Below are 225446 nucleotides of genomic sequence, written 5' to 3'. Positions count from 1 at the left end.
CGCTGGCCTCCCCTTGTGTTGCAAGACCCTGGATGGCCATCGCCCTCCGGGGTTTTTTATTGCGTGCGGGCTATGCTTGCGCCGATCTTGCGGAGGAGCGAAGCGATGACGCTTTTGCTGATGATCAATGCTGGCCTGAACGCACGCGACCCGCAGTCGCGCGCCGATGCCGCATGGCATTTCGCAACCTGATTTTCCGGGCAGTTTCCGCCCGGGTCCGCTGAGGGACATCCGGGCACCGAGTTCGCAAAGGCTCGCCGGGTTCCGCCCGGCGGGCCTTTTGCTTTCCGGGGATGCCGCCCGCGCAGCCCCGACATCGAATTGGCGCGCCAATGCCAATGGCCGTTCGGTCCGGCCCGGCCAGCCGGATCCGAACGGCGCCTTAAAGTGAGTGAAGACGATGACGAACAAGATCCATGTGAATGTCGGCACGATCGGCCATGTCGATCACGGCAAGACCACGCTGACCTCCGCGATCACGCGGGTTCAGGCGGCGCGGCTCGGCGGCAAGGCCCTGTCGTTCGACCAGATCGACAAGGCCCCCGAGGAAAAGGCCCGCGGCATCACCATCAACACCAGTCATGTCGAATATGAGTCGGAGAACCGGCACTATGCGCACATCGACTGCCCCGGACATGCCGATTATGTGAAGAACATGATCACCGGCGCCTCGCAGATGGATGGCGCGATCCTGCTGGTCGACGCCACCAAGGGCGCGGCGAAGCAGACGATCGAGCATATCCTGCTCGCGCGGCAGGTGAATGTTCGCCACATCGTCGTGTTCGTGAACAAGATGGACATGATCGCCGCCGCCGACCGCGACGACATGATGGCGCTGATCCAGCTCGAGACCAGCGAATTGCTGGCCTCGCAGGGCTATCAGGATTCGCCGTTCATTTTCGGTAGCGCGCTGCGCGCGACCGAGGCAGTGGAGCGTGGCGAAGCCGACGGCCCCGATGCGGCTGCGATCGCTGACCTGGTGCGGGCGCTCGACACGCATATCCCGGATCCGATCCGGGACTATGACGGCCCGTTCCTGATGCCGATCGAAGGCGTGCACACCATTCCCGGCCGAGGCACCGTGGTGTCCGGACGGGTCGAGCGCGGCACGCTCAGGATCGGTGACGGCGTGGAGATCGTCGGCCTCGACAATGGCGGCGCGGAAGTGATCGTGACCGGCACCCAGGCGTTCCGGAAGGATATCCCGGAGGCACGGGCCGGCATGAATGTCGGGCTGCTGCTGCGGGGCCTGAAGCGCGACGATGTCGATCGCGGCCAGGTGCTGAGCACGCCGGGCGCCATCAAGGCGCGCATGACCGGCCGGGCGCAGATCTTCGTCCTGACCGGCGAGGAAGGCGGCCGTCACACGCCGTTTGCGAGCGGATACCGCCCGCAATTCTTCTTCGGCGTGACCGATGTGACCGGCGTGGTCGATATCGACGGCGGCGCCTCGGTGTCGCCGGGCGATCGGGCTGAAGTCGGCTTCACGCTGAACAAGCCGGTCGGCATCGAGCCGGGCGTGCGCTTCGCCATCCGCGAAGGCGGCAAGACCGTCGGTGCGGGGGTGGTGCCCCGGGTCGACGACTGAAAGCGCAAACCGCCGATAAACTCCCGGCCCCGGGATATGAACCCCGGGGCCGGGCTTTTTACGCAACCATCTACTGCTTGGGAAACGAACGGCCGCGCACGGACTCTCAATTGAGCTGGAACAACTTCAGTTCTCGCGGCGGTGCCACATCGTCCCTGGTGTCGCTCGCCGTCAGAAAAGCCACAGTGGCGGAGATCGATTCATCGGAGAAGGGCTTGCACATCACGCCCATGGTTCCTTCGATGCCGTCGCCGAGTTGCGATGGATTGGCGGTCACGAAGATGACCTTCACGCCATGCTCCATCGCCAGCGCCCGTCCGATCGACGGCCCGGTCTGCCCATCGCGCAGATTCACATCGACCAGCGCGAAATCGACATCCTCGGCCATGCGCAACGCCGACGCGCGATCGGCCGCTATTCCCGCGACCTCGATTCCGATCTCCATCAGCGCGCTTTCGAGATCCAGCGCGACCAGGATTTCGTCTTCGACAATGAGTGCTCTGACAGTCATCTTGATCTATGTTTGGTTGATCCGTTCGTCGCATAATGCGCGAACGGCCGGTTGGTTTCCTGATTTTTGCGTTTTTGTGACCGATGATGTCGGTACCCGGCCGGCGCGCATGATCCCGCACGCGCGCCGGCAATACGGTCAGCCCGCCTTCGCCTCGGCGCGAAAACGGTGCAGCAGCGGCTCAGTATAGCCATTGGGCTGGGTCGTCCCTTCGAACACCAGCGCGCGCGCGGCGCGGAACGCAATGCTCGATGCGGGTTCGGCAGCCATCGGACGATAAAGCGGATCCCCGGCATTCTGCGCATCGACCTTCGCCGCCATGCGGAGCAGAGCGGCATCCACCTGCTCGGCGGTACAGATGCCGTGCAGCAGCCAATTGGCCATGTGTTGCGACGAGATCCGCAAGGTCGCGCGATCCTCCATCAGCCCGATATCGTTGATATCGGGCACCTTGGAGCAACCGATGCCCTGATCGATCCAGCGCACGACATAGCCCAATATGCCCTGGGCATTGTTGTCGAGTTCGCGGGAGACCTCCTCTTCCGAGAAATTGGCGCCGCCCGCCAGCGGGATCGACAGCAGCCCATCGAGTCCGGGCACCGCGCCTTGAGCCAGCTCAGCCTGCCGCGCGAAAACGTCGACCTTGTGATAATGCATGGCATGCAAGGTTGCGGCAGTGGGACTCGGCACCCAGGCGGTGCTCGCCCCCGCCATGGGGTGGCCGATCTTCTGTACCATCATCTCCGCCATCATGTCGGGCGCGGCCCACATGCCCTTGCCGATCTGCGCCTTGCCTGAAAGGCCGCACGCCAGACCGATCTGGACATTGCGCGCTTCATAGGCGGCAATCCAGGCACTGCCCTTCATCGCAGCCTTGGGGATCATCGCGCCCGCCTGCATCGATGTGTGGATCTCGTCGCCGGTACGATCGAGAAAACCGGTGTTGATGAAGACGATCCGATCGCGGACGGCATGGATGCAGGCCGCGAGATTGGCGGAGGTCCGCCGCTCCTCGTCCATCACACCCACCTTGATCGTGTGCCGCACAAGTCCGAGCAGATCCTCGACCGCGTCGAACAGCGTGTTGGTGAACGCCGCTTCGTCGGGGCCGTGCATCTTGGGCTTCACGATATAGATCGATCCCGTCCGGCTGTTGCGCAGCCCGTCCGGTCCGTTCAGCCGCTTCAGATCATGCAAGCCGATCAGCGAGGTGAAGACGGCGTCGAGAATGCCTTCCGGCGCCTCCGATCCGTCGGCGAGCAGCACGGCGGGATTGGTCATCAGATGACCGACATTGCGCACGAACAACAGGCTGCGGCCGGGCAGCGTGAACGCCGTGCCATCGGGGGCTGTCCAGTCGCGATCGCCCTCCAGCGCGCGCGTCATGGTGCGTCCGCCCTTGTCGAAGCTGGCGGTCAGGTCGCCGCGCATCAGCCCCAGCCAATTGGCATAGGCGGCCACCTTGTCCTCAGCATCGACCGCCGCCACCGAATCCTCGAGATCGACAATCGTGGTCAGCGCGGCTTCGAGCACGACATCGGCGATACCGAGCGGATCGCCCTTGCCGATCGGATGATCGCGATCGATCACGATCTCGATATGAAGACCATTGTTGCGGAACAGATAGGCCTTCCCGTCACGCACGCCGGCCAGTTGGGGATGCGCATCGCCCGCCAGCGCCTTTTCCCAGCCGGGCACCGCTTCGTCCAGAAAGGTGCGTGCGGCTGCGATCACCTGAGCGCCGCGCGCGGCATCATATCCCCCCGGCTTCGCCGCGCCCGGCAATGCGTCGGTCCCGTAAAAGGCATCGTAGAGGCTGCCCCAGCGCGCATTGGCGGCGTTGAGCACGAACCGCCCGTTGAGCGCAGGCACCACCAGTTGCGCCCCTGCCATCGTCGCGATTTCGGCATCGACGTTGCGCGTGCCGACAGTGAACGGTGCAGGCTCATCGACCAGATAGCCGATTTCGCGCAGGAATGACTGATATCCGGCCGCGTCGATCGGCTTGCCGCGCCGTTCGGCATGCCAGGCATCGATGCGTTCCTGCAGCGCATCGCGAACGGCGAGCAGCGCGCGGTTGCGCGGCGCGAATGTGCCCAGCAGGTCGGAAAAGCCGTGCCAGAAGCTGTCCGCCGCGATCCCGGTGCCGGCGAGTGCTTCGCCTTCGACGAAATCGAACAGCCGCTGGTCGATCCGAATCCCGTCACGCGCTACATAATTCGTCATCTGCTCACCCTTCGCTGCCACGCGCCATCGGCGCACGGTCGATCTTTCATTGCGATTTCCCGGGGAGAGGACGCGGTTCGCCTATGCCGCAGGCCGCGCCGCGATGCAATCACCGGTTCCACCGCCACCGATCAGCTTCTAGAAGCGGGGCATGACACGCATCTCCCCAGCAGAATCCACCGTTGTCGAAGCCGCCAGGTCTGCGCCCATGCTTGCCCAGGTCGAGCGCTGGGCCGCCGTCAACAGCGGCTCGCGCAACCTGGCGGGACTGGACACCATGGCACATCTGCTTGCCGACGCTTTTTCGGCACTGCCGGGCGACATCGTGCTGGTCGCGCCCGATACTGTCGAGACGGTCGCCGCCGACGGCGGCGTCAGCGAGCCCGAGCATGGCCGGCATCTGCATCTGAGCGTCCGCCCCGATGCGCCCGTCCGCCTGCTCTTCACGGGGCATATGGATACCGTCTTTCCCGTCGACCACGCATTCCAGTCGCTGCGCTGGCTCGAACCCGGGATCCTCAACGGCCCCGGCGTCGCCGACATGAAGGGCGGCATCGCCGTCATGCTCGCCGCGCTCCGCGCCGTCGAGGCATCGTCCGCCGCCAGCCTTTTCGGTTATGACGTGCTGATCAACTCGGACGAGGAGATCGGTTCCGGTTCCTCGGCCGCGCTGATCGCGCGGCTTGCTCGGAACAAGGTCGCGGCCCTCACCTACGAACCCGCCTTGCCCGACGGCACTTTGGCGGGCGCGCGCGCGGGCAGCGGCAATTTCTCCATCATCATCACCGGCCGCAGCGCGCATGCCGGCCGAAATCCGGAGGAAGGGCGCAACGCGCTTGTCGCCGCCGCCGATCTCGCCGTCCGGCTCAAGGCCGCGCACGGGCCGGGCCTGAAGGTCAATCCCGCCAGGATCGATGGCGGCAGCCCCAACAATGTCGTGCCCGATCATGCGGTGCTGCGCGTCAATTTCCGCCCCGCCTCCCCCGCGGACGAAACGCGCGCCCGCGCGCTTGTCGATGCGCTGACCGGTGCGATCGCCGCCGAGCATGACGTTCATGTCCACGTCCATGGCGGCTTCAATCGCCCGCCCAAGCCGCTCGATCCCGGCGCCGAACGCCTGTTCGGACTGGTCAGGCAGGCCGGCGCCGATCTGGGCATCGGGGTGACGTGGAAGGCAACCGGCGGCGTGTGCGACGGCAACAATATCGCGGCCTGCGGCGTGCCCGTGGTCGATACGATGGGCGCGCGCGGCGGCGCGATCCATTCCTCCGACGAATTCCTGATCACAGACTCGCTGCCCGAGCGCGCGGCACTGTCCGCGCTCACCATCATGCGGATTGCCGAAAGGGGGGCCATTTGAGCTTCAGGATGCGCGCGGCGCGGGGGAAGGATCTCCAGGCGCTTTACGAAATGGCGAAGCTCACCGGCGGCGGCTTCACCAACCTGCCCGCCGATCGGGCATCGCTGGCGGCGAAACTCGCCAGGTCCGAGGCAGCACTGGGCCGCGACGACGCCTCGCTCGGCGACGATCTGTTCGTGATGGTGCTGGAGAATACCAATACCGGCGAGGTGCGCGGCACCTGCCAGCTCTTCAGCCAGGTCGGCCGAAAATGGCCCTTCTATTCCTATCGCATCGGCACGCTCACCCAGCACAGCCAGGAACTGGATCGCACCTTCCGCGCCGATATGCTTTCGCTCTCCACCGATCTGGAAGGGTGCAGCGAGGTCGGCGGACTGTTCCTCCATCCCGGCGAGCGCGCCGGCGGGCTGGGCCTGCTGATCGCGCGCAGCCGCTATCTCTTCATGCGCGCCCATCGCGCGCGTTTCGCGGATCGGACGCTGGCGGAATTGCGCGGCGTGATCGACGAAGCCGGCGGATCCCCCTTCTGGGACGGACTCGCCGGCAAGTTCTTCGGCATGAACTTTCAGCAAGCCGATGCCTTCAATGCGATCCATGGCAACCAGTTCATCGCCGATCTGATGCCCAAGCATCCGATCTACACCGCGATGCTTCCCGAAAATGCGCGCGCGGTGATCGGCGCGCCACACCCAAGCGGCCGCGCGGCGATGCGGATGCTCGAGAATGAAGGCTTCCGCTTCGAAAACTATATCGACATCTTCGATGGCGGCCCGACGATGACGGTGGAAACCGATCGCATCCGCAGTCTGGCCGACGCGCGCGACGACACGATCGTCGCCATCGCCGATGGTGAAACCAAGGCACTGGTCGCGACCGGCCGGCTCGCAGAGTTCACGGCCTGCTACGCACAGATAGACGAACGCGAAGGCGGCATCGCCATCGACGCGGGAGCCGCCAGACGGCTGGGGGTTAAGGTTGGAGACAATGTCAGCCACGTCCCCAGATGGTGAAGGTGCACTGCGGGCCGATGCGCGGCGCCGATCGCCCGGTGTCGGCTTAACTTACAATTTACCCTTTCGGCGGTTCGAAGATTGGCGGAAATTCGCGAGCGGCACGCCCCTTGCTTAGCAGGGTGCATGTTCAGACGGATCAAGCGCCTCTTCGTCATCAAGACCCGGTTCGAGGCCTGCCTGATCATCTATGCGCTTGCGACGGGCGCGATGCAGCGCGGCAAGGCCTATCTCGTCCAATACCCAGGCTATGGCGGCTGGCTGCTCTGCCTGGCCTGCACCGGCGCGGTCTTCATGGCCGGCGCGATGATCTTCGACGCGCTCGCGCTCAAGCGCGCCGCCGAGTCGGCCGGAGCCCCCCCGCCCGAGCCAGCCATGCCGTAACGTCGGCGGAGCCTTGCTGGACAGGCCAAATCGTTTCGGTAAGAAAATCGGTCATGACCCTGCCCTCCCCGCTCTTCGATCGCCTGCGGCTTCCCGTCATCGGCTCGCCGCTCTTCATCGTTTCCGGTCCCGATCTGGTGATCGCGCAATGCAAGGCGGGAATCGTCGGTTCCTTTCCCGCACTCAACGCCCGGCCGCAGTCGCAGCTCGACGAATGGCTGCATCGCATCACCGAGGAACTCGCTGCCTGGAACCGCGACAATCCCGATCACCCGGCAGCGCCCTATGCGGTCAATCAGATCGTCCACAAATCCAACGATCGCCTGGAAAACGACCTCACGACCTGCGCCAAATGGCAGGTGCCGATCACCATCACGTCGCTCGGCGCGCGCGAAGACCTGAACGCCGCTGTCCATGGCTGGGGCGGGATCACGCTGCATGACGTGATCAACGACCGGTTCGCGCGCAAGGCGATCGAAAAAGGCGCGGACGGGCTGATCCCGGTCGCGGCGGGTGCCGGCGGACATGCCGGCGTAACCTCCCCCTTCGCGCTGATGCAGGAAATCCGTGCCTGGTTCGACGGACCGGTCGCGCTGTCGGGTTCGATCGCACATGGCCGCTCGATCCTGGCGGCACAGGCGATGGGCGCGGACTTCGCCTATATCGGCTCCGCCTTCATCGCCACGCGCGAAGCCAATGCGACGGACGATTACAAGCAGGGCATCGTCGATAGCGCCGCCGCCGACATCGTCTATTCCGACCTCTTCACCGGCGTGCACGGCAATTATCTGCGCTCATCGATCGCCGCGTCGGGCCTCGACCCCGACAATCTGCCCAAGGGCGACCTGAAGACGATGGATTTCGGATCGGGCGGCAATCAGGCGAAAAAGGCCTGGCGCGACATCTGGGGATCGGGCCAGGGCATCGGCGCCGTCAGCGCGGTGGAATCGGTCGCGGATCGCGTCGACCGGCTCGAGGCGCAGTACCGCGCGGCAAAGGCGTCGCTCGACGCCGCTTATCGGGGATAGATATCGTTCGGGTTCGATCGATTTCGGTCGAACCCGCCCGTGATCAGAACGCGGCCTCCAGCCGCCGCATCAGATTGTGTGCGGGGCTGGACGGAATCTCGCTGGTGGTCAGGCCGCGATCGATGCGCTTCACCCGCTCATAGAGGTCGACGCTCGCTTCGATCAGGCCGCGCGCATCGCCTGGCAGGCGCGCGACGAGTTCGTCGTCGCTCGCCGCCGCATGGCCCACACGGCGTGAAGGATGGCGGCCCTGGATCGGACTCAATTCGCCGGTGTCGATCGCGCGCTGGGTCAGCAGCCAGGCGATGACGTGCATCAGCCGTGTCGTCACCTTCAGCGACTCGCACGAAAATCCGACACGCAGCATGGGATCGAGCGTCTCGCGATCGTCGCGGCCATTCTCGTCGAAATAGGCACGCGCCTCGTCGGCGAGCAACATCGCTTCGGTGTAGAGCGCGTCGATCAGACGCGGCGTCAGGCGCGATTGGTTGTTCCCCCAGTCCATGCGCGAAGACTGACACAATCGGCGCGTTCGCGAAACGATAAATCGCCGGGTCGTCGCTCGAATCGTCGCGCTTCACGAAGCTGTCCCGGAATGAATCACGTCGGGGCGAGCGGATACCGGCTCGGCGCGACCTCAAGAATATGGACGCCGGAAGAATCAGGCGATGATATCGGGAATCAACTGATCCTCGAACAGCGCGATCTCGTCCTTCAGGCGCAGCTTGCGCTTCTTCAACCGCGCCAGTTGAAGCTGGTCGGGCGCCGCCGTCTCGCCAAGCGAGGCGATCGCGCTGTCCAGGTCACGGTGCTCGAGCCGAAGCGTCGCCAGCCTTGCCCTGATCTCTTCCGGTTCCATGGCCAGCCCCCGATTTCCCAGACCCGATTTGAGCGCCCCAGCGATAGGGCGAGCCGCCGTTCGGCTCAAGCGTGAAGCGTCATCGAATCGTCGCAATGCAAATTGCAACCATCGCGTTCACCGAGATTGGATGGAGACAGGAAGGGAATTTGGTGCTTCAATCCATTCCGCGTTGACCACCAGAAGGAGACAGAAGGATGGAACAGGCACATTTCTCGGCACTCGAGACCAAGCATGCCGGTCTTGAGAATCGCATCGCCGAAGAAAACCGCCGCCCCAGTCCAGACCCAACCGTGATAGCGCAACTCAAGAAAGAGAAATTGAGGATCAAGGACGCGCTTTCGTCGCATTGACGCGCCCGTGCTGAAGGGCGCGGCAACGCCCGCGTCCTTCAGTCGATCTTCAGGCCAGGGCGCCTCACCTGCGCGACCCTGATGTGCTGCGGCACATCCGACTTCGCCGTGCCGACCGGCTTGCGCGCGCGCTTCGGATCAATCTGATTGTCGAAGGTGATACCGATCTTGTCGATCGAGCGCCAGGCCACACGGCCGCTCACTTCACCGACGCCGCGCAAGATTATCGAGATCGCCTCGTCGCGCGCGAAGATCTCGGTGCAATCGGCCATCATGCCGCCCGCCGAAAGATTGCGCACGCGCACCGTCCGCTCCGACCGATCAGCGAGCCGCTTCACAACCGCCGTGAGGAAAAGGCTGTCGCGCGCGGCTTCACGGTTCTGGCCCTTGCCTGCCGCATGGATCTTGATCGGCTGTTCCACCTGCCGGCCCTCCGGATGATCGCGGTTCCGGACATGCGCGGAACCAAGGGCGACCGGATAGGCCGAAAAGGGTGTTTAAAGTTTTAAGCCGGATGGTTAGCGCGGATTCACTCGTCGCGCGAAATCTTCTCCTGGCGCTCGTGACGCTCCTGCGCCTCGACCGTCATCGTCGCGATCGGGCGCGCTTCGAGCCGCGCCAGCGAGATCGGCTCGCCCGTCACTTCGCAATAGCCATATTCACCCTCGGCGATGCGGCGCAGCGCCGCATCGATCTTCGAGATCAGCTTGCGCTGACGATCGCGCGTGCGCAGTTCGATCGACCAGTCGGTTTCGCTCGACGCGCGATCGGTGACATCGGGTTCGCGCAGCGAATCATTCTGGAGCTGATTGAGCGTATCGCGCGACTCGCGAAGGATATTCTCCTTCCACGCGTTGAGCTTGGCCTTGAAATAAGCGAGCTGGCGCTCGTTCATGAACTCTTCGTCGGGAGACGGCCGATAATCGGTGTCCAGCACCGGCGGTTTCGACAAGGGATCTCGGTCTCCCTCGCTGGTCGTCAACGCCGTCGCCATGCCCGTCTCCAGTTACGATACCTGCTGGCCCCGCGCCCATCGACGCCCGTGCCAGACGCTCACTCCGGCGCGGCTATAGCCACGCCCAAAATGCCGCACAAGCCAACGAATCGATGAAGATGCGCATTCTGCGGCAATGCACGGAAAGCTCGCGTCCGCATGCGCTTGGCGATGCCGGGATCGAGGCATGATGAAGCGACATATGTCTTTCGATTCGCCCCGACTCGAAAGCGCCGTCACCGCCTTGTTAACCGTGTCTGCGCGGCGAAGGCTTAACCATCGGCCGCTAAAACGACCTGTAATGAGACATTAACCAATTCACTTGCCGTCCCCATGCCAATCAGCCGGGCCGACATGCGAAAAACATGGTTAACAAACTTGTTATTGGGCGGGCGATCAAGCCTTTTTAGGCGTGTGTCAGGTCGGGGGCGCGGTTCCGGAACATCATCCGGGCAGCCGCAACGGCCACAAAGGAAAGAGATTTGCGATGTCTGTTCGGATGGCCTTGGCGAAACTCTGCGCTTGCACCTGCGGCGGCGCGATCGTCGGCGGCGGCGCGATGCACATCGCCGATGCGCCCCGCCCCGCTCATGTGACCAGCGCGAAAAGCGCGAAGGCGGTCAAGCGGCCGGTGAAGCGCGTCCGTTACGCGAAGCGCCCCGTCAAGCGGATCAAGCGCGTGGTGACCACCACGACGCAAACCGCCTGTGCGATGCCCGCCGTGGTGACAGTCGCGCAGGCACCGATGCCTCCCATCCCCTATGCCGGCGTCCCGTTCGAAGGCGGCGGCGGCGGTGGCGGTCCGGTGATGGTCGGCGGCAGCGGCGGCTTTGGCGGTGGTGGCTTCTTCGGTGGCGGCGGCTTCTTCGGCGGTGGCAGCTCGGGCGGCAATATCGTCATTTCTTCGACGTCGAGCGGCGGTTCCACCTCCACATCGAGCGGCGGTTCGGGTGGATCGAGCACGTCCACCTCGAGTGGCGGTTCGAGCACCAGCACGTCCACCGGCGGGTCGAGCTCGTCCAGTTCCAGCAGCAGCTCCAGCTCGTCTTCTTCGAGCAGTTCCAGCTCGTCGAGCAGTTCCGGCGGATCGACGGGCGGCAAGCCGCCCAAGCCGCCGCACGGATCGAGCGGCCATCACGGATCGAGCGGGCATCATGGGTCGAGCGGCCATCATGGTTCCAGCGGCAGCTCGGGTTCGTCGGGCAGCAGCGGATCCAGCTCGTCGAGCACCAGCTCGGGCAGCAGCAGCAGCACGTCCACGGGCGGTTCGAGTTCGTCGAGCTCGAGCAGTTCCAGCTCGTCCTCGTCGAGCAGCTCCAGCTCGTCGAGCAGCTTTGGCGGGTCGAGCGGCTGGCACGGCTCCAGCAGCCACGGGTCAAGCAGCCATGGCAGCTCGGGCAGCTCCGGATCGAGCGGCACGCCGGTTCCGGCACCGCCAGTCGTGCTGCTCTTCGGTGCGGCGGCGGCGGCGCTTGTTGCGCGCAAGCGACTGGCCAAGCCCAAGCCGTAAACGGGATTTGTAGAGCCCAACGCATGGGCGGCGCGTCCTCAACCCCGGACGCGCCGCTCCTTTTTTGAGTCCGGCGGATCAGGATGCGATGATGATCTTCTCGATCGCATCCACCGGATGCCCGGTCAGATCCTTGGCGATCTCGCCGACCAGGCGGCTCTCGACCTCCTTGTGATAATGTTTGCGCATCTCGCCCAGCGTGCGGGGCGGCGCGACGATGATCAGCGACTCGAAATCATTGGCCAGGGCGCGCTTGCGCAGCAGCGCCGCGGCTTCGCTGGCGAAACGATCTTCCTCCTGCTGATGGAAATCGACCTCCGAATAGCTGTGCCGGCTGAAGCCCCCGCTCGAAAACGCCAGCCCCGGCGCATCGGACTTCTGATCGCGATCGGCGGGATTCTCCTGCTCGCGGACGCTGTCGATCGTCAGATTGGGTTGCAGCCCGTCTCCCTCGTTGCGGAAAAACAGCATCTTCCGTCCATCGGCCACCACCACGAGACTCTTGTTCGCGATCCGCATCGGCACACTCCTTTCATCATGTCCGTGAGCGTAACGCGCGGCGCCCGGCACGGTTGCGGCTTGCATGGCAGGAACGGCGCGGCCATAGCCGCGGCATGCACGACATACGCCTGATCCGCGAGGACGCCGCCGCCTTCGATACCGCGCTTGCCCGCCGGGGCGCAGCCGCCGCTTCGGCGACACTGATCGCGCTCGACGAGGAACGCCGCGCCGTCGTCACCGAAGCGCAGACCGCGCAGGCCCGGCGCAACGAGGCATCGAAAGCGATCGGCGCGGCCAAGGCGCAGAAGCGCGACGACGAGGCCGCGGCCCTGATGGCGGAAGTCGCCACGCTCAAGGAAAAATTGCCCGCGCTCGAAGCGCGCGAGCGCGAGTTGAACGACGCGCTGAACGATGCGCTGGCCGCCCTGCCCAACCTGCCCGCCGCCGATGTGCCCGACGGCGCCGACGAGACCGAAAATGTCGAGGTTTCGCGCTGGGGCACGCCGCGGAGCTTCGACTTCGAACCGCAGGAACATGCCGATTTCGCGCCCGCGCTCGGCCTGGATTTCGAAGCCGCCGCGCGCATCTCGGGATCGCGCTTCGCGGTGTTGCGCGGCGGGATCGCCCGGCTTCACCGCGCGCTCGGCCAGTTCATGCTCGATCGCCAGTCCGACGCGGGCTATTCGGAGACCGCGCCGCCGCTGCTGGTGCGCGACGATGCCGCCTTCGGCACCGGCCAGCTCCCGAAGTTTCACGACGACCTGTTTCAGACGACCGATGGGCGCTGGCTGATCCCGACCGCCGAAGTCAGCCTGACCAACCTGGTCCGCGAACAGATACTGGACGAAGCGGCGCTGCCGATCCGCCTGACCGCGCTCACCCCTTGCTTCCGCTCCGAAGCAGGCGCGGCGGGCCGCGACACGCGCGGCATGATCCGCCAGCACCAGTTCGAAAAGGTCGAACTGGTGACCATCGCCACCCCTGAACAGTCCGAAGACGAGCATCTGCGGATGACGGGTGCGGCGGAGGCGATCCTGCAGGCGCTGTCGCTGCCCTATCGCAAGATGCTGCTGTGCACCGGCGATATGGGTTTTGCCGCGCGCAAGACCTTCGATCTCGAAGTCTGGCTGCCCGGCCAGAATAATTATCGCGAGATCAGCAGCATCTCCAACTGCGGCGATTTCCAGGCGCGGCGCATGGCCGCGCGCTTCCGTGCCGCCGGCGATGCGAAGGGTACGCGTTTCCTCCACACGCTCAACGGATCGGGGCTCGCGGTCGGCCGTACCCTGGTCGCCGTGCTCGAAAACTATCAGGAGGCCGACGGCTCAGTCCGCGTGCCCCAGGCACTGATCCCCTATATGGGCGGCATCGACACGCTGGTGCCGGCCTGATGCGTATCCTCGTCACCAACGATGACGGCATCCACGCGCCGGGACTGAAAGTGATGGAGAGCATCGCCCGCGCCCTTTCGGACGATGTGTGGGTGGTGGCGCCGTCGGAGGAACAGTCGGGTGCCGGCCATTCGCTGACGCTCAGCCGCCCGGTCCGCGTCCGCCGTCATGGCGAACGCCGCTGGTCGGTCAGCGGCACGCCCACCGACTCGGTGCTGATGGCGCTTGGCCATCTGATCGAGGGCGACAAGCCCGATCTCGTGCTCTCAGGCGTCAATCGCGGCGCCAATCTCGGCGAGGACGTCACTTATTCGGGTACGGTTTCGGCGGCGATGGAAGGCGCGCTCGCGGGCGTGCCGGCGATCGCGCTGAGCCAGGTCTATGCCCGCGAAGGCATGGGGGACAGCGTGCCCTTCGCCGTCGCCGAGGCATGGGGAGAGCGCGTGCTGCGCCCGCTCATCGGCATGAAGATGCCGTTCCGGACGCTGATCAACGTCAATTTCCCCGCGACCACGCCCGACGCGGTGCGCGGCGTGAAGGCGGTGCGCCAGGGCTTCCACGATTATGGCCGCACCCGCATCGTCAAGGGCACCGATCCGCGCGGCTATCCCTATTACTGGTTCGGCCTGGGCACGACCGAACATACCCCGGGCAACGCCACCGATCTCGAAGCGATCGCGGAGGACTGGATCACGGTGACGCCGCTGCATCTGGACCTGACACACGACGAATCGATGGCCGCAGTTGACGCGCTCTATCGATGAGGGAAGTCGGTGCCGGCCAGAAAGCGCTCTTCCGCGCTTTCCCGAACAAGCATCACGGTGAATGCAAACCGCTGAAATCTATGCTAGTCTGAAAGGCATGGGCGCTAGGGTGGGGACCAGAAGCATCATCGCAGCGACGACGCTGCTCGCGGCGGGTTGCGTGCCGCGTGCCGGAAACACGCCTCCCGCTCCGCCGCCGCCCGTGCCGATGCTCGAAACCGAGATCGCCAATCTGCCGGAAACGCCGCCGGCCTGGGAAGCGAAACCGGCGTCCGCCGGCGCGAAACAGGTGGAGGGCTCGCTCTACCGTGTGCTCGACGGCGATACGCTGCGCGGCGTGGGTGAAAAGACCGGGGCGGGATCCGAAGCGATCGCGCGCGCCAACAGTCTCGCCGCACCCTACACCATCTTTCCCGGCCAGATGCTGCGTATTCCCGCCGGACGCTATCACAAGGTCGGCCAGGGCGAGACCGGCATCGCGATCGCCCGCGCCTATGGCGTCGGCTGGTCGGACATTCTCGCGCTCAACGGCCTGCAGGAACCTTTCGTGCTGCGCGTCGGCCAGCGCCTGGCGCTGCCCGATGCGGCGGTGCCGCCCGCGCGCCAGACGATGGAGCAGCGCGCGGCCGCCTTCCGGCTCGATATCGCCTCGATCCTGAGCGGCGGCGAGCCCGCCCAACCGGAAGGCAAGCCCCCTGCCCGCCCCGTTGCCACCGCGGCACGCACCTTGCCGCCCACTGCGGCCGTGGCCGTGCCGGCGAGTTTTCATGGCGGCTTCGGCTGGCCGGCAACCGGCCGGCTGCTCACGCGTTTCGGCCCGAGTGGAAAAGGCCAGATCAATCAGGGCGTCAATATCGCGCTGCCGCGCGGCACCGATATCAAGGCGGCGGCGGACGGCGTGGTCGCCTATGTCGGTGACGGCGTGAACGCCTATGGCGGGCTGATCCTGATCCGCCATGGCAGCGGCTGGGCGACGGCCTATGGCCATGCGCAGGAATTGCTGGTCTCGCGTGGGCAGGCGGTGAAACGCGGCCAGGTGATCGGGCGCAGCGGCCAGTCCGGCTTCGCCGACCAGCCCCAGCTCCATTTCGAGATCCGGCAGAACAGCAAGCCGGTCGATCCGCTCAAGCACCTGCCGCCGGCCTGATGGCGATCCGCAAATCCCGTCTCGACCTGCGTTACGAGACATTGCAGCGCAATTCGCGCACGCCGGTCTGGCTCTCGATCGGCTGGCGCGTGCTGTTCGTGCTCGCGCTCGTCGGCATCGCGGTGGGGGTTCATTGGATCGACCGCACGGGTCTGCGCGACAATTATGACGGGCATGTCAGCTTCATCGATGTGATCTATTTCACGATGATCTCGATCACGACGACTGGCTATGGCGACATCGCACCGGTTTCCGAACGGGCGCGGCTGTTCGATGCACTGATCGTCACGCCGATCCGTGTGTTCGTCGTGCTCGTCTTTCTGGGCACGGCCTATAATTTCGTGTTCAAGCGAACCTGGGACAAATGGCGCATGAAGCTGATCCAGAAGAATCTTCACGACCATATCGTCGTCTGCGGTTTCGGCACCAGCGGATCCGAGTCGGTGCAGGAACTGCTCGCGCGCGGCACCGATGCGCGTGAGATCGTGGTGATCGACACCTCGCCCATCGCTCTCGAGCGCGCGGCGGCGTGCGGCTGCGCCGTGATCGAGGCGGATGCGACGCGCGACGAGACGCTGAAGGCGGTCAAGATCGACCGCGCCCGCAACGTCATCGTCTCGGCGGGACGCGACGACACCTCGATCCTGATCGTGCTCACCGTCCGCCATCTGGCCGACACGGTGCCGATCAGCGTTCTGGTCCGCGCCGAGGACAACGAGATCCTCGCGCGTCAGGCCGGCGCCACCACGGTGATCAATCCGGTCAGCTTTGCGGGGCTCTTGCTCGCCGGATCATGCCATGGCCCGCATATCGCCGATTATATGGCCGATCTCGCGGCCACCGACGGCAGCGTGAAGCTGACCGAACGCGCGGTTTCGGCGGACGAGGTCGGCAAGCCCCTGGCCGCCATCGGCGACGGCATCGGCGTCCGCATCTATCGCGGCGGCGAGCCGATCCCCTTCTGGCATCCCGACGCGCGGACCCTGCAGGCGGGGGACACGATCCTCGCGATCGTTCGCGGAGACGGCAGGCTGAAATAACCGATCAGGCGGAGAGTGTCGCTACCTGATGACATTTGCGCCCATAACCACTATGTGGCGCGCTCCCATGGCACTCCAACTTCCCTCTCCGCCGAAAGTCGGCATGGTTTCGCTCGGCTGTCCCAAGAACCTTGTGGACAGCGAACGCATCCTGACCAAGCTGCGCTCCGACGGCTACAGCATGTCGCCCGACTATGCCGGCGCCGATGTCGTGCTCGTCAACACCTGCGGTTTCCTCGATTCCGCGAAGGAGGAGAGCCTGGAGGCGATCGGCGAGGCGATCGCGGAGAATGGCCGCGTCATCGTCACCGGCTGCATGGGCAAGGAAGCCGAAGCGATCCGCGCACGCTTTCCCGGCGTGCTCGCGATCACCGGCGCGCATCAATATGAGGAAGTCGTCGGCGCGGTGCACGAAGCGGCGCCGATGCCCCCCTCCGCCTTCCTCAACCTGGTGCCCGAGCGCGACCTGAAGCTGACGCCGCGTCACTACAGCTATCTGAAGATCTCCGAAGGCTGCAATCATCGCTGCGCCTTCTGCATCATCCCGTCGCTGCGCGGCGATCTGGTCAGCCGGCGCCCCGACGCGATCCTGCGCGAAGCCGAAAAGCTGGTCGCCGCCGGCACGAAGGAATTGCTGGTGATCAGCCAGGATACCTCGGCCTATGGCGTCGATATCCGCCACCAGCCGCGCGAATGGCATGGCCGCGAAGTCCGCGCACACATGACCGACCTGTCACGCGAGCTGGGCAGCCTGGGTGCGTGGGTGCGGCTCCACTATGTCTATCCCTATCCGCATGTCGATCAGGTCATCCCGCTGATGGCCGAGGGATTGATCCTTCCCTATCTCGACATCCCCTTCCAGCATGCCAGCCGCAACGTGCTGCGCGCGATGAAGCGCCCCGCCAACGAAGCCAAGGTGCTGGAACGCATCAAGACGTGGCGCGACATCTGCCCGGACATCGCCGTCCGCTCGACCTTCGTGGTCGGCTTCCCCGGCGAGACCGAGGATGATTTCCGCTATCTGATGGACTGGCTGGAAGAAGCGCGGCTCGACCGCATCGGCGCGTTCCGCTTCGAGCCCGTCGAGGGCGCCGCCGCCAACGACCTGCCCGATCCGGTGCCGGAGGAGGTGAAGGAAGAACGCTACGCCCGGCTGATGGAACTGACCGCACGTATTTCGGCGGAGAAGCTGGAGGCCAAGATCGGCCGCACGCTCGACGTCATCATCGATGCTGCCGACGACGAGGGCGGCGCCACCGGCCGATCCAAGGCCGATGCGCCCGAGATCGACGGCGAAGTCCATCTGCGCGACGCCGACGGCCTGAAACCCGGCGATATCGTCGCGGTCGAGATCGAGGATGCCGACGAGCACGATCTGTTCGGCGTGCCGGTGGGCAATTGACGCACGATTCCGTCTGAACGCTTGCTGTGCGCCCGGCCGGCTGCGATATGCACCGGGCGATGACCAAGTCCGTGGAAACAAACGCCGAAGCCGCAGCGAAGCCCAGGCGACGCGTGCGCCGTCAGGCGCCGACCGTGCGCCGCCAGGATCTGCTCGCGGTCACCATCAGTTGCCTTGCCCGGCTGGGCGCGCGTGGCACCACGGGCCGTGAGATCTGCCGCCAGGCGGGCGTCTCGCACGGCCTGCTCCGCCATTATTTCAAGAATCCCGAAAACCTGCTCCTCGAAACCTATCAGGAGTTGTGCGACAGCGTGATCGTCCGCTTCGAGGCGGAAATGGCGTTGCCGCACGACGATCCATGGGAAACGATCGACCGCTTCCTGGTGATGCTGTTCTCCGACGAATGGGCCAATCCCGACATATTGGGCGCATGGATCGCCTTCTGGACGCTGGTGCGCAGCAACGCGGAATTCGCGGCGGTCAGCGAGGATTACAATTACCGGCTGCGCGAGATGCTGGCCGAAGCGGTGCGGCGCCTGCCGCCCGGGCCGGTGCCGGCCGACGATCTCGCTGCACTGCTTTCGGCGGTGACGGACGGGCTCTGGATCGATTTCTGCCTGTCGCCCACGCGCATGCCGCGCGACCGCGCGCTCGAACTCTCGCGACTGACGCTGCGTCGGCTGGCACCGCGCCCCGGAGAATGACGCTCAGGCGGGAACGCCTTGCGCCTCCTCATCGATCCACGCCCTGAATCGTGCGAGCGGCGCATTCGCCGCCGCCGCCTCGGGATAGACGAGATAATAGGCCTCGTCGGTCGAAAGCGGGATCTCGATCGGGCAGACCAGGCTGCCCGCCGACAATTCGGGTTCGATCAGGAAGCTGGGGATCAGCGCCGCTCCCGCCCCAGCCGCCGCCGCCTGCGCCAGCATCAGGAAATGTTCGAACACCGGCCCGCCGGCCGCGAACGCCTCGACCCCGGCCGCACGGAACCAACGATCCCAGGCGGTGCGGCGCGACGTCTGAAACAACAGGCTCTTGCCGATGAAGTCGGCGGGCTCGCGGATCGGGTTGGCGGCGAGCCAGTCGGGCGAGCAGACCGGGATCGCGGCCTCGCGGAACAGGAAATCATGCACCGCATCGGGCCAATCGGCCCGGCCGAAATGGATCGCCGCGTCGAACGGCTCGTCGGCGAAGGCGAAGGGAAAGGAGCGCGCGGCGAAATTGACAACCAGTTCGGGATGGCGCGCGGTGAGCCGTGGCAGCCGTGGCGCGAGCCAGCGCATGCCGAAGCTGGGCAGCGTCGCGATGCTGAGCTCATTGGTCGGCCGACCGCCCGACAGCCGCGCCGTCGCCCGGCGGATGCGATCGAGCGCCGGCCCCACCTCTTCGGCATAGGCGCGGCCTTCCGCATTCAGGCTCACCCGGCGGCCCGCGCGGGTGAACAAGGGCGTCTGCAACCAGTCTTCGAGCAGCGCCACCTGCCGGCTGACCGCGCTCTGAGTCAGTCCCACTTCCTCTCCCGCGCGCGAAAAGCTGCCGAGCCGCGCCGCCGCAGCGAAACTGTTCAGCGCTCCCATGGGCGGCAACAGTCTGCGCGCGCCTTCATTCCAATCTGTCATCAGCAGATGACCCCTTCGCGTTTGCCTCAGCTTAGCATTCACGTCAGAGGAGCGCCATATCGCGTTGGAGGTAATCATGCACAGCGGGAATGAAAGCACGATCGAGCGGCTCGTCGTCGGGACACTGGGCGAGGCAGCCGGCAAGACGGCGCTCGACGCGCTGGCGATCGATGCGCGCCTGCTCGCCGAAACCGGCCCCAATGTCTCTCGCGCGGTTTTCGCGATGGCGCTGGGCGTGACTCTGTTCGACGGGTTGCTGGCGCGGGTCCCGAGCGGAGCCGCTTATGGCGCTGAGCGGCTGGCGCGCGGCGAGCGCATCCTGTTCGATCACGGCGCGCTGCGTACGATCCGCTTCCCCGTCGGCCCGACCGGCGGGCTGCCCGCCGGCCATGAAGCCTTTGCGCGCATTCTCGCGCCGCTCGGCTATCATGTCGCGGGCGTCTACCCCCTGCCCGCGCTCAAGATGACCGGCCATGCCTATTGTCATCGCGACATGCCCGAGGCGATCCCGCAATATTTCGTGAGCGAACTGCATGTCGAACGCTTCGACGACGCGTTCGGCGCCGCCGCCCGGCGCGTGTTCGGCGGATCGCGCGATCCGCTGGGGCCGGAGGAAGCCGCCCTGCTCCATGATTTCAGCCGCCACGGCTCGGTGCCGTTCGCACAGGCGCTCGCCATGCTTCCCCGGATCGCGGCCGCGTTCGAACGTCATCACGGTGCCGTCCGCGTCTCCGACTATGAAACGCTGCTTGCCCGCTCGGCCGAGGCAGGCTGGATCGCGACCGAGGGCAATGCCTTCAACCATGCGACCGACCGCGTCGCCGATGTCGATGCGCTGGCCGATCGGCTGCGCGATGCCGACTGGCCGATCAAGGATCGCGTCGAGGTGTCGGGCAGCGGCCGCGTCCGCCAGACCGCATTCCGTGCCGATCCGGTCGAGCGCGAATTTCTGGGCGACGACGACAAGTCGGTTCGCCGGACCGTACCCGGCTCCTTCTATGAATTCATCACGCGCGAAACCAATCCCGCGACGGGCGGGCTCGACCTCGCTTTCGACAGCGGCAACGCGACGGGCATCTTCGCGATGACGCGGGCGGCGTGAGCGATCACGCTGCCCTGCTCCGCGCACTGGCGGAGATTGTCGGCCCTGCCAATCTGCTGACCGAGGCCGGCGATCTGGCGGGCTATGCCAGCGACGGACGCGGCACGACCGGTTCGCCGCTCGCGGTGGTGCGCCCGTCGAGCGCCGAACAGGTGCTGGAGATCGTCCGCCGGACGACGGAAACAAAGGTGCGGCTGGTTCCGCAAGGCGCGCGCACCGGGCTGGTCGCGGCGGGCATCGCCGGACCGGAGGGGGACGCCGTCCTGCTCTCGCTCGAACGGCTCGCCCGTCCCCCGGTGATCGATCCGGTCAACCGCACCGCCGAAGTCGATGCCGGCGTGCCGCTGTCGGCGATCAATGCGGCCGCCGCCGAGCACGGCCTGTTCTTCCCGATCGATCTGGGCGCCGACCCTTCCGTGGGCGGGATGATCGCCGCAAACACCGGTGGCGCACGCTTCCTTCGCTATGGCGATGTGCGCCGCAACCTGCTCGGCATCGAACTGGTGACGGCCGACGCCGAACCGCGCCTGATCACGCTCGGCGCCGCGCTATGGAAGAACAATGTCGGGCTGGACCTGAAGCAGCTTCTGGTCGGCAGTTCCGGCTCGCTCGGCATCGTGACGCGCGCGACGCTCGCGCTGTCGCCCAAGCCCGTCGCGACGGTGACGGCAATGATCGCGCTCGACCGCGCGGAAACCGCGACCGCGTTGCTGACCGCGCTCGAAGGTGCATTCGGCACGCTGCTGACCGCGTTCGAAGGGATTTCCGGCCCCGCCCTCGACGCCGCATTGCACCATGTGCCGCGACTGCGCGATCCCTTTGGCGGCGTCCGTCCCGACTATGCCGTGCTGGTCGAGCTTGCGGCGGGCGCGGCGTTCGATGCGGAATGGCTGGAAGAGAGGCTGGGCGCCACGCTGATGCCCTGGTTCGAGCGCGGCGCGATCCGCGACACCGCCGTCGATCGTGGCGATGGGCTCTGGGCGATCCGCCATGCGGTCCCCGAGGGGCTGCGCGCCGCCGGCAAGGTCGTCGCCTGCGATATCGCGCTCCGCCGGGGCGACGTGATGCGTTTCCGCGAAGATCTGGCGAAGCGGCTGTCGACGATCGCGCCGCAGCTTCATATCCTCGATTTCGGGCATATCGGCGATGGTGGGCTGCACTTCAACATGGTCTGGCCCGCCGAGGCGGGACCATTCGATCCGGAAATCGGCGAAGCCGCGCGCGCGGCGGTGTTCGTCGCGGTTGTCGAGGAGTATGGCGGCAGCTTCAGCGCGGAGCATGGCATCGGTCCGGGCAATGCGCACTGGTATCAGCGGCTGGTGCCGGAGGAGACGCGCAGGCTTTCGGGCGCGGTGCAAAGACTGATGGCCCCGACGCCGATGGGGCGTGTGGATTTTGGACTAGAGCGGGCTGTGCTTTGATGGAAGCGGAGAGCCTGCTCTATATGTTTGTTTTAACGCGATTTTCGAGTCGTTCGATGATTCCATCGAACTGCAAATCGCCCTAATGGGAGCAACGACATGACCGACGCATTGATGGGAGTTTACAATCGCGCGCCGCTGGCGGTGTCGCACGGCAATGGCGCCTGGCTGCATGATATCGACGGTCGCGCCTATCTCGATTGCGTGGCCGGCATCGCGACCGACGCGCTCGGCCATGCCCATCCCGCGCTGATCGCGGCGCTGACCGAACAGGCCGGCAAGCTCTGGCACGTTTCCAACATCTTCCGCATTCCGGGGCAGGATGAGCTTGCCGAGCGCCTGACCGACGCCAGCTTCGCCGATGTCGTCTTTTTCGGCAATTCGGGATCCGAGGCGATCGAATGCGCGCTCAAAACCGCGCGCCGCTATCATTTCGTCAACGGCCAGCCCGAGCGGATCGATATCATCGGTTTCGCCGGATCCTTCCATGGCCGGACCTATGCGGCGATCAACGCGGCGGGCAACCCTTCCTATGTCGAGGGTTTCGGTCCCCGCCTGCCCGGCTATGTCCAGCTCACCATCGACGACGAGGCCGGCATCGCCGAAGCGATCGCGCGGCCGACCACGGCGGCGCTGATCGTCGAGCCTGTGCAGGGCGAAGGCGGCGCGCGCGCACTGACCGGCGAATGGCTGAAGCGCGTCCGCGATCTCTGCACCGCGCATGGCGTGCTGCTGATCTATGACGAAGTACAGAGCGGCATGGGCCGGACCGGCAAGCTGTTCGCGCACCAATGGTTCGAAGGCGCGGAGCCCGACATCATGGGCGTCGCCAAGGCGCTGGGCGGCGGCTTCCCGGTCGGCGCGTGCCTTGCCACCCGCGAAGCCGCGAAGGGCATGACCGTGGGCGTGCACGGCTCCACCTTCGGCGGCAACCCGCTGGCGATGGCGGTCGCGATCGCCGCGTTCGACGAGATCGCCAAGGAAAGCACGCTGACGCATGCTCGTGCGATCGCCGACGATCTCAAGACGCGGCTGACCGATCTGGCCGCCCGCTATCCCGACCTGATCGTCGACGTGCGCGGCAAGGGCCTGCTGATCGGCCTGAAGATGATCCCCAATAATCGCGAATTCATGGCGCTGGCGCGGGATCATGGCGTGCTCGTCGCCGGCGGCGGCGAGAATTGCGTCCGCCTGCTGCCACCGCTGATCCTGAGCCATGAGGAAGCGGCCGAAGCCGTCACCCGGCTGGAAGCGGCATGCGAGGCTGCTCGCGCGCAACTCGCAAAGGCCGCTTGATGCTGGTGGTTCGGCCCGCCGGACCGGCGGACCTGGAGGCATTGATGGAGCTCGCGGTCCTTTCGGGCCGCGGCTTCACCAGCCTGCCTGAGGACGAAGCCGTCCTCTCCGAACGGCTTGCCCTGTCCCAGCAGAGCTTCACGGGAGCGATCGCGCCGGCGGAAGCCTGGTACACGCTGATGCTGACCGACGGCGAGACCGGTGCGGTCGCGGGCGTCGCCGGCGTGCGCGCGGGGGTCGGCATCGGCCGCCCCCATTTCTCGTTCCGGATCGTCACTCTCGCCCAGCATTCGCTGGCGACGAAGACGCGCTTTGATCACCAGGCGCTGGTGCTGGTCAACGAATGTGCGGGCTGGACCGAGGTGGGATCGCTGTTCGTCCGCGCCGACCGTCGCAGTGGCGGCGCCGGCAGCCTGCTCGCCCGATCGCGCTACATGCTGATCGGCGCGGATCCGCTGCGCTTCTCGCACACCGTGATGTCCGAATTGCGCGGCTGGTTCGACGAGGACGGCCGATCGCCCTTCTGGGAAGGCGTGTCTTACAAATTCTACCGCATCCCGTTCGAACAGGCCGATCATATGGTCACCGCGAGCGACGGCCAGTTCATCCTGGATCTGGCGCCGCGTCACCCCATCTATGTCGAGCTGATCGACCATGGCGCGGCGGAAGCGATCGGCCGCGTCCACCGGGACGGCGAACCCGCGCTGGCACTGCTGGAGCGCGAAGGCTTCGAACGGTCGGGCCTGGTCGATATTTTCGATGGCGGCCCCACCATGACCTGCGCGCGCGATTCGCTGGCGACGGTGCGCGGCAGCCGCACGCTGCGCCTGGCGATCGGCCATGATGTGGACGGGCCGCAATATTTGCTTTCGAGCGTCGCCATCCCCAAATTCCGGGCGACGCAGGCAGCCGCCGCGATCGACGACGGCATGGTGACCGTTGATCCGCAAACCGCAACCGCGCTAGGCCTCCGCGAAGGTGAGGCCGTTCGAGTGAATGGGTGATATCGATGCATGTGAACGGCCAATGGCAGCAGGCGAGCGGCGAGAGCTTCCGATCGCTCGATCCCGCAACGGGAGAGACGGTGTGGGAAGGCGCGGCCGCGACGGCGGATGACATCGCACAGGCGGTGGCGGCGGCACGCGCCGCGCTGCCGGCATGGCGCGCGGCCCCGCTCGACGATCGCATCGCCGCCGTTCGTCGTTTCGCCGCCGCGCTCGAATCCGATCGCGAGGCGTTCGCGGAACTGATCTCGCGCGAGACCGGCAAGCTGCTCTGGGAAACGCGCGCCGAGATCGGATCGATGATCGGCAAGGTCGCCGTCTCGATCGCCGCCAATGCCGAACGGACAGGCGAACGCGCGTCGGACACCGATTTCGGCCGCGCGGTGCTGCGCCATCGCGCGCATGGCGTGATGGCGGTGCTGGGCCCCTATAATTTCCCCGGCCATTTGCCCAATGGCCATATCGTGCCGGCGCTGCTGGCCGGTAACACGATCGTCTTCAAACCGTCCGAGATCACGCCGGCCACCGGCGAGCGCATGGTCAAGGCCTGGGAACAGGCGGGTCTTCCCGCCGGTGTGCTCAATCTGGTGCAGGGCGCGCGCGCGACCGGCGAAGCCCTGGTCGCGGCCGATATCGATGGTCTGCTCTTCACCGGCTCGGCGGGCGCCGGCGCGGCATTGAAGCGCGCGACGATCGACCGACCGCACCTGATCCTGGCGCTCGAACTCGGCGGCAACAATCCGCTGATCGCCTGGGATTCGCCGGAGGCCGCCGCGTCGATCATCGTCCAGTCCGCCTTCGTCACCACCGGCCAGCGCTGTTCGTGCGCGCGCCGCCTGATCGTGCCGCAAGGAGCGACGGGCGACGCGATCGTCGATGCGATCGATGCGATGGCGGGCCGGCTGCGCATCGGCGCCTGGAACGATGCCGAGGATGGCTTCATGGGGCCGCTGGTTTCGGACGCGGCGGCGGCGGGCGCCCGCTCCGCCTTTGCCGGGCTTCAGGCGCGCGGCGCACGCACCATCCGCGACTTCGGCGGGATCGACGGGCGTTCGGCCGCGTTCGTGACGCCGGCGATCCTCGACGTGACGGGGATCGACGTGCCCGATGGAGAGATCTTCGCGCCCGTCCTCCAGATCACCCGTGTCGGTGATTTCGATGCGGCGATCGCGGCGGCCAATGCCACCGCGTTCGGCCTGTCCGCCGGCCTGATCAGCGCCGACGCCGCGCTCTGGGACCGTTTCATCGAGGAAAGCCGCGCGGGCATCGTCAACCGTAACCGACCGACCACGGGGGCTGCGGGCAACATGCCCTTTGGCGGGCTTGGCGCATCGGGCAACCATCGGCCCAGCGCCTATTATGCCGCCGATTATTGCGCCTATCCGATCGGCAGTTTCGAAGCCGATACGGTGAGCGCGGTCGCGGTTCCGGGGCTTGCCGCCTGATGAGCGAACCGAGCTGGATCCTGACGCTGACCTGCAACGACCGGGTCGGCATCGTCGCGGGTGTGAGCGCGTTCCTGGCCGCGCGCAGTGGCTTCATCCTCGACAGCCAGCAATATGCCGATATCGAGACGGCGCGCTTCTTCATGCGCGTCGTCTTCACCGCCGGCGGCCCCGATTTTCCGGGCGATACCGAAGAATTGCGCGCGCAGTTCGCCGGGACGGCGGCGGCGCTGGAACTCGACTGGTCGCTGACCGCCGCCGACGAACGCCCGCGCGCGCTGATCGCGGTCTCCAAGGGATCGCATTGCCTGAACGACCTGCTGCACCGGCGCCAGACCGGTGGCCTGTCCGTCGATATCGTCGGTGTCGTCTCCAATCACGACGATCTGCGCGGACTGGTCGAATGGCATGGCCTGCCCTGGCATCATCTGCCGGTGAATGCCGACAATCGCGACGCGCAGGAGCGCGCGATCGAGGCGCTGATGGCCGATAGCGGCGCCGAACTGCTGGTGCTCGCCCGTTACATGCAGGTGCTGACGCAGGATTTCTCCGAACGGCTGAGCGGTCGCTGCATCAACATCCATCACAGCTTCCTGCCCGGCTTCAAGGGCGCGAAACCCTATCACCGCGCGCATGCGCGTGGCGTGAAGCTGATCGGCGCGACCGCGCATTTCGTGACCGGCGACCTCGACGAAGGCCCGATCGTCGAACAGGCGGTGGAACGCGTCGATCACCGCGCGTCAGTGGATGACATGATCCGCATCGGCCGCGACATCGAGGCGCAGGTGCTGGCCCGCGCGGTCAATGCGCTGGGCGAACGCCGGGTGTTCCTGAATGACGGCAAGACGGTGGTTTTCCGGTAAATCACCAACTCCAACCACCCATTCGGGCTGAGCTTGTCGAAGCCCTGCCCTCCCCTTCGAGTCACATCAGTTGAAGACGAGCGACCGTTGCGAGCGAAGCGAAGCAATCCCGGGATGCTTTCTACACTGGATTGCTTCGCTTCGCTCGCAATGACGAAGATGGATGGATCGAACGTAATCGGGAATTAGAATGATGTTCGGGCCGATCGATGCACGGCACCCACTATCCAACGCCCGCAAGCAATGCCTTGCCCGATCTCCCGTCATACATTGCCTTCAGCTCACCACGAAATGCATCCAGAAGCACATATTCAGTCTCAAAACTGATCGCGAGACATTGCGATACATCGTTCAAGTCGGCGAGACGCACACGTGCTTCCAGTCGCCCGCTCACCTTCACCTGCATCACGTCGAGAGCCGCGACGAGGCTGGCGTCTCCGCTCGCCCCCCATTCCCATCGGCAATTCGTTTTGCCGTCGAGTGGATATCGGCCAATCTGCTCGATCAGGTCCGGTAACTCACCGAGGTTCGACCAGAAAAAAGACGATCCCGAGAAAAGCGCCGTCCGGACATCGAACCAGAGCCGGCCAACCTCATCGTCCGGATCGGGTTCGTAGCGGAGGATGAGATGGCTCATCGCAGCATTCTTGCCCTATGTACCCGTATCTGTCCGCAATCCACGCAACTGGTCCATCGCCCAGTCGTACATGTCAGCCTCGGCCCCGCGCTGGGTGCGGTCGAGGCGTTTCATGCGCTGTTCCACTTCCTCCAGCACGCCACGGGCGCGGCGACGATCGCCGGTCTGCAGCAACAGGGCCGCATAGCGGCAGCGCGCTTCCTCGCCCGGATAGCGCGAGACCAGATCTGCATAGATCGCCATTGCCGGCGCGAGCTTGCCTTGCGCCTCCAGAATGCGCGCGCGCAGCATCGCCAGCCGGTCCTGCTCGCCGATGCCGGACGGCTGCGCGATCTCGTCGACCAGCCGTTCCGCTTCGGCCGCCTCGCCGATCTCGATCAGCGCACGGGCGAGCTTGGCCTTGGTCCGGTCGTCGCCACCCGGCGAACGCGCCAGCGCATCGCGATAACAGGATATCGCCTCCTCATGGCGATCCAGCCCGGCAAGCGCGTCGGCCATCGCGATCCTGTTCGCCACCGTATCCGCCAGCGACAGCGCCTCCCGCGCGGCGCGCAGGTCGCGCTCGGGATCGAAATGCGCCACGGCCTTGGCATGCGCGGTGCGGACATGCCGATTGCCGCGCAGGCCCGGCAGGATCTCGAGAATGAAATAGGCGGCGGCGCCGGCCAGCGGCAGGAACATGATCACCATGATCCAGGTCTGGTTGCGCCCGTTGCGGATCACATGGATCGCGCAGGCGATCTGGATCAGGGCGGAAGCGATCAGCCAGGGTATCAGGCAGGATCCTGTTGCGTGCTCCCCGCGCCTTCCTTGCCCGCGCTGCCGATCGACGCATCGATCAGCCCCGCGCGCATCATCAGCCAGAACAGGATGATGCCCGGCACCGCGGCCAGGGTGGTCAGAAGGTAGAAATTCACATAGCCCATGCCTTCCACCAGCCCGCCAGCGGTGGTGCCGGTCAGGAAGCGGCCGACGATGCTGGAGGCGGCGGAGATCAACGCATATTGGGCCGCGGTGAAGCGCAGATCGGCCAGCGCGGAGAAATAGGCGATCACCACCACGCCACCGATGCCGCTCGCGAAATTCTCGAATCCGATCGCGCCCGCCATGCCCCAATTGCTGTGTCCGGCGCCCGCGAGCAACGCGAAGCTGAAATTCGATACGCACATCAGCACAAGGCTCAGCAGCACCGAGCGCTTCATGCCCATGCGCGCATAGAGAAAGCCGCCGACGAAAATCCCGATCAGATAGGCCCAGAAACCGACCCCGACGTCGTAGATCGCGATCTCGTCATTGCTGAAACCAAGATCGTCGAACAGCAACCGGAACGTCAGATTCGCCAGCGTGTCGCCGATCTTGTGGATCAGCACGAACAACAGGACGAGCAGCGCACCGCGACGCTGCAGGAACTCGACGAACGGCCGCCAGATCGCGGCCAGCGTCCGCTGCACGCCGCGTTCCCGCGTCGGCGCATGGTGGCGCTTGGGTTCGCCCATCAGCAGAGCGACGATCATCGCCGGCAGCGCCAGCGCCGCGCAGGCGAGATAGGCCGCTTCCCACCCCAGCCGCGCCGCGACCACCAGAGCGAGCGCCCCCGCTCCGGCCGAGCCGATACGCCAGCCATATTGGGTCATGCCCGATCCGACGCCAAGCTGGCGCGGCTCGAGTATCTCGATGCGATAGGCATCGATCACGATATCGAAGCTGGCGCCGGCGACGCCCACCAGGATGGCCGCCGTCACGATCGCGCCGATCCCGTCACCCGGATCGACCAGCGCCAGGTTGACGACGGCCGCGATCACCGCCGCCCCCATCACGAGCATCCACGACACGCGCTGGCCAAGGCGCCCGATCAGGGGCAGCCGAACGCCATCGACGATCCATGCCCAGAGAAACTTGAAATTATAGGCGAGGAAGACGAGCGTGAAGGCGGTGATCGTCTTCTTGTCGATCCCGTCCTGCGCCAGCCGGGTGGTCAATGTCGCGCCGATCATCGCGAAGGGAAAGCCCGACGATATGCCCAGGAAGAACGACGCCAGCGGCGCTTTCTCGACATAAGGCTTCACGCCGTCGATCCATGTGCGCTGCTTATCGTTGGATGCCGTAGCGTCAGCCATGAACCATATCCCACCCCTGCAATTTCCGCGGGAAACTATAGAAATTCTGCGATATGCCTAGCCCCAGAACGACCGGAATACCGCGAACGGAGAGGAATGGCGGCATGAACGCGCTCACCCCCACACCGGGCCAGCTCGCGCTGGCTGATGCGATCGCGCATGGCTGCCCGCGCAGCGGCGAAGGCATCACCAGCGTGCCCGCCTCCGCCTATACCGATCCCATCCGTTTCGCGGCCGAGCAGGAACATCTGTTCCGGAAACTCCCGCAGGTGATCGCACCATCGGCACTGTTGCCGCGCCCCAATATGGCGGTGCCGCATGACGGCTTCGGCACGCCTTTGCTGATCGCGCGCGACGGCAAGGGCGTGGCGCATGTGTTCCGCAATGTCTGCCGGCATCGCGGCACGCGGCTGGTGGAGGGTGGCGAGACCGTCTGTGCGCCCCGGCTCGTCTGCCCCTATCATGCCTGGACCTACAAGCTCGACGGATCGCTGTCCGGCATGCCCAGGCCGGACAGTTTCCCCGATCTCGAAAAGCAGGATTTCGGTCTGGTCGAACTCCCGACCTTCGAGGCGGGCGGGCTGATCTGGTTCTCCTTCGCCGAAGGGGCCGACTTTGCGGGCGCCGAGATGCTGTCGCACGATTTCGATGCCTTCGCGCTCGGCGGCCAGCACCTGTTCCGCCGCAAGACGCACGATGTGCCCGCCAACTGGAAGCTGATCATGGACGCGTTCCTGGAAAGCTATCACGTCCAGCGGCTGCACGCGGACACGATCGGTCCCTTCTTTCAGGACGGCGTGACCAGCGGCGACACGATCGGGCCGCACCAGCGCTCCGCGGTCGGCCGCGAAGCGGCGGTCGCGGCGCTCGACCTCGGCGACTGGCAATCGCTGCGCGCCAGCATCACCTTCGCCTATCAGCTCTTTCCCGCAACCGTCATCATCGTCAGCCCCGATTATGTGAACCTGATGGTGCTGATGCCGCGCGGCGTGGACCGCGTGCTGGTGGAGGATTTCATGCTGATCCCCGAACCGCCGGCGACCGACAAGGCGCTGGCGCATTGGGAACGAAGCTGGACGCTGCTCGACGAAGGCGTTTTCGCCGGCGAGGATTTCCGCGCTGCCGCGCTCGGGCAGGAAGGCCTGGCATCGGGCGCGATCACGCACATGACCTTGGGCACGCTGGAAACCGGCATCCGCGTCTTCCACGATACGGTGGAAGCGCATCTGGGCTGACGCGATACCGCGCGACGCCGCTCAAAGCGCGTAGAGGCTCAATCCCTGCGGCAATCGGCGTGGTTTCTTTCCGCCGAGCGTCGCATCGATCACCGAGAGCGCATCGAGCAGTTCGCGATGGCCATAGGGCTTGGCGAGGCAGCCGATCGACAGGTCCGGCGCGTCGACGGGGCAGCTCGCGGTCACGAACATCAGCCTGATGCCGTGCGGCTTCACCGCACGGGCCAGATCGACGCCGTCGCGCTCGCCCGTCAGCCGCACATCGCTCAGGATCAGATCGAGCGGCTGGGCCTCGATCACCGCCATCGCATCGCGATAGCGATCGACCGTCGCGACGACCTGATAATCGGCCTGGGTCAGCGCATGTTCCAGGTCGAACGCGACCAGCGGCTCATCCTCTACGATGAGCAGTCGATTGATCAGCCTTTGCTTGCGCCCAAACAGCATCTATGCGCTTGTCCTCTCGCGACACGCGTAGCGCATAGCCGCTCGCGCAAGAGCGCGCATTGATTCATTTTGTTCCGGAGTCCGCCCGTGCCCCCGCCGCCGCGCAATGCGAAGAACAGCCGCAAAGGCGGCTCGAAAACCGGTTCCAGATCGGGTTTCAAGGGAGCCCCGCAATCGGGCGCAAAGACCGGTGACGGGCGCAGCGCCAAGCCGGGGCCGAAGCGCGATGTCGATGATGGCTCGAAGCTCTATTCGCGGGGTGAAGCGAAGCGCGGCGCGGCACGAACCGCGAAGCCCCAGGCAAAAAGCGGTTCAGGACGCGATGGCGACGCCGGCGCGAAACCTTTTGGCAGGACCGATGCGAAGCGTGGCGCCGATGCAGGTGCGAAGCCCCGTGCCCGGACCGATGCAAGGCGCGATGCCGATCCGGCTGCGAAGCGCAGCGGCAAACCCGATCCGCGGCGCAGCCCCGATGCCGACGCCCGATCCCAGCGGAATCCGGACCGACGGCGCGGCACCGATCTCGGCGCGAAATCCCATGGCCAGCCCGATCCACGACGCCCTGCCGCCCCCCGGCCGAAATCCCATGCCAAACCCGTCGCCAGCGCCGGCCCGAATGCCGGTGCACACGCCGTTTCCCAGGGTGATTCGAAAGCCGGCCAGCGCATTGCGAAGCTGCTCGCGCGCGCGGGCATCGCGTCGCGTCGCGAGATCGAGCGGATGATCGGCGAAGGACGAATCGCGCTGAATGGCGTGCCGCTCGAGACCCCCGCGACGATATTGCCGAACCTGAACGGCATCACCGTCGATGGCGCGGCGGTGCAGGCGGCGGCCCCCACCCAGCTGTTCCGTTATCACAAGCCATCGGGGCTGCTGACGGCGGAGCGCGATTTCACCGGCCGTCCGACCATCTACGATCGGCTGCCCGAAGGACTGCCGCGCGTGATCCCCGTCGGGCGGCTGGACCTCAACACCGAAGGGCTGTTGCTGCTGACCACCGACGGCGAACTCAAGCGGCAGCTCGAACTGCCGCGCACCGGCGTCGTCCGCAGCTATCGCGCCCGCGCCTATGGCCAGGTGTCGCAGGCGCAGCTTGAGGACCTGATCGAAGGCGTCGAGATCGAGGGCGTCCGCTATGGTTCGATCGACGCCAATCTCGAACGGCGGACCGGCGCCAATGTCTGGGTCGAGATGAGGCTGACCGAAGGCAAGAACCGCGAAGTCCGTCGCGTGCTCGAACATCTGGGCCTGCAGGTCTCGCGCCTGATCCGGACATCCTACGGCACGCTCTCGCTGGGCGATCTGCCGAGCGGCGCGGTCGAGGAAGTGCCCCAGCATGAGCTCGTCGCGTTCAGGAAGGCGCTGAAATGATATGCGGATAATCGCGGGCGACTGGCGCGGACGGGTGTTGCGCGCGCCCGTCGGACAGGCAACCAGGCCGACCAGCGACCGCACGCGCGAGGCGCTGTTCTCGATGCTCGCGAGCCGGCTGGGCGGTTTCGACGATCTGCGCGTGGCCGATCTGTTCGCGGGAACCGGCGCACTGGGCTTCGAAGCCCTGTCGCGCGGCGCCGCGCGCTGCACCTTCGTCGAGCAGGACCGCACCGCGCTGACGACGCTGCGCGCCAATGCCGATGCGCTGAAAGCCGGCGATCGCGCGGACATCCGCGCGCAATCGGCGCTGTCGCCGCTTGCCGGCCCCTTCGATCTCGTCATGCTCGATCCGCCCTATGAGACCGGGCTGGGCCAGCAGGCGCTGGCGGCGCTTGCCGAGCGCGGCGCGATCGCGCCAGGTACCTGGGCCAGCCTGGAGACCGGCGCGCGCGAAACCGTCGAAATCCCCGGATTCTCGATCGCGGTCGAACGCGTCCACGGCAAGGCGAAGCTGACGCTGCTGACGATGGATTGACGCGTCGCCGGTTGGAGCGAGGGGAGTGATGACGAACGGCGATCGCCGGATGAGCGCGGGCGACTGGATCATCCTGCTGGTGCTCACGATCCTGTGGGGCGGCGCCTTCATCTTCATAGAGATCGCGTTGCGCGGATTTCCGCCGATGACGCTGGTGTTCGTGCGCCTGACGCTCGCCACTGCCCTGCTATGGGGATATCTGCGCCTGCTCGGGCGGCGCGTGCCCGGCGGCGTCGCTATGTGGCGCGACTATTTCATCCTCGGCTTCCTCAATCTCGCCTTCCCCTTCATCCTCGTCACCTGGGGAATGACCGAGATTTCGGCCGGCCTGGCGTCGATCCTCAACGCCACCACGCCATTATGGGGCGTGCTCGTCGCCCATCTCCTCACCCATGACGAAAAGGCGACGCCGGCGAAGCTGATCGGCATCGGCTTCGGCGTCGTCGGTGTGGCCGTGATGATGGGCGCCGACGCGCTGGACGGAGTGGGCGCGAATCTTCTGGCGCAGATCGCCTGCCTGGTCGCATCGCTGTCCTACGCGCTCGCCGTCATCCATGGTCGTCGTTTCGCGGACCGCGGCGTCGCGCCGATCGAGGTGGCGACGGGCCACCTCGCCGCCGCCGCGCTGCTCATGCTTCCGCTCGCGATCGTCTTCGATCGCCCCTGGACGCTGCCGATACCGGGGGTGGACGCCCTTTTCGGCATGGTCTGCCTCGTCATATTGTCGACCGCGATCGCCTATATGCTCTATTTCAGGCTGCTCGCATCGGCGGGCGCGACCAATTCGCTGCTGGTCACCTTCCTGATCCCGGTCTTCACCGTCATGCTCGCCGCGCTCGTGCTCGACGAGACGACAACGGCACGTCAATGGGCGGGAATGGCGCTGATCGCCCTTGGCCTGGTGGCGATCGACGGCCGGCTCAGTCGCGGGCGCGCAGCACCAGCAGCGCCACCAGGCTGATCGTCGAGGCCCCGGCCAGATACAGGCCGACCCAGAGCAACCCGCCATATTCGGACAATGCCTGCGCGGCGACCGGCGTGAGACCGCCGCCGACGATGCCCGCCACGTTGAAGGCCAGCGACACCCCTGTGTAGCGCACGCGCGCCGGGAACAGGCCGGGCAACCAGGCGCCGAGCGGGCCATAGACGAAGCCCATGACGAGCAACGCGACGCTGAGCCCGATGAAGATGATGACCAGCGATCCGGATTCGAGCGCGGGCGCGAGCAGCAGGCCGGTGATGATCGCCGCGACCGTGCCGTAGATCAGCACGCGGCCGGCGCCGATCCGATCGGACCACCAGCCGGCAAGGCAGATGCCGAGCCCCATGAACAGGATCGCGCCGATCTGCATCGACAGGAAAACCTGCCGATCGATACCAAGCGTCTTCGTCGCATAACCAAGTGCGAAGGCGGTGGAGAGATAATAGACCGCGAAACAGGCGATCACGCCGAAGGTGCTGCCCAGCGTCACCTTCCAGTGGTCGCGCAGCAGCTCGCCCAAGGGCACGGCGGGCGGCGGGCCTTCCTCCAGCACCGCCGAGAAGGCCGGCGTCTCGGTGATCTTCAGCCGCACCCACAGCCCCAGCCCGACCAGCACGATGCTGAGCAGGAACGGTATGCGCCACCCCCAGGCCAGGAACTGATCGGTCGTCATCATCGCGCCCAGGATCAGGAACAGGCTGTTGGCGGCGATGAATCCCACCGGCGCGCCCAGCTGCGGCACCATGCCATAGCGCCCGCGCCAGCCCGGCGGCGCATTCTCGACGGCGAGCAGCGCCGCCCCGCCCCATTCTCCGCCCAGTCCGAAGCCCTGGCCGAAGCGCAGGATGTTAAGCATGATCGGCGCCCATATGCCCGCCGTCGCATAGGTCGGCAGGAAGGCGATCAGCAGTGTCGATCCGCCCATCAGCATCAATGAGGCGACGAGCGTCGATTTTCGGCCGATACGATCGCCATAATGACCGAACACCCAGGCGCCGACAGGCCGCGCGATGAACGCGGTGCCCAGGCTGGCATAGGAAAGCAGCATCTCCATGCCCGGATCGCTTGACGGGAAGAAGAGCTGGCCGAACACCAGCGCCGCCGCGGTCGCATAGATGTAGAAATCGTAGAATTCGACCGATGTGCCCACCAGGCTCGCAAACAGGATGCGGCGGTTGGACGGTGCGGATACGCTCTGTGTGGTCATGGCCCTCTCCCCGAAGGGGCCATAGCCGCATCTCCGCCGGCAGCGAAAGCGGGAATCAATCCGCCGGCGGAACCGGGTGCTCCGTACCCCGCGCCGTCAGCGAGGCGCCGACCGAAGCCGCCACGATCGCGCCGATCGCGAGCCATTGCGGCAGGGCGAGCCGTTCGCCCAGCAGGATCAGGCCGGACATCGCGCCGATCGCCGGCTCGATGCTCATCAGCGTGCCGAACAACCCGGTGGGCATGCGCGTCAGCGCCATCATCTCCAGCGTATAAGGCAAGGCCGTCGACAGGACGGCGACGCCCAGCGCCATCGGCAGCACCGCGGGATTGAGCAATGCGGAACCGGCGTCCGCCACGCCCACCGGCACCACAATCACCGCCGCGATGATGGTGCCCCAGGCGACGCTTCCGGCGCCGAGATCGCCGCCCGCCTTCTTCCCGAACAGGATATAGCCGGCCCAGAAGGCGCCGGCCGCCAGCGCGAAGGCGGCCCCCACCGGATCGACATCGCTGATCCCCGTTCCGATCGGCAGCAGCAGCAGCAGGCCGGCGGCCGCGAGCGCCACCCAGAGGAAATCGATGGGCCGGCGCGATCCGAACAGCGCCACCGCCAGCGGCCCGACGAACTCCAGCGCCACCGCGACACCGATCGGCACGGTGCGCAGCGACATGTAGAAAAGCAGGTTCATGCAGCCCAGCGCGGTGCCGTACAGCAGCAATGCCCTACGCTCGCCGATGCGCGGCATGCTGCGCCAGGGCCGCATCGCGACGATCAGGATCACGGCGCCCAGGCCAAGCCGCAGCGCGCTCGCGCCGGGCGCGCCGACCAGCGGGAACATGTGCTTGGCGATCGAGGCGCCCGTCTGGATCGACGCCATCGCGATGACCAGCAACAGGATCGGATACGCGAGACCGCGCCCGCCCGCTCCGGTCATGCTTCCGGCCATGACTTGCCCCTTCGAAAATTGTGCAGCATAATGCACAAACCAGTATGAGCAATATATTGCACAGTCAACCCCGCCCGCCCCTTCTCGCGCATGTCGCGAGCAATCTGCGCCGCTATCGTGGCGCGCGCGCAATGAGCCAGGACGCGCTGGCAACCGCATCTTCGGTCAGCCGCCGGATGATCGCGGCGATCGAGGCCGGAGACGCCAATGTCAGCCTGGCGACGCTCGACCGGCTTGCGGAGGCGCTCGACGTCCGTTTCTCCGATCTTGTCCAGGGCCCCGCCGGCGCCAATCCCGAACGGATCGAGGCGCTGGCCTGGGCCGGCGACGATCCGGCGAGCCAGGGAACATTGCTGTCGAGCTTCACGGCCGCAAACGAGGTCGAGGTCTGGCGCTGGTCGCTCGGCGCGGGCCAGAGCTATCTGCCCGTCATTCACGGCCCGGCCTGGACCGAGACGGTGTGCGTGACGCAAGGCACACTGATCATCCATTTCATCGACGGCCCATTGACCATCGGCACCGGCGATTTCCATGCCTATCGCTGCGACGACACCACCCGTCGGTACGAGAATCCCGGCCCGGAGGCCGTACACTTCTTCCGCACGATCGCGCATTGATCCGCACTTCGGCGATGCCGCGATCGATCGCTTCGCTGAATCTGGCGGCATTCGAACGCTTTGTCGCTGGATAAATGGAGAAATTTCGCAACTAAGGACTCGGCGCGAAGGCAAACCGCCTTTATGGGGGTGGGAGTTCGGACTTGAGTGGGGAGCGGTCCGGGTCGTCGCGGTGGGGACCGAAAGCGACAGCGCCCGGATCGGTATCGGTATGAGCGAACATGAAAGCATAGCGAGGCGGATCGCCCGATGGGTCGGCGCCTCCGGTGAGAATGAAGAGGACGGGCAGCACGCCCAGGACGGATCGTTCGCGCGCATCAGCGAGCAACGGCGCCGGCTGTTCGACGAGATCGGCGATTTCCTGTTCGCGCACGATCTGGATCTGACGCCGCTCAATTTCAGCCTTGCGAGCGATTATCTGACCGGCAACAATCACCGGATCGCGACAGCGGTCGCGGCCCGGCTCGGTGCGGCCGGCACGATCACCGACAGCTGGGCCGAAGCGCTGGTCGCCGCCGAGCAGAATACCGAACTGACGGCGGATGCGCTCCGCGCGATGATCGAGCGCGTCGAGGCCAATCTGGGAGACGCCGCGACGGTCATCGACCGTTCGCACATGTCGGCCAAGGATTACGGCAAGGCCCTGGCCGGCGCCGCCGAGGATCTGAGCGAGGACGGCGGCAATTCCGGCGTATTCCTGAAACTGCTCAACCTTACCGAGTCGATGATCAAGGAAACCCGCGACATCGAGAAGGATCTGCGCGATCAGCAGAAACAGGTTCAGTTGCTCGAAAAAAGCCTGGCGAGCGCCCGCCACGCCGCCGAACACGACCATCTGACCGGCCTGCCCAATCGCCGGGCCTTCGAGGCGCGGCTGACCGAGCAATCCAATGCCGCGCGCGCCGACGGCAAACCACTCACCATAGCCTTTTGCGACATCGATCATTTCAAGGCGGTCAACGATACGCACGGTCATGAAACCGGCGATCGCGTACTGAAACTGGTTGCCGACATCCTTGCGGGCATCTCGGGCGAAGCCTGTCATGTCGCCCGCCATGGCGGTGAGGAATTCGTGATGCTGTTCCGCGACATGAATTGCGATCAGGCCTTCGACATCGTCGACGAGACGCGCGCGAGCCTGGCGCAACGCAGCCTGGTCAATCGCGATACGGGCAAGCGGCTGCCGACAGTGACCTTCTCGGCCGGAATCGCCGATGTACTGCTGCACGAAGATCCGCGCGCCGCGCTCAAGGCCGCCGACCAGGCGCTGTATCTCGCCAAGAAATACGGCCGAAATCAGGTGAGGGTCGCGGAAGACCAGCAATAGTTTTTGCGCCGGATCATGCCGCAGGGCGCTTGCCCCGGCCGCCCATGTTCCCTAACTGTTCGCCGGTGACCGTTCCCGCACCCTCCCCCGACGAACCGCCCTATCTGCGCGGACTGAATGCCCCGCAGCGCGAAGCTGTGCTGACCACCGAAGGCCCGGTGCTCGTCCTGGCCGGCGCCGGCACCGGCAAGACAGCGGCGCTCACCGCGCGGCTCGCGCATCTGCTCTACACGCGCAAGGCCTGGCCGTCGGAGATCCTGTCGGTCACCTTCACCAACAAGGCGGCGCGCGAGATGAAGGAGCGCGTCGGCCGACTGGTGGGCGACGTGGTGGAGGGCATGCCCTGGCTCGGCACTTTCCATGCGATCGGCGCGAAGATGCTGCGTCGCCATGCCGAGCTGGTCGGCCTGCAATCCAATTTCACCATTCTCGACACCGACGACCAGATCCGCCTGCTCAAGCAGCTTATCGCCGCCGCCGATCTGGACGAGAAGCGCTGGCCGGCCCGCCAGCTCGCCGGGCTGATCGACGGGTGGAAGAACAAGGGCCTCACCCCCGACATGCTCGACGCCGGCGACAGCGAACTGTTCGCCAATGGCCGCGGCCAGGAACTCTATCGCGCCTATCAGGATCGGCTGCGCGCGCTCAATGCCTGCGATTTCGGCGATCTGCTGCTCCACATGCTGACGATCCTGAAAGCGCATCGCGACGTGCTGGAACAGTATCAGCAGCGCTTCAAATATATCATGGTGGACGAATATCAGGACACCAATTCGAGCCAGTATCTGTGGCTGCGCCTGCTCGCCCAGGCCAGCAAGAATATCTGCTGCGTCGGCGACGACGATCAATCGATCTATTCGTGGCGCGGCGCGCAGGTGGAGAATATCCTGAAGTTCGAACGGGATTTCCCCGGCGCGGCGGTGATCCGGCTGGAACAGAATTACCGATCGACCTCACACATCCTGGCGGCGGCATCGGGCGTGATCGCCAACAATGCCGGGCGTCTGGGCAAGACGCTTTTCACCGACGCCGGCAGCGGCGAGAAGGTGGAAGTGATCGGCATATGGGACGGCCCGGAGGAAGCCCGGCGCGTCGGCGACGAGATCGAGGCGCATGTGCGCGGAGGCGGATCGCTCGACGACACCGCCATCCTCGTCCGCGCGCAACACCAGACGCGCGAGTTCGAAGACCGGTTCATCGCGATCGGCCTCAATTACCGCATCGTCGGCGGCTTCCGCTTCTATGAGCGGCAGGAAATCCGCGACGCGCTCGCCTATCTCCGCATCGTCCACCAGCCCGCCGACGACCTCGCCTTCGAACGCATCGTCAACGTGCCCAAGCGCGGCCTGGGCGACAAGGCGCTGGCGAAGCTGCACATGCTGGCGCGCGCGCAGGGCATCCCGCTGACGCTCGCCGCCGCGCGCATCCTCGACACCGACGAGATCACGCCGCAGGCACGCCGCGCGCTCGGCAATTTCATCGGCGACGTCGCGCGCTGGCGCGACATGGCGAACACGCTGCCCCACCCTGAACTGGCGCGCCAGATCCTCGACGAGAGCGGCTATACCGCGATGTGGCAGGCCGAACGGTCGGTCGAGGCGTCGGGCCGGCTGGAGAACCTCAACGAACTCGTCCGCGCCATGGAGGAATATGAGACGCTGGGCGCGTTCCTCGAACATGTCAGCCTGGTGATGGACAACGACGCCACCGCCGAGGATCCCAAGGTGACGGTGATGACGATCCATGCCGCCAAGGGGCTGGAATTCGACACCGTCTTCCTGGTCGGCTGGGAGGAAGGCGTCTTCCCCTCGCAGCGCGCGCTCGACGAAGGCGGGCTCGCCAGCCTGGAGGAGGAGCGCCGGCTCGCCTATGTCGCGATCACGCGCGCACGCCGCCGCGCGGTGATCATGCACGCCGCCAACCGCCGCATCTACGGGCAATGGACGAGCAGCATCCCCAGCCGCTTCATCGGCGAACTGCCCGGTGAGCATATCGTCGAGCAGAACAGCATGTCGGGCGGCGAAAGCCTGTGGCGCGCCAACTGGTCCGAGCGCGCCGATCCCTTCGCCTCGATCGCGCGGGGCACGGGCCGCGGCCCCGGCTGGCAACGCGCAGCGACGGCCGGCAGCTTCTCCGCGTCGCCCAAGCGCGTGACCGAGGCACGCGCCAGCGCGGTCAGCCTGGGCAACAAGGGGCGCAGCGACATCAGCCTGGGCATGCGCGTATTCCACCAGAAATTCGGCTATGGCACCGTCGCGGAGATCGAAGGCAACAAGCTGGAGATCGATTTCGAGCAGGCCGGCCGCAAGCGCGTGATGGACAGCTTCGTCACGATCGACTGAGCAAGCTCAACTGAAGAGAACCGCGCCGATACTGGCGGCGACAAGGCTTTCGATCATCGCCAGCGACGCTTGCCACAGACCCTGCCAGCGCGAAACGCGCAGATGCTTGGAAAACCAGTCGATCTGGAGGCTGCCATACCAGAGCAGGGTCGCGACGATCATCGCCACGCCGATCGGCGGCGCCCACACCCAGTGAAGCTGAACCAGGATCGCGGCGATACCGAGCACCAGCGCGAAGGGCGCCGCGATATAGCATTGACTGTAAAAGGGCGGCCGCAGCGTCGCACGCTCCAGCCCGATACGCTGCCCGCGCACCAGACGCGTCGCCATGATCAGCGGAAACAGGCCGAAGATCACGACGCGGAGCAGCACCAGATTGGTATCGCTGTCGATGAGCCCGGCCAGACCGACCTTGTCCCGCACGATGCTGTTTTCGCCGACCACCGCCAGTTCGATCGCATGGCCGAGCACCAGCGTGAGCAGCAGGAACAGGGGCGGGCTCAAAGTATCGGTATATTGCCGGTCCTCTGAGTCGCCGAGTTCGGTATCGGCATAGTCCATCATCCTGCGCGGATGCCGCAGCGCCCGCCACAAAGTGACCGGATAGAAGACCAGCCACGACATCACCTCGTAGAGCAGTTCGTCGAGCGATCGCAGCAAAGTGAAGAAATTCATCGCGTCTTGTCGCCTTCACGCCTTCGCACGACCTGAACAGCCGTTCGAACCCATCGCCGTTTACCAGTTAACATTTCGAAGAGCGGTCGTCCCGTCCCGGCACAGCGGAAATCCGCCCCTTCTTCTCACCCGCCATTTGAGTAAACAAATTGTAAATGGGCTTCTGGAGATCGGCGGTGGCAAGCAAGGTGAAGAGCGCGATCGGCGCGGGCGTGAAGACCTTCCTGGCGGTCTGCCTGCTCGGCGGCGCCGTCGCCGCCAGCGGATTGCCGACCAGGATGCTTCCCGCCATGTCCCCGAAGCCAGCGCCGGCAAAGGCCGAAACCCCGGCAAAGCCGACAATCACGCCGAAGGCGGAGATCAAGCCGATCGCGGCGGCTGCCCCGGTCGAGCATGCCGAGCCCGATCATTATGCCATCAAATCGGCGCTCCAGATCGACGGCCCCCTGAAGCACGGCGACTATGTCTGGAACGACGAGGGCGTGCCGCAAGGGCCGATCCTGATCACTGTCGATCTGACCGCGCAGACGCTCTCGGTCTTCCGCGACGGCTATGAGATCGGCGTCGCCGTTATCCTCTACGGCGCCACCGACAAGCCCAGCCCGCTCGGCACCTTCCCGATCACGCAGAAGAAGAAGCATCATATCTCCAACCTCTACAATGCGCCGATGCCCTATATGCTGCGCCTGACCAATGACGGCGTCGCGATCCATGGCAGCGACGTGAAATGGGGGTCTGCCACTCATGGCTGCATCGGCGTGCCGACCGAATTCGCCAAGCTGCTGTTCGATCAGGTGAAGCTGGGCGACCGCGTGATCGTGACCGACGGACAGATGCTGCAGGTGGGTGCGAAACTGCCCGCGGCCTGACCCGGAAGAACCGGTCTTTCGCGTCGCCGACGATGCGCCCGGGGCAAGCGCATTTTCCGTTGTGACAATTGCGTGACACTTACGCTACAGGCTTATGACAGAAGACCTTGATCGTTTCGGGCCGGACCGGTCCGAAATGCGAATCGGGGCCTCAACCCTATGAAAAGAGCCTGATCATCCGGCAGATCGCCGCCCTTCCCTATTCGACCGACGAAACCGGTGCGATGCGCATCCTGCTGATCACATCGCGGGATACGCGGCGCTGGGTGATTCCCAAGGGCAATCGGATCAAGGGGCTTGCCGCGCATCGCGCCGCGGAGGTGGAGGCATTCGAGGAAGCCGGCATCGCCGGCGTCGCCTGCCCCGCGCCGCTCGGTCGTTATCGCTATCGCAAGAATCGGCGCGATGGCTCCGCGAAGACCGCGACGGTCGAGGTGTTTCCGCTCGCCGTCACCGAACAATCGAGCCATTGGCCGGAGCGCGACGAGCGCGAAACGCGCTGGTTCTCCGTCACCGAAGCCGCCGAGGCGGTGGACGAAATCGATCTCAAGGCGATCATCGCGGCCTTCAGGGAGCCGCCACCGGCCCCCGGGCCGTTCTATCGCGCAATATTATGGCTCCGCGAACAGGGAGCGGAAAGGATACCCATGCTGCGCTGGTTCCAGGCGTTGATGCCCAAACAGGGCCGTTTCTTCGAACAGTTCGAGGATCATGCCGCGACGCTCGTCGCGGGCGCCGATGCGCTCGCCAAGCTGCTGAAGGGTGGCCCGGACATGGCGATCCATTGCCAGGAGATCATCGATCGCGAGCATGAGGCGGACGACATCATCCGCGACGTGCTGCAGGATGTACGCCGCACCTTCGTCACCCCCTTCGATCGCAGCGCGATCACCGATCTGATCGGCGTGATGGACGACGCCATCGACCAGATGAACCAGACCGCCAAGGCGATCCAGCTCTACGAAGTCACCGAATTCCCGCCGCAGATGCAGGATATGAGCGCGATCATCGTCGAAGCGGCGCGGATCACGGCCGAGGCGATGCCGCTGCTGCGCTCGCTCAACATCAACGCGCCACGCCTGCACGACCTGACCGAACGGCTGGTCAAGCTGGAGGGCCATGCCGACGAGATCCACGAAGCGGGCCTCAAGGCGCTGTTCAAGGCCGGCAGGAAGGGCGACACCATGGCCTTTATCGTCGGGCGCGAACTCTATAGTCATCTGGAGAAGGTCACCGACCGGTTCGAAGACGTCGCGAACGAGATCCAGGGTCTCGTGATCGATCACGCCTGAGCCGCACGCCACACCATGGACGCCGCACAAATCGCCTTTCCCCTGCTGATCGCGCTGATCGGCGTCGCACTGGCATTCGATTTCCTCAACGGGCTGCACGACGCCGCCAATTCGATCGCGACGATCGTCTCGACGCGCGTGCTGCGCCCGCAATATGCGGTCGCCTGGGCCGCCTTCTTCAACTTCATCGCCTTTCTGTTCTTCGGGCTGCATGTCGCCGAAACCGTCGGCAAGGGCATCGTCGAAGCCAATATCATCGATGCACAGGTGATCTTCGGCGCGCTGATGGGCGCGATCAGCTGGAATCTGATCACTTGGGCACTCGGCATCCCGTCGAGCAGCAGCCATGCGCTGATCGGCGGCCTGCTGGGCGCTGGCACCGCGAAGGCCGGGCTGAGCGCGGTGGTGTGGAGCGGCGTGTTCAAGACGAGTGCCGCGATCGTGATGTCGCCCGCCGTCGGCCTGATCCTGGCGCTGCTGCTCGTGCTCATCATCTCCTGGCTGTTCGCGCGCTTCACCCCGCTCGCCGCCGATCGCTGGTTCCGCAAGATGCAACTCGTCTCCGCCTCGCTCTATTCGCTCGGCCATGGCGGCAATGATGCGCAGAAGACGATGGGGATCATCGCGGTGCTGCTCTATTCGCAGGGCATGTTGCAGGGCGATTTCCATGTACCCTTCTGGGTGGTGATCTCGTGCCAGGCCGCGATGGGGCTCGGCACGCTGTTCGGCGGCTGGAAGATCGTCCACACTATGGGATCGAAGATCACGCGGCTGACGCCGGCCCAGGGCTTCTGCGCGGAAACAGGCGGCGCGATCACCCTTTTCGCCGCCACCCATTTCGGCATTCCGGTTTCGACGACGCACACCATCACCGGTGCGATCGTCGGCGTCGGCGCATCTCGCCGGCTGTCGGCGGTGCGCTGGAACATCGCATCGAGCATCGTCGTCGCCTGGGTGGTAACCCTGCCCGCCGCCGCCGCGATCGGCGCTCTGTTCTACTGGTTGACGGGCTTCTTCGCCTGAACGGAACCGCCCGCCCATACGGCTCGTTCGCGCTCCATCCTCGAGAATGGAGCGTATCATGCCGAATCCGCAGGAACTCGAAGCCCGTTTCTGGAAGGCGTTGAAATCCGATCGCACGATGATGCTCGGATTGGACGGCATTGCCGACGGCCACGCGCAGCCGATGACCGGGCTGACCGAAACCGATGCCGGACGCGGCCCGATCTGGTTCTTCACCACCAGGGACAACGCGCTGGTCCGCGAGATGCGGCTGGGCCATCGCGCGATCGCACATTTCACCTCCAAGGGCCACGACCTGTTCGCGACACTGCACGGCGATCTCCTGATCGAGAGCGATCGCGGGATGATCGACAGGCTGTGGAACCGCTGGGTGGCCGCATGGTTTCCCGGAGGCAAGGATGACCCCCGGCTCGAGCTGATCCGGCTCGATCCCGAACGCGCACAGATCTGGCTCGACGAAAACAGCCTGTTCGCGGGCGCGAAAATGATGCTCGGTCTGGGCGACCCCAAACAGGATTACAAGGACAAGGTGGCAGAGATTACGCTGGGCTGACGCCAAGCTTTCCTGGCTTTGCCCGGAGCCTGATTCACGCCTCCGCCGGAATCGCAAAGCGCTTCCAACCGAGGCGATCAGGCGTACCTGCCCGGAGCCTGATTCACGCCTCCGCCGGAATCGCAAAGCGCTTCCAACCGAGGCGATCAGGCGTACCTGCCCGGAGCCTGATTCACGCCTCCGTCGGAATCGCAAAGCGCTTCCAACCGAGACGATCAGGCGTACCTGCCCGGAGCCTGATTCACGCCTCCGTCGGAATCGCAAAGCGCTTCCAACCGAGGCGATCAGGCTCTAGGAGGCGAGCGTGGAGAAACCCGCGCATCCCTTCGCATTCCGCGATTTCCGCGCCTATTTCTTGGCGCGGCTGACCTCAACGCTGGCCCAGATGGCGATGGTCATCGTCATCGGCTGGCAGGTCTACGACCTTTCGCGCAGCCAGTTGGGCATGACCACCAAGGAGGCCGCGCTCCAGCTCGGCCTGATCGGCGTCGCCCAGTTCCTGCCGCTGCTGATCCTGACCCCCGTGGTCGGCTGGGTCGCAGACAAGGTGGACCGGCGCTGGATCGCGCGGCTCTCGGTGGCGCTGGAGGCAGGCTGCGCGATCGCGCTCGGCTGGTTAAGCTGGTCCGATACGATCGGCCTGCCAGCGCTGTTCGGCGTCGCCGCGCTGCTGGGCGTCGCGCGCGCCTTCGCCAGCCCCGCATTGCAGGCTCTGGCTCCCAATTTGATTCCCCTCGCCTCCCTGCCCGCCGCGATCGCCATGAGTTCGCTCGCCTGGCAGTCGGGATCGGTCTTCGGTCCCGCCCTAGGCGGCTATCTCTATGCCGGGCATCACGCCCTGCCCTATGCGGTATGCGCCGCGCTGTTCGTGACCGCCTTCACCGCACTGATGACGATCCGGCCGATCCGACGCAGCACGATCACGGGCGATGCACGCCCCTGGCAGCAGATGCTCGACGGCTTGCGCTATGTGCGGCGCAATCGGCTGGTGTTCGGTGCCATCTCGCTCGATCTCTTCGCCGTGCTGCTCGGCGGCGCGACCGCGATGTTGCCGGTCTATGCGCGCGACATCTTGCATGTCGGCGCCGAAGGGCTCGGCCATCTGCGGGCCGCCCCGGCACTGGGCGCGGTTTTCGTTGCGCTCTGGTTCGCCTGGCGTCCGCTGCGCCAGGATGTGGGTACGAAATTGCTGATCGGCGTCGCCATATTCGGCGCGGCGACGATCGGTTTCGGTATCTCGCGCAACATGGCGTTGTCGCTCGCGATGCTCGTCCTGCTCGGCGCCGCGGACATGCTGTCGGTCTATGTGCGACAGTCGCTGATCCAGATCTACACGCCCGACGACATGCGCGGGCGCGTCGGTGCGGTCTCGACCCTGTTCATTTCCGGCTCCAACGAACTGGGCGAGGCCGAGTCCGGATTCCTTGCCGCACTGATCGGGCCCGTCGCGGCGGTTGTCGCCGGCGGAATCGGTGCCATATTGGTGGCAGGGCTCTGGGCGCGCTGGTTTCCCGAACTGCGCGCCGCGCGGACCTTTGCCCCGCCAAAAACTCTCGAGGACATACCCCTGAAGGAGACTGCGACATGAAGGCCGCATCGATACTCGACACGATCGGAAACACCCCGCACATCCGCGTGAACCGCCTGTTCGGCGACGCGGAAGTGTGGATCAAGTCGGAGCGCGCCAATCCCGGCGGCTCGATCAAGGACCGCATCGCGCTGGCGATGATCGAGGCGGCCGAAGCGTCAGGCGACCTGACCCCCGGCGGCACCATCGTCGAACCGACATCGGGCAATACCGGCGTCGGCCTGGCGATGGTCGCGGCGGTCAAGGGTTACAAGCTGATCCTGGTCATGCCCGAAAGCATGTCGCTGGAACGCCGCCGCCTGATGCTCGCCTATGGCGCCACCTTCGACCTCACCCCCAAGGAAAAGGGCATGAAGGGCGCGATCGAGCGCGCGATGGAACTGGTCGATCAGACGCCCGGCGCATGGATGCCGCAGCAGTTCGAGAATCCGGCCAATATCGACGTGCATGTCCGCACCACGGCGCGAGAGATCCTGCGCGACTTCGCCGATACGCCGATCGACGTGCTCGTCACCGGCGTCGGCACCGGCGGCCATATCACCGGCTGCGCCGAGGAACTGAAGCGCCACTGGCCCTCGCTCAAGGTCTATGCGGTCGAACCGACGCTTTCGCCCGTCATCTCGGGCGGTCAGCCCGGCCCGCACCCGATCCAGGGCATCGGCGCGGGTTTCATTCCCGCCAATCTCCACACCCAGGCGATCGACGGCGTGATCCAGGTCGATCCGGCCGACGCCAAGGAGATGGCGCGCCGCGCCGCGCGTGACGAGGGCATGCTGGTCGGCATCTCCTCGGGCGCGACGCTTGCCGCCATCGCGCAGAAGCTGGGGGAACTTCCTGCCGGAAGCCGCGTTCTGGGCTTCAATTACGACACCGGCGAGCGTTACCTCTCGGTGCCGGATTTCCTGCCCGAAAGCTGAGGCGGAAGGCGAAGCCCCATATTGATGCAGACAGCCATCGCTGACGCCCCGAAGCCCGTGGCGCCACCGGCCGATATTCTCGGCCGGGCGATGCTGCTCGTCATGTCACTGGGCCTGCTGGCGGCCGCCTGGGTGGTGGCACGGACCGATCCGGTCTTGCCGCCCCAGACGGTCGCCCAGGGACGACCACCAACGCCACCACCGGCCGTCGAGCCGCTCGAACTGAAGGCGGTGGCGCCGCAGGACGCGGTCGCGATCAACGCCGCCGTCCCCTTCTCCACCGCGCCCAATCCGGCGGCACGTCCGTTTTTCCTGGCGTCGTCCTCTCCGGATTATGCGCGTTCGGCCGACTGCCTTGCCGCGGTCGGCCTGTACGAAGCGGGATCGGGCGACGCCGATGGGCAGCGCGCGGTGATTCAGGTGGTGCTCAACCGGCTGCGCCATCCCGCATTCCCCAAGACGATCTGCGGCGTGGTGTTCCAGGGATCGGAGCGCAGCACCGGCTGCCAGTTCACCTTCACCTGCGACGGCGCGATGCGCCGCATTCCCTCCGCCGACGCCTGGGGCCGCGCCCGCGCGGTCGCCGAACAGATGCTCGGCGGCCATGTCTATACGGCGGTCGGCAACGCCACCCATTATCATACCGACTGGGTGGTCCCGTACTGGAGTGCGAGCCTCGACAAGGTGACGGCGGTCGGCACGCATCTGTTCTTCCGCTGGGCGGGCTGGTGGGGCACGCCCCCGGCGTTCCGCAACCATTATGCGGGCGGGGAACCCGCGATCGCCAAGCTCGCCGGCCTGTCGGAAGCGCATCGCGGCAATGCGGTGCAGATGGCGGACGGCACCGCCACCCCCGTCGAGATGACCGCCAATCCGGTGCTGCTGGCGCGATACGACAAGACGATCGTGCGCGACGGCGACAGCTTCATCGTGCCCTTCGGCCGCAACGCCTCTCCCGACAGTTTTCCCAGCCTCGCGCTGGCGGCGTGCGGCACGCTCGACCATTGCAAGGTGATGGGTTGGGCCGAGATCGCGGAAACGCCGCGCAGCTTCCCGATCGATCCCGCCGCGCTGGCGGGCATGTCGTTCAGCTATCTGCGCAACCGCAAGACCGGCTTCGAAAAGGCGCTGTGGAACTGTGACGAGTTCGACCGGGCCGACAAGCGCGATTGCATGAAGCCGCGCACGATCGCCGCACAGGAAACGCGCGCGCCGCGCGCCGGCAAGGAGCGCGTCAGCCTTCAGGATCTGCGCACCGCGCTGCTCAAGCCTACGCCAGAACCGGATGCGCCCGTCGCCATGCCGCCGCGCCCCAAGGCGAAACCGATCCCGATGGCGACCGACGAGCCCTGAAGCCTCCTCGCCTCGCCCCGGATCGCGATCCGGCACGCACATCTCTATCCGGATATGATCGTTCGAGCGAGGTGGAGGTCGGCATTCCCGCCAAAACGGAGTCGTTCCTTCCATCCGTCATGCCAGCGCAGGCTGGCATCCCTCACGGGATCAAGCGCGATCTCGTTGAAGGATGCCAGCGAAGCTTACCGCAGGCGGCGTCGAAGGGCTCGCGTGACGATGAAGATGGTCCCTGGAGCGCTGGAAGCGGATAACGGCATGCTCCAGGCTTTTGTTTTGTCGCGATTTTAGCTGCGCCGGCCTGCGGCTCAAGTCGTTCGATGATTCCATCGAACGACAAATCGCTCTAGTGGCCCAGCGACTTGACGATTTCCTCGACCATCTTCTTGGCGTCGGCGAGGAGCATCATCGTGTTGTCCATGTAGAAGACGTCGTTGTCGACGCCGGCATAGCCGACACCGCCCATCGAACGCTTCACGAACAGCACGGTCTTGGCCTTTTCGACGTCGAGCACGGGCATGCCATAGATCGGCGAGGTCTTGTCGGTCTTCGCCGCCGGGTTGGTCACGTCGTTGGCGCCGATCACGAAGGCGACGTCGGTCTGCGCGAATTCGGAGTTGATGTCCTCCAGTTCGAACACCTCGTCATAAGGCACGTTCGCCTCGGCCAGCAGCACGTTCATATGGCCGGGCATGCGGCCGGCGACCGGGTGGATCGCATATTTCACGCGCACGCCCTGCGCCTTGAGCAGGTCGCCCATCTCGCGCAGCGCGTGCTGCGCCTGCGCGACCGCCATGCCGTAACCGGGCACGATGATCACCTGTTCGGCCTGGCCCATCAGGAAAGCGGCATCCTCGGCGGAGCCGCGCTTCCACGGGCGGTCCACCTTGGCGGCGCCGCCCGATGCCTCGGGCGCGGCGCCGAAACCGCCCGCGATCACCGAGATGAAACTGCGGTTCATCGCCTTGCACATGATGTAGCTGAGGATCGCGCCCGACGAGCCCACCAGCGCGCCGGTGATGATCATCGCGCTGTTGCCCAGCGTGAAGCCCATCGCGGCGGCGGCCCAGCCCGAATAGCTGTTGAGCATCGAGACCACGACCGGCATGTCCGCGCCGCCGATCGGGATGATCAGCAGGAAGCCGATCAGGAAGCTGAGCGCGGTCACCGTCCAGAACACCCAGGGGCTCTGGTCGGTCACGAAATAGGCGATCAGGCCCAGGATCGCGGCCAGCGTACCCAGATTGATGACGTGGCGGCCGGGCAGCATGATCGGCGCGCCCGACATGTTGCCGTTCAGCTTCAGGAAGGCGATGACCGATCCGGAGAAGGTGATCGCACCGATCGCGATACCCAGCCCCATCTCGATCCGGCTCACCGCGAAGATCTCACCCGCCGCGTCGACGATATGGAAGGCTTCGGGATTGAGATAGGCGGCAGCCGCGACGAGCACGGCGGCAAGGCCGACCAGCGAGTGGAAGGCGGCGACGAGCTGCGGCATATCGGTCATCGCGATCTTGCGTGCAGTGACGAAGCCGATGGCACCGCCTACCGCGATCGCGCCGAGGATCTCGGGCAGGCTGGCGATCTCGTGCGTCACCAGCGTGGTGACGACCGCCAGCGCCATGCCGAACATGCCGAAACGGTTGCCGCGGCGGCTGGAGGCCGGGCTCGAAAGCCCGCGCAGCGCCAGGATGAAGCAGACGCCCGCGATCAGATAGGCGAGCGCGACGAAGGGATTGATGGGAGCAGCCTCGTGCATCTCAGCGCTCCTTCTTCTTGTACATGGCGAGCATGCGTTCGGTGACCGCGAAACCGCCGAAGATGTTCACGCTGGCCAGCGCCACCGCGATCAGGCCGAGCCATTTCGCCGAAGGCGATCCCGCCGCGGCGCTGGCGATCAGCGCGCCGACGATGATCACCGATGAAATCGCGTTCGTCACCGCCATCAGCGGCGTGTGCAGCGCCGGCGTCACCGACCAGACCACATAATAGCCGACGAAACACGCCAGCACGAAGATCGACAGGATCGAAATGAAGTCCATAGTTCCTACCCCCGTTGGTCCCGAGCGAAGTCGAGGGACCTTGCGCAGCGTGTCTCGACTTCGCTCGACACGAACGGTCTTAGAATGACTAACCCAGCAACCTCTGGTTCACGACCGCACCATCCTTGGTCAGCCGGATCGCCTGCGTGATCTCGTCCTCGTCGGGCAGCACCGGGCGGCCCGCTTCCTTGTCCCAGAAGGCGCTCAGGAAGTTGAACAGATTGCGCGCGAACAGTGCCGAGCTATCGGCGGCGAGCCGGCTCGGCACGTTGCGGTGGCCGACGATCTTGACGCCGTGCTTCACCACGATCTCGCCCGCGACCGCACCCTCGACGTTTCCGCCCTGCTCCACCGCCAGATCGACGATCACGCTGCCCGGCTTCATCGTCGCGATCTGCGCGTCGCTGATCAGCCGCGGCGCGGGGCGCCCCGGGATCAGTGCAGTGGTGATGACGATGTCCTGCTTGGCGATATGCGCGGAGACCAGTTCGGCCTGCGCCTTCTGATATTCCGGCGACATCTCGGTCGCATAGCCGCCCGAACCTTCGCCCTCGATCCCCGCGACATTCTCGACGAAGATCGGCTTGGCGCCGAGCGACAGGATCTGTTCCTTGGTGGCGGAACGCACATCGGTCGCGGAAACCTGCGCACCCAGCCGCCGGCCGGTCGCGATCGCCTGGAGGCCGGCGACGCCGACGCCCATGACGAACAGCTTGGCCGCCGAAACCGTGCCCGCCGCCGTCATCATCATCGGAAAGGCGCGGCCATATTCGGCCGCCGCGTCAAGCACCGCCTTGTAGCCCGACAGGTTGGACTGGCTGGACAGGATGTCCATCGACTGCGCACGCGTGATGCGCGGCATGAACTCCATCGCCAGCGCCTCGACGCCGGCCTTGGCATAATCGTCGACGCGTGCGCGCTCGCCGAACGGATTGAGCCCCGCGACCAGCCATGCACCGGGCTTGACGCCCTTCAGGCTGGCGGGCGACGGCCCCTGGACGCCGAGCACAATGTCGGCATCCTTGAGCGTCTCGCCACGCGTGCCGACGCTCGCGCCCATCGCCGCATAATCGGCATCGGCGATCGACGCATCGCCGCCGGCGCCCGATTCGACCGCCAGCGTCGCTCCCAATGCGATGAATTTCTTCACCGTCTCCGGCGTCGCCGAAACACGACGTTCGCCGGCCGCGTCCTCCTTAAGGACCGCGATTTTCATGTGCGTGCGTCAGCTAGCGAGGAGATAGACGACGAGCATCACGACAAGCGCGCTCGCAACGGTTCCCCATTTGAACAGGCCAATAAAGCCGTCATAGGTCTGCTGATGTGCCTTCATGTCGCCATTGCCAGCCATGTTCAATGTTCCCCTGCCAACATTCTAGTCCGGGGTGCCTTAGCCAGCAAAGCCGGCCGCCTCAAGCCCCGCTGATCGCAACTTTGCGGGCGGATCTTCTCTTCGCATGCCATATGCCATCCCAGCGGAGCCCATGCGTCCCGAACCGGCCCGAACGCCGTGATCAAGTGATCCTTCGCGGCGACATGCGCGATCGGACGAAAAGCCGGCTGTCATCGCCCGGCTTTAAGCCTGTCTTTACCACCCCCATGGCATATCGTCCCCTTACGGGACGGATGGAGCAGAAATGACGCCGAACGGGGTACGCGTGTTGATGCTGATCGACGACGAGCCGGCACAGCGCCGGCTGGTTTCGGCGCTGGCGTCCCGCGCAGGCTGGCGCACCGTTTTCGCGGGCGATCCGGAAACCGCCATCGCGATGCTCGGCACGCAGGACGGCATGATGCTCGACGCGATCCTGCTCGATCACTGGGTGCCCGATGGCGACGCCGGCAATCTGATCGCCGAAATCCGCACGCGTCGCCCGGCGCTGCCCATATTGATGCTCACCGCCGTCACCTCGGTCTCGACCGCGGTCGAGGCGATGCGCGCGGGCGCCACCGACTTCCTCGTCAAGCCCATCGCCCCCGATCGGCTGCTGGCGGCGCTCGACGCCGCCATCGGCAGCGGCGCGTCCGCCGGCGAATTGCGCCCGCTCACCGAAAAGATCAGCCAGCCGCTCGCATTCGCCGAGATCGTCGGCTCCGCCCCCGATTTCCGCGCGGCGCTCGCCATTGCGGCCAAGGCGGCGCGCGCGCGCGTGCCCGTGCTGATCGAGGGCGAAAGCGGGGTCGGAAAGGAAGTGGTGGCCGAAGCGATCCATGCGGCGTCCCCGCGCGCGCGCAAACGGATGATCGCGGTCAATTGCGGCGCCATTCCAGGCAACCTCGTCGAGTCGGCGCTGTTCGGACATGAGCGCGGCGCCTTTACCGGCGCGTTCGAACGCCACACCGGCAAGTTCCAGGAAGCCGATGGCGGCACGTTGTTCCTCGACGAGGTCGGCGAACTGCCGCTCGACGCGCAGGTGAAACTGCTGCGCGTGCTCCAGTCCGGCGAGATTCAGCCGATCGGCGGCCGCGCCGTCGCGGATGTCGATGTGCGCGTGATCGCGGCAACCAACAAGACGCTGATCGATGAAGTGGCCGCCGGCCGCTTTCGCGAAGACCTCTATTATCGCCTCAACGTCGTCCAGGTGACGATCCCGCCCTTGCGCGAACGGCGCGAGGATATTCCGGCGCTCGCCCGTCACATGCTGACGCGCATCGCGCAGCAGCCGGGCCTGCGCAGCCTGGGCATCACCGATGAAGGCCTGGCGCTGCTGACCACCTATGACTGGCCGGGCAATGTCCGCCAGCTCCAGAACGCGCTGTTCCGGGCCGCCGTGCTGTGCGACGGCGATGCGCTGACCCGCGCCGATTTCCCCGAGATCGCGCGCCAGGCGGCCGATCCCCGCCCGCTTGCCGAACGCATGGCCGGCAATCGCCTGACCGCCGCAGCCGATGGCGCCGGCGTCGCGCTATACCGTGCCGACGGCAATCTCCGTCCGCTCGAAGAGATCGAGGCCGATGTGATCCGCCTCGCCATCGGCCATTATCGCGGCCGCATGACCGAAGTCGCCCGTCGCCTTGGGATCGGCCGCTCGACGCTCTACCGCAAGCTGGGCGAACTCGGGATCGGTGACGCGGCCTGATCCCCTTCGCCTTTATCGTACAGCCCGCGATTTTTCGTGTTTTTTGCCGAAGGTGGACGATGCAGCCGATTGACCGCCGCTGATTCGGCGTGTCAGAAAATCGGCCATGCGGGACCGGGCACTTTCATCCATCTGCTTGCTGGCGGCCATCTTCGGCCTGGCGGCCTGCGATCAGGCCACCACGCCCGGCAACAGCAATGCCGAGACCGCGCAGAAGGTAACGCCGGTCGATAGCGAACCCGTGGCGCTGGAAGGTGAGCCCGACGAGCCCGTCGGCACCTATGCCAACAGCAAATACGGCTTCTCCGTCATGATTCCGGAAGGATGGAAACAGCTGACGGCCGCCGCCAACGAGGATGGCAGCATCTTCGAGGGCAAGGCTGTGGATGCCGATCTCCGCGCCTATGGCGCGGACAATGAAGGCGATGCGGATTTCCAGCAGGCGATCGAGGCACTGCGAGACGGCACCACTGATGCCGAAGGCGCGATGATCGGCGAACGCGAATATCGCGGCGGCGCCACGGCGGAGGGCGATCGCATCCGCATCCGCCTGCTCAAGACGAGCAAGGGCGCGATGGTCAGCGCCATGGTGCGCTACCCGATATCGCGTGCCGCAACGCTCGATCCGATCGCAACGCGCGTACTGGATTCGCTCAGCGTCACGCCTTGAAAGTGCGTAGCTCGGCCGAATCGGCCGCTATCGCCAATGCCCGTCCCGTGCAGCCTGCTCGGCAGCGGCATCGAGGGGATCGCCGACCATCATCGCCTGAGCCGCAGCCAGCAGCGCCGGATTCATCGAGCCGGCTTGCCGATATTCCGGGATCGCCTGCCCCTCGCCATTCGCCATGTTGCGCAAAATCCAGCCTTGCTCGGTCCGACAGGCAAGCCCGTCGAGTTTCCCGCTGGAAAAAGTGCGGCAATAGCCACCATCGACACCCCGAAAACTGACACCGATCCTCGTAGCAGCGCTTGCGGATTGGGAGGACGCGAGTTGCGTATCGAGCGCGCGGGCCAGCGCCCCCTGAGCAACCAGCATATCGCCGGTCGTCCGGAATGGACCGGCATCGCCCATCTCCCGCCCCACGAACACCCCGATGATCAACGTCGCCGCTATCGCGGCCGCGTTCATGACCCAGCGTCTGACCGGCTGCCGCATTGGGCGGGCATCGGTGATCTCATGGACATTTGAGTCCAGCAAAGCGCGAAGCCGATCCGGGACCGGTTGGTCCGCCACGCCGGCATAGTGACCGGAAATCCGCGCGCGCAAGGCGCGGTCCGCCTCGACCTGGGCGGCAAGTGCAGGATCGTCGGCGATCGCCTGTTCGACACGGCGGCGCGTGAGTTCGTCCAGCTCACCATCGGCATAGGCCATCAGCGTTTCGCGATCGATCGTCATGCCGCTTCCCCCAGCTCGCGCATCAGCGCCTCACGACCGCGTACCAGCCGCGACGTCAGCGTGCCCATCGGTATGTCGAGGATCTCGGCCGCCTCGCGATAGGCGAAGCCCTCGACCAGCACCAGCGCGATGGCTTCGCGCTGTTCGGGCGGCAACCGGTCCATGGCACGGCCGACATCGGTAACCTCTAGCGCCATCTCGATGCGGCGATCGCCATCATCTCCCACCGTCGCCCCCGCTTCCTCGGGCGCGAAGGTCCGATCGCGGCGGCCGCGCATCCTCACCTCATCGATCCACAGATTGCGCATGATCCGAAACATCCAGCTATCCAGTCGCGTACCCGGCTGCCACTGGTCGCGCGACTTCAGCGCGCGTTCCACCGCCATCTGGCACAGATCGTCACCATCGGTCGCGTCGCGCGACAGGCTCAGGGCGAAGCGCCGCAGCCGCGGCAGCAGCGCGAGCAGGTCGCTTTCGAACGCCATCAACGCATCACCATGTCATGTCCTTCGGGGATGAAACGGTCGAGCTCGCGCGTTTCATCCCTATCATGACGAAAAAGATCGCACGAATTCCAAAGGCAGCGGCTAGGATGCCGAAAATGCGGCGCATATCCCCCATGATCCTGTCATGCGTCATTGTCGGCACGGCCGCCCCCCTGCACGCGCAACTCGTGCCCGCGTTTCCCCCGGTGGTGGAACGCCTGCCCGATGCGATCGATCGCACGGTCGCCGGCACGCTCGATCGGGTCGAACCCGTCGCGACGGCGGCGCGAACATTGATCGTCGACAGGACAAGGCGACTGCGCGACCTGGTTTCAACCCAATCCAGCACGCTTGAATTCGACGCCGACGGGGATCCGGCGGTGCGCGGCGAGTTGATGATCGTCGATGCGACGCCGGATGTGATGCGCCGGGCGACCGAGGCCGGATTCACCCTGATCGGCGAGGAACGGATCGACGGCCTCGACATCGTCTACACTCGCCTCGCCACGCCCCGGGGCATGAAGCTTGCCCGGGCGGAGAAGAGATTGCGCGCGATCGCCGGCGACGCGGCGGTCAGCGCCGACCAGCTTCACTTCCAGAGCGGCGCATCAGCCCCCACATCCATTCTCGCCTTGGCCGGGCAACCGGCCCCACCCCGCCCCGCCGCATCGATCGGCATGATCGATGCGGGCGTGGCGCGGCACCCCACGCTCAGCGGGCCGATCGAACAGCGCGGCTTCGCAGGGGCACCCAGGCCAAGCGATCACGGCACCGCGATCGCGTCGCTGCTCGTCGGCGGCCCACCGATGCGGAGCCCCGCCGCAGGATCGCGGCTGTTTGTCGCGGACGTCTATGGCGGCAGCCCGGCCGGCGGCAACGCCGCCGCGATCGCGCGCGCGCTGGGCTGGCTTTCCGCCCAGCGGGTGCCCGTGGTCACGATCAGCCTGGTCGGCCCGCGCAATCCGTTGCTTGAGCGCGTCGTTCGCGCGGCGCAGGCGCGCGGCATGATGATCGTGGCGGCGGTCGGCAATGACGGCCCCGCCGCCCCACCCGCCTATCCCGCATCCTATGACGGGGTGATCGCGGTCACCGGCGTCGACGGGCGCAATCGCGCGTTGATCGAGGCGGGCCGCGCGCTCCACCTCGATTTCGCCGCGCCCGGCGCGGACATGCGCGCCGCCGATGGCCGGGGCGGCATGGGTACGGTTCGCGGAACGTCGTTCGCGGCGCCGCTCGTCGCCGCGTCGCTGCTCGCACATTATCCCAGCCCCGATCCCGCGCGGCGCGACGCGGCCTATCGCGCGCTCGCCCGTGAAGCGGCCGATCTCGGCGTCAAAGGCCCGGACAAGCTCTATGGCCAGGGCCTGATCTGCGGCGCCTGCCGGGTCCGGTGAAAGAAAAACGCAGCATCCGGGATTAAACCCGATGCCTGCTCCGTTCTCCCTGTGACGGCGACCTGACCGCCGGGATGAAGGGAAGGACATATCATGAAGCTTATCCTGATCGCGGGCACCACCATCCTCGCGCTGGCCACCACGCCTGCATCGGCGCAATTGCTCGGCGGCAGCGGCCTTGGCCAGACGATCGGCGGCCTCTCAGGCGGCCTCTCGGGCGGATTGGGATCCACCATCGGCGGAACGCTCGGGCGCAGCGGGGAAACCCGGCTCGACCGTAGCGTCGATCGCCGCTCGGGCCGCGTGAGCACGCGCGCCTCGACGCGACAGTCAGCCGATGGCGGTGCCAATGGCAGCACCGACGTGATCGGCCGGACGATCGGCGGATCGGCATCGGGAAGCGGCAGCGGATCGGCCGATGCCGGCATTACCGCGCAGGCGATCGGCACCGATGCGGTGCGCGGCGCCGTGCAGCCGACGGCAGGCTTGGTGCGGGGCACCGCCGGCAGCGCGCGCGATGCAGCCTTCGCGACGGTGACTTCGGCCGGAAGCAGCGCGAATACGGTCGGCGGCAGCGCGAATGCGGCCGGATCGCTGGCCGGCAGCGCGCAGGGCAGTCTCGGCCAGCTCACCGCGACGGGCAGCGGCGCGGCCAGTGGCGCAGGCAATTTCGCGGTCCAGCCCGGCATGATGGTGGAGGATGCGAAGGGCCGCGCGATTGGCACCGTCCAGTCGCTCCGCACCAGCGCCGACGGCACGGTGACGGCTCTGCTGATGACCGTGGGCGACCGCAGCGTCGCGCTGCCCGCCGGCAATTTCACCGCATCGGGCGATGCGCTGGTTTCCGCCATGTCGAAGGGCGAGGTGAAGTCCGAAGCGAAGCGCCAGGAAGACGCGGCGCCGAACGCCGAGGGTGGCGAACAATCCAGCGAATAATTCCGACAAGCCGATCGGGCCGGGTTTTCCCGAACCCGGCCCGATTGGTTATGTGCGGGCAGGCCCCTTCCCGCTATGGACCCGGCATCACGATGAAATCGCCGGAGATTGGCGCCGATGTTCCGTTTCCTGACAGCGTTCCCCCTGCTCGCCGTCGCCGCTTCCGCGACGGCGCAGACATCGACGGCACCCGCCGACGACATCTATGCCCCCGGCCGCGCCGTGGTTGCCGATATCAACCGGATCGTGACGCCCAACGGCGTGCAGGAAACCTTCGAAGCCGTGCTGGGCGGCGCGCGCCAGGTGGTGAATGTGCGCGGCGCCGATCGGGCGAACCCGATCCTGTTGTTCGTCCATGGCGGCCCCGGCGCGGTCGAGATGCCGATCGCCTGGTCGTTCCAGCGCCCCTGGGAGGATTTCTTCACCGTCGTGCAATGGGACCAGCGCGGCGCCGGCCGCTCCTTCCCGCTCAACGATCCAAAGACCATCGCGCCGACACTCAAGCCCGAGCGCTATCGCGACGATACGATCGAGCTGATCGAACTGCTGCTGCGCAGATATGGCCAGCGCAAGATCTTCCTGATGGGGCATAGCTGGGGCTCGATCGTCGGCCTCAGCGTTGCGGCGAAGCGGCCCGATCTGCTCCACGCCTATATCGGCATGGGCCAGGTGATCGATTTCCGCGAGAATGAACGCGTCGGCTACGAATGGACGCTCAGGCGCGCGCGGGAAACGGGCAATGCCGAAGCGGTGCGCGAGCTCGAAGCGATCCGGCCCTATCCCGGCTCCGGCGCATTCGACATCGCCAAGATGACGACCGAGCGCAAATGGTCGGTCCATTACGGCGCGCTCGCCGCCGGGCGCGACAATGCCGATTTCTATTTCCGCGCGCCACGCCTCTCGCCCGAATATACGCCGGCCGATCGCAAGGCCTGGGACGATGGCAGCGCCTTCACGATCACGACGATGTTTCCGCAGCTTGCGGACGTCAGTTTCGCCAAGCTCGACCGCTTGAACGTGCCCGTGCTGATGTTGCTCGGCCGCCAGGATTATACGACGCCCTCCACGATCACCGCCGACTGGATGGGACGGCTTCGCGCACCGAAAAAATCGATCGTCTGGCTGGAACATTCCGCGCATCTGCCGATGATCGAGGAGCCGGGCCATGTGCTCGCGGCGCTGCTCGAACAGGCGCGGCCATTGGCGGCGAAGGCCGGAGCGCACCGCTGATCGCGCTCAATCCCGTGCGCGGGATCGAAACATCACCACCATGTTCGATCCAGGGCGCTCCGCCGTGCGTGCGTCACCGTCCTCCAGCAGCGCCGCATCCCAAGGGCTGCTGCCGAGCCGGCCGATATCGCCATAGCGCCCCAGCGCCATGAAGCGATCGATCAGAAAAGGCATTCCCTCTCCCTGCAACGGCTCGGCCGCATCCGCGACGTGAAAATGGAGATGCGGGCCAGTCGAATCCCCGGTGAAGCCCAGCGAGGCAATGATCGCTCCCTTGCGCACGGGATCGCCCGGCTTGACCCTGATGCTGCCCGGTTTCAGATGTTCATAGATCGCGTATCGGCCCCCCGGCAGCGCGAGGGACACGAAATTGCCTGCCGCATCGCCGATCGGATGGCGGGGATTGGCGGAGATACGATCGGATTCGGACATGTCGTCGCGAACCCCGGCCACCACGGCGTCGGCCACCGCGATCACATCGGCGCCATAGCCAAGCGTCGCGGAAACGGCATCGGCATCCCCGCTTGTCGTACGGCCCGTCATGTCCGCCTTGATCCAATCTATGGCGAAGCGCCCAGGAATACGGGCCTTGCCGCCGACAGCATAGACCATCCGCCGATGTCCACGTACCCAGTCCGGATGATGGATCGCGACCCAAGGGCCGCCGGAAAGCGGTGGGCCAAGGATCGGTATCGGCCGCATATCGATCGCGATATCCGCGCCGAACACGCCAAACGCCTTGGGGGCACCCGGTCCAGCAAGCGTATAATCGGCCCGATGGGACAAGCGCCGCGGCAAGGCGCCACGATCGCGTTCGAACTCGATATACAGGATCGCGCGTTCGCCGGGAGCGATCGCCTCGGCATCCCGTCCGGTCGCGACATGCGACAGCCGGGCCGCGAGCCTTTCACCTGCGAACCGCGTCAAAGTCTCGCCGGTCTCCGCATCGAGCACGCTCAACTCACGGATCCTGAGCGGATCGGCGCTGAAATTGGTCAGGTGCAGCTCATAGGCATATTGACGCCGCCCCTCGAGCGCGACCGGCGCGGGCACGACGGGAACCGCCATGTCGAATGACGGGCGAAGATCCTGCGCCGTCGCGCCCTCCATCATGAGCACCGCGGCCAGTGCAACGGACGCGCCCGCACGAACGATCTTTTGACAGGCCTTCATGCCGCTCCCCGTTTTCAACGTTTCGATGGATAGACGTCACCATGGACTGAAACGCACAATCGTTGCGCCCGAGAAGGATCGGCAGCGTGCTCACACCATGATCGCAGCCAATCATACAGCTTCGTCGGCGGGAAAGAGCGTCTTCGGCGTCAACTCCGGCCATGGCGACCAGCTGCGCGACACCTTATCTTGCAAGACTGTTGGCAAAATCCCGAAGCTTCCAGCTCGCCAGTGCGCCATCCATGTCATGCATGGTGCCATATAATATCTGCTGCGCTTCGCATGCATCCTTATCGCTGACTTCGGCATCATCTTTCGGATCTATTGCTGCAAAAATTCGATCTTGATCCATTTTCGGAAGTTTCATGATACGGTCAACCATAAGCTTGACATAGGTTTTTCCCGCTACATCGATTTGCTCGGGCTTCAATACTACGTCAACCAGATGGTCCGACAATCCAGCCTCGATCCCCCTTCGGTACAACATCAAAAATCCTTCCAGATCCTCCCTTCGAACCGAAGACAAAGTACGGTATATTAACCCCTCGTCGCTGACCCCCCCGTTGAAATATCCATTACAATCTTTGTAATTTAAATTCCTAGATAATATGTAATTGTATTTTACAAATTCTTTTATATCCTCAATTTTCATCCTGGATATTCCAAGATAATATAATCTCTTTGCTTCCGATTTTGCCAACAATCCTCCGAATTTAAAAGAATCCCCTTCCGTTTCTGTTGCAGACATTGCACCAAGAACCTCTTTAGATATGTGATCCCAGAGCTTCTTGTTTCCAGACAGCGCAATCAAATGATTTTCCATAATCGGATAATCATCTTTAGCCAATTTCATCGCAACAATGAGATTTCGAATGGTTTCAGGTTTGGCCATTTCGCCTCGGAGATAGGCCGAAAGTTCAGCGACTGTTGGTTTTACGCTAGGCTGGGGCGCAACGGGCTGCCCCGGTTCGACCTTGGGAGCGGGCTGACTTGTGATGATGACGGGAGGTGGCATCGCCACCTTCCTGCCCCCCGCCTTGGCATCCGCCTTCGCAGCGGCCTGGCCGTCGTCCTTGCGATCGTCGCGCTCCAGATATTCGAAGTCGATCCCCGATTCCGTCTTGTTTTCGGCCGTAAGCCATCTCAACTTGTCCGGGGGCGCGGTGGTCGCGAAAATGACCGCTCTTTGCGGTAGATTGAGCAAGGTCAGATAGTGGCCGACAAGCGCATTGCCGACGCCCGTTTCTTCTTTCCGGCCGCCGACGTTGCGATAGCTGGCATGAAACCCGATTGACCCTTCCGGAGACAGCAATCGGGGAGCCCCGGCCAGCCAGATCAGTGCGCACGCGGACACACAAACGGAGTCCTGGCTCACAAGCGTGGGATAACCCGCGATCCGGATCATCTTGCCGATTTCGATCGCCGCCGCCACCGACCCGCCGTCGCTGTCGAGCAGGATGACGGCATCCTGATATTTGATCGAAAGCGCGCGGAAGGTTTCGACATCGCCATATTCGATCGTGCCGCTGAGCAGGATCGCCTCGGCGCCATCGGATAGCGTGGTGCGATCGAATGTCGCGGCCGACGCCGAAAGCCCGCCGGCGACAAGCGCAGCGGCAAAGGCCATGATCGCACGGAGTCCCGATCGAACCATGCCCGATCCGATCGCCACCCCAATCTTTATAAAATCCATGACTTCCGCCCCCACGGCGGAGAATGCCGCAAACCGCCAGCGGCTTCAATCGGTCTTCAGTCGGGCATTGCGGCCAGCCTCACGGCCTCTGCGGTCTCCTCGTCGGCGGGGAAGAAGGTTTCCAGCGTCAGTTCGGCCAGAGTGACATCCTGCGCGGTGCCGAACACGGTGGTGGTGCTGAGGAAGCTCAGCACGCGATCACCCGTCATCAGCTTCATCGGCACCGCGATGCCGCCCAGATCCTGCGGCCGCGCATCGGGCATCGGCGGCACCGGATAGGATTCGAGTTCAGCAAGAAGCGGGTCGAGCGCACCGTCGACCGATGCGCGCGCCTGTTGGCGCAGTCGCTCAAGCAGATGATGCCGCCATTCGGCGAAATTGACGATGCGCGGCGCGAAGCCCTGCGGATGCAACGCCAGCCGCATCGCGTTGGTGGGCGGACCAAGCAGTTCAGACGGAATTCCCGCAAGCATCGGCGCGATGCCGCGATTGGCCGCGACAAGGTCCCACCGCCGGTCGACAACCAGTGCCGGCCAGGGTTCATGCGCCGCCAGGATCAGGTCGATCGCGCGGCGGGCGCCCGCCATCTCGGGATCGTCGAGCGAACGCTCGCCGAACAGCGGCGCGAAACCGGCCGACGCCAGCATGGCGTTACGATCGCGCAGCGGCATTTCGAGCTGTTCAGCAAGGCGCAGGATCATCTCGCGGCTGGGCCGCGCCCGTCCGGTTTCGAGGAAGCTCAGATGTCGCGTCGAGATTTCGGCGTCGAGCGCCAGGTCGAGCTGGCTCAGCCGCCGTTTCTGCCGCCATTCGCGCAAATGATCCCCAATGCTCCGTGCCGCGATCGTCATCGCAATCCTCCGTCCTCGAACAGTGTCCAGCGAATATCGCGATGACCGTTCGGTCGACATTACCTGCCAGGTAATCGACGCGGCTACCTGGATCGACGAAATCTCCACTCGTCAACCGACATGCATTCAACCGCCTTGCATCAGGAGTTTCGCCATGACCGACACCGATACCCGCATCGTCCGCAAGATCCTGTCCTTCGACGCGCTGACCTGCCTGGCGGCCGGCGCCGCGATGGCGTTCGGCGCCGAACTGCTCTCCGGTCCGACCGGATTGCACCAGTTGCTGCTGCTTGTCGCCGGGTGCAGCCTGTTCCCCGTCGCCGGACTGTTCGCCTGGATGGCGCGTACGCCGCAACTCAGCCGCGCGCTGGTGATGCTTGCCGTCATCGGCAATGCCGGCTGGGTCGCGGCCAGCCTCGCCGTGCTCGCGCTGACCACCCCAACGGCGTTCGGCATCATATTCGTGGCGGCGCAGGCGCTGGTCGTCGCGATCCTGGCCTGGCTGGAACTGCGTCATGCGCCACACGGGCGCGGCATGGCAGCCGCCTAGCGGCCTGCATTGTCTGCTTGCGTGAGAAAGGGGCGCATCCGCCGGATGCGCCCCTTTTTTTGGGCATATCAGCGCGCGGGCGCGATCACCTGCCCACGCACCGGCTCCCCATCGCGCGACGGGCGGCCATCGACGGTCATGTCACGAAAGGCGGCGGGCAGCCCCTGCCCACCGTCATCGAAGGTCGGCCCGGTCTGGAGGTGGAAATGGACATGCGGCTCGGATGTGTTGCCGCTGTTGCCACACAGCCCGATCGGCTGACCGGATTTCACGACATCACCCTTCTTCACCTTGGTCGATCCGTTCTGGAGATGCGCGACAAGCGAATATTGCTTCTCGCCGTGACGGATGACGATGTGGTTTCCCGCCACATGCTTCGGATCCATCTGCCCCACCGGCATGTCGGCAAGGCCGTCCACCGCTTCGGAAACGACGCCGTCGGCGGCGGCCAGCACAGGCTCCCCCCAACAGAAATAGGATGAAAGCTTGTCCTGCGGGCCGTCAAAGGTCCGTCCGTCGCGCGCCACCAGCAAATCGAAGGCATAGGTCTGCGCAGGCGCGATCATGTGATAGTTGCGCACCACATTCCGTCCGCCCCAGACGGTGAGCCAGCTTCCCCTGGCCGGCTTGGCGAAGGGCAGCCGCACCGGCACGCCGGCTCCGGCGGCGGGGGCAGGTGGTGGCGGTGGCGACGGCTGGATCAGCGCGGAAACCACCTCACCCTTCTCGTCCCATATGACCGTTGTCGCCCCCGCCGGAATCCGCTCATGCGTGGCCAGCCGCTGATAGAAGCTGTAACCGTTCAATTTCATGGCGATCTCGTCGAGAACCTTGGTCTGAACCCCCATTTGTCCTTTGATCGCCTCGGCAAAAGCCGCCGCGTCACCGGCAGCTTCGATCTTCGAACGCAGCCCCGGCGTCGCCGCCTTGGCCAACGCCGCGACACTCTCGGCAGAGGTCCAGTCGGATAGTGCCCGCCCACGCTGGACGATCGCGTCCTCATCGTTTCCGCCCGCATGGGCTGCGCTGGCGGCGGCGGCCGCCAGCGTCAGCGCGGCAACGGCCTTGCCGGGAAATCGCATCGTCATTCTCCTCGTTCAGCCGGCATCGCGCCGGACATTCGATTGTTTGGATTTTGGATTGCGGAGTGCCGGCGGATCAGCGCGGCCCGGCCTGGGCTTCCAGTTCGGCATCCAGAACGCGCGCGGCCCGTCGGTTGATAAGGATGACCCAGGCCACGAAGGCAATCTGGATCAGGCCCATCGCCGCTACGAAGGGCCAATTCCTGGCCTCCGTCTTCAGCAGCACGGCGACATAGATCGCCACAAGACCGGGCACGCACGGCGCGACATACCAGAGCCATACTGATGCCAACGCGTCGCGCTGGCGCCGCAACCCCATGCAATAGATTTCGACGCTGGGCCGGGCACCGTCGATCGCCTCCACCGGACTGGTGCGCCGATGCAACTGCCAGATCACCGTCCCCGCGCCGAACATCGACAATATCGCGCCCATCGTCGCCAGGTCGAAATTGCCCCGCGCGATCTGGCGGATCGCGAACACCGCGAACACCATAAGGACCAGTGCACCCGCGATATATTCGATGCGATTGCGCCTGCGGATGCGCCCATCCAGTCGATCGATACGGGCCCGGATCTCCTGTGGGGTCAGGATGTGCGGCTGTACGGATTGCTGCTTCCACATCGTCGTGGGGGCGTCGGGTTCGTTGCCCGTCATGACACATCTCCTTTCGCAAAATCCTTTGCGAGCAATACCTTGATGCGGTGGATGCGTGTTGCGACCGCACCGGGGGTAAGCCCGGTGATCTCGGCGGATTCCGCCGCATCCACCTCTTCGAGATGAAGCAGCAGCAATTGCCGATCGATCGGCCGCAATCGCCAGATCAGCGCGTAAAGCCGGTCCAGCGTCACCGCCGCATCAGCCTGCGCCTCAGGATCGGCGCGGTCGTCCGCGACGTCCACGCCGTCGAGATCGGCCAGCACTTCGATCCGCTTTCCGCGTACGGCCTTGTCGACATGGCGCGCACCGACATTGTGCGCGACGCGGTGTATCCATGTCGCCAGGCTGCACTGCCCGGTATAGATGGCGAAGCTGCGCCAGAGCTGGAAATGCATTTCCTGCTCCAGATCCTCGCGCAACCCCGGCTCGGCTTCGTAGCCCGCGCACAGGCGCGCGATCATGCGGCCATGCGTACGCGACGCCTCCGCATAAAGCGCGTCCTGCCCACCGCATTGCCGGGCGTTCGCCCCCGTCATCCTCACGCTCCTGCGTCCTGCTCGACTATAGCAGTCGCAAGGCCGCGGCGCTTCTTACGGATTTATTTTTGCCGGCGGCGAAGTTCAGTCGCCCCAGATCTCCCGGCCGTACCGCAGGAAATTCTGCCCCAGGATCTTCTCGATCCGCGCCGCCGAATGGCCGCGCTTGCGCAACCGATCGGCCAGGTCGCGGAACTGGGTGGGGCCACGCAGGTCGATCACGAACGGAAACGTGTCCGGCCGTTCGCCGGTGGCGCCGATGCCGGCCGCGCGGCGGCGCTCGACCTCCTGCGCCAGCCGCGACTTATAGGCGGTCATATCGTCGATCTGGGTCGTGCCGCCGTCGGTGCCGATGCCGACATGATCCTCTCCGCAGACGTTCACCGCATGCTCGATATGCGCGACGACGTCCTCGGCGCCGGCATGGCCGCTGATGTTGAGGAACGGCATGAAATAGATGCCGACAAAACCGCCCCGCTCGGCGACAAGGCGAAGCTCCGCATCGGTCTTGTTGCGCGGCAGGTCGGTCAGCGCGCGGCAGCCGGTGTGGTTGATCGAGATCGGCTGCTTCGAAATGCGCGCCGCCTCCAGGCAGGTTCGCTCGCCGCTGTGCGACAGGTCCACCATCACGCGGTTGGCGTTCAGCCGCTCCACCACGGCGCGGCCGAAGGGCGTCAGCCCGCGATTCTCGCGCGCCATCGAACCGTCGCCGATCGCATTCGCCGGATTATAGGTAAGCTGGATGATCCGGACACCCAGATCGGCGAAGATATCGGCCCGGTCGGCCTTGTCACCCATCATCGCCGCATTCTGGAAACCGTAGATGATGCCGATCCGGCCCTCCGCCTTGGCGTGGACGATATCCCGCACGCTCAGGATCTTCACCAGATCGGCGGGATGATCGCGGATCAGCCGGTCCCACCCGGCGACGGTGCGCACGCTATATTCGAAGGGTTCCATCGCGCCCGAAACATAACCCATCGTCACATTGACCGCGCTCAGCCCGGAGGCGCGGGCATCGGCGATCGTGCGGGCATCGATGCGCCGGACCGGATCGGTCCCGCCATCGTTCTCGACATTCGGGTTGGACAATCCGCCGAGCGCATTGACGATGACGGAATCGCGCCATTGCCCGGACGGCCGTTTGGGCGCGCGCGCCGACACGGCCGCCAGCGGCGCGGTCATGGCGCCCGCCCCGATCATGGCGAGCATGCTGCGGCGATCGGGAAAGGCGGATGCGGTGTCGCGCGTCTTCGTCATGATCCTATTGCCCCATGCCCGGCTTGTAATCCTCGCGACGATAGAGTGTCCCCCGCTTCACCGTGAAGACCACGCTGCGCAGGTTCGACACGTCCTCCAACGGATCCTTCGCGACGAAGACGAGATTGGCGAGCTTGCCGGGTTCGATGCTCCCCATCTCCTTCTCCTGCGCGATCGTCCGCGCCGCGATCGAGGTGGCCGCGCGGATCACGTCCGACGGCGGCAGCCCCGCCTTGTCGGCCAGCAGTTCCAGTTCCTCGTGCAGCGCGGAATAGGGATCCTTCGCGTCGGTCATCCCGTCGGTTCCGGCCGAGATCAACACGCCCTCCCGCCAGGCCTGGTTGGTCAGCCGATAGGCGATATCGGCCGGGCAATAAGATGGCTTGCCGCTCTCCGCCGCGCGCTTGTCGCCCTCCACATAGACGCGGAGCGTCGCATCCATCACGATGCCGTTCCGCTTCATTTCGCGGAACAGCGCGGCCATTTCGGCATTGTCGCCCTTCGCGAAGGGCGCGGGATCGACCGGCACGCGATCGCGATAGCTTTGCGGCCGCCGCGCCGAGGCCTGCCAGCCGAACGCGCACATATGCGAGATCACGTCCGGGCCGGCTGCGACCACCTCCGCCGGCGTCGCGGGCGAGACCTGGCTGTGCGCCCAGACCGGGAAACCCTGGCGATGCGCTTCCTCGGTGATCTTGCGGACCATGTCGCCGGACAAGTTGGCGTAGATCTTGAGCCCTGTCGCGCCGGTGCCACGCGAACGCGCGACCGCCAGCGCCATGTCCGTCCGATCGTCCACCGCCTGCATCCAGGCGGTCCCGCCCGGCCTGGCGCCCTGCGCCGCCGCGATGGTGCGCGGATCGTCGAAGAAGCTCGGCCCCGCCATCAGCGCGGCATAATGGATATCCGGCCCCGGGATCTCGCCGAGCAACGACGCGCGCGACAATTCGCCGAGCGCGCGCACATCGCCCGCCATGTCGCGCACCGCGGTGATCCCGCCATAAAGATCGCGCTTCATCTGCGCTTCGGCCCAGATGCGGTCAGGCGAGGTGGCGAGATGTTCGTGCGTGTCGATCAGTCCGGGCAGGACATGGAGGCGCGAAGCATCGACGATATCGCCCTTGAACCGCGCCGTCTCCGCATCGGGCCTCACCGCCTTGATCCGGTCGCCTTCGACCAGGATCGACATGTTCGGCCGCGCCGCGCCGCCATTGCCGTCGATCAGCGTCGCGCCACGGAACAATGTCAGCCGTTTCGGCGTGGGTGTCGGCTTCTCCTCCGCCTTTGTCGCAGGAGCATTCTGCCAGCCTGTGTCCGCCTCATGCGCCTGCGCGGTCGCGGCCATCAACAGCAGCGCCAGGCCAATCGTTCGCAACGCCATGCCTCCCCCCTTCCGATCCCGATCAGGGATCGCCAGCGGTTCAGGCATATCGGTTATTGGAACGATCCATCAATCCTTATCGCAGCCCCTCCGGGATCACTCGACCGTCACCGATTTCGCCAGGTTGCGCGGCTGATCGACGTCGGTGCCCTTGGCGACCGCGACATGATAGGCGAGCAACTGCACCGGCACCGCATAGACGATCGGCGCGATCAGCGGATGGACCTTGGGCATCTCGATCGTCGCGACCGCATCCTCGCCGGCCTGCGCCAGCCCGTCCGCGTCGGAGATCAGCACGACCTGCGCGCCCCGCGCCTGGGCTTCCTGCATGTTCGAAACCGTCTTGTCGAACAGCGGACCGGAGGGCGCCAGCACGATCAGCGGCACATTGTCGTCGATCAAGGCGATCGGGCCATGCTTCATTTCGCCCGAGGCATAGCCTTCGGCATGGATATAGCTGATTTCCTTGAGCTTCAGCGCACCTTCCAGCGCCAGCGGATAGTCCGGCCCACGCCCAAGATACAGCACATCGCGCGCGCCGGCGATGGTGCCGGCCATCGCCTGGATCTCGTCGTCATGCGCGAGCGCGGCGTTGATCGCTGCCGGCGCCTCGATCAGGTGGCGAACGATCTCACTCTCCTCCTCGGCGGACAATTTGCCGGCCGCACGCGCCAGATTGACCGACAAGGCCGCCATCACCGCGAGCTGGCAGGTGAACGCCTTGGTCGATGCGACGCCGATCTCCGGCCCGGCATGCGTGGGCAGCAGCAGATCGACCTCGCGCGCCATCGAACTGGTCGGTACGTTGATGATGCCGGCGGTGGTGACGCCGTTCGCCTTCATGTGGCGCAGCGCCGCCAGCGTGTCCGCCGTCTCGCCCGATTGCGAGACGACCACGCCCAAGGTGTTGGGCAGCAGCACGGGATCGCGATAGCGGAACTCGGACGCGACATCGACCTCGACCGGAATGCGCGCGAACCGTTCGATCCAGTATTTGCCGATCATGCCGACATAGGATGCGGTGCCGCAGGCGACGATCGCGACGCGCTCGATCGAACCCAGGTCGAACCCCATATCGGGCAAGGCGACCATCTGTTCGATCGGGCGGAGATAGCTCTGCAGCGTCTGGGCGACCACGACCGGCTGCTCGTAGATCTCCTTCTGCATGAAATGGCGGTGATTGCCCTTGTCGATCAGCGCGGCCGACGCGCCCGAATGGACGATCGGGCGCTCGACCGGGCGATTATCACGATCGAAGATCTCGACGCCGGAACGCGTGATCGCAACCCAGTCGCCCTCGTCCAGATAGGCGATGCGCTGGGTGAGCGCGGCCAATGCATGCGCGTCCGATCCCAGATAATTCTCGCCGTCGCCATAACCCACGGTCAACGGGGCGCCCAGGCGCGCGCCGATCAGCAGATCGGGCTCGGTGCGGAACATCACGCCCAGCGCGAACGCGCCGTGAAGGCGCGGCAGCACCGCAGCGACCGCATCGCGCGGCGCGACGCCGCGTTCCACCTCGCGCGCGATCAGATGCGCGACGATCTCGGTATCGGTCTGGCTCAGGAACACGCGCCCTTCGGCGAGCAGTTCCTCGCGCAACGGCTTGAAATTCTCGATGATGCCGTTGTGCACGATCACCACGTCACCCGCGATGTGCGGATGGGCATTGTCGGTGGTCGGCGCGCCATGCGTCGCCCAGCGGGTATGCGCGATGCCGCTGGTACCTGGTGCCGGCTCGGCCGCCAGCACGCGTGCCAGATTCTCCAGCTTGCCCTCGGCACGGCGGCGGATCAGCTGCCCGTCATGGACGGTGCAGATGCCGGCGGAATCATAGCCGCGATATTCCAGGCGCTTCAGGCCGTCGACCAGACGGTCGGCGACGTCGTTCTTGCCCAGGATTCCGATGATTCCGCACATACTCGCATTGTCTCCATTTCTCCCCTCCCGTTTGCGGGAGGAGTCGGGGGAGGGCCTGTTCACGATCGACGCGCGGCCCCGACACGCCCTCCCCTAACCCCTCCCGCACGCGGGAGGGGGATTGATCCTATTTGTTCTTCTTCGCGCTCATCACCTCGCGAAAACGCTTCGCGCGGCCCGGTTTCGCCTCCTGCTGCGCTCGCGCCACCGCCAGCGCATCCGCCTCCACGTCGCGCGTGATCACCGATCCCGCGCCGACGATCGCGCCCGCGCCGATGCGGACGGGCGCCACCAGCGCGCTGTTCGATCCGATAAAGGCGCCCTCGCCGATCTCGGTGCGATATTTGAAATAGCCATCATAATTGCAGGTGATCGTGCCCGCGCCGATATTGGCGCCGGCCCCCACGTCCGCGTCGCCCAGATAGGTCAGGTGATTGGCCTTGGCCCCCGGACCGAGCACCGCCTTCTTCATCTCGACAAAATTGCCGATCTTGGATTTCTCGCCCAACACCGCGCCGGGCCGCAGCCGCGCATAGGGACCGACTTCGGCGCCGGCACCGATCGTCGCCCCTTCGATATGGCTGAACCCGCGAACGACCACCCGATCCGCCACGGTGACGCCGGGGCCGAAAAAGACGTTCGGCTCGATGACGATATCGCGGCCGAGCACCGTATCATGTGCGAACCACACGGTTTCCGGCGCGATCAGCGTCGTGCCTTCGGCCATGGCCGAAGCGCGGCGGCGGCGCTGCCATTCGCCCTCGACCGCCGCCAGTTCGGCACGGCTGTTCACCCCCGCCACTTCCCAGGGATCGGCCTCCACCACCGCGCTCCGCCGCCCTTCGGCGAGCGCGAGCATCACGATGTCCGGCAGATAATATTCGCCCGCCGCATTGTCGTTGCCGATCCGGCCGAGCAGATCGAACAGGTCGCGCGCGCGCACCGCCATCAGCCCCGAATTGCAGAGGTCGATCGCGCGCTCCTCCGGCGTCGCGTCCTTGTATTCGACCATCTTGGCGATGGTGCCGTCACCCTCGGTGACGATCCGGCCATAAGCGGCGGCATTGTCCGGCCGGAACGCCAGCACCACGGCGACGGGGCGATCATCGGCGTTCAGCCGATCGATCATGCCGCGCATCGTCGCTTCGCCGACCAACGGCACATCGCCATACAGGATCAGCACGTCGCCATCGAAATCCGAAAGCGCGCTCTCCGCCTGGCGAACGGCATGACCGGTGCCGAGCTGTTCGGACTGGACGGCGAACGCGGCGCCGCTTCCATCGAGCGACGCCTCGATCTGTTCGCGACCGGCACCCACCACCACGATGGTACGCATGGGCGCCAGCGCGCCGACGGTGGCCAGAAGATGGTGCAGCATCGGCCGCCCGGCAATCGGGTGAAGCACCTTGTGGATATCGGATTTCATCCGTGTTCCCTGCCCCGCGGCAAGAACGATTGCAGCGAGGTTTTCGGCGACTGTTGCGCTCATGGATGCTCCCTTGTCGGGCCCGCATTTGCCATGGAAATCTTGCCAATTCCATAGCGGGCGGGGCATGGGACGCACCATGACAGACAGTCTCGTCCCTTTTCCGTTTCAACTCGTCGGTTTCGATCTCGACGGCACGCTTCTCGACACCAGCGCCGACCTGACGGGTGCGGTCAATCACGCGCTCGCGCTCGCCGGGCGACCGGCGCTCGATATCGCGGCGGTCCGCCCGATGATCGGTGGCGGCGCCAAGCGGATGCTGGAGCACGGCCTGGCGGCGACCGGCGGCTGCGAAGCGGATGAAATGGCGCATCTCTACCGTGCGCTACTCGACCATTATGAAGCCAATATTTCGGCAGGGAGCCTGCCCTTTCCAGGCATGATCGAAACGCTCGACGCGCTCGACGCAATGGGGGTCAAGATAGCCGTCTGCACCAACAAGTTCGAGCATCTTGCCGACAAGCTGCTGACCGAACTCGGCCTGCGCGACCGATTCTTCACGCTCATCGGTGGCGACACCATGGGCAAGGGCAACGCCAAGCCCTCCGCCGCGCCGATCCATGAAATGATCAGACGCGGCGGCGGGGGCCGTACAGCCTTTGTCGGCGATTCGATCTACGATGTGATGGCAGCGAAAAATGCCGGCGTGCCCAGCATCGTGGTGCGCTTCGGCTTTCTCGGCGGACCGGCGGAAGACCTCGGCGCCGATGCGATCATCGATCGCTACGAGGATCTGATCCCGACGTTGCGGGCGCTTTGATACATTAAGCCCCTCCCGTTTACGGGAGGGGCTTGGGGTGGGTTGCGAGAGACGAATGTCCCGAGCTGCGATGCTCGACGATCTTTCCACCCAAAACTCTCCCCTGAAGCAGAGAGACTAGGTCGTAGACTCATAAACCCGCAGCCACAGGCGCATTGACGCCAGTTGGACCATAGCGAGGAAATTTTCGGCCAGTTTTTCGTAGCGGGTAGCAACCCTGCGGAAGTGCGTTAGCTTGGAGAAGAACCGCTCGATGAGGTTGCGCTCGCGATAGAGGCATGTGTTGAAGTACGGCTTCGACCTGCGATTGGACTTGGGCGGGATATTGGCGAATGCCCCCTTCTCGCGGAGAGACGTCCGGATGCGATCCGCATCGTAGGCCTTGTCAGCAAGCACGATGGTTCCGGCACCCACATGGTCACCGCTTGCCCGTCGTGGCTTTGCCCAGCGGTCAGACTCAGCCGGCTCGGGAGGCCTTGCCAATCGACAACCGCGTGGATTTTGGTCGTGAGCCCGCCTCGGGAGCGACCGAGACAATGATCTCGATCCCCCTTTTTGCCGTCGCGGCCTGCTGGTGGGCGCGAACAGAGGTGCTGTCGATCATCTGGATGTCACCATCGTGAGCGGCGGTGATAGCATCCATCATCCGGTCCCGAAGGTCAGCCTTCCGCCATCTCACCAAGCGGTTGTAACTGGTGGTACGCTGACCATGTCGCTCTGGCAGATCGCGCCATGGCGCACCGGACCGCAAAACCCAAAAGATGCCGTTCAAAACACGGCGATCATCTACGCGAGGAAGGCCTCGGGGCTTGTTCGGCAAAAGCGGCTGGATCACGCGCCACTCAAAGTCGGTCAAATCGTATCGCCTCAGGAGAAGCATGAATCAGAATTTGCACCGCCGCGAAAGAGCTTGGCGGCGCGCTATGGGGTGCCCGTTGCCCATTCTCTAAAAGCTTCGAGAAGCGACCGAAGGTGAAGGGGGCCGCCAGCACCGCGAAACACGTTGCCCTCCGTCCAGCAGGTCCACCAGTCGTTCTCATGTTCGTAATTGTGCGTGATCCGGTCAAGTGTCCGGCCATCACAGTCGGTCCCCACGAGATCGATCTTCAGCGACCAGCCCGGGTTATCAATCGTGCTAATCGACGGGCCGAAGCCATGCTCCCAATCTCCGTCGCACTGCGCCGCATACCAGCGCGCAAACCAGTCCAGAACGTCCATTGCGCTACGCTATCTCAATGGCATCTCGGCGGAAAGAACCGACAGCTTCCGCTAACTTGCCAACCCTGTTTTTATGGGTTCACGACCTAAGTTGCCTTCCGCCACTTGGTCCAGAGATGCCGCGCCAGCATCGCCGGCGGCATGCGCAGCCAGTGCGAGCGGATATAGAAGGCGAGCTGCGTGAACTTGCGCGTCTGACGCCCCCAGCCGTCGCGCGCGAGCAGGCGCCGGACGAACCAGCGATCGAACAGGCCCGCGCGCCCGGCCAGCGCCGGATCAACCGGCGTCGCGTAGAGGTGCCGCGTCAGCCGCAAGGCCAGCGCCAGATGCCATTCGAGCCCGTGCAACCGCGCGCGCGCGCGCAGCCGATCCCAGAATCCTGCCACGACTCCCAGTTCCCGCAGCAGACGGTCCTGATCCCACAGATTGCGCAGGCCACCGGCAAGATCGCCATCGGCGAACAAGTGCGCAACGCCGTGCAGCACCATGTCCTCGGGCGCCATGATGCGCAGCCCATCCTCCAGAACCACACTGTCCGCCAGCATCGCCGCCGCATCGGGAGTGATCCGCGCGGTCAGCGGCAACGTCGTGTGATGCACGTCGATCATCCGGTCGCGCTCGCGATGGATGAGCGGCGGCAGCTCGTGCATATGGTCGCGATAATAGGCGTCGTCATAGGGATCGGGCTTCACCCATTCCCAGCCGGCCGCGATCAATGCGGTTTCGGCGGCCTTCAGCGCCTCGCGCGGCACCATGATGTCGAGATCGCCGATCGAGCGCCCTGCCCCGGCATCCATGCCCGCGGCAGCATAGGCCGTCCCCTTCATCAGCACCACCGGCAGGTCCAGCTGCGCAAGCGCGCGGCGCGCCATTTCGGCTTCCCAGAGCGCCGATCGCCGCCATTGCTCGGCGGACGCACGCGCATCGGCGAGGATGCGCGCGGCGGCTGCGGGCATAGGCTGTGCTTCAAGCCGGAATGCCAGGCTGCCGATCATCTGTTCGGCGCGCGCCGCCGCGAACAACGAAGTCCACCCCTCCGCATCGAGCGTGGCGGTGGTCGCGGGTTCGCGCATGGCATCGGCGAGCGCCCTCACGCCAGCGCCTCCGTCCAGAGCCGTTCGACCAGCGCGACCGCCCCCTCGGTATCAGGATAGTCGATCGCCCGGCCCGGCACGTCGCGCACCAATACCGAAAGCGCGTCGAAAGCGGGTTCGCCCATCGCGACATAATTGGTCGATGCCTGGGTCAGTCGCACGAACGCCTCGCTCGCGCCGACCGGCCGAGCGGCGGCGGCGAAGCCGTAACGCGGAAACAGAATGAGCGCGGGACGCGCCGGTGCGTCCATTGCCGACAATGCCGCCGCGTTGGGCCGCAAATGCCGGATCGCGCCTTTGGGCGTTCCCATCAGCAACGGCCCGAAGCGATCGGCGGCGATCTCCGCGGTCATCGCGTCGATCGCCGCGTTCTTCAGGCTCACCAGCCGGGGAAAGGCATGGAGCAGCCCGGTCCCGGGATCGAGCAAGGCGAACTCATCCCCCATGAAACGCCAGCCACGTTCGCCCAGCAATGCGGCGAGCGTCGATTTTCCCGCGCCCGAATGGCCGGTCATCAGCAACGCCCAGCCGTCGCGCTCGACCACCGAGGCATGGAGCAGCAGATAGCGCCGCTGCCCCAATGCCATCTGGAGATTCATCCCCATTTCGGCCGCGAGCAGCCCCTGTGCGAGCGGCAACGGGGCCGCGTCGGGCAAGGTGAAATCGCCATGGATCGCGACCGACGGACGCAGATAGCGGCGCCAAGGCCTTTCCGGCTCGAGCCGGACGGTGAAATCCGCGATGCCACCGTCAGGCTCGGGATAGCCGGCATAAAGATCGCGCAACGCGGCGATCGGTTGCCGCCAGGCGGAACCGACGCGGAAACCGACGGGGCCGATGCGGACGTCGAAGCGATATCTCATGTCCGCTCGACCAGCCCGATCGCTTCGAGTTCGGCGAGCCGGGCGGCGACCGCTTCCACCGCGCCTTCGGGATCGAAGTCATGCTGCTCCAGAAGCCGTACGACGATCGCTTCGGCATCGGCCGGTCCGTTCGTCAGCATATCGAGGATCTGGGGCACCGGTTCCGACACGATATGCGTCATGCCCGAAGGACGATGATAGATCAGGTCGAGCGCATCGAGCGCCACCAGGCACCGCGCCGACGGCGGATCCGCCCGGTAGACGATGCCCATGACGGGAAGATCAGCGCCGCGGATTCTGCAGCGAGGCGTAGCAGGTGAAGCCGCTCTGGCCCTGCTGGAGACGGCGGATATAGTTGGTATAGGCTTGGCTGCGCGACGGATCGGTGCCGGGCAACGAACGACCGCTGCGGAACGCGGATTTTACTTCCTCACCCTTGAACGCGCGCGGCGAAGGTGGGAAAGCGCCCGGCGTGTTGGCGGGCACCAGGCTGCCGTCAGGCGCGATATAATTGCCCGCGCGCGCGGCATCGGGCACCGGAATCTCGCAATTGAGCACCGAACCGGCGGTCTGCGCCAGCGCCGGGCGGATCGACACCACCGCCGACGCCGCGACCGCGCCGATCATCAACGCCTGACGCCGGGAGGCGTTGGGTTTCGCGGTTTCGCTGTTCTCGTCCGGCTGGTCCATCATCGCACCCCATTACCCGTTCATGCTTGCATAAACGTAAATCCGGCCCAAGGCGACGCCGTTAACCACGGCAGGGATTCTGCACACAAGCGTCACATAAATGGGATAAGGGCGCCGCGATGAATTCATTCGACTCGGCCTGGACCGCCGCCGCCGCGGTGATCGTGACGATCGCCGCACTTGTCGGCTTCCTGCTCGGCGCGCCCTTCGAAGCCGTGCTGATCTTCCTGACCGGCGGGATCGGCGCGATCCTGCTCGCCATCTATCCGCGCGCCTCGACGCCCGAGCTGCCGAGTTCCAGCGCCGAAGGCACAAATGCGGGCGCGAGCGCCAATGAATTGCTCGACGCGCTCACGGATCCGCTGCTGCTGATCCGCGACGGCCGCATCGTCGTCGCCAACACCGCCGCCCGCACCTTGCTCGGCGCCCATATATTGGGTGAGGACGTGCGCACCGCGATCCGCCATCCCGCCGCGTCGGAACATCTCGCCCGCCCACTGGACGGCGCGATCGACCGCGGCATCGAACTGATGGGGCTTGGCACACGCGAACAGCGCTGGCTGATGCGCGTCGCCGAACTCACCGACGGCCGCCGCCTCGTCCATCTTGTCGATCGCAGCCTGGCCCATGCCGCCGAGCGCATCCGCGTCGATTTCGTCGCCAATGCCAGCCACGAACTGCGCACGCCGCTCGCCGCGATCCTGGGCTTTGCCGAGACGTTGGGGGGAGAAGCCGGCGCCGACGAGGCGACGCGCATCCGTTTCCTGGGCGTGATCATGAAGGAAGCGCAGCGCATGCAGACGCTGGTCGACGACCTGATATCGCTGTCGCGGATCGAGGCGGAGAAGCATCGCGCGCCCGACGACGCCGTCGACCTGCGCGCGCTGACCGGCGAAGTGACGCGCGTGATCCAGGATCAGCCAGCGAGCCGCGATCGGACGTTCGAGATCGAGGCCGCGGGCGAGCTTCCACCGGTGGCCGGAGACCGCGCGCAACTTTCGCAGCTCCTCCACAACATCGTCGGCAACGCGATCAAATATGGCCGTGCCGGCAGCCCCGTGCGCATCGCACTCGCCCCGGCCGATGGCGGCATGGTTCGCCTGACCGTCGAGGATCAGGGCGACGGCATCGATCCCAAACATATCCCGCGCCTCACCGAACGCTTCTACCGCGTCGATTCGGGGCGCAGTCGCGCGATGGGTGGCACGGGTCTCGGCCTTTCGATCGTCAAGCATATCGTCGAACGGCATCGCGGGCGGCTCGATATCGCGAGCGTTCCGGGCAATGGAACGACGGTGACGGTGAGGCTGCCGGCAGCCCCCTGAGAGCCTGTTTGAAATGCGCCGATCGCGCATTGCCGCATCAGCCCTGAGTGCTGTCATAAAAGCGTCATCAATGTGCAACAAAAGCCTCAAGAGTCGCTGCTAGGGCCGCGCCCAGCAGAGATTGTTACGCTGTCGGGAGACTCGAATGTTCAGGAAAATCGCCCTTATCGCGCTGCCACTCGGGCTTGCCGCCTGCGGAGGCGCCGGTGGCGATTCGGCCGGCGCGAGCCGCGACCAGATCAAGGTGGTCGGATCCTCGACCGTCTATCCCTTCACCAAGGCGGTCGCCGAACAGTTCGCGAGCAAGAACAGCCAGTTCAAGGCGCCCGTCGTCGAATCGACCGGCACCGGTTCGGGCATGAAGCTGTTCTGCGCCGGCATCGGCGTCCAGCATCCCGATATCGAGAATGCCTCGCGCCGGATGAAGAAGTCGGAGTTCGAGGACTGCCAGAAGAACGGCGTGAAGGACATTGTCGAGATCCAGATCGGCATCGACGGCCTGGCGCTGATCGAAGCCAATAACGGCCCGGCATTGGCCCTCACCGTCGAGGATATCTACAAGGCGATCGCGGCCACCCCCTATGGCAAGCCGCAGACCGCCAAGACCTGGAAGGACGTGAATCCGGCGCTGCCCGCGATCGCGATCCAGGTGCTCGGCCCGCCCTCCACGTCGGGCACACGCGATTCGCTCGCCGAACTGATCATGGAAAAGGGCTGCGACGCCGATCCCGCGATGAAGGCGCTCAAGGAAAGCGATTCCGAAAAGCACAAGACGATCTGCACCAAGGTCCGCGAGGACAAGGTGTATGTCGAGCAGGGTGAGAACGACAATCTCATCGTCCAGAAGCTGACGTCCAATCCCACCGCGATCGGCGTGCTGGGCTACAGCTTCCTCGAGGAAAATCTGAACGCCGTGCGCGGTGTGAAGATCAACGGCGTCGCGCCGACCTATGAGACGATCTCGGACTTCAGCTATCCGGGCGCACGCGCCATGTACATCTACGTGAAGGGTGGACATCTGAGCGCGGTGCCGGGCCTCAAGGAGTTCGTCGCCGAATATGCGAATGCCTGGAACGCCGATGGCTATCTGGCGCGCCGCGGGTTGATCGCGTCGCCCGACGCCGTCCGCGCCGCCAACGCCGAAGCCGCGCGCACGCTCAAGTTCATGGACGGCAAAGACCTGAAGTGAACCCCGGTATCTATGCCCTTCCTGTCATCCCCGCGCTCGCGGGGATCCGACAACGCAGGATTATCCCGATGAAACCGTGTTCCTGGATCCCCGCGTTCGCGGAGACGACACGAAAGGTGCGTGGCTAAGTGTCCACCCTCGCTCTCCTCTTCCTGGTGCTGGGTCTCGGGCTGATCGCCTGGATCAGCGCGCGGGTGCGCGCCTCGCGCTTCGTGATCACCGGGCCGGCATCGCAGCGGCCGCATTCGCTGCCCGCCTATCACGCCTGGTATGTCGGGCTGTGGGTGGCGGTGCCCGCCCTGCTCTTCCTCGCGGTCTGGGCCAGCGTCAGCCCCGGTCTGGTGACCCAGGCGGTGCTTGCGACGCCGGCCGCGGCCGAACTGCCGAGCTTCGGCATGGAGCGCGCCGCGATCCTGGGCGAAGCACGCGCATTGGCCGATGGATCGATCAAGGCGGCGTTCAATCCGAAAGCGACCGCGCTCGCCCCCGCTTTCGCGCAGGCGCTCGGTTTCTACGGCACGATCGGCGCGGTCGTCGCGCTGCTGCTCGCCTTCGCCGGCGGCGCCTATGCCTTCACCAAGGTCAAGCCCGACTTCCGGGCGCGCACGCGGGTGGAGCGGCTGGTGATGGGGGCGCTGCTGATCGCATCGCTCGTCGCGATCCTGACCACCATCGGCATCGTCGCCTCGCTGATCTTCGAATCCGCGCGCTTCTTCTCGATGGTCTCGCCGATCGAATTCCTGTTCGGCACCCAGTGGAGCCCGCAGACCGCGATCCGCGCCGATCAGGTGGGATCATCGGGAGCGTTCGGCGCCGTGCCGCTCTTCTGGGGCACGATCTTCGTCGGCGCGATCATCGCGATGATCGTCGCGATCCCGCTCGGTCTGATGAGCGCGATCTACCTCACCCAATATGCCAAGGCGTCCACGCGTCGCTGGGTGAAACCGATCCTGGAGATCCTGGCGGGCGTGCCGACCGTGGTCTACGGCTATTTCGCGGCGCTCACCGTGGCGCCGGCGCTTCGCGACATCGCCGTCGCTGTAGGAATCAGCAGCGCGTCGTCCGAATCCGCGCTCGCGGCCGGCCTGGTCATGGGCGTCATGATCATCCCCTTCGTCTCCTCGATGGCCGACGATTCGATCGCGGCGGTACCGCAGGCGATGAAGGACGGATCACTCGCCATGGGCGCGACCTCGTCCGAAACCATCCGCAAGGTCCTGCTGCCCGCGGCGCTTCCGGGCGTCGTCGGCGGCGTGCTGCTGGCCGTCAGCCGCGCGATCGGCGAAACCATGATCGTGGTGATGGCCGCCGGCCTCGCCGCCAACCTGACCGCCAATCCATTTTCCAGCGTGACCACCGTCACCACCCAGATCGTCCAGCTGCTGACCGGCGATCAGGAATTCGACAGCGCCAAGACGCTTGCCGCCTTCGCGCTCGGCCTGGTGCTGTTCGTGATCACATTGCTGCTCAACATCGTCGCGCTCCGCGTGGTAAAGAAATACCGGGAAGCTTATGAGTGACAGTCTAGTCGCCCCATCGCCCGTCTCCCCGGCTCAGCCGGCGCCACGCGCGCCGACCGACTGGAAGACCGATGCGATGCAGACGCGCATCCGCAAGCGCTACGCCGCCGAACGCCGCTTTCGCCTGCTCGGCCTCGGCGCCGTGACGATCTCGGTCGCGTTCCTCGCCTTTCTGCTGATCACGATGGTCGGCAACGGCGCGCGCGGCTTCACCCAGACCGAAGTCCGCCTGCCGATCGATTTTCCGAGCGCCGGTATCGTCGTCGACGCCGGTGCATTGCATGGCGACGGCGTACGTGCGGCGCTGGCCACGGTCGACCTTGAAGGCGTGACCGCGAAGGCCGCGACCGCAGCGTTCGGCAAGCAAGGCCCCACGATGCTTTCCGATGGCGCCTGGCTGTCGGTGCGCGACGCGATCGAGGACGATCCGTCGATCCTGACGCGCAAGGCCGAAGTCGCGGTGCCGGTTTCGACCAAGATCGACCTCGTCGCCAAAGGCAATGGCGACGATGCCGAGGCACGCGCCGCACACGATCAGCTCGCCAGGGCCGGCCGGCTTTCGACCGACTTCAACGTCAACTTCCTGACCGCGTCGGATTCGACCGATCCCATGCGCGTCGGCATCTGGGGCGCGCTCAAGGGCTCGCTGATCACGATGCTGGTGACCTTGCTCCTCGCCTTTCCGATCGGCGTGCTGGCGGCCGTCTATCTCGAGGAATATGCGCCGCGCAATCGCTGGACCGACCTGATCGAGGTCTCGATCAACAATCTGGCGGCGGTGCCCTCGATCATTTTCGGCCTTCTCGGGCTCGCGGTATTCCTCAACTTCATGCATCTGCCGCGCTCGGCGGCGATCGTCGGCGGCCTGACGCTGGCGCTGATGACGATGCCCGTCATCGTCATCGCCGGTCGCAACGCGATCAAGTCCGTCCCGCCGTCGATCCGCGACGCGGCCTATGGCGTCGGCGCATCGCCGGTGCAGGTGGTGTTCCACCATGTGCTGCCGCTCGCGCTGCCCGGCATCCTGACCGGCACGATCATCGGCATGGCACGCGCGCTGGGCGAGACCGCGCCACTGCTGATGATCGGCATGCGCGCCTTCATCGCGACGCCGCCGAGCGGCATCACCGATCCGGCCACCGTGCTCCCCGTCCAGATCTTCCTCTGGTCCGACGAGGTGAGCCGCGGCTTCGTCGAGAAGACGTCGGCCGCGATCATCGTCCTGCTGGTCTTCCTGCTCACCATGAACGGGCTGGCCATCTATCTCCGCAACAAGTTCGAGCGCCGCTGGTAATGGAAAACATGACCGAAACTCTCAAAATGACCGCGCGCGATGTCAGCGTGTTCTATGGTGCCAAACAGGCGATCAAATCGGTGTCGATCGACATCGACATGGCGAACGTCACTGCTTTCATCGGCCCGTCGGGCTGCGGGAAATCAACCTTCCTGCGGACGCTGAACCGCATGAACGACACGATTTCCGGCGCCCGCGTCGAAGGCCGGATCGAGCTGGACGGCGAAGATATCTACGCTTCGTCGATGGACGTCGTGCAGCTTCGCGCCCGGGTGGGCATGGTCTTCCAGAAGCCGAACCCCTTCCCCAAGTCGATCTACGAGAATGTCGCCTATGGCCCGCGCATCCACGGGCTGGCGCCGGCCAAGGCCGATCTCGACCGCATGGTCGAAAGCGCGCTGCGCAAGGCCGGATTGTGGGACGAGGTGAAGGACCGCCTCAACGAGAGCGGCACCGCGCTTTCGGGCGGCCAGCAGCAGCGGCTGTGCATCGCGCGCGCGATCGCGGTCGATCCCGAAGTCGTGCTGATGGACGAGCCCTGCTCGGCGCTCGATCCGATCGCGACCGCGAAGATCGAGGAACTGATCCACGAACTGCGCGGCCGCTATGCGATCGCGATCGTGACGCACAACATGCAGCAGGCCGCGCGCGTGTCGCAGAAGACGGCGTTCTTCCATCTGGGAACGCTCGTCGAATATGGCGACACGTCGGAGATCTTCACCAACCCGCGCGAAGAGCGCACCAAGGATTACATCACCGGCCGCTACGGCTGAGGATAGATCGCGTTTATAAGGACTGGCGATGGGTACCACCGAACATACCGTCAAGGCGTTCGACGAGGATATCGGCGAGCTGCGCGGGCTGATCTCCGAGATGGGCGGCCGCGCCGAAGCCGCGATCGTCGCGGCGATGGACGCGCTGGTGAAGAGCGACACCAGTGCCGCGAGCCGGATCGTTTCCGAGGACACGCGCATCGACGAGCTCGAAAGCCAGGTCGAGAAACTGGCCGTGCGCATCATCGCGCTGCGCGCGCCGATGGCCGACGACCTGCGCGAAGTGGTCGCCGCGATCAAGATCGCGGGCGTGATCGAGCGCATCGGCGACTATGCCAAGAACATCGCCAAGCGCGTGCCGCTGATCGAAAGCCGGCGCATGATCGAGCCGATCTCGCTGCTGCCCGCAATGGCCAACACCGCGACCGAGATGGTCCATGACGTGCTCAACGCCTTTGCCGCGCGCGACGCCGCGCTGGCGCTGCGCGTGATCGAACGCGACAATGTGGTCGACGATTTCTACAATTCGATCTTCCGCACGCTCGTCACCTTCATGATGGAAAATCCCAAGACCATCGGCGAGGCCGCGCATCTGCTGTTCGTCGCCAAGAATCTCGAGCGCGTCGGCGATCACGCCACCAACGTCGCCGAGATGGTCTATTATGCGGCGACGGGCGAATATCTCGGCGACCGCGCCGGGCGGGAGGGCTGAACATGGCACGCGCAGACATGCTGCTGGTCGAGGATGACGCCGCGCTGGCCGAACTGCTCGTCTATACCTTCCAGCGCGAGGATTTCGCGGTCCGCCACACGCCCGACGGCGAGGAGGCGCTGCTGCTCGCACAGGAATCGGCGCCCGACATCGTGCTGCTCGACTGGATGGTGGAAAGCCTGTCGGGCATCGAGGTCTGCCGGCGCCTGCGCCGCGCGCCCGATACCGCCAATGTGCCGATCATCATGCTGACGGCGCGCGGCGAAGAGGAGGATCGCGTGCGCGGGCTCGATACCGGCGCCGACGATTATGTGACCAAGCCCTTCTCGCCGCGTGAGCTGGTCGCGCGCGTCGGCGCGGTGCTGCGCCGCGTGCGTCCGGCGCTGGCCGGCGAGACGCTGAGCTATGCCGATATCGAGATGGACACGGTCGGCCACAAGGTGAAGCGCGGCGGCGCGGTCGTGCCGCTCGGCCCCACCGAGTTCCGGCTGCTCAAGCATTTCCTCGAGCATCCCGGCTGGGTGTTCTCGCGCGAAAGGCTGCTCGATTCTGTCTGGGGCCGCGACAGCGAGATCGAACCACGCACGGTGGACGTCCATATCCGCCGCCTGCGCAAGGCGATCAACCAGGGCGACCGCGCCGACATCATCCGCACCGTCCGCTCGGCCGGCTACGCGCTGGACGCCGACGCCGCCTGACGGGTGGTTCCGCCAAGTCCGTTCGGGCTCAGCCCGAACGGGTTCAGGCATAATCCCGACTATCCGACGACGCGCGTCCCGGCATAATCGCTCAGCCCGCGAACCAGCGCATCGAACACGGCGCGCACGCGCGCAACATTGCGCAGATTCTCGTGGCAGACGATCCAGGTTTCGAGATCGAAGCCGAAGGCACCGGGTAGCACCGGTCGCAAGGCCGGATCGCGCGCGGCGAGCGCCGATTGACAGATGCCAATCCCCAGCCCGGCGCGGATCGCCGCGAGCTGGGCCAGATCGCTGTCCGAACGAAAGCAACAATCCTCGATCGCCATCGGCAGGCCGCTGGCCCGAAGCGCGCGCAGCACGGGGCTGTCCCGCTCGACGCCGATCAGCGCATGTCCGCGCATCGCCTCCAGCGTCTCGGGCATGCCCCGGCGTGCAAGATAGTCGCGACGCGCGTGAAGCCCCAGCCGCACGGCGCCGGCCCGCCGCGCGATCAGCGCCGTCTGCACCGGCGCGACCATCCTCACCGCGACGTCCGCCTCGCGGCGCAAAACATCCTCGTTGCGATTGCTCGGCGACAATTCGATCACCAGCGCCGGATGCGCGGCCTGAAGGCGCGCCAGCATCGGCGGCAGGATCTCGACAGCGATCACTTCGCTCGCGCTCACACGCACTGTGCCCGCGATTTCCCCCGCCTCGGACGAAGCCGAGCGGATCAACGCCGCAGCCGCCAGCGCCATCGCCTCGGCATGCCCGCGCAACGCCAGGCCGGTCTCGGTCGGTTGCAGCCCGCCCGGCGTTCGGGTGAACAGCGCAGTGCCGAGTTGCGCCTCCAGATCCTCGATGCGCCGGCGCATCGTCGGCTGCGCGATGGCGAGCGCGCGTGCCGCGGCCGACAGGCTGCCCTCCCGCAGCACCGCGAGAAACGCGCGATATTGCTCCCAGTCCGGCTCAATGCTCATCGATTTCTTATAAGCTGATCGTAAAAGATCGACAATTTCTTTCCACCCCCGATCGCCGCACATCATCGAGCAAGGCTGACGGAGGCGAAAATGAAGACGATATTGATCCTGGGCGCCACCGGCGGCGTCGGCGGCGAAACGGCGGCGGCGATGCTGCGCCACGGCTGGCGCGTCCGCGCGATGGCGCGGACGGTGCCGCAGGCAGCAGGCGATCTGGAATGGGTTCGGGGCGACGCGCTGGAGCGAACGGCGGTGCTCGATGCGGCCCGTGACGTCGATGCGATCCTGCATGCAGTCAATCCACCGGGCTATCGCGACTGGGATCGGCTGGTGATGCCGATGATCGAAAACAGCATCACCGCCGCACGGGCGAGCGGCGCAAGGCTGGCGCTGCCCGGCACCATCTATAACTACGATCCGCGAGAAACCCCCGTCGCCCGGCCGGATTCGTCCCAACGACCGAATACGCACAAGGGCCGCATCCGCGCGGCGATGGAACAGCGGATCGCCGAATCGGGCGTTCGCGCGATCATCCTGCGCGCCGGCAATTTCTTCGGCCCCCGCCCCGGCAACAACTGGCTTTCGCAAGCCATGGTCAAGCCCGGCCAGCCCGTTCGGAGCATTCTCAATCCCGCCACGCCGGGCGTTGGCCATGCCTGGGCTTATCTGCCCGATCTGGCCGAGACCTTTGCGCGCCTGCTCGACCGCGAGGCGGTGCTGCCCCATTTCGCGCGCTACCATTTCGCCGGCACCTGGGACGCGGACGGCATGCTGATCGCCGATGCGATCAGAGGCGCGTCGCAGGCGCCATCGCTGCCGGTCCGGCGCATGCCATGGGCCCTGCTCCGCCTTATCGGCCTGTTCAACGTCTCACTGCGCGAAACGGCGCGGATGCGACAATTCTGGCGTCATCCGCTCGCGCTGGACAATGAAAGCCTTGTCGCCGAGATCGGCGCCGAACCGCACACGCCACTGGATCAGGCGATGACAGCGACGCTCGCGGCACTCGGCTGTCTTCCGGCAACAACCGCCAACATCGATGACCAAGCGGCGTGACGCGCGATCGCCGCGATCAACCGACCCGCGCCCCGGGCTGCTCCGGAACCCCTCGGGTTTCGTTTCGTTGACGTGCTGATGCGGACGACCGCACCGCGGGCGGGGCAAGGAGATGATGATGAAATCCATGTTCATGATTGCGGCTTTGGCCTTGAGCACGACCGCGATGGCACAGCCCCCGGCAACCGATGAAGCCGCCCAGCCGCCGGTAAGCGACGCCGCGGCGCAGCCGGCGGAAATGCCGCCTCCCCCGCCGCCCGCGGGGCAAGCGAAGATCGTCCGGCCTTCCCCGTCGGTGGAGCAGGCCTTCCCCCCGCCCCCGCCCAAGGCCGAATATCCCTGGTGCTCGCGCACCGTCACCGACGGCTGCAAGCAGCGCAACGATCCGGGGAACCGGAAATAGCCGGAAATGATCCACGCCGCCGCCCGCATGTGGTGCCGGGCGGCGGTTAGCGCTTCCCATCGATGCGCCGAGGCTTTAGGTGACGTTCGCGTAAACGTCATTCGGAGCAGGATATGAGCATCGATTTCAAGGACCGGGTCGCGATCGTCACCGGAGCCGGCGGCGGACTGGGGCGTGCCTATGCGCTCGAACTCGCCAAACGCGGCGCGAAGGTCGTTGTCAACGATCTCGGCGGATCGCGCGACGGCACCGGCCATTCCGATGCCGCGCTCAAGGTGGTCGAGGAAATCGAGGCGGCCGGCGGCGTCGCCATGTCCAATGGCGGCAGCGTCACCGAATATGAGCAGATGGTCGAGATGGTCGCGAAGACCAAGGAAGCCTGGGGCGGCGTCCATGTCCTGATCAACAATGCCGGCATCCTGCGCGACAAGAGCTTCGTGAAGATGGAGCCCGTCGATTTCGACCTGGTGGTGAAGGTCCATCTGATCGGATCGGCCAATTGCACCAAGGCGGTTTGGGATACGATGCGCGACCAGGCCTATGGCCGCATCCTGATGACCGCCTCGTCGACGGGCCTTTACGGCAATTTCGGCCAGGCCAATTACGGCGCCGCCAAGCTCGGCCTCGCCGGGCTCACCAAGACGCTCTACCTGGAGGGCGCCAAGTACAATATCCGCGTCAACACACTGGCGCCGGTCGCCGGCACGCGGATGACCGAGGATATTTTCCCCGAGGAGGCCTTCGCCGCGTTCGCGCCTGAGAATGTCGCGCCGGCCGCGCTTTTCCTCGTTTCCGAAGACGCGCCGAGCAATGCGATCGTCGGCGCGGGCGCCGGCGTGTTCCAGGCCGCCTATGTCACGCTGACCCAGGGCGTGCTGCTGCCGCAGGACGAACGCACGCCCGAGGGCGTCGCCGCGCACTGGGCGCAGATCACGGATCGGACCGGAGAGATCGTGCCGCAATCGGGGGCTGAGCAATCGATGGTCATCCTCTCGAAACTGCAGGGAAAATAGCCCTTGTCGTGGCTTCAATTAGTGTATTGCTGATTTAATACAGTAATGCTATCCTCCTCGGGCAAGGGGAGGAGAAGCCGCATGTACAGTGAAACCGACCTGGAAGCAGCGGTTGCCGCGGGGGTAATCACGCCCGCGGCCGCCGAAGCCTTCCGAAACCATGTCGCGGCCGGTCGCGCCACGCCAACCGTCGATGAGGAAAGTTTCCGCCTCCTCACCGGCTTCAACGATATCTTCGTCTCGATCGCGCTCGTGCTGCTGCTGGTCGCGCTCGGCTGGATCGGCGGAGAACGCTCTGCCGCGCTCGCTGGCGCCCTTGTCGCCGGAGCCAGCTGGGGCCTCGCCGAATATTTCACCAGGCGCCGTCGCATGGCCTTGCCCAGTATCCTGCTGCTGCTCAGCTTCACCGGTGGCGTCGCCGCCACGATGATCGGCGCGCTTGTCGATATGCAGGCTGATTTCGGGGACCGCACCAGCGCATTGTTCCTGGCCGGAATCGGAGTGATCACCGCCGCCGCCGCCTGGGGCCATTGGCTGCGCTTCCGCGTGCCGATCACCGTTGCGGCGGGCGCCGTGTCGCTCGTCGGCGTGGTCGTGGCGCTCGCACTCGCCATCAACCAGAACCTTGTCGACCATGTGACCTGGCTGGTGCTTGCCGGCGGTGTCGCGACCTTCGCGTTCGCGATGTGGTGGGACATGTCCGATCGCACGCGGCAGACCCGGCGTTCCGATGTCGCCTTCTGGCTGCATCTCGCCGCCGCGCCGATGATCGCGCATCCGATCTTCCACGCGCTGGGGGTGCTGGACGGCACGATCGGAACCGCTCAGGCCGCCATCGTCATCGCGCTCTATATCGTCTTCGCGATGATCTCGCTGACGGTCGATCGCCGCGCCCTGCTCGTCTCGTCGCTCGCCTATGTTCTTTACGCGATGAGCGCGCTGTTCGAAAAATTCGGTGCGGTGAGCATGAGTGTGGCGCTGACCGGCCTCGTCATCGGCTCCGCGCTGCTGACGCTCTCCGCCTTCTGGCACACGGCGCGGCGCCTGATGGTCAACACCCTGCCCGGCGACCTGCGCGCAAAGCTGCCCGTGCTCGACCGGCCGGCGATCAGCGCCTGATCCGATAACCATAAGGGCCACCCGGCTGCAACGGGTGGCCCATCCCATCCTTCCCCCCTCCCCAGTGGGGGGATTTTTTATTCCTCGACCAGCTTGAGCAGCTTGCGTTCGACCGGCGCCAGCACCGAATTGAGTTCGTGTCCGCGCCGCAGGACCGCGCCGGCTTCGCTCACCAGCGACCACATGCCTTGGCGATTGCGGAGTTCGGGTCGCTTCTCGATTCGATATTCGGGCCGTTCGGTCGCGCGACGAAAGGCGGAAAAGATCGCGGCTTCGCGCCCCAGATCGATCGCATAATCCCGCCAGAAGCCCGCCGCGACCATCCGCCCGTAGAGATCCAGGATCCGCATCAGTTCAACCCGATCGAACCCGATCTGCGGCGTCACGCCGCGCGAAACCGGGAATGGCGTGACGATCGCGCTCATGCGCTTTCGCGTTCACCGTCCGTCTTGCCGGACTTTTCGGCCAGCATGGTATCGAGCTGCTTCTGCATGCGTTCGAGCTCGCATTTCAGGATTTCCAGCTTCTGCGTGGCCGGATCGAAGATATCGCTGCACGGCGTGCCATAGGGAACGAAGCCCTTCTGGTATTCAACCGCATCCACCAGCGTCTGCCGCGCGGGAATGCCGACCATCACGGCGCCCTCCGGCACATCCTTGGTGACGACCGCATTGGCACCGACGCGGGCGCGCGGGCCGACGGTGATCGGGCCGAGCACTTGCGCACCCGATCCGACGATCGCGCCGTCGAGCAGGGTGGGATGGCGCTTGCCGGCAACGCCATTCGCGGGATTGGTGCCGCCCAAGGTCACGCACTGATAGATGGTGACATTATCGCCGATCACCGCCGTTTCGCCGATCACGGTGAAGCCATGATCGATGAACAGGTTGCGGCCGATCTGCGCGCCGGGATGAATGTCGATCGCGGTCAGGAAACGCGAAAGATGATTCACGAAGCGCGCGACGAAATACAGTTCGGCCTCGTACAGCCAATGCGCCACCCGGTGCAGGCCGAGCGCCAGCACGCCGGGATACAGCAGAATCTCCCATCGCGACCGCGGCGCCGGGTCGCGGGCCTTGATCGAATCGAGATAGGTCTTCAACTCAGCCAGCATCGCGGGCCCTCCCTGGAACGGACATAATCTAGGGACAAAGACGAGCCGTTTCAAATGGAGGCTGAAAGCGCTTGTCTAGCCTATTGATAGGGAATCTGTCTTGTCCAACCCCTCTCGCTCGTGCAGCACAGCGCCGCGACGAGAGGGACCGGTAACCGAATGATCGAACTTATCCAGGAGCATTGGCTCGCCATCCTGCCTTTCGTCGCCGTCGGATTCGCCGCGCAGATGGTGGACGGCGCGCTCGGCATGGCGTTCGGCGTGATCTCTTCGACCTTGCTGGTCAGCGTGCTCGGCGTACCACCGGCAACGGCTTCGGCCGGCGTCCATCTGGTCGAATGCTGCACCACCGGGGTCTCAGGAATCAGCCACGCGATCCACAAGAACGTCAACTGGAAGCTGTTCTTCCGGCTGCTCGTTCCCGGCATGATCGGCGGGGTCACCGGCGCCTATCTGCTCACATCGCTCGACGCGTCCATCACACGGCCGTTCGTGATGGCCTATCTGGCCGGCATCGGCATCTATTTGCTCGTCCGCGGCATCCGCTACCCGCCGCACACGCACCGCGAGCCCAAGATCATCGAGCCGCTCGGCCTTGCGGGCGGGTTCCTCGACGCCGCGGGCGGCGGGGGCTGGGGCCCGGTCGTGACTTCCAACCTGCTCGTCCAGGGTGCGCAACCGCGCACCACCATCGGCACGGTCAACAGCGTCGAATTCTTCCTCACCATCACCATCTCCGTCACCTTCCTGATCGGAATCGGCACCGAGGGTTTTTCCAGCAGCTTCTGGCTGCCGGTGATCGGCTTGCTGGTCGGCGGAATCGTCGCGGCTCCCTTCGGCGCAATCATCGCCAAGCGCGTGCCCGCAAAGACACTGCTCGTGATGGTCGGCGTCGTTCTGACCGCGACCAGCCTGTTCAGCATCTATCGCGCGATTTTCTGACCGTCTTCAAACAGTCACATATTCGATGATATAACCCATATTGATCGTATGGGGTAATCAATGTCGACATATTTGCCGACGCTCAAGCAGCTTCAATATCTGGTCGCCCTGCGCGAGCACGGCCATTTCGGCCGCGCCGCGGAAGCGTGCTTCGTCACCCAATCCACGCTGTCGGCGGGCCTGCGCGAACTCGAGTCGCTGATCGGCATCACCCTGGTCGAACGCACCCGCCGCGTCGTCCGCTTCACGCCGCTGGGCGAAAGAATCACCGACAAGGCGATCCGCGTGCTGCGCGAAGCCGAAGAGCTGTCCGCGATGGCGCGCGCTGCGGGCAAACCGCTGTCGGGCGACCTCCGCATGGGCGTGATCCCGACGATCGCTCCGTTCCTGCTGCCCCGCATCCTGCCGCGCATCCGCGCCGACTGGCCCGAGCTCAAACTCTATCTGCGCGAGGAAACCAGCCGCTCGGCATGCGAATCGCTGCATCATGGCCAGGTCGACTGCGTCCTGCTCGCCCTGCCCTATGCCTGTGGCGATGTTGAGGGAGAAACGCTGTTCGACGACCGGCTGTTCATCGCCTTTCCGCACGACGAGGGTGTCGATCTCCCGGAGAGGGTCAAGGCCGATACCATCGACGAAAGCCGATTGCTGCTGCTCGAGGACGGGCATTGCCTCAAGGATCACGCTCTTGCCGCCTGCAATCGCCCCGAACTCCGCGCCGAAGCATCGATGCTCGGCACATCGCTTCATACATTGGTGCAAATGGTCGACAACGGCCTGGGCGTGACGATGCTGCCCCAGATGGCGCTCGATGCCGGGATATTGGGCGGAACCAGTATCGAGGCACGCGCCCTGGATGCGGATTCGCCGTCCCGTCGAATCGCCCTGGTGTGGCGCAAGGGATCTCCTCGCGAAAAGGATTTCCGGCTGCTCGCCGACGTGTTGCGTTCGGCCAGTACCCGATCGTCCGACTGAGCGATCCCAGAGCGCCGGCCCTGGAGTGACTTCGAGGCGGGCGGCAGGCCCTTTCCGCACGAGACTTCAGGTCAGTCCCGGATCCACCGATCGCGCGCCGCATCGTCGGCGGTACGCGCCTCGACCCATGTGCTGCCGTCGGCGCGATGCTCCTTCTTCCAGAACGGGGCTTCGGTCTTCAGCCAGTCGATCAGGAAATGGCAGGCATCGAGCGCCGCCGCGCGATGCGACGAAGCCGTCCCCACGAAAACGATCCGCTCGCCCGGAGCCATCCGCCCGACGCGGTGTATCAGGACAATTCCGAGCAACGGCCATCGCCGCGCGGCATCTTCCGCCAGCCGTGTCAGCGCCTCATGCGTCATCGCCGGATAATGTTCGAGTTCCAGTGCGATCAGGCCGCCGTCGCCGCGCACAATGCCGGTAAAGCTCGCGACAGCGCCACCGCCCATCGCTTCAAGCTCGGCAAGCCGCGCCGCGACATCGAAATCCGCCTCGCCGACCGCGATGGTGATCATCCGCCGGTAACCGGCGGGAAAAAGGCGATCTCGCGCGCACCCGCGACAGGCGCGTCAAGCGGCGCGAACACCTGATCGATCGCCGCCCGGATTCGCGATCGATCGAAAAACGCCCGCTTATGACCATCGCTCAGCCCGGAAAGCCAATCGATCACCGCCGCGACCGTCAAGGCGTCGGCGGGCGGGTCGAGCCGTTCGGCATCATGACCGATCGCCTCGCGGACCCAGGCGAAATAGACGAAATCGATAGCCATGCTGCCTGTCCTAGGGTTTGCCGGCCAGCGGGCGTTCGCTGGTGAAACGCGGCGCGAACGGCCGGACTTCCCCGGCGAACAGCCCGGCGAGAACCGCCGGATCCGCCGCCATCAGCGACTGGGCGGCGGCAAGATCGCGCGCATGCAACAGCACCAGCCCACCATCCGCGCCGAGCGGGCCGGCGGTATGGATGACACCCTCGTCGACGAGCCGCTTCATGTAGCGGGCATGTTCGCCCAACCCCTGCTGCGCCATCGGAACGCCCGCCTTCCAGGCCGGACCGGGCCGATAGACGATCGCGAACAACGAGCGGTTCGTCTCGATGCTTGCGGGTTGCTCCGCCTGAACGGGCGCGGCGGACAGGCAAAGGAGCAAAGAGATCGCGAGACGAAAGCCCATGTTCGTCAGTCCATATGCTTCAGGCCGACGCGCAGATAGTCCCAGCCGGTCAGCAGGGTCAGCAAAGCCGCCCCCCACAGGCTGATCAGCCCGACATCGTGCACCCATGGCCAATATGGCACCGCCCCCGCCAGAATCAGCGCGCCGAGCGAAATGAGCTGGAACGTGGTCTTCCACTTGGCGAGCTGGCTGACCGGCACCGAGACGCTCAATCCCGCCAGGAATTCACGCAAGCCTGAAACCATGATCTCGCGCAGCAGGATCACCAGCGCCGCGATGATATGATAATTGCGGATATCGTCGATGAAGACGAGCATCACGATCACCGCGGCCACCATGATCTTGTCGGCAATCGGATCCAGGAAAACCCCCAGCCGCGAAACCGTGCCCTTGGCGCGCGCCAGATAGCCGTCGAAATAGTCGGTGATGCCCATCAGGCAATACAGCGCGAACGCCAGGAAATAGTCGAATGGCCTGGGCGTCGGCCACAACAGGAATACGAGCAGCGGAACGGCGAAGATCCGCGACAAAGTGAGCAGGTTCGGCAGCGTCAGCATCCTGCCTTCCCCATAGAGCCTGATCGCCCGCCGTGGAAGCGCCGAGCGCGCCGGATGACATTCGCGACCGATATCGAGACTTTGCGTTGGATGCGCGTGCGCGATCCGCTATGGAACTGCGACGGACAGACCTCGGAGCGAATTCACCGATCCATGCAAACTTCGCTCGGGCTCCTTTCACGCCGCCGATTCCTGCCGCTGTTCGTCACGCAGCTCCTCGGCGCCTTCAACGACAATCTCTTCAAACAGGCGATGGTCCTGTTCGTCGTCTACGGCGTCTATAACGACGCCGCGTCGGAAACGATCTTCAGCGGCATCGCCACGGGCATCTTCATCCTGCCCTTCTTCCTGCTGTCCGCCATGTCGGGCCAGCTTGCCGATTCGATCGACAAGGCGAAGATCATCCGCATCGTCAAATTCTGCGAGATCCTGATCATGCTGGTCGGCGCGGCGGGACTGGTGCTGGCGTGGCAGGGCTATGCGGTGAAACTGCTGGCGATCCCGCTGCTGCTGCTCGCGCTGTTCGCGATGGGCATCCATTCCACCTTTTTCGGCCCGATCAAATACGCGATCCTGCCCCAGCACCTGGAAAAGGATGAAGTGCTCGGCGGCACCGGGCTGGTCGAGGCCGGCACCTATATCGCGATCCTGGCGGGCACGATCCTGGCCGGGGTGATCCCGGTGGAAATCGCGGCGATCGGCGTCGTGATCACCGCCGTCATCGGTTATTTCGCCGGGCGGCAGGTTCCCCCCGCCCCACCCGTGCACGAGGATCACAGCATCGACTGGCACGTGATCCGCGCATCGGTCGCGCTGGTGCGCGGCACCATGCACATCCGCCATCTCTATCTGGCGATCGTCTCGATCAGCTTCTTCTGGACGATCGGCGCGGTGCTGTTCATCCAGTTCCCGCCGCTCGCCAAGAATGTGCTGACCGCCGACAAGGCTGTGGCCAGCCTGTTCCTCGCGGTCTTCTCGATCGGCATCGCCATCGGATCGATCGCGATCAACCGGCTGCTCAAGGGCAAGGTTTCGGCGCGCTATGCGCCGGCGTCGGTGCTCGTGATGGCGATGTTCGTCGTCGCCTTCTATTTCGTGTGCACCCAATGGGGTGGCGCCGCCGATGGCCGCCTGTACGGCATCGGCGAATTCCTCAATCACCATATGGTGATCCCGCTGCTCGGCAGCCTGCTCGGCATCGCGATCAGCGGCGGCATGTTCGTGGTGCCGCTCTACGCCTTCCTCACCACCAGCGTCGACAAGAGCCAGGCGGCGCGAACCGTCGCGGCCAACAACATCGTCAATTCGGGCGCGATGGTGGTCGGCTCGCTGATCGCGCTCGGCCTGAGCGCGCTGGGCGTTTCCATCGAGCATCAGCTGCTGTTGAGCGCAGCGATGTGCCTGATCTCGGCCTGGCTGGCGCAGAAGCTCCACCGCGCCTGCGATTGACCACTGGATCCCGCCGATGCGGGAATCCAGCTACACAGCTCTTGTAAGGGTTTCCCGCAGCGCGGAGGTTACCCCGCGAAAACGCCGCAGGCGATGCGGCCGCCACTGTTGCCCGAAGGATCGGTCTTCATGTCGTCAGCCGTCGCATGGATCACCAGCGCGGCGCCGTCAGCATCGAGCAGGCCGCCCTCGCCGCTCAGTTTCGCGCCAGACAAATCGATGGTGAGCGATCCGGTGCCGTCCGCGCCGATAGTGATGTTGGGCAGGTCGCCGCTATGCGCGCCCTGCGGATTGTCGTGGCCATGCTGGCGTGCCGTCGGGTTCCAGTGGCCGCCCGCGGTCTGGAAATCGGGCGCCTCGCATTTGCCGGTGGTATGGACATGAATACCATGAATGCCCGCGGGAATGCCCTGGGCAGTAACAGTCAGCTTCAGGCCGGACGCGGTCTCGACGATGCGCCCCTCGCCCGCCGCCGTACCGCTGGCGGTGTAAAGCGGCGCGCGCGCGTCCGGCGCGGCAGCAGCGGAGGCATCGGCGGTCGCCGCATCATTCGCGGCGCAAGCCCCAAGCAACGCAAAACCGGTCATGGCGGCTAGAGAGAAAGGCTTGGCAAGGCCGGTCATTTCGCAGTCTCCTGGGGCATTGAGAATAAAACGCAACAAGCACGACAGCAGTTCCGGTTCAAGTTCAACATGTGCGCATCGGGATTTGCCGCCGGATCGGGCACCGAGCGCGGCCGGAGACCGGCGGAAACGCCGGGGCCGTGTGCGCGGTGAATCCGCCGGCCTGATGCTGAGCCATCCGCCGTGGAAAATGCCGGCCTTGGCGCGATACAGTGATTGGTAAGAGGATTCTGCTAACAGGCTCCGCATGAACGAGAATCGCAAAGTCATGCTGGTGTTCGGCACCCGCCCCGAAGCCATCAAGCTATTTCCCGTCGTGCATGCGCTGCGCGCGGTTCCCGGAATCGAAGCCCGCGTCTGCGTGACAGCGCAACATCGCGGCTTGCTCGATCAGGTGCTCGAGATCAGCGGCCTGACGCCCGATATCGATCTGGACCTCATGCAGGCCAACCAGTCGCTCGATCAATTGACCGCACGCCTGCTGTCCGAGCTTGGCGCGGCATATGATCGAGAACAGCCCGAACGCGTCATCGTTCAGGGCGATACGGCGACCGCGATGGTCGGGGCGCTCGCCGCCTATTACCGCAAGATCCCGGTCAGCCATGTCGAAGCGGGGTTGCGCAGCTACGATATCTATCAACCCTGGCCGGAGGAAGTGAACCGCAAGATCGTCGGCAGCATCGCCGATCAGCATTTCGCCCCCACCGAAACCGCGGCACAGGCGCTGGCACGCGAGAATGTGGCGGCCGGCACCATCCACGTCACCGGCAACACGGTAATCGATGCGCTGCATGCGACCGTCGCCAGGATCACCCAGACACCCGCGCTCGCCGCCGGGCTCGATCCGGTGCTCGCGCCGTTCGCGGGCAAGCGGATCATCGCGGTGACCACGCATCGCCGCGAGAATTTCGGCGATGGCATGGCCAGCATCGCGCGCGCCATCCGCCGGATCGCCGAACGAGAAGACATCGCGATCGTGTTTCCCGTTCACCCCAACCCCAATGTCCGCAGCGCGATGGACGGCCTGCTGGCGGACAAGACGAATGTCGCGCTGATCGAACCGCTCGATTATCCGCATTTCGTGCGCCTGCTCGGCGCCTGCCATATCGTGCTGACCGATAGCGGCGGCGTGCAGGAGGAAGCCCCCGCGCTCGGCAAGCCGGTGCTGGTGATGCGCGAGACGACCGAACGGCCGGAAGGCGTTACGGCGGGTACGGCCAGGCTGATCGGCACGAGCGAGGACCGCATCGTTTCCGAAATATTTACGCTGCTGGACGATAACGCCGCCTGGTCAGCGATGGCGCATGCCCATAACCCCTTTGGTGACGGACAGAGCAGCCAGCGCATAGCGAGGATCGTCGCCCATGCTTTCGGATTGCCCGCCTAAAGTCGTCGTTCTCGGCCTCGGCTATATCGGATTGCCCACCGCGGCCGTGATCGCGCGCTCGGGCTGCTCGGTTCTGGGCATCGACGTCAGCGAGCATGTCGTCGAAACCGTGTCCTCCGGGCGCGTCCATATCGAGGAAGTCGATCTCGACGGGCTTGTCCAGGGCGTCGTGGCGCGCGGCACGCTGCGCGCATCCACCCAGATCGAAGCCGCGGACGTGTTCCTGATCGCCGTGCCGACTCCGTTCGGCCCCGATCATGTTCCGGATATCGGCTATATTCTTCAAGCCGCGACCAGCATCGCCACCGTGCTCAAGCCGGGCGACACCGTGATCCTGGAATCGACCTCGCCCGTCGGCACAACCGAAAAGGTGCGTGATCTGCTATCCCAGCTTCGCCCCGACCTGCGCGTGCCCGGAAAGACCGGTGAGGCCGCCGATATCGCGATCGCCTATTGCCCGGAACGCGTGCTGCCCGGCCGCATCCTCGTCGAACTGATCGACAATGACCGCTGCATCGGCGGCATCACACCGCGCTGCGCCCGCAAGGCGCTCACCTTCTACCGGCGTTTCGTGCGCGGCCAGTGCATCACCACCAATGCGCGCGCCGCCGAGATGGTGAAGCTGACCGAAAACGCCTTTCGCGACGTCAACATCGCCTTCGCCAACGAGCTTTCGCGCGTCGCGGACACGATGGAACTCGATGTCTGGGAAGTGATCCGGCTGGCCAACCGCCATCCGCGCGTCAACATCCTGCAGCCCGGCCCCGGCGTCGGTGGCCATTGCATCGCGGTCGATCCCTGGTTCCTGGTCCATGCAGATCCGGCGAACACGCCGCTTATCCGCACTGCACGCGAGGTAAATGACGGCAAGACCGACTATGTCATTGAAAAGGCCAATGCTCTGGTCGAATCACTGCCTGGTGCAACGGTTGCCTGCCTTGGCCTCGCCTTCAAACCCAATATCGACGATTTCCGCGAAAGCCCCGCGCTGAAGGTGGCGGAAGCGCTGGCACAAAAACATGGCGGCCGTATCAAGATCGTCGAGCCGCACGCCAACGTGCTTCCCTCGGCATTCGACGGAACTGGCGCCGAGTTGGTCGATATCGACACCGCTCTCGCGACTTGCCCGATCTTCATCGTGCTGGTCGATCACGACGTGTTCAAATCGGTCCCTGCCGACGAGCGCGCCGACAAATGGGTCTACGACACGCGCGGCATCTGGCCGGACCAGCCGAAGAATCGGCGCGTGGAGCAGGATCTTCGCCTGGCCGGCTGACGCGCATCCAATCAGGCGGCGACCGTCGCCATATCCCCGGTCTGCAGGAACCAGCGTTCGGCGCCTTCGAGCGCGATCGCGGTCAGGCGCCCCGATGCGAACGCGCCGGTATCGATACCGATCCGATTGGGCCGCTGGTCGACATCGTCGCTGATGCTGTGGCCATGGACGATGATGCGACCATGCGAACCGTCATGCCGCAAGAATTCGTCGCGGATCCACCGCAGATCAGAGACGCTCTGTTCGGCCAGGTCGACGCCCGGGCGGATACCGGCATGGACGAAGAGATAATCGCCATATTCGATCATATCCTCGAACCCAGCGATAAAGGCGACATGTGCGGCGGGTACATGTTCGGCAAGCCGGGCGGTCAAGGCATCGAAATCGAGATCCTGATATTCCTGGTCGGTGAAGCCGTAGCTCAACATGGTCGCGCGCCCGCCGACACGGATCAACAGCCGCGTGGCGCGCGCGTCGCCCTCGATCGCGCGAAGGAACACTTCCTCATGATTGCCCATCAGGATGCGCACTGCCGTGCTGGCGCGTTTGAGCGCCATCGCCTTTTCGATCACGCCACGAGAGGATGGGCCGCGATCGATCAGGTCGCCGAGCAGGATCAGCCTGACATCGGCGGGCGGGCGATCCGCATTGTCCGCATCGATCCGGGCGAGCAGAGCCTCGAACAGATCGAGACGGCCATGGATATCGCCGATCGCGTAGATGCGCAGCCCGTCGGGCACCCGCGCCACTGGCTCCGCCTTTCGCCGCCGGGTCCATCGTTTCAATCTCGAATACAGCATATCGTCCAGAACACCGTGTAATCGCGCCATAGCCCGTCGGCTCGGCGCGCGCAAAGCCGGGTACTGCGCTGCCGCGATGGGGCCCGATATCGGCAACCCGATATGATGCCAGATCGCACATCCGCGCGCGCCATTGCAAAACCGCCGATAATGTCAAAACCAGGGTCGCGGCCCGGCATTTCATACCAAAATATGGTTAAAAATTCTGAACTTGTTGCTACGCCGCAACGCTTGGTCGATTTTTGCCAACGGGTTGCATCAAATGATTTCCCCCGCGGAACTTTATGCGTCATAACCGCTTTGCTTACGAGGGCCGGCGTCGGGTGCGGCTTATGCGAATGGCTTGTGCTTGTTTTTGCGCGTGATAGCTTTTGAAGCTTGTGTTTCGCAGCGAAATCAAGAGGCCGGTTGCTGCAAAGGGAGCAAGAATATGCGTTTGGGTAAAATCTCGATGGCGGTGATGGTCGCGCTCAGCATGGCTGGCACGCCCCTGCTCGCTCAGACGTCGAGCCCCGCTGCAAAGCTTTCGGTTTCGACGGCGGCTTCCAAATCGGTTCGCAGCGATGCGGCCATGACCGGTGAGAGCCAGGCAAGCAGCAGCAGCCTGATCCTCGCGGTCGGCGCCATCAGCATGATCGTCCTCGGTGTCGTCGTCGCTGCTCGCGGCAACAACCAGCCGAAGAGCCCCTGATCTCATCGGGAACTCAAGAACAGAAAATGGCGGCTTTCGGGCCGCCTTTTTTTGCCCGCGTTTTCGTCTCGCCGAACGACAGACCGTGTCCGACACCTGTGCCCGCACAAATTGGGCCGCGCGATCGCAGGATCACGCGGCCCGGTGAATATCGTTGATCGCCAAAGCGGGCGCGATTGCCCCACAGGTCCCTTGGATTATGACGGCGAGCCGACAGGCACATAGCACAACCCTACGCGCTCCACTTCGCTCGGCGAGTAGATGTTGCGCAGGTCAACCAGCAATGGCGTACGCATCGACGCGGCGATCCGGGTCAGATCGAGTGCGCGGAACGCGTCCCATTCGGTGACGATCGCCAGCGCATCCACATCGCGAGCCGCTTCATAGGCGTCTCCGACCAGTTCAACATCACCGATCAACGGGCGTGCAACCTCCATGCCCTCCGGATCATAGGCCTTGATGCTGACACCCGCGTCCTGGAGACTGCGGATGATCGCGAGCGACGGCGCGTCGCGCATATCGTCGGTATTGGGCTTGAATGTCAGGCCGAGCAGCCCAACCGTGCGGCCCCGTACATCACCCCCCATTGCCTGCAGGATGCGACGCCCCATCGCACGTTTGCGGCTGTCGTTGACCTGCACGGTCGCCTCGACGATCCGGAGCGGCGTCGCATAATCCTCTGCGGTCTTGAGCAGCGCAACCGTATCCTTGGGAAAACACGAACCGCCATAACCAGGGCCGGCATGCAGGAACTTCGCGCCGATCCGGTTATCCAGGCCGATCCCGCGCGAAACATCCTGCACCTCCGCACCAACCGCTTCGCACAGGTCCGCAATCTCGTTGATGAAGGTGATCTTGGTCGCGAGAAAGGCGTTGGCGGCGTATTTGATCAATTCGGAGCTGCGCCGGCTGGTGAAGACCATCGGCGCCTGATTCAGGTAAAGCGGACGATAGATTTCGCGCATCACGTCACGCGCCCATTCGCTTTCGCTGCCCACGACGATGCGATCCGGCCGCTTGAAATCGCCGATCGCAGCGCCTTCACGCAGGAACTCGGGATTGGAGACGACTTCGACGCGGAGTTCGGGACGCAATTCGCGGATGATCTCCTCCACCCGATCCCCCGTCCCCACCGGCACGGTCGATTTGGTGACGATCACCGTATCACCGGTCAACGCGCCTGCAATCTCGCGCGCGGCTTCATAGACATAGGTCAGATCGGCATGGCCATCTCCCCGCCGCGACGGGGTTCCCACAGCAATGAAGATCGCGCCCGCATCCCTGACCGCGTCAGCCAGTTCGGTCGTGAACGAGAGGCGACCAGCCGCCACGTTCTTCGCAACCAGTGCATCGAGCCCGGGTTCGAAAATGGGCATTCGGCCTGCTTCGAGAGCTTCGATCTTGCCGGGATCCTTGTCGACACAAACAACGCTGTGCCCGAAATCCGAAAAGCACGCGCCAGATACTAGGCCGACATAGCCGGCGCCGATCATGGTGATCTTCATGTCATTCCCCGAAGATGATTTGCCAGCTTCTTAGCCACTGTCCGAGGCGGATCAAACCAGAACAAAGACCGGGATATTCTGTTTACCGCGATTTTTCAGCCGTCCGCCGGATTCGGAAACAGGAAATCCCTTACATCGCAGACGAACCACGAACCCGCCAAATCCGCCGCCGATCAGCAAATCAGGACCTAAAGACAAAAAAAGGAGGCCGGCCCGAAAGCCGACCTCCGATTTTCTGTCGCATGAGGCAATCCGAAGATTGCCCGTCGCTTACATGCCCGAACCGGGTCCGTAAGTGATTTCCACGCGGCGGTTCTGCAGCTCGCGGACACCGTCGGCGGTCTCGACGCGCGGGCGGCTTTCGCCGAACGCTTCGGTCGAGATGACACCCGAAGAAATGCCCTTCGATTCCAGATAGGAACGAACCGAGTCATTGCGGCGCTGCGAGAGGCCGACATTGTACTTGTCCGAACCCGACTTGTCGGCGTGACCGGCAAGCATGACCTGCGCGTTGCCGCAATTCTGGTACGCGGTGACCGCGTTGTCCAGGATCGAAGCCGCTTCCGGCGTGATGTTCGACTTATCCCAGTCGAAGAACACGATGTACGGTCCCGGCGTGCACTCCGGCGCAGGCGGCGGAGGCGGCGGAGGCGGCGGGGGCGGGGGTGGCGGCGGGGGCGGCGGGGGCGGCGGGGGCGGCGGCGGTGCTGCTTCACCGAAGTTGAAGATTACTGAGCCAAGCAGGCTATGCGAGCGGAAGCGCGTCTGCACGTCACGCCCCAGTCGATCGACCAGATCGACATTGTTGACGTTGAAGAAGCGATACTTCAAGCCGATGTCAACATTCTTCGAAAGCGGAGCACGAACGCCCGCAATCGCCTGCCAAGCAAAACCGGTATCCGAGTCATTCAGGAAACCAGGGCCACTCGAATTGATCGAGTAATCGTCTGCTTTCACGCGCGCAACACCCGCGCCAGCGCCAATGAAGCCTTGCAGGCCGTCATCATCGCCGAAATCAAGCATGCCGTTGACCATGAAGCTCAGTGCGGACGTCTTGCCGCCATTGTCGACATAGCTACCCGAAGCGGCAACCGCGCTTCCAGGACCATAGGGCAAGGTGACACTCGACGTATACCCCTTGACGGTCGCTTGCTTGTAACCCACTTCGGCTTCAACGCGGAAGCCGCCGAAATCATAACCGATGATCGCGTCGAAATCGTAACCATAGTCATGATCGACCCGAGCGGCATCGTTCCTGGCGCCGATGTCGAGATCGAGATCTTCGACGATCATCGCGCCGCCCTCGACTCCGATATACCACGCATCGTCGCGGGCGAGAGCCGGCGAAGCGAGGGCCGTGGAGGCAAGTGCCATCGCCATGGCGACTTTCCGCATAGGTATTCCCCTTTCTTGTTTGTCACTTAGGACAGCAAAAACTCACTACCCAATGCCATGTTTCCACGCAAGCGAAACAATTGGGTTGGGTGTGGCCAAAAAGCCGCACATTCCCCCGCATCAGACACGCCGAGAACACCGGAACAAGGCGAAGGTTCCCGCGGAAGAGCTCGCCCCGTCAAATAAATTGCGCGCCGCAACATCGGTTTGGCTCGCCCGCGCCAGCATCGCGTACCGCCGGAATCGATCCAAGAGGGCCGATATGCCCCACCCCCGCAGGCACTCCAGACCCGACCGACCAGCGCTCCGCGCGATACGATGCCTCACCGGGCTCGGACTCGAGGCGATAGACAGCGCCTGCGAAAAACGCTGATCGGCACCCCTTCAAACGGCCTTGGTCGACATGACCGGCTCACGCATGAAATAGGCCTCCTCGCGCGCCACCCAGTGCGAGAAGCTCGGACGGGCCAGTATGGCATCGAGATAGGCCGCCGTACGCGGGTAGATCACCGGATCGGGCCGAACGCCGATATGCGACAGATTCGCGAACGGGCTGGCAACCGCGAGATCCGCCAATGTCAGCCTGTCCTCGACGAGGAAGCCGGACGAAGGAACGACGCGTTCAAGATAGTCGAGAATCGGCGGCAATTCGTCGCGCTCGGCCGCATCGGCGGCCGCAAGGTCACCCGGGCGTCCCAGAAAGCGCGGCGAAACCACACGATTGAAGAACATCTTGACGCCGCATCCCATCACGATGGTGTCGCCGAATTCGTCGTACCAGATCGCCCGCGCCCGCGCCTTGGGTTCGGCGGGAATCAGGTTCGGCTCGGGATGCAGGGCCTCGAGATAGGCGATGATCGCGCTCGAATCGCAGATGGTGAAATCCTCGCCGCCATCGGCGCCCGGGTCGCGCAGCGCCGGCATCTTGCGGAACGGACTCGCGTCTTCGAACTCTTCGCCGCCCCGCCCCATTCCGCCTGGCTTCAATTCGAGCGCTATGCCCTTCTCGGCTGCATAGGCCAGGACTTTGCGAACGAAGGGTGAAAGCGATGCGCCATAAAGAATCATCTGGGCGGCTCCCGTTCCTGATCAGGCCCCGCCATGCTGGCATCACCCGCCGCAACCCGCAACGGATCTTCCCGCAGAGCGTTTCGCCAGAATTGCATGACGCTGCACGATGACGCGTGCCGCCGCGACACTTCGCCGCCGGAATGGAATGAGCCCGGATCGCGGTCGGATGTTTACCGAATCGCCCCCTTCTCGATCGAGAAACCTTGCAGCCCGGGCGATCCTGTACGACAGAAAGAAACCGGAACGGTTATCGGAGACAGGGCGATGATCACGGCCATTCGCGAAGTACGGCGCGCAAAGCGATTGACGCTTGCCGATGTGGCGGCACGCTGCGATCCGCCGACTACCGCGCAGACCATCGGGCGCCTCGAAACCGGAACGCGTACCGTTTCGGTCGCATGGCTCAATCGCATCGCCACAGCACTGGGCGTCACCGCATCGGATCTCGTACGAACGTCGGAACGCGCCGATTTGCGGCTGGTCGCGGTACTTGCCGCCGATGGCGTTCGCGCGCCGCCGCACGAAGCCAGCATCGCGCCACCCGCCGTTTCGCCCGATCATGTCGCGATGCATGTCGAAACCGGGATCGGCGATTATCGCGCGGGAGACGATATCTGGTGTGTGCGCCTCGCACCCGAGGCATTCGGCCTGGCGCTCAACCGGGACGTGCTCGCCCCCCGCCCTGCCGGACGCTTCCTGTTCGGCCGCCTCATCGGCCGCGACGACGGCAGGCTGCACATCTTGCCGCCCGGTGCCGGAGCGCGCCAGCAAGTCATTGCGGACCCGGGCTGGATAGCCGTCGCCACCCGCCTCGTCCGCAGACTTTGAACGCCCGTCGTTCGCGCGCCACCCCAATCACGAATCCTCCAAAACGGACCAGATAGCATCTGACGGGCGCTTGCGCACACGCCGTGTTCGGCACATGCTGCCGGCACGTGTCGTCACTGGGTTCCCGGCGGCGGCACCAAAAAGGGGGAAAAACTGAAGTCACCACCTACGGCGCTGCCACGCAGCGCCGTGTTTCTGTGAGGGAACACGGCTCCTGAGGTCGTCGACATAGGCGATCGGGGTTTCCGCCAATGGCGCGTCGTCCGCATCGCCGCGCCCTGAAGTGCTGCAACGCACAAAAAAACTTGAATCAACCTGCGCGCTTGTCCATGCTGGGCGGATGCCGAGCAAAATACTGCTGGAAGCGATAGCCCTGCACAAGAGCGTGACCGCCTGTTACAACCGCGGCACCGTCAGGCTCGCCCCCCATATTCTCTATACCCGCCACGGCGAGCTCCATGTCGACGCGACAACGCTGGAGCGCGACGGACAACCGCCACGCGAGACCAAGCTGGGCACGTTCAAGCTCGCGGGACTGACCGATCTGGCGCTGGACGGCGGCTCATTCGAGCCCTTTGCGGAATTCGACCCCACCGCACAGCGCTACCAGGGCGAAACCCTCTTCGCGATCGAAAGCCCCGCCGCAGCCTGATACCGGATGGGTCGTCGGCTCATTGCGTCCCGGCGGGACTGACCGCCTTGGCCGCCTTCGTTTCACGCGGCGGAATGGTACGGATCGTCGCCGCATATTCGGCGATCAGCACGAACACCCAGAATTCGGCCCCCAACCATTCTCCTGTCGTCGCGCCGGTGATCAGATCGATGATCAGGAACGCCACAGCGATCATCCTGAACACCATCGAGCTTGATGTCGGCATGTCCGCCCGCAGCGATGCGGTGAGCATCATGAAGATGCTGAGCGCACCGAATACGACCGAACCGAACACTGTCTCCGCGCGATAGAAACCGTCGAGCGCAGCCACGAACCAGAACAGCCGCGAAACCGCGAACTGGCTTTGACGGGTAATCTGACACAGTTTGACGATCGGCGGCACAAAAAGCGTCTTGCCGATCCAGAGATCTATCCTGCTGAGCATATCCGGCGAATAGCGCGCAGCCGATGGAGATGCCAGCGCCCAGGCCAAGCTGGACGACCGGATTTCGCCACATCCTCTCGCATCGAAGAAAAACTTCATCCAAAACGGATATTTATGGCTTCGTTAATCACCGCCCTATGACGTTCGGCATATGGGAAAGGTTCAGGAAAGCGCCAGAGACTACCACCTCCGCCGCGAGACGGACGAACGTGTCCGCGCCAGCGCGGCCAAAGACCCCCGTGTGGTCCATTCCCATCTGGTGATGGCAGAACGCCATCGCCTGTTTGCAATCGAGCATCTGACCGACGGCGCCTCGCCGCACTCCTGAACGCTCTATGCCGTGGCTGGCCCGGCCCCCACACCCGATCGTCCAAGCGCGACGACCGCGATGCCGACCGCAGCCCCGAGCGCCGCACCGACACCGGCCGTCAGCAAGGGATGGCGCCCCACCGTGCGCCCGATTCCACCGATCAGTTCGTCTGCATTCCGATCGCCCGCATGCCGGGCCAGCTTCCTGAGGCCATCGGTCGCGGATGCGGCATATCCCGCAAAAGGCTCGGCAAAGGGCGGATCGGTACGCCGTACGATGTCGTCGAGCGAATCCGCCAGCCCCGTCAAGCCACTCGAGACGCGACCGATCCTGCGATCGACCGCCTCGACCGCGAACTGCGCCACTGTCGAGCGCTCAGGACGCACCGGTTCAGACACGGCGCCAAAGTCCGGCATGGCCGGCTGGATCGATCTGGAGGCCTCAAATGCGTTGTCCATGGTCCGTGCTCCTGGCGACTGGCTGACGTCGACAATTCAACCGTGCTGCCCGGGGCTTGTTCCACCGCTCCGCCAAGAAAGAATGCCGATCACGCCGAAACGATGGGCACGCCGGATCAGTCGCGGCAGAAGCCCTCGCTCGGCTTGATCATCAGGCAGTTCTGTTTGCCCGCCAGCCATTTCAGCCCGGTCTGATCGCCCGTCGCCTTGCGGATCACTTCCTGAACCCCGCCGCGCGTGAAGCGGATCGCGTCGCCATCCGACGTTCCCGTATAGCTGCCCGATCCATCGAGCAGCGTCACCTTCACATCATAGCGGCCTGGCTGAGCGGTCTTGGCGATATCGAGCACCAGCCCCTCCGGCCCGGTCCATTTGCCGGCCCACGCGTCGGTGGCCACGCCATTCTCCTCGATCGCGAGATCGGTCGATCCGGTGCTCGGTCCCTCGTTCGCTGGCACTTCCTCGATGTCCATTGCCATGCCATTTTCCACGGCGGCGGCATTCTCCTCGACGGGCTGTTTGCCGCAGCCGGCAAGAAGCAGCGCGGTGACGAGGAAAAGCGGGGCGACGCGCATCGGCATGTCCTTTCGAAAACCATGTCGGGCGGATATTGACCGTAACAGAGTTGCAATGTCCACCCAATCGCCGGTGGCGTTCGGCGGCCGCCTCCACTAGAGAGCGCGCCATCGACTCATTTAGTTCCGTGGGAGCGCCGCCATGCGCCTTGCCTTCGCATCCGACCACGCCGCAATCGACCTGAAATCCGCGCTCGCCGACTGGGCGCGCGAACAGGGCCATGAGGTGACCGATCTCGGCCCCAATGACGGCGCGAGCGTCGACTATCCCGACTACGGCTACAAGCTGGCCGATACGATCGCGAACGGCGCCGCCGATTTCGGCGTCGCGCTGTGCGGCTCGGGCATCGGCATCTCGATCGCGGTCAACCGCAATCCGGCCTGCCGGTGCGCCCGCGTGTCCGACAGCCTCTCCGCCCGCCTCGCCCGCCAGCACAACGACGCGAACGTCATCGCGATGGGCGCGCGGCTGACCGGCATCGACATGGCGAAGGATTGCCTCGCCGAATTCCTCTCAACCGGTTTCGAGGGCGGCCGCCACCAGCGCCGCGTCGACAAGCTGACCAACCCCGCAAAGGAGCCCGCATGAGCACCAATCCCGCTTCGCTGAACGACGTCCAGCCCGACGGCTTCTTCACCCGTGGCCTTGAACAGGCCGATCCCGCGATCTTCGCCGGCGTCCGCCACGAACTGACGCGCGAGCAGACCCAGATCGAACTGATCGCTTCGGAAAACATCGTCTCCAAGGCGGTGCTCGAAGCGCAGGGTTCGGTGTTCACCAACAAATATGCCGAAGGCTATCCCGGCAAGCGCTATTATCAGGGCTGCGCCCCCTCCGACGAGGTCGAGCAGATCGCGATCGATCGCGCCAAGCAGATCTTCGGCTGCGGCTTCGCCAACGTCCAGCCGCATTCGGGTGCGCAGGCCAATGGCGCCGTCATGCTGGCGCTCGCCAAGCCCGGCGACACCATCCTGGGCCTCAGCCTCGACGCCGGCGGCCACCTGACGCACGGCGCGCGCGCCGCGATGTCCGGCAAATGGTTCAACGCCGTGCAATATGGCGTGCGCCCCGACGATCATCTGATCGATTTCGACCAGGTCGAGGCGCTGGCCAAGGAGCATCGCCCGAAGATCATCATCACCGGCGGCTCGGCCTATCCGCGCCACATCGATTTCGCGCGCTTCCGGGCGATCGCCGATGAAGTCGGCGCGATCTTCATGGTCGACATGGCGCATTTCGCGGGTCTCGTCGCCGGCGGCGTCCATCCCACCCCGTTCGGCCACGCCCATGTCGTCACCACCACGACGCACAAGACGCTGCGCGGTCCGCGCGGCGGCATGGTGATGACCGATGACGAGGCGATCGCGAAGAAGATCAACTCGGCGGTCTTCCCCGGCCTGCAGGGTGGTCCGCTGATGCACGTCATCGCCGCCAAGGCGGTTGCGTTCGGCGAAGCGCTGCAGCCAGAGTTCAAAAGCTATGCCGCAGCCGTCGTCGAAAATGCCAAGGTGCTGGCCGCCACGCTCAAGGAGCGCGGCGCAAACCTGGTTTCGGGCGGAACCGACACGCATCTGGCGCTGGTCGACCTCACCCCGCTGGGCGTGACCGGCAAGGATGCGGACGAGGCGCTGGAACGTTCGGCGATCACCTGCAACAAGAACGGCATCCCCAACGATCCGCTGCCCCCGGTCAAGACCAGCGGCATCCGGGTCGGCAGCCCGGCCGGCACGACGCGCGGCTTCGGCCCCGCCGAGTTCCGCGAGATCGGCAACATGGTCGCCGACGTCCTCGATGGACTGGCCAAGAACGGTGAAGCCGGCGACGGCCAGATCGAGGCCAATGTGCGTGAGCGCGTGCGTGCGCTGTGCGAACGCTTCCCGATCTATCCGGAGGCGTGATCCTTGAAGTGCCCGTTCTGCAGCCATGACGACAGCCAGGTGAAGGACAGCCGCCCCACGGAAGATGGGGCGGCGATCCGGCGGCGTCGCCAGTGCGAAGGCTGCGGCGCGCGCTTCACCACCTTCGAGCGGATCCAGCTTCGCGAACTGACCATCGTCAAGGGCGATGGCCGCCGCGAGCCGTTCGCGCGTGAAAAGCTGGAGCGTTCGGTCGCCATCGCCTGCCGCAAGCGCCCGATCGAACAGATCCGCGTCGAGCGGCTGGTGTCCGCCATCCAGCGGCAGATCGAAACGAGCGGCGAAAACGAGATCGCCGCGAAGCGCGTCGGCGAAATGGTGATGGATGGACTGAAGGCGCTCGACAGCGTCGCGTACATCCGCTTCGCCAGCGTCTACAAGGATTTCGCGGAAGCCAAGGATTTCGAGGATTTCGCCGGGAATGTGAAGGATATGGGGGGCGAGTGATGCCTTCTCTCCTCAATCCGACAACGAAAAAAGCCCCGTACCTCGTTCGATCTTACCTCCCGTTCGGTTCGAGCTTGTCGAGAACCCCTTTCCCTGACGATCTCGAAGTCAATCGTCCGTTTGGTTCGAGCCCGTCGAGAACCGCTCTCGCATGAGCTTTTACATCTATATCCTGCGCTGCGCGGATGGCACTTACTATACCGGTCATACCGACGATCTGGACCAACGGATCGCGCAGCATCAATCTGGCGCATTCAAGGGCTACACATCTGATCGCCTCCCGGTAGAGCTGATGTTCAGCGAGAACTTCCAGACTCGCCTCGAAGCTCTGGATCGAGAGCGACAGATCAAGGACTGGTCACGCAAGAAGAAAGAGGCACTGTTTCGCGGTGATTGGACAGCGATCTCCAAAGCATCTCAAAGTTCTCGACCCCGCGTCTCGACTACGCTCGACGCTCGCTCGAACCCAACGGAAATGACAGAAACCTCTTCCCCCTCCCCCGTCATCGTCCTCGTCCGCCCGCAACTCGGTGAGAATATCGGCAAGGCCGCACGCGCCATGCTCAATTTCGGGCTGACCGAGATGCGCCTGGTCGCCCCCCGCGATGGCTGGCCCAATCCGTCGGCCGGCCCGGCGGCATCGGGCGCCGATATCGTGCTGGAACGCGCGCAGGTGTTCGACAGTGTCGCGGACGCCGTCGCCGACTGCCCCCATGTCTATGCGACCACGGTGCGCAAACGCGGTGTCACCAAGCCGGTGGTCACGCCCGAAGCCGCGGCGAACGAAATGCGCCAGGCGTCCGGCCGGTCGGCCATCCTGTTCGGCCCCGAGCGCTCCGGCCTGGAGACCGACGATGTCGCGATCGCGCGCGCGATCCTGACGGTGCCGATCAATCCCGAATTCGGATCGCTCAATCTGGCCCAGGCAGTGATCCTGGTCGCATATGAATGGTCGAAGGGCGAAGCGCTCGCTTCTCCCACCATGGTCGAGCTCGATCCGCCCGCGCCGCAGTTCGAACTGGACGGCATGATTGGCCAGCTCGAAACCATGCTCGATTCCGCCGGCTATTTCTTTCCGCCGGATCGCGTGCCCGCGACGAAGCGCACCTTGCGCACGCTGCTGACCAAGCCGGGCTGGAACAGCCAAGAGGTGCGGACGCTGCGGGGAATCCTGTCGAGCCTCGCCAATCCGCGTCAGCGCTGATCGAACTTCACCAGTTCGTAGGCGATCGAGGTTTCGACGAGCAGCTCCCAGAGCGCGGCGGCGGCATCGGGCGAAAAGCCGTTTGCGACCGCATTGACGCGCGCATTTTCGATCACCTGCGCCTTGCGCGCCTCATCGCGCACCAGTTCCCGCTCGGGCTTGATCCGCGCGGCTGCGTCCATGAAGCGAAAGCGTTCGCCGATCAGCACGGAGAGTGCGCGATCGATCGAATCCACGCCCGCGCGGACCTCTGCCATGGTGGTGGTTTCTTCGGCGGGAATGCGTGTCTCGGTCATGGCGCTCCCCCTAGAGGCTGATCCGTCGAGGTGGAAGCCTTTGCGGTTCGATCGGAGCATCGAACATCGCCGAAATTGCCGAGATCCGGGAATATCGTGCAGCGCAGCACGCTTTGCCTTGACGCGACGGGGCAGTTCCGCCATAGGCCGCGCCTTCGCAATTGGCCCCGCATTCCGGTGAAGCGGTGGCCCTGCCGGATTTCTTCCGAATCCCAAGCAGAGCGACATACCGGAAAAAATCCGCCTCGGCGGACCACGTTGTAGCAATTGAAGGACCATATCATGTCGAAGCGCAACAGCGCCAAGTACAAGCTCGACCGCCGGATGGGCGAAAACATCTGGGGTCGCCCGAAGAGCCCGGTCAACCGCCGCGAATACGGCCCCGGCCAGCACGGCCAGCGCCGCAAGGGCAAGATGTCGGACTTCGGTATCCAGCTCCGCGCCAAGCAGAAGCTGAAGGGCTATTACGGCGAAGTCACCGAGAAGCAGTTCAAGAAGGCTTATATCGAAGCCGCCCGCATGAAGGGCGACACCGGCCAGAACCTGATCGGCCTGCTCGAGCGCCGCCTGGACGCGGTCGTCTATCGCGCCAAGTTCGCGCCGACGATCTTCTCGGCCCGCCAGCTCGTCAGCCACGGCCACATCTTCGTGAACGGCGTCCGCTGCAACATCGCGTCGCGCCTGATCCGTCCGGGCGACGAGATCACGCTGGGCAAGAAGGCGCAGGAAATGGCGCTGGTGCTCGAAGCGCAGAGCCTGTCCGAGCGTGACATTCCCGACTATGTCGCGCCCGACGGCGCCGCCAAGGTCACCTTCACGCGCGTTCCCGCGCTTGATGAAGTGCCCTATCCGGTCAAGATGGAACCGAACCTGGTCGTCGAGTTCTACTCGCGCTGATCGATCGCTTCCGCGAACAATGAGAGGGCGGCCCTGCGGGGCCGCCCTTTTCATTTACGGCGCCTATTTGGCGGGAAGCCCCAACGCGGTGCGCAGAAAAGCGTCGCTCTTCCGCAGCATGTCGCTGCGCGCGGCAGAATCCTGAAGATAATGGTCGAGTTTTGGATAGACCACGAGTTCATGCTTCTTGCCGGCATCGCGCAGACGATCCGCCATCAGCCGGGACTGGCGAACCGAGACATTGATGTCCTTGTCCCCATGGAACAGCAGCACCGGCACCTTGATGGCGGCCGCATTCTGCGCGGGTGACCCTTCGCGGATATGCGGCCCGGTGCCGATGAAATCGGAGACCGCGAGAAAATTGGTATAGTTGCGCGCGTCGCTTCTCAGCGCTTCGAGATCGGTGACGGGCGCGACCGCGACCGAGGCCTTGTAGAGATCAGGCTCGATCGCAGCCGCCTGAAGCGCCGCATAGCCGCCATAGGACCAGCCGAAGATCGCGAGCTTGGCGGGATCGGCGATGCCTTCCGATATCAGCCAGCGCGCGCCCTCGTTGACGTCCCCGATCGCCGTTCGCCACGACTGGAAGCCGTTTTTCTGATACCAAGCGTCGCCATAGCCGGCAGATCCGCGGAAATTGGGTTGCAGAACCGCGAAGCCCTGCGCCGCGAAATATTGGGCCAGCCAGTCGAAACCCCATTCGTCACGCGCGCCGGGCCCGCCGTGCGGCATCACGATGGTCGGCAGGTGCTTGCCCGTGCCGCCGGCGGGCACGGTCAGATAACCGGGCACGACCGCGCCATCCTTGGTCTTGTAGCTGACCGGCTTCACCGGCGAGAGCGTGACCTTTTCGAGTTGCGGACGCACCAGCAGCGTCTCCGCCAATTGCCGCGTCTTCTTGTCGAACAGGAAATAACGGCCGGGATCGACATCGCTGCCCGCCCAGAGGAGCAGCTTGCCTTCGTCCAGGCTGGAATCCTTGAAGTTGATCAGCGGAAGCCCTGGAATCGCCTTGGACAGCGAAGCCTGCAACCGCTTGAGTTCGGGGTCGAAGAATTCGACCTGCCGCTTCTCGGTGGCATAGGATACACCGACGACGCGATTGCGCCGGCCGATCTGGACCAGACCATCGACATCCACATTGGGATGGCCGAACACGAGCTTCTCGGTCATCGCTCCGTCGAGCGACACGCTGAACAGTGCCTGGCGGCCATCCTTGTCGGCAAAGCCATAGGCGACGTCGAGATCGCGATCGACGGCATGGGGGTTGAATGCGCCGCCGCTGGTGACGTTCACCTTGGAAAGCGGCTTCCAGTCATTGTCGTCCTTGGTACGATAACGATAGAGGATCGACCGGCCGGCATAGCCGACCGCCCCTTGCACCGGTTGCAGGCCCATGATGCGGACCCGGCCATGCCCATCGGAGATATATTCGATCGCGTCGCGCTTCGGATTTTCGATGACGCGCGTTTTCAGGGTCAGCGTATCGATCCGCTCGACGCCCAATCCGTCGAGCCTGCTGGCGACATGCGTTCCGGTATCGCTTTCCGGGATGAACTGCCGGGTCTTGAGGACCGCGCCGCTCTCCTCCGGCAGCCAATCCAGCACCGATCCGCCGAACTGGTCGAAACCGAGCGCGCGGTCGCTTCCGCGTGTGCTCACGATCTTGGCGCCGCTGCCATCGGCGTTGAACGCCACCAGCCTCGCGACCGGGGCCAATATGCCTTCGATCTCGGACATCGCGAAGATCGAGCAGACAAGCCGATCGTTCGATACCCATCGGCACCAGCTCAAACGCTCCGGATCGCCATCGATCCCGGTCACGCGAACCGGTTTGCCGCTCGCGATATCGACGACATAGACCGACGCCCCCTGCCCCGCCGGCGCCGGCTGAATAATCGCGAGCCTGTCTCCATTCGGTGAGAGCGCGATATCCTCGATGCTCTCGCGCACGCCGAACAATGCGGCATTGTCCGTCTGCGCCCAGGCGATCGACGCGGGCATGCCCCCGGCGGCCAGAACAGCCAGATACATCTTACGCATACCCATACCCCCTTGTCCGCATGCGCCCTCCCCTGGTTCGCGCGCGTTTCGTCCGCAGCGTGCCCGCAACAGCCTCCTGAATTCAACTCGCAAAAGCACCATAACGGACCAATATCCGCCCTCGCGCTTTACAGCCCTGCCCGGGCTTCGCTAGGCAACGGCGCCTGCCACCCAAGGATATCGTCAGTGACTCTTCGCATGCTTCCCGAATGGGCGCCGCACGCGCGCGTCTGGATCGGATTCCCCAGCCATGAAGTCGAATGGCCCGGCGTGCTCGACGACGCGCGCGCCGAAGTGGCGGCCTTCGCCAACGCCGTCCATGCCGACGGCAAGGGTGAGGCCGTGCATCTGATCGCCGCCGACGCCGCATCCGCCGAAGCGGCGCGCGCGCTGGTCGTGCCCGGCGTGATCGTGGAGGAGCATCGCTTCGGCGATATCTGGCTGCGCGACACCGGACCGATCATCGTCGGCACCGGCGCCGGTCGCCAGGCACGCGATTTCGGCTTCAACGGCTGGGGCGGCAAATATGAGATGCCCGGCGACGAGGATATCGGCGCGCGGCTGGCCGCGACCATCGGCATGGCCGCCGACCGCTGCCACTGGGTGTTCGAGGGCGGCGCGATCGATGTCGATGGCACTGGTCTCGCCGTCACCACCGAGCAATGCCTGCTCAATCCGAACCGCAATCCTGAAATGGACCGCGCGACGATCGAGACGCGGCTTGCCATGGATCTGGGGCTCGATCGCATGCTGTGGCTGGGCGACGGGCTGCTCAACGATCATACCGATGGCCATGTCGACAATCTGGCGCGTTTCGTCGGCCCCAACCGCCTGGCCGTCCCCGAACCGGCGGGCGACGACGATCCCAACGCCGCCATCTATGCCGATGTCCGCGCCCGCGCGGCGGCGATGGGGATCGATACGGTCGCCCTGCCCTCGCCCGGCCTCGTCCGCCGCGACGGCGAGATCGTGCCGGCCAGCTATATGAACTTCTATATCGGCAATGCCGCCATCGTCGTGCCCATCTATGGCGCCCCCAATGACGACAAGGCGGTGGCCGCGATCCAGTCACTGTTTCCCGATCGCCGGGTTGTCGGATTGCGCGCGGATCATATCTTGGTCGGCGGGGGCAGCTTCCACTGCATCAGCCAGCAGGTGCCAGAATGAACGAGGTCACGGTCGCCGCGCTCCAGCTCGCGCTGAGCGACGATATCCAAACGAACATCGCCGCGGTTTCGGCGCTTGTCCGCGACGCCGCCACGCGCGGCGCGAAGATCATCCTGCCGCCCGAATTGTTCGAAGGCCATTATTTCTGCCAGGTCGAGGACGAGGCGCTGTTCGCGCGCGCGCAGCCGACCGCCGACCACCCGGCGGTGACGGCGATGCGCGAACTGGCGGCGGAGCTGAAGGTCTATATCCCCACCAGCTATTTCGAAGCCGATGGACCGCATCACTATAACAGCCTGGCGATGATCGACGATGCCGGCGAGATCATGGGCATCTATCGCAAAAGCCATATCCCGGACGGGCCGGGCTATGAGGAGAAATATTATTTCCGGCCCGGCAATACCGGCTTCAAGGTGTGGAAGACGCGTTACGGCACGATCGGCGTCGGCGTGTGCTGGGATCAATGGTATCCCGAAACCGCGCGCGCGATGATGCTGATGGGGGCGGAACTGCTCTTCTATCCCACCGCGATCGGCACCGAACCCTATGACGACGATCTGGACACCAGCCGCATGTGGCGCCGTGCGATGCAGGGCCATGCCGTGTCCAATGTCGTGCCGGTAATCGCCGCCAACCGGATCGGGACCGAAGGCGAGATGGATTTCTACGGCCACAGCTTCATCGCCGACGAACGCGGCGATTTCCTTGCCGATTTCGGCGCAGGTGAAAGCGGTGCGCTGGTCGCGACGATCGATCTCGACAAAGTGCGCACGCATCGTGCAGGTTTCGGTTTCTTCCGCGACCGGCGGCCCGAACTCTACGGCCGTCTCGTCCAGGATATCTGAAGGGGAAGCGCAGATGACGATCGCCAGGCACTATATCATGCATGCCGCCGAAGGGCATGACGCGACGCTGGAAACCGCGCTTGCCGCGCTTGCCGACGCGGTGCGCGCCGTTCCCGGCAGCGAGGGCGTCGAGCTGCTGCGCGATCTCGGCAACGAGCGCCGCTTCATTTTCATCGAGAAGTGGGAATCGGTGGAGGCGCACAAGGGCGCACGCGATCATCTGCCCAGGGACGCTTTCGATCCTGTCGGCGCGGTGCTCGACGGTCCGCCCGATGGCGCCTATTTCGACTATCTGAAGACAGTCTGACGCTGGCTGGCCGGCCGGATCTTTATGCCGTGGCGCTGGGATCGAACCGGCGCCACGGCCGCCATGGCGCGCCCGAACGCGTCGTCGCCGCCGCGATCGCGGCGATGGCCGATGCGGGGCTGACCATCCTTGCGGTCTCTCCGACTCTGACGACACCGCCCATCGGCCCATCGATCCGCCGGTTCGCCAATGCCGCGGCGCTGATCGAAACCGCCCTGCCCCCGGCCGCGCTGCTCGCGCGTCTCAAAACGATCGAACGCGACTTCGGCCGCCGTCGTGGCCAGCGTTGGGGCGCGCGCGTGATCGATCTCGACATCATCCTGTGGTCCGGCGGGCTCTGGGCCTCCCCCACGCTTTCGATTCCCCATCGGGCGTTCTGTACCCGCGATTTCGTGCTTTTCCCGCTCGAACGCATCGCACCGGACTGGATCGATCCGCTCGGCAATCGTTCGATCCGGCAGCTCGCCGCTCGCTTGCGCCGCAGAAGGCCGGTTGACCGTCCGGCGACGCGCCCCTAGGGGGAGGCGCGTAACGATCGTGCCGGGCCGTTAGCTCAGTCGGTAGAGCAACTGACTTTTAATCAGTAGGTCGCTGGTTCGAATCCAGCACGGCTCACCATCGTTTCCGTGGGGCCTCGCAGCGATGCGAGGCCCTTTATCCTTCCGCCTGCCACAATCGACAGCTTGGCGCCCGGCCGCCGTCATGAGACTGTCCTCGCGGAGAGGATAAACCATGACCGATCGCGCGACCGAAACCTTCGGCGATGTACTGCGCCGGCACGCCAGCGAGCGCCCCAAATCCGTGGCGCTCCGCTTCGGAGAGCGCGTCACCGACTATGCGACGCTCGACGCGCAGACCAACCGCATCGCCAACGCGCTGATCGCGGCGGGCGTGGAGCCCGGTGCACGCGTCGCCTATCTCGGCAAGAACAGCGACACGGCGGTCGCGCTGGCGCTTGGCGCGGGCAAGGCGGGCGCGGTGCTGGTTCCGATCATCTGGCGGCTCTCGCCCGACGAGATCGCATGGATCCTGTCGGATTGCGGCGCGCGCCTGCTGATCGTCGACGCCCCGATGGGAGACACGGCCTGCGCGCTGGCGACCGACGACTTCACGGTCATTTCCATCGGCGGCGCGCGGAGCGACAAGAGTTGGCACGATTTCGATACGTGGCGCGACGCCGCCCCCGCCACGCCGCCCCCGGTGAAGGTGGATGCCGACGACATATTGATCCAGATCTACACCTCCGGCACCACGGGCCGCCCGAAAGGCGCGATGCTGGCGCATGCGAACGTCACCCGGTTCAGACCTGTCATCGACGCCGAGGCGATCGGCTGGCTGACCCCGGATCCCGACGAGACCGCGATGCTGGTCATGCCCTTCGCGCACATCGCCGGCGTCGGCACCGCGCTGCTCGCCATCTATGCGGGTCAGGAGAATATCGTCCTGTCCGAGTTCGACCCCGGCCAGGTGCTCGACGCGATCGAGCGGCACCGGTTGCGCCGCCTGTTCCTGGTGCCCGCCGCACTCCAGATCCTGCTTGCGCATCCCCGGGCCGAAACCACCGATTTCTCCAGCCTTCGCTATTTCTCCTATGGCGCGAGCCCGATTCCGATCGAACTGCTCAAGGCCGGCATCGCCCGGCTCGGCTGCCAGTTCGTCCAGGTCTATGGCATGACCGAAACCTGGGGCGCCGTGACCGCGCTCGCGCCCGAAGATCATGATCCCGACCGGCTCCACCTGATGGCCTCGGCGGGTCGTGCGATGCCGGGCGTGGAACTCCGCATCCTCGATCCGGACGGCAATGCGCTGCCGCCCGGCATGGCGGGAGAGGTCGCGATCCGCTCGCCATCGAACATGAAGGGCTATTGGAACCGGCCCGATGAAACGGCGCGCACGCTCGATGCGCAGGGCTGGATCCGGACCGGCGACGCCGGTTTCCTCGACGATCAGGGATATCTCTTCATCCAGGACCGCATCAAGGACATGATCATTTCGGGCGGTGAGAATGTCTATCCCGCCGAAGTGGAAAGCGCGCTCTACGGTCATCCGGATATTGCCGACGTCGCAGTAATCGGCGTGCCCGATCCGCACTGGGGCGAAGCCGTGAAGGCCATTGTCGTGCCCAGGCCCGGGACGAATCCCGACGCGGATAACATCATCGCCCATGCCCGGCAGCGGATTGCGCGGTTCAAATGCCCGAAGAGCGTCGACTTCATCGACGCGTTGCCGCGCAATCCGTCGGGCAAGATCCTGCGCCGCGAATTGCGCGCGCCCTATTGGGCGGGCCATGCCCGGCATGTGAACTGACCGATGCCGCCGCTTGCCCGTACCGAGGAACAGCGCATGCTCCAGCACGCGGTCGCCCAATATCTGGCGGCACGCCGGCCGGCGGACATGGATACGCTCTGGCGGGGCCTGTCGGCCGATCTCGGGCTGATGGGAACGGGCATCGCAGAGGATCGGGGCGGCCATGGCGGAGGCGATATCGAGATCACGATCGTGATGGCCGAACTGGGCAGAGCCCTGACCGACCAAACCTGGCTGGAGACGATGGTCGCGGCGCGATTGCTGGCGCGAACGACGGAAACGTCCCCCCGTCTCGACGCCATGATCGCCGCGATCGTCGCGGGTGACGCGAGATTTGCGCTGTTGTTGCCAGGCGCGGCGGCGATCACGTCGCGGGCGACGGCTGATGGATGGGTGATCGACGGCGGACAATGCCTGGTCGTGGGCGGCGCGACCGCCACGCATCTGATCGTCGCCGCGGAAACCGGCGCGCGGTGCCCGATGCTGCTGCTGATCGATGCGGACGCGCATGGCGCCAGCCGATCGGTGCGGCGCATGATCGATGGCAGCATGACCGCCGATATCGGGTTTTCGGCCACACCCCTTTCAGCCGACGCGCTTATCGCCGTCGAAGATGAGGCGACAATGCTCGTCGATTGGGCGACGGACGCGCTGCTCGCCGGCCGCAGTGCCGAGATCGGCGGAATATTGGCGCGGATGCTGGAAGAGACCACGGCGTTCATGCGCGAGCGCCGGCAGTTCGGAAAGCCGATCGGCACATTCCAGACGCTTCGCCACCGGCTGGTCGACATGCATATCGAAGCGGCCAAGGCGCAGGCGCTGACGATCGCGGCGACGGACGCGCTTGGCCATGCCGGCGGCGCGCGCGCGCGCATGGCCAGTGCGGCACGGGTCCAGGCCGGCCTCGCCGCACGATGCGTCGGCGAAGGCGCGGTTCAGATCCATGGCGCCATGGGGCTTACCGACGAGCTTCCGCTTGGCCGCTCCTTCAAGCGCGCGCGCTATCTGGCGAGCCTGGGCGGCAATATGGACGATCACCTCGCGCGCCATGCACTGGCGAACGCCGCCTGATACGCACCGCCCTATTCGATCGCGCCGAGTAATTGGCGTGCGATGATGTCGCGCTGGATCTCGTTGCTGCCGCCATAGATGCTCGCGGCACGGTTGTTCAAATAGCGTGGGACGATCACCGCCTGCGTATCCGGCGTATCGTCCGACGGCCAGGCCCAGGCATCCACGCCCCCGATCTCGAGCGCGATATCGTCCAGACGCTGCGACGCCTCCGTCCCCATGATCTTGAGCATCGAGGCCAGCATGGCATGATCGGCAGGAGACAAGCCGTCCGACATCGCATGAAGTTCGAGCGCCTGCAGCGCATCCAGTTCGATCGCGGCAGTGGCGAGCCGGTTCCGAACCATGACGGAGAGCGGATCGCAGACCGTTCGCAACTGCTCCAGATAGGCGATCAAGGGCGGCGCGTAGCGCCCGCCCCGCTCGAAGGTGAGCAGATGTTTCGCGACCGTCCAACCGTCATTCTCGGCGCCCAGCCGGTTGGCCTTGGGCACGCGCACATCGTCGAAAAACACCTGGTTCAGCTCATGGTCGCCCGCGAGCGTGACGATCGGATCGACGCGGATGCCGGGGCTCCCCATATCGATGAGGAGGAAGCTGATGCCCGCTTGCGGACGCCCGCCCTGCCCGGTCCGCACCAGGCAGAATATGCGGTTGGCGAACTGCGCATGCGTCGTCCAGATCTTGGATCCGTTGAGCACATAATCGTCACCGTCATCCGCCGCCCTCAGCCCGAGCGCGGCCAGATCGGACCCGGCGCCCGGCTCCGAAAAACCCTGGCACCAGTAATCCTCACCCGACAGGATGCGCGGCAGATAATGCGCACGCTGCGCATCGCTGCCATAGTGCATGAGCACCGGCGCAACCATCTTGAGCCCCATCGGCGCCAGAGCGGGCGCGCGGGCGCGGGCGCATTCCGCCGCGAAGATGTAGCGGCGCAGCTCGCTCCACCCCGTTCCGCCAAATCGCTCCGGCCAATCCGGCGCGACCCAGCCGCGCGCATGGAGGATACGCTGCCAGGCCAGCGAGATCGCCGGATCGATGAACACGCTGGTCGCGCGCCGCGTCGCACGGCGAAGATCGTCGGGTAGCGCCGCTGCCAGAAAGGCGCGAACCTCGTCGCGAAATGCCAGATCGCCGGGAGAAAGCAGCGCGTCCATCCGCGCAACATCGCGTGATCACCGAGGTCCGACAAGCTGACGCTCGTGACAGGCCCGGTCAGCGCGCCCCGACGAAACCGAGCCCTGCCGCCGTCTGGATCGCCTGTGCCCTGCCCGTCGCCCCAAGCTTCGCGCCGGCGTTTCGCAGATGGAACCGCACCGTCGATACCGACAGCGACAGGATGATGCCGATCTCGCCGTCGGTCTTTCCCGCCGCCGCCCAGCGCAGGCACTGGACCTCGCGCCGGGTGAGCGCGGTGGGTTCCGCCGCATGGCGCGGGCGGCCGGATGCCTCGGCATGGCTGGCGACCAGTTTCAGCGCCAATGCGTGAAGATGTTCGGCATGACGATCGAACACCGCGGCAACGTCGATCGGGTCACGCGCCGCCCAGACCACCGCGCCGACCATGCCGCGCGGCAGGTGCGCGGGCGCGATGATCGCGGCCTGGATGCCGGTGGTCGACGCGACGCGCGAGCAATCGATCCCGTCGAGCAGCGCCGTCGGCCGCCAGCTCCGCAGGTACCCCTCCGCATAATGAAAGGGCTCGGCGGTCAGGCGCGCGGCGTGCAGGAAGGGCGAATCGAGCGCGAGGCGGCGATTGCGCCAATAGTGATTGGCGGGATCCACCCATTGGAAGCTGGTTTCGGCATAGGGTCGCCCGGCCGCATCGCACATCGGCTCCGGATCGCCCAGATCGCTCTGCGCCGCGATAAACGGCAATCCATGGGCGATTCCCGCCGCCCGCACGGCCTCTATCGACGCGGCGGTCACCGCCCAGCCATCGTTTTCGTCCAGCACCGTCCCCCCTTCCCTCGCGTCACCCTGCCACGGGTGTCAGCTTGAACGAAAGCCCGGCGGCGCGCGATTGTCCACCACGCTACCGGCTCTTGCATGCCGCCCAGACGCGGACTGCAGTCAACAATCGCCGGGGTGGAGAGGTCAAGGGTGATGACGCACAAGATGCTCTGGATGGCCGGTACCGCGATGATCCTTGCGGGCGGGCAGCCCGCATTCGCACAGGTCAGCGCGGATTCCGCCGAACCCGTCAACATGGGGGACATCATCGTCACCGCGCAGCGCCGCGCGGAAGCGATCAACGATATCGGCATGGCGATCCAGGCCTTCGACGCCGAAAGCCTGACCGCATTGCGGGTGACGAGCGTCAAGGATCTGACCACCGTCGCGCCCAGCTTCACCGTCTCGCAAAGCTATCAGGGCGTGCCCACCTACACGTTGCGCGGCATCGGCTTCAACACGATCAACCTGTCCGCGACATCCACGGTCGGCACCTATGTCGACGAAGTTGCCTATGCCTATCCGATCATGAACACCGGCCCGATGATGGACCTGGAGCGCGTCGAACTGCTCAAGGGGCCGCAGGGCACGCTCTATGGGCGCAACACGACGGCGGGCCTGGTCAACCTGATCACCGCCAAGCCGACCGAGACATTCGAAGCGCGCGTGGCCGCCGAACTTGGCAATTACGAAACCTATAATTTCGAAGGCGTCATCTCCGGCCCGATCGCGCCCAGCCTGGGGGTGCGCGTCTCGTTCCGCAGCGAAAACAGCGACAAGGGCTGGCAACGCAGCAATGCGCGCGGCGAACGGCTGGGCGAGATCGAGAAACATGGCGTTCGCGTCGCACTGAAATACGAACCCTCGATCGATACCAATATCGATCTGTCATGGTCATGGTGGCGCAACAGATCGGATACCGTGGCGGGCCAGGGCATCGGTTTCACCCCGGCGACCGACCCCGCCAATCCCGCGGGCAGCAATTCGCGCTTCTTCAACGCACCCGGACTCGCCGCCTATATCGCCGCGAACCAGCCGGGCAGCGCGCGCGACGCCGATTGGGCGCCCTATGCCACGCGATCGGCGGATATCGGAACCGGACTGGGGCTGGACGGCCCCTTGCGCGAGAACAACCGGTTCCACGGGCTGAAGCTGCGCATCGATCAGGCGCTGAGCGACGATATCAAGCTGGTTTCGCTCACCAGCTACAACGACTTCAAGCGCAATGCGCTGTCCGACTGGAGCGGCGTTCCCTACGAGATACTGCTCCAGAACACCGTCGGACGGATCCGCTCCTTCGCCGAGGATATCCACCTGGAGGGTGAAAGCGGCCCGGTCACATGGCTGGTCGGCGCCTATTATGCGCGGGATCGCATCCTGGACAGCAACCGCACCCTGCTGGGCCAGAACGCCAATGTCGGGCTGATCCGCGCCGCCGGGCAACCGCTGCTCGCCACCCCCTTCAACTGCTGCGGCTATACCGCCGCGCAGCTCAACCAGGCATTCCGCACCTATGAGGATATCGGCCGGATCAGAACGACGACATGGAGCGTGTTCGCCAATGCCGACTGGAAGATCAGCGACCGGTTCAAACTGAATGCCGGCATCCGCTATACCGAGGACAAGCAGCGATACAGCGGCTGCTCGCGCGATTTCAACGGCAACATGCTGCCCAATGTGAACGTCGTGAACCGCGCGCTCTATTTCCAGAATTACGGCAAGATGGCCGCACCGATCGCGCAAGGGCAGTGCAACACCTTCGATCCGGTGAACGGCACGTTCGGCGAAATCAACTCGCTGCTCGACGAGGACAATGTGTCGTGGCGCGTCTCTGCGGACTGGACGCCGTCCGACGATACCCTGTTCTACGCATCGGTCTCGCGCGGCGCGAAATCGGGTACGACGCCGATCAACGCCGCCAATCTCGCGCGGCAGAACGCGCCGGTGAAGCAGGAATTGCTGACCGCCTATGAGCTCGGCTTGAAAGCCAGCCTGGCCGGACGAGCGCTGCAGGCCAATCTCTCGGCCTTCTACTACGACTACAAGAACAAGCAGATCAGCACCTATTTCGCCGATCCGATCTACACCGCGCTGTCTCGGCTCGACAATGTGCCCAAGTCCGAAGCCTATGGCGTCGAGGGTGAACTGAACTGGCGGCCATCGCGCGCGGTGACGGTGGCCGCGACCGCCCTGTGGCTGCATACCGAAGTCAAACGCTATCTGGGCACCAACGCCGCCGGCCAGCCTCAGGATTTCGCGGGAGCGGAATTCATCTACAGCCCCGATTTCCAGGGCAGCCTGTCCGTGATCGTCGATCAGCCGATCAGCGACAGCCTGAACCTGCAGGCAACGCTCAACGGCCGTTACCAGAGCAAGTCCAACACGATCTTCGAGGATCTGCCGCTCTACAAGATCCCCGGCTATGGCGTGGTCAATGGCAGCATCGGCATCGCCGGCCCCGACGACAAATGGTCGGTCTCGCTCTGGGCGCGCAACCTTTTCGACAAATATTACTGGACCGCGGTGGCCAGCAACGCGAATGTCGTCGTGCGCTTCGCAAGCCCGCCACGGACCTTTGGCGCCACCCTGGCCGTTCGGTTCTGACGATGACCGGACCAGCCCCGAACCCCTATGCGATCGACTATCTGAACCCGCCGGGCGCGCCTTCGCTCATCCCGCCCGGTTCGCCGCAATGGCGGGTGTTCAAGAATGTCGTGGCGCTCGGCATCGGCGGTGTCGCGGCGGTGCTCCTGGAGTTCGCGGATGCGCGCATCCGTTCGGGCGTCTGGGACCATTCGACCTACAAGATCGATCCGGTCGGCCGGTCGCGCCGGACCGGTATCGCGGCGCTTGCCGGCGTGTTCGCCCCCGCAGACACGGCACGGCGCATCATCGGCGGCGTCAACCGCATGCATCGCAAGGTGGTGGGCGATACGCCGTCCGGCGAGCCCTATCGCGCGCTCGACCCCGAATTGCTCGATTGGGTAAGCGCGACCGCAAGCTACGGCTTTCTCGAAGCGTATCATCGCTTCGTGGCTCCGGTATCGGACGCGGATCGCCTGCGTTACTATCACGATGGCGAAGTTGTGGCGCGGCTCTACGGCGTGGAGAACGCCATCCGGTCGGACGCCGATTTCTTCGCGATGCTCGATCATCTGGCGCCGCGTTTCGAACCGCACCCCATCAACCTGGAATTCCTGGACATCGTGATGTCGGGCCGGGGGGCGCCGGCGATTCCGCGCGGCCTTCACCGCGCACTGGGCCATGCCGCGGTCTCCATCCTGCCACCGGCCGTGCGAGAGAGACTGGAACTGGGACCGGAATTCGATCTGAGCGGACGGGAGGCCGCGGCGCTGCGGATCTTCGGCAAGCTGGCCGATCGCATTCCCGTACCCAATTCCCCGCCCTGGCAGTCGGCCCGTCGCCAGGGCCTTCCCGGACGGTTCGCATGGCGTTCGCCAGATGCCCAGCAAAGGCTCTTGCGACGATCGGTCGCGGCCGGCGCCGCATCTACATCTCAGGCATAGGGTCATAAATCCGTCCAATCGGGCCATTCCGTCCGTTTGCGACAAACAACCGCCCCGAAATGCGAACCCACATCCTTGAAGGATGCACAAGCTGTTGCAATCATGGCGATTGCTGCATGCCAGGAGTTCGGGGGAATAGATGGTCGACCGGCGCGATATGCTCAAGACGATGGGCCTCGGTGCGACCGGCACTTTCCTGGCCGGCGGCGCGACACATGCGGCCACGCCTTCGCCCGGTGCACGCAAGCAGGCGGCATTGCTGCACGAGGAAATCGCGACGATGCCCGTCGACGATTCGCATTGCCATCCGCTGACCGATCAGGACGCGCAGACAACGCCCGATCTCTTCCTGGAACGCATCTCGCTGGCTGGCTTTCCGACGCCCGATTATTTTCCGGACGGCGTCTACCGGGCCTGGCTCTCCGGCGATGCGGCCAAGCGACAGGCGCTCGACCGCCAGCACGGGATAGACAAGGTCCGGGGCGAGATCTTCTATCATTTCCGCGAAAGCGTCTTCGTCAAATATATGACGAAGGAGATGGCGAAATTCCTGGGCTGCAAGCCGGACCTGACCACGGTGATCGCCGCCCGCAACGAACGCGGCCGCGATTATTGGGGCTATGTGGGGGCGCTGTTCCGCGATGCCCGGATCGAGAATGCGATGCTCGACACCGGCTATATCGAGAATTTGCAGGCGCCGGGGATCGCGCGCTTCGAGGACGCGATCAAACCGTCACGGCCACGGCGCATCTACCGGGTCGAAACGATCCAGGCGCAATTGTTCAAGGAGGATATCGGCTTCGAGGAGCTCGAGCGGCGCTTCCTCGCCATGGTCCGCGCCGGTCTCGACGGCACGGGCAATTACGGCGCCCGTTCCTATGGCATGAAATCCTATCTGATGCCCGAGATCGGCGTGGTGAAACCGCTGTTCGATCCCGCACCGGCCAAAGCGAGCTGGGCGACGCTCAAGGATAAATCGGTCGTCTACGAGGATCGCGAGGCGGAAGCCCACAAGGGCAAGGATCTGCGGCGCTATCTGCTGACCCTGGCGCTGGAGGAATGCCTGGCTCGCGACATGCCGATGCAATTCCATGCCGGCGACGGCGAAGCGCCGGGCATCATCCTGCGCCAGCAGGATCCCTATAATCTGGAGGAAATGGTCCGCTTCGATCGCAACGGCGTGATGCGGATGCCCAAGATCGTGCCGATCCATGCGGGCTATCCGCTGGTCGGCCAGGCAGCCTGGCTCAGCCACCTCTACACCAACTGCTATTTCGAACTGTCGATCATGACGCCCTTCGTCCATCAGGGGCTGTTCCAGCGCTACCTGCAGGTGATGGAGGCGGTGCCGCTGTCCAAGATCCTGTTCGGCAGCGACGCCTATCATGTCCCCGAACTGTTCTGGCTGGCGAGCATCTGGGGCAAGCGATATCTGGCGCAGGCGCTGGGCGTCTATGTCGATCAGGAGGTGTTGAGCGTCGACGAGGCGATCGAGGCGGCGCGCATGATCCTCTACAAGAACAATCGCCGCCTCTACAATCTGGAGGCCTAGGCGAACCGTGGGGACGCCTCTCCAGCATCCGCGGGCGCGCGGCGGGAAACGCCATACATTGCTCGTCCGTGTCGCGCACTGGATCAACATGTTCGCCTTTTTCGGGCTGTTGGCCAGCGGCATCGGCATATTGGTCGCCTTTCCCGAACTCCATTGGGGCGAAACCGGCTATCCGGGAAAGACGCCCTGGGTCTCGCTGGGGATGGAGGCGAATTTCGACCACACCGCCTGGGGCCGCAACGTCCATTTCCTGAGCGCCTGGGCGCTGGTGGCGAACGGGCTTGTCTATCTGCTGTCGGGCCTGATCGGCGGTCATTTCCGCACGCGCCTGCTTCCCACGCGCCACCAGTTGAGCCGCGATCATATCGTCGAGGACATCCGCCAGCATCTGCGCTTCCGGACACCGCCGGGCGGACACGGCCCTGACTATAACCTGCTTCAGAAGATCGCCTATCTGGTCGTCATCCTGATCCTGTTCCCGTTGATGATCCTGACCGGCCTGACCATGTCGCCGGGGGTGACCGCGACGTTTCCCGAACTCTTCACGCTGTTCGGCGGCCGGCAATCGGCACGCACCATCCATTTCATCGCCGCATCGCTGCTCGTGCTCTTCGTGCTGATCCATGTCTGGCAGGTCATCCTGACGGGCGCGGCCGAACAGATCCGGGCGATGATCACCGGCGGATCCAGCGCAACGGAGGCCCCGGAATGACCACGACGCCCAATCGTCGCATCTTCCTGAGTGGCCTGGTCGCGGCGGGCGGGGTGTCGCTCGCCGGATGCCGGAGCGAAACCTATTTGCCCCCCGATTATGGGAGTCTGTTCGGCGTCAGCGATGCGCTCAGCATGGGCGCGCAGCGCCTCATCCTGCAACGACAGCCGCTGGCACGCGAATTCGCCCCCTCGCTCATTTCCAGGGGATTCCCAGCGATCGGAACCACGCTGCCCGAGGACGACGCCTATCTGCGCGACCTGAAGACGGGCTTCGCCACATGGTCGCTGCCCGTCGAGGGGCTGGTCCGCCGTCCGCTCCGGCTCTCGCTGGCGGTGCTGAAGGCGATGCCCGCTCGAACGCAGGTGACCGCGCATAGCTGCGAGCGCGGCTGGACCGCGATCGGGCAATGGACCGGCGTGCCGCTCGCACATGTCCTGCGCCTGGCCGGGCTGCGCCCCGAAGCCCGCTATATCGTTTTCGACAGCGTCGACGGCTGGTACGAAAGCTTGGACCTTTTCGACGCGCTCCACCCCCAGACGATCCTCGCCCATGGGATGAACGGCGCGCCGCTGCCCGTGCAACATGGTGCCCCCGTACGCCTGCGCGTCGAACGGCATCTGGGTTATAAGAGCATCAAGTTCATCAACCGGATCAGGGTGGTGGAATCGATGGCGGGAATCAGCAGCGGCAAGGGCAGTCTTGCCGCCGAATTCGGCTATTCCTGGTATGCGGGCATCTGATCTTCGCGGTTGCAGACGCAGGCATCACCGCCGGCAGATCTCCAGATAGGGCATTCGCTCCAGCGCTTCGTCGGACAGGCGATATTGTTCGCAGACCAGGCTGACACGCGGCGCCGTTCCCTCGGTGACCGGCGTCACGCCATGTGTCAGATCGCCGCGAAAATGGACGGCATTGCCGGTTTCCGGCCGGATCAACGCGATCGGGCGGCCATTCTCGCGCAGCGCCAGCCGTCCTCCGCGCGATTCCGGTACATGCAGATAGAGGATGCTCACCACGTCCGGACTGGTTTCGCCATCGAGCGTGCGATCGACATGCAGGCCGCTTCCTACACCCGGCGGCAATATGAGCAGGTTGAGATAATAGGCGTTCGGCGCGCCCCCCAACCCGCTATCCCGGCGCCAGGGATGCGCCATGATCCGTTCGACGAACGGCTCGACCCAGGGCAGCAGGCGCAGCAGCGCGGGCTTCGCTTCCGCGCGCCAGCTTATGCCAAAGCCCCGGCTGCCGCCGAAAGCGGCGGCGAGCGGATTATCCCCGGCCAGTTCGCACGCCTCCGCCCCCGCCAGCATTTCCGCGACGATCGGGGACGGAAGCGCGTGAGGAACCAGTTCGAAGGCAGGGTTTTCCGCCTGATCATGCGAAGCGGCCGATCGAACCGCAGCTTCGTCGGCAAGCGCGGAATCCGAAAGCAGACCGAACGCGACGAACGCTTCGACCAGCGAACGCGCATTGGCGTCATAGGCCACGCCCGCCCTGCCCGCCGCCGCCTCAGGCCATGACGGTCCCTCGCAGAACTGAAGCAGCAAGGCGAGCTGGCCGGGCTGCAGTTCGACGAACTGGGGCTGCTCATGCCCCTGCCGCGCCCAGACGCCAAGCTGGCCGTCATCCGCGAGGATGGCGAGCGGCCCGCTCAGGGCCAGGGACATTTCATGCATCATGACGCCGCCCGAAGCCCCGATCGTACACGCGCCTGCATCAGATCGATCGCGTCGAGCGCCGAGGGGGCGATCGCTCCCTCGGCATCGGCGAAGATGTCGCGCAATACCGGCCCGATGAAGCCATGGGCGGCGCGATCGTGGAGCCGCCTGTCTTCCTCGCCCGCCATGCCGCGCCAGAACGACCATAGGGCGAACCAGACGAAACAGGCCTCCAGCAGCGCATCGAGCGGGATAAGCTGATCGCTCCACGGCGAACAGGCTTCGACGGACCTCAGCCGGGCATGATCGAGGACGAAGGGCTGAATAAGCTGGACGGCGTTGAGCAGCGAATGGATCGCCTCGTGCAGCAGCGCGTCGGCGATCATCTCGATCGAGGCCGCTTCGATGTTGATCAGCACGCTGCGCCCGGGGCAGCGCGGCGAACTGGTCGACAGGAACCCGTCGCGCCCCAGATCCCGCCTGACCGCGATCTCGCGACTGTGGACATGGACGCATTGGGCGGCCGCCGGCCGCTCGGCGAGACGATCGAGCGCCGCATGAATCCGCCGTTCCGCCAGCCGGCGCCCGCCTTCGCTCATGCCGACAGGCGTGATCAGCGGAATGTCGAAACTCGCACCGGACGCTGCCGAAAAATCGACATAGGGCATGCGCGCGTCGGTTGGCGCCGGCAGGTCGGCGATATGATCGAGATGATCGAGCAACGCGAAGGCATCGCCATCGGGCGCGAGAAAGCGGAACGTGCCGGGCGCGGTCATCGCGTCCGCCATCCGCGTCGGGCCGCGCCTTGTCATCCGCCGATGCAGCGCCTCCACCCGCGCGGGTTCGCGCTGGCCGGCAACCCCGATCCGCACGGCCCCGGCCACGACCACGCGCAGTTCGAACTGCGCGCGCAATTCGTCGATCAGCGGGATGCCGGGTCCGGTCCAGCGCAGCGCCTGGACGATCTGGGGCAGCATCGCGCTACCAGTTCCGATTGTTGGGCAGCGCCAGGCTCAGATAAAGCCCCTCCTCGCCCACCATCAGCCCGATCTCGACAAAAGTCGCGAGCGCGCCGCGCAGATCGTCCGGATCGGGCCGATCGCCGGTCAGGCGCTCGACATCGCCGGCAAGCTGATCGAGCGAGCGTGCGGTATCGCAACACAATTCGTAGACCTGGCCGAGCAAGCCATCCAGCTCGTAACGCACCATCTCGTCCGCCCCCCGGCGATCCTCGACAAGCAGGCCGCCCGGCAGCTTGCGATAGGTGAGCGCCGGCCGCGCATCCGGATCCGCCCAGCGCGCGCGCCATGCGACGATCACGTCCTCGGTTTCGAACAGGCTCTCCGGGGCGGCGACATCGTCCATGCGATAATCGAAGAAATAGGCGACCTTCCGAAGATCGACGGGTTCGGGATAGACGAACGCATAGCTGTGCTCGGGCCGGATATCCTCGATCGGATACTGATCCTGCCGCGTGAAATAAGGGGAGAAGCGTTCGAGCCAGATCCGCGACAGCCCGCTGGGCGGCTCCAGGTGCGGTATCGCCTTCAGCACCGCGAGCTGGCGGACATAATCGTCGACGGTTTCGCCGGGAAAGCCGGAGAGCAGGTTCCAGTTGACGCGGATGTCGTAATAGCGCGCCCATTTCATGAAGCGCACATTCTGCAGCATCGTCGCACCCTTGTTCATCAGCGCCAGGATATGCGTGCTCAGCGATTCGATGCCCGGCTGGACCCGGCGCACGCCGCCCGCGCGCAACGCGCGGAGTTGCTCGCGCTTCAGATTGGCCTTCACCTCGTAGAAGAACTCGTAATCGATATGCGTTTCGGCGATGGGCTTCAGCACATCCTCGATATGCTGGATCGCCAGGATATTGTCGGTCGCATCGAAGCGATGCAGCAAATGGCGGCCGCTCAGTTCGGCGAGTTCGGCATGGACGCGATCGGCGTTTTTCCGCCGATAGCCCATGCCGATGCCGTTGAGTCCGCAAAAGGTGCAATGATGCTTGGCGCCCCACCAGCAGCCGCGCGAGGTTTCGAACGGCAGCCGATCGAGCGAGGCAATGCCCAGATCGGTCGCCCGTTCGAAATATTCGGCGTAAAGCGGCGTCGGCAGCCGATCGAGATCGGTGACGGGATCGGCCTGGCGCGCGAAGACGAGAGCGCCGTCGCGGCGATAGGCGATACCGGGAAAATCGGGCTCCGCATCGTCGGCCACGGCGTCGAGCAATCGGGGAAAGGCGATATCGGCCTCTCCCACCACGATCATGTCGACCCAGTCGAAATGGCGCATCTGCTCCAGTCCCATCTCGGCCTCCATATTGGCGCCGCCGAACAGGGTGCGCGTCTCCGGGCTGAGCTGCTTGATCCTCCGCGCCAATGCCAGGCTGGCGACATTCTGCTGGAAGGTGGAGGTGAAGCCGACCACATCGTAGCGCGTCCAGTCGGTTGCCCGCGCACAGCGTTCGACGAAATCGGGCAGGATCTCGCGCCGCAATCTCCTGAGCCCCGCTTCGTCCAGTCCCGTCGCGTCGAACAGCCATTGGGCTTCGTCGGGAAAGGCGTCGAGAAAGGCGGCCTCGTCATATGGCGCATCCGCGCCGAAAGCCGCCGGGGCCATCAGCCACTCCCCCGTCATCCGCCCGCGATGGCCGCACAGCGCCTCATAGGTCTCGGCGCCGAGCGTCGCGGACAGGTCCAGGTTCAGGTGGAGCGTATCGGCGAAATGCCCAGACTGCCGCGCCACTGCGGCAAGCAGGCCTACCTGAATCGATGGGATCGTCGCCGATGCGAAGGGCATGCAGACCAGCATGACCCGCGCCGCACGCGCGCGCGCGGCAAGCGATCCTTCAGCAGCCGGATCGGCCAATGGCTTCATCATCGTCTCTCCCCCATCACGGCAGGGCCGCCAGCGGCCGATACAGATCCTGGCCCAATGCGGTCAGTGCGCCGTTCCGCCGCAACGGCCGGCCGAGCTGCTCCGTCCAGCCCTCCAGCACCGCCGCACGGGCACGGTGGACATCGCTTTCCCCGGCGCCGGCGGCCAGCGCATGCCGGTGGTAAAGCAGCATGTTCGCGCTCGCGTGGAAGGCGAGCAGGATGTAGAAAAGCGGCCGGTCCATCTGGCGCGCCGGCGAATAATAGAGCCGTTCGTCCGCCTCATCATGGAGCGCGCCGAGCCGGCTCGCCACATAGAGATGAAAATGCGCGGCTTCGTGGACGAGCAGTTCGCCGATCATCGCCGGCGATCCGGGGAAGGAACAGGTCATGATTCCCGGCCGGTCGATATAGCTGCCGCTCAGATATTGCCGGCTGGGCGGTCGTTTGAGCGGGATCACGCCGGCGATGACGCGCGCCGCCCAGCGCGCATGGTCGGGCACATGGCACTCCAGATAGGCGGCGGCGGCACGCAGTTCGCCGACGCCGCTTCGATAGCGCCGGTCACTGGCCAGGCGCGGATGCACGTCCGCGAAGCTGGTGCAATCGATGCTCGATGACGGCAGCAGCCGGATCGCGCCGTCCGCGATCGGGATGCGGGCGAGCGGCGCCTGCCCGTCGGCCCGCCATTGTCCGTCGTACATCTCGAACCGCAATGGCGTCGCGGCGCGATCGGTTTCGAGCACCGCCCGTTCGCCATCGCTTTCGATCGAGACTCGCGTGCCGCAATCGAAGCGCAACCCGTCGAACCAGAGCTGCCAGGGTTGCGCGGTCGTCGCCTCGAAACGGCCGGGAACACCGCCGGCCAGGATCTGCGCGGCGAACTGCGCGGCGGCGATCACCGGATCGCCGCCATTGCCGGTGCGCAACGCCGCGCGCAATCGCCCCGCGCCATAGGACCAGGCGGCGGCGGGCGTCCCCCCTGCCTCGCACCACGACGCGATCATCCGGCCCAGCCCGCACGACCGCGCCGCCAGTTCATCGCCGAAGCGCTCGAGAAAAGCGCCGCAACCGGCGCGCGCACCCTCGACGACGAGCAGATCGAACAATGGCCGGGGCAGATCCTCGGTCGCGCTCGCGAAACCCGTCATATCCGGCAGATACGCATCGCTCTGACGGACTTGCCGGGCCTCGGCCAGCATCGCGGTCATGCCATCACCGGCGTCGGGGCAGGCGCCGGGCGGCCGGCCTCACCGCCCTGCCCCCACAGTGCCGCGCGGCGCGCGATCGTCTCTTCGGGGCTGATATCCATGCGCCCGCGGATATGCGCGAACAGCTTGATGAGATCGGCACACCAGACGCTGGGGTGATCGAAACCGCCATCCGCGTCGAACCGGTGCGGCAGATAGCCGCCCGCGCAGGTCTGCGCCTCCACACAGCCGGCGCAATCGCGCGGCAGCGGCAGCCCGTGCATCGCCGCCGCGATGAAGGGGTTGCCGTCGGCGACGGCGCGGAAATCGTCGGTCAGCACATTCCGGCCGACATGCGTGACGCGGTCTCCGCAGGCCTTCAGCTTGTCGAGCCCCTCCATCTCGCCATCGGTTTCGACCGCGACGAATTGCAGCGGCAGATTGCCCAGGCTGTCGACCAGGCTGCTGCCCCCCATCAGCAAACGACCGATGCTCCAGAATTCGCGGATCTCGAACGCGATGCTGCCGTTGAAAAACCAGTCGTCGAAGACCGGGATCAGGAAATCAGCGCATGGCGTAGGCCCGTGAAGACGGCGCAGCCGCGCGATCTCTGCGCGATCATGCGTGGGCAGCAGATAGGACAGCGACGAGCAGCCAAGGTCCAGAAAATGGCGATGCGTCGCCACCGGATCCTCACCCAGGGGAATGACGCAGAGCAGGCCGAAACGATAATCCGCCGCCGCCAGATTCCCGATCGCGCGGACGACCGCCGCATGGCTGCCGCGCCCCTTGTGATCGACGCGGTGACGGTCGTTCGCGGCCGCCATCCCGTCCAGGCTGATGCCCAACTGGACGTCATGCGCGCGGAACAGCGCGATCCAGTCCTCGTCGATGAGCACGCCATTGGTCTGGATGGCGAGTTGGACGTCGACGAGGTCGCCAAGCGTGCGGTGCAGGGTCCGGCACATTTCGTCGAACCGGCGCTTGCCCACCAGCATCGGTTCGCCGCCGTGAAAAAGAATGAGCGCTTCCGCCTGGCCGCTCTGCACGACATGCCGAGAGATGCGATCGACCGTGGCGGTGAAGATGTGATCCGGCATCAGTGGCGGCCGCGAACGCCAGGCCGTGTCGGCCTGGTTGTAGACATAGCAATAGCTGCAGTTGAGATTGCAGCGCGCGGCCGTCTTGAGAATGAACGGATGGATGGGGGCCGGCCGGATATCGGTTCTCGAAATCGGTCTGGACATCGGTTTCACCACATCGGGACCGCGCACCGCCGGCGTTCGCAGATACGCGCGAAAAGCCAGCGATGGTTGGTCAGTTGCTATTATGGAGATCGGCGTCGTGGTGCGTGAGGTTAGCCGCCGCCGCGGATGCGACCCGCTGCAATATCTTTTGCCTTGGCGATCCCGCCTTTGACCGATCCGTCGCCGAAAATGCCCGACGCGGCATCGATGCCGGCTTCTTTCAGTTCTTTTTGCAGCGCGGTGTGAAGCGCTTTCTCGACGCGCAGACGCGCATCCGAGCTGAGTCCGAAATTCTTGACTGCAATATTTACTTTATCTGGCATGGCATGTCTCCGTGATTAATCGTTAAACAAACGATAAAATCGACTCGACCTCCACGAACATCTTGATGCAGCCCAACAATAAAATCGAGCAATTTCCGAAGTTTGCTAGTATTAACCATAAATCGATAAAATACTAATCATGAATTAACCAGTTAAGTATCACCGCAAAAAGGATATATTTTGGATATGTAATTAATTATCCATTTACGATTGACAGTAATGTCAATTGTCAATCGCCCTTTTTAGCCACGATATCGTGACCCGAGAGACAGCGAGATGCGCGAACGACAGTCCGCACATCGCCGATTCGAACAAGGCATGGTTCCGGCGCGCTCCGACGCCGGTGACCTGGCGCTAAGCCACCGCCTGGCGCACAATGCTGACAAGCCGATCGACGTCAGCATCGTCATTGTAGAGATGCGGCGTCACGCGAAGGCGATCCCCGCGCATGCTGGCATGCACATCCTGGGCGGCAAGCCGGGCGATCAGATCGTCGGGCAATCCCTGGCGGAAACGCAGCGACAGGTAATGGGGCGCCCGATGCGCATCGGGCACGACGATCGCGCCGATGCCTGCCATGGCGTCCGCGATCTCGGCGGTCCTGGCGCCCAGCGTGGCCTGGATCCGATCGATCCGCCAGTCGAGAAGCTGCCGCAATGCCACGACCACCGCCGGCATCAACGCCATGTTCGAACGCTCGCCCACGTCGAAGCGGCGCGCACCATCCTGGAAGGTCTCGCTATAGTCGATCAGATTGCGGAAATCCTCCGCACGCTGGCGGACCACCCAGCCCTGCTCCAGCGGCACGCCCCCCTGATGGCGGGGCGCCACATAAAGGAATCCCGTCGAATAGGGACAGAGAAGCCATTTATAGCCGGCCGCGACCAGAAAATCGGGATCGATCTCGCCAACGTCGAAGCGATGGGCACCGCAGGACTGGGTGCCGTCGATCACCAGCGCCGCGCCGGCTTGCTTGCAGCGTGCGGAAATCGCGCTCAAATCGGTCAGCCCCCCGCAGACCCAATGGGTCTGACTGATGCAGACCACGGCGGTACGCTCGTCGATCGCCGCACCGATGGCCGCGGTCCAGTCGCCATCCTCGGGCCGGTCGACCGTCACGATCTCAGCCCCGGTACGGCGGGCAACATTGCGCCATGTCAGTACACTCGCCGGAAATTCCTCCGCCTGCATGACGATGGTCTGGCCGGCATTCACCGGCAGGTTCGCGGCGGCGACCGCCAGCCCATAGCTGGCGGCGGGCACCAGAGCGACATCGTCGCCCCCCGCACCGATCATCGTCGCGAACAGGCCACGCGCCGTTTCGGAATCCCCGAAAAAATCGGCCGGCTTGATTTCCCAGGGGCGCGCCTTGGCGGACAGGCCCGCAACGCCCGCAGCCGTCACCGCCTTCAGCAGCGGCGACATATAGGCGCAGTTGAGATAGGCGACGTCTCTGGGAATGTCGAAAAGATGCCGTTGATTACCAAGCCGCTCCATCGATCTTCCCGCTCCTTCACCAGATTGTCCGGCGCGGGCACGGAACGTCCGGCGCGCGCGATGCCAATGATCCAAGGCCTGGACCCTAGAGCATCATGTGGAGAAGTGGGAGCCGGTTTTCAGGGAAAACGATGTGACAACAAAGCGCTAAAACGGACAGCGCGATTCATGTTTCGCGCAGTTCGCCATCGTCTTTTCTCGCCACGATCATCGCCCCGGACATTTCGCCGTTACCATCAGAAATGCCTGAAAAGCAGTGCCATGATGACAAGCGCGAGCGCAAGCGCAGACAGGATGACCCAGAATGCCCATTCGCGCGATACCGGCGGCACATCCTCGCGAAAGACATGATCCCGCGGCGGCCGCGCATCGACATCCTCGCCGGCCCGTCTGCGCGCCTCCACCAAGTCGTCGATGATCTTGCCGACATCATGCCACTCCGCCACGCCGGCGCGGTCTCCCCTCAGCGCGCATGCCCGGCCGCGTTCCTCGACATGCCGGAGGACATCGGCTCCATATTGATCGAACAGCACGTGCGCCCAGCGCCGAAGCAGTTCGTCACGGCTTGAAGCGCCCTCGGGCACGCCCCGCGCTTGGACCGGGCTATCCAGTCCCGCTCCGGATACGGTGGATCCGGGCATCACGATCTTGCCGGCAGCATCGCCGCGAACGGATCGGCATGGCCCCGGAACCCAGCGGCGCGCGGCGATGCGAGAGGCGACCAGTTCCCGCTCAATGATCGAGTGCTCCCAGCCAGCGCAGCATCGCATTGCGCGCGGTTTCGGTCAGCGAGACATAGATGCGCCGTCCATCCTCGGAATCCGGCATCTTGGCGATCAGGCCACGCTCATCGAGAACACCGATCCAGCGCAATGCCGTTGTCGGTGGCGCGCCGGAGGCGATGCATGCCGAGGTGATGCTGACGCTCTTGTTTTCTTCGCCCGCAATGAAAAGATCGAGCAGCAGATCCCATGCGGGCTCGCCGAACAGGTCCACCGGCAGGAAGCGTGCACGCGCCCGGCGCGCGTTCAGATGTTCGCGGGCACGAACCAGCGCCTCGTTCCGGGGAATTTCCGTCAGTTGCGCAAGCTTGGCCGAAACGCTCTGAAGCTGCGCGACGAGCACGCCTAGCCCGGCATCCCCCGTCTCTGGTTCCGCCCCTGATGCAGCCTCCCCCGATCCAGCGAGATGCCCACCACCATGCTCAGCAGCCCCGGGATCGCCCACATCGCTTCCATGCCCTGATAGATGAGGGGCGTGAAGGAAGGCGACACGATCGTCGCAAAATGCGTCGCGACCGAGACCAGTTGGAACGCCGTCATCCAGATCGGCCAATAGGCCCGGCTTTTGAGCGTCAATATGTACATTGCGGTCAGGACGCCGATGTCCACCGCCATGACCGGTATTTGCGTGTGCCCCCATTGCGCCAGAAATGTAGCCGGCACCGTCAGAATCGAGGCGAGAATGATGATCGCGGTAGCCCATTTACCGTCCCTGCCCCCAGCCACGGCCGCATAGAAGCAGCAGAGCAGCATGAGGAACCAAAAGAGTAGAATGATCATCATGGTGTTGACCGCCTACAGCGCTGCCCCAAAAAACGGGAAGCGGTTTTCCGGCCGGGAAACGCTCCAGATATCAGGCCTGAAGCCTTTCTTGCCCGACAGGGCGATGCCGCCCTGTCGGAAAAGGCTGTAGGACTGCTCATTGAACGGTCAACACCAGATTGATCGGATACGGAATATATCGGATGCGGAACGTTCAGGCGGGAACGGTTTCGACGCTTGCGATCTCCGTGACCTGCGACTCCATGAACCCCAGGCCGGCGGGGCAACCGTAATTGACCGGCGCGATGTTGGACTGGCCCTTGATCGCGGTCAGCTTGGCGATCGTCCCCACCATCGCGGCACGGCCGGCCATCACATGGTTGATGCCCGTCGTCATCGATTGCAGCAGGTCCTGGCTGCGCTTGATCGGCAGATCCGATTCCTGCAACGCCTCGATGATCGTCACCATCAACTGGGTATCGCACAGCAGTGCCGCGTCGATCGCGGTCACGGCGCGCTTGGTATCGGCTGCAACGGCGCCTGCGGCGCCCGGCTGAATCGTGAGCATAGTTTTCCCTTCTGCGCCGCGCGGGCGCCAATGGTTTCGTTTGTGGGAATTGAGTTAGCTAAACACCCTCATCACGCCCGCTATGGCCAGCGCCAGGCCGGTCACAGCGGCAAGCGACATCGTCGCAACCCGCAATATGTGGATCGATTTCTGATCCCAACCGAGGTCATTCGGACGCCCCCCCAATGGCGGGAGAGCAAAGAGCCGGTGAAGGGCCCCCCGCCATCCCTGTGACGTGACGGGGCCAGACAAACCGGATTTTTCGGCGTTGGGAAGCCGTGCCGGATACGTACGTATTTTCTGCTTACTCTCATGATCGGTCAGCATGCGCGCCGCTTCGGCCCGGCTGGGCGCGTTGAGCATCTTCGCCATGCGCAGGATATGCGTATCCACGGTCCGGAACGACAGGCCGAGATGGCGCGCGATCTCCTTGGAGGTATAGCCTTCCCCCACCAGGCGCAGAATCTCCTTCTGCCGCTCGGTCAGGCTGCCGATCGGTTCCGATCCGCCCTCACTCATCGCCTGGATGTCCGGTGCATCACCTGATCATCGCCTCGTTACGCAATCGATTCGTTCGTCAGTCTCATACAGTGTTACTCATATCAGGCACCACGCAAGTTCTTTCGACAATTCAATATCGCTACGCCCCGACCTTCGCGTTCATCATGACCTGAAAATTCCGCAGATCAAACCCGTTCGCGACTCAGCCGGCAGCCATCCGGCCCATTGCCACATAATCGAGCTTGCCGGTCCCCAAGACAGGTAGGGCATCAAGGATGCGGATGTCGCGCGGAATCATCAGTTCGGCCACGCCATTGGCCTTGCCCCACGCCGACAGCGCAGCGAAGCGGGCATCGGACCGCGTTGTGAACATTACGAGTTGCTCACCTTTTCGGGAATCAGGCCGCGTCACCACCGCATGATCCGATTCGGGCCAGAGCGCCGCCGCATAGCCTTCCACCGCGGGCAACGAGACCATCTCGCCGCCGATCTTGGCGAAACGCTTGGCGCGACCGCGAATGGTGACGAATCCCTCCGCATCCATGGTGACGATGTCACCGCTGTCGTGCCAGCCGTCCTCGGGCGGCTGCAGCACGCCGGGCGCCTGCGCCTTGAAATAACCGCGCATGACGTTGGGGCCGCGGATCGACAGGCGCCCGCCTTCCTCAATCCCCGGCACCGGATCCAGCCGTGCCTCGATGCCGGGCAGCAACCGGCCGACCGTGCCGGCGCGGAAATGCATCGGCGTGTTGACCGCGATGACCGGCGCCGCCTCGGTCGCGCCATAGCCTTCCAGGATGCGCAGCCCGAACCGGTCGGACCAGGCCTTGCGCGTCTCGTCGCGGACGCGCTCGGCACCCGCGAAGACATAGCGAAGGCTGTAGAAATCATAATCGTGCGCCATGCGCGCATAGCCCGACAGGAAGGTATCGGTGCCGAACATGATCGTCGCATTGGCGTCATAGGCGAGCGCCGGCACGATCCGGTAATGGAGCGGGCTTGGATACAGCACGGTGCGGATACCGTTCAGGATCGGCAGCAGCGTGCCCCCGGTCAGCCCGAAGCTGTGGAAGACGGGCAAGGCATTGAGCACCACGTCGCTGCCGTTGAAATCGATCCTCGAAGCAAGCTGGTGACAATTGGCCAGCAGGTTGCGGTGCGACAGCGCGACCCCCTTGGGCAGGCCTTCCGATCCGCTTGTGAACAGCACCACCGCCGGTGCATCGTGCGACACGCCCTCGCGCCGGTGGATACGACGCGCATAGCGGCTTTGCACCAGTGCGCGCAGCTTCGCGCCCGCGCCGATCCCGGCTGCGACATCCTCCAGATAGAGGATCGCAATGCCATCCGCCTCCAGCCCCGCGACGACCTCGCCGAGCTTTGCCTGGTCGACAAAGGCGCGCGCCGTGACGATGGTCCGGATATTCGCCGCGGTGCAGGCGGCGCGCATATTGGACAGCCCTGCCGTGAAGTTGAGCATGCCGGGCACACGCCCCGCCAGTTGCAGCGCGAAAAAGGCGGCGACCACGCCGTTGACGTTGGGCAGCAGCACGCCCACCACCTCCCCCGCCGCCGTCCGCGCACGCAGCGGACGGGCCAGCGCGCAGGCGCCGGTGATCAGCCGGTCGTAGCTCAGCGGCTCGCGCTTCACATCCTCGACCACCATCGCCTTGCCGCCATGGATGCGGCGCGCATCGAGCAGCGCTTCGAACAGCGTGCGTTCGATGTTCGAAGTCGCGAAGATCATCCGGCTCATCTCGTCATAGAGCATCCGCCCGGCGATCGCGCGGCGCGCCCGCGCCGACATCTCGCCTTCGACGTGCAGCCGGCGTGGCGGCAGGATGGTCAGCTTGATCTTCGGGAACAGCCGCAGCCGCACCTTGCCGCGCAGCCGCGAGAAGAGCGAGAATTGCGCGCCGTCGATGCGGACGGGAATGATCGGCGCGTCGGCCTTGTCGGCGACCATGCCGGGGCCATCGAACACCTTCATCAGCGCACCGGTCACCGTGATCCGGCCTTCGGGAAAGATCACCAGGGTCCGTCCCTCGCGCACCGCCTTCACCATGCGCTTCGCCGACATCGGATTGGTCGGATCGACGGGAAAGGCATCGAACAGCTTGAGCATCGGCTGGATCCACCAGCTCTTGGCGATGTGCGTGTTGACCGCGAAGGTCGGCTTGCCCGGCAGGAAGGCGGCAAGGAGAAGACCGTCGAGGAAGGAGACGTGGTTGACCACCACCACGGCGGGCTCGCCGGGCTTCGGCATATTCTGCGCGCCTGTCACCTTGACGCCATGGAGCAACACCAGCAGGCTGCGGACGAGCGCCTTGATCACGGTTTCGGGCAGCAGCCAGCAGGCGATGAATGCGACGGCGAGCGTCGAGAAACCGAGCACGCCGATGATGCCGGGCACATCGACGCCCAGGCCGAGCAGCCCCGCCGTCACCAGCACCATCGCCACCGTCAGCCCGGCATTGATCACATTGTTGGCCGCGATCACCTGGCTGCGATCCTCGGGCGCGCTGCGCGTCTGCAGGATCGCATAGAGCGGCACGATGAACATGCCGCCGGAAAAGGCGATGCCGGCCAGCGCGATCATGATGCTCCATGCGCCGTCGCTGGCCAGGAAGGTCGCGACATCGGCGCCCTGGCGCTCGACATCGTAACCGCGCGTCGCCAGCCACAACCAGATCAGGAAACCGGCCATGGCGAGCGCGGAGACCGGCACGTAGCGCGCCGAAACCTCACCCTTGAGCAGGCGGTTGACGGTCAGCGAGCCGATCGCGATCGCGATCGAGAAGACGAGCAGGAACAGCGTCGCCACGTCCTGCTGCGCCGCTAGCACGCCGCTGACCAGAGGCGCGAATTCGGACATGATCACCGCGCCCACCGCGAAGAACCAGCTGATCCCCAGGATCGCCAGCCACACGCCACGATGCGCATAGGATGCACGCAGGATCGCGGCGGTGCCCCGGAACAGGTTGAAGTCGATCGGATGCGCCGCCGCCGCCGGAGGGGCAGTCGGCACGGCGAGACTGGCCGCGAGCCCAAGCACCGCCAGGCCGACCGCGATCAGCCCCGCTTCCCAGGGCGGCACCATGCCCGCCAGCAACTGCCCGCCCAGGATCGCGATGAAGGTGCCCGCCTCGACCAGGCCGGTGCCGCCCATCACCTCATCCCCACGCAGGTGCTGCGGCAGGATCGCATATTTGACGGGGCCGAAGATCGTCGAATGCATGCCCATCAGGAACAGGCAGCCGATCAGCAGCGGCACCGACGACAGCCAGAAACCGAGCAGCGCCAGCCCCATGATGCCGACTTCGGCCACCTTCACGATCCGCACCAGCCGGGCCTTGTCCCACGCATCCGCCACCTGGCCGGCGAGCGATGAGAACAGGAAATAGGGCAGGATGAACACGCCCGTCGCGATCGTCGCGAGCATTTCCGCCTGTTCGGGCGCCGCCGCATGGATGCCGAAATTGGCCATGAACAGCAGCGCGAACTTCAGCAGATTGTCGTTGAACGCGCCCAGGAACTGGACGGCGAAGATCGGGCCGAAACGGCGTTTGGCAAGCAAGGACAGGTCTGGTGCGGACATGATGAATACTCCCCCGAGCAGGCCGGTTAGTGGGCGATCATGATTTTTCGGTTAGGATTCGGTGGCTTTCGCGGCTCCCGAGAGCTGACGGCTGTAGAGCCAGCCGATGCCGATCAGGCTGAAGCCGAGCGCCACGAAGGATCCGATGCGCAGCAGCCCTTCCAGCCCCGACGCATCACGCAGGAACACCTTCAGCACCGCCGCCAGCATCAGCACCAGCGAAGCGATCCGCCAGTCGCGCCCATTGCTGCGGATGCCCCACAGCAGGAAGCCGATGGCCAGCGCGATCGCCACGATCGATCGCATGATATCCTCGAAGCCGGTCAGCCCCGGCGCGGTCAGCACGGTGCCGACAAAGGCCTGGCGCAGCGTGGCATAGGCGAACAGGACGATCAGGATCATGTGCAGCACGCGTATCGCCGGCTCGAAACGCCCCATCGTCGCGGGCGCCAGGCCGGCAAGCAGCCACAGGCCGGCAGGCACCAGCGCGAATGCCGGGATCAGCCAATTGACGATGGGAATGGCCCCCACCGCTTGGTCCTGCCACAGCGGATTGTGCAGCAGCAGCGTATAGGCAAGCGCATGGAGCGTGCCCGCCGCGATCACGCCGATCGCAATCGGACGCGCTTCCGCACGACGCGACAGCGCCCAGCCCCCGGCCAATAGCAGGCCCGCCCAGATGCAACGCTCGGCAAGGCCGGTGGCGGTGAAATCGCCGCCGGCGACTGCCGCGAAACCGATGCGATAAAGGCTGTGAACCGCCATCAGCGCCGGCACCGCGATCGTCGAAGCCGCGACGATCGTCGCGCGCCGCGACAGCAAAGCGCGGCCATGCCAAAGCGCGACGCCGGCAAGTACGGCAGGCGCCAATAGTCGCTCAAGCACCGACGAGATCGAAAGCAGCGCCGCATCGATCACCATCGGCAGGCCGCCGAGCGACAGCAGCGCCGCGCCCGACCAGGTCGCGGCCGGCTCCGCCACCCAGAGCATCGCGACCAGCGCGAACATGCCACTGGCGGGTGCGAGCGCCATCCAGCCAGACCGCCGCGCCAGCGCGGACAGTCCGACAAGTCCGGCCGCGGCGGTCGTCGGCAGCACCGCCGCCGGCAGCAATTGCGCCAGCGCGCCATAGGCGAACACCGCCGCAAGCCCCTGCCCCGTCATCCGGATCGCCGGAGTCCGGGCGCGGATCGCGAAGAGCAAGCCGAGTGCGGCAACCGCCGCCCAGCGCAGCAGCGACAGCGGATCGATCGCCGGATCGCCGGCGCCGCCCAGCCTGAGCCACTCGTCATAGGGGCGATCGCCGGTGATCGAGAGCAAGGCCGGCGCGCCGAGCGCGATCACGCCGGCAAGCGCCTCTATCCGCGGATCGGCCTTCCGCATGCCGGCCAGGAACAGGCCGAGCACGGCAATACCCAGTGCCAGCGGCATCGCCCAGCCCGGTGCGACCTGCGCAAGCGCGCCATAACCGAGCAGCGCCGCGACCAGATAGCCGCACAGCCGGATCGGCCTGACCGCAGCACGCGCGGCGAACAGCGCGAACAGCGCGCCCAAGCCCAGCCAGCGGGCAAGGCCCTGGATATCGACGCCACGCGCATCGACGCCGGCCAGCCGCACCACCTCCCCGATCGCGCCGGGATCGCTGGCGAACAGGATCGGCAGCGTCGCGGCGGCGAAGGCGGCGGCGACCGGCTCCAGCCGGGCATCGCGCGCGCGCGCGCCCAGCAGCAGCATCGCGGCGGCGATCACGGCGACGCCGAAGGGAAGCGCCCAATAAGGCAGGATCAGGGCCAACGCGCAGGCAAGCAGAAAACCCGCGCCGGTCGCCAACAGCGCAAACCGCGCATCCATCAGCCGTTCGGGCTTGTTCCAGCCCAGCCCGGCGCCCAGCGCGGAGACCGCAGCGCCAAGCGTCGCCAGCAAGGCGAGCGCGCCATCGATGCTGCCATCGTGACGATAGAAGTGGAGCGCCGTCAGCGCCGGGATGGCGAGCGACAGCGCCGCGAGTTCGAGCGCCCGCTGGAAACGCGGCGGATCGCGCCACAATTTCAGCAGCAGCGGCGCGCCATGGATCAGCGCCATCGCGCCGCCGATCATAGCGAACCAGCCGGCATCGGGATCGGGCCAGACGGCCAGCAACAGCGCGGAAAGACCCAGGCCGATGCTCGGCACGATCTCGAAGCCACGTTCGCGCCAGCTCAGCCACTGGCCGGCGATCGCGATCAGCGCGAACAGCCCCCAGTTGAGCGGCGTGAAGCCGCCGACCGCGACGAGCAGCGCGAGCTGGCCCGCACCCACCAGCGCGGTCAGGCTGCGCAGGGTGGTCGCGCGCGGCCCGGCAAAGGCCAGCAACGGCATGCCCAGCGCGAGCAGCATCACCAGCACGCCCACCGAAAGCGAGGACGCCAGATCGAGCGCGCCGTTCAGGATCAGCAACAGGCTCCAGCCCGCGCCACCCAACAGCGCGCTGACGCCGAGCCATGCCCAGCGCTTCATTCGCGACACGGCGGTCAGGCCACCGATGGTGAGCGCGAGATAGGTGGAGAGCAATGGGATGTCGGGCTGCGCGCTGCCCACCAGCGCGGGCGTGGCCAGGCCGCCGGCAAGCCCCAGCAGAGCGCTGGGCGCGCCGAAACGGATCGACAGCGCCAGCGCGCCGGCGGTGATCAGCGCCATGCCGATAAAGGCCGCCACCGGCCCGATCAGGCCATAGCCGTTGCTCGCCATCAGCACGCTCGCATAGAGCGTCGCCAGGCCCGCCCCCGACAATGCCTGGCGCACGCGATCGTCGCGCACCTTGGCTTCGGCGCGAAGCGCGGCTTCCGCTCCGCCGATCAGCGCGGTGCCGAACAACAGCCCACAGACGACCCGGACCCAGGGCGCGAAGAAACCCGCATCGATCGCGAGCTTGACGATGAAGACGCCGGCGATGGCCAGCGTGATCCCGCCCGCCCAGATCGGCAGGCGGCGACCGAACAGATCCTCGAAATTGATCGACAGGCCGCGCGGCTGCGCGGGCGCATCATCCGCCCCGGCGCGCGCGGCAGCGGCAATCGCCTCCGCCGGTGCTTCGGAAACAGCGGCGTCAGTCGCGGACTCCGCAGGTTCATGCGTTTCAGGCTCGGGGGGAAGGTCGCTCCGGATGACATCGGCCACCGGCACATCCAGCGCGGCGCGACGATGAACGATGCGCGCCGGCCTGCGCTTCACCGGCATTTCGGCCTCAACCGGCGCGGGCGGTTGAGGAAGCGGTTCGGCAATCTCGGGCGGCGGCGCCGCAGCCTGTACGGGCATGTCCGCGGCGTCCATCGGCATGAGGCCCCGTCGCATCACTGCATCCGTCGGATTCGCCGCATCCGTCACACGCTCGGGAGAAGCCTCACGCCGACCATCCTCCAGGATATGGATCCGCTGCTCCAGGCGAGACAATCTGCTGCGCATGTTCAGGATCAGCGCGAAACACACGATCAGCACGATGGCGACGAACACGGCAATTCTCCCCGATGCGGACGGTCGTGATAGCGATTAATTTATCAATGTTCAATTAAATTATTAGACAACGTTCAATTGGCCTTTTATGGCTTCCCGCAAGGATGTTTTCGCTGGGGGAGCAACGGACGATGGCGCGATCTTTCCTCGACAATCTGGCCCGCGATCTCGAAGCACCGATCGAGGCGCGCGGTTTCGGCAGCGGATGGTTCTCCGGCTTTTTCGGCATCGTGCTGGCGATCGCCGGTCTCAGCTTCGTGGCGGCCCTGCGCTGGCCCGAATTCTTCGCAATGCCCGAACTGGAAGCGGTGCGGAACTGGGCGGGCTTCCGCACGCTGATCCATGTCACCCTGCTCACCAGCTATGCGCTGGCCTTGCTCAGCCTGCTGCTCCGCCCGCGCAAGGCGATCGGCATGACCGCGCTCGTCATCGCGCTGGGCGCCACCATCCTGGGGGGGGCCAGTGTCCAGCCCGAAGAGACGCGCAGCTGGGGCATCTTCTTCGGCGTCGATTTCTTCGCGATCAACATGATCGCCACCGGACTGATGTTCGCGCCGATCGAGCGGATCTTCCCGCACAATGCCAAACAGCGGCTGTTCCGCATCGAATGGCGGGAGGACCTGTTCTATTATCTGATCAGCTCGATGCTGGTGCAGCTCATCACCTTCCTCGCGCTCGCCCCGTCCACCTTCGTGATGGCGAAGACGGGCAATCTGGCGGAGATGCGCGCCTGGGTAGGCGCGCTGCCCTGGCTGGTACAATTCGCGCTCGCGATGATCCTGACCGATCTGGCGCAATACTGGTTCCACCGGCTGTTCCACCGCGTGCCGTTCCTGTGGGGCTTCCACGCGGTCCATCATTCGGCCAAGTCGATGGACTGGCTGGCCGGCGCGCGCATGCATTTCGTCGAGATCATCCTGCTGCGCGGCGTCACCTCCCTGCCCCTGCTCACGCTTGGCTTCGCGCCGTCGGTGATGCAGGCCTATATCGGCATGGTCTATATCTATGCGTCGCTCGTCCACGCCAATCTGCGCGGCGACTTCAACGGGCTCGGCCGCTGGCTGGTCACGCCGCGCTATCATCACTGGCATCATGCGATCGAGGCGGAGGGCGTTGACAAGAATTTCGCGATCCATTTCCCGCTGCTCGATCGGCTGTTCGGCACCTATTATTTCCCGGACAATAAATGGCCGACCGGTTACGGCGTGCCCGAGGCGGTGCCCAAGGGTTATCTCGCCCAGCTCAAATATCCCTTCGTGCGCAAGGGCAGCTGACCATGGGCCGGCGTTCGGACCATAGCCGCGAGGAATTGCGCGACATGATCATCTCGGAAGGGCATCGTCAGCTCGCCGAGACCGGCTATGCGCGCTTCTCCGCGCGTGAGGTGGCCAAGCGCATCGGCTATTCGATCGGCACGGTCTATAATGTGCTCGGCTCGCACGACCAGTTGATGCTCGCGATCAACGGGCTGACGCTCGACCGCTGGCAAGGCCATCTGGAAGCGCGGCTGTCGGCGGAGACCGAGAACCGCCTGCACCGCGCGATCCAGGCCTATTTCGAGTTCGCGATCCTCAACCGCAATCTGTGGACCGCGCTCTACGATTTCCGCCTGCCCGAAGGCGAGGAGATGCCGGATTATTACCAGCAGAAGGTGCGCGATATCACGCAGATCGTGATCGCGGAGATCGCGACGGTGCTCCCGCCCGCCCATGCCGACCGCGCCGCGCCCCTCGCCCGCTCGCTGCTCGCCTGCGTCCACGGCCATTGCTTCTTCACGCTCAACGGCACCTTCCGCCTGCTCGGCGAAACCGACCCGCTGGAAGCCGCCTATGCCCGTGTCACCGACGCGATCGCGGCCTGCTCGGATTGACGGAGCCCGAGGCAGCGATAGCGGCACGCCCCTTTCCGCCCAGGACGCCGCCGCCGAGCGCGTCGATCAACAGCATCCTGTCGGGCCTGAGCGACCGCCTTCGCGTGAACGGCCCCTCCCGATAGCAGCATCGCCATCCGCACCCGGGAGTCCCTGATACCAGGATGCAGGGATGCTGACGCATCCGCACGCCGGAACGCTCAAGCGCATCCCGGTATGGGCCGGGATGTATCGATCACGGTCATGCCATGCTGCCGATCGGCCGGAGGCGCAGTTCCTCCAGTCGTCGATAGGCTTCGGCAAGATGTTCGTCCGCAGCAGTCCGGACCGCCGCCGTCGCAACGCGTTGCTTGTCTTCGGAATCGCGGCTGAACGCCTGCAAAGGCGCCTTGGCATCCCGCCCGCTCGCCGCCTGCAACCTTGCCCGCGCATCGCCATCGGGCTCGATCCCGAAATGCGGCAATATCTGCGCCTCCACAGCACCCGGCAAGGCATCGTAGTTGATCAGCAATCCTCCGCCCAGCGCCTGATGCTCGATCGCCGCTTCCGCAATTTTCGCCAGCACGCGGGCGGCATAGTCTTCCACCGGCATATTCTGTCCATCGACGATTCCGAAATCGTCGACGAATGCGCCGGCGACCGTCTGAACGCCACGCATGCGCATATGCGACACCAGGATCTCGACCGGGTCTCGATAGAGGAAAACCCAGGGTGTGTCGGGAAAGGCCAGCCGCAGCAAGGGCAATTCCAGGGTGTGCCAGCAGTCGAGCTTGACGACGTAATGTCGTGCTCCCCCCGTCCGGTCCCGGCCCAGCGCGCCGACCATCGCCCGTAGAACCTCGACACGAAGCTCGACGGGCACGTCGGCCCGGACGCGGGCCCATTGGATCACGTCGTCGAGCGGCGGCGGCTCCGACAGGACGATCATGCCGTCCATCGCTCCCAGCATCTGCGCCGCAAGCGTCGAACCGCAGCGAGACAGATGAAATATGAAACCGTCGGGAACCGGTAGATCGTCGTGCGGGGCGTTCTTCGCAAAACTGGAAAGCAGTGTCCGATACCGCATCAGCCGATTGATCGGCAGCGGGCGAGCACGCAGCAGCGAATCCATGAAAAAGGATTCGGTCAGGCGACGGCCGGCGAAATGAACCCATTCCACAACCAGTTCCGGGCCACCCATGACAGCCGCCGAAGGCAGCCATTGCGGGTCCGGCCAGGCGCTCCAGCGCGGTGGTGCCGCGTCGAACCGCGCCAGATCGATCGGGCCGGACATCAAGGCGCGGCGCACATCGGCGGTCGAAAGCGGAATGCCTTGCGCCGCCGCGACCTCGACCACGGCAGCGGCGAAGACGCTATCGTCATGAATTGAAGCAAGGTGCTGCAACAGCGCGGGGTTACCGATGGCATGATCGCGAAAACGATCGAGCGACATCGCCGCCTCGTCGATATCGATGCTGGCTGACATGGATCGCGAACGCCACCTTTCCAATCGCGCGAACGGCCGATAATCTGGCGAATAGGGCAATCGCCCTTGCCAGGAACGCCCGCCTATCATGCTCATTGTGCCGCAACAATCCGACCACGGCCACGCCGACCGACTGCGCCTGCCGCTTTCGTTCGACGTCGCGCGACTGCGCGAGGACCTCCAGCGGCTCGAGCACAATGTGTGGACCCGCCATTTCGTACCGCAGAATTTCGAAGGCGACTGGAGCGTTCTGCCGCTACGCTTCGCCAAGGGCGAAACCCATCCGATCCGGATGATCTACTCCGATCCCACCGCGACCGAATTCGTCGACGGCCCCAATCTTTCGGCCTCCCCCTATCTGGCCGAGGTGCTGGCGGCGTTCGACTGCCCTCTCCGTGCCGTTCGGCTGATGCGATTGACCCCGGGTTCGGTGATCAAGGAGCATGAGGATCATGATCTTGCCGCGGATTGGGGCAAGGCGCGGATCCATATCCCGATCACCACCAATCCCGACGTGGAGTTCATGCTCAACGGCATCCCTGTCGCGATGCTTCCCGGCGACGCCTGGTATCTGCGGCTTTCCGATCCGCACCGGGTCGCCAATCGCGGAACCGAAGACCGCGTCCATCTGGTCATCGATTGCGATATGAGTGACTGGCTGGAGCGCATGCTGTGCATGGCCGCTCAGGAAGGTGAACGCCTCGGCGCAGGCCTTTATCCAAGATCATAGCTCACCCGCAGCCGTCCCTTCTTGCTGCGGATCGCCGTCACATTGAGATCGGCCAGTTCCGCCGTGCTCGAAACATGTAGCCCGCCACACCCCACCGGCGTGAAATCGCCGATCGCCAGCGCACGGGAAGCCTGGGGATCGCCGACGACACGGACGGGAAGTCCCGCCGACACCAGTTCGACGATCTTGGCAGCCAGATCGTCTTCGAACGCTTCGTCAATCGCCACGGCGCCTTCGAACTCGACACGCGCCTCGCCCTTCCAGTGATGGCCCGCCACCGCATGCAGGCCCGGCCGGATCGCCTGGACGGCATCGGCGAGCAGATGCCCGGCGCTGTGCAGTCGCGCGCCTTCGCGGCGATGCTCTGGATCGACCGCGATCTCGATCACGTCGCCGACCGCAAGCCCCTCGACGCTCTCGACGAAATGGTCGACCTCTCCCTCCGCCGCGTGGCGCGTGTCGATCACGCGCGCGGGGCCGATCCGCCCCCTGTCGCCACGCTGGCCGCCGCCCTGGGGATGGAACAAGGTGGTGTCGATGCGGATATGCGGCGCGGGCTCCGTCCCGATGGCGGTGATGGTCGCGGTGCCGGTCAGGGCATCGGACGCGAGATAGGCTTTGAGTGTCATGGCGCCATGATATCGCGCACGGTCGCGGCGGTGAAGCCGCCAAGCACGATGATCAGCCGCGCGCGGCGACGATCGGATCGGGCGCGCTCGTCACCGGCGCCGCGCCTTGCTCCACCGGCGCGGTCTCGTTGTAGCGGACGAGCGCCAGCCCTCCATGCCGGCCATGCGCAAGATCGAAACGATATTCGGTGACGCCGCAATTGGCGACGTCACCGGCGCGATCGATTTCGAGAATCCGTGCCTCGTCCAGCGTCTCTATGATGTAGCGCAGGCACAGCACCACCACCTGATGCGCGACGATCATCACGCGCATGCCCGCATAATGGAGCGAAACGGTATCCATCAGCGATCGCAGCCGCAGGATCACGTCCGCCCAGCTCTCGCCGCCGGGCGGGCGGTGGTAGAATTTGCCCAGCACGCTCCTGAAATGCGATTGATCGGGGAATTGCGCGGCGATGCCGGCATGGGTCAACCCGTCCAATATGCCGAATTCCTTCTCACGCAGCCGCTCGTCCAGACAAATCGCTTCATCCGCGTCGCAGCCACCCGCCGCGCGGAACGCCTGCGCCGTTTCGATCGCGCGCAGATAGGGGGAAGACAGCATCACCTCCGGCAGGCCATGCGCGTCGCCGCGCGCGAACCAGCGCCCGAGCGCCTCGGCCTGCTCGCGCCCCAACGCGGAAAGCGGCACATCAACGTCCCGTCCCTCGATCGCGATCCGGAGATCCCCGGCGGCATCGGCCGCGTCGCGCGCGACATTGCCCGCGCTCTGCCCGTGCCGGACGATCCAGAGTGTCGCGGGCCAGCGTCCGGCATCCGGTCGGTTCACGTCTGTCGCTCCGTTGATCATCACAGGCAATAACGCCGCCCGGCCACCTGGTATCCGTCCATCAATGGCGGAGAATGCCGGGCCGGCCCTCCTAGCTTCCATGGGGAGGTATGGTGTGATGAAGCGTCTGCGTATCGCGTCGGTTGCGTTGTTGATGGTGCCTGTTCCGGCGCTGGCCGATGGTCCGCCCACCCCCGCCCCCGCGATCGCGGTGCCGCCGATCGGCTTCACCCAGCGCACGCTGCCCAACGGCTTGCGCCTGATCGCCTCGCGCGATCCCAAGGCGGCGTCGGCGGCGGTCTATGTCTTCTACGATGTCGGCCAGCGCGACGATCCCGTACGGCGCGGCGGCTTCGCGCATCTGTTCGAACATCTGATGTTCAAGACGACGCGCAACCTGCCCCAGGGCGCGCAAAGCTATATGACGTCACTGGGGCTGCGCGCCAACGCCTCGACCCTGTGGGATTTCACCATCTACAATATGAGCGGCCCTGCCGATCAGCTCGAACGGATGCTGTGGATCGAAGGGGAGCGGATGCGCAACCTGGTGATCGACGAGCCCGCCTATGTCTCCGAACGCAATGTCGTGAAGGAGGAATTGCGCCAGCGCATCTTCACCCAGCCCTATGGTCGCATCCTCTACACACTGATCCCCGGCTTCGCCTTTTCCACGCATCCCTATGCCCGCCCGATCGGCGGCACCGCCGCAGATCTCGATCGCGCCGGCCTGGCCGAGGTCCGCGCCTTCCATGAAGCCTATTACCGGCCCGACAATGCGATCGTCGTCGTCGTCGGCAATTTCGATCCCGCGACGCTCGATCGCTGGGCCGATCGCCATCTGGGCGGCATCCCCCGTCCGACCGCCGCGATCCCGAGAGACACGCGCGACGAGGCGCCGCGCACCGCGCCCGCCACCGTCGACGCCTATGCGCCCAATGTGCCGCTGCCCGCGCTGATCGCCGCCTGGCGCGCGCCCGCCGCGCGAGATCCCGATCGCGCGGCGCTGCTGCTGATCGACGCGCTGCTCACTGGAGGTCCGGCGGCACGGCTCAACCGCGTGCTGGCGAACGAGAAGAAGCTGGCGTCGAGCGTCATCAGCTACAATCTGCCCGCGCGCGACGGCTATGCCTATGCGCTGTTCGTCACGCTGGCGGACGGTGTAAAACTGGCCGACACGCAGGCAGCGCTCGATGCCGAGCTCGACCGGCTGCGCACCGCGCCGCTCGACCAGGCCGAGCTGGATCGCGTGCGCAATGCGATATTGGGAAGCGCACTTGCCGGGCGCGAAACCGTCGACGGGCGTGCCTATGCGCTGGGCGAAGCCGCGATCCTCACCGGCAGCGCGGCATCCGACGATGCCCTCCTCTCCGCGATCCGCGCGATGACGCCCGCCGATGTCCGGCAGGCCGCCGTACGGCTGTTCCCCGCCGAACGCCGCGTCACCATCCGCTATCAGGACGAAAAGGCGCGGCCGGCGGGTTATGTCGGCGATCGTCCGGCCAATGCCGCCGCCGTCGATGCCATGGGCACGGTCGTTCCCCCCGCGATGCGCCCGCCCGCCACGATCGCGGCGGAGGGTGAGCGCGAAACCGCGCCATCGGCGGGCATCGCCGTCGCACGCTCTGTTCCGGCGATCCTCGATCGCCGCCTGCCCAACGGCCTGAGGCTGGTCACGGCGCGATCGAGCGACCTGCCGCTGGCGACGCTCGAGCTGATCGTTCCCGGCGGCGATGCGGCCGATCCGGACGGGCGCGCGGGGCTGGCCGACATCACCGCCGCGCTTGTCATGCGCGGTGCCGCCGGGCGCGATGCCGCAGGCTTCACATCCGCGCTCGATGCGCTCGGCGCCAGCCTGGTCGCGACCGCGCAGCCCGATGCGACGACATTGCGGCTGACCGCGCCCACCACCAATATCGCGGCGGCGGGAGCATTGCTCGCCGACGCCGTTCTGCGCCCCATACTCGCCCCCGCCGAGCTGGATAGCGAGCGCAAGAAACAGCTCGCCGCGCTGCAACTGGCACAAAAGCATCCGATGCAGACGGGGCTGCGCGCCTTGCAACAGGCGGTGTTCGCGGGAACGCCCTATGCATCGCTGCCGACACCCCAGTCTCTCGGCACTATTTCGGCAAGTGACGTCAGGGCGTCACACGCCGCCTGGCGCCCCGATGGCGCGACATTGATCGTCACCGGGTCACTGTCCGGCGTCGAGGCCGAAGCACTGGCCAGTCGTTTGTTCGGCGGCTGGCGCGGCGACAAGGCTCCGGTGGCCCGCACGCCGATCCCCACCGCTACCGGTCCGCGCATCGTTGCGGTCGACCTGCCCGGCGCCGGGCAGAGCGCGGTACTTGCCGGCTATCGCCTGCCGCCGCGCGGCGATGCCGCTTTTCGCGGCGTCGAACTGGCGAGCGTGATCGTCGGCGGTGGATCGCAGGCCTGGCTCTCGCAGGAGATCAGGCAGAAGCGCGGGCTCAGCTATGGCGCGGGCAGCGAGATCACCATGCGCGCGGGCGGCGGGCAATTGCTCGCCGCATCGCAGACCAAGAACGAGTCCGCGCCCGAGGTCGTCGATCTGATACTGGCACAGTTCGGCCGGCTGGCCACCGACATGCCCGCGCCGGCGCAGCGCGACGAACGCGCGCGTTTCCTCGCCAATATGCGCGCCACTCAGTCCGAACGCACCGCCAGCCTGGCCGATTATCTGGCGACGCTGGTGATCACCGGGACGCCGCTGACGGAGGCGACACGTGAATTGTCCGGCCCGATCGCGGTGACCGACGCGCAACTGGCCCGGGCGACCGCCCTGCTCGCGCCGAGCAATGCCGACATCGTCGTGGTGGGCGATGCGAAACAGTGGATCGATACGCTGCGGAAGCGGTTTCCGGTAATTGAGTTTGTGAGCTCAAATACTCTAACAACCAACTGATAAACCTACTGTCATTCGCGCGCATGCGCGGGAATGACAGTAGGTTTCAAATCCCAGGCACCGGCACTTCGGTCGTGTATTTGATCTGCTCCATCGCGAAGGACGAGCTGACATCGTGGATAACGATGTTCGCGATCAACTTCTTGTAGATGCGGTCATAGTCGGCGATGTCGGCCGCCACCACCTTGAGCATATAATCGACCTCGCCACTCATTCTATAAAATTCAGTGACTTCTGGTATATTTCTGACATGTTCAGCGAACATGGTCAGCCAGTCGCGATCATGGCGGTTGGTGCGCACCGCCACGAAGATCGTCACCCCCAGTCCGATCGCCTCGCGGTTCACCAGCGCGACGGTGCCGGTGATGATGCCGCCCCCCTGAAGCCGCTTCACTCGATTCCAGCACGGCGTCGCCGACAGGCCGACGCGCGACGCCAGCTCGGCATTGGAGAGAGTCGCGTCGCGCTGAAGCTCGCGCAGGATGCGGCGATCGTGGCGATCGAGAGAAAGATTTTCCGAACGAGTCATGGGCGAGATAAATTTCCCTATGAAATGACGATTTCATCCGAAATCAGGAATCATTTCCGCCTCAGATGACGATAAATTCCTTCCAAGATCAAGTTTCGGAGGAAATCATGCACCTGCTCACCGATCACCCCGCCTCGGTCGGCGAGACCTATCTGGAGCATATGGGGCAGGCGACGAGCTTCGGCACGACGATGATCCTGGCGGGCATCGCCTGCCTGATCCACGGCCTGATCCCGGCGTGGTTCGTCTCGACCGGCAGCAAGACCATCAGCCGCCTGCACGACCGGATGGTGATCAATCGACGTCGCAAGGAAGCCAAGTAACCAATTATTTCTGCGTCATATAATACGGGGGGGGCGGCGCAACCGGCTCCAATTGCAACACCTGCCGGCCGGCGAGGCGCATCAACAAGGCGCCCAGCATCAGCCCGGCAAAATAGATGTTGGTGAAGGCATAGCGCCAGAGCATCCGGCGCGGCTCCTGAAGCAGTCGGTACAGCCATTCCAGGCCGATCCTCTGCATCCAGCGCGGCGCGCGGCGCACCGATCCGGCCAATATATCGATCGCGCCACCCACGCCCATGACGAAGGGCACGCCCAGCGCCGCGCCATGGCGAGCCAGGAATCGCTCCTTCCTCGGCGTCGGCATCGCGACGAACAGGCAGTCCGCGCCGCTCGCGCGGATCGCCGCGACGACATCCTCCTCCTCGGCGGCGGCGAAATAGCCGTCACGCATGCCGGCGAAGACCAGGCCGGGCCAGCGCAGCCTCGCCGCCGCGCTCGCGCGCTCCAGCATGTCTGCCCGCGCCCCCAGCACATAGGGCTTCAGCCCGCGCCGCGCGCATTCGCCGAACAACACCTCCATCAGATCGATGCCGGCGACGCGTTCGACATTGCGTGCGCCGAACAGGCGCAGCGCCAGCACCAGGCCCATGCCGTCGAGACCCACCATGTCGGCCGCCTCGATATCGCGGCGCAGTTCCGCGTTCCGCCGCATCTGGACGAACTTCGCGACATTGAGCGCGACATGCACGACCGGCGCCCGCCCGGTCATCGCCGCGACGGCGCGAGCGGCACTCTCGTCATGCGACAGCAGGTCGATGGGTGTGCCGAGCAGATAGACGCGCATCAGCGCCCTTCCCTTGCCATGGTCAGGCAGCGTCCGGAGACAACCCCTTGATCTCGCCGGGTTTGAGTTCTCGCGCCAGTGTGACGAACGAACGCTTCGCAATCTGTTCGAACCAGGGCATCCGAGACCGCCACGGCTTTTCATAGCCCGCGAAGACGGTCAGCCCCTCCATCGATGCCGAGATGAACAGCGCCAGCGTCTCGCGCTCGTCGGCGGGCAGCGCCGGATTGATCTCGGCGATGAGCTCGTTGAGCGAGACGCGCGCGCGATCGTACAATTCCTCCATGCGATCCTGAACGAAGGGGTCGTGGTTGGAGAGCACCCAGAGTTCAGGGAAGAAGCGCGTCGTCTTCTTCGTCGTGATATCCTCCAGGATCAGCGTCACCAGCTTTTCCAGCCGCTCCGCGGCGGTGGCGCCGGGCTCGTGCATGATCGCGTCGAACGAATCCTCATAGCTGCTGATCACCGCGTTCAGCAGTTCGCGAATCAGCTCGTCCTTCGACCGGAAATAATAATTGAGGTTGCCGACGTTCATCCCGCTCTCGGTGGCGATTCGGCGCAGCGTCAGCGCACCCGAACCATGTTCGACAAGCAGCGTGAGCGCGGCACGCAGGATCTGCTCGAAGCCATCCTGGCCACGGGCATAGCCGCCGTCGCGCGGTGCGATCTTCAGGTCGGGAACAATAAAATCGGTCAAAATCAGCAATCCTGACGTCCTGCTACCCGCGTCCGCATATTAGGACAAGCGATCAAATTTTGGCAATTGACTAATTTTGGACGTTCGTACAGATTTTAGCGACTCGGTCGGACAGGCCGGAGCCGGGAGGGAAACCCGGACAAGACAATGAGGGGAGTTCGCATGCGCCGCGCCGCCAGTCGCATCGCCATCGCCATGACCATCGCCGCCCTGCATGTCGCGGCGCCCGCGATCGCCGCCGATTATCCGCAGCCCCTGCCCGAGGAACCGGTGCCCGCCGTCGCGGTGCTGCCGGAGAAATATCCCGAAAGCTGGGTCTTCGTGCACGACCTGCATTTCAACAGCCTGCCCGACGGGCGTGTCGCCGTGGTCGATGTCGCGGCCGAAAACCGCAACGTGAAGGGCCAGATCCCCGCCGCGCAATTCGGCAACGTCCTGCCCGCGACGACGCGGCCGGAGATCCTGGTCGGCGAAACCTTCTTCTCGCGGCTCACCCGCGGCGAACGCACCGACGTGATCACGATCTGGGACGCGAAGACATTGTCGCCCAAGGGCGAGATCGTCCTGCCCGGCGGCAAGCGCGGCCTGTTCGTCACGCTCAAGAACAGCCTGCAATTCACCAACAACGAGAAATGGGCGTTGGTCTTCAACTTCACGCCCGGATCCTCGGTGACCGTGGTCGATCTGGACGCACGCAAGGTCCTTTCGGACATCGATCTGCCGGGCTGCTCGCTCGTCTATCCCACCGGGCCGCGCGGTTTCACCTCGCTCTGCGCCGACGGCACGATGACGAGCATCGCACTGGATGCGGCAGGCCGGGCCGGCCCCACCGTCACCAGCAAGGTCTTCAACGACATCGACAAGGATGCGCTGTTCATGAGCCCCGCCATGGTGGGGCGCACCGCCTGGTTCGCCAGCTTCACCGGCAATATCCGGGGCATCGACTTTTCCGGTGCGGCGGCGCGCGACCTGGGCATGTTCGAGATCGCGAAGCCCGCAGGCGGCGATCCGGAATGGCGGCCCGGCGGCTGGCAGGTGATCACCGCCGACAAGGCCGGGCTGCTTTATGTGCTGATGAACCCGCACGGCAAGGAGGGCAGCCACAAGGATGGCGGCACCGAAGCCTGGGTGATCGATCCGGTGAAGAAGGCGCTTGTCCGCCGCATCGCGCTCAAGAACCACAGCGTCTCGATCGAGGCGACGCAGCAGGCGAGCCCGTTGCTCGTCGCATCGAAGCCCGACGGTTCGCTCGACGTCTATGACGCGGCGACCGGCGCTTTCCAACGAACGATCGTCGGCGTGGTCCATGACCCGATGACGATGACGGCGGCGCGCTGATGGCCGGGATCGCCCAGGCCGCAGCCCTCTTCCTGGCGCTGGTCCTGGCCGCCGCCGCCGTCCACAAACTCGTGGCGCGCGACCGGCTGGCCGTGGCGACCGGCCGGCTGACCGGGCTTGCACCGCCGCTCGCAGGCGTCGCGACGCTCGCCGCCGCCGCCGTCGAGGCCGCCGCCGCGATCGCGCTGGCGTTGCCCCCTGCCCGCCCGATCGGCGCGCTGCTCGCCGCCGCACTCTGGACCGTCTATGGCGTGGCGCTGCTCGCGGCGCGCCGGCGCGGCGAAAGCGCGTTCGATTGCGGCTGCGGCTTCGCCGTACAGCGCAAGCCCGTCGACGGCTTCACCATCGCCCGCCCCTTCGGCTTGGCGCTGATCGCCGCGATCGTCGCGCTGCTGCCGACAACGCCCGTGCCGATCGTCGAGCCCGTCTTCGCCGCGCTCGCGCTCTACGCCTTGTTCCTCGCCGCCGGCGAGATCGCCGCCCTGCCCGCCCAGCCTTCCAACCGGAGCCTTGCCCGATGAGCAGCCTGTTTCTCGCTTCGCAGATCTTCCTCTGGATCGCCGTCGGCGTGCTCGGCGTGCTCGTCGCGGCGCTCGCCCGCCAGGTCGGCGTGCTCCATGAACGCATCGCCCCCGCCGGCGCGCTGACCCTGCATCAAAAGGTCAATGTCGGCGATGCCGGCCCCAGCATGACGCTGACCGCGCTCGACGGCGCGAAAGTGGCGATCGGTGGCACCCGCCCCGGCCGCAGCCAGTTGCTGTTCTTCCTCTCGCCCGATTGCCCGGTCTGCAAGACGCTGCTGCCGATCATCCGTTCGGCCAATGGCGCGGAGAGCGACTGGCTCGATATCGTGTTGGCCAGCGACGGCGAGGCCGCCGCGCACCGCCGGCTGGTGATGGCCGAGAATCTCGCGGGCTTCCCCTATGTTCTGTCCGAGACGCTCGGCCGGCAACTGGGCGTCTCCAAGCTGCCCTATGCGGTGCTGCTCGACGAAACCGGCCGCATCGCCTCGCTCGGCCTCGTCAACAATCGCGAACATCTCGAAAGCCTGTTCGAGGCCAAGGAACGCGGCGTCGCATCCATCCAGCAATTCCTGGCCCGGCGCTGAGCGCCCGAGAGCCGATCACCAGAGGGGGATCACCATGTCGCATCTCGACAGTTTCGCCGAACGGATGACGCGCAAGGTGGCGCGATCGACGTCGCGCCGCAGCCTGCTCACCCTGATCGGCGGCGCGATCACCGGCGCCGCGACGCTGCCCGTGTTGCCCGTCTCGCGGGCCCAGGCGCAGAGCCATGGGGGCACGCCCAGTGGCATGGCGCCGCAGACCACCGGCAATCCGCAGGACCCGGGCGACCAGACTCAATGCGATTATTGGCGCTATTGCGCGATCGACGGCTTCCTGTGCAGTTGCTGTGGGGGTTCCGCGAGCACCTGCCCGCCGGGCACCGAGATGTCGCCGATCACCTGGATCGGCACCTGTCGCAACCCCGCCGACAACCGCGCCTATATCATCAGCTACAATGACTGCTGCGGCAAATCCTCGTGCGGGAACTGCCTGTGCAACCGCAATGACGGCGACCGGCCGATGGTGCGCCCGCAGGCGAACAACGACATCAACTGGTGCCTGGGCACCGAAAGCGCGATCTACAATTGCTCGACCGCGGTGATCCTGGGCGTGGCGGTGGACGAGAAATGATCCGCCGACTCCCCCCTCTTCTGGCGGCCGCGCTGCTCGCCGCCCCGGCGGCGGCGCAGACGGCGGACGGCGCCGCGATCTACAAGCGCTGCGCCGCCTGCCATCTCGCCACGGGCGCCGGCGTGCCGGGGGCCTTTCCACCGCTGCGCGCCGACATCCGCGCGCTCGCCGGGAAACCCGATGGCCGCCACTATCTGGTGCTGGTGGTGACCAAGGGCGTTTCCGGCCCGATCACCGTGGAAGGCAAGCCCTATCGCGGCGTGATGCCCGCCCAGGCAGGCCTGAACGATGCGCAGATCGCCGCCGTACTCAACCATGTGCTCGCCACATCCGCCAAGGGCGGAACCGCCAAGCCCTTCACCGCCGCCGAGGTCGCGCAGGTCAAGGCGGGCGCGGCCGGGATGACGCCCGCCGCGATCGGCAAGCTCAACGCGACGCTGACCACGAAATGAAATTGGCCACCGCCCTCGCGCTTCTCGCCGCCGGGGTGGCGGCAACCGGCGGCGTGGCGGCAGGCATCGCCATGCCCGGCGTCGAAAAGCCGGCGCGCGCGCACAGCAACTGGATCCTCAAATGCCAAGGCTGCCACCGCGCCGACGCGAGCGGCACGCCGCAGACGACGCCTGCGATGGCGGGCATCATCGGCACCTTCCTGAAAACGCCCGAGGGCCGCGACTACCTCGCGCGCGTGCCTGGCGTGGCGAGCGCGGCGCTGCCCGACGCCGAGCTCGCCGAACTTCTGAACTGGACGCTGCTGCGCTTCGATCCCGCGCGCGTCCCCAAGGATTTCAAGCCCTACACGCCGAATGAGGTGGGGCAATTACGCAGCAGGCCGCTCCGGACCGAGGCCGCACAGACGCGTGCGCGCATCCTGGCCGAAATCGCGAGCGGTGGGGGAACTGAATAAACAGGGGAGAAGAGAATGACCGTTTCCAGCCCGCGCACCGCCATGCGGATCGCCGCCCTGCTGCTTGCCGGCAGTTCCGGCGCGGCGATCGCCCAGGATGCAGCACCCGCCCAAGCGCAACCAGCCCCGGAGGAAATGGGTGCCGACATCGTCGTCACCGCCCAGAAACGCTCCGAACGGCTTCAGGAAGTGCCGATCTCGGTTTCGGCGATCGGCGGCGACGCGCTCCAGAAGCAGCGCGTCACCCAGGCCGACGAACTCGTCAGCAAGATCCCCAATCTCCAGCTCACCTCCACCGTCGGCGACAATACGCCGATCTTCGCGCTGCGCGGCGTCTCCATGTCCGACTACAGCCTCAACCAGGCCAGTCCGGTCGCGACCTATTATGACGAAGTCTACAAGGGCAATTTCGCGTTTCTGGGCGTCGCGATGTTCGATCTCGAACGCGTCGAAGTGCTGCGCGGGCCGCAGGGCACACTCTACGGCAAGAACACCACCGGCGGCGCGGTCAATCTGATCAGCCGCGCGCCGCGGCTGGGCGAGACCGAGGGCTATCTCGGCCTGGGCTACGGCAATTACAATCGCATGGAGCTGAACGGCGCGGTCAACGTGCCCTTGGGCGACATCGCCGCCGCGCGCGTCGCCATGACCGTCGCGCGTGCCGATGGCTGGTTCAAGAACCAGCTGCCCGGCCAGCCCGATCTGGCGAGCGTGCGCGAATATGGCGTGCGCGGATCCTTGCTGCTCGAACCGTCGGATGGCGTGCGCTTCGTCCTGCGTGCATCGACCAGCTATCAGAATCCCCGCAATTACGGCATTTATGCCCAGCCCGAAGCGGTCAACCGCCCCGGCCTCGGCCGCCGGCAGATCGAAGCCAATGTCACCGACCGGCGCCATGCCCGCACCTATTCGGTGGCGCTCACCAGCACCTTCGATATCGGCGACGCGCTCGCGATCACCAGTGTGACGTCATGGGACAAGGGCAGCCTGCGTTTCTACGAGGATACCGACGGCACCGCGACCGAGCTGCTTGAAATCCCCTATACCGACCGGGCGACCCAGTTCGCGCAGGATCTGCGGCTGACCAGCGATTTCAACGGCCCATTCAACTTCATCCTCGGCGCCTATTTCAACCGCGAGAAGGTCTATAACGAAACCACCTTCGAGATCGGCAAGGACGTGGATTCAGACGGATTGCCGGGTGTCACCGATCTGGATTGCGCAGCCGGGGTTCCCGCTCGGCTGCCTGTTCCGCAACAGCTTCGATCAGTTGAAGAAGAGCTATGCCCTTTATTCGGACATGAGTTTCGAGATCAGCGACGCGCTCAAGCTGCGCGGCGGCTTGCGCTACACCAAGGACAAGGGATCGCAGACCAATTTCGAATCCAACGCGCTCGGCCCCAACGGCGTGCTGGTGATGAACCTCATCCCGCCATCGACGCTGCGCTACAGCACCAACAATCTCTCCGGAAAGATCGGGCTCGACTACAAGATCGATCGCGATGCGCTGCTCTACGCCAATTACAGCCGGGGCTATCGCGCGCCGAGCTTCAACGCCCAGGCGTTTTTCGATCCGTCCGAACTCTCGATCGCCAAGGCGGAGAAGATCGACGCGTTCGAACTGGGCGCCAAGACCCAGTTCGCCGATCGCCGCATCACATTGAACGCCGCGATTTTCCACTACAGCTACAGCAACCAGCAATTCATCAATGTCGATCCGGCAACCGCCGCGCAGACGCTGCTCAACATCCCGCGCTCGCGGATCATGGGCGGCGAGGCCGAACTGACCGCACGCGCGAGCGACATGCTGACCCTGCGCGCGGGCATCGGCATCCTCGATACCAAGATCAAGCGCGGCATCGTCAGCGGCGTGAATGTGGCGGGCAACACATTGTCCAACGCCCCCTCCTTCACCTTTGCCGGCGGGTTCGACGCCACGGTGATGGATGGCCCCGGCGGCAAGTTCAGCCTGCATGGCGATCTGAGCTATGCGACCAGCCAATATTTCGAAGTGCTCAACGTGCCCCGGCTGAAGCAGCGCGCCTATGCGCTGCTGTCGGGCCATATCGACTGGGAGTCGGCGGACGGCCGCTGGAACGCGTCGATCTGGGGCAAGAACCTGGCGAACAAATTCTACTTCACGTCGCGCGTCGATCTGCTCGCCGGCTTCGGTTTCGACTATAACCATGTCGGAGCGCCGCGGACCTATGGCATCACCGTCGGCACGCGATTCTGACAATGAAGAAGAACGAGGCGGCCCGCCGCCTGCAAGGAGAGTGAGATGACCGGATACAAGCTGCTGATCGACGGTGCGCTCGTCGATGGCGACATGACCATGGACGTGCTCAACCCCGCGACCGAGGCCGTGCTCGCCACCTGCCCACGCGCATCGGAAGCGCAGCTCGACGCCGCGGTGGCCGCGGCCAAGGCTGCCTTCCCCGCGTGGGCGAAGACATCGATCGCCGATCGGCGCGCCTTGCTGCTCAAGCTTGCCGATGGATTGCAGGCGCGTGCGCCCGAATTCGCGCGGTTGCTGACGCAGGAACAGGGCAAGCCGCTCACCGAAGCGACGGCGGAGATCGCCTATACCGAGGCGTTCATCCGCTATCTTTCCTCGCTCGAACTCGAATCCAGGCTGATCGAGGATGGCGACAGCCGCCGCGTCGAGATGAAGCGCAAGCCGCTGGGCGTGGTCGGCGCGATCATCCCCTGGAATTTCCCCGTGCTGATCGTGGCGTTCAAGCTGCCGATGGCGCTGCTGGCCGGCAACACGATCGTGGTGAAGCCCGCGCCGACGACGCCGCTCACCACGCTGTTGCTGGGCGAACTCTGCGCGGAGATCTTCCCGGCGGGTGTGGTGAACATCGTCACCGACCAGAATGATCTGGGCGCACGGCTGACCAGCCATCCCGACGTCGCCAAGGTCTCGTTCACCGGATCGACCGAGACAGGCAAGAAGGTGATGGCGAGCGCCGCCGCCTCGATCAAGCGCATTACCCTGGAACTGGGCGGCAACGACGCGGCGATCGTGCTGCCCGACGCCGATCCGGCAAAGGCCGCGCCCGGAATCTTTGGTGGCGCTTTCATGAATGCGGGCCAGGTCTGTCTCGCGATCAAGCGCGTCTATGTGCATGACGACATTTACGACGAGATGTGCACCGCGCTCGCCAAGCTCGCCGAGGAAGCCGTGGTCGACGACGGGCTGCTTCAGGGTGCGCAGATCGGTCCGCTCCAGAACAAGGCGCAATATGAGAAAGTGAAGGGCTTCATCGAGGATGCGCGCGCCAACGGCACCATCATCGCCGGCGGCACGGTGGACGATCGCCCCGGCTATTTCGTGCGCCCCACCATCGTCCGCGACATTTCGGACGGCACGAAGCTGGTCGACGAGGAACAGTTCGGCCCGATCCTGCCCGTCATCCGCTTTTCCGACGCGGAAGACGCCCTGGCCCGCGCCAATGCCTCGCCCTGGGGACTGGGCGGATCAGTGTGGTCGGGCGATCGCGACACGGCTTACGATCTTGCCGAGCGGATGGAGGCCGGCACGGTCTGGATCAACAAGCATCTTGATTTCGGCCCCAACATCCCGTTCGGCGGCGCCAAGCAATCGGGCATCGGCGTCGAATTCGCCGAGGAAGGCCTGGCCGAATTCACGCAGATCCGGGTGATCAACGAAGCCAAATGACCCAGGAGCCATTCAACTGGGATCCGCCCGCGCGATATAATTTCGCGCGGGACGAGATCGGCCGCCTTGCCGCCGAACGGCCGCATGTTCGCGCCCTGCTATGGACCGACGCCGCCGGCACGGTGATCGACCGCAGCTTCGCCGAACTGGCCGGCCATGCCGCGCGCGCGGCGGCGGTGCTGGCCGACGCGGGCGTGAAACGCGGCGATACCGTGCTGATCCTGCTCTCGCGCGAGATCGAATGGTGGGAATTGATGCTGGGTTGCCTGGCATTGGGCGCGATCGCCTCACCCGGCACGATCCAGCTCAGCGCCAAGGACATCGCCTATCGCCGCGATGCGGCCCAGGCGACATGCGTGATCGCGGGCGGAGACATCGCCGCACGGGTGGAGGCCGCGCTTGCCGGCCAGCCCGTCGGGCTGATCCATATCGGCGGCCCGCGCGACGGCTGGCGTGACTATGGCGCCGAGAAACAGGCCGCAGCGCCATTGACCGAAATCGCCGACACCGCGTTCGACGAGGATGCGCTCTGCTATTTCACCAGCGGCACCACCGGCCAGCCCAAGATGACGATCCACGGCCATGGCTATGCGCTCGCGCACCGGATCACCGGCCGTTACTGGCTCGATCTGCAGCCGGGCGATCTCCACTGGAATCTCTCGGACACCGGCTGGGCGAAGGCGGCGTGGAGCAGCCTGTTCGCGCCCTGGCTGATGGGCGCGGCGATCTTCGTCAACCACGCGCCAGGCTTCGATCCTGCGGCCACGCTCGACCTGCTGGCGCGTTTCCCGATCACCACGCTCTGCGCGCCGCCGACCGCCTATCGCATGTTCGTCCGTGCAGATCTTGCCGGCCGCGCCTTTCCCGCGCTCCGCCACTGTGTGAGCGCGGGTGAACCGCTCAACCCCGAAGTGATCGATCTTTGGAAGACGGCGACCGGGCTCGATATCCATGACGGCTATGGCCAGACCGAAACGGTGCTGCTGTGCTGCAACCGGCCGGGCGCCTCGCGGATCGGCGCGATGGGCCGCCCCGCCCCCGGCATCGAACTGGCGGTGATCGACGAGACCGGCACGGCCGCACCGCCAGGTACCGAAGGCGATGTGGCGTTGCGTGCGGGCGATGCCCGCCCGCCCGGCCTGTTCACCGGTTATCGCGGCGAACCCGAACGCACCGCGAGCGTCTTTCGCGACGGCTGGTATCTGACGGGCGATCGCGCGATCGTCGACGAAGATGGCTTCTTCTGGTTCGTCGGCCGCGCCGATGACGTCATCCTCTCCGCCGGCTACCGCATCGGCCCGTTCGAAGTCGAAAGCGCGCTGTTCGAGCATCCCGCCGTCGCCGAAAGCGCGGTGGTCGCCAGCCCCGATCCGACGCGCGGCGAAGTGGTGAAGGCGTTCGTCGTGCTCGCGGCAGGACATTCGGGATCGGACGCGCTCGCGGCTGAGCTTCAAAATCATGTGAAGGCGACAACCGCGCCCTATAAATATCCACGCAAGATCGAATTCGTAGCAAGCTTGCCCAAAACCGTCAGCGGCAAGATAAGGCGCAAGGAACTGCGCGAACAGGAATGGGCCAAGGCGGAAGCATGACCGACAGCTATGTGAAGGGCGCGGATACTCCGGCGCTGATCGAAAAGACGATCGGCGCGCAGTTCGACGAGACGGTCGCGCGTTTTCCCGACCAGCTCGCGCTGATCGTCCGTCATCAGGGCGTGCGCTGGACCTATGCCGAGCTGGCCGAGCGCGTCGACGCCCTGGCGCGCGGCCTGCTTTCGGCGGGGCTGGAACCCGGCGACCGGATCGGCATCTGGGCGCCCAACTGCGCCGAATGGACGCTGATGCAGTTCGCGACCGCCAAGGCGGGGCTGATCCTGGTGAACATTAACCCGGCCTATCGCACCGCCGAACTCGAATATGCCTTGAACAAGGTAAGCTGCGCCGCGCTCGTCCTCGCGCCGTCGCACAAGACCAGTGACTATGTCGCGATGCTGCGCGAACTGGCGCCCGAACTGGCCGGCGCCGCACCCGGCGCGCTCTATGCCGCGCGCCTGCCCGCGCTGCGCCTGGCCGCTACGCTCGGCGACGCATCGCATGCAGGTTGCCTGCCCTTCGCAGCACTAGCTGCCGGCGGCGACGCGACGCTTCCCGATGCGCTCACGCCCGCCGACGCGGTCAACATCCAGTTCACCAGCGGCACCACGGGTTTTCCAAAGGGCGCGACGCTGTCGCACCGCAATATCCTCAACAATGGCCAGTTCGTCGGGCGTGGCATCAAGCTGCAGCCGGGCGAACGCGTCTGCATTCCCGTTCCGCTCTATCATTGTTTCGGCATGGTGATGGGCAATCTCGCCTGCATCGTTCACGGCGCGACCATGGTCTATCCGGCGGAGGCGTTCGATCCGCTCGCCGTGCTTGAGGCTGTCGAGGCCGAGGGCTGCGCCGCGCTCTACGGCGTGCCGACGATGTTCATCGCCGCGCTCAATCACCCCGAATTCGACCGGTTCGACCTGCGCTCGCTGCGCACCGGCATCATGGCGGGATCGCCCTGCCCGATCGCGGTGATGGAGGAAGTGATCGCGCGCATGCACATGCGCGAAGTGACGATCGCCTATGGCATGACCGAGACCAGCCCGGTCAGCTTCCAGAGCGAAACCGACGATCCGCTGGATCTGCGCGTCTCCACCGTCGGCCGCATCCAGCCGCACCTGGAGGTGAAGCTGGTGGATGCCGATAGCGACACCGTCGCGCGCGGCGAAACCGGCGAACTCTGCACGCGCGGCTATTCGGTGATGATCGGTTATTGGGACGATCCGGCGCGGACGGCGGAGGCGATCGACGCCGAAGGCTGGATGCACACCGGCGACCTCGCGACGATCGACGAGGACGGATACTGCCGGATCGTCGGCCGGATCAAGGATATGGTGATCCGCGGCGGCGAGAATATCTATCCGCGCGAGATCGAGGAATTCCTGCTCACCCATGATTTCATCGCGGACGCGCAGGTGATCGGCGTGCCCGACGATCGCTATGGCGAGGAATTGTGCGCCTGGATCGTGCTGCGCTCCGGCGCCTCGCTCGACGACGAAGGCGTGCGCGCCCATTGCCGCGGGCGCATCGCCCATTTCAAGATTCCCCGGCACATCCGCTTCGTCGAAACCTTTCCGATGACGGTGACCGGCAAGGTCCAGAAGTTCGCGATGCGCGAGGAGATGATCGCGATCTTTGCCGGCCGGGGCTAAGAGCCTGTTTGAGAAAGCGCGGAAGCGCGCTTTCCGGAGGCGGTACCGGCTTTTCCAAACAGCCTCCAAGTCCGGCGACGATGGCGGCTCGAGCGGACAGTAATTCGCATCGACGGCGCCGTGACGCTTTGCTTCGCCCGTCTTTCGACTATGACAGGCCGGCATCGCCGTGCTGCATCTGGAGACATTCGTGCGTAAGGGAATTGTGCTGGCCGGGGGAACAGGCACACGCCTCTATCCGGCAACGCGCGCGCTGAGCAAACAGCTCATGCCGATCTACGACAAGCCGATGATCTATTATCCGCTTTCGGTGCTGATGATGGCCGGCATCCGCGAGATCATGGTCATCACCACACCGCACGAACAGGCCGCGTTCGAGAATTTGCTGGGCGACGGATCGGATTGGGGAATCACACTCAGCTATGCCGTCCAGCCCGAACCCGGCGGACTTGCACAAGCCTTTCATATCGGCGCGGATTTTATCGACAACGGCCCGAGCGCACTGATCCTGGGCGACAACATCTTCTACGGCCATGGCCTGCCCGAACTGCTGGCGCGCGCGGACGCCCGCGTCTCGGGCGCCACCGTGTTCGGCTATCATGTCGCCGACCCCGAGCGCTATGGCGTCGTCGAGTTCGACAAGGCGTTCCGCGCGATATCGGTCGAGGAGAAACCGACGCGGCCACGGTCCAACTATGCGGTCACCGGGCTCTATTTCTACGATCATCATGTTATCGATTATGCGCACCGGATAACGCCATCGGCGCGCGGAGAGCTGGAGATCACCGACGTCAACCGCCTCTATCTGGAGGAAGGCGCGCTCAACGTCGAACTGATGGGGCGCGGCTATGCCTGGCTCGATACCGGCACCCATGCCTCACTGCTCGAAGCGGCGCATTTCACGCAGGTGATCGAGGAACGCCAGGGCCTCAAGATCTGCTGCCCGGAAGAGATCGCCTGGAATCAGGGCATGATCGACGACGCCCAACTGCTTCGCCTCGCCGAGCCGCTGAGCAAAAGCGGATATGGCCATTATCTGATGAAGCTGCTCGAACAGAAAGCGCGCGCGTGAAGCTGGTCGATACCGAATTGGCGGAGGTCAAGATCGTCGAACCGGCCGTGTTCGGCGACGATCGCGGTTTCTTCATGGAAAGCTGGAACGCCGCCGCCTTTGCAAAGGCAGGGCTCGATCTGCGCTTCGTCCAGGACAATCACAGCCGCTCGGCGAAGGGCGTGCTGCGCGGGCTTCATTATCAGCGCCGCCGGCCTCAGGGAAAACTGGTCCGCGTCGTGCGCGGCGCGGTGTACGATGTCGCGGTCGATATCCGCCGCACCTCGCCCGATTTCGGCAAATGGGTGGGCGTGACGCTCTCGGAAGCCAACAAGCGCATGTTGTGGGTGCCGCCGGGTTTCGCGCATGGCTTCCTCAGCCTGGAGGACGGCACCGAATTTCTCTACAAATGCACCGATTTCTATGCACCGGATGACGAGCATTCGCTGCGCTGGTCGGACCCGGCACTCGCGATCGAATGGCCCCTGGACGGGATCGGCGCGCCGCAGCTTTCGGGCAAGGATGCGGCGGCGCCCGGGCTCGACGCGGCGGACGTCTTCGCATGAGACTGCTGCTGCTCGGCGCCGAAGGACAGGTCGGCCGCGCCATGCGTGCCGCCTGCCCCGCCGATGCATCGCTGATCGCGCTCGGCCGCGATGCCTGCGACCTGTCCGACGAAGCGTCGGTCCGCGCCGCGATCGCGAACGCCGAGTGCGACTGGCTGGTCAATGCCGCCGCCTATACCGCCGTCGATCGCGCCGAAAGCGACGAAGCCCTGGCCCGGACCGTCAACGGCACGGCCCCCGGCTGGATCGGCGCGGCCGCGCGAATGGCGGGGATCCGGGTCGCGCACATATCCACCGACTTCGTCTTTGATGGCAGCGCCGGCACGCCCTATCGGCCCGACAGCCCGACCAACCCGCTCAGCGCCTATGGCCGCTCCAAGCTGGCCGGTGAGACCGCCCTGCACTCCGCCGATCCCGATGCGCTGATCGTGCGCACTTCATGGGTCCATGCCGCGCAAGGCAGCAATTTCCCGCTGACGATGTTGAGGCTGATGCGTGAGCGCGACGAGATCCGCGTCGTGGCCGATCAGACCGGCTCACCCACCTGGGCGACGACGCTGGCCGACAGTCTGTGGCGCCTGATCGCAGCGGATGCGTCGGGAACGCACCATCTGACCGATGCGGGCATCGCAAGCTGGTACGATCTGGCGATGGCGGTGGCGGAAGAAGCCCTCGCGCTCGGCCTGCTGCCTCGCATTCCCACCATAACGCCGATCGCCACCGAGGATTACCCTACCCCGGCACGGCGCCCGGCCTATAGCGTGCTCGACAAGAGTTCGGCCTGGGCGCTGCTCGGCGGCCCTACGCCGCATTGGCGGTTGTCGCTGCGCAACATGCTGAAGGAAGTGACAGAGCGTGCCTAACCTTCTCGTCACCGGCGGCGCCGGCTTCATCGGCGCCAATTTCGTTCGTCATTGGGCAGCCAGGCGCCCGGCAGATACCGTAATCGTGCTCGATGCGCTCACCTATGCCGGCAATCGCGCCAATCTGGCAGGCATCGACGTGCCGCTGATCGAAGCATCGATCTGCGACACCGACCGGGTTCGCAAGATCCTTCGCGACCACGCTATCGACACGATCGTCCATTTCGCGGCGGAAAGCCATGTCGACCGCTCGATCGATGGGCCCGACGCCTTTATCGAAACCAATATCGTCGGCACGCACAGCCTGCTCAAGGCCGCCAAGGCCGAATGGCTCGATACCGGTATCGTCGGCGGGCGCGACCGCCGCTTCCATCATGTCTCCACCGACGAGGTCTATGGCAGTCTGGCCGCCGACGGTCCCGCCTTCAGCGAAACCACGCCCTATGCGCCCAATTCGCCCTATTCCGCGTCGAAAGCGGCGAGCGACCATCTGGTGCGCGCGTATCACCACACATTCGGCCTGCGCACAACCACAAGCAATTGCTCGAACAATTACGGGCCCTATCAATTCCCCGAAAAGCTGATCCCGCTGTTCCTGATCAATTGCCTGACGGGCAAGCCGCTGCCTATCTATGGCGATGGCCTGAACATACGCGACTGGCTGCATGTCGAGGATCATTGCCGCGGCATCGAACTGGTGCTCGAACATGGCCGCCCCGGTGAAACCTATAATATCGGCGGCGGGCAGGAATTGCCGAACATGGCGGTGATCGACGCGATCTGCACCACCGTCGATCGCGCCTTCGCGGCCGATCCCGCGCTGGCCCGGCGCTTCCCGCAAGCCCCCGCCGCGCGTGGGGAAGCGAGCGCGTCGCTCAAGACCTATGTCACCGACCGGCTGGGCCATGACCGCCGCTATGCGATCGACGAACACAAGGCCCGCACCGAACTCGGCTATGCCCCATCGCGCGATTTCGCATCGGGCTTCGCCGAAACGCTCGACTGGTATCTCGGCAACGAAGACTGGTGGCGCGCGGTGCTTGATGGCAGCTATCGGACGGTCGCGTGAGCAAACGTGCCTTAGATCTGGCGCTCGCACTGATCGCGCTGCTTCCAGCGGCATTGATCAGCATGGTGCTGGCGATCCCCATCTGGATCGAGACCCGCGCAAATCCGCTGTTCGTGCAAACCCGGGTCGGACGTCACCGCAGACCCTTCCGGCTGATCAAGCTGCGCACGATGCGCCCGGATACCCAGCATCGCGCCTCACACGAGGTCGGCGCCAGCCACATCACGGGGACGGGCCGCCTGCTCCGCAAGACCAAGCTCGACGAACTGCCGCAGATCTGGAACGTACTGGTCGGCGAGATGAGCTTTGTCGGGCCCCGCCCCTGTCTGCCTTCGCAGAAGGAACTGATCGACGAGCGCGAACGCCTGGGCGTCCACGCGCTACGACCGGGCATCACCGGCCCGGCGCAGGTCGCGGGGCTCGACATGTCGACGCCAGCACGATTGGCGGTCGCCGATGCGGCCTATCTCGGCCCCTGGTCCTTGACCCACGACCTCCATCTGATGCTGCGCACTGCCTTTGGCGGCGGCCGGGGCGACGCCGCCGACAGGGCGTGAATTGACTTGACCGGCCGTCTCTCCATAGGGACTGCAGATCAGTCATCGCAGGAAGATCATCGAATGCCGTCCGGAGAGAAAATCGCCCTGATCACCGGCGTCACAGGGCAGGACGGCGCATATCTGGCGCGGCTTCTGCTTGAGCAGGGCTACGAAGTCCATGGCGTGAAGCGGCGCAGTTCGTCATTCAACACCGGCCGGATCGAAGACATCTATCAGGATCCGCATGTCGAGGGCGCGCGCTTCCATCTCCATTATGGCGACATGACCGACAGCACCAACCTGATCCGGCTAGTGCAGCAGACCAGACCGACCGAAATCTACAATCTGGCGGCGCAAAGCCATGTCCAGGTGAGCTTCGAGACGCCCGAATATACCGCCAATGCCGACGCGATCGGCACGCTGCGTCTGCTGGAAGCGATGCGCATCCTGGGCATGGAGAAAAGCTGCCGCTTCTACCAGGCGTCGACTTCGGAGCTTTACGGCCTGGTGCAGGAGGTTCCCCAGAGCGAGACCACGCCCTTCTATCCGCGCTCGCCCTATGCGGCGGCCAAGCTCTACGCTTACTGGATCGTCGTCAATTACCGCGAAGCCTATGGCATCCACGCCTCCAACGGCATCCTGTTCAATCATGAAAGCCCGCTGCGCGGCGAAACCTTCGTCACGCGCAAGATCACCCGCGCCGCCGCCGCGATCAGCCTGGATCGGCAGGACCGCCTGTATCTCGGCAATCTCGACGCCAAGCGCGACTGGGGGCATGCGCGCGAATATGTGCGCGGCATGTGGCTGATGCTCCAGCAGGACCAACCGGACGATTATGTTCTCGCCACCGGTGAAGCCACATCCGTACGCACCTTCGTCGAATGGGCGTTCGATGATGTAGGCATCACGCTCGAATGGCGTGGCACGGGCGCCGACGAGAAGGGATATTGCACGAAGAGCGGCCGCTGCCTGATCGAGGTAGATCGGCGTTATTTCCGCCCGACCGAAGTCGACCTGCTGATCGGCAACCCGGCCAAGGCGCATGCCAAGCTTGGCTGGCGGCACGAAACACCGGTGCGAGAACTGGCCCGCGAAATGGTCGGCGAGGATCTCAAGATCATGCAGGACGCCCCCATCGCGAAGGACGCATGATGTTCGGCCTGTCGGGCAAGCGTGTTTGGGTGGCCGGACATCGCGGCATGGTGGGCAGCGCCGTGGTCTACCGGCTCGGGCGGGAAGGATGCGACATCCTGACTGCGGGGCGCGACATGCTGGACCTGGTCGACCAGCGATCGGTACGCGAATGGATCGCCCGCGAACGTCCCGATGCAATCGTGCTGGCAGCCGCTCGAGTGGGCGGCATTCTGGCAAACGACACCTATCCCGTCGATTTCCTCTACGATAATCTGATGATCGAGGCCAACATCATCGAAGCCGCCCATCGCGCCGATGTGAACCGCCTGCTTTTCCTAGGGTCGAGTTGCATCTACCCCAAGTTCGCGCCGCAGCCGATTCCAGAGGATGCGCTACTCACCGGTCCGCTCGAACCCACGAATGAATGGTACGCGATCGCCAAGATCGCGGGGATCAAACTCGCCCAAGCCTATCGTCGCCAATATGGGCGCGACTATATCTCGGCCATGCCGACCAATCTTTATGGACCCGGCGATAATTTCGATCTTCAATCCAGCCATGTCCTGCCCGCGCTGATCCGAAAGGCGCATGAGGCGAAACTGACCGGCACCAGCGAGATTGGCATCTGGGGCACCGGCACGCCGCGCCGCGAGTTCCTGCATGTCGACGATTGCGCCGACGCCTGCACATTCCTGCTGAAGAACTATTCAAATGCCGAACACGTCAATGTCGGCTCCGGAGAGGATGTCACCATCCTCGAGCTGGCGCGGCTGGTGTGCGACGCCATCGGCTTCACCGGGGGGATCGCCACCGATCCGGGCAAGCCTGACGGCACGCCGCGCAAACTGATGAGCGCCGACAAGCTGCGCGGGCTGGGCTGGACACCCAGCATCGGATTGCGCGAGGGGATCGCGGCGACTTATGACTGGTTTCTGGCGAACCGGATCTGATTGCGGCACGGGACAATCTGATTTGACGAAGCGACTGAAAACAGTGTCGACATCAGCCCATCGCATTCCGCGCGCTATCAATCTCGTGAAATATCTGCTTTTTCCTGGACCAACCGACACCGAAGAGAATCGCGGACGGGAGCGTTTGAGACGAACATTCATCAACGGCTTTTCGTCTTTGCTGTCACGCTCTTCGACGATTCTTACGCTACTGATCTCCGTCCCCTTGGCGCTGCATCATCTCGGATCCGAGCGCTTCGGCATGTGGATGATCATAAGCTCCTTTGCAGCCATTTTAAGCTTTGCCGATCTGGGCATCGGCAATGGTGTAATCAACTTGGTATCGCGTGCTCTGGGGCGTGACGACCAGCCAGGAATTCGCAGGTCGATCTCCGGCGGACTGGTCATTCTTTCCATGATCGGATTTGCGCTGCTCGCTGCCCTGATCGCGTTGTACCGATTTATCGACTGGCCGGAGATCTTTCAGGTCAAATCTTCGCTCGGGATCGAAGAAGCGGGCCCATCCGCTGCGGCGTTCATCGCGTGCTTCGCAGTCGGCATTCCGGCCGCGCTTGCGGCGAATGTACAAATCGCGCTTCAAAGAGGGTATGAAGCCAGCTTCTGGGCCGGATTGGGCGGCCTCATGTCCTTAGGCGGCCTGGCTGCGGCAATCGCACTGGATTTCGGAACGCCGATACTGGTGCTGGTGCTGTTCGGCACACAACAATTCTGCAATATCCTCAATTGCTTGATCTTCTTCATCTTTCGCAGGCCCGATCTCGCTCCAAGCTTTTCGGATGTGGATCTGACAACGATGAAGGACCTGATGCGTATCGGGTCCACTTTCCTGGTGATACAACTGGTCGTGGTCGTTTCCTTCAGGATCGACGCGGTACTGGTCACCCAGTTTTTCGGCGCTTCCGCTGCAGGCCAGTATAGCCTCGTCGAACGGTTATTCGCGATCGTAGCCATGCTGCAGATTGTCTTTCTATCACCACTTTGGCCCGCATATGGTGAAGCGATCGGCCGCGGCGATCACGCATGGGTCAAAGCCACCGTTGTACGATCCCTGTTTCTGACGATCGCCCTGACCGCTGTGCTTGCCGCCATACTCGTGCTTTTAAGCGGACCGCTCATGACCTTGTGGATCGGTTCACCACTGGATGTGCCGATCACATTGTTCCTGGGTTTCGCGGTCTGGCGCGTGCTGGAGGGAGTCGGCAGCGCGCTGGCGATGCTGATGAATGCCGCAGGCGCCCTGAAGATGCAGTTGGCGATCGGCTTCGTCATGTGTGCAGCAGCGCTGCTGCTGAAGCTCTTATTCGTTCCCCGATTGGGGATGGCGTCCATGATATGGATGACCAACATCGCCTATTTCCTGTTCGCAATCATACCGCTTGCCGTGCTGATACCATCGCTTGTCCGCCGCCTGGGCAAGGCTGAATGACTTGCCGCCGCGCTGCCTGTCGCGATAAGCTCTTCTGAAATTGCACAGGTGCTTCGATGTCCGTTAAGCAGCTTCCTTCGTCCCCGCTCAAAGGATTGCTTTCGCGTAAGGCAATCGAATCCTCGTCCTCCGCCGGTCGGTTGCTGGCACGGCTTGGCTTGCGTGCAGTCGCTCCCTTTGGCGCAGATTCGATCGTTTTCGACGCGGGCGGCTATTCCATGCTCCTGCCGGTTTCACATCCCCTCCCCAGATATTGGCGCGGCTTTCCGAATTACGACCGAGCTTTGCCACGCCTGGTGCGCAGCTTGAGCGCGCTCACGCAATCCAAGGAGTTCGTGATCGTTGATATCGGCGCGAATGTAGGCGACACCGCCGTCGCGCTGCTCCAGCACCCTGCCACCTTCGTCGTCGCGATCGAGGGCAATGATGCGTTCCTGCCGCACCTCCGGCAAAATCTGAGTGCATTCACGAACAGATCGGCAATCATCGAGCGCTTCATCGGCCCAAAAACCGCCGAATCCTTCGTCGTGGAGACCTGTAACGGAACAGCGAAACTCATCCACGCCGATGATGGAGTCGAATCGTCGGTTGATATGATAGGACTGGATGAAGCACTCGCCCTATCGAACAAAGATGATATCGACTTGATCAAGATCGACACCGATGGCTTCGACATACAGATTATCATGAATTCCCTTGCCATGCTGAACTCATCTAATATTCCAATATTTTTCGAATTCGATCCGAATTTGGCAAAACCCGTCACGGGAGACGCCTGGATAATCTTCGACACCCTTCTCGACATTGGATATTCATATGGAATTGCATATGTGAATACTGGCGAGATACTCAGATGCTTCCGCGTGAATGACCAAGCGGCGATTGATGAAATGCGGGCTTTCCTGAGCTCGGCTACACCATCTGCCTATCTCGACCTGATCATGTTCAAGGATGTCACTCGATTCGACCATGCCAGAGCGAGCGAGCTGGCACATTTCACCGGGATCGACACCCAATTCTTAATAATCCCCCAATGACCGTGCGGGTTTTGCTCGATCACTATGTTGCCGTGAATCAATATTTCGGTGGCATTTCCAAATATCTCGGAGAAATGGTATCCGCCCTACCGCCCGAAGGCGTGGATCCGACGCTTTTCGCGCCACTCTACATCAACCACCAACTGGCCACCTTGCCGCCGCAGATGGTTTGGGGAAAGCGGCTCGACATTCCACTGCCCACTCGCAAATGGGCGAGCGCCCTGGCGATCGGGCTCTTTCCGATTGCCACGAGGCTGGTGCGTCCGGACGTGGTTCATGAAACCTATTATGCGCCCCGACGCTTGGCGCCCGCAAAGATTCCAATCGTGCTGACGGTGCACGATATGATCCACGAAATCTTTCCGGAACAGTTCGTCAACGATCCTGCGCGCGGCTTCAAGCGCACGGCCATCAACCGCGCCGATCACATCATCTGCGTATCACAGAACACCCGCCGGGACCTGATCCAAATCTATCCTCATGTCGCCGATCGCATAACCGTTATTCCATTGGGCTTTGCCGCGCGCGCATATCCATCGCGCAATCGCGTTCGCGACAGGCCGTATATATTCTATGTGGGCAATCGCAGTGGCTACAAGAATTTCGAATCCCTGTTGCGCGCATATGCACAGTCCGAACGGTTGAGATCGGATTTCGATCTTGTCTGCGGCGGCAAGCCATTGTCCGCGGCTGAAAGCGCGATGATCAAGGACCTGGGCCTCTCCGCAGACCGTGTGGTTGCGATCTCGACGGATGATGCGGGGCTTCACGCGCTCTACGCCAACGCCGACATATTCGTTTATCCGTCGTTGTACGAGGGATTCGGCATCCCCCCGCTTGAAGCCATGGCCGCCGATTGCCCCGTCGTAACCGTCGGGGTCAGTTCCATTCCGGAGATATGCGGGAACGCAGTGGACTATGCCGAAGATGGCAGCCCGGAAGCCCTGGCCAGTGCGATCGAACGAGTGCTGGCGTCACCATCGCGTTGCACGGAACTGCGGCAGGCCGGACGTCTGCGCCTGGAGCATTTTTCATGGCAGCGGTGCGCAGCCGAAACGGCGGGCGTATATCGCCAGTTGTCTGGCAAAAACTGATCTCTCCCATCCCCCGGGATCAGCGCTCCACCGCCATCGCACTGCGGATACCGCTCTCGAGGCGATATGGCGGACGCCACCCGAGCGTTTCGCAGGCAGGGGAGCAATCGAGTTGGAGACCGTCGCTCAATTTACGGATCGCGCTCGAGGTCCACGGCAGGTGCCGCGCCACGGACAATAACCAGCGGGGCAACGCAAAAATCCGGGATGGACGCCCGGCCTCGCGGGCCATCAGTGCGATCAGGTCAGATACGCCGATGTCCTGCGCGTCACTGACCAGAAAGAGGCGGTCACGCGCCCTTTCGTCGCGCAATGCGGTACAAATGAAGTCCGAGAGATTTTCGACAAAGACGAAGCTGCGTAGCGCATCGAAACCGCCCAAGGGTAGTGGCAGCCGGCTCAATGCCAGTTTCCTGAGTGCCGCGAAGTTCGCGGGCGCCGAGGCACCATAAACGAGCGGCGGGCGAACGATCGTCCAGGCCATATCGTTCGCTTCGCAAAAGGAGCGAACCCGGTCCTCCGCCTCGAGCTTCGAACGCCCATAGGCGTCCTCCGGCTGCGGCGTATCGCGCTCGCCGAAAGCGGTTCCCGGTGCGGTCCGCTCCCCATTGACCTTGATCGAACTGATGAAGATGAAATGCCGAACGCCGGCACGCGCCGCCGCTTCCAGAAGATGCCCGGTTCCCGAAACATTAACGGCGCGGTAGCGTTGCAGAACCTCCGCACTATCGCCCACGCCGGAATGCGTCATCGCCGCCAAGTGAACCACCGCGTCAAGTTCGGGAAGCACCGGTACCGTCCCTGCGGAAAGATCCCCCATCGCCACCGCATGCGGCTGCCCCCCCGCCTCGCGTAGAAGGGGGACCACGACATTCCCCTCATCAACGCACCTTGCGGCCAGCGAACGGCCGACAAAGCCGGTGGCGCCCGAAATACCGATCCTCAACGAAAATATTCCAGCAGCTTGAGCGGATATTTCGACGCGATCATCCATGCGTTCGAATAGACACCGTTTTCCCGACAGGCACGCAGCACTTCGCGATTGATCACTGATTTTGCAGCAAGATCGCGATTGCTCACACCGCCCGCCTGCATGCGGACGAGAACCCTAGGCAGGTGCACGAAACTCAGCCGGTGCTTGACGAAAGCGCGCACCACGAATTCGTAATCCGCGGCGATCCTGAAATCGGTGCGGTAGGTGCCGACGCGCAGATAGGCTTCGCGGGTCATGTACATGCCCGGATGTGCCGGCATCCACCCCCAAGCCAGGCGGCCGGGCCTGAAGGTGACGCTGCGATAGCGGCGGAACAGACGGTCAGGCCGCCTGGTCGAGAAAAATCCCACATCGCATAGAACCGCATCGGTCCCATGAGTGGCGAAGGCCTCCGCCACCCACGCCAGGGCGTCCGGATCGGCAAAATGATCATCGGCGTTCAGAATGCCGACGATTTCACCGCTGGCCAGCGCCAGCCCCTTGTTCATCGCATCGTACATACCTTGATCGGGCCCGGAGACGAAACGCCCGCCCACCCGGATCCGCGCCTCGACGATGGCGGCAGTTTCATCGGTGGAGCCGCCATCCATCACAATATGCTCGACATCGTCGTGCGTCTGCGCTGCAACCGACTGCAAGGTGCGGGCGATCGTCGCGCCGGCATTGTAGCAGGGGGTGATCACGCTGAATTTCATGGCCAGCATAAACTCTCATGGCAGGAACGCAGCCCTGCTATGCGCACAGCCGTTCGGACGGGCAAGAATCTTGTGCCTCGATCGTTACCGATCGAGGAAATCGAGGCTTTATGACTTCATGACCATGATCTACAGCAAGCCGGATGAAACGGATCGAAGATGCGCGGTGAACCTTAACCTGCTTCCAGCATGCCGCGGGCGATAGACCAATCGTGAAGCTCGCGCTGACCTCGCATCTTGGCGACCCGCTCGACCAGCGCACATGGTCTTCGGCGCCCGCAAACCTGACGAATGCGCTGACCGCGCTGGGCGTCGATGTCCAGCCGATCAACAGCGCCATATTGTCTCCGGCTCACCGGACCCTGCTCGCGGCACGCAATCTTCTTTCCGGACTGCCGCCGCGCGACGTGTCGCGCTTCGCACGGGCGCGGCAATTGCGCGGCGCCTATGTCGGATCGCAGGCCGCGCGCGCCGGTGCCAATCATATACTCTGCTGTACATCGCTCGACGCGCCGGTCGGGTCCGATATTTCCTATTCACTATGGGTCGACGATAGCTGGCACCTGCTCAGCCGCGGATTGCTCTCACCGGGTTTTGCCGACCGCGCATTCGAGATCGTCGATGCGCTGGACCGGACCGCCTATCGATCGGCGCATCGCGTCCTGACATTTTCCGAGCATCTTCGCGCCGATATCATCGATCATTACGGCGTGTCGCCGGAACGGGTGATCGCCGTCGGCTGCGGATCGGGGCCCCTGCCCTCTTTCTCCGGCAGCAAAACCTATGCGGATGGACATATGCTGTTCGTCGCCAAGCATCAGTTCAGGGAAAAAGGCGGTGACCTGGTGCTGGCCGCACTCGCGCATATCCGCGCCGCCCGACCGCAAACCCGGCTGGTGATGGTCGGTAATGCAGATGCCGTCGAACGGGCGCGGACGATCGACGGCGTGACGGCATATGACTTCCTGCCGCGCGAAGCACTTATCGCGCAATTTCACGACGCGGCGATGCTCGTCCAGCCGATGCTCGGGGATCCCTGGGGGCAGGTCTATCTGGAGGCGATGAAGGCGAAGGCGATCCTTGTCTCGCTCGATCGCGGCGCCTTGCCCGAACTGACGGACAATGGACGATTGGGCACGCTGGTGGATCGCCCCGATCCCCGCGCACTGGCCGATGCCGTCATCGCCACCTATGCCCGTCCGCAAGCCGAACTGGAGAGCATCGCCGATGAGGCCCAAACCAGGATCCTGACCCGATTTGAATGGCTGCATGTCGCGCAACGCATATTGAACGCCATCGACCATCGTGGATCAACCTGATCCGATGACGATCAGCGTCCTGTTCGACCATTATATCGCCGTCAACCAAACCTACGGAGGCATCTCCAAATATCTTGGAGAACTGGCCGATGCCCTTCCGGATCAGGGCGTGGAGCCAAGATTTTTCGCGCCGCTCTATATCAATCGTCAAATCGCCGAATTGCCGAAACCCTATGTCTGGGGGAAACGATTCAACCTTCCGCCGCATGCGCGTAAAGTGGCGACCGCGCTGTCATTCGGGCTGTTTCCGATCGTAGCTAGGCTGGCGCGTCCGGACGTGATCCACGGCACCTATTATGTCCCGCACTATCTGACGCCCGCCAAGGTTCCGACCGTGCTGACGGTCCACGACATGATCCATGAGCTCTTTCCGGAACAATTCAGCGATCGGGTACGCAGCGTCAAGCGAACCGCGATCCATCGCGCCGATCATATCATCTGCGTGTCGCAAAACACCCGGCGGGACCTGATCGACATCTATCCCGACGTCGCCAACCGGATCACCGTCATACCACTGGGCTTTACCGCGCCTGCGCATTCATCGGCGCATCGCGCCCACGACAGACCCTATATACTCCATGTCGGCCGTCGCGGCGGCTACAAGAATTTCGAAGCGCTGCTCCGTGCATATGCGCAGTCCGAGCAATTGAAATCGCATTTCGATCTTGTTTGCGGCGGCGCGCCATTCTCCAGCAGTGAAGGTGCATTGATCGACAGCCTCGGCCTTTCGCGTGAACAGGTGGTCGCGATTTCCGCCGATGATGACGGCCTTCATGCGCTTTATGCGAATGCGGCGGTGTTCGTGTATCCATCGCTGTACGAAGGCTTCGGCATCCCCCCGCTCGAAGCCATGGCCGCCGATTGCCCCGTCGTGACGATCGCGAGCAGTTCGATTCCGGATGTTTGCGGAAACGCCGTGGATTATGCCGAGAATGGCGACCCGGCAGCATTGGCTGATGCGATCGAGAAATTGCTGGCATCCCCTTCGCGTTGCGACGAATTGCGGCAGGCCGGACGGCTGCACCTCCGGAATTTTTCATGGCAGCGCTGCGCGGCGGAGACCGCCGCGGTTTATCGTCAACTGTCCGGAAATGCCGGTCTCGATCGATAAGGCGGCATCCCTTCGACCTCTACTTTATGAAGCGATCCTCCTCGTCTAGAAACCTTGTCCAAGACGATTGCCATGAGCGCGGAGGCATCCAGGAAGAGTTCATGCGAACCCCATTCATTTCGATCGTGACCATTTCCTACAATCAGGCGCCGTTCCTGCGCGAGGCCATCGAGTCCGTGCTCTCCCAGAAAACGTCGAATGTCGAATATATCGTGGTTGATCCCGGCTCCACGGACAGCAGCCGGGATATCATCGCGGACTATGGCGATGCGATCGATCGGGTCGTGCTTGATCCGGATGACGGCCCGGCCGATGGATTGAACAAGGGTTTCGCATTGGCGCAGGGCCGGATCGGCTATTTCCTCAACAGCGACGATTATCTGCTGCCCGGCGCCATCGCCAAACTGGAGCATATATGGGCATCCAATCCCGGCGCTCGTTTCGTGCTGTGCCGTGCCTGGCTCGTCGATCGCACGGGATATCCGACGCGCGAACTGATCCCTACGCCCGTCCGCATGCTCGACCTGAAATTCGGCGCGGCAACGATCGTGCAGCCGGGCCTGTCGTTCGAAATGGAGCTGTTCCGCGAAGTCGGGGGGTTCAACCCGATCAACCGGTCATGCTGGGATTATGAGCTCCTAGCCGAGTTCGCGCGACGCCGGGCACCGTTCGTGACCTGTGCGGACCGCATCGCCGCGTTCAGGCTCTATGATGAATGCATCACCGGCGGCGGCGCCGGGCAGGCGCATGAAGAGCGTTTCGATCGCGACTTTGCCCGCATCCATTCGGATATCCTGAATCAGCGCAATGTCGGCGATCGCATGACCGTGCTTCGCCGTGGCCGTTGGTTCAAGATGCTTGCGAACCCGTCCCATGCGGTCCACCGGATCCGCGAACTCTCCCGCCCGGCCACCATCGAGAAACGGTGGAGAACCGACCTACCCCGCTGACGCATCCAGCGATATCGCGTCGACATTCCGATATTCGGGCACCAGTGACCGGATGATCGCTTTGACCGCATCCTCATCGCCGTGATCCGCGGCCATGCGCAGCCGGTTCAGCGCGTCCTCCATCTCGGCCTGGCCGCGATGGGCTTCGCGCGCCCGGAAGATGCGGTCGTGGCGCGTTGGTTGCTGACCATCGCCGATCAGTAGCTCCTCGAACAGCTTTTCCCCCGGCCTCAGCCCGACTTCGACGATCTCGATATCGCCATTGGGATGGCTTTCGTCGCGCACCGACATGCCGGACAGCTTGATCATCGTCCGCGCCAGTTCGGCGATCGGCACCGCGCTGCCCATGTCGAGCACATAGACCTCGCCGCCCTCGGCCATCGCGCCGGCCTGGATGACGAGCTGCGACGCCTCGGGGATGGTCATGAAATACCGGGTTATGCGTCTGTCGGTCAGGGTGACGGGTCCACCCTCCCTGATCTGGCGCCGGAACAAGGGGACCACCGATCCGCTCGATCCCAGGACATTGCCGAAACGGACCATCGAGAAGATCGTCCTGGAACCGCGCGCGGCCAGCGCCTGGAGGACAAGTTCGCACACCCGCTTGGTCGCGCCCATGATATTGGTCGGCCGCACCGCCTTGTCTGTGCTCACCAGGATGAAGTGGCTCACGCCGGCGGCTTCGGCGGCCATGGCGGTGTTCAGCGTGCCCAGGATATTGTTGCGCGAGCCTGCAATCACATTCGCTTCGACGAGCGGGACATGTTTGTAGGCCGCGGCGTGAAACACCGTTTGCGGTTCACAGCGGGCCATGCAGCTATCGATCTGGCTCTTGTCGACTACATTCACCAGATGGGGGAGGATCTGCGCGTCGACGCCCTCCGACGCGGCGATACGCCTGAGTTCGTCGTCGATCGTGAACAGCGCGAACTCGCTCATTTCGACGAGGATGAGCGCCTGGGGCCTGAGCCGGACGATCTGCCGACACAATTCGCTGCCGATCGACCCGCCCGCGCCCGTGACCATGACGGTCTTGCCTAGGATCGTGCGGCTCAGCAGCAACTGATTGGGGCTGACCGGCTCGCGCCCCAGCAGATCCTCGATATCGATCTCGCGCAGCGATTCGATCGAGACCTGATCGTCGACGATCTCCCGCATCGCCGGCAAGGTGCGGACGCGGACATGAAAGGGTTCGAGCGCATCGATGATGGCGCGCCGCCGAACCCGATCGATATTGGGCAGCGCTAGGAACAGGTCCGTCACCTCGAAATCGGCGATCAGCGTGTCGAGCCGACTCGAATGATGCACCGGCACGCGATCGAGCCTTTGCCCGCCCAGACGGGAATCGTCGTCGACAAAGGCGATCAGCGTCATGCTCGGTTCGAGCCGCATGGAGCTGGCAAGCTGCTGGCCGGCATGACCGGCGCCGTAGACCAAGATACGACGCGACGCGCCAGCATAGCTGCGCTGGTTGAGCAGATCGACCAGCACATAGCGCGCGACGATGCGGCTCAACGCCAGCAACAGGAAGAAGATCAGCGGCTGGAGAACCGCCACGGTCCGCGGAACGCCCACGATCCCGGCCATCATGAAGCCGATCACCATCGGCACCATCATGGCGATGCAGGACACCGCCAGATTTACGATCGTGCCGGAGCCAGCATAGCGGAAAATCGCCCGATATGTACCGTTTCTGTAGAAGATGGGCAGCCACAGGCAGATGCAGACAGCGCCGACCAGGAGCATCCCCGGCCCATAGTCGCGGAACACCCCGTAAAACTCGCCAAGGCGAAGGGAGAATGCCAGCCAGACCGCAATCAGGCAAAGCATCGCGTCGCAAAGGATGACGATGCCGCGCTTCGCGCCACGGCCGAGGCCGAGCAGCCTGGGCAGGAACGCGACAACGCCCTCAAAGCAATCCGAGATCAATTGACGCATTATAGCCGAACCTTGCTTCCGCGCGATCGGACGGAGCCACGCGCGCCATTACATCGCCGATCACATCCAAAAAGCCAAGGTTTCGCCATTGCCGCCTGCCCCCGGAACGCCTGACGAAGATGGCTTTAACACGATCATCTTGCATTCGTGCTAATCACCGCTAAACGCCCGCCCATGACGGGTTCCCGGCGACGGGATGAAAAGGGAACGGGGTACGGCGGTTGGCCGAAGCCCCGGCAGCCCCCGCTACTGTAACCGGCGAGCCATCGCGCCATATGCCACTGGGTTTGTCCCGGGAAGGCGGCGCGGACCAGGCATTGACCCGGGAGCCAGGAGACCTGCCCGTCATCGTCGTTCTTCCACGCGGGCGGGGTGCACCGGGCGGGCGAGGTCTTCCTCGTTTGGCGACATCGTGACGTCGTTGAACGAAGGGACATTGCCGTGAAGACCATTTCGACCATCGCACTCGCCGCCGCCTTTGCCGGCGCCGCCACGCCGGCGCTCGCCGACGATGCGCCGGAAGACATCATCATCACCGCGATCGGCGCGGCGCAGAATGCGGACGAGACCGGCCAGGCCGTCACCATCATCGATCGCGCCGCGATCGAGCGCAGCCAGGCGGTGGTCGCGACCGACCTGCTGATGCGCACGCCCGGCGTGTCGGTGACGCGCACCGGCGGCCCCGGCGCCGTCACCGCGCTGCGCATCCGCGGCGCCGAGGACGGGCAGACCTTGGTGCTGATCGATGGCGTGCGCGCCGGCGATCCCTCCGCCCCGTCCGGCGCCTTCGATTTCGGCCATCTGATGATCGGCAATTTCGATCGGATCGAGGTCGTTCGCGGCCCCAATTCGGTGCCCTGGGGCAGCCAGGCGCTGGGCGGCGTCGTCAACATCATGACCGCGCGGCCCGCCGAAGGGCTCCAGGCGCGGGCTCGCGCCGAATATGGATCCTATGACAGCGTCAACGCGACCGCACAGCTTTCGGGCAGCAGCGGCGCCTTTTCCGGATCGATCGGCGGCAACTGGTATCGCACGGACGGCGTCTCGCAATTCGCCGGCGGCGCCGAGCGTGACGGTTTCCGCCAATATGACGCCAATGCCCGGCTCGGCATCGCGCTGGGCGAGGATTTCGACATCGACCTGCGCGGCAATTTCGCCGACAGCCGCACCGATCTCGACGGGTTCGCGCCCCCCACCTATGCGTTCGGCGATACCGACGAATATTCGACCGCGCGGGAGATCTACGGATATGCCGGGCTCAATGCCCGGCTGTTCGACGGCAAGCTGAAGAACCGCCTCGCCTTCGTCATCGCCGATATCGATCGCGACAATTTCAATCCCGATTTCGGCCCCGCCCCCAGCTTTCTGGCGCGCGGCCGCACCGAGCGCTTCGAATATCAGGGTGATCTGGCGCTCTCGGAGATGTTCCGCGCCGTGTTCGGCGCGGAGACCGAAACCTCGAAGCTGCTGACCGACGACGGCTTCTCGCGCACCGCCGCCAAGACCGGGATCGACAGTTTCTACGGCCAGATCGTCGTCAAGCCGGTCGCGGCGCTGACCTTGACCGGCGGTGTGCGCCACGACGATCACGAACAGTTCGGCGGCCACACCACGATCGGCGCCAATGCCGCGCTGAAGCTGGGCACCGGCACCTTGCTGCGCGCCAATTACGGCGAGGGTTTCAAGGCGCCCACACTGTTCCAGCTCGACGCCAGCCTGACCGGTTACGGCAACAGGCTGCTCAAGCCCGAACAGGCGAAGAGCTATGATGTCGGCATCCAGCAGACCTTGCTCGACGGCGCGCTCGTCGCGGGCGTGACGCTGTTCCAGCGCCGCACGCGCAACCAGATCGACTTCATCTCCTGCGCCGCGCCATTGACGGGCATCTGCGCCAATCGCCCCTATGGCACCTATGACAATATCGCCAGGGCACGCGCCAAGGGGCTGGAATTCCTGCTTGAGATGAAGCCGGTCGAAGCGCTCGATTTCACCGCTTCCTACAGCTTCACCGATGCGGAAAACCGCACGCCCGGCGCCAATTTCGGCAAGGACCTCGCCAGGCGCCCGCGCCACACCGTCACCGCCACGGTCGACTATGCGCCGATGGAAGGGCTGAGCCTGGGGGCGGACGTGCTGCATGTCGGCGACAGTTTCGACAATGCGGCGAACAGCGTGCGGCTCGATTCCTACGTGCTGACCGGCATCCGCGCCGCCTACACGATCGATGGGCGCTTCACTCTCTATGGTCGCGTCGATAACCTGTTCGACGTGAATTATCAGACCGTCTCGGGCTACGGCACCTTCGGCCGCGCCGCTTATATCGGCGTGCGGGCGGGATTCTGATGGACCAGAGCGCTTCCCGAAAAAGTGGGAACCGGTTTTTCGACCAGGAAGCGCTCCGGATATCGAAACCCACACGCTGGTGGCCGATCATCCTGCTGCTTGCGGGATGTTCGGCTGCCGGCGTGCCTGAAGCGCGCCATGCCAGCATCGTTTCGACAAATCCCTGCGCGGACGCCATCTTGATGGAGGTCGCGCCGCATGCGCGGATCGCGGCGATCAGCCATTACTCGCGCGATCCGGGATCGAGTTCGATCGATCCGGCGCTGGCCCGCCGTTTCCGCGCGACCGCCGGCACCGCCGAGGAGGTGGTGACGCTTCGCCCCGACCTCGTCATTTTCGGCCGGTTCGAGCCGGCCGCATCGCGCAAGGCCTATGCCCGCGCGGGCATCCGGACCCTGGCGGTCGACACCCCCGCGACGCTCTCCGAAGTGCGCGCGCAGGTGATGACGATCGCGGAAGCGATCGGCGAACCGGCACGGGGCCGCGCGCTCGTCGCGCGGATCGATGCAGCCGCAGCGGCGGCCCTGCCGCCCCCAGGCACCGCGCCCGTCCCCGCGCTGCTCTGGCATGCCGGTGGCCTCGTCTCCGGTGCCGGCACGCTCGACGATTCACTGATGCGCCATGCCGGCTTCCGCAATGCGGCCGCCGATTACGGGCTCGCCTTCACCGGCTATCTGCCGCTCGATCAGGTCGTCTCTGCTCCGCCGAAGGTGATGCTGGTCCCCCCCGCCTCACGCGGCAGCGATGATGAAAGCCGGATGCGGACGATGCGCGAGCGCGCCTTCGCGCGGATCGGCAAGGCCGTCGAAGCCGATTTCCCCGAACATCTCTCCTGGTGCGCGGGCCCGGTCGTCATCCCCGCCCTCAGGCGGCTGGCCGAAATCCGCAAGGAGATCGGGTGATGTGCGTTTCAGCACGACGATCCTCCCCCTTGATGGGGGAGGCGCGAGACTTGACGAGCGCAGCGAGTTTAGTCGCAGCGGAGGTGATGTTCTACGCTGGACGCATATGCCCGGCATCACCCCCACCCAACCCTCCCCCATCAAGGGGGAGGGCAAAGTGAACCGCAATCTCGGCATCACGCTCTCCCTTGCGCTCGGCTGCATTCTCATGTTCGGCCTGTCGCTGATGGCGGGCAAGGTCTGGGTGCCGTTCTCGGCTTGGTTCGGCGACGATACCGGCTGGTGGATCATCCTGGAACTGCGCCTGCCGCGCGCGATCCTCGCGGCGGCGATCGGCGCGGCGCTGGGCCTGTCCGGTGCGGTGCTCCAGGGTTATCTTCGCAATCCGCTCGCCGATCCCACATTGGTCGGCGTCGCCTCCACCGCCGCGCTCGGGGCGGTCGGCGCGATCTTCCTCGGCTTCGCGATGTCACCCTTCGTCATCTTCGGCAGCGCGATGACGGGCGCGGCCTCCGCCGTGCTGCTGCTCGCCATGCTTGTCGGCCGATCGGGCAGCGCCATCGCCTTCATCCTGGCGGGCATGGTGCTGTCCAGCCTGTCGGGCTCGCTCACCGCCTTCCTCATCTCGATCGCGCCCAATCCCTTCGCCACCTCCGAAATCATCTCATGGCTGATGGGCGCGCTCACCGATCGCAGCTTCGACGATGTCGCGCTCGCCCTGCCCCTCATCCTGGCCGGCATGGCGTTGCTGGGCTTTTCCGCGCCCGCGCTCGACCTGCTCAGTCTTGGCGAGGATGCCGCTCGTTCGCTCGGTCTCTCGACGGGACGGCTGCAGGCGATCATCGTCGCGGGGCTCGGCCTCGCGGTCGGCGCCTGCGTCGCGGTTTCGGGTGTCGTCGGCTTTGTCGGGCTGATCGTGCCGCACCTCCTTCGCCCGCTGGTCGGGCAGAAGCCGTCGGCGCTGCTGTTCCCGTCCGCATTGGGCGGCGCCGTGCTCCTCCTCGCCGCCGACAGTCTCGTCCGGCTGTCGCCCGGCGCCGGCGAGATCAGGCTGGGCATCGCGATGGCGCTGATCGGCACCCCCTTCTTCTTCGCATTGCTCGTCAACATGCGGCGGCGGTCGTCATGGCTCTGACGGCCCGGTCGCTCTCGCTCAGCCTGGGTCGCCGCCTTGTGCTCGACGCAATCTCGCTGTCGGTGCGTCCCGGCCGCATCACCGTGCTGCTCGGCCCCAACGGCGCGGGCAAGACCAGCCTGTTGCGCTGCCTCGCCGGGCTGCTGCGTCCCGAGAGCGGCGCGATCATGCTCGACGATGCACCGATCGGGACGCTGCCCTTGCGCGAACGCGCGCGCCGCATCGGCTATCTGCCGCAATCCGCCGAGCTGGTCTGGAGCCTGAACGCGCGCGATGTGATCGCGCTCGGCCGCCATCCCTGGCGCTCTCCCTTCGCCGCGCCGTCCGAAGCCGATCGCGCCGCCATCGCCGACGCCATGACGGCGACCGACACCGAACGCTTCGCCGATCGACCGGCGAACGAATTGTCGGGCGGCGAGCGCGCCCGCGTGCTGCTCGCGCGCGTGCTCGCCGGTAGCCCCGAATGGCTGTTGGCCGACGAACCGCTCGCCAGCCTCGATCCTGCCCATCAGATCGACATATTGGATCGGTTCCGCGCCGCCGCCGATCGCGGCTGCGGCGTCGTGATCGTGCTGCACGATCTCAACCATGCCGCACGCATCGCCGACGATATCGCGTTGCTTCACGGTGGCCGGCTGGTCGCGCATGGCCCGGCCGCCGACACGCTCACCCCCGCTGCCATCGCCGAAATATTCGATCTCTCGGTCGAGATATTGCCGGCAGCCAGGGGCTATCCGATGCAGATCGTCACTTGCGGCAGACGCAACTCGGCTGAATAGGTGCTCGAAATTTACGTTACGGAGCGCTAGACCAAGATCACTTCAGATTGAAACAATCTGAAGTGTGAATCTTGGTCTCGACAATCTGAATTAGAGCCTGATTCACGCCATCGGCGGAAGCGCAAAGCGCTTCCACCTCAAGCGATCAGGCTCTACAGGCTCACGATCTTTCAAGCGGGGGTGCCCATGTCGTCTTATGATGTCCTGATTGTCGGAGCCGGCCATGGCGGCGCGCAAGCAGCGGTGGTGCTTCGTCAGCAGGGTTTCGAAGGCAGCATCGCGGTGGTCGGCGACGAGCCCGAAATCCCCTATGAGCGCCCGCCGCTGTCCAAGGAATATTTCTCGGGCGAAAAGACCTTCGAACGCATCCTGATCCGTCCGGCGAGCTTCTGGGCGGACCGCAATGTCGAGATGCTGACGGGCAAGCGCGTCACCGAGGTCGATCCGGCGGGCAAGACCGTCACGATCGCGGGCGGCGATACGATCGGATACGGCACGCTGATCTGGGCGACGGGCGGAACGCCGCGCATGCTGCCTTGCGAGGGATCGGATCTGGCGGGCGTCCATGTCGTGCGCACCCGCGCGGACGCCGACGCGATGATGGCCGCGCTCGATTCGATCACCGACGTCGTCGTGGTCGGCGGCGGCTATATCGGGCTCGAGGCAGCGGCAGTGCTCAGCAAGTTCGGCAAGACCGTAACCGTGCTCGAAGCACTGCCGCGCGTGCTCGCGCGCGTCGCCGGCGAACCGCTGTCGCGCTTCTATGAGGCAGAACATCGCGCGCATGGCGTCGATGTGCGGCTGGAAGCCCGGCTGGACGGCTTTGTGGGCGAGAACGGCAGGGTCATGGGCGTGCGCATGGCGGACGGCGAGGTGATCCCCGCGCAGATGGTGATCGTCGGCATCGGCATCATCCCCGCGGTCGGCCCGCTGATCGCGGCCGGCGCCAATGGCGGCAACGGCGTCGATGTCGATCATCTCTGCCGCACCTCGCTGCCCGATATCTATGCGATCGGCGACTGCGCCGCGCACGAGAACGGCTTTTGCGGTGGCCAGCGCATCCGGCTCGAATCGGTGCAGAACGCCAATGATCAGGCCGCGACCGTCGCCAAGGCGATCATGGGCGATGCCCAGCCCTATCATGCGGTACCGTGGTTCTGGTCGAACCAATATGATCTGCGCCTCCAGACCGTTGGGCTTTCGACCGATCATGACGATCTCGTCCTGCGCGGCGATCCCGCCGCCCGCTCGTTCTCGGTCGTCTATCTGAAGGGCGGCAAGGTGATCGCGCTCGACTGCGTCAACGCCACCAAGGACTATGTCCAGGGTCGCAAGTTCGTACTCGAAGGCCTGTCGCCGACGCGCGAACAACTCGCGGACGCCGGCACGCCGCTCAAGGAATTGCTGGCTTAACGACAAGCCTGACTATCTTATATTCTCCCCTCCCGCTTGCGGGAGGGGGATGGCTCGCGACACTCCCTCCGCATCGCTCCGCGCACCGGAACGCGTTGACTCTTGCGGCCTGAACATGTAGTATCAAATGAAACTACATTGGAGCGCATCATGACCGACCTGTTCGAAAATCCGCTTGGCCTGGACGGATTCGAATTCATCGAGTTCTGCGCCCCGGAAAAGGGCGTGCTGGAGCCGGCGTTCGAGGCGATGGGCTTCGAGCGGATCGCGCAGCATCGTTCGAAGGACGTGCATCTGTGGCGCCAGGGCGAGATCAACCTGATCGCCAATTACGAACCGCGCAGCCCCGCCGCCTATTTCGCCGCCGAACATGGCCCATCGGCCTGCGGCATGGCGTTCCGCGTGAAGGACGCGGCCAAGGCCTATGCCGAGGCGATCGCGCGTGGCGCGGAGCCCGTCGAGAGCAAGACCGGGGTGATGGAACTGCGCATCCCCGCGATCCGCGGCATCGGCGGCGCCTTCATCTATCTGGTCGATCGCTATGGCGACAATCTGTCGATCTACGATATCGACTTCGTCTATCTGCCCGGCGTCGATCGCCATCCGGTGGGCGCGGGCTTCAAGTTGATCGATCACCTGACGCACAATGTCTATGGCGGCCGCATGGCGCATTGGGCGGCCTTTTACGAGCGCGTCTTCAATTTCCGCGAGATCCGCTATTTCGACATCAAGGGCGAATATACCGGCCTCACCAGCCGCGCGATGACCGCGCCCGACGGCAAGATCCGCATTCCCCTGAACGAGGAAGGCAAGGCCGGCGGCGGCCAGATCGAGGAATATCTGCGCGAATATAATGGTGAGGGCATCCAGCATATCGCGCTGATCTGCGACGATCTGATCACCTGCATCGACAAGCTCAAGGCCGGCGGCGTGCCGCTGATGGATGCACCGCCCGCCACCTATTACGAGATGCTGGAGGATCGCCTGCCCGGCCATGGCGAACCGACCGAGGAACTGCAGAAGCGCGGCATCCTGCTCGATGGATCGACCGAGAATGACGATCCGCGCCTGCTGCTCCAGATCTTCGCGCAGCCGCGCATCGGCCCCGTCTTCTTCGAATTCATCCAGCGCAAGAAGGACGAGGGCTTCGGCGAAGGCAATTTCACCGCCCTGTTCAAGTCGATCGAGGCCGATCAGGTGAAGCGCGGCGCCGTCGCGAGCAAGGAAGACGCATAGGATCTCCCCTCCCGTTTGCGGGAGGGGTCGGGGGTGGGCCTGAACAACCCGCCCCACCCGGACATGCCCATCATTTTTCCGAAAGCGGCAAGGGGATCGCAATGACCAGTTATATCCCGGGTTTCGGCAATCACGTCTCGACCGAAGCGGTGCCCGGAGCGCTGCCCGAAGGCCGCAATTCGCCACAGCGCCCGGCCTTCGGCCTTTATGCCGAACAGCTTTCGGGCACCGCCTTCACCGCGCCGCGCCACGAGAACCGGCGGAGCTGGCTTTACCGACTGCGCCCGTCGGCCGAACACGCCCCCTATTGCCCCTATGAAGGCGCCGCGCAGTTCACGCCCGACGTCGCGGACGGCCCCCTTTCCCCCAATCGCCTGCGCTGGAACCCGCTGGCGATGCCCGATACGCCGACCGACCTGATCGACGGCATGGCGACGATGATGATCAATCAGGACGCCGCCTCGCTGGAGGGCGTGGCCGTGCATGTCTATCGCGCCAATGCCGACATGGTGGCGCGCGCATTCGTCGATGCCGATGGCGAATTGCTGTTCATCCCCGAACATGGCCGGCTGACCTTGCTGACCGAGCTCGGCCGGATCGATATCGCGCCGGGCCAGATCGCGCTCGTCCCGCGCGGCGTGCGGTTCCGCGCGCTGCTGCCGGATGGCGAAGCGCGCGGCTATGTCGCGGAAAATCACGGCAGTCTGTTCCGCCTGCCCGATCTCGGCCCAATCGGCGCGAACGGCCTCGCCAATCCGCGCGATTTCGAAACGCCCGTCGCCTGGTTCGAGGATCGCGACGAGCCCTTCGAACTGGTCCAGAAATATCTGGGATCGCTCTGGACGACGACGCTAGACCATTCGCCGCTCGACGTCGTCGCCTGGCACGGCAATCTCGCGCCGTGCCGCTACGATCTGGCGAAGTTCAACACGATCGGCACGGTCAGCTACGACCATCCCGATCCGTCGATCTTCACGGTGCTGACCTCGCCCAGCAACGTGCCGGGCCGCGCCAATGCCGATTTCGTGATCTTCCCGCCGCGCTGGATGGTGGGTGAGGACACGTTCCGCCCGCCCTGGTTCCACCGCAACGTGATGAGCGAATGCATGGGCCTGATCCACGGCGCCTATGACGCGAAGGCGGACGGCTTCGCGCCGGGCGCGATCAGCCTGCACAATCTGATGGCCGGTCATGGCCCCGACGTCGCATCGTGGGAAGCCGCGAGCCATGCCGAATTGAAGCCGCACAAGATCGACGGCACGATGGCGTTCATGGTGGAAAGCTGCTGGCCTTACCGCCCCACCCGCCACGCCATGGAGAGCGCCGACCTCCAGGGCGATTACGACACGGTCTGGGGCGGTTTCCCCAAGGCGAAACTGCCCTGACGCCCCTCTCCTCCCCATCTTGATGGGGAGGGGGACCGCCAGCCACCGGCTGGTGGTGGAGGGGAATGCGATGTCGACATTTATGCGATTCCAGATGAAATCATCGGCAGAATGACTGGCTGATCCGGCGCAAAGTCATGCTCCGCATTTCCCCTCCACCACTCCGGCTGGCGCCGGAGCGGTCCCCCTCCCCGCGCTGAAGCGCAGGGAGGAGAGGATGTCGACCAATACGCCAACCAACCCTCCCTTTCGCGCCGCCAACTAATCCTGTCTTTTGCTTCCGTCGTTGCGCTCCTAACCGGGCAGCATTAATGCGTGACATGACAGGTTTTTTCGCGTGACTTCGCTGACCCATTTAGAGCGGCTAGAGGCCGAGAGCATTCACATCATGCGGGAGGTGGTATCGGAGGTCGAGAGGCCTGTGATGCTGTACTCGGTGGGCAAGGACAGCGCGGTGATGCTGCACCTGGCGCGCAAGGCGTTCTACCCGAGCCCACCGCCGTTTCCGCTGCTGCATGTCGATACGACATGGAAGTTCCGGGACATGTACAAACTGCGCGACCGGATGGCGGCGGAGAGCGGCATGGAGTTGCTGGTGTATCGCAATCCGGAAGCGCTGGAGCGCGGCATCAATCCGTTCGACCATGGTTCGCTGCACACCGACATGTGGAAGACCGAAGGGCTGAAGCAGGCGCTGGACCTGCACGGCTTCGACGCGGCGTTCGGCGGGGCCAGGCGCGACGAGGAGAAGAGCCGCGCCAAGGAGCGGGTGTTCAGCTTCCGCTCGGCCAATCACCGCTGGGATCCGAAGAACCAGCGGCCGGAGCTGTGGCGGCTCTACAATGCGAAGAAGGCGAAGGGCGAGAGCATCCGGGTGTTCCCGATCTCGAACTGGACCGAGCTCGATATCTGGCAGTATATCCATCTGGAGAATATCCCGATCGTGCCGCTCTATTTCTCGGCGAAACGCCCGACGGTGGAGCGCGACGGGCTGCTGCTGATGGTCGACGACGATCGTTTCCCGCTGCGCGAGGGCGAGGTGCCGGTGGAGCGTTCGATCCGCTTCCGGACATTGGGCTGCTATCCGCTGACCGGGGCTGTCGAGAGCGAGGCGGCGACATTGCCGCAGATCATCCAGGAAATGCTGCTGACGACGACATCGGAACGCCAGGGCCGCGCGATCGACCATGACCAGTCGGCGAGCATGGAGAAGAAGAAGCAGGAGGGGTATTTTTGATGTGGAGCGTCATGCGAAGCGTGACGCCCACGTCAACCCCGGACTTGATCCGGGGCCTAGGCGATGCCGGCAGCTTCACCGCAACCAACAATATTGCATGGGCTCCAGCTTTCGCTGGAGCGACAGGGGGTAATCAATGACCAATCCCTCCTCCTACCAGGCCGAGGCGCTGATCGCCGAGGATATCGACGCCTATCTGGAGGCGCACCAGCACAAGAGCCTGTTGCGCTTCATTACCTGCGGCTCGGTCGACGACGGCAAGTCGACGCTGATCGGGCGGCTGCTCTACGACAGCAAGATGATCTTCGAGGATCAGCTTGCCGCGCTGGAAGCGGACAGCAAGCGCGTCGGCACCCAGGGGCAGGAGATCGATTTCGCGCTGCTCGTCGACGGGCTCGCCGCCGAGCGCGAACAGGGCATCACCATCGATGTCGCCTATCGCTTCTTCTCGACCGAGAAGCGCAAGTTCATCGTCGCGGACACGCCGGGGCACGAACAATATACCCGCAACATGGTGACGGGCGCCTCGACCGCCGATCTCGCCGTCATCCTGATCGACGCGCGCAAGGGCGTGCTCACCCAGACGCGGCGCCACTCCTATCTCGCGCACCTGATCGGCATCCGCCACATCGTGCTGGCGGTGAACAAGATGGATCTGGTCGGCTATGACCGGCTGCGCTTCGACGCGATCGTCGAGGATTATCGCTGCTTCGCCAGGAGCATCGGCATCGAGAGCTTCGTCGCCATGCCGATCTCGGGCTTCAAGGGCGACAACATCACCGCGCTGTCGGACAACACGCCCTGGTACAAGGGGCCAACCTTGATGGGGCATCTGGAGACGGTGGAGGTCGACGCCACCGCCGATCAGGCGCGCGCCTTCCGGATGCCGGTGCAATGGGTCAACCGCCCCAATCTCGATTTCCGGGGCTTTTCCGGGCTGATCGCGGCGGGCACCGTCCGTCCGGGCGACGCGGTGCGGATCATCCCCTCGGGCAAGACCTCGCGGATCGCGCGCATCGTCACGCTTGACGGAGATCTGGAACAGGCGGTCGCCGGCCAGTCGGTGACGCTCACGCTCACCGACGAGGTCGACTGCTCGCGCGGCGACGTGATCGCCATCGCCGAAGCGCCGCCCCAGGCGGCGGACCAGTTCGAGGCGACGATCGTGTGGATGGCGGACGAGGCGATGCTGCCCGGCCGCTCCTATTGGCTGAAGACGGGCACGCAGACCGTGTCGGCCAGCGTGCAGGCGCCCAAATATCAGGTCAACGTCAACACGCTCGAACAGCTTGCGGCCAGGACGCTCGAGCTCAACGCGATCGGCGTCGCCAATCTCTCGACCGACAAGCCGATCGTGTTCGAGCCCTATGCCGACAGCCGCGACCTGGGCGGGTTCATCCTCATCGACAAGATGACCAACGCCACCGTCGCCGCCGGCATGATCCACTTCGCCCTCAGACGCGCCGAAAACGTCCATTGGCAGGCCGTCGACATCACGCGCGAAGCCCATGCCAGCCAGAAGGGCCAGCAACCGCGCCTGCTCTGGTTCACCGGGCTCTCTGGTTCGGGCAAGTCGACCATCGCCAATCTCGTCGAAAAGAAGCTGCACGCGCTCGGCAAGCACAGCTTCCTGCTCGACGGCGACAATGTCCGCCACGGATTGAACAAGGACCTCGGCTTCACCGATGCCGACAGGGTCGAGAATATCCGCCGCGTCGGCGAGGTCGCGAAGCTGATGACCGATGCGGGCCTGATCGTGCTCACCGCCTTCATCTCACCCTTCCGCGCGGAACGCGAACTGGTGCGATCGATGCTGCCGGCGGGCGAATTCATCGAGATCTTCGTCGACACGCCGCTGGCGGAGGCCGAGGCGCGCGACGTGAAGGGCCTTTACAAAAAGGCGCGGGCCGGCGAACTCAAGAACTTCACGGGGATCGACAGCCCCTATGAGGCGCCCGAAAATCCCGAGGTCCATATCGACACGACCCGCATCACGCCCGAACAGGCGGCCGAACGCATCGTCGAGCAGATCGTCGGCGTGTGGAGCCCGGAACTGTGATTCCAAGTCGTGACTGACGCCGAGCTTGCCCATGGTCTGGCGGAAGAAGCCGGAAAGCTGCTTCTGCGCCTTCGCGAAGGTCATGAAGGCGGCAAGGCGCTGGGCGACGAAGGCGATCGCGTCGCCAATCGCCTGATCCTCGACCGGCTGCGCATCGAGCGCCCCGACGATGCGATCCTGTCCGAGGAGGAGAAGGACAATCCGGCGCGCTGCGGCTTTTCGCGCGCCTGGGTGATCGATCCGCTCGACGGCACGCGCGAATATTCCGAAGGCCGCAACGACTGGGCGGTGCATGTCGCCCTCGCCGTCGATGGCCGTCCGGTCGCCGGCGCGGTCGCCTTGCCCGGCCTGGGCCTGACGCTCGCCTCCGATCGCCCGCCGGCGCTGATCGCCGAAGCGGCGCCATTGCGGATGCTGGTCAGCCGCACCCGCCCCGCACCCGAAGCACTGGCAGTCGCCGAGCGGCTGGGCGCGACGCTCGTCCCCATGGGATCGGCGGGCGCCAAGGCGATGGCGGTGCTGCGTGGAGAGGCGGACATCTATCTCCACACCGGCGGCCAATATGAGTGGGACAATTGCGCGCCCGCCGCGGTCGCCATGGCTGCCGGCCTGCACGTTTCGCGCGTGGACGGCAGCGAACTCGTCTATAATTGCGCCGATCCTTGGCTGCCGGATCTGCTGATCTGCCATCGCCATCGCGCCGCCGAGATCCTGGCGTTCGTGGCGGACATGAACGCCTGAAGAGGCTGTTCACGGACATATTGTCCCACCTGCCCCGTGTTTTACCGGTCAGACTTGAGTTTCCCCGGTCACCGGCGCATGTCCTTCGGGTGAAGAGGCAAGCCTCTTCCGATCCCTGACCTGCGATCAGGGGCCGTCTCCTCTTTCCGGGGGCAGGTCCGATGTTCGACAATGCCGACGCGCTGTTCCTCGCGCGGATCCAGTTCGCCTTCACCGTCAGCTTCCATTTCATCTTCCCGGCCTTTTCGATCGGCCTGGCGAGCTATCTGGCGGTGCTGGAAGGGCTGTGGCTGAAAACGGGCAAGCCGCTCTATCTCGATCTTTTCCGATACTGGCTGAAGATCTTCGCGATCGCGTTCGCGATGGGCGTCGTCTCCGGCATCGTCATGTCCTATCAGTTCGGCACCAACTGGTCGGTCTTCTCCGACAAGGTCGGCCCGGTCATCGGCCCGTTGATGGCCTATGAAGTGCTCACCGCCTTCTTCCTCGAAGCCGGCTTCCTCGGCGTGATGCTGTTCGGCATGAAAAAGGTCGGCCGGAAACTGCACTTCACCGCGACCTTGCTGGTAGCGATCGGCACCTTCATCTCGGCCTTCTGGATCCTGTCCGCCAATTCATGGATGCAGACGCCCACCGGCCATGTCGTCGGCGCCAATGGCCAGTTCCTGCCGGGCGAAAGCTGGTGGACGATCATCTTCAATCCCAGCTTCCCCTATCGGCTGGTCCACACCGTCATCGCCGCCTATCTCACTACCGCATTGGTCGTCGGCGCGGTCGGCGCCTGGCATCTGCTCCGCGACCGCGACAATGCCCATGCCCGCAAGATGTTCTCGATGGCGATGTGGATGGCGGCGCTCGTCGCCCCCGTGCAGATCTTCGCTGGCGATATGCACGGGCTCAACACCTTGGAGCATCAGCCGGCCAAGGTGATGGCGATGGAGGGGCATTTCGACAGCCATCCCGATGGCGCACCGCTGATCCTGTTCGGCCTGCCCGATCAGGACGCCCGCCGCGTCGACTATACCGTGGAGATTCCAAAACTCTCCTCGCTGATCCTAAAGCACGACCTCGATGCGCCGCTCGCGGGGCTCGACACGATCCCCGATGCCGACGAACCGCCGGTGGCGATCGTTTTCTGGTCCTTCCGCATCATGGTCGGGATCGGTTTCCTGATGCTCGGCCTCGGCCTGTGGAGCCTTGCGGCGCGCGCCACGCGCAAACTCTATGACTGGCGCCTGCTCCACCGCTTCGCGCTGCTGATGGGGCCATCGGGCTTCGTCGCGGTGATCGCGGGCTGGGTCACCACCGAGGTCGGCCGCCAGCCCTTCACCGTCTATGGGCTGCTGCGGACGGCGGATTCCGCAAGCCCGCTCGCCGCGCCCGCGGTGGGTGCGTCGCTGCTCGCCTTCGTCATCGTCTATTTCGCGGTCTTCGGCTTCGGCACCTGGTATATATTGAAGCTGATGCACAAGCCGCCGCATTCGGACGAGAGCGAACCGGATCGCGCCCCGATCCGCACTGCCGGCATCACGCCGGGGCCTGCAACGGAGGGCGGACGATGACGCGCCCTCACGATGTCATCCCCGCGAAAGCGGGGATCCAGCTTCTTCTTCTTTTTCCTGAGGCTTCACGGAATAGCTGGATCCCCGCATGCGCGGGGATGACAAGCTGGAGGCCCACAAACACAATTCCGCGTGGAATGACGCGGAAGGACGGGCCTGAAGCACGGACTCGGCCGACGGGAGAACGCCCATGCTGAACCCCGATCTCACCGTCATCTGGGCTTTCATCATCGCCTTCGCGGTGTTCGCCTATGTCGTGATGGACGGCTTCGATCTCGGCATCGGCATCCTGTTCCCCGTCTTCGGCGTGGGAGCGGAACGCGACACCGCGATGAACTCGATCGCGCCGGTCTGGGACGGCAACGAAACCTGGCTGGTGCTCGGCGGCGGCGGTCTGATGGCCGCCTTCCCCCTCGCCTATGCCATCATATTGCCGGCGCTTTACCCGCCGATCGTCGCGATGCTGCTGGCGCTGGTCTTTCGCGGCGTCGCGTTCGAGTTCCGCTGGCGTGATCCCGGTCACCGCGCCATCTGGGATCTCGCCTTTACCGGCGGATCGCTGATGGCGGCGTTCGCCCAGGGCATCACGCTCGGCGCCATCCTGCAGGGTATCGCGGTCGCCGATCGCCAATATGCCGGCGGTTGGCTCGACTGGCTGACCCCCTTCACGCTGCTGACCGGCGCAGGCACCGTCATCGCCTATGCGCTGCTCGGCGCGACCTGGCTGATCTGGCGCACCGAGGGGAGCCTGCAGGATCACGCCTGGCGCCTCGCCTGGCGCCTCGGCCCCGCGACGCTCGCCGCGATCGTCGCCGTCAGCCTCGCCACGCCGTTCCTGGAGAGCAGCTATTGGCAGCGCTGGTTCACCATGCCCAATGTCCTGTTCAGCGCGCAGGTGCCGCTCCTCGTCGCCATCGCGTGCATCCTGTTCTTCCGCGCGCTCAAGCTGCGCCACGAAATCGCGCCCTTCCTGCTGACGCTGTTCATCTTCCTGCTGTGCTTCGCGGGGCTCGGCATCAGCATGTTCCCCTATGTCGTGCCCGGCGCGGTCACGATCTGGGATGCGGCCGCGCCGGAAAGGAGCCAGGCGTTCATGCTGGTCGGCGCCGGCATCATGGTGCCGATCATCCTGGCCTATACCGGTTTCTCCTATTGGGTCTTCCGCGGCAAGGTCGGCCATGAGGGCTATCATTGATGGATGAGCCCTCTACGCCTTTGTGGCGGCGGCTCGGCTGGATGGCGCTGATCTGGGCGGCAAGCGTCGCGGCGCTGGGCGCCGTCGCCTACGGCCTGCGCTGGTGGCTCAGGCCGTGACATTGTCGGGGTAAAGGAAGGAAAATGGTGGGCGTGGCAAGGATTGAACTTGCGACCCCTGCGATGTCAACACAGTGCTCTACCACTGAGCTACACGCCCACACACCGGCACCGTTAGGTGTTCGGAGGCGCGTCTCTAGCGAGCCATCGCCCCCTGCGCAAGCCCGCGAAACACAAAATCTTCAAAGACGTTTCAAGTGAGCCCGGCCGCGCTGCCAACCTCGAACATCCGGTCGATTTCAAGGACCAGATCACGCAGGTGGAAAGGCTTGGAAAGCACCTTGGCCTGCGGCACCGTCTTGCCCGCCTTCAGCGTGACGGCGGCGAATCCGGTGATGAACATCACCCGCATTTCCGGCGCCAGCACGCTGGCGCGCTGCGCCAGTTCGATCCCGTCCATCTCCGGCATCACGATATCGGTGAGCAGCAATTCGAAGCTTTCCGATTCGAGCAGCGGCACCGCCGCCGTGCCGCGATCGACCGCGGTCACCGCATAGCCGGACTTTTCCAGCGCGCGCGTCAGATATTGACGCATCACGTCGTCGTCCTCGGCCAGCAAGATCCGGATCATCATATTCCCCACGGCCCCACGGCGCCCATCGCCGTCCCCGCAAAGCCAGCTTATGCGCTTACCCCTTAAGATTTTCCAGCTTTTGCTTGAGGCTGCATTGCGAGTCGTCGAATCGGCGGTTAGCGTTCGATGCGATGACGCAGCCCGGCGCCCCATTTCTGCTGCACGGTCCCGAGGTGCCGGAATCGCCCGTCATCCTCTCCGTGCCGCACGCGGGACGTGACTATCCCGACGCGCTGCTGGCGATGAGCCGCCTTCCCCTTGCGGCATTGCGCCCGCTGGAAGACCGCCATGCCGACCTTCTCATCGGGGATGCCGTGGCGGCGGGCCATACCTCGCTGGTCGCCACCCGCCCCCGTGCCTGGATCGACCTGAACCGCGACGTGCGCGAAGTCGATCCCGACATGATCGATCCTCCGCTGGCGCGCCATGCCGTGGTGCGATCGGCCAAGGTCAGCGGCGGGCTCGGCCTGATCCCGCGCCGCCTGCGTGGCCATGGCGAGATCCTGCGCCACCGCCTGACGCGGGGCGAGCTCGACCGGCGGATCGCCCAGGATCATCTGCCCTATCATGCCCGGCTGGCGGCGCTGATCGCGGCCACGCGGAAGCGTTTCGGCGTGGCGGTGCTGCTCGACGTCCATTCGATGCCGCCACTGCCCGACACCGGCGACCAGGCGCGAATTGTTGTGGGCGACCTGTTCGGCCGCAGCGCGGCCGCACGCTTCTCCGCAACGATCCAGGATGTCGCGCGCGATGCGGGCCATGCCTGCGCGCAGAACAGCCCCTATGCCGGCGGCCACATCCTGTCCGTCCATGGCGCCCCAATGCGCGGCGTGCATGCGATCCAGATGGAGATCGATCGCAGCCTCTATCTGGATGCCGCGCTCGATGGTCCCGGATCTGGGCTGGCGGCCTGTCGCGCGCTGGTGCGCGCAACCGCGCGCGCGCTTGCCGACGAAGCAACCGGTTCCACCGCCGCCATCGCCGCCGAATAAAAAACCACCTCGTGCTATGGTAGGCACGAGGTGGCCAAGGTTCAGGGAGGAGCACACCCGAAGGTGTGCGAGTGTTGCGCCGCGAAAGGGGGGACACGGCGCCTCACCAACAGCAAGATAGGCTGCCCGTGATTTGCTTTCAAGTGATTGATATCGACGAAATGCTCTAAATCGTCGCTCAGCGGTTACGAAGCCCGGGAATCATACGTTCCAGCAGGTTCGTTCCGTCTACGAAATGATGCTTCAGCGCACCCGCGACGTGCAGGATGATCAGTCCGATCGTCGCCAAACCCATGATTTCATGGGCTTCGCCGAACGACTCGGCGAGCGCCTTGCTCTGTTCCACCGGCAGCATCGGCACGATGAACAGCCCGAAGAAGGAGATCGGCCGATGCGTTTCCGCCGCCGACATCCACAGCCACCCGCTCAGCGGAATGGCGATGATGAACAGATAGAAGAGGAAATGGACGAGATGGGACAGGCCCTTCTCCCACGCCGCCATCGGCGGCAGCGGTGGCGGACGGTGCGTCAGCCGCCAGACGATGCGGACAAGGCTGAGTGCCAGGACGAGAATCCCGATCGCCTTGTGCCAGCCCATCATGGTGCGCGAGAGGGCTTCGAAATTCTCGCGCACCAGCACAATCGCGATGTTCAGGATGACGAGCAAGCCGATGCTCCAGTGGAGCCAGATGGCGACGCGCGAATAGGTCGATCGCGCCGCCGGGCTCTCGGCCTGCCCGTGCATGGTCAGGCCGCGACCTGGGGCGGAACCTTGTCCGCCTCCATCTGCTGCTGGAACAGGTCGCTCATCAGGCCCAGAGAATAGAGATGCGCATAGACCAGCGGCAGCAGGCCGCTGGCGTTCATCTTGCGCAGCACGTCGCCGCGCAGCTCGCGCAGCTTGTTCTCGTCGACCATCTGGAAGCCGCGATAGATATAGGGCTGCTCGGCGCCCTGCGGCTGAATGGCGACTTCACCGTCGATCAGTAGCTTGTTGGCTTCCAGCTCCTTCACGAAGGCGCCGGTCTTCTGCCAGCTCTGTTCCCACTGTTCGGTGAAGCCGAGGATGTTCTTGACCACTTCGGTCGGCTGGCCGTCCTCGAACAGCGCCTGCCCTTCCTCGAAATCGCCGATGATGCCGGCCGAGGGGTCGAAGCACAGCGAGAGCTCGTCGCTTTCGGGGCGAAGCCGCGCCAGCAGGAAGGGATAGCGGCGGATATAGGCGGGCACATAGACCCGGTTGACCAGCTTACCCTCGGCATCGACATACATGTTGACGCCTTCGTTGAGGCCCATCAGCGCCAACGGCACCGGGTTCTCACCAGCGGTGAAGACGATCGGGAAGAAGCGCTGCACCATCGGGAATTCGTCGACGGTCACCGGAAAGGCATGCTGGCCGCTCAGCCAGGGCGCGGTATCGACCTGACGCGCCTTCCAATCCTTGTGTTCGTTGGACGAAAGCGGAACGAGATCCTGGTACAGAACCGGAAGCGCATTGGCAGTCGGCACGCTGGCCATTCGATATTCTCCTGAAAACGTCTTGATATGGATGGTTGACCGCGTCCGACGGACGAAAAAAACCGTGTCGCGCCGTTTATGGTGCCGCCGCGCCGGTTGCAAGCGGCACGAGCTTTCCGGGGTTCATCAGATTGCCGGGATCGAGCGCGGCCTTGATCGCGCGCAGCGCCGTCAGCCGCGCCGGATCGGCCAGCCGCGCATTCTCGTCGCGCTTCATCTGGCCGATGCCGTGCTCCGCCGAAATCGAGCCGCCGGCCGCGACCACCAGATCATGGACATAGGCGCTGATCGCCTTGCCCGCCCCCATCGCCCAATCGGGCGGCGATCCGGCGGGCGCGCGGACGTGGAAATGGACATTGCCGTCGCCCAGATGGCCGAAGGCGGTGGCGCTGACGCCGGGAAAGCGCGCTTCCGCCGCCGCCGCCGCATCGATCATGAAATCGGGCATGCCCGCAACCGGCACGGAGATATCATGCTGCACCGCCGGGCCGTGCGCACGCTCGGCCGCCGACAGCGAATCGCGCAGCATCCAGAGCGCCTCCGCCTGCGCCTCGCTCGCCGCGATCGTCGCATCGCGGAACAGGCCCTCCTCGAACGCTTCGGCCAGCAGGTTTTCGAGCATGGTGGCCGGGGGCTCCCCCCGCGAATCGGAGCGGTCGACCTCGACCAGCACATGCCAGGGATGATCGCCCGCCAGCGGTGCACGCGTGCCTGGCACATGCTTCAGCACCAGCGCCAGCGAATCGGCGCGGACGATCTCGAACCCTTCCAGCGCATCGGCCGCCCGGTTTTCCAGCCGGCGGAGCAATGCCAGCGCCTGGTGCGGGCTCTCGACGCCGATCCAGCCGACGGCGCGATCGACGATCGCGGGCACCAGCCTGAGGCTCGCGGCCGTCACGATGCCCAGCGTCCCTTCGGCACCGATCAGCAGGTGGCGAATGTCATAACCGCGATTGTCCTTCTTGAGCGGATCGAGCCCTGCGAAGACCGTGCCGTCAGGCAGCACCGCCTCTATCCCCAGGGTCAGCGCGCGCATCGTGCCGAAACGCAGCACCTGGGTGCCGCCGGCGTTGGTGGAGACGAGCCCGCCCACCGTCGCCGATCCCTTGCCGCCCAGCGTCAGCGGAAAGCGCATGCCGATGGCGTTCGCGGCATCGTGCAGATTGGCCAGGATCACGCCCGCCTCCGCCACGGCCACGCCCGCTTCGGCCGAAAGGCTGCGGATCCGGCTCATCCGGCGCAGCGACAGGATCAGCGCAGACCCGTCCTCAGGCGGCGTCGCCCCGCCCACCATGCTGGTATTGCCCCCTTGAGGGACCAGCGGGATGTGGTGCTCTCCGGCGATACGCAGGATCGCCGCGACTTCGGCGGTATCGGCCGGGCTCAGCAATGCCGGTGTCCGGCCATGGAAACGACCGCGCCAGTCGGTCAGCCAGGGAGCGATCAGATCGGGATCGTCGGTGAAGCCTTTTGGCCCCAGCACGCCACGCAGCGCGGAAAGCGCGCTTCCCGAAAGGGCGGGAATCGGATTTGTCATGGTTCGGCCCTAGCTGATGTGCGGGAATTCATGGCGCGTTCAACCTGAATGGTGCAAGGGCATCGGCGAAAATGAGTGCGATTGCATGACCATCTTGTCGCTCGCGGCAATGCTGTTCGCGGGAAGCGGCGCTTTTGCGTCCTCCGACGCACCCGTCGCCGTGCCCGAACGTTATGCGCAGGTCACCATTCGTGAACGCGTGATCATCCGCGTGCCGACCCGCCAGTCCGCGCCCGCGAAACCGATCAAATGGAAAGAGAAGAAGGCGCCGCGCTGCATCTCCCTCAATGCACTGGCGGGTGCCGCGATCACGGGTGAGGATAGCGTCGATCTGATCCTGCGCGGCGGCACGCGCCTGCGCGCGCGGCTCGACCGTGATTGCCCCGCGCTCGATTTCTATTCCGGCTTCTACATCAAGCCGACTCGCGACAGGCGCATCTGCGCGGATCGCGACACCATCCATGCGCGTTCGGGCGGCCAATGCGAGATAAACAGCTTCAAGACACTGGTTCCCGACCGCTGAAAACTTGACAATCGCCTGTGTTTCCGCCACGCGCACCGCGCTTGGGCGGCGCTTTTCGGCTGCCCCGAACCTTCCGGAACGAAAATGAGCTTTGCCGATCTCGGCCTGTCCGACGAACTTCTCCGTGCCGTAACTGAATCGGGCTATGACCAGCCGACGCCGATCCAGAAGCAGGCGATCCCGTCCGTGCTGATGGGCAAGGACCTGATCGGCATCGCCCAGACCGGCACAGGCAAAACCGCCGCCTTCGTGCTGCCGATGATCGATATCCTTGGCGAAGGCCGCAGCCGCGCACGCATGCCGCGCTCGCTGATCCTGGAGCCGACCCGCGAACTGGCGGCGCAGGTTGCCGAGAACTTCGACAAATACGGCAAATATCACAAGCTCTCGATGGCGCTGCTCATTGGCGGCGTCCAGATGGGCGATCAAGTGAAGGCGCTGGAAAAGGGCGTCGATGTGCTGATCGCGACGCCCGGCCGGCTGATGGACCTGTTCCAGCGCGGCAAGATCCTGCTCACCGGCTGCGACCTGCTCGTGATCGACGAGGCGGACCGGATGCTCGACATGGGCTTCATTCCCGATATCGAGGAAATCTGCACCAAGCTGCCCAAGAGCCGGCAGACCTTGCTGTTCTCCGCGACGATGCCGCCGCCGATCAAGAAGCTGGCGGACAAGTTCCTGAACAGCCCGAAGTCGATCGAGGTCGCCCGCCCGGCGACCGCCAACACATCGATCAAGCAGGTGCTGGTCGAAACGGATTCGCGCAAGAAGAAGGAAACGCTGCGCGGCCTGCTCGACAGCGAGGAGATCAACACCGCGATCATCTTCTGCAACCGCAAGACGACGGTGCGCGAACTGGCGCAAACGCTGAAGCGCGACGGCTTCGCGGCGGGCGAGATCCATGGCGACATGGAACAGCGCGATCGCATCGCCGAGCTCGACCGGTTCAAGGCGGGCACGATCAACATCCTGGTCGCATCCGACGTCGCCGCGCGCGGCATCGACATCAAGGGCGTCAGCCACGTCTTCAACTATGACGCGCCCTGGCACCCCGACGATTATGTCCACCGCATCGGCCGCACCGGCCGCGCGGGCGCGACCGGCACCGCCTTCACGCTGGTGACCTCCGCCGACGCGGAAGCGATCGAGAATATCGAGAAGCTGACGGGCCTGAAGATCGACCGAATCGGCAAGACCGCCAAGGCGGAGCCCCGGAAGGAGCCGAAGCGCGACGACAGGAAAGCGGAAAAATCCGAGAAGCCGCGCCGCGAAAAGACGGAAGCCAGGTCGGAACGGCCTCGCCGCGAGGAACGCGAAAGGCCGCGCGCGGAGAGCAAGCCCCACCGCGCTGCGCGTCCGCCGGTTCATGACGACGGGCCGGATGACGGCTGGAACGGCCCGGTCCCCAGCTTCCTGAACGTCAAGCTCTGCGACTGACCCGGTGACGCTTACGCATCGCTGGGCACGCCACGACGATGTGCCGGCCCTGCGCGCGCTCATGTTCGCGGCGATCGAGCGACTTCAATCCGACGTACTCGATCCCGATCAGGTGCGCGCCAGCCATGCGGTGATGGGGCTCGATACCCAGCTTATCGAAGATGGCAGCTATGTGATCGTCGAAGCGGACGGCCTGATCGCCGGATGCGGCGGCTGGAGCCGGCGCACGACACTCTATGGCGGAGACCATTCGCCGGGCCGCGACGCCGCGCTGCTCGATCCGGCGACCGATGCCGCGCGGATCCGCGCCATGTACACCCATCCCGACTTCACCCGCCGCGGCGTCGGCCGGCGCGTGCTCGACCTGTGCGAGAGCGCGGCCGCCGATCATGGCTTCGCCCGTGTCGAACTGATGGCGACGCTTGCCGGGGAGCGCCTGTACAGCGCCTGCGGCTATGTGCCGATCGAACATGTCCAGAGCCCGCCGATCGACGGCGTGCGCGTGCCGCTGATCCGCATGGGGAAGCCGCTGGTTCGGGGTTGAACGAACATAGCCGTCATTCCGGCGAAAGCCGGAATGACGATGAGAGTTCCGCTTATCCTCCACGCGCCCCATAACGCGCCCGGAAACCATCGGCGAACGCCGTCAGCCGGCCCTCGGCGATCGCGGCGCGCAGTTCCGCCATCAATCGCTGATAGAACCACAGATTATGCTCGGTCATCAGCATCGCACCCAATATCTCGCCCGAGCGGACAAGATGGTGGAGATAAGCCTTGGACCAGCCCGCCGTCGGCGATTCGGGATCGAGCGGCGTCGGATCCTCCGCGAACTTCGCATTGCGGATGTTGATCGGCCCATCCCAGGTGAAGGCTTGCCCGGTTCGGCCGCTCCGCGTCGGCAACACGCAGTCGAACATGTCGATCCCGCGCTCGACCGCGCCGACGATATCGTCCGGCTTGCCGACGCCCATCAGATAGCGCGGCTTGTCGACGGGCAATTGCCCCGGCGCGAAATCGAGGCAGCCGAACATCGCCGCCTGCCCCTCGCCCACCGCCAGCCCGCCGACAGCATAGCCGTCGAAGCCGACCTCCATCAGCGCGTCGGCCGACGCCTTGCGCAATCCTTCGTCGAGCGCCCCCTGCTGGATGCCGAACAGCGCCGCTCCCTCCGCATGCGCACCGCCGGCGTCGAAGCCGGCGCGCGAACGCGCGGCCCAGCGCATCGATCGTTCCATCGCCGCGCGCTGCTGTTCCGCCGTCGAGGTGGTGGGAACGAGCTGGTCGAACGCCATCACGATGTCCGATCCCAGCAACCGCTGGATTTCCATCGAGCGCTCTGGGCTCAGCATGTGCCGCGATCCGTCGAGATGGCTCTTGAAGCTCACCCCTTCCTCGGTGACCTTGGTCAGATCCGACAGGCTCATCACCTGATAGCCGCCGCTGTCGGTCAGGATCGGGCGATCCCAGCCCATGAAGGCGTGGAGCCCGCCCAGCCGGGCCACCCGCTCCGCGCCGGGGCGCAGCATCAGGTGATAGGTGTTGCCCAGAATGATGTCGGCGCCCGCGGCGCGGACATCGGCGGGCTTCATCGCCTTGACGGTGGCGGCGGTGCCCACGGGCATGAAGGCGGGCGTGCGGATCTCGCCGCGCCGCATGCGGATCGCGCCGGTGCGCGCCTTGCCGTCGGTGGCGGTGATGGTGAAGGAAAAACGGTCTGTCATGATCCGCGCGTCCTTAAAGCATCGCGCGGAAAAGTGGGAACCGGTTTTCCGCACTGGCGATGCGGCAAAGGATCACGTGTCAACGCGCCGCTACGCGTCTCTCCAGCGCCCTGCGTCCGGCATTGCGCAGGATCGTGTCGCTCTGCGGGCTATGGATTCGGCTGCACATCACGTCGCGATAATGGCGTTCGAGAGGATTACGGCGGCTGAGTCCCGGATTGCCCGTCAGTTCCAGCGCGATGCCCACCGCCTTCGTCGCATTGGCGGTGACCAGATGCTTCGCGGCCTCCGCCGTTTCGATCGACCCTCGCGTAGCCTGTTCCGCGATCGCCATGGCGGAACGCAAGATCAGATCATTGGCCAGCAGCAAGGTCTCGATCTCGCCGAAACGCTCCTGCACGCGCGGCAGCGTCGCCAACGATGCTCCCAGATTGGATGGAGCACGATCGTTCAGATAGCCGCCAAGCCAGTCGCGCGCCGATTGCGCAACACCGTGATAGATGACCGGGATCGACAGCGCGTTCCACAATGCGCCCGCGACGTCGTCGGTCGTGAGCGCTGCGGTGCCCGGCAGATCCAGGCCGATCACATCGGCCTCACCGACCAAGACATCGTCGAACACCATATCGTGGCTGACGGTGGCCCGCATGCCAAGATGATCCCAGCTCTCCTCGACCGCGACCCCCGGTGCCTCGACACGGACGAGGAAGCGACCGATGCGCGGCGCATCTTCGTCGGTCCTCGCGAGGACCGAGCACCAGTCGAGCCCGATTGAGCCCGTCGCATAGGTCTTGCGGCCGAAGATTCGCCAGCCACCGGCCGCGCGGCGCGCGATCGTCGCCGGCAAGCCCCCCCGCGCGGGCGTCCCCAGATCGGGCTCGACCCGAAACTCGCCGACCAATGCGGAGCGCGCCACAACATCGCGCAGCACGATATCGGCGGCGGCCCGAGCATCCCCCTTCAGCATGCGGGTCTTCAGGCCGAAGCCATAGGTCATCGCCAGGATCAACGCGCTCGACGGATCACCACGCGCGACGGCGCCGAGCACATGCGCAGCCGCGGCAATGCCTGCGCCACCACCGCCCAGATCGGTGCACACGGTGAGCGCGACCAGCCCGGCATCGCGGATATGATCGATGCACCGCGCCGGAAACACCGCCGAACGATCATAATCGGCGGCCAGTGCCGCGAGCTGCCCGGTAAGCGCGACCAGCGCCTCATCGGTCGGCATGCGGGAATCAGCCATTGTCTGCCCGCCAGCCAAGATAGCCGGAACAGGTGATCCGGAAGGTCTGCTCGACATATTGTGCGGCATCGATGTCGCGTGCGCCATTGGCCCAGCCGAGCGCCGCGCCGTAGATCGACCAGCCAAGGACGGTCGCGGTAAGCTCCACATTGGCGGCCGCCCCTTCGCCGGCATCGGCGGCAGTTGCAAGCACGCCGCCCAATTCGCGCTGGATGCGTTCGCTGACGCGCGCCTGGATCAAGGGATCGAGCATGCGGCGAGCATGGCGGCACTGGCTGAAGATCGTGCTGAGATACAGGCATGTCGCCTCGAACACCCGGCGGATCGATGTTTCGGTGTCGAGCGGGGCGCTGCCCATGCAACTCTCCAGCGACCGTTCGAACACATCCGAAACGATATGTTCCATCAGCGCGAACTTGTCGGCGAAATGCGCGTAGAAAGCGGCGCGGCTGACATCCGCCCGCGCCGCGATATCCTGCACCGTGATCAGCTCGAACGGCTTTTCGGGCAACAGGTCCAGCACCGCTTCATGCAACGCCGCGATTGTCTTGCGCACGCGGCGATCGACGGGGCGCGGCCTCAGAATTTCGCGACACGCGTCGTCGGGGGCGATCAGCTCGATCTCCGCCGGCGGGTCCCCTGCCCCATTCGTCATCGCCACCCCTGCTCCATTACGCGTTGCGCGTGCGCGCCGGGATACGCGCCGCCGCGCACTTCGCAAAGCGCCGACTGATCGCCGCGCCCAAAAATATCATACAAATGTCTGCTATCATACATCTGTAAGTTAAACTTTACCCTCGCATAGAAGAGCTCATTTCATAACCAAATTAGTAGAGATTATCCACCCCCTCACCAGCCAGGGGGAACCATCTTGTCCGCAGCCCGTCCTTCATCGTCCGCCCGCTTTCGCCACCATGCACGGCCTCTGCTGCTCGCCTCCGTCGCTCTGGCACTCCAGGTCCCGAGCGGCGCGCTTGCTGCCGGAGACGCACCCGCAGCAGCGGCGGACGATGGGGCCGACGCCGGCGCGGACGGAAGCGGCGACATCATCGTCCTGGGCACGCGCCGAGCCAATGTCCGCGCGCTCGACAGCACCGCCCCGGTCGATGTCGTCGACGAACGGCAACTGGTCACGACAGGCGCATCCAACCTCAGCGAAGCCCTTCAGCGCCTCAGCCCATCGGTCAATTTCCCGCAAGGCGCGGTCGCGCCGATGGGGGCCGGCAATGCGCGGTCGATCTCGTTGCGCGGCCTGTCTCCGGACCAGACGCTGGTGCTGATCAACGGCCGCCGCCTGGTGACATCCGCCAACGTCACCACGGGCAGCCCTCCGGTCTGGGGCTATGGCGCCCAGGCGGTCGACATCAATGCGATCCCGCTCAATGCGGTCTCCCGGATCGAGGTGCTGCGCGACGGTGCCGCAGCCCAATATGGCTCGGACGCGATCGCGGGCGTCGTCAACATCGTGCTGCGTTCGAGCGATACGGGCGGAGATGTCGCGGCGCAGTTCGGCCAATACAGCAACGCGGCAAGCCGGATCAGCCAGAATTACCAGGGCTGGATCGGTTTCGGCTTGCCCTCCGAGGGTTATCTCACACTTTCGTTCAGCGCCGAGAATTCGGTTCATCCCAAATCCGGCCTGCCCGATACCCGCCAGCAATATTTCGCGGGCGACCCGCGCGAGGCGACGTATGACCGCGAGGGGCATCTCTGGGGATATCCCCCTTCGATGAAGGCCTATAACGCGCTCGCCAATGCCGGTCTGACCCTGGCCGACGGGCTGGACCTCTACGCGTTCGGCAGTTTCGCCAACATCTACAAGGTCGCGGCGGTGAACCATGTCACCGCGCGCGACGACGCGAATGTCCGCGCGCTGTTTCCGGACGGGATCAACCCGTTCAGCCGGGTTCGTTCCAAGGCCGCGACCGGGGCGATCGGCCTCAAATATGCCGATGACAGCCTCGGCGCCCTCGATCTGGGCGTCAACTACGGCCGCTACTGGCAGAAGACGCGCCAGTCGCCGCACGTCAATGCCAGCTTCGGCGCCAACAGCCCGATCGGCTATGTCACAGGCCGCAATCGCAACGAACTGCTCAACTTCAGCCTGGATTGGGTGAAGGATGTCGACGTCGGCTTTCTCCGCGAACCGCTGAACCTTTCAGGCGGCATCGCCTATCGTCGGGAACGCTACGAGAATATCGCCGGCGAACCCGCATCCTATGCCAATGGCGGCGTACTCATCGTCGACGGCCCCAATGCCGGCAAGCCGGCGCCGACCCCCGCCGGCACCACGCCCGACGATGCCGGCGTGTACCGGCGCAACGTCAAGAGCGTCTATATCGGCATCGAGAACCAGCTCAGCAGCGCATTCCAGATCGGCCTGGCGGGCCGGCTGGAGGATTATTCGGATTTCGGATCGACCGCAAACGGGCGCATCTCCGCCCGCTACGATTTCTCGCCCGCCGTCGCGATCCGCGCGACCGCCAGCACAGGCTATCGCGCGCCTTCGCTCGGGCAGATCGGCTATGCGACCACAGCGTCGAGCATCGTCGCCGGTACCTCCGACATCGTGAAGAACCGCAGTTTCGCCGTGGACTCGCCGGTCGCACGGCTGCTCGGCGCGCAGGACCTGAAACCGGAAAAATCGCGAAACCTGTCCGCCGGCATCGTGTTGCGGCCGATCCCGGACGCGTCGCTGAGCGTCGACCTCTATCAGATCAAGGTACGCGACAAGGTCGCATTGTCGCAGGATTTCCAGGGCCCGGCGGTGCGTACGCTGCTTGCCGCCAATGGTTATCCCGACATCATCGTCGCGCGTTTCTTCACCAACGCGCTCGATACGCGGACGCGCGGGATCGATGTGGTCGGCCAATATACGCTGCACCTGGAAAGGGCAGGCAAGCTGGACTTCAACCTGGGTTATTCCCGCAACCGCACGCGCGTGACCGACATCAACAGCGACGCATTGTCGGGCGGGGGCACGCTGGTCGTCGGCAACCAGGCGATCTGGATGCTGGAGGAAGCGCCGCCGCGCGACAAGCTGGTCGGCGGTATCGCCTATACGCGCGAAGGGCTGACAGCGGCGATCACCGAGAAGCGTTACGGCAAATATGCGGAGTCGCTGAGCGCGATCGTGCCGACACTGCAGACCTTCGGCGTGCAATGGATCACCGATGTCGATGTGAGCTACCGCTTCGCGAACGGGCTCAACATCGGCATCGGATCCAAGAACCTGTTCGGCAGCAAGCCCGACAAGCAATGGGCGTCGAACAGTCGCCTGTTCCAGACCATCTATTCCAACCTCGCCCCGGAGGGGTTCGACGGCGCCTATTATTACGCGCGTGTCGGCTTCTCCTTCTGAAGGGATCACGGCGATGAGCGAGACCCGCCTCTGGTATACGCGTTGCCCGGTGCCCACCGCATTCGGCCTCGCGCTCCAGCGCAACCTGATCGAGGACGAATTCGGCGGAGATCCCGGCCTGGCGATCGGCGCATTGCAGGATTCGCCCGATCGCGCAGTGCGCCAGTCCCACTATACGCATAGCCAGCCGCGCAGCTTTCGCCATGGCGGCAATTATCCCGCGATCTGGGCGCAGGCCCATGGTGCGGACACGCGAGTCATCGGCCTGTCCGCCATCGCCACGCGCCAGACAATCCTAGTGCTTCCGGATTCGCCGCTCCGCGCGGCGACCGATCTGCACGGCAAGCGCATCCTGTTGCTCCGCCGCCCGCACGAGCCCGTCGATTTCCATTATCTGACCGGTTTGCGTACCGTCGAAAAGGCGCTCGCGTTCGCCGGCCTCAATCGCCACGACGTCACCATCGTCGAACATCATATCGGCACCGCCTATGTCGACGACCGCCCCGCCCAGCACAGTTCCGGCCGCTCCGCGGAACCACCGCTTCGCAAGGAAGCGATCGCACCCTGGCCGGCCAATCTCTATCCGCTGGTCCGCGGAGAGGTCGATGCCGTTGTCGCCGCCCTCACCCAATCAGTCGAACTGGAATATCTTGCGGGGTTGCGACCGATCTTCGACCAAAAGAGGCTGCCGCTCGATGTCCAGGGCCATAACAGCCGCCCGCTGACCTTCGCGGTCAAGGCAGACCTGATCCGCGAGCGGCCCGATCTCGTGCGCCGCGTGCTCGCCCGGGCACTGGAAGCCGAAACCTTTATCCGCGACCAGCCCGACCAGGCATTACGGCTGTTCGCACGCGAACTGGCCATCTCCGAACGTGTCGCCATACACAGCTATGGTGAAACGCTGGTCGACGATCTTCGCATCGATTTCCGCGATGACCGCGTGGCGGCGTTGCGCGACGAAGTAGATTTCCTGTTCCGTGCGGGCGCCATTCCCGAACGGATCGACGTCGATGCCTGGCTCGATCCGAGCTTTCTGGACGCGTTGCGCGGTACCGTCCCCGCAAGCACGGCCAAGGCCGTGTCGGCATGACCGGGGCCAGCGCCGGAGCGCCGACGCGCGGTTATCAGGCGGCGACGTTCAGCCTGTTCTCGACGATCGCGGTCATCAATCTGTTCGACATGATCCTGCCCGGCGCGCTGATCAATCCGATCATAGCCGACTGGAACATCACCGACACCGACGCGGCGCGGATCATGACGGCGTTCACCATCGCCTATCTCATCGGCGCGCCCATTCACGGCTATCTGGGCGATCGTTATCCCCGCAAACCGATCATCCTGGCCGGCCTGGTGTTGTGGAGCTTCGCCTCGATCGGCAGCGGCTATGCGACCGGCCTCGTCTCGCTGCTCATATGGCGCGCACTTGTCGGCTTCGGCGAAGGCACCTTCCGTGCGCACCAGAATAGCTGGCTGGCCGACACCTTCCGCCCGGATCAGCGCGGCACGGTCTTCTCGATCTTCTCCGGCCTGGGATCGATCGCCTTCGCGCTGGCATTCATTCTCGGCAGCGCGCTGGCCGAACGCTATGGCTGGCGGAGCGCCTTCATCATCTCCGGCATCCCCGGACTGATCACGGCATTTCTCCTGCTGCGCCTGCGCGAACCGGCGCGCGGCGCGCTCGATACACCGGGCCAGATGATCGACAAGCCCGGTATGGCGCAGGTCCGCGCGCTGATCCTCTCCTATCCCTTCATTCTCTACGCGCTCGGATCGGCGACACTCCAGTTCGCGTTCAGCAACGCCAATTTCTGGGGATCGGTCCATCTCCATCGCGAATTCGGCATCTCCAACCGGGAAGCCGCGCAATTCTGGGGATGGGCCTATCTGTTCCTTGGTTTTGGCGGCGCCGCCCTGTTCGGCATCCTCGCGACCCGGTTGATCCGCCGCATTGGCAATCCGGCTTGGTATGCGCTGTTCGGCGTCATCGCCACCGGCGCCGGCGCGGTCGCCATGGCAATGGCGCTGCAGAGCCCCACGATCGGCGCGGTCAAATTCTGGTTCGCGATCGAAGTGCTCGTCTCCACCGCATTCTTCGGATCGCAGGCGCTGCTTCTGCTCGAAATCGTGCCGATCCAGTTGCGCGGCACCGCAGCCGCACTCGCCTTCGCCTTTTCGCTCATCGCCGCGAACGTGCTGAAGTCCGAAGTGGTCGGGCGGATTTCCGATACGCATGGGCTGGCCACCGCGCTCTGGCTGATCCCTGTCGCGTTCACGCTCTCCGCATTGGCCTGGGGCATGCTCGCGCTGCGGATGAACCGCACGCGCACCACGGACCCCGGCACCATGCGGGTCGCCACCCGATAATCTCCACTCGCCGACAAGGAAATTCCATGTCCAACCCGCTTCGCATCCTCTGGTACATCAACGCCAATGACGGCCGCTATCCGTGGAAATCGCCGGACCCGCGCGGCGAAGGCCGCTATGCGCCGGATTCGCATCGGCTGCGACGCCTGGCGAGCACACTCGATCGGCTGGGCTATTATGGCGCGCTGCTGACGGGTACGCCGTGGATCACGGCGACCTCGCTCATTCCCTTTTCGGAACGGCTGCGCTTCCTGATCCCCGTCTACCCCAACGTCATCCCGCCGCTGCTGCTGGCCGAACAGGCCCGCGCGTTCGACTGGTTTTCGGGCGGGCGGCTGCTGTTCAACCAAGTGAACGGGACAGACAGTGTCCTGGTGCAATATGACGTCAATCTCGACAAGGAGGAACGCTATCGCGCGAGCGCCGAATATTGGACCTTGTTCAAACGGCTTTATGCCGGCGACCTTTCGCCGCATCACGGCAAGCATGTCAATTTCCCTGGCATCACCGAAGGCTGGGCAGAGCGCCCGCTCGGGCCGATCCAGTCACCGCACACCCCGGTCTGGGGATCGGGCGGCGTTTCGGCCGGTATCGATCACGCCGGCGAGGTGCTCGATACCTACCTCACCTATCTCCATCATCCCGACAAGCTGAAGCCGCAGATCGACGCGGTGCGAGCATCCGCTGCCCGGCACGGGCGCCAGGTCGGCATCGGCGTGCTGGCGGGAGTGATCGTCCGCGAGACCGAAGAGGAAGCATGGGCCCATGCCCAATGGCTGCTCGACCGGACGGGCGTGGATTCGATCGTCCGGACGATCGAGGGGCGGCGGCGCGGCCGCGAAAATCTGGAAGGCGGCCTCGAAAGCTTGAGCAGCGACGATCCGCAGATTCAGGCGCGCATCGACGCACTGCGCGCCGGCCGCCTGCCTCGGCGCGAGGATCTGGAGATCTACCCCAATCTCTGGTCGGGCGTGATCAACTGGGCCACGCTGGATGTGGAGGGCAGGCAAGGCCGTGGCACCTATATCGTCGGCAATCCCAAACAGGTCGCGGACCGCATCCACGAACTGCAGGATCGACTGGGCATCGATAATTTCATCCTGTGCGGCTATCCGCTGATCGGGGAGGCGGAGATCACCGCCGAACTGCTGTTCCCGCATCTCAAGCTCGACACCAGCGCGCCCGTGCTCACCGATTATTCGGAAAGCGCGCCGACGCGCTCCACCCGGCCTGTCGTCGCGACCGCCGCGACACGCGATCCGGTTCCGGCCTGAGCGAACGCCATGTCACTCGTTCATGACCGCGCGGCCGCCATCGCCGAGACGGCGGATCGCATCAAGGCGATCGGCCTCGACCCCTTCGACAATCCACCCGAACGGATCGCCGAGGCGGCGGCCGCGCTCGCCGCGCTCGCCGCGCGGGCAGAGCTGTTTCCGCCACGCCATTATCCTTCCAAAACGCCCGGAGAGAGCGGCTTCAGCAGCTTCTACCGGCTGACCGAGGATGATGACTATCGCAACGCGATCTATGTATCCGTCTGTCCCGGCCGCTTCCTCAACAACCATCCGCACAAGCATCTCCACTGGACGCTGATCGCGGGCGTCGCAGGGGTCGAGCATAATGTGATCTTCGAACGCGAAGACGATGGCTCGGTGCCATTGCGGGGACGGCTGCGCCGGACCGGCGCGGTCGCGATCGGCGCGGGCGAGGTCCATCACCTTCGCCCGGACGAATATCATACGGTCGCGTATGACGGCACCGAAACCGCGATCAACATCCACGCCTATGGGCTTGGTCTGGACCATCCCGAAGCGAGCAGACGTCCCGGCTTCCTGTCGCCGGAAAGCGAGATCTACGCGCTCGGACGCCCCGGCCCGCACCGCCCCTGGGGAGTCCAGTCGCTGTCGACGGCCGACATCGCGGAGGCGCTGAACGACGGAAGGCCGATCGCCAGGCTGGCGATCGAACTCGACGATCCCCGCTCCGACGATTTCGACCTGATCGTCACCGATCGTGAGGCCGCCCGCCCGCCCGCCGGCTTCGCTCCGACGTCTCCGATCCTGCTGGTCGGCGAAGAAGCCGCGACGGAGCGTGCCGCCGAATTACTCGCGCGCCAGGGGCATCCGCATCTTGTGCGCGCACCGCACGACGTTTTCCGCGCTGCTTTCCGAGCCGCGCCAGAGGGAGAAGACCATGTCCATCGTTCATGACCGCGCGGCCGCCGTTGCGGCCACCGTCTCGCGCATCCGCGCCATCGGCCTGTCGCCCGATCCCGCGCTCAACACCCCGGACAAGGTGGCGGACGCATCGGACGCGCTGCGCACGCTCGCAGCCCGCGCCGATCTGTTTCCAGTCGCGCATTTTCCGCTGAAGCTCGGCGGCATCAGCGGCTTCTATCGCCTCACCGAGGACGATGATTTCCGCAATGCGCTCTACATCTCGGTGAGCCCCGCCAAATTCTTCAATGCGCGCCCGCATGCGCATGCCCATTGGGCACTGATCGCGGGCGTGGCCGGCACCGAACACAATGTGATCTACGAACGTGCCGATGACGGCTCGGAGCCCGGCACAGGGCGGTTGCGCAAGACGCGCGAGGTACCTGTCCGGGCCGGCGACGTGCTCTACATGCCTCGCCCCGAATATCACACGGTGGAATATGACGGCAGCGAAACCGCAATCAATCTGCATTTCTACGGGTTGGGGCTCGACAGCCCGGAAGGATTGAGGGCGCCATCCTTCCGCGCCGCCGACAGCGACCGCTACGACATCGATTCCCGCCCCCATGCCTATTGGGGCGTGCCCAGGCTGGCCAACGACGAGATCGCGGCAGCGCGCGCTACCGCGCCCGGCCTTGCCGTGATCGCGGTCGGCGCGGCGCTGCCCGGTCATCCGGATATCGCCGTCATCGCAGATCCGGAAACGCCCACGATCACATCGGATATAGCGGCCGATGTGCCGATCCTGCTCGTCGGTTCGGAGACCGCTACGGAGATCGCCGCGGAACGGCTGTCGCGCCAAGGGCGAACGACGGTGCTGCGCACCGAAGCGGCGGAGGCCATCGCCGCGCTTTAGGATCCAGTCAGCTCAGCGCGGTTCGCCGAAACTGCGCGATATCTCCCCCTCACGTGTCCGACGGTCATCGACCAGATGGCCCAGCGCGCGCAGTGCGGGCGCGTCGCTGACCGAATAGAGCACCGAATCCGAACCGCCATTGGCGTGGTGGAACCAGTTCCAGCCCGGCACGACGATCACGTCGTTGCGCTGCCAGCGTAGCGCGATGCCATCCGCGATCGTCGTGCCGCCCCCCTCCAGGCAGACGAAGATCCGCGCGGCGGTGCTGCGCTGTTCCAGCGTGCGTTCGTTGGCGCGCAGCATCTGCATATGGACGCCCAGGGTGCGCAACACGCTGCCGCCGGTTTCGGGGCTGTAATATTCGACGATGATGCCGTCGTGCGGCGATCCTTCGTCATCGCGCAGCCGATCGAGCAAGGCGCGGGTCGGTTCGTATTTGTAGAGGAATTGCGGCGATCCGCTGCCGCGCGCGACGCGGTGTGAAACCCAGTCGGGCCGGACGCCGCCGACGCCATAGGCGTTGGCCGACCAGTCGACGCGCGGCTTCACCGTCTGGTATTTCTTGGCGACGCGTTCGCCGTTCACGATCTCCGCATAGTCGTTGAAGAAGAAATTGGTGCCCATGGTGCGGGTGAACGGCAGGTCGAGCGTGTCGAACCACATGACCGGGCCACTGCCTTCATTGCCGGTTTCGTGCCATGCGCCACTGGGATTGGTGACGACGTCGCCGCGCTCCAGCCGGCTCTTGTCGCCCTCCACCGTCGTGTAGGCGCCATCCCCTTCCAGCATCACCCGCGTCGCCGCACCGACATGGCGGTGCACCGGCGAAAGCTCGCCCGCCGGGATCACCTGCACGCCCCCGAACAGCCGCCGGGTGATCGTGCCGCTACCCGGCAGACCGGGATTGGAGAACATCAGGTTGCGGCGATCGGCCTCCTCGATCGGGATCACCTCGGTCGCGGCGAAGCCCAGCGGCGAGAAATCGGCATAGCGCCAGATGCCCGGCCGTTCGGGATTTTCGGGCTCGAACGATTCATACTCGTGCTTGAGCTTCCAGAAACCGACAATGTCCTGCCGCTCGAGCGCGTCGCTCAATGTTTCGCGGTCGGTGACCTCGCTGATGGGATTGGTCGACATGTCGGTCTCCTGTGCGTTCGATGTGCGGATGGTTCAGCCGGCGGCCGGCGCCGGATCGGCGGCGCGCCTGGGTGCGATCAGCAGCCCGATCAGGCTGAGCGCACCACAGGCCGAGAGATAGAGACCGACGGGCATCAGCCCGCCGCTCTCCGCCATGCTTTGCGCGGCATAGGGCGCCAGCGCGCCGCCCAGGATCGCCCCCAGATTGAAGGCCATCGACGCGCCGGTATAGCGCACGCGGGCCGGGAACAGACCGGGCAGCCACGCGCCGAGCGGGCCATAAGCCAGCCCCATGCAAAGCAACGCGATCGAAAGATGCAGGAAGGTCAGTCCGATCGAGCCGCTTTCGATCAGCGGCGCCATCAGTGGCCCAGCCAGCGCCAGCGTGCCGATACAGCCGGTGATGAGCACGGTCCGCGGCGAGAACCGATCGGAGAGCATGCCCGACAGCACGATGCCGACCGCCAGGAACAGCGTGGCGCCGATCTGCGCGAACAGGAATTCGTTGCGGCCGTAATCGAGCGCGGTGGTGCCATATCCCAGCAGGAAAGCGGTCGCCATGTAGAAGATCGCGAAACAGGCGATCCCGCCCAGCGTGCCGCACAGTGTGGGGAACAGGTGATGGCGGATCACCGTCGCGATCGGCACCGCTTCGGGCGGCGCTTCCTTGAGCGCGGCGGCGAAGGCGGGCGTCTCGGTCAGTTTCAGCCGCACCCACAGGCCGATCGCGACGAGCAATGCGCTGCCCAGGAACGGGATGCGCCAGCCCCAGTCGTGCATCTGCTCGCTGGTCAGGCCAAGCCCCAGCAGCAGGAACATGCCGTTGGCGGCGATGAAGCCGATCGGCGCGCCGAGCTGTGGCACCATGCCGAAACGGCCGCGCCAGCCCGGCGGCGCATTCTCGACCGCGAGCAGCGCCGCCCCGCCCCATTCGCCGCCGAGCCCAAGCCCCTGCCCCATGCGCAACAGGCACAGCAGCAATGCGGCGACCCAGCCGATATCGTCATGCGTGGGGAGAAAGGCGATCAGCACGGTCGATCCGCCCATCAGCAGCAGCGAGGCGACCAATGTCGACTTGCGGCCGACCCGGTCGCCGAAATGGCCGAACAGGATCGCCCCCACCGGCCGCGCGACAAAGGCCAGGCCGAAGCTGGCATAGGCCGCGAGCAACTGCGCGGACGGCGACGAGGACGGGAAGAACAGTGGGCCGAAGAACAGGCTGGCCGCCACCGCATAGATGAAGAAGTCATAGAATTCGACGGCGGTGCCGACCAGGCTAGCCAGCAGGACGCGGCGTTGCTCCGGCGCGGACGGTGCCAGTTGATTCCGCATCTTCCTGCCCCCTGTCCTTATTGAATCGCGTTGCTGAGCCTTCCGAGCCCGTCGATCTCGATCGTCACCTGATCCCCGCGCGCCAGATAGCGCGGCGGATCGAAGCCGATGCCGACGCCCGCGGGCGTGCCCGTCGCGATCACGTCGCCGGGCTGAAGCGTGATCCCGGCGGAGATCGCCTCGATCAGCGTCGGGATGTCGAAGATCAGATCCGCCGTGTTGGCGTCCTGACGCAATTCGCCGTTCACCCAGCAGCGCACGCCCAATGTTTCGGGCGACACGTCGTCCGCCGTCACCAGCCACGGCCCCATCGGGCAGAATGTGTCGAGCGACTTGCCGATCAGCCATTGCTTGTGATGCGCCTGCAGATCACGCGCCGTCACGTCGTTGACGATCATATAGCCGAAGACATGGTCATAGGCGTCGGCGCGATCGATGCCGCGCCCGCCCTTGCCGATCACAACCGCCAGTTCGGCCTCGTAATCCAGCTTGTCGCTGACGCCGGTGGGGTAACGGATCGGTTCGCCGCTCGCGATCACGCATTCGGGCACCTTGGAAAAGACGATCGGCGCGGTCGGGATCGCCTCGCTCGCATCCCTGGCCGAACTGTCGAAGCCGCTTCTCGTGAATTCCTGCGCATGGGCATGATAATTCTTGCCCACGCAGAAGATGTTGCGCGGCGGGCGTGGAATGGGCGCGAGCAGCTCGACCGAGGACAGCGCGACCCCCTCGCCCGCAAGCGCCGGCCGTTCGCCCGAACGGATCAGCGAGATCATGTCGCTCTCCAGCGGGAAGACCCGCCCCGCCTGTTCGTCGACGACTGCGGCGACCGCACTGCCGCCCCGCCTGATCGTTGCCAGCTTCAATTCATTCTCCCGATCCGAATGGACGCCCGCGACCAGCGCATGGCGAGGAGACTGCCGTACGCGACCGCATCGGCATGACGAAGCTGCAGGGGCTGCACCGCGCTGCCATCATCCATCCTCCCCACCCGTCTAGGCGGGCCGGTTTTGATCAAGCATGGAGCGTGCCAAGCCCGGGGTGCGATGGGGAGCGCGCATCGGCCGTCTTTTCGGCGCGGCGCGGCTGTCACCTTTATGATCCAGGTGACAATGCCCTTGTCACAGGTGACATCCTTCTGCCGCCCCGGAAACGGCCCACTTCTTTCGCCTCTCCGTGCCGCCGGGTCTTGGCACGGTCCGTGCATCGCATCGACCGGCACCCGCAAGACCGGGGCCATCGGGGGAGAGGAGACGCGACCGGCAGGTCGCGACGTAACGCCCTCCTTCGCCACGCCATCGGGCCGCTCGCTCGGCCGATGCCATGGAGGGGAGAGGGATGAGGTTGCGGACGGCAGGACTCTTCATCGCGCTGGCGGCGCTTCCGGTACAATCGGCGATAGCCCAATCCGGCAAGACGCCCGCCGTCGGCCCACCCACCGTCGACAAGGTGATGGCGCACAATGATCGCGCACGATCGGGCTGGAATTCGCAGGAACGCGTGCTGACGCCCACCAATGTCGCAGGCGGCGATTTCGGTGCGCTCTGGTCGTCGCCGCAGCTCGACAGCTTCAACGGCCTGCCGCCACGCATGTTCTCGGCCCCGCTCTATATCCATGCGCTGCGCCTCACCGGCGGCCAGTATCGTGGCAAGACCGTTCCGGCGGCGATCGTAAGCACCACGACGGGTTACGCCTATGCGATCAGCACCGCCGCCTCGGGCGCGATCCAGCCGGGCACGATCCTTTGGAAGGCCCGGCTGACCGAGGCGCCCTGCAACAAGGGCGCGATGGGCAATTACGGCACCGGCATCATCGATCCCCGGACGAATCGCCTGTACGTGACGAGCTGCAGCAATCCGAGCGGCGAGCAGGGCAAGAACATGTGGAGCGCGCATGCGCTCGACATCCGCACCGGACAGCAGCTCGCCGGCTGGCCGGTGGCGCTCAGCCAGGCGCTGATCGATCAGCCCTCGCTCAACCGCAACGGCAACCGCACCTGGAAGATGGGCCAGCCCTATCGCTATGTGCAGCGCGGGGCGCTCAATCTCAGCTCCGACGGATCGCGCCTCTATCTCGCCTTCGGCGCCGATGCGGTCGGCTGGATGCTGGTGCTCGATACCAACGCCCGCAAGGTCGCCTCCGCCTTTTCGGCGACGCCAGACGATGTGCAGGATGGCGGCGGCATGTGGGCGCAGGGCGGCCCCGCGCTCGACGATCAGGGGCGGCTCTACGTCACCACCGGATCGAACCTGTACGACGGCATCAAGCTCGGTTTCGAAAGCATGCATGCCGACAAGGAGAATAGCTGGTCGCATTCGATCCTCCAGTTCGAGGACGACCGCGCCGCCGGGCTGAAACTGACCGGCACCTATACCCCCTATAATTACTGCCAGGCGGGCAAGGCCGATATCGATATCGGCAGCAGCCCGGTGATCGTGCTCGACCTGCCGGGTGGCACGTCCGCCACGCCCCGGCTGCTGACGCTGGGCGGCGGCAAGCAGGGCAATATCTATCTGCTTGATCGCGACCACATGCCTGGCGGCCTCACCAAGCGGCAGCCCTGCTCGCTTGATCCGGCGACCGACCTGTCGCTGCTCGCGCCCGACATCCAGCCCGAATGGAAGCGGCGCGGACCGATCAATCTCTTCAAGCCGTTTTCCGACGAATATGGCGCTTACGACCAGGCCAAGAGCCGCACATCGGCCTCATGGTATCGCGACGATGCGGGCGCGACCTGGATCTATGTGTCCGGCGCCAGCAAGAAGGGCGAATTCTTCAACACCAGCACGCCCCCCGGCCTCGCCAAGGTGAAGGTGATCGCGAGCCCAGATGCGCCGGCCTATCTGAAGGTCGACACGCTGGAGATGACGCTGACCTTCCACAATCCCGGATCGCCGGTGATCAGCAGCAATGGCGGGCGCGACGCCATCGTCTGGATGGTCGACCAGAATGCCGCGCGCACCGTCAGCCTCTATGCGACCAAGCCGCCCAGGCCGATCCTCTACGCCTTCGACGCGGCCAGCCTGAAGCCGATCTGGAAAAGCACGGAGGGCGAACTGTTCCCCACCGGCAATTACGGTGAACCGACGGTGGTGAACGGACTGGTGCTGGTGGGAACCGATCGGCTCCAGGCCTATGGCCTCAAAACGAAATGAGGCGCCGCCGCACGCCATGGCCGATTGCCGCGACCCTGCTGGCCGCCGTCATCGTCATGCCGCTCCATGCGAAGCCGCCCGGCGGCTTCACCCCGTTGTTCGACGGCAAGACGCTGAAGGGCTGGCGCGGCGATCCGGCGCTCTGGTCGGTCCGCGACGGTACGATCACCGGGGGATCGGATCAGACGATCAGCAAGATGTCGTTCCTGATCCATGACGGCGACTATGCCGATTTCGAACTGCATTTCCGCTACCGCTTCCCCAAGGACGGCAATTCGGGCTTCCAGTTCCGCAGCGCGACCAGCGATCAGGGTCCCTATATGGTCGCGGGGTACCAGGCCAATGTCGTGCCGCCCGATCAGCTCGTCCGCTACGGCATGCTCTACGACAATCTCGGCCGCAACGAGATCGCCTTGCTCAGCGAAAGGGTCGAGATCGGCAGTGCACAGGGCAAGGTGACGCGCACGATCAAGGCCTCGGTCAATCCGGTCAAGACAGTGCTCGCCGCCTACCGCCCCTATCCCGCCTGGAACGACTATGTCGTCATCGCGCATGGCGACCGCATCGCCCACGCGATCAATGGCCAGCTCGTGCTCGATGCGGTCGACACCGATCCGGCGCGCGCCACGCACGGCCTGTTCGCGCTGCAGATCGATTTCGGCAAGCCGATGTGGGTGCAGTTCAAGGATATCGCGGTGAAGCGGCTCAAGGCGGCGCCCCGGATCGAAGGCCGCTTCGCCTCAATGCCCGGCGCGCCCGAAACGACGCCCGAAATTCCCAGAAGACCGCCCAAGCCACCGCAATGAAGCGGTGCGTGACAAGATACTGATAATGGAGAGAGACATGACCGGCACCAGGCACGGATATTTGAAACTTGCCGGGCTAACCGCGCTCGCACTGACTACGCTCGCGCCGCTTCAGGCGCAGAAAGCGCCGGCCGCCAAATCCGCCGCGATACCCGCCGGCTTCACCCCCCTGTTCGACGGCAGGACGCTGAAGGGCTGGCGCGGCGATCCCGCGCTCTGGTCGGTGCGCGACGGTGCGATCACCGGCGGATCGGATCAGCCGATCGCCGCCAATACCTTCCTGATCTTCGACAAGCCCTATGCCAATTTCGAGATCCGCTTCAAATATCGCTGGCTTTCGCCGGAGGGCAATTCGGGGCTCCAGTTCCGCAGCGGCCAGATGGAGGGCAATCATGTCCTGACCGGCCTGCAAACCAATGTCACGCCAACCAATGTGCCGCCCGAACGCTTCGGCATGCTCTACAACGAAACCG

218 protein-coding genes, 2 tRNA genes, 2 pseudogenes and 1 riboswitch (1 of these 223 only partly in view) are annotated in these 225446 nt (G+C 64.9%); of the genes and pseudogenes, 130 read left to right on the top strand and 92 right to left on the bottom strand.

What is annotated here, in order from left to right; all coding sequences use genetic code 11:
• Nucleotides 1-400 precede the first annotated feature (400 nt).
• Nucleotides 401-1588, top strand: a complete 1188-nt coding sequence (gene tuf / locus K7G82_RS01620) for an elongation factor Tu (RefSeq protein WP_222988064.1) — start codon at nt 401-403, stop codon at nt 1586-1588.
• Nucleotides 1589-1694: 106 nt separating this feature from the next.
• On the opposite strand, the gene K7G82_RS01615 is transcribed toward tuf, so the two are convergent.
• Nucleotides 1695-2099: a response regulator gene (locus K7G82_RS01615; protein ID WP_222988063.1), complete on the bottom strand. Its 405-nt coding sequence runs from the start codon at nt 2097-2099 to the stop codon at nt 1695-1697.
• Between the two features lie 138 nt (nt 2100-2237).
• Complete coding sequence (locus K7G82_RS01610; RefSeq protein ID WP_222988062.1) at nt 2238-4325, bottom strand: malate synthase G; 2088 nt, start codon at nt 4323-4325, stop codon at nt 2238-2240.
• Nucleotides 4326-4476: 151 nt separating this feature from the next.
• Here K7G82_RS01610 and K7G82_RS01605 point away from each other — a divergent pair, with 151 nt between their 5' ends.
• The 4 genes from K7G82_RS01605 to K7G82_RS01590 all read left to right on the top strand — a co-directional run bounded on the left by K7G82_RS01605 (nt 4477) and on the right by K7G82_RS01590 (nt 8107).
• Nucleotides 4477-5685 (top strand): hydrolase, encoded by a 1209-nt coding sequence (locus K7G82_RS01605; protein WP_222988061.1) that lies wholly within the window; start codon nt 4477-4479, stop codon nt 5683-5685.
• Nucleotides 5682-6695: an arginine N-succinyltransferase gene (locus K7G82_RS01600; RefSeq protein ID WP_222988060.1), complete on the top strand. Its 1014-nt coding sequence runs from the start codon at nt 5682-5684 to the stop codon at nt 6693-6695. The genes K7G82_RS01605 and K7G82_RS01600 overlap by 4 nt, the downstream gene beginning before the upstream one ends.
• A 126-nt stretch (nt 6696-6821) precedes the next feature.
• Nucleotides 6822-7079 (top strand): hypothetical protein, encoded by a 258-nt coding sequence (locus K7G82_RS01595; protein WP_222988059.1) that lies wholly within the window; start codon nt 6822-6824, stop codon nt 7077-7079.
• Nucleotides 7080-7132: 53 nt separating this feature from the next.
• Nucleotides 7133-8107: an NAD(P)H-dependent flavin oxidoreductase gene (locus K7G82_RS01590; RefSeq protein ID WP_222988058.1), complete on the top strand. Its 975-nt coding sequence runs from the start codon at nt 7133-7135 to the stop codon at nt 8105-8107.
• Between the two features lie 43 nt (nt 8108-8150).
• Here the strand turns inward: K7G82_RS01590 and K7G82_RS01585 are convergent, their stop codons facing one another.
• Entirely contained in the window at nt 8151-8612 is a 462-nt protein-coding gene (locus K7G82_RS01585) for a DUF1465 family protein (protein WP_222988057.1), read from the bottom strand.
• A 156-nt stretch (nt 8613-8768) separates the two neighbouring features.
• A complete protein-coding gene (locus K7G82_RS01580) occupies nt 8769-8966 on the bottom strand; it encodes a YdcH family protein (RefSeq protein ID WP_222988056.1) in 198 nt (65 codons plus the stop codon).
• A 197-nt stretch (nt 8967-9163) separates the two neighbouring features.
• On the opposite strand from K7G82_RS01580, the gene K7G82_RS01575 reads away from it, so the two are divergent.
• The gene (locus tag K7G82_RS01575) at nt 9164-9319 is read left to right on the top strand and encodes a YdcH family protein (protein ID WP_222988055.1); all 156 of its coding nucleotides are present in this window, start codon (nt 9164-9166) and stop codon (nt 9317-9319) included.
• A 38-nt stretch (nt 9320-9357) separates the two neighbouring features.
• Here K7G82_RS01575 and K7G82_RS01570 read toward each other — a convergent pair whose 3' ends face one another.
• The 5 genes from K7G82_RS01570 to K7G82_RS01550 all read right to left on the bottom strand — a co-directional run bounded on the left by K7G82_RS01570 (nt 9358) and on the right by K7G82_RS01550 (nt 12342).
• On the bottom strand, nt 9358-9741 hold the full coding sequence (locus K7G82_RS01570; RefSeq protein ID WP_222988054.1) for a PilZ domain-containing protein: 384 nt from the start codon (nt 9739-9741) through the stop codon (nt 9358-9360).
• A gap of 107 nt (nt 9742-9848) precedes the next feature.
• A complete protein-coding gene (dksA, locus tag K7G82_RS01565; RefSeq protein WP_222988053.1) occupies nt 9849-10313 on the bottom strand; it encodes an RNA polymerase-binding protein DksA in 465 nt (154 codons plus the stop codon).
• A gap of 759 nt (nt 10314-11072) precedes the next feature.
• Nucleotides 11073-11423: a hypothetical protein gene (locus K7G82_RS01560; protein WP_222988052.1), complete on the bottom strand. Its 351-nt coding sequence runs from the start codon at nt 11421-11423 to the stop codon at nt 11073-11075.
• A gap of 60 nt (nt 11424-11483) precedes the next feature.
• Entirely contained in the window at nt 11484-11810 is a 327-nt protein-coding gene (locus tag K7G82_RS01555; protein ID WP_222988051.1) for a hypothetical protein, read from the bottom strand.
• Between the two features lie 91 nt (nt 11811-11901).
• Nucleotides 11902-12342, bottom strand: a complete 441-nt coding sequence (locus K7G82_RS01550; RefSeq protein ID WP_222988050.1) for a host attachment family protein — start codon at nt 12340-12342, stop codon at nt 11902-11904.
• 95 nt (nt 12343-12437) lie between these two features.
• Between K7G82_RS01550 and serS the strand changes: the two genes are divergently transcribed.
• From serS to K7G82_RS01520, 6 genes are all read left to right on the top strand, one after another.
• On the top strand, nt 12438-13715 hold the full coding sequence (serS, locus tag K7G82_RS01545; protein WP_222988049.1) for a serine--tRNA ligase: 1278 nt from the start codon (nt 12438-12440) through the stop codon (nt 13713-13715).
• On the top strand, nt 13715-14479 hold the full coding sequence (gene surE, locus K7G82_RS01540) for a 5'/3'-nucleotidase SurE (RefSeq protein ID WP_222988048.1): 765 nt from the start codon (nt 13715-13717) through the stop codon (nt 14477-14479). The genes serS and surE overlap by 1 nt, the downstream gene beginning before the upstream one ends.
• 109 nt (nt 14480-14588) lie before the next feature.
• Nucleotides 14589-15626, top strand: coding sequence for a peptidoglycan DD-metalloendopeptidase family protein (locus K7G82_RS01535; RefSeq protein WP_343228505.1), 1038 nt, complete (start codon nt 14589-14591; stop codon nt 15624-15626).
• The gene (locus K7G82_RS01530) at nt 15626-16666 is read left to right on the top strand and encodes a potassium channel family protein (protein WP_222988046.1); all 1041 of its coding nucleotides are present in this window, start codon (nt 15626-15628) and stop codon (nt 16664-16666) included. The genes K7G82_RS01535 and K7G82_RS01530 overlap by 1 nt, the downstream gene beginning before the upstream one ends.
• A gap of 67 nt (nt 16667-16733) precedes the next feature.
• Nucleotides 16734-18068, top strand: coding sequence for a 30S ribosomal protein S12 methylthiotransferase RimO (gene rimO, locus K7G82_RS01525; protein ID WP_222988045.1), 1335 nt, complete (start codon nt 16734-16736; stop codon nt 18066-18068).
• A gap of 59 nt (nt 18069-18127) precedes the next feature.
• Nucleotides 18128-18772 carry a TetR/AcrR family transcriptional regulator gene (locus tag K7G82_RS01520; RefSeq protein ID WP_222988044.1) on the top strand — a complete coding sequence of 215 codons (645 nt, stop codon included), beginning with the start codon at nt 18128-18130 and terminating at the stop codon, nt 18770-18772.
• Between the two features lie 3 nt (nt 18773-18775).
• Here K7G82_RS01520 and K7G82_RS01515 read toward each other — a convergent pair whose 3' ends face one another.
• Nucleotides 18776-19687, bottom strand: a complete 912-nt coding sequence (locus K7G82_RS01515) for a LysR substrate-binding domain-containing protein (RefSeq protein ID WP_222988043.1) — start codon at nt 19685-19687, stop codon at nt 18776-18778.
• Between the two features lie 76 nt (nt 19688-19763).
• Between K7G82_RS01515 and K7G82_RS01510 the strand changes: the two genes are divergently transcribed.
• The 6 genes from K7G82_RS01510 to purU all read left to right on the top strand — a co-directional run bounded on the left by K7G82_RS01510 (nt 19764) and on the right by purU (nt 26818).
• Nucleotides 19764-20789 (top strand): 2-oxoadipate dioxygenase/decarboxylase family protein, encoded by a 1026-nt coding sequence (locus K7G82_RS01510; RefSeq protein ID WP_222988042.1) that lies wholly within the window; start codon nt 19764-19766, stop codon nt 20787-20789.
• Nucleotides 20786-22210 carry an FAD-binding oxidoreductase gene (locus K7G82_RS01505; protein WP_222988041.1) on the top strand — a complete coding sequence of 475 codons (1425 nt, stop codon included), beginning with the start codon at nt 20786-20788 and terminating at the stop codon, nt 22208-22210. Before K7G82_RS01510 ends, K7G82_RS01505 begins: the two co-directional genes overlap by 4 nt.
• A gap of 99 nt (nt 22211-22309) precedes the next feature.
• On the top strand, nt 22310-23506 hold the full coding sequence (locus tag K7G82_RS01500) for an aspartate aminotransferase family protein (RefSeq protein ID WP_222988040.1): 1197 nt from the start codon (nt 22310-22312) through the stop codon (nt 23504-23506).
• A complete protein-coding gene (locus K7G82_RS01495; protein ID WP_343228504.1) occupies nt 23467-24510 on the top strand; it encodes an arginine N-succinyltransferase in 1044 nt (347 codons plus the stop codon). The genes K7G82_RS01500 and K7G82_RS01495 overlap by 40 nt, the downstream gene beginning before the upstream one ends.
• A 5-nt stretch (nt 24511-24515) precedes the next feature.
• The gene (astD, locus tag K7G82_RS01490) at nt 24516-25955 is read left to right on the top strand and encodes a succinylglutamate-semialdehyde dehydrogenase (RefSeq protein ID WP_222988038.1); all 1440 of its coding nucleotides are present in this window, start codon (nt 24516-24518) and stop codon (nt 25953-25955) included.
• Nucleotides 25955-26818, top strand: coding sequence for a formyltetrahydrofolate deformylase (gene purU, locus K7G82_RS01485; protein ID WP_222988037.1), 864 nt, complete (start codon nt 25955-25957; stop codon nt 26816-26818). The genes astD and purU overlap by 1 nt, the downstream gene beginning before the upstream one ends.
• A gap of 223 nt (nt 26819-27041) precedes the next feature.
• On the opposite strand, the gene K7G82_RS01480 is transcribed toward purU, so the two are convergent.
• From K7G82_RS01480 to K7G82_RS01470, 3 genes are read right to left on the bottom strand one after another with little or no spacing between them, the layout of a single operon-like run.
• Nucleotides 27042-27455, bottom strand: a complete 414-nt coding sequence (locus tag K7G82_RS01480) for a hypothetical protein (protein ID WP_222988036.1) — start codon at nt 27453-27455, stop codon at nt 27042-27044.
• A 15-nt stretch (nt 27456-27470) separates the two neighbouring features.
• Nucleotides 27471-28178, bottom strand: coding sequence for a tetratricopeptide repeat protein (locus tag K7G82_RS01475; RefSeq protein ID WP_343228503.1), 708 nt, complete (start codon nt 28176-28178; stop codon nt 27471-27473).
• Nucleotides 28179-28228: 50 nt separating this feature from the next.
• Complete coding sequence (locus K7G82_RS01470; protein ID WP_222988035.1) at nt 28229-29572, bottom strand: AmpG family muropeptide MFS transporter; 1344 nt, start codon at nt 29570-29572, stop codon at nt 28229-28231.
• Between the two features lie 104 nt (nt 29573-29676).
• On the opposite strand from K7G82_RS01470, the gene K7G82_RS01465 reads away from it, so the two are divergent.
• Nucleotides 29677-30807: an aromatic ring-hydroxylating oxygenase subunit alpha gene (locus tag K7G82_RS01465; protein WP_222988034.1), complete on the top strand. Its 1131-nt coding sequence runs from the start codon at nt 29677-29679 to the stop codon at nt 30805-30807.
• 21 nt (nt 30808-30828) lie between these two features.
• Here the strand turns inward: K7G82_RS01465 and K7G82_RS01460 are convergent, their stop codons facing one another.
• The gene (locus K7G82_RS01460; protein ID WP_222988033.1) at nt 30829-31254 is read right to left on the bottom strand and encodes a response regulator; all 426 of its coding nucleotides are present in this window, start codon (nt 31252-31254) and stop codon (nt 30829-30831) included.
• Nucleotides 31255-31341: 87 nt separating this feature from the next.
• Between K7G82_RS01460 and K7G82_RS30160 the strand changes: the two genes are divergently transcribed.
• Genes K7G82_RS30160 through K7G82_RS01445 form a run of 3 tightly spaced genes read left to right on the top strand, consistent with a single transcriptional unit; the run spans nt 31342 to nt 34124 of the window.
• Nucleotides 31342-32625, top strand: coding sequence for a pseudouridine synthase (locus K7G82_RS30160; RefSeq protein ID WP_222988032.1), 1284 nt, complete (start codon nt 31342-31344; stop codon nt 32623-32625).
• Nucleotide 32626: 1 nt separating this feature from the next.
• Complete coding sequence (gene rsmD / locus K7G82_RS01450) at nt 32627-33163, top strand: 16S rRNA (guanine(966)-N(2))-methyltransferase RsmD (RefSeq protein ID WP_222988031.1); 537 nt, start codon at nt 32627-32629, stop codon at nt 33161-33163.
• Nucleotides 33164-33191: 28 nt separating this feature from the next.
• Nucleotides 33192-34124: a DMT family transporter gene (locus K7G82_RS01445; RefSeq protein ID WP_222988030.1), complete on the top strand. Its 933-nt coding sequence runs from the start codon at nt 33192-33194 to the stop codon at nt 34122-34124.
• Here the strand turns inward: K7G82_RS01445 and K7G82_RS01440 are convergent.
• Together K7G82_RS01440 and rhtA are read right to left on the bottom strand one after the other, a co-directional pair.
• Nucleotides 34084-35352 carry an MFS transporter gene (locus K7G82_RS01440; protein WP_222988029.1) on the bottom strand — a complete coding sequence of 423 codons (1269 nt, stop codon included), beginning with the start codon at nt 35350-35352 and terminating at the stop codon, nt 34084-34086. The genes K7G82_RS01445 and K7G82_RS01440 overlap by 41 nt on opposite strands.
• Nucleotides 35353-35407: 55 nt before the next feature.
• Nucleotides 35408-36301, bottom strand: a complete 894-nt coding sequence (gene rhtA / locus K7G82_RS01435; protein WP_222988028.1) for a threonine/homoserine exporter RhtA — start codon at nt 36299-36301, stop codon at nt 35408-35410.
• Nucleotides 36302-36357: 56 nt separating this feature from the next.
• Here rhtA and K7G82_RS01430 point away from each other — a divergent pair, with 56 nt between their 5' ends.
• The 3 genes from K7G82_RS01430 (at nt 36358) to K7G82_RS01420 (ending at nt 40587) form a co-directional block, all read left to right on the top strand.
• Nucleotides 36358-36918: a helix-turn-helix domain-containing protein gene (locus K7G82_RS01430; RefSeq protein WP_222988027.1), complete on the top strand. Its 561-nt coding sequence runs from the start codon at nt 36358-36360 to the stop codon at nt 36916-36918.
• A 211-nt stretch (nt 36919-37129) separates the two neighbouring features.
• Nucleotides 37130-38245 carry a GGDEF domain-containing protein gene (locus K7G82_RS01425; protein ID WP_222988026.1) on the top strand — a complete coding sequence of 372 codons (1116 nt, stop codon included), beginning with the start codon at nt 37130-37132 and terminating at the stop codon, nt 38243-38245.
• Nucleotides 38246-38310: 65 nt separating this feature from the next.
• A complete protein-coding gene (locus tag K7G82_RS01420; RefSeq protein WP_222988025.1) occupies nt 38311-40587 on the top strand; it encodes an ATP-dependent helicase in 2277 nt (758 codons plus the stop codon).
• A gap of 6 nt (nt 40588-40593) precedes the next feature.
• Here K7G82_RS01420 and K7G82_RS01415 read toward each other — a convergent pair whose 3' ends face one another.
• Nucleotides 40594-41262 carry a hypothetical protein gene (locus K7G82_RS01415; protein ID WP_222988024.1) on the bottom strand — a complete coding sequence of 223 codons (669 nt, stop codon included), beginning with the start codon at nt 41260-41262 and terminating at the stop codon, nt 40594-40596.
• A gap of 188 nt (nt 41263-41450) precedes the next feature.
• On the opposite strand from K7G82_RS01415, the gene K7G82_RS01410 reads away from it, so the two are divergent.
• From K7G82_RS01410 to K7G82_RS01380, 7 genes are all read left to right on the top strand, one after another.
• Nucleotides 41451-42131 (top strand): L,D-transpeptidase family protein, encoded by a 681-nt coding sequence (locus tag K7G82_RS01410; RefSeq protein ID WP_425517238.1) that lies wholly within the window; start codon nt 41451-41453, stop codon nt 42129-42131.
• A 176-nt stretch (nt 42132-42307) separates the two neighbouring features.
• On the top strand, nt 42308-43423 hold the full coding sequence (locus tag K7G82_RS01405) for a DUF47 family protein (RefSeq protein WP_222988372.1): 1116 nt from the start codon (nt 42308-42310) through the stop codon (nt 43421-43423).
• Between the two features lie 15 nt (nt 43424-43438).
• Nucleotides 43439-44446 (top strand): inorganic phosphate transporter, encoded by a 1008-nt coding sequence (locus K7G82_RS01400; RefSeq protein ID WP_222988022.1) that lies wholly within the window; start codon nt 43439-43441, stop codon nt 44444-44446.
• Nucleotides 44447-44504: 58 nt separating this feature from the next.
• Nucleotides 44505-44999 (top strand): pyridoxamine 5'-phosphate oxidase family protein, encoded by a 495-nt coding sequence (locus tag K7G82_RS01395; RefSeq protein WP_222988021.1) that lies wholly within the window; start codon nt 44505-44507, stop codon nt 44997-44999.
• 304 nt (nt 45000-45303) lie between these two features.
• Nucleotides 45304-46587 carry an MFS transporter gene (locus K7G82_RS01390; RefSeq protein WP_222988020.1) on the top strand — a complete coding sequence of 428 codons (1284 nt, stop codon included), beginning with the start codon at nt 45304-45306 and terminating at the stop codon, nt 46585-46587.
• Nucleotides 46584-47504 (top strand): cysteine synthase A, encoded by a 921-nt coding sequence (gene cysK, locus K7G82_RS01385; protein WP_222988019.1) that lies wholly within the window; start codon nt 46584-46586, stop codon nt 47502-47504. Before K7G82_RS01390 ends, cysK begins: the two co-directional genes overlap by 4 nt.
• A 24-nt stretch (nt 47505-47528) precedes the next feature.
• Nucleotides 47529-48857, top strand: coding sequence for a cell wall hydrolase (locus tag K7G82_RS01380; RefSeq protein ID WP_246623165.1), 1329 nt, complete (start codon nt 47529-47531; stop codon nt 48855-48857).
• Between the two features lie 346 nt (nt 48858-49203).
• Here the strand turns inward: K7G82_RS01380 and K7G82_RS01375 are convergent, their stop codons facing one another.
• From K7G82_RS01375 to K7G82_RS01360, 4 genes are all read right to left on the bottom strand, one after another.
• Nucleotides 49204-50619, bottom strand: coding sequence for an NAD(P)(+) transhydrogenase (Re/Si-specific) subunit beta (locus K7G82_RS01375; RefSeq protein WP_222988018.1), 1416 nt, complete (start codon nt 50617-50619; stop codon nt 49204-49206).
• A gap of 1 nt (nt 50620) precedes the next feature.
• Nucleotides 50621-50902 (bottom strand): NAD(P) transhydrogenase subunit alpha part 2, encoded by a 282-nt coding sequence (locus K7G82_RS01370; protein ID WP_222988017.1) that lies wholly within the window; start codon nt 50900-50902, stop codon nt 50621-50623.
• An 88-nt stretch (nt 50903-50990) separates the two neighbouring features.
• Entirely contained in the window at nt 50991-52118 is a 1128-nt protein-coding gene (locus tag K7G82_RS01365; RefSeq protein ID WP_222988016.1) for a Re/Si-specific NAD(P)(+) transhydrogenase subunit alpha, read from the bottom strand.
• A 9-nt stretch (nt 52119-52127) separates the two neighbouring features.
• Nucleotides 52128-52253: an aa3-type cytochrome c oxidase subunit IV gene (locus tag K7G82_RS01360; RefSeq protein ID WP_222988015.1), complete on the bottom strand. Its 126-nt coding sequence runs from the start codon at nt 52251-52253 to the stop codon at nt 52128-52130.
• A 286-nt stretch (nt 52254-52539) separates the two neighbouring features.
• Here K7G82_RS01360 and K7G82_RS01355 point away from each other — a divergent pair, with 286 nt between their 5' ends.
• Both K7G82_RS01355 and K7G82_RS01350 read left to right on the top strand, forming a co-directional pair.
• Complete coding sequence (locus K7G82_RS01355; protein WP_222988014.1) at nt 52540-53982, top strand: sigma-54-dependent transcriptional regulator; 1443 nt, start codon at nt 52540-52542, stop codon at nt 53980-53982.
• Between the two features lie 106 nt (nt 53983-54088).
• Nucleotides 54089-54652, top strand: a complete 564-nt coding sequence (locus K7G82_RS01350; protein WP_222988013.1) for a hypothetical protein — start codon at nt 54089-54091, stop codon at nt 54650-54652.
• 27 nt (nt 54653-54679) lie between these two features.
• Here the strand turns inward: K7G82_RS01350 and K7G82_RS01345 are convergent, their stop codons facing one another.
• Both K7G82_RS01345 and K7G82_RS01340 read right to left on the bottom strand, forming a co-directional pair.
• Nucleotides 54680-55378 (bottom strand): anti-sigma factor family protein, encoded by a 699-nt coding sequence (locus tag K7G82_RS01345; protein WP_222988012.1) that lies wholly within the window; start codon nt 55376-55378, stop codon nt 54680-54682.
• Nucleotides 55375-55863 (bottom strand): RNA polymerase sigma factor, encoded by a 489-nt coding sequence (locus K7G82_RS01340; protein ID WP_222988011.1) that lies wholly within the window; start codon nt 55861-55863, stop codon nt 55375-55377. The genes K7G82_RS01345 and K7G82_RS01340 overlap by 4 nt, the downstream gene beginning before the upstream one ends.
• A gap of 116 nt (nt 55864-55979) precedes the next feature.
• Here K7G82_RS01340 and K7G82_RS01335 point away from each other — a divergent pair, with 116 nt between their 5' ends.
• The 3 genes from K7G82_RS01335 to K7G82_RS01325 all read left to right on the top strand — a co-directional run bounded on the left by K7G82_RS01335 (nt 55980) and on the right by K7G82_RS01325 (nt 59423).
• On the top strand, nt 55980-57257 hold the full coding sequence (locus tag K7G82_RS01335; RefSeq protein ID WP_222988010.1) for a S8 family serine peptidase: 1278 nt from the start codon (nt 55980-55982) through the stop codon (nt 57255-57257).
• Between the two features lie 93 nt (nt 57258-57350).
• On the top strand, nt 57351-58193 hold the full coding sequence (locus tag K7G82_RS01330; RefSeq protein WP_222988009.1) for a hypothetical protein: 843 nt from the start codon (nt 57351-57353) through the stop codon (nt 58191-58193).
• 117 nt (nt 58194-58310) lie between these two features.
• On the top strand, nt 58311-59423 hold the full coding sequence (locus K7G82_RS01325; RefSeq protein WP_222988008.1) for an alpha/beta fold hydrolase: 1113 nt from the start codon (nt 58311-58313) through the stop codon (nt 59421-59423).
• Between the two features lie 6 nt (nt 59424-59429).
• On the opposite strand, the gene K7G82_RS29985 is transcribed toward K7G82_RS01325, so the two are convergent.
• The 3 genes from K7G82_RS29985 to K7G82_RS01310 all read right to left on the bottom strand — a co-directional run bounded on the left by K7G82_RS29985 (nt 59430) and on the right by K7G82_RS01310 (nt 63140).
• Complete coding sequence (locus K7G82_RS29985) at nt 59430-60596, bottom strand: M23 family metallopeptidase (RefSeq protein WP_222988007.1); 1167 nt, start codon at nt 60594-60596, stop codon at nt 59430-59432.
• 184 nt (nt 60597-60780) lie between these two features.
• A complete protein-coding gene (locus K7G82_RS01315; protein ID WP_222988006.1) occupies nt 60781-62289 on the bottom strand; it encodes a COG3904 family protein in 1509 nt (502 codons plus the stop codon).
• Nucleotides 62290-62345: 56 nt separating this feature from the next.
• Nucleotides 62346-63140, bottom strand: coding sequence for a helix-turn-helix domain-containing protein (locus K7G82_RS01310; RefSeq protein ID WP_222988005.1), 795 nt, complete (start codon nt 63138-63140; stop codon nt 62346-62348).
• A 154-nt stretch (nt 63141-63294) separates the two neighbouring features.
• Between K7G82_RS01310 and K7G82_RS01305 the strand changes: the two genes are divergently transcribed.
• The gene (locus K7G82_RS01305; protein WP_222988004.1) at nt 63295-63690 is read left to right on the top strand and encodes a hypothetical protein; all 396 of its coding nucleotides are present in this window, start codon (nt 63295-63297) and stop codon (nt 63688-63690) included.
• A 68-nt stretch (nt 63691-63758) separates the two neighbouring features.
• On the opposite strand, the gene K7G82_RS01300 is transcribed toward K7G82_RS01305, so the two are convergent.
• The 7 genes from K7G82_RS01300 to glmU form a co-directional block, all read right to left on the bottom strand.
• The gene (locus K7G82_RS01300; RefSeq protein WP_222988003.1) at nt 63759-64778 is read right to left on the bottom strand and encodes a M23 family metallopeptidase; all 1020 of its coding nucleotides are present in this window, start codon (nt 64776-64778) and stop codon (nt 63759-63761) included.
• Between the two features lie 70 nt (nt 64779-64848).
• Nucleotides 64849-65427, bottom strand: a complete 579-nt coding sequence (locus K7G82_RS01295) for a hypothetical protein (protein WP_222988002.1) — start codon at nt 65425-65427, stop codon at nt 64849-64851.
• Complete coding sequence (locus tag K7G82_RS01290; protein WP_222988001.1) at nt 65424-65966, bottom strand: RNA polymerase sigma factor; 543 nt, start codon at nt 65964-65966, stop codon at nt 65424-65426. The genes K7G82_RS01295 and K7G82_RS01290 overlap by 4 nt, the downstream gene beginning before the upstream one ends.
• An 84-nt stretch (nt 65967-66050) precedes the next feature.
• Nucleotides 66051-67226: a dipeptidase gene (locus tag K7G82_RS01285; protein WP_425517233.1), complete on the bottom strand. Its 1176-nt coding sequence runs from the start codon at nt 67224-67226 to the stop codon at nt 66051-66053.
• A gap of 4 nt (nt 67227-67230) precedes the next feature.
• A complete protein-coding gene (locus K7G82_RS01280) occupies nt 67231-68607 on the bottom strand; it encodes an amidohydrolase family protein (RefSeq protein ID WP_246623164.1) in 1377 nt (458 codons plus the stop codon).
• A gap of 96 nt (nt 68608-68703) precedes the next feature.
• Complete coding sequence (gene glmS, locus K7G82_RS01275) at nt 68704-70527, bottom strand: glutamine--fructose-6-phosphate transaminase (isomerizing) (RefSeq protein ID WP_222988000.1); 1824 nt, start codon at nt 70525-70527, stop codon at nt 68704-68706.
• Between the two features lie 127 nt (nt 70528-70654).
• Nucleotides 70655-72016, bottom strand: coding sequence for a bifunctional UDP-N-acetylglucosamine diphosphorylase/glucosamine-1-phosphate N-acetyltransferase GlmU (gene glmU / locus K7G82_RS01270; RefSeq protein ID WP_222987999.1), 1362 nt, complete (start codon nt 72014-72016; stop codon nt 70655-70657).
• A gap of 76 nt (nt 72017-72092) precedes the next feature.
• Between glmU and K7G82_RS01265 the strand changes: the two genes are divergently transcribed.
• The gene (locus K7G82_RS01265; protein WP_222987998.1) at nt 72093-72773 is read left to right on the top strand and encodes an HAD-IA family hydrolase; all 681 of its coding nucleotides are present in this window, start codon (nt 72093-72095) and stop codon (nt 72771-72773) included.
• Nucleotides 72774-72890: 117 nt separating this feature from the next.
• Here the strand turns inward: K7G82_RS01265 and K7G82_RS01260 are convergent.
• The 6 genes and pseudogenes from K7G82_RS01260 to K7G82_RS01235 form a co-directional block, all read right to left on the bottom strand.
• Nucleotides 72891-73653: pseudogene (locus K7G82_RS01260) on the bottom strand (IS5 family transposase).
• Between the two features lie 41 nt (nt 73654-73694).
• Nucleotides 73695-73991 carry an immunity 53 family protein gene (locus tag K7G82_RS01255; protein ID WP_222987997.1) on the bottom strand — a complete coding sequence of 99 codons (297 nt, stop codon included), beginning with the start codon at nt 73989-73991 and terminating at the stop codon, nt 73695-73697.
• An 86-nt stretch (nt 73992-74077) separates the two neighbouring features.
• Nucleotides 74078-75064 (bottom strand): nucleotidyltransferase domain-containing protein, encoded by a 987-nt coding sequence (locus K7G82_RS01250; RefSeq protein WP_222988368.1) that lies wholly within the window; start codon nt 75062-75064, stop codon nt 74078-74080.
• Between the two features lie 17 nt (nt 75065-75081).
• Nucleotides 75082-75948, bottom strand: coding sequence for an HprK-related kinase A (locus K7G82_RS01245; RefSeq protein WP_222987996.1), 867 nt, complete (start codon nt 75946-75948; stop codon nt 75082-75084).
• Nucleotides 75945-76220 carry an HPr-rel-A system PqqD family peptide chaperone gene (locus tag K7G82_RS01240; RefSeq protein ID WP_246623163.1) on the bottom strand — a complete coding sequence of 92 codons (276 nt, stop codon included), beginning with the start codon at nt 76218-76220 and terminating at the stop codon, nt 75945-75947. Before K7G82_RS01240 ends, K7G82_RS01245 begins: the two co-directional genes overlap by 4 nt.
• 10 nt (nt 76221-76230) lie before the next feature.
• A complete protein-coding gene (locus K7G82_RS01235) occupies nt 76231-76641 on the bottom strand; it encodes a hypothetical protein (RefSeq protein WP_425517232.1) in 411 nt (136 codons plus the stop codon).
• A gap of 116 nt (nt 76642-76757) precedes the next feature.
• Between K7G82_RS01235 and K7G82_RS01230 the strand changes: the two genes are divergently transcribed.
• The 7 genes from K7G82_RS01230 (at nt 76758) to phoB (ending at nt 84149) form a co-directional block, all read left to right on the top strand.
• Complete coding sequence (locus K7G82_RS01230) at nt 76758-77963, top strand: ATP-binding protein (protein WP_222987994.1); 1206 nt, start codon at nt 76758-76760, stop codon at nt 77961-77963.
• A gap of 145 nt (nt 77964-78108) precedes the next feature.
• A complete protein-coding gene (locus tag K7G82_RS01225) occupies nt 78109-79152 on the top strand; it encodes a substrate-binding domain-containing protein (RefSeq protein ID WP_222987993.1) in 1044 nt (347 codons plus the stop codon).
• 128 nt (nt 79153-79280) lie between these two features.
• Complete coding sequence (gene pstC, locus K7G82_RS01220; RefSeq protein WP_222987992.1) at nt 79281-80672, top strand: phosphate ABC transporter permease subunit PstC; 1392 nt, start codon at nt 79281-79283, stop codon at nt 80670-80672.
• Complete coding sequence (gene pstA / locus K7G82_RS01215) at nt 80665-81966, top strand: phosphate ABC transporter permease PstA (RefSeq protein WP_222987991.1); 1302 nt, start codon at nt 80665-80667, stop codon at nt 81964-81966. Before pstC ends, pstA begins: the two co-directional genes overlap by 8 nt.
• Nucleotides 81966-82739, top strand: coding sequence for a phosphate ABC transporter ATP-binding protein PstB (gene pstB / locus K7G82_RS01210; protein WP_222987990.1), 774 nt, complete (start codon nt 81966-81968; stop codon nt 82737-82739). The genes pstA and pstB overlap by 1 nt, the downstream gene beginning before the upstream one ends.
• A gap of 28 nt (nt 82740-82767) precedes the next feature.
• Complete coding sequence (phoU, locus tag K7G82_RS01205) at nt 82768-83451, top strand: phosphate signaling complex protein PhoU (RefSeq protein WP_222987989.1); 684 nt, start codon at nt 82768-82770, stop codon at nt 83449-83451.
• A gap of 2 nt (nt 83452-83453) precedes the next feature.
• Nucleotides 83454-84149, top strand: a complete 696-nt coding sequence (gene phoB, locus K7G82_RS01200) for a phosphate regulon transcriptional regulator PhoB (RefSeq protein WP_222987988.1) — start codon at nt 83454-83456, stop codon at nt 84147-84149.
• A gap of 59 nt (nt 84150-84208) precedes the next feature.
• On the opposite strand, the gene K7G82_RS01195 is transcribed toward phoB, so the two are convergent.
• Entirely contained in the window at nt 84209-85111 is a 903-nt protein-coding gene (locus K7G82_RS01195) for a LysR substrate-binding domain-containing protein (protein ID WP_222987987.1), read from the bottom strand.
• 90 nt (nt 85112-85201) lie between these two features.
• Between K7G82_RS01195 and K7G82_RS01190 the strand changes: the two genes are divergently transcribed.
• The 4 genes from K7G82_RS01190 (at nt 85202) to K7G82_RS01175 (ending at nt 88702) form a co-directional block, all read left to right on the top strand.
• On the top strand, nt 85202-86167 hold the full coding sequence (locus tag K7G82_RS01190) for an NAD(P)H-binding protein (protein WP_222987986.1): 966 nt from the start codon (nt 85202-85204) through the stop codon (nt 86165-86167).
• A gap of 118 nt (nt 86168-86285) precedes the next feature.
• On the top strand, nt 86286-86570 hold the full coding sequence (locus K7G82_RS01185) for a hypothetical protein (protein ID WP_222987985.1): 285 nt from the start codon (nt 86286-86288) through the stop codon (nt 86568-86570).
• Nucleotides 86571-86683: 113 nt separating this feature from the next.
• Complete coding sequence (locus K7G82_RS01180; protein ID WP_222987984.1) at nt 86684-87583, top strand: SDR family NAD(P)-dependent oxidoreductase; 900 nt, start codon at nt 86684-86686, stop codon at nt 87581-87583.
• Between the two features lie 81 nt (nt 87584-87664).
• A complete protein-coding gene (locus K7G82_RS01175) occupies nt 87665-88702 on the top strand; it encodes a DUF2339 domain-containing protein (protein ID WP_222987983.1) in 1038 nt (345 codons plus the stop codon).
• Nucleotides 88703-88779: 77 nt separating this feature from the next.
• Here K7G82_RS01175 and K7G82_RS01170 read toward each other — a convergent pair whose 3' ends face one another.
• Nucleotides 88780-89127, bottom strand: coding sequence for a DUF2794 domain-containing protein (locus tag K7G82_RS01170; RefSeq protein WP_222987982.1), 348 nt, complete (start codon nt 89125-89127; stop codon nt 88780-88782).
• Entirely contained in the window at nt 89124-89816 is a 693-nt protein-coding gene (epsC, locus tag K7G82_RS01165; protein ID WP_222987981.1) for a serine O-acetyltransferase EpsC, read from the bottom strand. The genes K7G82_RS01170 and epsC overlap by 4 nt, the downstream gene beginning before the upstream one ends.
• A 159-nt stretch (nt 89817-89975) precedes the next feature.
• Here epsC and K7G82_RS01160 point away from each other — a divergent pair, with 159 nt between their 5' ends.
• Both K7G82_RS01160 and K7G82_RS01155 read left to right on the top strand, forming a co-directional pair.
• Entirely contained in the window at nt 89976-90758 is a 783-nt protein-coding gene (locus K7G82_RS01160) for a sulfite exporter TauE/SafE family protein (protein WP_222987980.1), read from the top strand.
• Between the two features lie 60 nt (nt 90759-90818).
• Nucleotides 90819-91733 carry a hydrogen peroxide-inducible genes activator gene (locus tag K7G82_RS01155; protein ID WP_222987979.1) on the top strand — a complete coding sequence of 305 codons (915 nt, stop codon included), beginning with the start codon at nt 90819-90821 and terminating at the stop codon, nt 91731-91733.
• A gap of 71 nt (nt 91734-91804) precedes the next feature.
• Here K7G82_RS01155 and K7G82_RS01150 read toward each other — a convergent pair whose 3' ends face one another.
• The 4 genes from K7G82_RS01150 to pgsA are packed head-to-tail and all read right to left on the bottom strand — an operon-like array spanning nt 91805 to nt 93459.
• Entirely contained in the window at nt 91805-92248 is a 444-nt protein-coding gene (locus K7G82_RS01150) for a molybdenum cofactor biosynthesis protein MoaE (RefSeq protein WP_222987978.1), read from the bottom strand.
• Nucleotides 92245-92502 (bottom strand): MoaD/ThiS family protein, encoded by a 258-nt coding sequence (locus K7G82_RS01145; RefSeq protein WP_222987977.1) that lies wholly within the window; start codon nt 92500-92502, stop codon nt 92245-92247. The genes K7G82_RS01150 and K7G82_RS01145 overlap by 4 nt, the downstream gene beginning before the upstream one ends.
• A 10-nt stretch (nt 92503-92512) precedes the next feature.
• Nucleotides 92513-92902, bottom strand: a complete 390-nt coding sequence (locus K7G82_RS01140; RefSeq protein ID WP_222987976.1) for a YciI family protein — start codon at nt 92900-92902, stop codon at nt 92513-92515.
• A gap of 5 nt (nt 92903-92907) precedes the next feature.
• The gene (gene pgsA, locus K7G82_RS01135) at nt 92908-93459 is read right to left on the bottom strand and encodes a CDP-diacylglycerol--glycerol-3-phosphate 3-phosphatidyltransferase (RefSeq protein ID WP_222987975.1); all 552 of its coding nucleotides are present in this window, start codon (nt 93457-93459) and stop codon (nt 92908-92910) included.
• Between the two features lie 153 nt (nt 93460-93612).
• Here pgsA and K7G82_RS01130 point away from each other — a divergent pair, with 153 nt between their 5' ends.
• The gene (locus K7G82_RS01130) at nt 93613-94908 is read left to right on the top strand and encodes an MFS transporter (RefSeq protein ID WP_222987974.1); all 1296 of its coding nucleotides are present in this window, start codon (nt 93613-93615) and stop codon (nt 94906-94908) included.
• A 68-nt stretch (nt 94909-94976) separates the two neighbouring features.
• Here the strand turns inward: K7G82_RS01130 and K7G82_RS30155 are convergent, their stop codons facing one another.
• Nucleotides 94977-95816: a superoxide dismutase family protein gene (locus K7G82_RS30155; RefSeq protein ID WP_343228500.1), complete on the bottom strand. Its 840-nt coding sequence runs from the start codon at nt 95814-95816 to the stop codon at nt 94977-94979.
• On the opposite strand from K7G82_RS30155, the gene wecB reads away from it, so the two are divergent.
• Both wecB and wecC read left to right on the top strand, forming a co-directional pair.
• On the top strand, nt 95779-96918 hold the full coding sequence (wecB, locus tag K7G82_RS01120) for a non-hydrolyzing UDP-N-acetylglucosamine 2-epimerase (RefSeq protein ID WP_246623162.1): 1140 nt from the start codon (nt 95779-95781) through the stop codon (nt 96916-96918). The genes K7G82_RS30155 and wecB overlap by 38 nt on opposite strands.
• Nucleotides 96896-98194: a UDP-N-acetyl-D-mannosamine dehydrogenase gene (wecC, locus tag K7G82_RS01115; RefSeq protein ID WP_222987973.1), complete on the top strand. Its 1299-nt coding sequence runs from the start codon at nt 96896-96898 to the stop codon at nt 98192-98194. The genes wecB and wecC overlap by 23 nt, the downstream gene beginning before the upstream one ends.
• An 11-nt stretch (nt 98195-98205) precedes the next feature.
• Here wecC and K7G82_RS01110 read toward each other — a convergent pair whose 3' ends face one another.
• Nucleotides 98206-98994, bottom strand: coding sequence for a metallophosphoesterase family protein (locus K7G82_RS01110; RefSeq protein ID WP_222988364.1), 789 nt, complete (start codon nt 98992-98994; stop codon nt 98206-98208).
• Nucleotides 98995-99424: 430 nt separating this feature from the next.
• Between K7G82_RS01110 and K7G82_RS01105 the strand changes: the two genes are divergently transcribed.
• Nucleotides 99425-99685: a hypothetical protein gene (locus K7G82_RS01105; RefSeq protein WP_222987972.1), complete on the top strand. Its 261-nt coding sequence runs from the start codon at nt 99425-99427 to the stop codon at nt 99683-99685.
• 197 nt (nt 99686-99882) lie between these two features.
• Here K7G82_RS01105 and K7G82_RS01100 read toward each other — a convergent pair whose 3' ends face one another.
• From K7G82_RS01100 to K7G82_RS01090, 3 genes are all read right to left on the bottom strand, one after another.
• Nucleotides 99883-101190 carry a UDP-glucose dehydrogenase family protein gene (locus tag K7G82_RS01100; protein WP_222987971.1) on the bottom strand — a complete coding sequence of 436 codons (1308 nt, stop codon included), beginning with the start codon at nt 101188-101190 and terminating at the stop codon, nt 99883-99885.
• A gap of 270 nt (nt 101191-101460) precedes the next feature.
• A complete protein-coding gene (locus tag K7G82_RS01095; RefSeq protein ID WP_222987970.1) occupies nt 101461-102585 on the bottom strand; it encodes an OmpA family protein in 1125 nt (374 codons plus the stop codon).
• A 384-nt stretch (nt 102586-102969) separates the two neighbouring features.
• Nucleotides 102970-103653 carry a glutathione S-transferase family protein gene (locus K7G82_RS01090; protein WP_222987969.1) on the bottom strand — a complete coding sequence of 228 codons (684 nt, stop codon included), beginning with the start codon at nt 103651-103653 and terminating at the stop codon, nt 102970-102972.
• A 267-nt stretch (nt 103654-103920) separates the two neighbouring features.
• Between K7G82_RS01090 and K7G82_RS01085 the strand changes: the two genes are divergently transcribed.
• Together K7G82_RS01085 and K7G82_RS01080 are read left to right on the top strand one after the other, a co-directional pair.
• Nucleotides 103921-104484, top strand: a complete 564-nt coding sequence (locus K7G82_RS01085) for a helix-turn-helix domain-containing protein (RefSeq protein WP_222987968.1) — start codon at nt 103921-103923, stop codon at nt 104482-104484.
• A gap of 340 nt (nt 104485-104824) precedes the next feature.
• Nucleotides 104825-105136 carry a WYL domain-containing protein gene (locus K7G82_RS01080; RefSeq protein WP_222987967.1) on the top strand — a complete coding sequence of 104 codons (312 nt, stop codon included), beginning with the start codon at nt 104825-104827 and terminating at the stop codon, nt 105134-105136.
• A 19-nt stretch (nt 105137-105155) separates the two neighbouring features.
• On the opposite strand, the gene K7G82_RS01075 is transcribed toward K7G82_RS01080, so the two are convergent.
• The 3 genes from K7G82_RS01075 to K7G82_RS01065 form a co-directional block, all read right to left on the bottom strand.
• A complete protein-coding gene (locus K7G82_RS01075; RefSeq protein WP_222987966.1) occupies nt 105156-105581 on the bottom strand; it encodes a hypothetical protein in 426 nt (141 codons plus the stop codon).
• 333 nt (nt 105582-105914) lie between these two features.
• Nucleotides 105915-106349, bottom strand: coding sequence for a hypothetical protein (locus K7G82_RS01070; protein ID WP_222987965.1), 435 nt, complete (start codon nt 106347-106349; stop codon nt 105915-105917).
• 116 nt (nt 106350-106465) lie between these two features.
• Complete coding sequence (locus K7G82_RS01065) at nt 106466-106924, bottom strand: hypothetical protein (RefSeq protein WP_222987964.1); 459 nt, start codon at nt 106922-106924, stop codon at nt 106466-106468.
• 142 nt (nt 106925-107066) lie between these two features.
• Here K7G82_RS01065 and rpiB point away from each other — a divergent pair, with 142 nt between their 5' ends.
• The 4 genes from rpiB to K7G82_RS01045 all read left to right on the top strand — a co-directional run bounded on the left by rpiB (nt 107067) and on the right by K7G82_RS01045 (nt 110492).
• Nucleotides 107067-107513 (top strand): ribose 5-phosphate isomerase B, encoded by a 447-nt coding sequence (gene rpiB / locus K7G82_RS01060; RefSeq protein WP_222987963.1) that lies wholly within the window; start codon nt 107067-107069, stop codon nt 107511-107513.
• Nucleotides 107510-108823 (top strand): serine hydroxymethyltransferase, encoded by a 1314-nt coding sequence (glyA, locus tag K7G82_RS01055; RefSeq protein WP_222987962.1) that lies wholly within the window; start codon nt 107510-107512, stop codon nt 108821-108823. The genes rpiB and glyA overlap by 4 nt, the downstream gene beginning before the upstream one ends.
• A gap of 3 nt (nt 108824-108826) precedes the next feature.
• Nucleotides 108827-109288 carry a transcriptional regulator NrdR gene (gene nrdR, locus K7G82_RS01050; RefSeq protein WP_222987961.1) on the top strand — a complete coding sequence of 154 codons (462 nt, stop codon included), beginning with the start codon at nt 108827-108829 and terminating at the stop codon, nt 109286-109288.
• Between the two features lie 151 nt (nt 109289-109439).
• The gene (locus K7G82_RS01045) at nt 109440-110492 is read left to right on the top strand and encodes a TrmH family RNA methyltransferase (protein ID WP_222987960.1); all 1053 of its coding nucleotides are present in this window, start codon (nt 109440-109442) and stop codon (nt 110490-110492) included.
• Here the strand turns inward: K7G82_RS01045 and K7G82_RS01040 are convergent.
• Nucleotides 110483-110788, bottom strand: coding sequence for a chorismate mutase (locus K7G82_RS01040; RefSeq protein ID WP_222987959.1), 306 nt, complete (start codon nt 110786-110788; stop codon nt 110483-110485). The genes K7G82_RS01045 and K7G82_RS01040 overlap by 10 nt on opposite strands.
• A gap of 282 nt (nt 110789-111070) precedes the next feature.
• Here K7G82_RS01040 and rpsD point away from each other — a divergent pair, with 282 nt between their 5' ends.
• Nucleotides 111071-111685 (top strand): 30S ribosomal protein S4, encoded by a 615-nt coding sequence (rpsD, locus tag K7G82_RS01035; RefSeq protein ID WP_222987958.1) that lies wholly within the window; start codon nt 111071-111073, stop codon nt 111683-111685.
• 63 nt (nt 111686-111748) lie between these two features.
• Here rpsD and K7G82_RS01030 read toward each other — a convergent pair whose 3' ends face one another.
• Nucleotides 111749-113728, bottom strand: coding sequence for an alpha/beta hydrolase family protein (locus K7G82_RS01030; RefSeq protein WP_222987957.1), 1980 nt, complete (start codon nt 113726-113728; stop codon nt 111749-111751).
• 186 nt (nt 113729-113914) lie between these two features.
• On the opposite strand from K7G82_RS01030, the gene K7G82_RS01025 reads away from it, so the two are divergent.
• The 7 genes from K7G82_RS01025 to K7G82_RS00995 all read left to right on the top strand — a co-directional run bounded on the left by K7G82_RS01025 (nt 113915) and on the right by K7G82_RS00995 (nt 119425).
• A complete protein-coding gene (locus tag K7G82_RS01025) occupies nt 113915-114895 on the top strand; it encodes an agmatine deiminase family protein (protein WP_425517231.1) in 981 nt (326 codons plus the stop codon).
• Complete coding sequence (gene aguB, locus K7G82_RS01020) at nt 114892-115740, top strand: N-carbamoylputrescine amidase (protein WP_222987956.1); 849 nt, start codon at nt 114892-114894, stop codon at nt 115738-115740. The genes K7G82_RS01025 and aguB overlap by 4 nt, the downstream gene beginning before the upstream one ends.
• Nucleotides 115741-115753: 13 nt before the next feature.
• Nucleotides 115754-116047: a putative quinol monooxygenase gene (locus tag K7G82_RS01015; RefSeq protein ID WP_222987955.1), complete on the top strand. Its 294-nt coding sequence runs from the start codon at nt 115754-115756 to the stop codon at nt 116045-116047.
• A 29-nt stretch (nt 116048-116076) separates the two neighbouring features.
• Nucleotides 116077-116565, top strand: a complete 489-nt coding sequence (gene folK / locus K7G82_RS01010) for a 2-amino-4-hydroxy-6-hydroxymethyldihydropteridine diphosphokinase (protein WP_343228498.1) — start codon at nt 116077-116079, stop codon at nt 116563-116565.
• A gap of 24 nt (nt 116566-116589) precedes the next feature.
• Nucleotides 116590-116665, top strand: a tRNA-Lys gene (locus tag K7G82_RS01005).
• Between the two features lie 114 nt (nt 116666-116779).
• Nucleotides 116780-118354 (top strand): fatty acid--CoA ligase, encoded by a 1575-nt coding sequence (locus K7G82_RS01000; RefSeq protein WP_222987954.1) that lies wholly within the window; start codon nt 116780-116782, stop codon nt 118352-118354.
• 3 nt (nt 118355-118357) lie between these two features.
• Entirely contained in the window at nt 118358-119425 is a 1068-nt protein-coding gene (locus K7G82_RS00995) for an acyl-CoA dehydrogenase family protein (protein WP_222987953.1), read from the top strand.
• A gap of 11 nt (nt 119426-119436) precedes the next feature.
• Here K7G82_RS00995 and K7G82_RS00990 read toward each other — a convergent pair whose 3' ends face one another.
• Nucleotides 119437-120585, bottom strand: coding sequence for an acyl-CoA dehydrogenase family protein (locus K7G82_RS00990; RefSeq protein ID WP_222987952.1), 1149 nt, complete (start codon nt 120583-120585; stop codon nt 119437-119439).
• A 58-nt stretch (nt 120586-120643) separates the two neighbouring features.
• Nucleotides 120644-121384, bottom strand: a complete 741-nt coding sequence (locus tag K7G82_RS00985) for a helix-turn-helix transcriptional regulator (protein ID WP_222987951.1) — start codon at nt 121382-121384, stop codon at nt 120644-120646.
• A 150-nt stretch (nt 121385-121534) separates the two neighbouring features.
• Between K7G82_RS00985 and K7G82_RS00980 the strand changes: the two genes are divergently transcribed.
• The 5 genes from K7G82_RS00980 (at nt 121535) to K7G82_RS00960 (ending at nt 127915) form a co-directional block, all read left to right on the top strand.
• Complete coding sequence (locus K7G82_RS00980) at nt 121535-123985, top strand: TonB-dependent receptor (RefSeq protein WP_222987950.1); 2451 nt, start codon at nt 121535-121537, stop codon at nt 123983-123985.
• A gap of 2 nt (nt 123986-123987) precedes the next feature.
• Complete coding sequence (locus K7G82_RS00975; protein ID WP_222987949.1) at nt 123988-124908, top strand: oxygenase MpaB family protein; 921 nt, start codon at nt 123988-123990, stop codon at nt 124906-124908.
• Nucleotides 124909-125047: 139 nt separating this feature from the next.
• The gene (locus K7G82_RS00970) at nt 125048-126460 is read left to right on the top strand and encodes an amidohydrolase family protein (protein WP_222987948.1); all 1413 of its coding nucleotides are present in this window, start codon (nt 125048-125050) and stop codon (nt 126458-126460) included.
• A gap of 7 nt (nt 126461-126467) precedes the next feature.
• Nucleotides 126468-127172, top strand: a complete 705-nt coding sequence (locus K7G82_RS00965) for a cytochrome b/b6 domain-containing protein (RefSeq protein ID WP_222987947.1) — start codon at nt 126468-126470, stop codon at nt 127170-127172.
• Nucleotides 127169-127915: a molybdopterin-dependent oxidoreductase gene (locus K7G82_RS00960; RefSeq protein WP_222987946.1), complete on the top strand. Its 747-nt coding sequence runs from the start codon at nt 127169-127171 to the stop codon at nt 127913-127915. Before K7G82_RS00965 ends, K7G82_RS00960 begins: the two co-directional genes overlap by 4 nt.
• 24 nt (nt 127916-127939) lie before the next feature.
• Here K7G82_RS00960 and K7G82_RS00955 read toward each other — a convergent pair whose 3' ends face one another.
• From K7G82_RS00955 to K7G82_RS00890, 14 genes are all read right to left on the bottom strand, one after another.
• Nucleotides 127940-128842, bottom strand: coding sequence for a 2OG-Fe(II) oxygenase (locus K7G82_RS00955; protein WP_222987945.1), 903 nt, complete (start codon nt 128840-128842; stop codon nt 127940-127942).
• 8 nt (nt 128843-128850) lie between these two features.
• Nucleotides 128851-129810 carry an aKG-HExxH-type peptide beta-hydroxylase gene (locus K7G82_RS00950; RefSeq protein WP_222987944.1) on the bottom strand — a complete coding sequence of 320 codons (960 nt, stop codon included), beginning with the start codon at nt 129808-129810 and terminating at the stop codon, nt 128851-128853.
• A 4-nt stretch (nt 129811-129814) separates the two neighbouring features.
• On the bottom strand, nt 129815-131713 hold the full coding sequence (locus tag K7G82_RS00945; RefSeq protein ID WP_222987943.1) for a RiPP maturation radical SAM C-methyltransferase: 1899 nt from the start codon (nt 131711-131713) through the stop codon (nt 129815-129817).
• A gap of 13 nt (nt 131714-131726) precedes the next feature.
• A complete protein-coding gene (locus K7G82_RS00940; protein WP_222987942.1) occupies nt 131727-132920 on the bottom strand; it encodes an aKG-HExxH-type peptide beta-hydroxylase in 1194 nt (397 codons plus the stop codon).
• Nucleotides 132917-134146 (bottom strand): radical SAM protein, encoded by a 1230-nt coding sequence (locus tag K7G82_RS00935; protein WP_222987941.1) that lies wholly within the window; start codon nt 134144-134146, stop codon nt 132917-132919. The genes K7G82_RS00940 and K7G82_RS00935 overlap by 4 nt, the downstream gene beginning before the upstream one ends.
• 110 nt (nt 134147-134256) lie before the next feature.
• A complete protein-coding gene (locus K7G82_RS00930; RefSeq protein WP_222987940.1) occupies nt 134257-134469 on the bottom strand; it encodes a hypothetical protein in 213 nt (70 codons plus the stop codon).
• Between the two features lie 354 nt (nt 134470-134823).
• Complete coding sequence (locus K7G82_RS00925) at nt 134824-135966, bottom strand: aminotransferase class V-fold PLP-dependent enzyme (RefSeq protein WP_222987939.1); 1143 nt, start codon at nt 135964-135966, stop codon at nt 134824-134826.
• 236 nt (nt 135967-136202) lie between these two features.
• Complete coding sequence (locus tag K7G82_RS00920) at nt 136203-136550, bottom strand: hypothetical protein (RefSeq protein WP_222987938.1); 348 nt, start codon at nt 136548-136550, stop codon at nt 136203-136205.
• Nucleotides 136551-136698: 148 nt separating this feature from the next.
• Nucleotides 136699-137091 carry a helix-turn-helix domain-containing protein gene (locus tag K7G82_RS00915; protein ID WP_222987937.1) on the bottom strand — a complete coding sequence of 131 codons (393 nt, stop codon included), beginning with the start codon at nt 137089-137091 and terminating at the stop codon, nt 136699-136701.
• A gap of 2 nt (nt 137092-137093) precedes the next feature.
• Nucleotides 137094-137531, bottom strand: coding sequence for a hypothetical protein (locus K7G82_RS00910; protein WP_222987936.1), 438 nt, complete (start codon nt 137529-137531; stop codon nt 137094-137096).
• 193 nt (nt 137532-137724) lie between these two features.
• Nucleotides 137725-138078 (bottom strand): hypothetical protein, encoded by a 354-nt coding sequence (locus K7G82_RS00905; protein ID WP_222987935.1) that lies wholly within the window; start codon nt 138076-138078, stop codon nt 137725-137727.
• 54 nt (nt 138079-138132) lie between these two features.
• Nucleotides 138133-138597 (bottom strand): helix-turn-helix domain-containing protein, encoded by a 465-nt coding sequence (locus K7G82_RS00900; protein ID WP_222987934.1) that lies wholly within the window; start codon nt 138595-138597, stop codon nt 138133-138135.
• A 184-nt stretch (nt 138598-138781) separates the two neighbouring features.
• Complete coding sequence (locus tag K7G82_RS00895; RefSeq protein WP_246623161.1) at nt 138782-142177, bottom strand: acyl-[ACP]--phospholipid O-acyltransferase; 3396 nt, start codon at nt 142175-142177, stop codon at nt 138782-138784.
• A gap of 51 nt (nt 142178-142228) precedes the next feature.
• Complete coding sequence (locus tag K7G82_RS00890; protein WP_222987933.1) at nt 142229-145666, bottom strand: DUF2339 domain-containing protein; 3438 nt, start codon at nt 145664-145666, stop codon at nt 142229-142231.
• A 131-nt stretch (nt 145667-145797) separates the two neighbouring features.
• Between K7G82_RS00890 and K7G82_RS00885 the strand changes: the two genes are divergently transcribed.
• Both K7G82_RS00885 and K7G82_RS00880 read left to right on the top strand, forming a co-directional pair.
• Nucleotides 145798-146940 carry a sterol desaturase family protein gene (locus K7G82_RS00885; protein WP_222987932.1) on the top strand — a complete coding sequence of 381 codons (1143 nt, stop codon included), beginning with the start codon at nt 145798-145800 and terminating at the stop codon, nt 146938-146940.
• 2 nt (nt 146941-146942) lie between these two features.
• On the top strand, nt 146943-147536 hold the full coding sequence (locus tag K7G82_RS00880) for a TetR/AcrR family transcriptional regulator (protein WP_222987931.1): 594 nt from the start codon (nt 146943-146945) through the stop codon (nt 147534-147536).
• A 241-nt stretch (nt 147537-147777) separates the two neighbouring features.
• On the opposite strand, the gene K7G82_RS00875 is transcribed toward K7G82_RS00880, so the two are convergent.
• Nucleotides 147778-149001: a sulfotransferase gene (locus K7G82_RS00875; protein WP_222987930.1), complete on the bottom strand. Its 1224-nt coding sequence runs from the start codon at nt 148999-149001 to the stop codon at nt 147778-147780.
• Nucleotides 149002-149089: 88 nt separating this feature from the next.
• Here K7G82_RS00875 and K7G82_RS00870 point away from each other — a divergent pair, with 88 nt between their 5' ends.
• On the top strand, nt 149090-149731 hold the full coding sequence (locus K7G82_RS00870) for an aspartyl/asparaginyl beta-hydroxylase domain-containing protein (RefSeq protein ID WP_222987929.1): 642 nt from the start codon (nt 149090-149092) through the stop codon (nt 149729-149731).
• On the opposite strand, the gene K7G82_RS00865 is transcribed toward K7G82_RS00870, so the two are convergent.
• Both K7G82_RS00865 and K7G82_RS00860 read right to left on the bottom strand, forming a co-directional pair.
• Nucleotides 149716-150360 carry an alanyl-tRNA editing protein gene (locus K7G82_RS00865; RefSeq protein ID WP_222987928.1) on the bottom strand — a complete coding sequence of 215 codons (645 nt, stop codon included), beginning with the start codon at nt 150358-150360 and terminating at the stop codon, nt 149716-149718. The genes K7G82_RS00870 and K7G82_RS00865 overlap by 16 nt on opposite strands.
• A gap of 52 nt (nt 150361-150412) precedes the next feature.
• Nucleotides 150413-151189, bottom strand: coding sequence for a histidine phosphatase family protein (locus K7G82_RS00860; protein ID WP_343228497.1), 777 nt, complete (start codon nt 151187-151189; stop codon nt 150413-150415).
• A gap of 118 nt (nt 151190-151307) precedes the next feature.
• Here K7G82_RS00860 and K7G82_RS00855 point away from each other — a divergent pair, with 118 nt between their 5' ends.
• Entirely contained in the window at nt 151308-154112 is a 2805-nt protein-coding gene (locus K7G82_RS00855) for a M16 family metallopeptidase (RefSeq protein WP_222987927.1), read from the top strand.
• A 46-nt stretch (nt 154113-154158) separates the two neighbouring features.
• On the opposite strand, the gene K7G82_RS00850 is transcribed toward K7G82_RS00855, so the two are convergent.
• On the bottom strand, nt 154159-154641 hold the full coding sequence (locus K7G82_RS00850; RefSeq protein WP_222987926.1) for an Lrp/AsnC family transcriptional regulator: 483 nt from the start codon (nt 154639-154641) through the stop codon (nt 154159-154161).
• A gap of 107 nt (nt 154642-154748) precedes the next feature.
• Between K7G82_RS00850 and K7G82_RS00845 the strand changes: the two genes are divergently transcribed.
• Nucleotides 154749-154964, top strand: a complete 216-nt coding sequence (locus K7G82_RS00845) for a DUF6356 family protein (protein WP_222987925.1) — start codon at nt 154749-154751, stop codon at nt 154962-154964.
• Nucleotides 154965-154968: 4 nt separating this feature from the next.
• Here the strand turns inward: K7G82_RS00845 and K7G82_RS00840 are convergent, their stop codons facing one another.
• Together K7G82_RS00840 and K7G82_RS00835 are read right to left on the bottom strand one after the other, a co-directional pair.
• A complete protein-coding gene (locus K7G82_RS00840) occupies nt 154969-155769 on the bottom strand; it encodes a WecB/TagA/CpsF family glycosyltransferase (protein WP_222987924.1) in 801 nt (266 codons plus the stop codon).
• A gap of 22 nt (nt 155770-155791) precedes the next feature.
• Nucleotides 155792-156466, bottom strand: a complete 675-nt coding sequence (locus K7G82_RS00835; RefSeq protein WP_246623160.1) for a TetR/AcrR family transcriptional regulator — start codon at nt 156464-156466, stop codon at nt 155792-155794.
• Between the two features lie 162 nt (nt 156467-156628).
• Here K7G82_RS00835 and K7G82_RS00830 point away from each other — a divergent pair, with 162 nt between their 5' ends.
• The 21 genes and pseudogenes from K7G82_RS00830 to K7G82_RS00735 all read left to right on the top strand — a co-directional run bounded on the left by K7G82_RS00830 (nt 156629) and on the right by K7G82_RS00735 (nt 177084).
• Nucleotides 156629-157804 carry an amine dehydrogenase large subunit gene (locus K7G82_RS00830; RefSeq protein WP_222987922.1) on the top strand — a complete coding sequence of 392 codons (1176 nt, stop codon included), beginning with the start codon at nt 156629-156631 and terminating at the stop codon, nt 157802-157804.
• Nucleotides 157804-158325 (top strand): MauE/DoxX family redox-associated membrane protein, encoded by a 522-nt coding sequence (locus K7G82_RS00825; protein WP_222987921.1) that lies wholly within the window; start codon nt 157804-157806, stop codon nt 158323-158325. The genes K7G82_RS00830 and K7G82_RS00825 overlap by 1 nt, the downstream gene beginning before the upstream one ends.
• Nucleotides 158322-158912, top strand: coding sequence for a redoxin family protein (locus K7G82_RS00820; RefSeq protein ID WP_222987920.1), 591 nt, complete (start codon nt 158322-158324; stop codon nt 158910-158912). The genes K7G82_RS00825 and K7G82_RS00820 overlap by 4 nt, the downstream gene beginning before the upstream one ends.
• Nucleotides 158913-158946: 34 nt before the next feature.
• On the top strand, nt 158947-159501 hold the full coding sequence (locus tag K7G82_RS00815) for a methylamine dehydrogenase light chain (protein ID WP_222987919.1): 555 nt from the start codon (nt 158947-158949) through the stop codon (nt 159499-159501).
• Nucleotides 159498-159953, top strand: a complete 456-nt coding sequence (locus tag K7G82_RS00810) for a c-type cytochrome (RefSeq protein WP_222987918.1) — start codon at nt 159498-159500, stop codon at nt 159951-159953. Before K7G82_RS00815 ends, K7G82_RS00810 begins: the two co-directional genes overlap by 4 nt.
• Nucleotides 159950-160408: a cytochrome C gene (locus K7G82_RS00805; RefSeq protein ID WP_222987917.1), complete on the top strand. Its 459-nt coding sequence runs from the start codon at nt 159950-159952 to the stop codon at nt 160406-160408. The genes K7G82_RS00810 and K7G82_RS00805 overlap by 4 nt, the downstream gene beginning before the upstream one ends.
• Nucleotides 160409-160423: 15 nt before the next feature.
• Nucleotides 160424-160855 (top strand): annotated as a pseudogene (locus K7G82_RS29630) (TonB-dependent receptor plug domain-containing protein); the annotation flags it as partial.
• A gap of 754 nt (nt 160856-161609) precedes the next feature.
• Nucleotides 161610-162644 (top strand): TonB-dependent receptor, encoded by a 1035-nt coding sequence (locus K7G82_RS29625; protein ID WP_343228496.1) that lies wholly within the window; start codon nt 161610-161612, stop codon nt 162642-162644.
• A gap of 45 nt (nt 162645-162689) precedes the next feature.
• On the top strand, nt 162690-164093 hold the full coding sequence (locus K7G82_RS00795) for an aldehyde dehydrogenase family protein (RefSeq protein ID WP_222987916.1): 1404 nt from the start codon (nt 162690-162692) through the stop codon (nt 164091-164093).
• A complete protein-coding gene (locus K7G82_RS00790; protein ID WP_222987915.1) occupies nt 164090-165685 on the top strand; it encodes an AMP-binding protein in 1596 nt (531 codons plus the stop codon). The genes K7G82_RS00795 and K7G82_RS00790 overlap by 4 nt, the downstream gene beginning before the upstream one ends.
• Entirely contained in the window at nt 165682-167334 is a 1653-nt protein-coding gene (locus K7G82_RS00785; protein WP_222987914.1) for an AMP-binding protein, read from the top strand. Before K7G82_RS00790 ends, K7G82_RS00785 begins: the two co-directional genes overlap by 4 nt.
• A 190-nt stretch (nt 167335-167524) precedes the next feature.
• Nucleotides 167525-168406: a glucose-1-phosphate thymidylyltransferase RfbA gene (gene rfbA / locus K7G82_RS00780; protein WP_222987913.1), complete on the top strand. Its 882-nt coding sequence runs from the start codon at nt 167525-167527 to the stop codon at nt 168404-168406.
• Entirely contained in the window at nt 168403-168951 is a 549-nt protein-coding gene (rfbC, locus tag K7G82_RS00775) for a dTDP-4-dehydrorhamnose 3,5-epimerase (RefSeq protein WP_222987912.1), read from the top strand. The genes rfbA and rfbC overlap by 4 nt, the downstream gene beginning before the upstream one ends.
• The gene (gene rfbD / locus K7G82_RS00770; RefSeq protein WP_222987911.1) at nt 168948-169814 is read left to right on the top strand and encodes a dTDP-4-dehydrorhamnose reductase; all 867 of its coding nucleotides are present in this window, start codon (nt 168948-168950) and stop codon (nt 169812-169814) included. The genes rfbC and rfbD overlap by 4 nt, the downstream gene beginning before the upstream one ends.
• Nucleotides 169807-170883 carry a dTDP-glucose 4,6-dehydratase gene (gene rfbB / locus K7G82_RS00765; RefSeq protein ID WP_222987910.1) on the top strand — a complete coding sequence of 359 codons (1077 nt, stop codon included), beginning with the start codon at nt 169807-169809 and terminating at the stop codon, nt 170881-170883. The genes rfbD and rfbB overlap by 8 nt, the downstream gene beginning before the upstream one ends.
• The gene (locus K7G82_RS00760; protein WP_222987909.1) at nt 170880-171440 is read left to right on the top strand and encodes a sugar transferase; all 561 of its coding nucleotides are present in this window, start codon (nt 170880-170882) and stop codon (nt 171438-171440) included. Before rfbB ends, K7G82_RS00760 begins: the two co-directional genes overlap by 4 nt.
• Before the next feature lie 63 nt (nt 171441-171503).
• Entirely contained in the window at nt 171504-172574 is a 1071-nt protein-coding gene (gene gmd / locus K7G82_RS00755; protein ID WP_222987908.1) for a GDP-mannose 4,6-dehydratase, read from the top strand.
• Nucleotides 172574-173506: a GDP-L-fucose synthase gene (gene fcl / locus K7G82_RS00750; protein ID WP_281422953.1), complete on the top strand. Its 933-nt coding sequence runs from the start codon at nt 172574-172576 to the stop codon at nt 173504-173506. Before gmd ends, fcl begins: the two co-directional genes overlap by 1 nt.
• Nucleotides 173478-174953, top strand: coding sequence for a lipopolysaccharide biosynthesis protein (locus tag K7G82_RS00745; RefSeq protein ID WP_222987907.1), 1476 nt, complete (start codon nt 173478-173480; stop codon nt 174951-174953). The genes fcl and K7G82_RS00745 overlap by 29 nt, the downstream gene beginning before the upstream one ends.
• 56 nt (nt 174954-175009) lie before the next feature.
• Entirely contained in the window at nt 175010-175990 is a 981-nt protein-coding gene (locus K7G82_RS00740) for an FkbM family methyltransferase (protein ID WP_222987906.1), read from the top strand.
• Nucleotides 175987-177084 carry a glycosyltransferase family 4 protein gene (locus K7G82_RS00735; RefSeq protein WP_222987905.1) on the top strand — a complete coding sequence of 366 codons (1098 nt, stop codon included), beginning with the start codon at nt 175987-175989 and terminating at the stop codon, nt 177082-177084. The genes K7G82_RS00740 and K7G82_RS00735 overlap by 4 nt, the downstream gene beginning before the upstream one ends.
• Before the next feature lie 19 nt (nt 177085-177103).
• On the opposite strand, the gene K7G82_RS00730 is transcribed toward K7G82_RS00735, so the two are convergent.
• Together K7G82_RS00730 and K7G82_RS00725 are read right to left on the bottom strand one after the other, a co-directional pair.
• On the bottom strand, nt 177104-178030 hold the full coding sequence (locus K7G82_RS00730; protein WP_222987904.1) for an NAD-dependent epimerase/dehydratase family protein: 927 nt from the start codon (nt 178028-178030) through the stop codon (nt 177104-177106).
• Nucleotides 178027-178782 (bottom strand): glycosyltransferase family 2 protein, encoded by a 756-nt coding sequence (locus K7G82_RS00725; protein WP_222987903.1) that lies wholly within the window; start codon nt 178780-178782, stop codon nt 178027-178029. The genes K7G82_RS00730 and K7G82_RS00725 overlap by 4 nt, the downstream gene beginning before the upstream one ends.
• A gap of 203 nt (nt 178783-178985) precedes the next feature.
• On the opposite strand from K7G82_RS00725, the gene K7G82_RS30150 reads away from it, so the two are divergent.
• The 3 genes from K7G82_RS30150 (at nt 178986) to K7G82_RS00710 (ending at nt 182153) form a co-directional block, all read left to right on the top strand.
• Nucleotides 178986-180092, top strand: coding sequence for a glycosyltransferase family 4 protein (locus K7G82_RS30150; RefSeq protein ID WP_222987902.1), 1107 nt, complete (start codon nt 178986-178988; stop codon nt 180090-180092).
• Between the two features lie 4 nt (nt 180093-180096).
• Nucleotides 180097-181203 carry a glycosyltransferase family 4 protein gene (locus K7G82_RS00715; protein ID WP_222987901.1) on the top strand — a complete coding sequence of 369 codons (1107 nt, stop codon included), beginning with the start codon at nt 180097-180099 and terminating at the stop codon, nt 181201-181203.
• Nucleotides 181204-181304: 101 nt separating this feature from the next.
• On the top strand, nt 181305-182153 hold the full coding sequence (locus K7G82_RS00710; RefSeq protein WP_222987900.1) for a glycosyltransferase family 2 protein: 849 nt from the start codon (nt 181305-181307) through the stop codon (nt 182151-182153).
• On the opposite strand, the gene K7G82_RS00705 is transcribed toward K7G82_RS00710, so the two are convergent.
• On the bottom strand, nt 182142-184091 hold the full coding sequence (locus K7G82_RS00705) for a polysaccharide biosynthesis protein (protein ID WP_222987899.1): 1950 nt from the start codon (nt 184089-184091) through the stop codon (nt 182142-182144). The two genes, K7G82_RS00710 and K7G82_RS00705, sit on opposite strands and share 12 nt — an antisense overlap.
• Before the next feature lie 162 nt (nt 184092-184253).
• Nucleotides 184254-184451, top strand: a riboswitch (cobalamin riboswitch).
• Nucleotides 184452-184532: 81 nt separating this feature from the next.
• Between K7G82_RS00705 and K7G82_RS00700 the strand changes: the two genes are divergently transcribed.
• The 13 genes from K7G82_RS00700 (at nt 184533) to K7G82_RS00640 (ending at nt 200197) form a co-directional block, all read left to right on the top strand.
• Nucleotides 184533-186434: a TonB-dependent receptor plug domain-containing protein gene (locus K7G82_RS00700; RefSeq protein WP_343228495.1), complete on the top strand. Its 1902-nt coding sequence runs from the start codon at nt 184533-184535 to the stop codon at nt 186432-186434.
• Nucleotides 186434-187336, top strand: coding sequence for an ABC transporter substrate-binding protein (locus K7G82_RS00695; RefSeq protein ID WP_222987898.1), 903 nt, complete (start codon nt 186434-186436; stop codon nt 187334-187336). The genes K7G82_RS00700 and K7G82_RS00695 overlap by 1 nt, the downstream gene beginning before the upstream one ends.
• Before the next feature lie 208 nt (nt 187337-187544).
• Nucleotides 187545-188471, top strand: a complete 927-nt coding sequence (locus K7G82_RS00690) for a FecCD family ABC transporter permease (RefSeq protein WP_246623194.1) — start codon at nt 187545-187547, stop codon at nt 188469-188471.
• The gene (locus K7G82_RS00685) at nt 188462-189250 is read left to right on the top strand and encodes an ABC transporter ATP-binding protein (RefSeq protein ID WP_222987896.1); all 789 of its coding nucleotides are present in this window, start codon (nt 188462-188464) and stop codon (nt 189248-189250) included. The genes K7G82_RS00690 and K7G82_RS00685 overlap by 10 nt, the downstream gene beginning before the upstream one ends.
• Before the next feature lie 186 nt (nt 189251-189436).
• Nucleotides 189437-190663 carry an NAD(P)/FAD-dependent oxidoreductase gene (locus K7G82_RS00680; protein ID WP_222987895.1) on the top strand — a complete coding sequence of 409 codons (1227 nt, stop codon included), beginning with the start codon at nt 189437-189439 and terminating at the stop codon, nt 190661-190663.
• Between the two features lie 150 nt (nt 190664-190813).
• Nucleotides 190814-191899: a 4-hydroxyphenylpyruvate dioxygenase gene (gene hppD / locus K7G82_RS00675; protein WP_222987894.1), complete on the top strand. Its 1086-nt coding sequence runs from the start codon at nt 190814-190816 to the stop codon at nt 191897-191899.
• A gap of 101 nt (nt 191900-192000) precedes the next feature.
• Nucleotides 192001-193284 (top strand): homogentisate 1,2-dioxygenase, encoded by a 1284-nt coding sequence (gene hmgA / locus K7G82_RS00670; protein ID WP_222987893.1) that lies wholly within the window; start codon nt 192001-192003, stop codon nt 193282-193284.
• Nucleotides 193285-193621: 337 nt separating this feature from the next.
• Nucleotides 193622-194521, top strand: a complete 900-nt coding sequence (gene cysD / locus K7G82_RS00665) for a sulfate adenylyltransferase subunit CysD (RefSeq protein WP_222987892.1) — start codon at nt 193622-193624, stop codon at nt 194519-194521.
• Between the two features lie 136 nt (nt 194522-194657).
• Nucleotides 194658-196580, top strand: a complete 1923-nt coding sequence (gene cysN / locus K7G82_RS00660; protein ID WP_222987891.1) for a sulfate adenylyltransferase subunit CysN — start codon at nt 194658-194660, stop codon at nt 196578-196580.
• A gap of 9 nt (nt 196581-196589) precedes the next feature.
• A complete protein-coding gene (locus tag K7G82_RS00655) occupies nt 196590-197321 on the top strand; it encodes a 3'(2'),5'-bisphosphate nucleotidase CysQ (RefSeq protein WP_222987890.1) in 732 nt (243 codons plus the stop codon).
• 161 nt (nt 197322-197482) lie between these two features.
• Nucleotides 197483-198883 carry a cytochrome ubiquinol oxidase subunit I gene (locus K7G82_RS00650; protein ID WP_222987889.1) on the top strand — a complete coding sequence of 467 codons (1401 nt, stop codon included), beginning with the start codon at nt 197483-197485 and terminating at the stop codon, nt 198881-198883.
• A 190-nt stretch (nt 198884-199073) separates the two neighbouring features.
• The gene (gene cydB / locus K7G82_RS00645) at nt 199074-200078 is read left to right on the top strand and encodes a cytochrome d ubiquinol oxidase subunit II (RefSeq protein ID WP_281422952.1); all 1005 of its coding nucleotides are present in this window, start codon (nt 199074-199076) and stop codon (nt 200076-200078) included.
• Nucleotides 200078-200197 carry a DUF2474 domain-containing protein gene (locus tag K7G82_RS00640; RefSeq protein WP_222987888.1) on the top strand — a complete coding sequence of 40 codons (120 nt, stop codon included), beginning with the start codon at nt 200078-200080 and terminating at the stop codon, nt 200195-200197. Before cydB ends, K7G82_RS00640 begins: the two co-directional genes overlap by 1 nt.
• Before the next feature lie 25 nt (nt 200198-200222).
• On the opposite strand, the gene K7G82_RS00635 is transcribed toward K7G82_RS00640, so the two are convergent.
• A tRNA-Val gene (locus K7G82_RS00635) sits at nt 200223-200297 on the bottom strand.
• A 93-nt stretch (nt 200298-200390) separates the two neighbouring features.
• Nucleotides 200391-200768 (bottom strand): cell cycle two-component system response regulator CpdR, encoded by a 378-nt coding sequence (gene cpdR / locus K7G82_RS00630; protein ID WP_281422951.1) that lies wholly within the window; start codon nt 200766-200768, stop codon nt 200391-200393.
• A gap of 134 nt (nt 200769-200902) precedes the next feature.
• On the opposite strand from cpdR, the gene K7G82_RS00625 reads away from it, so the two are divergent.
• Nucleotides 200903-201763 (top strand): N-formylglutamate amidohydrolase, encoded by an 861-nt coding sequence (locus K7G82_RS00625; RefSeq protein WP_222987886.1) that lies wholly within the window; start codon nt 200903-200905, stop codon nt 201761-201763.
• 178 nt (nt 201764-201941) lie between these two features.
• On the opposite strand, the gene K7G82_RS00620 is transcribed toward K7G82_RS00625, so the two are convergent.
• The 3 genes from K7G82_RS00620 to K7G82_RS00610 form a co-directional block, all read right to left on the bottom strand.
• A complete protein-coding gene (locus tag K7G82_RS00620; RefSeq protein ID WP_222987885.1) occupies nt 201942-202508 on the bottom strand; it encodes a cytochrome b in 567 nt (188 codons plus the stop codon).
• 2 nt (nt 202509-202510) lie between these two features.
• Entirely contained in the window at nt 202511-203281 is a 771-nt protein-coding gene (locus K7G82_RS00615) for a SapC family protein (protein WP_222987884.1), read from the bottom strand.
• Nucleotides 203282-203357: 76 nt separating this feature from the next.
• The gene (locus K7G82_RS00610) at nt 203358-204818 is read right to left on the bottom strand and encodes an FAD-binding oxidoreductase (protein WP_222987883.1); all 1461 of its coding nucleotides are present in this window, start codon (nt 204816-204818) and stop codon (nt 203358-203360) included.
• A gap of 85 nt (nt 204819-204903) precedes the next feature.
• On the opposite strand from K7G82_RS00610, the gene K7G82_RS00605 reads away from it, so the two are divergent.
• The 3 genes from K7G82_RS00605 (at nt 204904) to K7G82_RS00595 (ending at nt 207322) form a co-directional block, all read left to right on the top strand.
• On the top strand, nt 204904-205341 hold the full coding sequence (locus K7G82_RS00605; RefSeq protein WP_246623158.1) for a hypothetical protein: 438 nt from the start codon (nt 204904-204906) through the stop codon (nt 205339-205341).
• An 84-nt stretch (nt 205342-205425) separates the two neighbouring features.
• Nucleotides 205426-206778 carry a DEAD/DEAH box helicase gene (locus K7G82_RS00600; RefSeq protein WP_222987882.1) on the top strand — a complete coding sequence of 451 codons (1353 nt, stop codon included), beginning with the start codon at nt 205426-205428 and terminating at the stop codon, nt 206776-206778.
• A gap of 4 nt (nt 206779-206782) precedes the next feature.
• On the top strand, nt 206783-207322 hold the full coding sequence (locus tag K7G82_RS00595; protein WP_425517230.1) for a GNAT family N-acetyltransferase: 540 nt from the start codon (nt 206783-206785) through the stop codon (nt 207320-207322).
• 52 nt (nt 207323-207374) lie between these two features.
• On the opposite strand, the gene tgt is transcribed toward K7G82_RS00595, so the two are convergent.
• The 3 genes from tgt to K7G82_RS00580 form a co-directional block, all read right to left on the bottom strand.
• The gene (gene tgt / locus K7G82_RS00590; RefSeq protein ID WP_222987881.1) at nt 207375-208499 is read right to left on the bottom strand and encodes a tRNA guanosine(34) transglycosylase Tgt; all 1125 of its coding nucleotides are present in this window, start codon (nt 208497-208499) and stop codon (nt 207375-207377) included.
• A 79-nt stretch (nt 208500-208578) separates the two neighbouring features.
• Nucleotides 208579-209745: an acyl-CoA dehydrogenase family protein gene (locus tag K7G82_RS00585; protein ID WP_222987880.1), complete on the bottom strand. Its 1167-nt coding sequence runs from the start codon at nt 209743-209745 to the stop codon at nt 208579-208581.
• On the bottom strand, nt 209738-210400 hold the full coding sequence (locus K7G82_RS00580) for a TetR/AcrR family transcriptional regulator (protein WP_222987879.1): 663 nt from the start codon (nt 210398-210400) through the stop codon (nt 209738-209740). The genes K7G82_RS00585 and K7G82_RS00580 overlap by 8 nt, the downstream gene beginning before the upstream one ends.
• A 216-nt stretch (nt 210401-210616) precedes the next feature.
• Here K7G82_RS00580 and K7G82_RS00575 point away from each other — a divergent pair, with 216 nt between their 5' ends.
• The 6 genes from K7G82_RS00575 to K7G82_RS00550 are packed head-to-tail and all read left to right on the top strand — an operon-like array spanning nt 210617 to nt 218542.
• Nucleotides 210617-213106 carry a TonB-dependent receptor plug domain-containing protein gene (locus K7G82_RS00575; protein WP_222987878.1) on the top strand — a complete coding sequence of 830 codons (2490 nt, stop codon included), beginning with the start codon at nt 210617-210619 and terminating at the stop codon, nt 213104-213106.
• A 13-nt stretch (nt 213107-213119) separates the two neighbouring features.
• Entirely contained in the window at nt 213120-214196 is a 1077-nt protein-coding gene (locus K7G82_RS00570) for an aliphatic sulfonate ABC transporter substrate-binding protein (protein ID WP_222987877.1), read from the top strand.
• Nucleotides 214193-215470, top strand: coding sequence for an MFS transporter (locus tag K7G82_RS00565; RefSeq protein ID WP_222987876.1), 1278 nt, complete (start codon nt 214193-214195; stop codon nt 215468-215470). The genes K7G82_RS00570 and K7G82_RS00565 overlap by 4 nt, the downstream gene beginning before the upstream one ends.
• A 26-nt stretch (nt 215471-215496) precedes the next feature.
• A complete protein-coding gene (locus K7G82_RS00560; RefSeq protein ID WP_222987875.1) occupies nt 215497-216744 on the top strand; it encodes an LLM class flavin-dependent oxidoreductase in 1248 nt (415 codons plus the stop codon).
• A 9-nt stretch (nt 216745-216753) separates the two neighbouring features.
• Nucleotides 216754-217680: a cupin domain-containing protein gene (locus K7G82_RS00555; protein WP_222987874.1), complete on the top strand. Its 927-nt coding sequence runs from the start codon at nt 216754-216756 to the stop codon at nt 217678-217680.
• Nucleotides 217664-218542, top strand: coding sequence for a cupin domain-containing protein (locus K7G82_RS00550; RefSeq protein ID WP_222987873.1), 879 nt, complete (start codon nt 217664-217666; stop codon nt 218540-218542). Before K7G82_RS00555 ends, K7G82_RS00550 begins: the two co-directional genes overlap by 17 nt.
• A 12-nt stretch (nt 218543-218554) precedes the next feature.
• Here the strand turns inward: K7G82_RS00550 and K7G82_RS00545 are convergent, their stop codons facing one another.
• The 3 genes from K7G82_RS00545 to K7G82_RS00535 are packed head-to-tail and all read right to left on the bottom strand — an operon-like array spanning nt 218555 to nt 221877.
• Nucleotides 218555-219679 (bottom strand): cupin domain-containing protein, encoded by a 1125-nt coding sequence (locus K7G82_RS00545; RefSeq protein WP_222987872.1) that lies wholly within the window; start codon nt 219677-219679, stop codon nt 218555-218557.
• Between the two features lie 33 nt (nt 219680-219712).
• Nucleotides 219713-221011: an MFS transporter gene (locus K7G82_RS00540; protein ID WP_222987871.1), complete on the bottom strand. Its 1299-nt coding sequence runs from the start codon at nt 221009-221011 to the stop codon at nt 219713-219715.
• 17 nt (nt 221012-221028) lie between these two features.
• The gene (locus tag K7G82_RS00535; protein ID WP_222987870.1) at nt 221029-221877 is read right to left on the bottom strand and encodes a fumarylacetoacetate hydrolase family protein; all 849 of its coding nucleotides are present in this window, start codon (nt 221875-221877) and stop codon (nt 221029-221031) included.
• A 472-nt stretch (nt 221878-222349) separates the two neighbouring features.
• On the opposite strand from K7G82_RS00535, the gene K7G82_RS00530 reads away from it, so the two are divergent.
• The 3 genes in view from K7G82_RS00530 to K7G82_RS00520 are tightly spaced (at most 37 nt apart) and all read left to right on the top strand, a layout consistent with a single transcriptional unit that may run on beyond the window.
• On the top strand, nt 222350-224167 hold the full coding sequence (locus tag K7G82_RS00530; RefSeq protein WP_222987869.1) for an FHA domain-containing protein: 1818 nt from the start codon (nt 222350-222352) through the stop codon (nt 224165-224167).
• Nucleotides 224164-224973 (top strand): 3-keto-disaccharide hydrolase, encoded by an 810-nt coding sequence (locus tag K7G82_RS00525; RefSeq protein ID WP_222987868.1) that lies wholly within the window; start codon nt 224164-224166, stop codon nt 224971-224973. Before K7G82_RS00530 ends, K7G82_RS00525 begins: the two co-directional genes overlap by 4 nt.
• A gap of 37 nt (nt 224974-225010) precedes the next feature.
• On the top strand, nt 225011-225446 hold the 5' end (the start) of the coding sequence (locus K7G82_RS00520) for a 3-keto-disaccharide hydrolase (protein ID WP_222987867.1). It continues 452 nt past the right edge of the window; only the first 436 of its 888 coding nucleotides appear in the window; its start codon is at nt 225011-225013; its stop codon lies off the right edge, out of view.

The sequence above is a fragment of the Sphingomonas colocasiae genome (genome assembly GCF_019880585.1).
In the GTDB taxonomy this organism is placed as follows: Bacteria; Pseudomonadota; Alphaproteobacteria; order Sphingomonadales; family Sphingomonadaceae; genus Sphingobium_A; species Sphingobium_A colocasiae.
The sequence above is the reverse complement of the archived record's forward strand: the minus strand, read 5'-3'. Positions and strand labels throughout refer to the sequence as shown.

What these genes read in the sequence shown, in the direction of transcription:
- K7G82_RS01085 (WP_222987968.1), top strand. Translation starts at nt 103,921, where the DNA reads ATGATCACGGCCATTCGCGAAGTACGGCGCGCAAAGCGATTGACGCTT.
- rimO (WP_222988045.1), top strand. Translation starts at nt 16,734, where the DNA reads ATGGCACTCCAACTTCCCTCTCCGCCGAAAGTCGGCATGGTTTCGCTC.
- K7G82_RS00880 (WP_222987931.1), top strand. Translation starts at nt 146,943, where the DNA reads ATGGGCCGGCGTTCGGACCATAGCCGCGAGGAATTGCGCGACATGATC.
- K7G82_RS00620 (WP_222987885.1), bottom strand. Translation starts at nt 202,508, where the DNA reads ATGCACGGGCAGGCCGAGAGCCCGGCGGCGCGATCGACCTATTCGCGC.
- K7G82_RS01030 (WP_222987957.1), bottom strand. Translation starts at nt 113,728, where the DNA reads ATGCGTAAGATGTATCTGGCTGTTCTGGCCGCCGGGGGCATGCCCGCG.
- K7G82_RS00545 (WP_222987872.1), bottom strand. Translation starts at nt 219,679, where the DNA reads ATGTCGACCAATCCCATCAGCGAGGTCACCGACCGCGAAACATTGAGC.
- K7G82_RS01045 (WP_222987960.1), top strand. Translation starts at nt 109,440, where the DNA reads ATGAGCTTTTACATCTATATCCTGCGCTGCGCGGATGGCACTTACTAT.
- K7G82_RS00885 (WP_222987932.1), top strand. Translation starts at nt 145,798, where the DNA reads ATGGCGCGATCTTTCCTCGACAATCTGGCCCGCGATCTCGAAGCACCG.
- K7G82_RS01255 (WP_222987997.1), bottom strand. Translation starts at nt 73,991, where the DNA reads ATGGACGTTCTGGACTGGTTTGCGCGCTGGTATGCGGCGCAGTGCGAC.
- K7G82_RS01375 (WP_222988018.1), bottom strand. Translation starts at nt 50,619, where the DNA reads ATGCACGAGGCTGCTCCCATCAATCCCTTCGTCGCGCTCGCCTATCTG.
- K7G82_RS00815 (WP_222987919.1), top strand. Translation starts at nt 158,947, where the DNA reads ATGTCGCATCTCGACAGTTTCGCCGAACGGATGACGCGCAAGGTGGCG.
- K7G82_RS01520 (WP_222988044.1), top strand. Translation starts at nt 18,128, where the DNA reads ATGACCAAGTCCGTGGAAACAAACGCCGAAGCCGCAGCGAAGCCCAGG.
- K7G82_RS01305 (WP_222988004.1), top strand. Translation starts at nt 63,295, where the DNA reads ATGACCGACACCGATACCCGCATCGTCCGCAAGATCCTGTCCTTCGAC.
- K7G82_RS00875 (WP_222987930.1), bottom strand. Translation starts at nt 149,001, where the DNA reads ATGTCAGCCAGCATCGATATCGACGAGGCGGCGATGTCGCTCGATCGT.
- K7G82_RS01310 (WP_222988005.1), bottom strand. Translation starts at nt 63,140, where the DNA reads ATGACGATCGCGGCACGGAGCATTGGGGATCATTTGCGCGAATGGCGG.
- K7G82_RS29985 (WP_222988007.1), bottom strand. Translation starts at nt 60,596, where the DNA reads ATGAAGGCCTGTCAAAAGATCGTTCGTGCGGGCGCGTCCGTTGCACTG.
- K7G82_RS00855 (WP_222987927.1), top strand. Translation starts at nt 151,308, where the DNA reads ATGAAGCGTCTGCGTATCGCGTCGGTTGCGTTGTTGATGGTGCCTGTT.
- K7G82_RS01285 (WP_425517233.1), bottom strand. Translation starts at nt 67,226, where the DNA reads ATGACGAAGACGCGCGACACCGCATCCGCCTTTCCCGATCGCCGCAGC.
- K7G82_RS01330 (WP_222988009.1), top strand. Translation starts at nt 57,351, where the DNA reads ATGAAGCTTATCCTGATCGCGGGCACCACCATCCTCGCGCTGGCCACC.
- K7G82_RS01585 (WP_222988057.1), bottom strand. Translation starts at nt 8,612, where the DNA reads ATGGACTGGGGGAACAACCAATCGCGCCTGACGCCGCGTCTGATCGAC.
- K7G82_RS00745 (WP_222987907.1), top strand. Translation starts at nt 173,478, where the DNA reads ATGACTGGTTTCTGGCGAACCGGATCTGATTGCGGCACGGGACAATCT.
- K7G82_RS00990 (WP_222987952.1), bottom strand. Translation starts at nt 120,585, where the DNA reads ATGGACGCGCTGCTTTCTCCCGGCGATCTGGCATTTCGCGACGAGGTT.
- K7G82_RS00830 (WP_222987922.1), top strand. Translation starts at nt 156,629, where the DNA reads ATGCGCCGCGCCGCCAGTCGCATCGCCATCGCCATGACCATCGCCGCC.
- cysN (WP_222987891.1), top strand. Translation starts at nt 194,658, where the DNA reads ATGACCAATCCCTCCTCCTACCAGGCCGAGGCGCTGATCGCCGAGGAT.
- K7G82_RS00870 (WP_222987929.1), top strand. Translation starts at nt 149,090, where the DNA reads ATGCTCATTGTGCCGCAACAATCCGACCACGGCCACGCCGACCGACTG.
- K7G82_RS01265 (WP_222987998.1), top strand. Translation starts at nt 72,093, where the DNA reads ATGACAGACAGTCTCGTCCCTTTTCCGTTTCAACTCGTCGGTTTCGAT.
- K7G82_RS00555 (WP_222987874.1), top strand. Translation starts at nt 216,754, where the DNA reads ATGTCACTCGTTCATGACCGCGCGGCCGCCATCGCCGAGACGGCGGAT.
- purU (WP_222988037.1), top strand. Translation starts at nt 25,955, where the DNA reads ATGAGCGAACCGAGCTGGATCCTGACGCTGACCTGCAACGACCGGGTC.
- K7G82_RS01185 (WP_222987985.1), top strand. Translation starts at nt 86,286, where the DNA reads ATGAAATCCATGTTCATGATTGCGGCTTTGGCCTTGAGCACGACCGCG.
- hmgA (WP_222987893.1), top strand. Translation starts at nt 192,001, where the DNA reads ATGACCAGTTATATCCCGGGTTTCGGCAATCACGTCTCGACCGAAGCG.
- K7G82_RS01000 (WP_222987954.1), top strand. Translation starts at nt 116,780, where the DNA reads ATGACCGATCGCGCGACCGAAACCTTCGGCGATGTACTGCGCCGGCAC.
- K7G82_RS01075 (WP_222987966.1), bottom strand. Translation starts at nt 105,581, where the DNA reads ATGCTCAGCAGGATAGATCTCTGGATCGGCAAGACGCTTTTTGTGCCG.
- K7G82_RS00615 (WP_222987884.1), bottom strand. Translation starts at nt 203,281, where the DNA reads ATGGCCAGCGTGCCGACTGCCAATGCGCTTCCGGTTCTGTACCAGGAT.
- K7G82_RS01175 (WP_222987983.1), top strand. Translation starts at nt 87,665, where the DNA reads ATGTACAGTGAAACCGACCTGGAAGCAGCGGTTGCCGCGGGGGTAATC.
- pstB (WP_222987990.1), top strand. Translation starts at nt 81,966, where the DNA reads ATGGAAAACATGACCGAAACTCTCAAAATGACCGCGCGCGATGTCAGC.
- K7G82_RS01140 (WP_222987976.1), bottom strand. Translation starts at nt 92,902, where the DNA reads ATGGGCTTTCGTCTCGCGATCTCTTTGCTCCTTTGCCTGTCCGCCGCG.
- K7G82_RS00570 (WP_222987877.1), top strand. Translation starts at nt 213,120, where the DNA reads ATGAGCGAGACCCGCCTCTGGTATACGCGTTGCCCGGTGCCCACCGCA.
- K7G82_RS01170 (WP_222987982.1), bottom strand. Translation starts at nt 89,127, where the DNA reads ATGAGCGCGATCGTCACGCCATTCCCGGTTTCGCGCGGCGTGACGCCG.
- epsC (WP_222987981.1), bottom strand. Translation starts at nt 89,816, where the DNA reads ATGCTGGCTGAGTTGAAGACCTATCTCGATTCGATCAAGGCCCGCGAC.
- K7G82_RS00970 (WP_222987948.1), top strand. Translation starts at nt 125,048, where the DNA reads ATGGTCGACCGGCGCGATATGCTCAAGACGATGGGCCTCGGTGCGACC.
- K7G82_RS00735 (WP_222987905.1), top strand. Translation starts at nt 175,987, where the DNA reads ATGACCGTGCGGGTTTTGCTCGATCACTATGTTGCCGTGAATCAATAT.
- K7G82_RS00905 (WP_222987935.1), bottom strand. Translation starts at nt 138,078, where the DNA reads ATGCTCACGATTCAGCCGGGCGCCGCAGGCGCCGTTGCAGCCGATACC.
- fcl (WP_281422953.1), top strand. Translation starts at nt 172,574, where the DNA reads ATGTTCGGCCTGTCGGGCAAGCGTGTTTGGGTGGCCGGACATCGCGGC.
- K7G82_RS01340 (WP_222988011.1), bottom strand. Translation starts at nt 55,863, where the DNA reads ATGGCGTTCGAAAGCGACCTGCTCGCGCTGCTGCCGCGGCTGCGGCGC.
- K7G82_RS01240 (WP_246623163.1), bottom strand. Translation starts at nt 76,220, where the DNA reads ATGGGCATCGTCTACCGGGCGGATCCGCCGTCGGCGCGGTGCCTGGTG.
- K7G82_RS01245 (WP_222987996.1), bottom strand. Translation starts at nt 75,948, where the DNA reads ATGAGATATCGCTTCGACGTCCGCATCGGCCCCGTCGGTTTCCGCGTC.
- K7G82_RS01315 (WP_222988006.1), bottom strand. Translation starts at nt 62,289, where the DNA reads ATGGATTTTATAAAGATTGGGGTGGCGATCGGATCGGGCATGGTTCGA.
- K7G82_RS01365 (WP_222988016.1), bottom strand. Translation starts at nt 52,118, where the DNA reads ATGAAAATCGCGGTCCTTAAGGAGGACGCGGCCGGCGAACGTCGTGTT.
- K7G82_RS00995 (WP_222987953.1), top strand. Translation starts at nt 118,358, where the DNA reads ATGCCGCCGCTTGCCCGTACCGAGGAACAGCGCATGCTCCAGCACGCG.
- K7G82_RS01590 (WP_222988058.1), top strand. Translation starts at nt 7,133, where the DNA reads ATGACCCTGCCCTCCCCGCTCTTCGATCGCCTGCGGCTTCCCGTCATC.
- cpdR (WP_281422951.1), bottom strand. Translation starts at nt 200,768, where the DNA reads ATGATCCGGATCTTGCTGGCCGAGGACGACGACGTGATGCGTCAATAT.
- K7G82_RS01495 (WP_343228504.1), top strand. Translation starts at nt 23,467, where the DNA reads ATGCGAGGCTGCTCGCGCGCAACTCGCAAAGGCCGCTTGATGCTGGTG.
- K7G82_RS01130 (WP_222987974.1), top strand. Translation starts at nt 93,613, where the DNA reads ATGCAAACTTCGCTCGGGCTCCTTTCACGCCGCCGATTCCTGCCGCTG.
- K7G82_RS01550 (WP_222988050.1), bottom strand. Translation starts at nt 12,342, where the DNA reads ATGCGGATCGCGAACAAGAGTCTCGTGGTGGTGGCCGATGGACGGAAG.
- wecB (WP_246623162.1), top strand. Translation starts at nt 95,779, where the DNA reads ATGAACGAGAATCGCAAAGTCATGCTGGTGTTCGGCACCCGCCCCGAA.
- K7G82_RS00585 (WP_222987880.1), bottom strand. Translation starts at nt 209,745, where the DNA reads ATGGCTGATTCCCGCATGCCGACCGATGAGGCGCTGGTCGCGCTTACC.
- K7G82_RS01445 (WP_222988030.1), top strand. Translation starts at nt 33,192, where the DNA reads ATGACGAACGGCGATCGCCGGATGAGCGCGGGCGACTGGATCATCCTG.
- K7G82_RS00740 (WP_222987906.1), top strand. Translation starts at nt 175,010, where the DNA reads ATGTCCGTTAAGCAGCTTCCTTCGTCCCCGCTCAAAGGATTGCTTTCG.
- K7G82_RS00825 (WP_222987921.1), top strand. Translation starts at nt 157,804, where the DNA reads ATGGCCGGGATCGCCCAGGCCGCAGCCCTCTTCCTGGCGCTGGTCCTG.
- K7G82_RS01400 (WP_222988022.1), top strand. Translation starts at nt 43,439, where the DNA reads ATGGACGCCGCACAAATCGCCTTTCCCCTGCTGATCGCGCTGATCGGC.
- rhtA (WP_222988028.1), bottom strand. Translation starts at nt 36,301, where the DNA reads ATGGCCGGAAGCATGACCGGAGCGGGCGGGCGCGGTCTCGCGTATCCG.
- K7G82_RS00530 (WP_222987869.1), top strand. Translation starts at nt 222,350, where the DNA reads ATGAGGTTGCGGACGGCAGGACTCTTCATCGCGCTGGCGGCGCTTCCG.
- K7G82_RS00950 (WP_222987944.1), bottom strand. Translation starts at nt 129,810, where the DNA reads ATGCTGCCCCAGATCGTCCAGGCGCTGCGCTGGACCGGACCCGGCATC.
- K7G82_RS00600 (WP_222987882.1), top strand. Translation starts at nt 205,426, where the DNA reads ATGAGCTTTGCCGATCTCGGCCTGTCCGACGAACTTCTCCGTGCCGTA.
- surE (WP_222988048.1), top strand. Translation starts at nt 13,715, where the DNA reads ATGCGTATCCTCGTCACCAACGATGACGGCATCCACGCGCCGGGACTG.
- K7G82_RS00725 (WP_222987903.1), bottom strand. Translation starts at nt 178,782, where the DNA reads ATGCTGGCCATGAAATTCAGCGTGATCACCCCCTGCTACAATGCCGGC.
- K7G82_RS00580 (WP_222987879.1), bottom strand. Translation starts at nt 210,400, where the DNA reads ATGACGAATGGGGCAGGGGACCCGCCGGCGGAGATCGAGCTGATCGCC.
- K7G82_RS01180 (WP_222987984.1), top strand. Translation starts at nt 86,684, where the DNA reads ATGAGCATCGATTTCAAGGACCGGGTCGCGATCGTCACCGGAGCCGGC.
- K7G82_RS00975 (WP_222987949.1), top strand. Translation starts at nt 123,988, where the DNA reads ATGACCGGACCAGCCCCGAACCCCTATGCGATCGACTATCTGAACCCG.
- K7G82_RS00805 (WP_222987917.1), top strand. Translation starts at nt 159,950, where the DNA reads ATGAAATTGGCCACCGCCCTCGCGCTTCTCGCCGCCGGGGTGGCGGCA.
- K7G82_RS01415 (WP_222988024.1), bottom strand. Translation starts at nt 41,262, where the DNA reads ATGAATTTCTTCACTTTGCTGCGATCGCTCGACGAACTGCTCTACGAG.
- K7G82_RS00605 (WP_246623158.1), top strand. Translation starts at nt 204,904, where the DNA reads ATGACCATCTTGTCGCTCGCGGCAATGCTGTTCGCGGGAAGCGGCGCT.
- K7G82_RS00710 (WP_222987900.1), top strand. Translation starts at nt 181,305, where the DNA reads ATGCGAACCCCATTCATTTCGATCGTGACCATTTCCTACAATCAGGCG.
- glyA (WP_222987962.1), top strand. Translation starts at nt 107,510, where the DNA reads ATGAGCACCAATCCCGCTTCGCTGAACGACGTCCAGCCCGACGGCTTC.
- K7G82_RS01580 (WP_222988056.1), bottom strand. Translation starts at nt 8,966, where the DNA reads ATGGAACCGGAAGAGATCAGGGCAAGGCTGGCGACGCTTCGGCTCGAG.
- K7G82_RS01595 (WP_222988059.1), top strand. Translation starts at nt 6,822, where the DNA reads ATGTTCAGACGGATCAAGCGCCTCTTCGTCATCAAGACCCGGTTCGAG.
- K7G82_RS00525 (WP_222987868.1), top strand. Translation starts at nt 224,164, where the DNA reads ATGAGGCGCCGCCGCACGCCATGGCCGATTGCCGCGACCCTGCTGGCC.
- rpsD (WP_222987958.1), top strand. Translation starts at nt 111,071, where the DNA reads ATGTCGAAGCGCAACAGCGCCAAGTACAAGCTCGACCGCCGGATGGGC.
- K7G82_RS01460 (WP_222988033.1), bottom strand. Translation starts at nt 31,254, where the DNA reads ATGCTGTTTGGGCGCAAGCAAAGGCTGATCAATCGACTGCTCATCGTA.
- K7G82_RS01070 (WP_222987965.1), bottom strand. Translation starts at nt 106,349, where the DNA reads ATGGACAACGCATTTGAGGCCTCCAGATCGATCCAGCCGGCCATGCCG.
- K7G82_RS00865 (WP_222987928.1), bottom strand. Translation starts at nt 150,360, where the DNA reads ATGACACTCAAAGCCTATCTCGCGTCCGATGCCCTGACCGGCACCGCG.
- K7G82_RS01465 (WP_222988034.1), top strand. Translation starts at nt 29,677, where the DNA reads ATGAACGCGCTCACCCCCACACCGGGCCAGCTCGCGCTGGCTGATGCG.
- cysK (WP_222988019.1), top strand. Translation starts at nt 46,584, where the DNA reads ATGAAGGCCGCATCGATACTCGACACGATCGGAAACACCCCGCACATC.
- K7G82_RS00790 (WP_222987915.1), top strand. Translation starts at nt 164,090, where the DNA reads ATGACCCAGGAGCCATTCAACTGGGATCCGCCCGCGCGATATAATTTC.
- K7G82_RS01380 (WP_246623165.1), top strand. Translation starts at nt 47,529, where the DNA reads ATGCAGACAGCCATCGCTGACGCCCCGAAGCCCGTGGCGCCACCGGCC.
- pgsA (WP_222987975.1), bottom strand. Translation starts at nt 93,459, where the DNA reads ATGCTGACGCTGCCGAACCTGCTCACTTTGTCGCGGATCTTCGCCGTT.
- K7G82_RS00565 (WP_222987876.1), top strand. Translation starts at nt 214,193, where the DNA reads ATGACCGGGGCCAGCGCCGGAGCGCCGACGCGCGGTTATCAGGCGGCG.
- K7G82_RS01510 (WP_222988042.1), top strand. Translation starts at nt 19,764, where the DNA reads ATGCACAGCGGGAATGAAAGCACGATCGAGCGGCTCGTCGTCGGGACA.
- K7G82_RS00715 (WP_222987901.1), top strand. Translation starts at nt 180,097, where the DNA reads ATGACGATCAGCGTCCTGTTCGACCATTATATCGCCGTCAACCAAACC.
- K7G82_RS01100 (WP_222987971.1), bottom strand. Translation starts at nt 101,190, where the DNA reads ATGAAGATCACCATGATCGGCGCCGGCTATGTCGGCCTAGTATCTGGC.
- K7G82_RS00560 (WP_222987875.1), top strand. Translation starts at nt 215,497, where the DNA reads ATGTCCAACCCGCTTCGCATCCTCTGGTACATCAACGCCAATGACGGC.
- K7G82_RS00685 (WP_222987896.1), top strand. Translation starts at nt 188,462, where the DNA reads ATGGCTCTGACGGCCCGGTCGCTCTCGCTCAGCCTGGGTCGCCGCCTT.
- K7G82_RS01195 (WP_222987987.1), bottom strand. Translation starts at nt 85,111, where the DNA reads ATGAGCATTGAGCCGGACTGGGAGCAATATCGCGCGTTTCTCGCGGTG.
- K7G82_RS01230 (WP_222987994.1), top strand. Translation starts at nt 76,758, where the DNA reads ATGAATTCATTCGACTCGGCCTGGACCGCCGCCGCCGCGGTGATCGTG.
- K7G82_RS01015 (WP_222987955.1), top strand. Translation starts at nt 115,754, where the DNA reads ATGACGATCGCCAGGCACTATATCATGCATGCCGCCGAAGGGCATGAC.
- K7G82_RS00540 (WP_222987871.1), bottom strand. Translation starts at nt 221,011, where the DNA reads ATGCGGAATCAACTGGCACCGTCCGCGCCGGAGCAACGCCGCGTCCTG.
- K7G82_RS01290 (WP_222988001.1), bottom strand. Translation starts at nt 65,966, where the DNA reads ATGACGGGGGCGAACGCCCGGCAATGCGGTGGGCAGGACGCGCTTTAT.
- K7G82_RS00980 (WP_222987950.1), top strand. Translation starts at nt 121,535, where the DNA reads ATGACGCACAAGATGCTCTGGATGGCCGGTACCGCGATGATCCTTGCG.
- K7G82_RS00690 (WP_246623194.1), top strand. Translation starts at nt 187,545, where the DNA reads ATGTTCGGCCTGTCGCTGATGGCGGGCAAGGTCTGGGTGCCGTTCTCG.
- K7G82_RS01040 (WP_222987959.1), bottom strand. Translation starts at nt 110,788, where the DNA reads ATGACCGAGACACGCATTCCCGCCGAAGAAACCACCACCATGGCAGAG.
- K7G82_RS00935 (WP_222987941.1), bottom strand. Translation starts at nt 134,146, where the DNA reads ATGTCCAGACCGATTTCGAGAACCGATATCCGGCCGGCCCCCATCCAT.
- K7G82_RS01300 (WP_222988003.1), bottom strand. Translation starts at nt 64,778, where the DNA reads ATGACGATGCGATTTCCCGGCAAGGCCGTTGCCGCGCTGACGCTGGCG.
- pstA (WP_222987991.1), top strand. Translation starts at nt 80,665, where the DNA reads ATGAGTGACAGTCTAGTCGCCCCATCGCCCGTCTCCCCGGCTCAGCCG.
- K7G82_RS01335 (WP_222988010.1), top strand. Translation starts at nt 55,980, where the DNA reads ATGCGGCGCATATCCCCCATGATCCTGTCATGCGTCATTGTCGGCACG.
- K7G82_RS00695 (WP_222987898.1), top strand. Translation starts at nt 186,434, where the DNA reads ATGGACCAGAGCGCTTCCCGAAAAAGTGGGAACCGGTTTTTCGACCAG.
- hppD (WP_222987894.1), top strand. Translation starts at nt 190,814, where the DNA reads ATGACCGACCTGTTCGAAAATCCGCTTGGCCTGGACGGATTCGAATTC.
- aguB (WP_222987956.1), top strand. Translation starts at nt 114,892, where the DNA reads ATGAACGAGGTCACGGTCGCCGCGCTCCAGCTCGCGCTGAGCGACGAT.
- K7G82_RS01440 (WP_222988029.1), bottom strand. Translation starts at nt 35,352, where the DNA reads ATGACCACACAGAGCGTATCCGCACCGTCCAACCGCCGCATCCTGTTT.
- K7G82_RS00705 (WP_222987899.1), bottom strand. Translation starts at nt 184,091, where the DNA reads ATGCGTCAATTGATCTCGGATTGCTTTGAGGGCGTTGTCGCGTTCCTG.
- K7G82_RS00810 (WP_222987918.1), top strand. Translation starts at nt 159,498, where the DNA reads ATGATCCGCCGACTCCCCCCTCTTCTGGCGGCCGCGCTGCTCGCCGCC.
- K7G82_RS01575 (WP_222988055.1), top strand. Translation starts at nt 9,164, where the DNA reads ATGGAACAGGCACATTTCTCGGCACTCGAGACCAAGCATGCCGGTCTT.
- K7G82_RS01250 (WP_222988368.1), bottom strand. Translation starts at nt 75,064, where the DNA reads ATGCGCGAACCCGCGACCACCGCCACGCTCGATGCGGAGGGGTGGACT.
- K7G82_RS01345 (WP_222988012.1), bottom strand. Translation starts at nt 55,378, where the DNA reads ATGACGATCGATCGCGAAACGCTGATGGCCTATGCCGATGGTGAGCTG.
- K7G82_RS00640 (WP_222987888.1), top strand. Translation starts at nt 200,078, where the DNA reads ATGGATGAGCCCTCTACGCCTTTGTGGCGGCGGCTCGGCTGGATGGCG.
- K7G82_RS00925 (WP_222987939.1), bottom strand. Translation starts at nt 135,966, where the DNA reads ATGGAGCGGCTTGGTAATCAACGGCATCTTTTCGACATTCCCAGAGAC.
- K7G82_RS00845 (WP_222987925.1), top strand. Translation starts at nt 154,749, where the DNA reads ATGCACCTGCTCACCGATCACCCCGCCTCGGTCGGCGAGACCTATCTG.
- K7G82_RS00840 (WP_222987924.1), bottom strand. Translation starts at nt 155,769, where the DNA reads ATGCGCGTCTATCTGCTCGGCACACCCATCGACCTGCTGTCGCATGAC.
- K7G82_RS01155 (WP_222987979.1), top strand. Translation starts at nt 90,819, where the DNA reads ATGTCGACATATTTGCCGACGCTCAAGCAGCTTCAATATCTGGTCGCC.
- K7G82_RS00945 (WP_222987943.1), bottom strand. Translation starts at nt 131,713, where the DNA reads ATGATGAAGCCATTGGCCGATCCGGCTGCTGAAGGATCGCTTGCCGCG.
- K7G82_RS00680 (WP_222987895.1), top strand. Translation starts at nt 189,437, where the DNA reads ATGTCGTCTTATGATGTCCTGATTGTCGGAGCCGGCCATGGCGGCGCG.
- gmd (WP_222987908.1), top strand. Translation starts at nt 171,504, where the DNA reads ATGCCGTCCGGAGAGAAAATCGCCCTGATCACCGGCGTCACAGGGCAG.
- K7G82_RS01615 (WP_222988063.1), bottom strand. Translation starts at nt 2,099, where the DNA reads ATGACTGTCAGAGCACTCATTGTCGAAGACGAAATCCTGGTCGCGCTG.
- K7G82_RS01090 (WP_222987969.1), bottom strand. Translation starts at nt 103,653, where the DNA reads ATGATTCTTTATGGCGCATCGCTTTCACCCTTCGTTCGCAAAGTCCTG.
- K7G82_RS00960 (WP_222987946.1), top strand. Translation starts at nt 127,169, where the DNA reads ATGACCACGACGCCCAATCGTCGCATCTTCCTGAGTGGCCTGGTCGCG.
- K7G82_RS01160 (WP_222987980.1), top strand. Translation starts at nt 89,976, where the DNA reads ATGATCGAACTTATCCAGGAGCATTGGCTCGCCATCCTGCCTTTCGTC.
- K7G82_RS00900 (WP_222987934.1), bottom strand. Translation starts at nt 138,597, where the DNA reads ATGAGTGAGGGCGGATCGGAACCGATCGGCAGCCTGACCGAGCGGCAG.
- K7G82_RS00910 (WP_222987936.1), bottom strand. Translation starts at nt 137,531, where the DNA reads ATGATGATCATTCTACTCTTTTGGTTCCTCATGCTGCTCTGCTGCTTC.
- K7G82_RS00785 (WP_222987914.1), top strand. Translation starts at nt 165,682, where the DNA reads ATGACCGACAGCTATGTGAAGGGCGCGGATACTCCGGCGCTGATCGAA.
- K7G82_RS01605 (WP_222988061.1), top strand. Translation starts at nt 4,477, where the DNA reads ATGACACGCATCTCCCCAGCAGAATCCACCGTTGTCGAAGCCGCCAGG.
- dksA (WP_222988053.1), bottom strand. Translation starts at nt 10,313, where the DNA reads ATGGCGACGGCGTTGACGACCAGCGAGGGAGACCGAGATCCCTTGTCG.
- K7G82_RS01515 (WP_222988043.1), bottom strand. Translation starts at nt 19,687, where the DNA reads ATGACAGATTGGAATGAAGGCGCGCGCAGACTGTTGCCGCCCATGGGA.
- wecC (WP_222987973.1), top strand. Translation starts at nt 96,896, where the DNA reads ATGCTTTCGGATTGCCCGCCTAAAGTCGTCGTTCTCGGCCTCGGCTAT.
- K7G82_RS00650 (WP_222987889.1), top strand. Translation starts at nt 197,483, where the DNA reads ATGTTCGACAATGCCGACGCGCTGTTCCTCGCGCGGATCCAGTTCGCC.
- K7G82_RS01150 (WP_222987978.1), bottom strand. Translation starts at nt 92,248, where the DNA reads ATGATCACCATCGCGGTCGGCGAGGCGGATTTCGATGTCGCGGCGCGG.
- K7G82_RS00625 (WP_222987886.1), top strand. Translation starts at nt 200,903, where the DNA reads ATGACGCAGCCCGGCGCCCCATTTCTGCTGCACGGTCCCGAGGTGCCG.
- rpiB (WP_222987963.1), top strand. Translation starts at nt 107,067, where the DNA reads ATGCGCCTTGCCTTCGCATCCGACCACGCCGCAATCGACCTGAAATCC.
- K7G82_RS00940 (WP_222987942.1), bottom strand. Translation starts at nt 132,920, where the DNA reads ATGACCGCGATGCTGGCCGAGGCCCGGCAAGTCCGTCAGAGCGATGCG.
- cydB (WP_281422952.1), top strand. Translation starts at nt 199,074, where the DNA reads ATGCTGAACCCCGATCTCACCGTCATCTGGGCTTTCATCATCGCCTTC.
- K7G82_RS01470 (WP_222988035.1), bottom strand. Translation starts at nt 29,572, where the DNA reads ATGGCTGACGCTACGGCATCCAACGATAAGCAGCGCACATGGATCGAC.
- K7G82_RS01280 (WP_246623164.1), bottom strand. Translation starts at nt 68,607, where the DNA reads ATGGCGTTGCGAACGATTGGCCTGGCGCTGCTGTTGATGGCCGCGACC.
- rfbD (WP_222987911.1), top strand. Translation starts at nt 168,948, where the DNA reads ATGAGACTGCTGCTGCTCGGCGCCGAAGGACAGGTCGGCCGCGCCATG.
- K7G82_RS00895 (WP_246623161.1), bottom strand. Translation starts at nt 142,177, where the DNA reads ATGTCCGCACCAGACCTGTCCTTGCTTGCCAAACGCCGTTTCGGCCCG.
- tgt (WP_222987881.1), bottom strand. Translation starts at nt 208,499, where the DNA reads ATGACAGACCGTTTTTCCTTCACCATCACCGCCACCGACGGCAAGGCG.
- K7G82_RS01610 (WP_222988062.1), bottom strand. Translation starts at nt 4,325, where the DNA reads ATGACGAATTATGTAGCGCGTGACGGGATTCGGATCGACCAGCGGCTG.
- K7G82_RS01395 (WP_222988021.1), top strand. Translation starts at nt 44,505, where the DNA reads ATGCCGAATCCGCAGGAACTCGAAGCCCGTTTCTGGAAGGCGTTGAAA.
- K7G82_RS00550 (WP_222987873.1), top strand. Translation starts at nt 217,664, where the DNA reads ATGTCCATCGTTCATGACCGCGCGGCCGCCGTTGCGGCCACCGTCTCG.
- K7G82_RS01190 (WP_222987986.1), top strand. Translation starts at nt 85,202, where the DNA reads ATGAAGACGATATTGATCCTGGGCGCCACCGGCGGCGTCGGCGGCGAA.
- tuf (WP_222988064.1), top strand. Translation starts at nt 401, where the DNA reads ATGACGAACAAGATCCATGTGAATGTCGGCACGATCGGCCATGTCGAT.
- K7G82_RS00930 (WP_222987940.1), bottom strand. Translation starts at nt 134,469, where the DNA reads ATGCCAGATAAAGTAAATATTGCAGTCAAGAATTTCGGACTCAGCTCG.
- phoU (WP_222987989.1), top strand. Translation starts at nt 82,768, where the DNA reads ATGGGTACCACCGAACATACCGTCAAGGCGTTCGACGAGGATATCGGC.
- K7G82_RS00795 (WP_222987916.1), top strand. Translation starts at nt 162,690, where the DNA reads ATGACCGGATACAAGCTGCTGATCGACGGTGCGCTCGTCGATGGCGAC.
- K7G82_RS00610 (WP_222987883.1), bottom strand. Translation starts at nt 204,818, where the DNA reads ATGACAAATCCGATTCCCGCCCTTTCGGGAAGCGCGCTTTCCGCGCTG.
- K7G82_RS01500 (WP_222988040.1), top strand. Translation starts at nt 22,310, where the DNA reads ATGACCGACGCATTGATGGGAGTTTACAATCGCGCGCCGCTGGCGGTG.
- K7G82_RS01225 (WP_222987993.1), top strand. Translation starts at nt 78,109, where the DNA reads ATGTTCAGGAAAATCGCCCTTATCGCGCTGCCACTCGGGCTTGCCGCC.
- K7G82_RS01105 (WP_222987972.1), top strand. Translation starts at nt 99,425, where the DNA reads ATGCGTTTGGGTAAAATCTCGATGGCGGTGATGGTCGCGCTCAGCATG.
- K7G82_RS01145 (WP_222987977.1), bottom strand. Translation starts at nt 92,502, where the DNA reads ATGGCTATCGATTTCGTCTATTTCGCCTGGGTCCGCGAGGCGATCGGT.
- K7G82_RS01360 (WP_222988015.1), bottom strand. Translation starts at nt 52,253, where the DNA reads ATGGCTGGCAATGGCGACATGAAGGCACATCAGCAGACCTATGACGGC.
- K7G82_RS01355 (WP_222988014.1), top strand. Translation starts at nt 52,540, where the DNA reads ATGACGCCGAACGGGGTACGCGTGTTGATGCTGATCGACGACGAGCCG.
- K7G82_RS01110 (WP_222988364.1), bottom strand. Translation starts at nt 98,994, where the DNA reads ATGCTGTATTCGAGATTGAAACGATGGACCCGGCGGCGAAAGGCGGAG.
- phoB (WP_222987988.1), top strand. Translation starts at nt 83,454, where the DNA reads ATGGCACGCGCAGACATGCTGCTGGTCGAGGATGACGCCGCGCTGGCC.
- K7G82_RS01080 (WP_222987967.1), top strand. Translation starts at nt 104,825, where the DNA reads ATGCCGAGCAAAATACTGCTGGAAGCGATAGCCCTGCACAAGAGCGTG.
- K7G82_RS01530 (WP_222988046.1), top strand. Translation starts at nt 15,626, where the DNA reads ATGGCGATCCGCAAATCCCGTCTCGACCTGCGTTACGAGACATTGCAG.
- K7G82_RS01425 (WP_222988026.1), top strand. Translation starts at nt 37,130, where the DNA reads ATGAGCGAACATGAAAGCATAGCGAGGCGGATCGCCCGATGGGTCGGC.
- glmS (WP_222988000.1), bottom strand. Translation starts at nt 70,527, where the DNA reads ATGTGCGGAATCATCGGAATCCTGGGCAAGAACGACGTCGCCGACCGT.
- K7G82_RS01350 (WP_222988013.1), top strand. Translation starts at nt 54,089, where the DNA reads ATGCGGGACCGGGCACTTTCATCCATCTGCTTGCTGGCGGCCATCTTC.
- K7G82_RS01480 (WP_222988036.1), bottom strand. Translation starts at nt 27,455, where the DNA reads ATGAGCCATCTCATCCTCCGCTACGAACCCGATCCGGACGATGAGGTT.
- astD (WP_222988038.1), top strand. Translation starts at nt 24,516, where the DNA reads ATGCATGTGAACGGCCAATGGCAGCAGGCGAGCGGCGAGAGCTTCCGA.
- K7G82_RS00955 (WP_222987945.1), bottom strand. Translation starts at nt 128,842, where the DNA reads ATGTCCCTGGCCCTGAGCGGGCCGCTCGCCATCCTCGCGGATGACGGC.
- glmU (WP_222987999.1), bottom strand. Translation starts at nt 72,016, where the DNA reads ATGAGCGCAACAGTCGCCGAAAACCTCGCTGCAATCGTTCTTGCCGCG.
- K7G82_RS01295 (WP_222988002.1), bottom strand. Translation starts at nt 65,427, where the DNA reads ATGACGGGCAACGAACCCGACGCCCCCACGACGATGTGGAAGCAGCAA.
- K7G82_RS01370 (WP_222988017.1), bottom strand. Translation starts at nt 50,902, where the DNA reads ATGGACTTCATTTCGATCCTGTCGATCTTCGTGCTGGCGTGTTTCGTC.
- K7G82_RS00820 (WP_222987920.1), top strand. Translation starts at nt 158,322, where the DNA reads ATGAGCAGCCTGTTTCTCGCTTCGCAGATCTTCCTCTGGATCGCCGTC.
- K7G82_RS01065 (WP_222987964.1), bottom strand. Translation starts at nt 106,924, where the DNA reads ATGCGCGTCGCCCCGCTTTTCCTCGTCACCGCGCTGCTTCTTGCCGGC.
- K7G82_RS00850 (WP_222987926.1), bottom strand. Translation starts at nt 154,641, where the DNA reads ATGACTCGTTCGGAAAATCTTTCTCTCGATCGCCACGATCGCCGCATC.
- K7G82_RS01095 (WP_222987970.1), bottom strand. Translation starts at nt 102,585, where the DNA reads ATGCGGAAAGTCGCCATGGCGATGGCACTTGCCTCCACGGCCCTCGCT.
- serS (WP_222988049.1), top strand. Translation starts at nt 12,438, where the DNA reads ATGCACGACATACGCCTGATCCGCGAGGACGCCGCCGCCTTCGATACC.
- rsmD (WP_222988031.1), top strand. Translation starts at nt 32,627, where the DNA reads ATGCGGATAATCGCGGGCGACTGGCGCGGACGGGTGTTGCGCGCGCCC.
- K7G82_RS01325 (WP_222988008.1), top strand. Translation starts at nt 58,311, where the DNA reads ATGTTCCGTTTCCTGACAGCGTTCCCCCTGCTCGCCGTCGCCGCTTCC.
- K7G82_RS01235 (WP_425517232.1), bottom strand. Translation starts at nt 76,641, where the DNA reads ATGATGGACCAGCCGGACGAGAACAGCGAAACCGCGAAACCCAACGCC.